This is a genomic window from Labrenzia sp. R5_0 (assembly GCF_017743835.1).
GTDB lineage: Bacteria > Pseudomonadota > Alphaproteobacteria > Rhizobiales > Stappiaceae > Roseibium > Roseibium algicola.
Window position 1 is genome coordinate 1,254,049 of the sequence record NZ_JAGHRK010000001.1, and the last position, 229,361, is coordinate 1,483,409.

Here is a 229,361-nt window from a genome sequence, read left to right on the forward strand (position 1 = left end):
TGGCAGTCAGTGCCAACTCACCGGCGAGGATCGGATCCGCGAACACATAGTCATAGTCGATCACGGGCAGAACGAGCGGCTGCTTGTCCTGCAGGGAGCTGCCGACCGGAGAGAAGCCATTGGCGTTGAACTGGCTGTCCGTATAGTCCTCCTGGGAGATCTGATACGCATAGGCTTTGACAGACAGCGCGTTACGGTCGGTCTTGCCTTCCAGATAGATCGTGGAGGTCTCGCCGTTGTCGCCAAAACTGGTGAACGAGTAGTCCTTGAAGAACTGACGGTCACTCTTGTAGGTCAGGTTCCAGCCGAGGGTCCAGTCGCGCGCAATGCTGAAAGAGGCGGTCGAATTGACCGCACCGCGCCAGCGATCGTCAGCGCGGTCCGTCGTGAAATTGCTCGGCTGTGCCTGAAACAGGCCAGCCGCAGAAACACTCACTTCGCCAGCGGCAAACCGATGACGATATTCGACATCGCCGAACACGCCCTGCTTGGTGAGCGGAGTCAGAATGGTCGTCACATCGTAATAGGGGCTGAGCGCCCAGTAATAGGGAACGCTTACGCCATACCCGAGTTTGTCGGACACAATGCCGCTGGGCATCAGGAAACCGGACTTTCGGGTGACGGACGGATCCGGCATCGACAGATAGGGCAGGTAGGCAATCGGCTGACCGTAGACCTCGAACGCTGCGTTCTCGAACCGGATGATCTTTTCCTGCTGATTGTGGATGATCTTCTCGGCCCGCACGCGCCAGAGCGGCGGCTTGTCCGGCGGGTTGGTCGGTTTGGTGTAGACCGTATAGACGCCGTTATCGATGGTCGTGATGTTGTTGCCTTCGCGCCGGGCTTGCTCGGCCAGGAAGCGTGTGCGCCGTGTCGTGTCGATCTGAAGGGCACGTGCGAAGCCTTCTGAAAAGTCCTCGGACAGGACCATTTCTTCCGTGCGCACGACATTGCCGTTGGATTCGATGAAGATCACATTGCCCGACGCCTTCAGCTGCTGGCTCTTGCGGTCGAAGACAACTTGATGCGCCTGCACGGTGCTGCCGTCGTAATAGACCTGAACATCTCCGGTCGCGACGATGAGATCGCGGTCGAAATCGTAGGTGATCTCACTTGATTCAAGCAGGAGTTCGGCATCGGGATCGACTTGACCGGCCAGACCTGCTGTCAGGTCCTGTGCCGCGGCTGGTGATCCGTACCCATGGCAAAGGGTTGCTGCAATGGCGCACAAGCTCGCCGCAGCCAACAGTCTGCCTTTTTTGGCCCAAGTCTCTGTTGTCAGAAAAACCGGAAAAGTCATCGCTTTACCCGTCTTCCTGATTCAAGAGAATTGTCAAACCCATGAGTACTCCAAATATTCCCGGCGCCCAGGCCGCCACCAAGGGAGGGACAATACCCGCACCCCCGAAGTCCTTGGCAAGTTCGGTTAGAACGTAAAGCACGAACCCGGAAAGGATTCCACCCAGAATCATACTTCCCAAACCGCCAAACCTCGAAACTTTAAGGGAAACCGCCGCTGCGATCAAAATCATAGCGACCAAAAGAAGCGGGCGGGCGAGGAGAGTCTGATACTGCAAATTGTAGCGATAGGCAGGTAACCCAGCGTTTCTGGCCAGTTCGATGAAACGAGGCAAATTCCAGAACGAAATCGATTCGGGGGATCCGATGCTTTCACGAACTTCAGTCGCAGTCAGGAATGTGCTGATCTGATATTGCCCGTAAGGCTGTGGATCCTGTTCGGTCGTGTAGACGATGGCATTGTCCAGGTACCAGATCTGGTCTCCGAGCCGTGCTTCGTCAGCTTCGATCCGCTCGCGGAAGGTACCGTCCTTGTCGAACGTGAAAATGGTGACGCCCTGCAGCAGCGTGCCGCCTTCCAGCAATTGCTTGGCAAGCAACACCGATTCTCCGTCCAGGCCGTCCTGCCGAACCCAGACGTCGTTCGAGGACTGCAGAAGGAAACTTTGTTCCGAGCCGAACAAACCGGCAGCTGCCTCGTCCGATTTCTGCTGAAACCAGACAGCCGCAGGATTGTAGACAGTGATGGACAGGATACCGAGAACGATCCCGACAAGGATGGCGGGAAGAGAAAACTGCCAGACCGAGATGCCGGAAGCCCGTGCCACGACCAGTTCCAGGCCTCGGCTCAGCGTCACGAAGGCAGCAATTGCACCGAACAGGACGGTGAAGGGAATAACCTGTTCCAGCAGCAGAGGCACCCGCAAGGCCGAGATCATGGCAACGCGCAGGACGGAAAATCCTTCGCGGTCACCACCGCGTCTAACCAGTTCCAGGACGTCGAACAGATAGATCAGGACGGCGGCAAACAGGAAGAGACCGAGGATAGCCTTCAGGAAACGCCCTGAAAAATACAGCGACAGGGTCCGTCCAAGGATCATGCGACGCCTCCCGGCTTGCGACCGTTCAAGCGATCACTCAGTGCATCAATCCTGTCCTGAACAGAATGTTGCAGATCGACCAGCCAGCGTGGCTGCGACCCGCCTTGTTCGCGGAAGATGGAGACGAGGGCGAACACCGCGCCCGCAACGGGAACAATGTAAAGCAGGCTGAGAAGCGCGGTGGAACCACCGGAAATGGCGGTTACGCCGAAGCCCGTGGTCCTCAACAGGACACAGGAACAGATTGCCCCGAGCACGGCGAACCCGCGCCCCTGGCGTGTCGTTCTGGCCTTGCCGAGAAACGCGAACACGATCAGGCCGAAGGAAAGGCAGTAAAGCGGCTGGCTGAAGCGTTCGTGGAGCTCCTGCGCCAACTTGTCCGGATTCTTCAGCGCATATTCGTCGTTCCTGCCTGGTGACATCAGGTTAAGGGTGGTCCGCTCGCTGGCTTTGAACACCGGCTCGCCAGCTTCAGGAATAAGGTTCGACAAATCGAATGCATAGGACTGGAAGCGAACGATTGAAATATCGCCCTGCTGTTTTGGACGTCTCTGAATTGTTCCGTTCTGCATGACAAGAAGCGTGCGATCGGCAGCTTCGACGATCAGCCCGGTGTCTGCTTGATAGGTAAAGGCCGTCTCCGGGTCGCGGGTGTCGTGCATTAAAAGACCGTCAAGAGTGCCCTTGCCTGAACGGTTGCGGATATGGAACGTCAATCCGTCCTCGACGGTGATGAAGCGGCCCGGCTTGACGATGTTGGCTACAAGGTCTGCGCGCACTCGGGTAATCTCTGTGCGCAGCTGAGCCAGTCCTGTCGGAGCCACATAAAGTGACATGCTCGCGGTCAGCAACATGACCACGAAGGCAAAGAGCATGACCGGTTTCAAGACAAGGAACCTGGAGCCGCCACTGGCATCGATCACGATCAGCTCACTGTCGCCCGACAAGGAGTTTAGAACCAGTATCAGCGCGATCATCAGGGCGAACGGAGCCACGATGACGATCAGGAAGGGCAGGGCAAGCATGGTTATGCCAATGAACTGGACAATGGTCTGACCCTTTGAGGTCACCAGGTCGAGTTGGCGCAAGGCCTGGGTTGCCCAAACCACACCCGTCATCGCTGCAATCGTGAGGGTGAAAGCGTAAACAGTCCGGCGGATGATGTAACGTTCAAGCGTTTTCATAACGGTGCCGGTACATGTCCCTGCAAAAATGACGATAATCAGCCTGAGACCGAATAACACGGAATGTGGTGAATGGCGCATGAATAAGAATGGTAAATATACATTAATTTTTGTCGCCCTTGCCGAAAAGCTGTTGAAACCCCATGATTTGACAGGAAAATCACAATCTACGGGATAAGGCACCTTCTCTTTCCACTGCCCAACCGCTCCAACCAGAAAAACCAACGGGACCGAAGCATGACCAAGCTTGCAAAACTGAACTTCTCCAAGGCCGAAACGCCGAAGGGTGGGGTGGCCGTAATCCTGGCCGGTAGCGACCTTAGCCTTGGGCCGGTTGCTGCAGAAGTTGTCTCGGGTCTCGAGGGAGGCTTGCAACGTTCGGCCGGTATCGCAGGTTTCACCGGGAAGAAGAAGGCAAGTCTTGATCTGGTCGCTCCTGCCGGATCGGGTCTCGACCGGCTGATCGTATTCGGCGTTGGCGATGCCGGCGAGCTGACTGGCGACGATTGGCGGGCTTTTGGCGGCGCGGTGTTTGCAGAATTGCAGAAGACCAAGGCAGACGCAGCAACGGTGCTCCTGGATGTCCCGGGCGATGCAGATCCGTCCGGTGTATTGGCAGCAGAGTTCGCAATGGGCGTGAAGCTGCGGGCCTATGCCTTCGACACCTACAAGACTGCCAAGAAAGACGATGACAAACCCAAGAACATGAAGGTGACCTTGGCCGTTGCCGATCCCAAGGCATCAAAGAAGGCCTGGTCTTCTGCTGAAGCTATTGCCGACGGCGTTATTCTGGCCCGTGACCTTGTGAACGAACCGGCGAATGTGCTGGGTCCGGTGGAGTTTGCCGAGAAGGCCAAGGAACTGACGGCCCTTGGTGTCGAAGTCGAGGTTCTCGGCGAAAAGGAAATGAAGAAGCTTAAGATGGCTGCTTTGCTTGGCGTGTCCCAAGGCTCGACCCGCCCACCGCAGCTGGCCGTGATGCGCTGGAACGGAGGCAAGAAGGGTGACGCCCCGGTTGCATTCGTCGGCAAGGGCGTGGTGTTCGACACTGGCGGCATCTCCATCAAGCCGGCCGCAGGCATGGAAGATATGAAAGGCGACATGGGCGGAGCTGCCGCAGTCATCGGCGCCATGCATGCGATCGCGGGGCGCAAGGCCAAGGCAAACGTGATCGGTGTCATCGGCCTCGTGGAAAACATGCCGGACGGTAACGCGCAACGACCAGGTGACATCGTCACGGCCATGTCCGGAACCACGATCGAGATCCTGAATACCGATGCGGAAGGCCGTTTGGTTCTTGCCGACGCACTTTGGTACACGCAGGAAAAGTACAAACCGGCGATCATGATCGATCTGGCAACGCTCACCGGTGCCGTGCTTGTTGCTCTCGGCAATCTGAATGCCGGTCTCTTTTCCAACAACGACGGTCTGGCCGACAAGCTGTTGTCATCTGCCAAGTCGAGCGGTGAGCCGCTTTGGCGCCTGCCGTTGTCGAAGGAATACGACAAGATCATCGACACGCCCAACGCAGACGTCAAGAACACCGGTGGCCGCTGGGCCGGGTCCATCACCGCTGCCCAGTTCCTGCAGCGTTTCACGAATGACGTGCCCTGGGCGCATCTGGACATCGCCGGAACCGCATTCGGCGCTCCGAAGGACGATATCTGCCAGAGCTGGGCTTCGGGCTATGGCGTGCGTCTGCTCAACCAGCTTGTCGCGGATCACTACGAAGGCTGAGGTCCATCTTGGCGCCCTTCGCATTTTCTACTGGTGGAGGGCGCCAGGACTGGAATGCCGCTGGGCAAAGAAAAACCCGCCGGGAAGGCGGGTTTTTCGTATCTGACTGTCGACCCTGGATCAGCAGGTCTTGTAGGTCTGGCAGGCCGTTGCCGGTTCAACCAGAAGACCCATGCCAAGTGTCGCGCCTGCAACGACAGCAACCAATGCGAAAAACACAACGACACGCGCAAGCATTCACCAAATCCCCTTTTGCGCCGGCTCGGGAAAACCGCTCACCAGCCAAACTTTTTGATCCATGGCCAAATCAAATGATCATTGGATCGTCCCCGGGGACGAACCCTAGCCAATCGACATTTTCGAAGGGTTAATGATACGAGTCTTATGGCCTGTCCATGTCATGTTTGCCGTCGGGGGAATTTGAACAGGCAAGTGTTGCAGGCCTGCACCACATTCCGGCATGGCGGTGGATAACGGAAAGCGAAGGTACAAGGATGTGTCTAGACAGGGTCCGGCATGAGCGTTGAAGTTGTATTCTATCACCTTTTGCACAAGCCGCTGGAGATGGCTTTGCCGCAGCTTTTGCAAAAGTGCCTGGAGCGGGATTGGAAAGTTGTCGTGCAAACGGGAACCGAGGAGCGATGCAGCGCCCTTGATGCCCATTTGTGGACCTTTACCGACGACGGTTTTCTGCCACATGGCACCAAGGCAGACGGTTACGCCGAACATCAGCCGATATATCTCACGTCCGAGCAGGATAATCCGAACGAAGCCGACGTGCGCTTCCTGGTGGACAGGGCAGCACCGCCACCGCTGAGCGCCTACAAGCGGGCGATCTACATGTTTGATGGCAACGATACCGAGGCTGTTCAGGAAGCGCGCAATCGCTGGAAGGAAGCCAAGGCGGAAGGGTTTGAAATCGCTTACTGGCAACAGACCGAAGCCGGCGGTTGGGAACGCAAGGCCTAGGCCGGCACAGACCCTGAGATGGGCAAGCAATCTTTTAAGAAGTGAGGCGCGCACCGGTGCGCGATGCCGATATTGGAGGAAAACCTCATGAAGAAGCTGAAGATATCATCGGCCGACATGGTCGCCAAAGCCAAGGCGCGGATTGAGGAAGTCGACACCGACGCTGCCATCGCCCTGGTAGGAGATCCGGATGTGGTGTTCGTAGACCTGCGAGACGTGCGTGAACGTCAGAAGCTTGGGTTCATTCCGGGCAGCGTTCATTGCCCACGCGGCATGATCGAGTTCTGGGTGGATCCGGAGAGCCCCTATCACAAGGAGGTCTTCTCGCAGGAAAAACGCTTCATCTTCCATTGCGCTGCAGGCTGGCGCTCTGCACTCACTGTCGCGACGCTTCAGGATATGGGCTTTGAAGCTGCCCATCTGACAGATGGGTTCGCAGACTGGGTCGAGAAGGGCGGTCCTGTCGAGCAAAAGGACTGAAACAGACCGCCCCGCCGGATTGGTGCTAGTTGGACGTCGAGATCAGGCGCAGTTCATCCGGATCGGCGTCCGAACCGTCCGTACCATCGTCGTTGACGGCGGTTTCATCGGGATCAATCGGGTCCGTGCCGTCGTCCGGGGTCTCGGTTGCATCGCGGATTTCATCGATCTTGCCGTCGTAATCGCCAACCCCGAGAACCTGCTTGGCCCAGTCGAGCATTTCCTCGTCGACGTAGTCGTCGCCATATTCCCGGACGCGGTTCTCGTTTGCCATCGCCAGAAGTGCTTCTTCCAGCGCTTCGTCAGAAACATCAGCGGCCAACCCATCCAGGCCGGTCTTTTCCGTTTCGTAGTTGGTTTCAGCCGTTTTGAAATCCGAATAGGCGTCGCTCTGAAGAGCAGTTTCAAGCGCCAGTCTTTCAGTTTCGAGAGCGGTCAGCTCGTCATCTGACAATTCAGCCGTATCCAGGCTTTCAAGTTCGGCAAGCCGGTCTTCAAGCTGTTGCGAGGTCAGGCCTTCGTAGGCGAAGCCGTCATAGCTGTCCACGTCCTGAAGCAACCCGTCGAACAGCGTACGTGCAGTCAGTAGGTCCTGTTCGAGGCCTTGCAGATCTGCGGAAAGTCGCTCGTAGGCAAGGCTGTCATTTATGTAGGCCTGGATGGCCGCCAGATGCGGGTCGTTGGAATTGATATAGGCGTGGTAATTGCGATTGAGGGAATTCAACCGGCCAAGTTTTGCATTGAAGTTTTTCGGTTTGCCTGCAGGGCTTGCCTGTGGGGTCACGGCAATGCTTGCCAGTGTCGCGCGTTCAGCCTTTGGAAGCCGATGGCTCGCGGTGCCACTGTTGCCTCTGGAGGCAGTCTGACGCTTGCCGGAGCTCTTTGAATTTTCGGTTCCGAATACGGAATTCAGAAAGCCGCCGAGGCCTTTTCCATTTCCGTTGCCGTTGTTCGACTTGGCCTGCTTGGAACCATTGCCGCGGTTGAAGATCCCAAGGCCCTTGTTGCCGTTGCCGTTGGAAGCGGAGTTCCCACCGCGGTTGGAGTTGCCGCTATTGCCCTTGTTGCCGGAATTTCCCTTGTTGCCGCCACCATTGCCGCCGGAATTTCCGCCGCCGCCACCACCATTGCCGTTTCCATTGCCATTCTTGGCGAACGCCTTGTCCACATGGAAGGAAAGCGAAGGCACATCCGGTGACAGGGAAGGGGCAACGACGAGCGCTGTTGCGCCAAGGAATAGGGTGACGGTTCTGGAGAGAGACATTACGTATCCTGGTCTGAAGCGTGCGAAAAATCGAGCTTTGCGAAAACGCCCGCGGTAACTCCGCAAACGTGCCCGCAGTGTCTGAATGTTCACTTACGACAACCCGTCAGACTTTAATTGGTTTCACTTCCGACAGGAATTTTTCGGTCGAAATACCGCAATTCAACTCAGACGAGCGAGCAGTTGCGGCACCTTGCCGATGTGGTCCAATCGGTAAAACCGGTCATGGCCACGTGGCTCGTCCGCCTCTTCCAGTGCCCAGGTCAGGTCATAGGGCACGTGAGCACCGTATGCTCCTGCGTCCAGCGCCGGCAGGATGTCCGATTTCAGCGAATTGCCGATCATAAGCGCTTCACCCGGGCCACTGCCGTGACGTGAAAACAGTGAGCGGTATGTCTCGTCGGTCTTTTCTGAAACAATCTCGATTGCGTCGAAATAGACATCGAGGCCGGAGGCTGTCACCTTGCGTTCCTGGTCGAACAGGTCCCCCTTGGTGATCAGGACCAGCTTGAAAGACGCCTTCACCTTATTCAGCGTTTCTTCAACGTAAGGGAGAGGCTCGACGGGATGGGACATCATTTCTCGCCCGGCTTCCAGGATTTCGGCGATGACATCGGCGGGCACCTGCCTGTCGGTGACCTCGATCGCTGTCTCGATCATGGAAAGGGTAAAGCCCTTAACGCCGTAGCCGTAATGCAGGACATTGCGTTTTTCCGCGGCCAGCAGCCGCTCGGCTAGGTGATCCTTGTCGGTGTAGTCGCCGAGCAATGAGGCGAACCGTTCTTCCGTCAGCCTGAACACCCGTTCGTTGTGCCAGAGCGTATCGTCTGCATCGAAGCCGAGTGTCGTGATCTTGGCCATCAGGAAGCCTCCTCGAATTCGGCGGAAAGCTCCAGCCATTCCTCTTCGGTTTTGATCAGCTTCTTCTCGCAGAAGGCTCGTTCCTTGGCGAATTTCGCAGCCCGTTCGGGTTCCCTCGTGAAGAATTCCGGATCGGAAAGGGCTTCGTCCAGCTTGATGATCTTTTCCTGCAGACGCTTCATTTCCTTTTCAGCGGCATCGATCTTCTGTTTCAACGGTTTCAGAAGTTCGCGTTTGACGGCAGCATCGCGGCGTTTTTCTTGCGCATTTGCCTTGTCGGCTTCCGCAGCGGCCTTGTCACGGGCTTTCTGAACCGCCTCGGGACCTTGCAGGATCAGTCGGCGATAGTCTTCCATGTCGCCGTCATAGGGTTCCACCTTGCCGTCTGCCACCAGCCATAGCCGGTCGGCGCAAGCCTCGACGAGATGCCTGTCGTGGCTGATCAACACCACGGCTCCCTGAAAGTCGTTCAGCGCCATCACAAGCGCTTCCCGGCTGTCGATGTCGAGGTGGTTGGTCGGTTCATCGAGGATCAGCAGATGCGGACCGTCAAATGTCGCCAGCCCCAGGAGGAGGCGGGCTTTTTCACCACCAGACAGGTCTTTCGCGGGCGTGTCCATCCGGTCGGTCGGAAGACCCATGCGTGCAACGCGAGCCCGAACCCTTGCCTCCGGCGCATCAAGCATGAGGGCACGCACATGCGCAACGGCGCTTTCAGCAGGCTTGAGCTCGTCAAGCTGGTGCTGCGCGAAGAAGGCGATTTTCAGCTTCGACGCCTTGGTGATCTCACCATCCATGGCACCAAGGCGTCCGGAGATCAGCTTGGCGAATGTCGACTTGCCGTTGCCGTTGGCGCCCAGCAACGCAATCCGGTCGTCAGTGTCGATATTCAGCGTCAGCCGCGACAGGATCCTGGTATCGCCATAGCCGGTTGCCACGCCTTCGAGTTTCAGGATGGGCGGTGCCAGCTGGCTGTCCGGATCGGGGAAATGGATCGGCTTGCTGCTCTCATCCGTGAGGGCGGCAATCGGCTGCATCTTTTCAAGCATTTTCAGGCGTGACTGCGCCTGCCGGGCCTTGCTGGCCTTGTAGCGGAACCGGTCGACAAACGCTTGCATATGCTTGCGCTGGGCGTCCTGCTTTTCCTTTGCCTTTTCGGCAAGGATCATCGCTTCGCGACGTTGCCTGTCGAAACTGTCATAGCCACCGGAGTAGTAGGTCATCTTGCCCCGGTCGAGATGGACGATGCTGTCGACAGCCTTGTTCAGAAGGTCTCTGTCGTGGGAGATCAGAAGCACCTGATGCGGGTAGCGGGCAACATAGTTTTCCAGCCACATCGTGCCTTCAAGATCGAGATAGTTCGTCGGCTCGTCGAGCAGAAGAAGGTCGGGTTCGGAAAAAAGAACCGCAGCCAGGGCAACGCGCATGCGCCATCCGCCTGAAAACGACGAACACGGCCTTTGCTGCGCGGCGGCATCAAAGCCAAGGCCGGACAGGATCGAGCCTGCCCTGGCTTCAGCCGTGTGGGCGCCGATGTCGGCGAGCCGTGTATGGATTTCGGCAATCCGGGCCGGGTCTGTCTGTGTTTCGGCTTCTGCCAGCAGCTGGCTGCGTTCCTTGTCCGCGGCCAGCACCACTTCCATCAGGGTTTCTTCCGTCCCCGGTGCTTCCTGTGCGACCTGACCGATGCGCGCGCGCTTCGGGATCTGCACTGAGCCTGTCTCGGTGGAAAGATCCCCGGTGATGATCTTGAACAGCGTTGATTTGCCCGCACCGTTTCGACCGACAAGACCTGTCTTGGCCTTGCCGGGAAGCGTAACGCTGGCTCTGTCGATCAGGAGGCGGTCTCCGATCCGATATGTAAGGTCCGTAATCTGCAACATGAGGCGGATGTTTGGCGGAGCGCCCATGCGGATGCAAGTGGAAAGCTGTTCTTCGGGCGATCCGGTGGCGGGCTGTGGCATCGCTGCACCGTTGGCCCGCCGGTTTGAAGGTCAAGGTTCCAGAAAATCGAGGATCTCGGCGACTATCCGCCTGTGTTGCTGCTCGCGCTCCCGGGAACCTTTGACACAAACAATTTCATCGCCGGGCTCTTCTTCCTTCAGGATTTCGAAGGCCTCCGGTTTGCACACGCCCATGAAGTCGAAATGCCCGGCATCTTCCAGTTCAAGATAGTGCACCATGTTTGCAGACAAGGCGGCCGCAAGAGCGCGGGATTCGACTTCCTGGTTCAGCATATCCGCACGTTCCGAACCCAGTACCAGGACCGGAATGTTTATTGCGTGAAGACTTTCTTCTGAAAACAGGGGCGTGCCACCGAGGTCCATGCTGATGACCTTCCGGACACGGCTATCCTTGCGCGAAACGGACATCTGTTTCCTGTCGGCGGCGGTTTTGGCAACGGACCATCCTGCGAAAACTCCGCACACCACTGGCTGGTTTTCGCCGGTGCAGATTGCCGTTTGCCGTTCAGTGTCAAACTTGGCACCTGCCAACAGCATCACGGTGTACCCGCCAAGAGAATGCCCTGCCGCGTAGATGCGGTCCGGGTCGATCCGCTTTGAAGTTGCCTCGTCTTCCAGCAGGAAAGTGATCACCCTCGATAGATCCACCGGTCGATCCCAGAGTTCACGTGCCTGATCGGGATCACGCAGGAATGTACTGGTTCCCGGATGATTGATCATGGCGACCAGGTAACCGCGCCGCGACAACTCCGAGCCCAGCCAGGCCTGATTGAAGGTGTTGCCATACATTCCGTGTGAAAGGACAAGCAGCGGGAAACGTCCGTCCGCTGGTTTGCCGTCTGGATCGGCAGCAGCCATCTGCCAGACCTGGCTCTTGTCTGCCTGGCTGAAGACCTCAGGTGTCTGTGTCGGATACCAGAGATCTCCGGCCAGAGGGCGATCCTGCCGATCGTCCTCGATCGTCAGACTGGTTACACCAGGACCATAGGGGAGGGCTGAGGTGTCCTGTGCCTGTGACAGGACCGGGTCGATGAGGCCTGCAACAAGGATTGCAGCACTCAGGAATGTGCGCGTGTAAGAGTGCCATCCGGCGAGGTGAGGAGACATGGGAAATCCATCTGAAAGTTGCGATGCCCTTCAAATGTCCGGTGGCGGATCTGTTGACAATTGCTGCAGGCTGCCGGTCCTGTCCTCAATCATGATAAAGGACAGCACGTTCAAACTGCCTCTTTGCGCATACCGGTCATGATCAGCATTCCCGTCTCCTTTCTGCTTGCAGCTGTCTTCCTGTCACTCGGCATCGCTGCACTGAACTGGCACTTGTTGCCGTCTGTCGCGAGAGGGATGTTCGTTTGGCTCTTCGGTCTGCTGACGCTGGAAGCCGCCCTCGTGGGCGCGCGCTTCGCCTTCGGGGTTGTCGAACTCCTGACCGTGCAAAGGGTGTTGCCGGTGTGGATAGCGCCGTCCGTTTATCTGGCTTTCGTCTCGCTGACCGTTTCGGGTGAAAGAACCCGGCAACTCGTGGCGTTGAATTTTGGTGCGGCTGCCATCGTGACAGTTGCAATGCATTTGCCTGTGCCGGTTGCCGGTTACGTTGATGGGCTTATCGGCGCAAGCTACGCGGTCTATGCGCTTGCGCTTGCAAGGCTCTGGAGCCAGGGGCCGGATGTGTTTTGCCAGGCTCCGACGAACAAGAATGGTCTGCTTCGCAATCTGCTCGGCTTTTCCATATTGATCATGCTGGCAACACTGCTGATTGACGCCTTGGTCGCTTACCTGTTCGCGCAGCAAAGCGAGGTTGCCGCCGCGCTTGCGATTTCGCTGGCAAGCCTGTTCTTTCTGGTCCTTGCAGTCGGAGCAGCCTTTGGTGTTCTGGGTGCCCGCTTCGGGCAGTCACGGGCAAAGGTTGAAGAGAGCGTTGGAAATGACGCGCAGCGGGCAGAGATTGTCGATTCTGCCCGAAAGGTTCTAATGGACCAGGAGTTCTTCCGGGATCCATCGCTCACACTTACGCGGCTGGCCCGGCGGGTCGGGGTTCCTGATCGGGATCTATCCAGAGCTGTCAACGCAGTTGAAGGCGTCAATGTCAGCCAGTTCGTCAATCTGGTCCGCCTCGCGGAAGCGGAACGACTGCTGGTTACGACGGACGAACCTGTCGGCCGGATACAGGAGCGGGCCGGGTTTTTGACCCGTTCGAACTTCTACAGGGAATTCCAGAAGGCATATGGCGAAGCGCCAGGCGCTTATCGCAAGAATGCTCAGTCCTCGCTCTGAGCTTTTTCATCTTCTTCCGGAACACTCAGATAGATCTCGGCCAGGCCGGCGAGAAGTTCATGGCAGAGGATCACTTCCCGCGTCTGCGGATCCCAGAAGGCGTTTTCCTCGCCGCAGGCGGTCGAGCGGAAGGTGACTGTCTTCGGCAGCTCGTAGAAAGTGTCGAATTCCTTGGCGACCATCTCCACCAGTCCGCTTTCCTTCAGGAAAACGGCCATGGCTTCCAGGTCTCTTGTTGCCGGATCATGGACGACCTTGATCTTGCCCCCTGGCGTATCGCTGTCTCTCAGATAAGGGTCGGTCACGATTTCCCACGAAGCCGAGGCCTGTTCATAGTCGAAGGCGCAACTTTCGATCCGCTCCTCCGGCAACTCCAGGTCTCTGGCAAGATCCAGAAAGGCGTCTTCGTCGGCCCCTACCATCAGGCACAGCATCTTGTAGCCGCGTTGCTGGTCCAGATCGTGCTCATCGTAGAAAACCAGGTCGTCGTAGTCTTCCTCGGCAATCAGGAACCAACCGATCATCGCCTGTGTGAGATAAAGATCCATGTCGTCGGTGTCCGCGCCGAGCATGGAAACGGTGGCCAGATTGTCGACGGCATCTTCTTCCTGGGCCAGAACGGGAAGTTCCAGTTCCGAGACAAGCATATGTCCGCTCTCGTGGTAGAGCGTGAACAGCGTGTTGCCCGCAACGAAAACGAAGAGCTCTTCCAGCTGTTCGGGCGAAAGGGCGGCAAGTTGCCCTGCCAAAGTGGGGAAAGTTTGCGGGCTTTCGATCTCATGTGTATTGGCCGCCACCGAGGGGGCGGCAAGGCTGAGCCAGAGCGATGCGACGGCCGCATAAAGCAGCGTTGGCAGGATGGCGAAGAGTTCGACCATGGTGTCATTCCCGAAGAGGAGCGCTGCAAACCGTCCGCTCGACCTTTGCATTTGCGCGCAGACTAGGCAGCCGTTCGTATGTTGGCCAGCACCATATTGAGCCACAAACCGGTTACCGACATCAAAATGTCATGACCCGGCCCCCTTGCGGGCGTGACGGCACACCGTTATTAAGGCCGCGAAATTTTTAAAAATCCGGAACCGGCACTCCGCCGGCCCGCTGCTGAAACGAGAAAGATGAAACCATGGCGATTGAACGCACGTTTTCCATGATCAAGCCGGACGCCACCAAGCGCAACCTGACCGGTGCCATCACCGCCAAGCTTGAAGAAGCCGGCCTGCGCGTCGTTGCTTCCAAGCGCGTTTGGATGTCCCTGCGCGAAGCTGAAGCTTTCTATGCGGTTCACAAGGAACGTCCGTTCTTCGGCGAACTGACTGAATTCATGTCTTCTGGCCCGACCGTCGTTCAGGTTCTGGAAGGCGAAAATGCCATTGCCAAGAACCGTGAAGTCATGGGTGCAACCAACCCGGCTGACGCTGCAGAAGGCACGATCCGCAAGTCCTATGCCCTGTCCATCGGCGAAAACTCCGTACATGGTTCCGATGCAGCTGAAACCGCTGCTGAAGAAATCGCGTTCTGGTTCTCCGGTGTTGAACTCGTCGGCTAACCTGCGGGCAATGAGTTGACTGAAAAGCCGGTCCCGTCGGGGCCGGCTTTTTCTGTTTGTGCCACCTCTCAGCCGTTACATCGCGTTACACTTTGATGCGATTGTCTGACAGCGTTCTGCTTCCAAAGGCCTCATACTCAATTTGTGGGCGAAGAGATCGGGAGAGAGCGATGCGCATATCGATAGCGCTGGCCGGAGTGCTGATTGCAGTACCGGCTGCCGCGCATGACAGCATGGCGCCACTGGAAGGTGAACAAGCCATCGAGCAGACGCATGTTATGGAGGAAATCTGGAACCTCTTGCTGCCGAAGGCCGAAGCGTCGGCAGACATTTCAGTCGACAGCAACTATCGTCATATTCATGCCGATGGCTATCCGGTGAAACCACCCGGAAAATTTCCCAACCGCGGGAACCCGCATTCCATTTCGAAAAAGAACTACAATCTGAAGGTCCCTCTGGTGCCGCACAAGAACTCCAGCGCAACCAGGGCGCAGGGGGCGGTTTTTGGCATTGCGGTAAACGGTGTGGTCATGGACCCTGGCACGGCGGAGTTCTGGCAAAACGACCGTCGCTCGGGATGGAACTACGAGGCGCTGGGCGGTGCTTGCACGCTGGGTCTTGATCGGTACAACGCCCATGTCCAACCGGATGGCACCTACCATTATCATGGCATTCCGACCGGCGTCATGGCCTCCAAGGATGGTAAGTCAGTGCCTGCCTTGTTGGGATTTGCCGCGGACGGCTTTCCCATCTACGGCCCTTACGGCTATTCCGACCCCAAGCGGAATTCGGGTCTCAAGAAGCTGAACAGCAGCTACAGGGTGAAGAAAGGCAATCGGCCGGGCGGGCCGAGCGGGCGCTACAACGGCAAGTTCACACAGGATTGGGCCTATGTTGCCGGCGCCGGCGATCTTGACCAGTGCAACGGGCGTTTTGCGGTTACGCCGGAGTATCCGAACGGCACGTATCACTATGTGCTGACGGATGCATTTCCTTTCATTCCGCGCTGTTGGATGGGCAATCCCGACAGCAGCTTCATGCGCTTGAAACGAGCTGGCATGAGAGGCGAGATCCAGAACGAGAGCGATCTTCCCACGGTCGATTTTGCGGCGTTGTCGGACAACAGCGAGGCTGCCGTCATGCTTGTTCAGGCGCAGGGGGGACACCCGCCACGTTTTCTGCATGGAGGTCGCCCACCGCCCCCGGGCCTTGGATCTGGCCATGGACCAGGCTTTGGCTCGCGCAACGGAGGTCCTCCACCCGGCGCAAGGCCAGAAGCCGGGCGTGGGGGGAGATCTCCCTGCAGCGGCAGCTGACCGGAAAAAGTGCGTGACATCCACGCACTTTTTTTGGAAATGAAACATTCAAAAATTCGAAACTTGGAAAGAAAGGAAATCACATGAAATCGATCACGCTCGGAGCCGCCCTCATTCTGGCAACCGTGGGCTCATGTTTTGCCGCAGAAGGGCCAGGGGCGCATTTCATCGAAAACTGGGATCTGAATGGTGACGGTGCAGTGACCGCGGAAGAAGCGCGGGAACGGCGCGGCAATGTCTTTGCCAGTTTCGACGCCAACGACGATGGTTTTCTGGATGCAGAGGAATATGTCCTCTTCGATGAGGCAAGAGCCCAGGATCAGGCAGAGAATGAGCCCAAGGGAATGGGGAAAGGTGCAAGAAACCCGGCAAACGGCATGCGCCTTGAAGTCAATGATATCGACGGCGACGGCAAGGTTTCTGAAGCCGAGTTTCTCGACAACGCAGCCTCCTGGATCGAAATGATCGACCGCGACGGCGACGGGGTCGTCACAGTCGCGGATTTCGGCCCACGCGGGTGAAACGAACCACCCGGATAATGGGTAAAAGCGGCCATCCGACTTGACAGGTGGCCGCGCTGGGGGAACCTTGCCGGGCTCATGTTCGAGGAATTCAGTAAGGCATCATGACCCAGCAGCCGCCCAAGAGCACTTTTTCCGCCTGTCCGCACGATTGTCCGTCGACCTGCGCGCTGGAGGTGCATTTTTATCCGCATGGCGACGTTCGCCGGCTGAATGGTGCCAGGGACAATGCCTATACCGCAGGCGTGATCTGCGCCAAGGTCGCGCGCTATCCCGAACGGCTTTATCACCCGGACCGGCTATTGAAGCCGCTGCGGCGCACCGGCAAGAAAGGTGAAGGCCGTTTTGAGGAAATCTCCTGGGATGCAGCGCTGGATCTGATCGCTGAAATGTTCCTGGCTGCGGAAGCCGAATTCGGAGCCGAAAGCGTCTGGCCCTATCACTATGCCGGTACGATGGGGATGGTGCAGCGGGACAGTATCCACCGCCTGCGTCATACCAAGGGCTATTCACGTCAGTTCGACAGCTTCTGCACCAACATGGCCTGGACAGGCTATGTCGCCGGCACCGGCAAGTTGGCCGGACCCGATCCGCGTGAAATGGCGGTTTCCGACCAGATCGTCATCTGGGGCACAAATCCGGTTGCGACCCAGGTCAATGTGATGACCCATGCCATTGCCGCCCGCAAGAAACGCGGCGCGCGCATTATTGTTGTTGACGTCTATGAGACCGAGACGATGAAGCAGGCGGACATCGGCATCATCCTGAAACCCGGCACGGATGCCGCGCTTGCCTGCGCTGTCATGCATGTGCTCTTCCGCGACGGCCATGCCGACCGGGATTACCTGGAAACCTACACGGATTGTCCAGCCGAGCTGGAAGCGCATCTGAAAACGAAGACACCGGAGTGGGCTGCTTCGATCACGGGGCTGGACGTCTCAAGGATCGAAGAGCTGGCGCAGCTGATCGGTTCCGTCAAGAAGACCTATTTCCGGCTCGGCTACGGCTTCACCCGGTCCCGCAATGGTGCAGTCGGCATGCATGCTGCCAGTTCCATTGCCGCTGTCAGCGGCTGCTGGAAGGAAGAGGGCGGCGGCGCCTTCCACAACAACGGTGCAATCTATCAGCTCAACAAGGAAATGATCGAAGCTGGCTCGCTGAAGGACCCGGCTGTGCGTGCCCTCGACCAGAGCCTGGTCGGCCGTATTCTCACCGGCGACGAAGCGGCGTTGCTTGGTGGTCCGCCGGTGAAGGCGATGCTGATTCAGAATACCAACCCGGTTTCCGTGGCACCGGAGCAGGACCTGATAAAGCAGGGGTTTGCGCGGGAGGACCTCTTCACCGTCGTCCATGAGCATTTCCTGACAGAGACAGCGCAGATGGCAGACATCGTGCTGCCGGCAACCCAGTTTCTGGAACATGACGACCTTTATAAAGGCGGCGGACACCAGTATCTGATGCTGGGTCCCAAAGCTGTTGAGCCGCCGGAAGGTCCGAGGGAAAATATATTTGTTATCAACGAGATCGCCAGGCGCGTTGACTCAAAACCTCATCCCGGATTCGATATGAGCGCGCGCGACCATATCGACTGGCTGTTGCGCAATTCCAACTATGGAACGCTCGCAGAGCTGGAAGCTGGAAAGTGGATCGATCTGCAACCTGATTTCGAAACGGCGCATTATCTCAACGGTTTCGGTCACGCAGACGGCAAGTTCCACTTCAAGGCTGACTGGGGTCGTTCCTCTGCTCCCAACAAGCCGGAAGATGGCACAATTTTCGGTCCCTGGCAGACGATGCCGGAGTTGCCGGACCAATGGGACAGCATCGAACTTGCAGACGAGCAGCATCCGTTCCGCTTGGTGACATCGCCAGCCCGCTCTTTCCTGAATTCCACGTTCAACGAGACCGACAGCTCGAAAAAGAAGGAAGGCAGACCGGAGGTCTGGTTGCGCCCGGAAGAGGCAGAGCGTTTCGGCATCGAAGACGGTGCCAAGGTGAAGATGGGCAACCGGCGCGGTGTCGTGACTTTGCATGCGCGATATGTTGCGACCGTCGCGCCCGGAACCGTGATTTCGGAAGGGATCTGGCCGAACGATGCTTTCGAGGACGGCCGCGGCATCAACACGCTTACCGGGGCCGACCCGGTTGCGCCCTATGGTGGCGCGGCGTTTCACGACACGGCCGTGTGGGTGAGGGCCGTCTGACGCTGACAGCCGGTTTGTTAGGTAATTGCGGCCCATTCTTCGAGATGCGAGCGAACTCGCTCCTCAGGATGAGGCGAACGTGCATTCAGACGCAAGCAGAGCAACACACTCATCCTCATTCTGAGGAGGTGCGAAGCACCGTCTCGAAGGATGGGCCACTTGCTCCATAGCCTCTCAATTTCAGAAAAGAAAAGGCGGTGCATCGCCCGTCCGATGTCACCGCCTGCCTCGGGAAAGTCTGGTCGTCGGTCCGGCTTGGGGCTTCCGAACGTCAGACCTGGCTTTCCGAGGATTGGGAAACGGGTGTGGCCAGCTTGCCTTCTTCCGCCTTGTAGAAATACTGGCTTGAGACCAGCCAGCCCTTGAGCGGTCGAAGCATAGGAATGCAGGTCACCAGGATCAGCGGCAGGGTCGTCACCAAATGCACCCAGTAAGGGGCTGTAAACGCGATTTCGAGCCAGATCGCAAAGGCGACTGCGGGAATGCAGCCAAAGCAGATCACGAAAAACGCGGGCCCGTCCGCAGGGTCGGCAAAGCTGTAATCAAGTCCGCAGTGGTCGCATTTCGGTTTCAGCTTCAGGAAGCCGTCGAAGATGGAGCCTTCGCCGCAACGCGGGCAGCGGCCCTTGATGCCGGTGCGGATCGGCGGAATTTGCGGCCAGCTTTGTGGAGTGGTCATGGAACACCTTTTCCTGCGAGAGGTCTTCCGGTTCGAGCCGGAGACGTTAATCCAGTCAATATTTGAATGAATGGATATGTTTGCAGTCAAAGATAAAGCAAATTGCTTGCATGGCAAGCCGATCGCCTGCGGCAGATTGGCAGAGGGTTGTGTGCAGTCCTTTTTTGTTCAGAAGTAGGTGGAGGTCTTGTCCGGCGTTGACGCCAATGCCTCGGAAATGACCCTGAACGCGCTATCGATCTGAGCGCGATCATGTGGTCCGCCCAGACAGAGCCGTACGGATTCATCCGCCTTTCCGGCAATCGTGAAGGCGTCGCTTTCCACAACGCCGACAGCCTGGTTCCTCATCTGGCTGACAAAGGCCGGACGAGACCAGCCTTTCGGCAAGGCAAGCCAGATATGAAATCCGTCAGGGTCGGCTTCAAATTTCTGGCTTTTCAGATAGCGGGCGGCCAGCTCTTGCCGGGCCGTGCTTTCGCTTCGGATGTGCCGAAGCAGGGCTCTGGCAGTGCCATCTTCGATCCAGCGCGTGGCCAGGGCTGTCGTGAGCGGGGAAATCATGACGCTGGACGTGCGCTGTGAACGAGCGAACTGCCATGCAGCGCTCCGGTCCGGGGCAAGGACGTGGGCGAGCCGGAGACCGGCTCCAACGCTTTTCGAAAGAGAGCCGATGTACCAGGTGATATCCGGAGCAAGAGCGGCTATCGACGGGACCTGCTTGCGGCTTAGCTGGCCGTAGGGATCATCCTCCAGGATCGGCACGCCGTGGCGCTGCGCGACGGTTGCAAGGTCGCTGCGCCGCTGCTCGGAGAGGGTGCGAGTGGTTGGGTTGTGCAGAGTAGGATTGAGATAGAGTGCCTTCAGGCGACCATCGAGACAGGCTTTGCGAAAGGCCTCCGGATCAATGCCTTCTTCGTCGCTCGGCAAGCCGAAAAGCTCCAGTCTGAGTTGTCCGCAGATGGATCGGATCCCGGGATAGGTGACGGCTTCGCATGCGATCCGGTCACCCGGCTCGCAAAGCGTTGCAAGAATGCCGGCAAGCGCTGCCTGAGCGCCGGGAGCAAACAGAATATCTTCCGGGTCGGGTTTGAGGCCAACTCCGGCAAGCCAGCGTGCTGCAGCCTGGCGGTCCGGGTCTTTTTCAGAAATTGTCTGGTATCGAAGCAGCGGAATGAGGTCGGCCGAAAGCGCCGCGAGCCCCTCTTTCATACGGGCAATCAGGCCAGCGTCACTGACTTCCGGCGGCAGGTTCATGGAAAAGTCCGGAGGTGACAGCCGCTTGGCATCACGCGTTACAACGCCGCCGCCCAGAACGCTGTCGGGGCCGGTGACGAATGTGCCGCTGCCAACCATGGAGGAGATAGCGCCACGCCTGCGGGCTTCGGTGTAACCGCGTGCAACGGTGGTGAAGTCAAGCCCGAGCCGGGCTGCCAACTGGCGCTGCGCAGGAAGCCGGTCTCCAGGCGAAAGGCGTCCGGTGCGGATATCTTCTTCAATGGCGTCCGCGATCGCGGCATAGCGCGGAGCACTGCTGGCGGAAAGGTCCGGACACCATTCGGTCATGAAGAATTGCTTTCAAATTGACTGGATATTGACTGTATACAGAGCTCGTGCCGGAATGTCACCAATCATTCGCTTCAGGGTGGGGCACCCAGTGGAGCTTGCGAACAATGGACGGCTGGCGAACAGCGCGCGTGCTGAACGGTCTTTGTTTCCAGGAAGATGTGGTCGAGGCAAACGCACGCGTGGCAGCGAGTTGGCAGCAGGGCCTTCCCGATGTCAGCGGTTTTATCCTCGGTCCAGAACCTCGACGGCCAGCACAGTCGGCAAATGGCGGGCAATTTCCTGCCAGGTCTCACCTTCATCCAGGCTGGCGAAAACCGAGCCTGAGTTTGTGCCGAAGTAGAGCCCGGCGGGGTCTCGTGTGTCACCGCCCATCGCCTGACGCAGAACCGTGAAGAAGCAGGCTTCCTGCGGAAGGCCCTCGCGCTTGTCCCGCCAGGTTCGGCCACCGTCTTCGGACTTCCACACGGCTGCTGCCGCACCGGGTGGAAACCGGCCTTCGGTGTCTCCGTTAAGCGGGAGCGTCCAGATGGTGTCAGGATCTCGCGGATGAACGCGGATCGGGAAGCCGAAGGTGGAGGGCAGGCCGTCGGTGATGTTGTCCCAGTTGAGCCCGCCGTCTGCGGATCGCCAGACGCCGTGGTGGTTCTGTTGATAAAGCAGGTCATTGTCGCCAGGTGCACGCATCATGTTGTGAACGCAATGGCCGGTCTCGCCGTCGCGCGGGGAGGCAGGGTGATCATGTCCCTCACAGGCGGCCGCGTTGGACAGCCGGTTGCGTCGCTCCCACGTCATGCCGCCATCTTCGCTGGCGAAAACGCCTGCGGCAGAAATGCCTATCCAGAGCTTTTTCGGATTGTCCGGGTCGGAAACGATCGTGTGCAGCACAAGGCCGGCCGCACCCGGGTTCCAGCTGTCTGCGGACGGATGATTGGCAAGCCCCTCCAGATGCGCGAAGCTCTTGCCGCCATCTCGGCTGGCGAGAAATCTTGCGGGCTTGGTGCCGGCGTAGAGCGTGCCGTGGGCGTACCCGAGCGACCAGATTTGCGAAAAGTCGTCCGCAAAAGGCAGATCCTGAGGTGTCCAATTCAAAAACTTGGCCGTCTCGGGATCATTGGCTGCCCAATCGTCGAGCGTCCCTTTGGTCAGTCGTGTAACTTCCCAAGTCTCGCCGCCGTCGACAGAACGCCAGACGCCCGCGCCGGACCATTCGCCGCCGCCGCCGGCCCAGATCGTACCGCTTTCCGGATCGCCGATCACGTGATTGATCGGCCAGCCATCGCAGAAAGGTCCCTTTACCTTCCAGCCTCCACGGTCGCTTCCACCGTTCAGCAGGAACGCTCCCTTGGTGGTTCCGACAAGCACCGTTACACCCGAAGTCATGGTTTGCCTCCTCCAGAAACCGGCCGAGCTTAACACGAGTTTTGTTGGTTGCAGATGGGCTTCAATGCTCCTTTACGGCGTGGTGCGGCCTAAAGGAAAAGAGCCTCCTAACTGGTTCTGTTGGTCTCGAGGAACTGGATCTTCTCGCGGTACCAGTGAAACGGTAGACAGTGGGAGCCTGCTGGTAGCAAACTGCCGGCACATGCAAGCCATGCCCTTTCCGGAGATGATCATGCCTGAAGACCTTAGCCATTGGACCGCGCGTCCCCGGCCGGAGCACAAGCCGATTGAGGGCCGTTACGTTGTTCTGGAGCCACTTGATCCGGGGCGCCACACGTCCGGGCTATTCGAAGCTTCCGATGTGCCGGACGGCGATCAGAAATTCCGCTGGCTGCCTGAGTATCCACCGAAGACGGAGACTGATTTCCACGGGTGGGTGGAAAAGGCTGCAGCCAGCAAGGATCCGCTCTTTTTTGCAATCGTGGACAAGGAAACCGGCAAAGTTGCCGGACGGCAGACGCTTATGCGGATCGACGAGGCCAACGGTGTCATCGAAATTGGAAATATCTATTGGGGACCGCTGATCTCACGCAAACGAGGGGCGACCGAAGCCCTCTATCTGTTCATGAAATATGTGTTCGATGATCTCGGTTATCGGCGCTTCGAATGGAAGTGCAACAACGACAACATTCCGTCCAGACAGGCCGCCTTGCGTTTCGGTTTCAACGAGGAAGGCGTCTTCCGGCAGCATCTTGTCGTCAAGGGTCTCAATCGGGATACAGCGTGGTTCTCCATGATCGACAAGGAATGGCCGGCGCTGAAAAAGGGCTACGAAGCCTGGTTGGTCGCGGAGAATTTCGAGCCATCCGGAGAGCAGAAGCGCAAACTTGGCGCGTGTCTTGCGGATGCTGCAAAGAGCGGTCAATCATGAGCGATCGGCGCCAGCCGGATTCGCCAGACGAGACCTATCGATGAACTCCAGACATATCGGCATCTTGCAGCCTGGGCATGCCCCCGACGAACTGGCACAGGAATTGGGCGACTACGATGCATGCTTCCGGCAGTTGCTGGCCGGTCGCGGGTTTTCCTTCACGACCTATGATGTCGAGGCGGGTGAGTTCCCCGATGGGCCGGAAGCAGCGGATTCCTGGTTGATAACCGGGTCCCGCCACGGAGCCTACGAAGACCACGACTGGATTCCGCAGCTTGAGGATCTTATCCGCGCAATTCACCAGAGCGAGCGACCTCTGATCGGTGTTTGCTTCGGTCACCAGATCATTGCTCAAGCCCTTGGTGGTAAGGTGGAGAGGTCGCCCAGGGGTTTTACCGCCGGCCCGGAAACCTATCGCGGTTTCGGTCACGAAAAACTGGTGCTCAATGCCTGGCATCAGGACCAGGTCACAATGGCACCCAAGGGGCTTGAAGTTGTTGCAAGCAGTTCAGGTTGCCCGATTGCCGGGCTTCATCTGCCTGGCCGGATCCTGACATGTCAGCCGCATCCGGAAATAGATCCGGACTATCTTGCGGGCATTGTGAAGCTGCGCGGATATGTTTTGAACGACACGCAGCGCGCTGATCTGCCGAAACGGATCGAGACCATGCCTCTTGATGCGAACAAGGCGGCAGATCTCTTTGCAATTTTTCTGTCGGGCGAAGAACTCGGGATGCTGTTGCCCGGTAACGCCGAAGCCTGATCTGCAGAACCAACCATGCCCGGTCAATCGCAATGCTCGAATTCGCATAGGTAGAAATTTATTTCGATCTAAACGCTAATTTGAACTTCTCGCGCTTGCAGGTGTTTAAGGGCGTAGCGGATCGTTGACCGCGACAAGGACCTGTCGGTGCCCTATGACCGCACCTTCATGGCCTTTGCCTATGTTATCATGAAGTCTGGCTTCGTCGGTACGGCACTTACCGTTGCGCCTTACATCACGTTTGCTCAACCAGAAGGCCCCTCAAGCTTCAATACGTTTTAGGAACTGATATTGAGCGACTGGGAGCAGGCTGTCGGGCTGACATGTCCCGGTCTCTTCGGCGTATAGAAAATCCTACGCTTTGCTCTCTCACGAAAAAGGCAATCGACTGTCTCCTGTCGATTGCCTTTGTTTTTTCCGGGCCGACCGCTGGAAGGTCAGTGGTTCTTCGCGGCTGACTTGCCTCTGACGAGCCGCCAGACCGGCAGGATCACCTTGCTGGTGACCGGGATCAGCAGCATGCCGAGTGCAAGGCCGAACAGACCGTCCAGGCTTGCCGTTACCACCCATGTGAGGAAGCCTTGAGCGACCTGTACCGAATGAGCGACGTTGTGGGCAATGTCGTGGATGATGCCGTAGATCTGCCCGAAGCCCAGAACGTCCATACCATGCAGCACGATGGAGCCACCGACCCAAAGCATGGCGGCGGTACCAACTGTCATCAGCAGTTTCATGAAGCCGGGCATGGCTTTCACAATGCCGTGGCCGAAGGCGCGGGTCAGCGACAGGCGGCCTCTGCGCGTCAGCATCAGGCCGAAGTCGTCCGCCTTTACCAGCAAGGCAACGGAGCCATAAACGAGAACGGTGATTCCGATTGCGACCACTGCAAGCGTGGCAGCTTCCATCCAGATGGTGCTTTCAGGAATCTCGGCGAGGGCGATCGTCATGATTTCCGCCGACAGGATGAAGTCGGTCTTGATGGCGCCGGAAACCTTCTGTTCTTCCAGATGCAACGGGTCGGCAACGAAGCCTTCCGGCTCGTCGGCGTCATGATGATGTGGCTTGAAGATGTGATAGATCTTTTCCGCCCCCTCAAAACACAGGTAGGCGCCACCCAGCATCAGCAACGGTGTGATGATACCTGGTAAAAACTCATTGAGTACGAGGCCGGCAGGAAGCAGGAAGATCAGCTTGTTCTTGATTGATCCCTTCGCGATCCGCCAGACGATCGGAATTTCGCGCGCAGGGGAAAATCCGGCGACATATTTCGGAGTGACGGCTGCGTCGTCGATTACGGCTCCGGCCGCTTTCGCACCCGCCTTGGCCGCCTGGCCGATCACGTCATCCGCGGAGGCCGCGGCAATCTTGGCGATTGCGGCAACGTCATCGAGTAGGGCAAGCAATCCGCTCATGGCAGCTCCAGGTCTGTGTCCGTCCGGGGCAAGGATATAGCGTGTTGCCGGGTGAGGGGCCAGTAAAGAGACCCCATATTCCTGAAACAGATTGCACCGGAACGAATTGGCCTGAAGTTGGTTAGGCCAGGGCCGCCAGTGTCGTTCTTTCCTGCGGAAATGCCGTGAAGGCCTCCGCAGACTTGCGGCGTTGCTTCGGCATCGGGATTGGAACGGCAGACAACAGGCGGCGTGTGTACGGGTGCTGCGGGTTTTTCAGAATCTGTTCGGTTTGACCGGTTTCGACAATCTCGCCCTTGTACATCACGGCAATGCGGTGACTGACCCGCTCCACCACGCCGATATCGTGTGAGATGAACAGGAACGACAGACCTTCCGTGCGTTGCAGTTCGAGCATCAGATCAGTGATCTGCCGGGCAATCGAAACATCCAGCGCGGAAACCGCTTCGTCCGCAATGATGAGTTTCGGTTCCACCGACAAGGCACGCGCAATGCACAGACGCTGACGTTGTCCGCCGGAGAATTGGTGCACGAAGCGATTGATGGCATCGCGCTCCAGTCCAACCCTTTCAACCAGATCCGCTGCGAGTTCCTTCTGGTCTTTGCGCGAGACAAGGCCGTGGATCCGTGCCGGCTCCGTGATCAGCTCATGTACCGGAAGCCGCGGATTGAGGCTCGCATAAGGGTCCTGAAACACCATCTGCATGTCCTTCCGCGTTTCGCGGAGCGCCTGCCGGGAGGAGCTGTTCAGAACATGACCGTCAAGCCGGACAGATCCGCTTTCAGGTTCGATCAGATGCAGAATGGACCGCGCCAGGGTCGACTTGCCGCAACCGGATTCGCCAACCAGACCAAGCGTCTCGCCACGCGCAACCTTCAGCGAAACGCGGTTCACGGCCAGAACGCCGCCGAATTTCCTGGAAAACAGGCCGGATTTGCCGGCAAATCGTGTCGACAGTTGCTCAACATCCAGCACTGTCTCGGTCCCGGCCTGCTGCGTGCTGGTGCCGGAACCCGGTTTCGGCGTTGCCGCCATCAGCGCCTTTGTGTAGGCAGCTTTCGGTCGTTCGAAGAGATCGTGAACGCTGGCTTCTTCCATCTTTTCGCCGTTGCGAAGCACGACGACCCGGTCGGCAATCTCGGCAACGACGCCCATGTCGTGGGTGATGAACAGAACGCCCATGCCGATCTCTGCCTGAAGGTTCCGGATCAGTGTCAGGATCTCCGCCTGGGTGGTGACATCCAGAGCCGTTGTCGGTTCATCGCAGATCAGCAGTTTGGGCCTGCAGGCGAGCGCCATTGCAATCATCACCCGTTGACGCAGGCCGCCGGATAGTTCGTGCGGATATTGCTGCAGCCGCCGCGCCGGATCCGGAATGCGTACCTGATCGAGGGCTTCTTCCGCGGCTTGCATGGCCTTGCGCCTGTCGAACTTCCGGTGGCGGATGAAGACCTCGCCGACCTGGTCGCCGATTTTCAGAACCGGGTTGAGTGAGGTCATCGGCTCCTGAAAAACCATGGAAATGGCATTGCCGCGCAGAGCTGTCAGCTGTGCATCCGTCAGGCTTCGCAAGTCATGGGAGCGATCACCATCGTTCAGGCGGATGCTGCCCCCGCCAATCGTTCCACCTTCTCGTTCGATCAGCCGCAGGATGGAAAGTGCCGTGGCCGATTTGCCGGAACCGGACTCTCCGACCAGCGCAAGTGTCTCGCGCGCATGAATTGCAAAGGAAATTCCTTTCACGGCTTCATGAGCACCGAAAGAAATCCTGAGGTCCTGAACGTCCAGTACCGGCTGGGTCATTTGAGGTCTCCGCGGCGTCTTGCGGCAAATTCCGGATGCTGGTTGAAGTCCGGTAGCGGCGGTGTCCAGCGGTCGGCATGAGGCTTGAACGAATGGGCAATCGGGTCGAGGCCCTGCACCTGCCAGGAGACGGTTTCGTCAAGCTCAAGCAAACCGAAGGCACAGGCAGGTTGGCCCCTGGTGGTGAAGCTTTCGGTGAGCGACTGCTGTGTCAGATGGGTAATGCCGTCCACCGTGGTGATTGTGTTCCAGTGAACGTGGCCGGACAGACAGACCACCGGCTGCCGGGACTGCGCCAGTGCCGCGCGGGCACGTTCTGCCATCGGGTAGGTCGAAGCTGACGGATTGCGTTCGAAGTAGTAGTTACCGATCTGGCCATGACCGGAAACGGGAACGTGGCTGAGCACCAGAAGAGGCTTGTCCGTGTTCTGTGCAACGCGTGACAGCCACAAGAGATCGGCCTCATGCAGAATGAACCCGGAATGCTCCGGCGTCCGATGGATCTTGCTGTCTGCGCGCCACAGAGCAATTCTCCAGTCACCTGCATCAAAGGTCGCGTTGGCGAGGGACTGACCGAGGATTTCCTCGTTGTCCGAAACATCCAGGTGATCGCGGTCGTGATTGCCATTGATGTGGTGGACCGGAGCATCGACGGCCTTGAAGGCGTCGGCGACTTCGCGTTCCAGCTGAAGGTCTGTGTCGCGGTCCATATCGGAAATCCGATCGCCCAGATCGACGACGAAATCGGGGGCGGCATCGTTGGCGAAACGGGCAAACTCGGCCATCAGCTCGAGGGCAGTGTCACCGCGCTTGGTCGCGGAAGGTTTGCCGTGGTGGATGTCGGCGACAACAGCAATGCGTACGGACACGTTGAATTTCCTGAATTGATCAAAGGGTAGGGAAAGCGCCGCCGGTGTACCGGCGGCGCCTTTTTTTGCTTAGTTGAACGAAATGGAGCCGGCGCGGAAGTCGAGCACGTAGGGAATGTGACCCGGCTTGGGAGCCCAGTTGACGTTGGTCTTCATCGCCCAGCTCTCATAGGGGCGATACAGCGGCAGCACCGGCGGATCCTGCTTGATGCGCTCCATCAGCTCCGCATAGGCCGCGCGACGCAACTCGACATCACCGTTAAAGCGGAACTGCTCCCAGCTCTTGGCGTAGTCTTCGTCCGTGTTGAAACGGCCTTCGGATTCAGACGGACCATTCGGAGCCCACATGACGCCGAAGCTGCCGAACGGGTCGGCGAAATACATCGGGTTGGACCAGTTGCGGGTCATCATGTCCGGTGAGTTGCCGCTCCATTTGTCCTGGACGTTGACCTTGCCCTTGATACCGACTTCCGCCCACATCTCCATGATGGCCTGGGCCGCCAGAAGGCCGTTGGTGTAGTAGCCCGGCGCGGTGTCGTAGGTGATTTCGAAGCCGTCATAGCCTGCTTCCTTGAGCAGTTCCCTGGCTTTCTCCGGATTGTATTCGAAGGTGGTCAGCTCCGGCTGGTACAATTCGCCGAATTCCGCAAGCGTGTGCGTGGACGGAACCACGGCCTTGCCACCCCACAGGGCTTCGTTCAGCGTGTCACGGTCGATGGCGAGCGACAGGGCCTGACGGATGCGGGCATCCTTCAGTTTTGGATGGTTCACATTCATGATCATGACGTGGAAGAGGGCAGTGGCGCTGCCGGCGGCCTTCATGTCCGGATCGTTCTCGATGAGCTGAAGCTGGTCAGGTGCGATGTTGGTGACGATGTCGGCTTCACCGGTTTTCAGGGCCGTGATGCGTGAAGCAGTCTCCGGCATATGCCGGACGGTGACCTTGTCGAGCGGTGCCTTTTCGCCCCAGAAGTCGTCAAAACGTTCCCAGACCACTGTTTCGCCTGGTACGAATTCGGCAACCTTGTATGGGCCTGTGCCGACCGGCTTCAGGGAAAAGGCTTCAAAGTCGTCATGCTCAAGCTTGTCCGGGTCGCCTGCAAGGCTCTTGGTGTAAGCTTCCGGAATGATCATGACCTGCTGCAGGTTCAGCAGTGTTTCCCAAAGAGGCTCCGGGCGCTTTGCATGGATGCGCACGGTGAGATCATCGACCTTCTCTGCCTTCTCGAAGTTTTCAAGACGGTCCCGGGCACGCACCTGATAGGGTGGGAAGTCGGCCTGATACATCCGGTTCAGCGAGAACACGACGTCGTCGGCGGTCATGTCGGCACCATTGTGGAACTTCACGCCTTCGCGCAGTTTCAGTTCCATGATCGTCGGTTCGACAAGTTTCCACTCTGTCGCAAGGCCCGGCTGCCATTCAGTGTCGGTGGTGTCGTGGTTCTTGGCGATCAGCGTATCGAAGGCGTTGTAGTAGAACTGTGAGCCGACATTAGAGTGATCGCGACCCGGATCGAGGTAGCTGGACACGTTGGCTGCACCAACGGTGAGTTCTGTTGCGAAGGCACTTGTCGCCATGAGCGAAGCAAGAGCGGTGGTTGCCAGTAGTTTGGTCATATCGAGCCTCCAAGGCTGCTAGGGTGGAGCGTTGGCCGTTCCGGCTTCTGTGGTTGGGTTCGGTCAGCGGGACCTGAGACGGACATCCGCCTTGTCGCGCAGCCAGTCGCCAAGGATCTGGACTGCGAATGTGAGGAGCAGGATCACCATCGCGGGGGCGAGAACGATCCAGGGGGCCGTCGGCAGATAGTCGCGGCCGATGCCGACCATCGATCCGAGCGTTGCGGTTGGCGGTTGAACGCCGAGACCGAGGAAAGACAGGGTCGATTCCAGGATGACGATGTTGGAAAAGTTCAGTGTGAACTGGACGACGATCGGCGAGACGACATTGGGCAGGATGTGCCTCACCGCAATCCGGAGCGGCGTAGCACCTGCTGCACGTGCCGCTTCGACAAAGGGCATCTGGATCAGCTTCTTCACTTCACCGCGCACAATCCGCGTGTATTGCTCCCAGCCGTAGACACCGAGCACGAGGATCATCACGTCCAGGGATGAGCCCATGACTGCCAGAATGAGAAGGGCGATCAGGGTGAAGGGTATGGCGATCTGCGCGTCGACCAGGCCCATGATGACCTCTTCGAAAACACCGCCGATGATGCCGGCCATCAGACCCAATGTACCGCCGATCAGAAGACCGATAACGGCTCCCGCAAGGGCGAGTGCGAAGGTCAGCCGCAGGCCGTAGATGCAGCGGGAGAAGATATCCCGGCCGAGTTCGTCGGTGCCGAAATAGAAGCCGTCCTTGTAGCGTTCGAACCCGATTGGCGGACGCAGCCGGGAAATGAGACTTTGGGCATTCGGGTCGAAGGGGGCAACCCAGGGGGCGGCAAGTGCCGTCACGATCAGGATCAGGCCGATGAGAAGCGCGATCCGGACAATCCAGTTCGCATCCGACCAGATCGGGAGACGGTATGTTCTTGTGCCGGTATTACGCGGCGAAGACAGGTTGTGCGTTGCGTCGGTCATGCGCTTATCCCTTGGCAAGGCGGATGCGCGGATCCGCGAAGGCGTAGGCGATGTCGACCACTGCGTTGATCACGATGACCGCGACAGCGACGGACAGGACACCGAACTGGAGGACGGGGTAGTCACGCAGGATGGCGGACCGGACGAGGAGATCGCCGATACCGGGCCATGCGAAGATCGATTCCACGACAACGCTACCCGCCGCCGCGAGGCTGGCGATCTGTAGTCCGACCACGGAAAGCAGCGTGATCGACGCGTTGCGCAGTCCGTGCTTCAGAATGACGATCCACTCCGGCAGACCCTTGGCACGGGCTGTGCGCATGTAGTCCTGGCTGAGCACGTCCAGCATGGCGTTGCGGGTGAAGCGGGTGATCGCCGCAACCAGCGTGCCGGAAATGGCAAGCGTCGGCATAATGAAATGCAGCGCCGTTCCATCGCCAATGACGGGAAGCCAGTTGAGCGTGTAGGCAAAGATCAGCACCAGCAGGATGCCGATGATGAAGGACGGCACGGCATATCCGAGAAAGGCGATCACCATCACCACGCTGCCGATGATGCTGGTGCGGTAGATGGCGGCCAGAATGCCAAGCGGAATGGAAACAATGAGCGTGAAGCAGACGGCGCTCAGCAGCAGTTTCAAGGATGGCCAGGCACGTTCGAGAACGATTTCCGAAACCGGCCGCCTTTCCAGGAAGGATAGTCCGAACTCGCCCGAAAACACCGAGCTGAGATAGCGCCAGTACTGAGTGCCGATGGAGGAATCCAGACCGTAGTAAGCGATCAGGAGGGCCCGGTCTTCCTTGGTGATGCCTTCGCCGAGAACGAAGTCGACCGGATTTCCGGAAAGCCTGGTGGCGAAGAAGACGAGCGTCACGATGAGGAACAGGGTGATCGCCATCCGCAAAAGGGTTCGCAGAACGTAGGTCAACATGCGCTCGCCTCCACTGACGACGGGTGAGTGAGCGGTAACGTGTCTTCCACCGGAGCGCCGTTCGCGAGCGGCGAGGGCGTTGCAACGAGGTGAATGAAATCGAGACCGGCAAGGGTTGCCGCCGCACCGTCGGTCGCGGCGTTGTCGCCCACAAAGACAGCCTCGCTCGCCGGAACGCCCGCAGCTTCAAGTGCCGCGTTGATGAGGAACGGCTGAGGTTTGCCGATAACCCTTGGCGCGATCTCCGGACAGCACGCCTTGAAAGCTGCAAGCAGGGAGCCGGTTTCCGGCACCGGGCGACCGTCCGCATTCGGGTGGGAAAGATCCGGATTGGTCACGACCAGCTCTGCGCCTTGCTCCAGCAGTCGCAAGGCCTTTTCCAGTCCGGTCAGGGTGAACTTTGTATCCCGGGCAAGCAGGACGACGTCGGTCCGGTCGTTCGCACGCTCAAGGCCGAGCTCTGTTGCAAGAGCGTGAAGCGGCTGTTCGGCAATTACATGGATGCGCGCGCCCGGACGTTCCGCTGCGATCGTGCGCACAGCCAGCTCACCTGCAAGAAAGATGCTTTCCTGCGGCAGCAGCAGTCCGATTGCGTTCAGTTTTGCCGATAGCGTGATGCTTGTGTCGGCCGAGTTGTTTGAAACGATCGATACCCTTCTGCCGGCAGCCCGGACAAAATCTTCCGCGCCCGGCAATGCTCGTCCGGCGGCTATCAGGCAACCGTCCAGATCGCACAGGATTGCGGCATAACCGTCAACCTCCGCGGCGCCAAGCCATTGAATTGTTGTTGTTTTGCGAGCCCGCATTGCGAAGTCCATATCTGTCCGGTTGCCTTTCGGTACCACCGATCGACATTGAGGATCCGCCGGTACGGCAGGCGGATTGTTCTGGTCAGGAAGGGCCGTGCTCCGTTGGCGTGGCCCGCTGAAATCGCAATCAAATTGTCGTCACTCTGTGACGCTGCCGTAACAGAGCGAACCTATGGTTTGAGGTGATCAAACCTTTGGCTTTGCTAATCGGAGAAAACCTGGAATGACACTTTCCCTGTCGCGCATTCGGGCCGTGAACGCGGTCGCGTCCGGAGGCTCATATGCTGCAGCGGCACGGGCGCTGAAGATTTCGCAGCCGGCCGTCGCGCGTCATGTGAAAGACCTTGAAGCGGAATTCGGCGTACGCCTGTTCGACCGGAAAAACGGTGTGTTGTCGCCAACACCGCTGTGCAACGAGCTATGCGATGTCGCCGAACGAATGGCAGAAGCCGAACGCGCAGCAACACGGCTTTTGACCCGCCACAACACCTTGCTGAATGGTCGTTTGAAAATCGGATTGGGAAATTCGATGCCGGGCATGGCGTTGATCGCGCAGTTTCTCAAGCGGCATCCGGGCATCGAAATCGCGGTGGAAACAGGTTCGCATGAGCGGATCACGCGGGCAGTGCTGACCCGCGAAGTCGACATTGGTGTGCTGCCGGATGTGCCTGCGGATGGCCGTTTCCGGCGCGCCTTGCTTGCAAGGCAGAATGTCGTTGCCATCGTCCATCCCGACAGCCCGCTTTCCCGGGAGGCGGCCGTGACCTGCGAACGGCTGATGGCCGAACCCCTGATTTTCCGGACAAGGGGATCCTCCACCCAACGGGTGGTCGACAGGGCCTTTCGTTCTGCCGGATTCGAGCCTTCGCCTCTTTTGACACTGGACACCCGTGACGCGGTTTATGAAGCAGTGGTCAATGGCCTCGGGGTCGGTTTCATGTGGCGGTTCGGAACCGGTCGAACCGATGTCGTTCACCGGGTTCCGGTCTCGGACATGCAACGCCAATACGAGGAAGTGGTTTTCTCGCTCGGTGACGAGCGCAGCATGCTGTTCGACGTTTTCTTTTCCGCCGTGGAAAGCTTCCGCACGGAGGCGGACGACATTCTGGACCACTAGCAGGCGAGAGGGCGCGCCTAGGCGGTGATCGCCTCTGCAAGGCGCACAGCGGACGCTACACCATCAATGACGGGTACCTTGAATTGCGCCGTCAGGTCGGCGGCCAGATCCGCCATGCCCGCGCAACCGAGTGCGATTGCGCCAATGCCGTCCAGTCTCAGAGCGGCCTGGATTTCCGCCTCGATCTTGTGCCGGGCATCGCTCTCGGGGTTTTCCAGTTCGAGAACCGGTACGTCCGATGCACGCACCCTGACACATCGGGCGGCAAGGCCGGTGCGCTGCAGGTTCTCTTCCAGCACCGGTACGGAGACGGACAAGGTGGTAACCACCGAAAACCGTTCGGCCGCCACGGAGGCAACATGGTAGGCCGCCTCGCCGATGCCAACCACCGGGACGCGGGATTTCGCCTTCAGTTCCCACAGGCCGGTATCGTCGAAACATGCGATGATGACCGCGCTTATGCTTGGGTCGGTCTTCAGCGAGCGCTCGAAGAGATCGAACAGGCCGGGCAGGGCAGCCTCGCCATCGGCTGGTCCCTGAATGGCTGCCGGTCCCTCCAGTGGATTGATGGCCGTAATCCGGCTGAAGGGACCGGCTGCGGCGCGAGCAGCCGCCGCGATCTTCTGCGTCATTGAAGCCGTGGAATTCGGATTGATGACGAGGATGTGTATGTCGCGCATGTAAGGCCCTAGACCATGCCCTTTCCGGCATCCGAGCCGTGCCGTGACCTGCGTTTGTTCAGGATGACGACAATGGCCAGGAACAGGCCGATGATGCCGAAGGAGAAGGCGGTTGTCAGAGTGCCGAGAGCAAAGATCACCGGCGTCGTGACGTTTGTTGTCATGCCGTAGATTTCCAGCGGCAGCGTGTTGTAGCTGCCAGCCGTCAGAAGCGTGCGGGCAAACTCGTCATAGGACAGGGTGAAACCGAACAGGGCGACCCCGATCAGCATCGGCGCGATTATCGGCAGCACGACATGACGGACAGTCTGCCAGGCGCTTGCGCCCTGGTCGCGTGCGGCTTCCTCGTAGGATTTGTCGAAACGGTTGAAAACCGCGAACATGATCAATAGGCCGAAGGGCAAGGTCCACGTCAGCTGCGCGCCGAAGCCCGAGGTCGACCAATGTACGGCAAGGCCGGACTGGGAGAAGATCAGGCCGACGCCGAGCGAAACCAGGATCGACGGGATCACCAGCGAGGTGATGATCAGATAGAAGATCGCACCGGACCCGGGAAACCGTTTGCGGAAGGCAAGGCCGCCCATGACGGAGACAACGACAGTTGTCACCATGACCATGAGGCCAAGCACGAGCGAGCGCGAGAAACTGCCCCAGATATCCCCGACGGCCTGTTGTTCGAACAGGTCGTGGAACCAGTGCAGCGAGACGCCGCGCATCGGGAAGGTCAGCCCGCCCTGCGGTCCCTGAAAACTCAGGATCGCGATGGTGACTGTCGGGCCATAGAGGAAAACCAGGAAAAGGCCAAAGAACGCGGCAAGCGCATAGAAGGAGCGGGAACGTTTTTCCATGATCAGAGCTCCTTCCGGATGTCGACGAAGCGCAGCAGGATCGAGATCACCAGAAGCACCGTGATCAGCAGGATGACCGCTGTTGCCGCGGCAGAGGGATATTGCAAAAGCGCGATGTCGTTGGAGATCAACCTGCCGACATTGGCCTTCTGGCTTCCCGACATGAAGCGCACGGTAATGAAGTCGCCCATCACCAGCGTGACGACAAAAATGGAACCGATCATGATGCCGGGTTTGGTCAGCGGAATGATGACGTTGGTGAGTGTCTGCAGACCGGTGGCGCCATTGTCATAGGCTGCCTCGATCAGCGAGCGATCGATACGCATCATGGTGTTGAAGATCGGAACCACCATGAACAGCGTGTAGAGGTGTACAAAGGCCAGGATCACCGAAAAGTCGGAAAAGAGCAGCCAATCCAGCGGCTCGTCTATGACGCCCATCGAGATCAATGTGGAATTGGCGATGCCGTTGCGGCCCAGGAACGGGATCCAGGAAATCATGCGGATGATGTTGGATGTCCAGAACGGGATCGTGCACAACAGAAACAGAACGATCTGCCAGGTCAGCGTGCGCACGTGAAAGGCGAGGAAATAGGCAACGGTAAACCCGATCACCAGTGTGATCGCCCAGGTGATCAACGCGTATTTCACCGTGTTGAAGAACACCTGGTAGGTCACTGGAGACGTCAGCAGGAATTCGTAGTTGTCGAACTGGAAGGCCGGGTAGATCGAGAATTCCGTCGCCCCCCAGAAACTCACCACGACGATCATGGCAATCGGCAGAACCAGGAAGAAGAACAGCACCAGCGCCAGAGGCAGCGACAGTAGCCAGCCGGTCATGGCATCGGGCAGGCGGCTGAGGCTGAAGGGAGCCTTAGCACGAGCTTTCGCAGCCGGGGCCACGCTGGAAATGGACTGTGTCTGATCCGTCATGAAGGTCGGGCCCGGTAAGTAGAGAAGGCGGGTGTCATGCTCGCCCCGGGTGTCTTGAAGTGCCCGGGAAAAGTTTCCCGGGCACCAGTGTGTCGGCTCAGCCTCAGGCGGCGATGAACTCGTTCCACTTGCGAACCATGTACTGGTTCTCGTCCATGACAGCGTTCCAGCAGGCAACGGCACCCATGCGCTCGTAGAACGAGCCGCCGTCGCGGGTTTCGCCGGCTTTCGCCAGAACGTCACCGAACGGGTTGGTGATGTCGCCGGTGGCTTCCTTGCCTTCGAACCAGTAACCCCACTCGTTCTCGTCCATGTGGTTCTTGGAGGTTTCCGGCACGGCCGAGTAATAGCCCTGGCGCATCAGGAAGCCGCCGACCCAGCCGTCGAGATACCAGTTGATGTATTCGTAGGCTGCTTCCAGTTCGAGGCCGGTCAGGCTCTTGGAAAGACCGATGCCACCACCCCACGACCGGTAACCTTCCTTGAGCGGCTGATAGACGCAATCGATGCCGCGGGACTTCACGGCGGTGATTGCCGGAGACCACATGGACTGGATCACGACTTCGCCGGACGCCATCAGGTTGACGCTTTCGTCGAAGGTCTTCCAGAAGGCGCGGAACTGGCCGTTTTTCTTGGCTTCGGTGAAGATCGCCATGGTCTTGTCGATCTCTTCGCGGGTCATGTTGCCCTTGTCGCCATACTGGATTTCGCCCATGGCTTCGCAAACCATGGCCGCATCCATGATGCCGATGGAAGAGATGTCGAGGATCGATGCCTTGCCCTTGAATTCCGGGTTCAGCAGTTCGGTCCAGCTTTCGATCGGGCGGCCGATCAGGTCCGGACGGATGCCGAGTGTGTCGGCGTTGTAGATGGTCGGGATGAGTGTCATCCAGCCAGTTTCTTCGGTGGCGAACGCCTTGCCGTCCGGACCGTCGACAAAGCCGACCGTATGCGGCGCGGTGCCCTGTGCGATCACGGATTCCGGCGTCAGCTTGCCGCTTTTGAAGATGCCGACGATCTTGTCGTAGTTCTTGATCTTGGAGGTGTCCATTGCCTGCAGGTTGCCGGTCGGCCAGACCTTCTTGCAGATCCAGTATTCGATGTCCGCAATGTCGAAGCTGTCCGGCTGGGTCGCCGCACGCTGGGTGACGGCGTCACTGTCCAGAGCGGTCATTTCCAGGGTGAAGCCGAGATCTTCTTTCACCTTCTGCGCTACTTCGTTGAGGTTGGACACGCCGGTGCCGAACTGGCGCAGGGTCACGTCCTTGATGTTCTGTGCCCAGATGGTCGGGAAGCCGGTGATGGCTCCCGAACCCAGGGCCGCACCGGCAGCAGCAGCGCCGCCTTTCAGGATGCTGCGGCGGCTGACGCCTTTCTTGGTCATCTGTTCAGTTTTTCCCACTGTATCTGTCATGTTCTTACTCCTGTTCCCCTCTGGAGTTTGTTCGGCCTCGGGAGAAGGCCTTCGATCGGCAGCCTTCAGGCGGCCAGTTGGTGTGCGTCTTCCGGCTTCCATGTCAGGAAGACGGTTGCGCCGATTTCGATCGGGTCCTGGAAAAAGGCTTCGTCGGTGAGTGCGGCCGTCAGATCGCCGGCGCCCCCCGCATCAAGCGCGAGATTGACGGTGGAGCCGAGGTATTCGACGTCCTTGACGAAGGCCGTCAGAACGGCGCCGTCCTCTCCGGCCGCCTTTTTCACCCTCAACCTGTCTGCCCGCAGCGCGACCGAAGCGCCTTTCTGCTGCAGCACGTTGTGGCCGCCGATGAAGCGGGCGACGAACTCGGTTGTTGGCGTGTTGAACACATCGCGCGGGCTGCCTGCCTGCTCGATCTTGCCGCCGTTCATGACGATGATGTCGTCCGCCAGCGCGAGGGCTTCGTCCTGGCTGTGCGTGACGTGGATGAAGGAAATGCCGAGCTCGCGCTGCAGCTTCTTCAACTCGAGCCGCATCTTGATACGCAGGAACGGATCGAGTGCCGACAGCGGTTCGTCAAGCAGAAGCACGGAAGGTTCGGTGATCAGGGCACGGGCCAGGGCAACACGTTGCTGCTGACCGCCGGAGAGCTGCGAAGGCAGCCGTTCCGCATACGCTGCCATATCCACCAGTTCCAGCAACTGACGGGCCTTCTTGAGCCGGACCGGTTTTTCGACACCCTTCATCTTCTGGGAAAAGGCGACGTTATCGACCACGGACAGATGCGGAAACAGCGCATAGTTCTGGAACATCATCGCCGTGCCGCGCCGGGCAGGTGGAAGATCGGTGATGTTGGTGCCACCCAGAACGATGTCGCCGGTGGAGACGCTCTCATGGCCGGCGATCATTCGCAGGGTTGAAGACTTGCCGCATCCCGATGGCCCCAGCAGGCAAGAATAGGTGCCGGCGGCGAATTTGTGATTGATCGCGTCGACCGCAATGGTCTCGCCATAGATCTTGGTGGTGGCTGCCAGTTCAAGGTCCAGGGACTTCGCCATGGCCGGACGTCTCCTTCAGAAAACCGTTTTCGGCTCCTGAGACAGCAAGTGCCGTGCCAACGCGAAAAACTGGCGGAATTCCGGAGATCCTGATGAGAAGTCGGAGCAATGAGCAAATTCTCACCGGTAAAAGTGCACAATATTTTGGCAAATTAAATACGATATGAACAAAAATTGTATACGATCCTAGATTGCCGCTTCGGATGGCGGGGAGTAGGATCAAGGCACCGCTCAACCCCCATTGGGCACTTCAAGAAAAATGACCAAACCTGTGACCACAGCCGATCTTGATCAACGCAGCAAGCTGCATGAAGTCTTCGCCCTACCTCAGGGCCGGGCCCTTGAAATCTGCCTGAAGCTTCAGACTGCCATTCTGGAACACAAACTGACACCGGGGCTGAAACTGTCTGAGGATGAGGTGGGCGAAATTTATGGCGTCAGCCGTACCGTCGTGCGCGCTGCGTTGCAGGCACTCGCCCATTCCGGGCTGGTCGCCATGGAAAAGAACCGTGGTGCCTTCGTCGCAAAGCCATCGATCCGCGAGGCTCACGAGGTGTTTCAGGCCCGTGCCTTGATCGAGCCTGCCGTGGCCAGGCTGGCAGCCGATGTCATCACCGACAGGCAGCTCGCGCAGTTGCACGCACATCTGGATGCGGAACATGCAGCTCTTCATGCCGGTGACATGGGCAAGGCGCTGTTCCTGTCCGGAAGCTTTCATACGGAGATTGCGGATATCGCCGACCATCGGGTGTTCGCCGGCATGATCCGATCACTGATCTCGCGCTCTTCGCTGATCATCGCTCTTTACTGGAAGCGCTCAGACACTGCCTGTGAAAGCCACTCTCATCATGCCCTGATGAATGCCTTTGAAAAACGCGACGGTGCTGCAGCCGAGAAGATCCAGAAGAGCCACATCGTCGATCTGCATTCCGGTCTGGATTTGCGAGAGAAGTCAGCTCTCGGCCGCTCTCTTGGGGAAGCGCTCGGCAACGGCTGAAGAGCGGAACCCGGAAGAAGCGAGAGAAGGTTAGCGTCCGGCAGAAGCTCCGGCGCCACCGGCATTTGCGTTTGCGCCACCGCTTCCGGCGGATGCGCCTGCGCTGGCCCCGCCGGCTGACGCGCCGGCGCTTGCCCCGCCGCTGTTTGAGGCGCCTGCGGAACCGGCGTTACCAGAACCGGAACCGGCGTTACCACCAGAGCTTCCGCTGGAATTTGCACCAGAGTTTCCGCCAGAATTTGCGCCTGAGTTTCCGCTTGAGTTCCCATTGGCGTTACCACTCGGCCCGCGATCACCCGAGTTGCCGGAGGAGGCATTTGCGTTGCCGTTACCGCTAGCGGCATTGTCACGCCCGCCGGTGGCGGTGTTCTGAGCTTTTGAGCCCGCAGGTGAGAGGCTTGCCGGGGTGTCGCCGAAGCTCGGCTTGCCAGGTGTACCATGCTGGATGGCGGCGCGGCTCTTGCCTACAGATTTGAGACCGTTGAACTTCCCCGGTGCGCTTTGGACGCTTTGGCCTGCACGCAGGTCGCTTTGCTGCCCGGATGCGAGATCCTGAACACCAACGACGCCGCGCTGAACCGAAACCTGACTTTCGTTGCCGGTTACGGTTACCGAAAAGCGGGTTCCCTTGACGACCGCTGCAAGATAAGGCGTTTCAACCCTGAAAAACGGTCTGCCGCGGGTCTCGACATCGACATCAATCGTTCCCTTGCGTTGAAGCAGCGTGGTCTGGCTGTCGTTGCTGCGATATTGCGACAGCGCAAATTCCGTATTCGGGCCGACCGTGATGCTGTCGTTGCCTCGCTGAAGCACGGCGCGTGCGCCTTTTCGCGTCGCAATGGTATGGCCCTTGTGAAGTGCCATCCCCTTGCGGGCCCGGTGCGCCTGAATGCCTGGTGCAACGAGATAAACCGTTCCGGAAATCCGTGTGATCACCCATTCGGCTGCATAAGCTTTTGTCAGTCCTGCAGACAGGGGAATAAGCAGCAGAGCCAGCAGAACAGCTGCGGCACGAGTTTTCAGCGTCCTGCGCAAAGCCGGAAGGCTGTTAAAAGGAAGGCAGTAAACAGCGTGGCCGGCGTGCATCGGCAATACTCGATAGTTGTGTTGTCATGCACTCTTATCGATACCGGCTTAACGTAGGGTGAAGAATAAAGGTTCAATTTATTCTTGCAATTGTAAGTTTAAATATTTTGACCTAGGTGTTTTGAGTTGACTATATTTATTCTGCTGTACTGAAGGTAATAATTCTTTCACCATGTCAAGAATAGTTGGTTTGGTATTCAAATAGGCAACCCAGGTCGAGTGGTTCATTTCCTGGCACAGATTGCGTAGCGGTGCTGCGTTGCCCTTTCCAGACCCTTGAAGAAAGGCAGGTGACGCCGTTGTGCCCGGTGAACGGCTTTCAGGTCCGTATCGACAACGATTTGAGTGAAGCCGGCCTGTCGCAATAGTTCCACGACTGCTTCTGCCCTTGCTCCCCTCGAGAAATGAACGCGGGACAGGATACTGCGATGTGTTTCCATCATGTCTGCCGGTTTTGCGTCCGGTTGCGCGAGCAATCCAAAGCGAGCACGAGTTTTTGAAAACGTTGCGAGCAACTTTGCGAACCAGCCAGGATTGACAAAGTCTCCGTCGACGACGAGCAGCTGTCCTCCCGGTTTCAGCACCCGGTGCCATTCCGCAAAGGCGGCCGCTGGGTCGACCAGCGTCCAGACAAGGTGCCGGCAGGTTATGGCATCGTAGCTTTCGCACGCTTCCATCGTGCGTTCGGCATCGCCAAGCAGAAAGCGGATCGTGCGCCCGCGTTTCCTCGCCTTTTCTCGGGCCTTGGCAAGCATGGGTTCCGCCCAGTCCATCCCGGTCACCTCAAAGCCTAGGTCGTCGAGCAGGTGCGAGATAACGCCGGTTCCGGAAGCAAGGTCAAGAACGCGCCTGGAGCCGCCCGGGCCCAGATGCTTTTCGAACAGCCTTATCCAGGCGGTGTGCTCTTCGTCGGAAAAAATCTCGTGGCCCGGCTGGGTGTCGAAGGTCTCGGCCCGCTTGCCCCAGTATTCCTTGATTTCTTCACGCAGATCGAAATTCGAGAGTGTGTCTGCGTCGCTCATCAGGCGTATTGCTCCGGTTGCTTGGAACCATTCCAAAAGATAATTCTTGACTCATATACTCAGGAAAAATACGAAAAACAAGAATTTAAAACTCAACTTATAACCTCAATAAAAAATCGAGGCGGATGTGAGCAAAATCAAAAGCTTGGCAGCATCTTTGCTGGTAACGGCTACTTTTCTTCCGGCAATGGCACTTGCCGGCGACGTGGTAACGGTCACGGATATTACCGGCCGTGAGGTCGAGGTCGAAGTGCCGGTGGAAAAGGTCATCCTGGGCGAGGGGCGCCAGATCTATTTCACCGCCGCGCTGGATGGTGAAGACCCCTTCAAACGTGTCGTCGGCTGGCGAGACGATTTCGAGAAGGCGGACAACGACGGGTACCATCAGTATCTCGAGAAGTACCCGGAAATGGCCGATCTTCCGACTTTCGGCGGCATGAAGAACGGCACTTTCGATGTCGAGCAGGCCGTTGCTCTCCAGCCGGACGTGATCATCCTGAATCTCGACGCCAAGGTTGCCACCGAAGAAGGCGGCTACATCGAGAAACTCGGCAAGGTCGGCATCCCGGTTGTCTATGTCGACTTCCGCGAAAAGCCGATGGAAAACACCGAGCCGTCCATGCGCCTGATCGGCAAGCTCTACGGCAAGGAAGACAAGGCCGAGGAATTCATCGAATTCCGGGCAGCCGAGATCGCCAAGGTGACAGACAAGCTGGCGGCACCGTCAGATCTCGCGAAACCCGTTGTGTTCGTGGAGCGTGCAGGCGGCTATTCCGATGATTGCTGCATGTCGTTCGGCAACGAGAATTTTGGCAAGATGGTTGAAATGGCCGGTGGCATCAACATGGCTGCCGAGATCATTCCCGGCACCTTCGGCACCGTCAACCCGGAGCAGATCATCGCGTCCGATCCGGACCAGATCATTGTGACCGGTGCAAACTGGGAGCTGTATGTTCCCGGCGGGAATTGGGTTGGTGTCGGCGCCGGCGCGGATCCGGAAGTATCGGCAGACAAGCTGGCGGGCCTGATGGAACGTCCGGGCTTTACTGGCGTAAAGGCTGTCCGGGACAACAATGTCCATGCCATCTGGCACCAGTTCTACAACAGCCCTTACCAGTTCGTCGCTGTTCAGCAGATCGCCAAATGGCTGCATCCGGAGCTCTTTGCTGACCTTGACGCGGAAGCGACTTTCCAGGAATTGCACGACCGCTTCCTGCCGATCGACTACCGGCCAGGCTACTTCGTTTCGCTGAACTCGAGTAAATAAGATGGCGGTTTCGGAAATCGTTCCGACTGAGGAGGGGCGCGGTCTTTACCGCGCCCTTGCGTTCAGGCGCATTCTGGTTATTTGCGGGCTGATCGTCGCTCTGGCGTTCAGCTTTTCTTTGGATCTGGCCCTCGGACCGGCCCGCTATCCGCTGTCGGAGGTGCTTTCCGCCCTGGTTAATCCGTCCGGCGCCGATCTGCAGACACGCGTCGTCCTATGGGACATTCGCATGCCGATCGCGCTGATGGCGATCACCGTTGGGGCCTGCCTGTCCCTTGCGGGTGCGCAGATGCAGACGATCCTTGCCAATCCGCTGGCCAGCCCCTTCACGCTAGGCATCTCCGCTGCTGCCAGCTTTGGCGCGGCCCTGGGGCTTGTCGCCGGCGTCGCGATCTTTCCGGCCGCAGTGCAATACATGGTCCCGATCAATGCTTTCCTGATGGCCATGGCGGCTTCGCTGTTCATCTATCTGCTGTCCACGGTACGGGGCGTGACTGTTCAGACCATCGTTCTTCTGGGGATCGCGTTGGTGTTCACGTTCAACGCTCTGTTGTCGCTGCTGGAATATCTTGCTTCCGAACAGGCGCTGGCTGCGGTCGTCTTCTGGACCATGGGATCGCTGACCAAGGCGACATGGGGCAAGGTTCTGGCGACCTTCATCATTCTTGTTGTCTGCGTGCCGTTCTTCGCGCGGCATTCCTGGGCTCTGACAGCCCTTCGGCTCGGCGACGTCAAGGCGGCGAGTTTCGGCGTCAACATCAGGTCGCTTCGGCTGAAAACGCTGCTCGGCGTCAGCCTGCTGGCGGCGATCCCCGTGTCCTTTGTCGGGACGATCGGGTTCGTCGGGCTTGTCGGACCGCACATTGCCCGGATGCTGGTCGGAGAAGACCAGCGTTTCTTCCTGCCTGCGGCCATCTTGTGCGGTTCCTTGATGCTGTCGGCAACATCGGTCGTTTCCAAGATCATTCTTCCGGGGGCGATCCTGCCCATCGGCGTCATCACCGCGCTTGTCGGGGTTCCGTTCTTCTTCGCGCTCATTTTTGCCGACCGGAGGCAGTCATGGTAACGTTGCAGCTGAAAGGGGTTGGCGCACGCTATGGCTCCACTCTTGCGGTCGAAGGGGTCACGACGCCGGTCTTCTCCGGCGGTGAACTGACGGCGGTGATCGGTCCCAACGCGGCTGGCAAATCGACCTTGTTCAAGCGCATCTCCGGTCTATTGAAAGGCCCTGGCGATGTCGTGCTGGCCGGCAACCGGGCAGCACCCCGGGATGCCATCCGCTATATGCCCCAGGATACCCACGCCAATGCCGTCCTGACGGTTTATGAATCCGTTCTGCTGGCTGCCAAACAGGGTGAGGGCTGGCGTGTAAAGGACTCTGAACTCGTCGAAATCGACCAGATCCTGAAGGCGCTTCAGATTGATAGCCTGGCGTTCCGGAACCTTGGCGAACTCTCCGGCGGTCAGCGTCAGCTGGTTTCGATTGCGCAGGCACTGGTACGCCGTCCGGAAGTTTTGATGATGGACGAACCGACCTCCGCGCTGGATCTCTACCGGCAGGTCGAGGTTCTGAACTTCATGCGCGACCTGGCACGCCGCCAGGGCACCCTGGTTCTGATTGCCTTGCACGATCTCAATCATGCCCTGCGGTTCTGTCGGAACACCATGGTGATTGCCGAAGGGCGTCTCGTTGCTGCCGGCCCGTCCGAAGATGTCATCACCTCAGCGATGCTGCGTGACATCTACCGTGTGGAGGCGCGCGTGGAGGCCTGTTCGCGCGGCGAAAATCACGTCATCATCGACCGGTCCGCTGCCTGACGGTGTGTGGATCGGCCGATGGCAACGCCGATTAATCCTGGTCGACGTCTATGCGGGCTTCTTCGACGGTCGAGGCCAGATCCCGGTTCGCATCCAGAAGCACATTCTGGTGCAACCGGATCCGCCACAGGTGATAGGAAACCCTGTGCAGCCAGCGCAAGGCATCCAGTTTCAGCCAGACTGTTTCCGCCGGGACTGCATCGGCAGCGGCCATTGCAATCAGCCGGTCACGATTGAGGCGGCGTTGTCGGCGCATCAGCAGCCGCAACCGGTCCAGCGTCTTCTCCTGTGTCTTGGCGTCCTTCTGTCTGGTGGAAATGTCCGTGACGCCGAGAAGCAGGCCCGCCAGGCGCTTGAGCCGGTGATCCAAGGACAGCTCGTCGATCCTCTGCCGCTGGTCGCAGCGGTAGAGAAGGCGGCTCAAATGGTCGAGAATGTGAAACAGGCCTTTCAGTTCCTCCTGAAAGGCCATGTCGTTCGGCGGAACGATGATCTTGTCCAGATATGTCCGTGTTTCTGCGATGGCCTTGGCCAGGTCCTCCCGATCCAGTTCTTCATAAGCAGATGACTTTGCGCCCAACCGATTGCGCAGGCGTTCGATGATCAAGGTTTCCAGATGTGCGACGGTCTGCCCTGCCAGGGACGCGGCTGCGTGCGGGTCCCGCAACACGAGCGGATCCAGACGGCTGGTCAGATCGGAGCCTTTTTCGGGAACGAGATGTTCGATCAGCCGGGCGAATGGCCGCGCAAGTGGAAGCACCAAGACGACGCCGAGCGCATTGAAGAAACTGTGAAATGCGACAAGCGCAATCTGGCTGTCGCCGTTTCCGGTCAACACCCCGGCCACAAGCTGAAACGGCCCTAGAAGGAAAAACGCCATGACACCGGTCATGACGTTGTAGATCACATGCGCATAGCCCGTACGTCGGGCCATGGTGCCACCGCCGATGGTCGCCAAAGCTGCCGTAAATGTGGTTCCGACGTCCATGCCGATTACCAGCGCCGCTGCTTGCGGAAAGTTGATCGCACCGGCGCCAAGCGCAGCCAGCGCCGTTGCAACGCCTGCGCTGGAGGACTGTGTCACGACGGTGATCAGCATGCCGATCAGCACCAGCTGCAGCCGGCCGAAGAGTGTGTCCGGCGGAAAGTCGGTCGGGTTTACCACGCCGCTGAAGGCGCCCAGACCGTCTTTCATGTGTTCGATGCCGATAAAGATCAGGCAAAAGCCCGCGAGCGCCTGGCCTGCGAGTGCGATCCGGCCACGGAATGCCAGCCTCGCAATCGCGCCAAAAAACACGAAGGGCAGGGCGATCTGGCCAAGATCCAGCTTGAAGCCGAGAACCGCAACCAGCCACCCTGTCAGGGTCGTGCCGACGTTGGCACCGAAGATGACGCCGAGCGCCTGGGGAAAGGTGAGGAGGCCGGAAGCGACAAAGCCGACAGCGGCAACTGTGGTTGCACTGGATGACTGGATGACTGCGGTGGTGAGAGCACCCGTCACGGCGCCCGACAAGGGCGTTGAGGTAAACCTGGACAACACGTCGCGCATGCGCTGTGCCGCCAGGGCTTTCAGCCCGTCGGTCAGTAGCAGCATACCGATCAGAAACAACCCGACGCCACCAAGCGCGGACATGAAACTCAAAAACATGCAGGCACGTTATCCGACAGGTTAAGCGCCCACAATCAGTCAAGATACTATCGGCTTCGCATTTGCGATCCTTGAGCTTTAGATTGAGGCGAAGGGTGCTTCATGGAGCATCTGCAACTTGAGGCAGAAAGTCCTTTGCTCGCCGGCACGACTGTGGGAGCTTGAACCTGTCAGGCTTATCAAGCTTCTGCCGGATGACGCGCTACGAGGAAGAGAGCAATGAAGAAGTATGAGGCCCCGGGTGTTTATGTCACCGAGCTGAACTCCTTCCCAAACACCGTCGTGCAGGTCCCGACGAGCGTTGCGGTCTTTGTCGGTTACACGGAAACAGCAATTGTGGATGGCAAGGATGTGACCGGCATTCCGGTGCGGATTTCCTCGATGTCGGAATTCGAGGCCCGTTTCGGCGTGGGGCCCATGTTTCGTTTCGACTTCAGCCTGCAGGATGGCAAGCCGGCTCTGGACCTGGAGGAAGCAAGCCGCTTCAATTTGCATGCGGCCATGGGGCTTTTCTTCGAAAATGGAGGACATGGTTGCTGGATCCTGTCGGTTGGATGTTACGGCGCGGGAGAGCCCGTTCTCGTCAAGTCCGTGGAGGATTTCGGTGAACCTGTCTGGCGAGAGCTCGCCAAGCTGCAGGAGCCGTCGGTCATCGTGATACCCGACGCGGTGTTGTTGTCGTCAGAAGATTACAAGACCGTCAGCAATAGATGCCTTGCCCATTGTACAGACTTGCAAAACCGTTTCGCCATTGTCGACGTGTTCGATGGGAACAGGGCGCGAACTTTGGACGAGAACGACGTGATCTCGGGAAAAAGCGGCCTGCGAACCTTGCTCGTAGCGGAAGATATGAGCTTTGCTGCTGCCTATTATCCCTGGTTGAATACGTCTCACTTTGGTGCGGGGTCGATAACCTTTGAAAATGTTTCGGCTGGTACGTGCAAAGCCTTCTTCGAACATGTTGGCCAGGAGACTGCCATTCAGGCCAATGAGGCCCGGAAAGCCGTTTTCGATAAGGCGGTGAAATCACTTGAGGGCGACGACATCTCCGAAGAGGGGAAATGCAGTACTCACAAGATCTTGCAGGGTCTTTCAAAGCGCTACAACGAGCTTCTCTCGCAAGCTGTAAAAGCAGTAAGTGTCATGCCTCCGTCAGGCGCGTTGGCAGGTGCATTTGCAGCGACAGACGCCCAGGATGGTGTCTGGAAAGCGCCGGCAAATCTCAGCCTCAATTCAGTCGTGTCGCCTTGCGTATCCATTTCCGATGCTGAGCAGGAAGACCTGAACACTCCGTTGGACGGAAAAGCCGTGAACGCGATCCGGTCGTTTCCCGAGCGAGGTAATTTGGTTTGGGGAGCACGCACGCTGGACGGTAACAGCTCGGAATGGCGCTATGTGAATATCCGCCGAACCGCGATCATGCTGGAACAATCGATCAAAGCAGCGCTGGATCCTTTTGTCTTTGCGCCAAACACCGCTCCGACCTGGCTTATGGTGAAATCGGTGATCGAAAATTTCCTGAACGGGCTATGGAAACAAGGGGCTCTCGCGGGCGCTTCGTCAGAAGATGCCTACGGTGTCGAAGTCGGCCTTGGGACGACGATGACGGGCGCCGATGTTCAGGCCGGTTGCATGAACGTCGTGGTGAAGGTTTCGCTCTTGCGGCCGGCGGAATTCATTGTTCTGTCGTTCCAGCAGAAGGTGCGGAAAGGCTAGCCAGAGGAAACCTATCCGTCAGGCGCGTCAGGATCGGTCTGAAAAATCTGCGATCGTTTTGCTGCAAGCGAGAAAAGCCGTCCGGCCTACGGCCAGATGAGCGTTTCCGTCTCGTTGCTGTTGCCGCTGCCGGTTACCCGTGCTCCCGACACCTTGGCCTTGCCACTGGCAACCATGGAAAGAGCCTTGGGGTAGATCTGGTGTTCAACGTCCAGCACACGGGCAGCCAACGTGTCAGGGGTGTCATTGTCAAGAACCGGTACGGCTCCCTGCATGATGATCGGACCATCGTCCATTTCAGCAGACACATAATGCACGGTGGCACCATGCAACTTGACACCTTCCTGCAAGGCCCGCTCATGTGTGGCAAGGCCTTTGAAAGAGGGCAGGAGAGCCGGATGGATGTTGATCATCCTGCCCGCCCAGGCATTGACCAGGTAGGGCGTCAGAATACGCATGAAACCGGCAAGGGCGACCAGGTCGATCTTGTGGTCCTTCAAAACGGCATCTACCGATTTTTCGAACGCTTCCCGATCACCCGCATGGTCCTTGTGGTCGACAACTGCCGTTGCAATACCCAGCTCAGCGGCCCGTTCCAGTCCCTTGGCGTCAGGCCGGTTGGACAGGACAAGCGTGATTTCGGCGGGATAGTCGGGAGACATTGCCGCGGAAATCAGCGCGCCCATGTTGGAGCCGCGTCCTGAGATCAGGATGGCAGTCTTCTTGCGGCTCATGCGCCAAGGTCCAGGCTGCCGTCAAACAGCACCGGTGCAGCGCCTTCAGCTTCGATGACGCCGATCTTGCTGACCGTTTCACCGGCATTGCGCAGGACGTCGGCAACCGCATCGGCCTGGTCCGCAGACACGACAATCACCATCCCGGTGCCGCAGTTGAACGTGCGCAGCATTTCCTTCTCGGCAACGCCGCCCGATTTCGCGAGCCAGCCGAACACCGGCGGGACGCTGATCTGGCCAAGATCGATGCGAGCGGAGCAATTCTTCGGCAGGACGCGCGGCAGGTTTTCCGGCAGGCCGCCACCGGTGATGTGGGCAAGGGCCTTGATGCCGGAGGTTTCCTTCAGTGCGGCCAGCAGCGGTTTGACGTAAATCCTGGTCGGTTCCATCAGGGCTTCGCCCAGTGTCTTGCCGGCTGCAAACGGTGCCGCATCCGACCAGTTCATGCCGGACAGTTCGATGATCTTGCGCACCATGGAATAGCCGTTGGAATGAACGCCGGAGGAGGCCAGAGCAAGCAGTACGTCGCCAGCGGCAACGTCCGGGCGCGGCAGGATCCCGCCGCGTTCCACGGCACCGACGGAGAAGCCTGCCAGATCGTAGTCGCCTTCCACATACATGCCCGGCATTTCAGCTGTCTCGCCGCCGATCAGCGCGGCGCCTGCCATCTTGCAGCCGTCTGCAATGCCGGCAACCACATCCGTTGCAGTGGTCACATCCAGAGCGCCGGTCGCGAAATAGTCGAGGAAGAACAGCGGTTCAGCGCCCTGGACCACCAGATCGTTGACACACATCGCAACAAGGTCGATGCCGACAGTGCGGTGCTGGCCGGTTTCAATCGCAATCTTCAACTTGGTACCGACGCCGTCATTGGCGGCAACAAGGATCGGATCCTGAAACCCAGCGCCCTTGAGGTCAAAAAGACCACCGAAACCGCCGATATCGCTGTCGGCCCCGGGGCGGGAAGTTGCCTTGACCAGCGGCTTGATGCGGTTCACCAGTTCGTTTCCGGCGTCGATATCGACACCAGCATCGGCATAGGTCAGGCCGTTGGGACCAGAGGATTCGCTCATGGGGCACTCCGAGACTGCGTGCGGTTGGCTGTGCCAGTGCGGATTACAGTCTGCCGCCAAGGAACACAAGAGGCGAGCGGTTCTGCGCAGGGCTTAAGAACAGATGGCAGGCCAACTTCCGCATTTTTCTTCAAAACCAGGCAGATTTGAATGGCTCAAAGTGCATTGCCGGCGAAAAAAGAGGTCATGGAGCATCTGGATCAACCTTCAGCGCAAGAGTGCTGCAGACAGCCTGTTGCCGGAAATGGGTGTTGCTGGCCTGTTTGAAAACGTGGTCATAGGTTTTGCTTCATGAGGCAGAAGTGGCTCCTTGATGGACCAATGCCGCGAAAAGCCGACTTCTTCTGGACTTGACCGGAGGCGGGGTTTAATTCCATGTCCGGAAGAAAGCCATTCCTACGCACCGGCACAACCGAGGAGCGCCATACATGACCCTTCGCCGTCAGGTCCAGTTCTGGCTGATTTCCCTCGTTGTTCTTTGCCTGTTTCTGTATGTCTTCTCCAGCGTGCTTCTCCCTTTCGTTGCCGGCATGGCGGTGGCCTATCTGCTGGATCCGGTTTGCGACAGGCTGGAAAAGCTGGGCATGGGGCGGATGTGGGCGACGCTGACAATCCTGTTCGCCTTCGTCCTCATCCTCGTGATGTTCTTCATCCTGCTTCTGCCACTGTTGGGCAATCAGCTTGCCCTTTTCCTGGAAAAGTTCCCGGAGCTGATCCGCAAGCTGCAGGCATTGCTGTCGGATAACTTTCCGGCCGATCTGGCGTCCGTTGCGGGCATCAATGCGGAAGACCTCCAGTCCTCCATGTCCAATCTCATCGGGCAGGGGGCTTCTTTCGTCGGCAAGCTGGCACAGTCGCTCTGGAGCGGCGGTCAGGCGTTGCTGTCGATCCTATCGCTCTTCGTCATTACGCCGGTCGTTGCATTCTATCTTTTGCTCGACTGGGACCGCATGGTCGCGCGTATCGACAGCTGGCTGCCGCGTGATCATCTGGCAGAAATCCGCGGCCTTGCAAAGGAAATGGATCAGGCTGTTGCCGGTTTCGTGCGCGGGCAGGTGTCGGTCTGTCTTATCCTGGGATCGTTTTATGCTGTTTCTCTGGCGCTGATCGGGCTGAACTTCGGTCTCCTTATCGGAATGGTGGCTGGTCTCGTCAGTTTCATTCCCTTCGTCGGGGCCGGGTTGGGGCTTGTCCTGTCCATCGGTGTGGCGCTTGTCCAATTCTGGCCGGAATGGCCCTGGATTATCGCAGTTGCCGCGATCTTTGGCGTCGGTCAGTTCCTGGAGGGCAATATCCTGCAGCCCAAACTTGTTGGCGAAAGCACGGGCCTGCATCCTGTTACGCTTATGTTTGCCTTGTTTGCCTTTGGATATCTCTTTGGATTTGTGGGGATGCTGATCGCGGTTCCCGCCGCCGCGATGATCGGCGTGCTTGCACGCTTTGCCCTGAAGCAGTATCTCGCAAGCCCGGTCTATCAGGGAACCGATCATCCCGTATCGGGGCAAGAAGAACAGGTATCAGAGTAGAAAATGGTGGAAACACCGCGCCAGTTGCCTTTGGAATTGCCGCATGAAGCGGCCTTGAGCCGTGACGACTATCTGGTTGGGGGCTCCAACCGGGCTGCGTTCGAATTGCTGGAACGCTGGCCGGATTGGCCTTCTCCGGTCGTTGTCCTTGCAGGCCCCGTCGGCGCGGGAAAAACCCATCTTGTCCAGGCCTTTCAGGATGAGACCGGCGCTGCTGTTCTGGCTGCTTCCAAGCTCGATCCGCAGTCCGTGGAAACCCTCGTTGCCGCACCCGCTGCCGTGATCGAGGATGCGCACCTGGGTATCGACAACACGGCCCTGTTCCACCTTCTCAACGCGGCGCGTCAGGCGGGCAAGACGGTGCTCATCACCAGCCGCACCTGGCCTGCCAGCTGGAAAATTTCCCTTCCGGATCTGCAGTCCCGCCTGCGCGCGGCCACTCCTGTCGAAATTCTGGAGCCGGACGATGATCTCCTTCGCCGTGTTCTGGTGAAGTTGTTTGCCGACCGGCAGATTGCGGTCGATCAAGGTGTCGTCGACTATCTTGTGGTGCGAATGGAACGTTCGCTCGAAGTCGCCATGCGCGCCGTCGAGGCGATCGATCAGGAGGCTCTTGCCGGGCGGGTCAAGATCACGAAACCACTTGCCGGGCGGGTCTTGGAAAATGTGCATAAAGGCCAATAATCGCCGATGCTGCCACAGGACTGTCATTTGCCCGCTCAGAAGTTCATGTTAGTCACGGCGGCGTTGAGGCAGAATGGGCGTGCCCGGTTTTGCCGGATTGAAGCGGAAGCTGCGCGGAACAAGGGATGATGCCATGAACGAAGCCCCTGATCTTTCGGACATTCTGCCTGCCTCCACCGTTGCTTCCGATGCAAAGGGAACCGTGCCGGAACTGACACCGGAAGGTGAGCTGGCTACATCTCCGGCCAGGTTCATGAACCGGGAGCTGTCCTGGCTCCAGTTCAATCTCCGGGTTCTGGAAGAAGCCATGAACCCGAACCATCCGCTGCTTGAGCGCGTTCGGTTCCTGTCGATCTCCGCCAACAATCTCGACGAATTTTTCATGGTGCGCGTGGCCGGCCTGCGTGGCCAGCAACGGGCCGACGTTACCAATCTGTCCGACGACGGCCTGACGCCGACCGAGCAGCTTCAGAAGATCAGCGAAGCAGTGCGTGATCTCCAGGCGTCTCAGCAGAAGATCTGGGTGGAGCTGCGCCGGGAGATTGCCGACAAGGGTATCGAGATCCCTCAGGGCGACACGCTTGACCAGGCGGACAAGGCCTGGCTGCAAGACTATTTCCTTGCTTATGTCTTCCCTGTGCTGACGCCGCTTGCCATCGATCCGGCGCATCCGTTCCCGTTCATTCCGAACCTTGGCTTTTCCATCGTCTTTGAACTGGCGCCAACTTCCGGTGGGCGCGGCATGATTGCTCTGCTCAGAATTCCGAGCCAGGTTGATCGCTTCGTTCAATTGCCAAACGGCGAAGATGGCGCTGCCCGGTTCATCGCAATCGAGAAAGTCGTCAGCCTCTTCATCGGGCGCTTGTTTCCAGGCTACGAGATCCGGGGCAAGGGGGCGTTCCGCGTCATTCGTGACAGCGATCTTGAAATCGAAGAAGAAGCGGAAGACCTCGTTCGTCTGTTCGAGAGCGCTTTGCGCCGCCGCCGCCGGGGCTCGGTGATCCGCCTGGAAATCCAGGAAACCACACCACCGGCGCTGCGTGAGTTCGTGGGCGAGGCGCTGCATGTCGGGCAAAGCGAGATCTTCCTTGCAAACGGCTTGCTTGCGCTCAACAACCTGTCCCAGATTGTTGACCTCGAGCGGCCTGACCTGAAGTTCCAGCCCTATACCGCCCGCTTTCCGGAGCGCATTCGCGAACATGGCGGTGACTGTCTGGCGGCGATCCACCAGAAGGACATCATCGTCCACCACCCGTATGAATCCTTCGACGTGGTGGTTCAGTATCTGCGGCAGGCCGCGCGTGATCCGGATGTCGTGGCGATCAAGCAGACGCTCTATCGTACCTCCAACGACAGCCCCATCGTGAAGGCTTTGGCTGAGGCGGCCGAAGCCGGCAAATCCGTTACCGCACTGGTGGAGCTCAAGGCCAGGTTCGACGAGGAAGCGAATATCAAGTGGGCGCGCGATCTGGAGCGGGCAGGGGTGCAGGTTGTCTTCGGCTTCATCGAGCTGAAAACGCACTCCAAGCTCTCCATGGTCATCAAGCGCGAGCACGGTCAGCTCAAGACCTATTGCCACATCGGGACAGGAAACTATCACCCGATCACGGCGCGGATATACGAGGATCTTTCGTTTTTCACCGATGATCCCGGCATTGCCGAGGATGCTGCCCGGGTGTTCAACTTCATCACCGGTTACGCTCAACCGGCGGAACTGAACAACCTCATGGTGTCTCCGGTCAACCTGCGTCAGCGCATGCTGGAAATGACCGAGAACGAGATCGAGCACGCCCGCGCAGGCCGCCCCGCGCAGATCTGGTGGAAGATGAATTCCCTCGTGGATCCGGCGATCATCGATGCCCTTTATCGCGCAAGCCAGGCAGGTGTGCAGATCGATCTGATCATTCGCGGCATTTGCTGCCTGCGTCCGGGCATTTCGGGTCTGTCCGACAACATTCGGGTGAAATCCATTGTCGGACGTTTCCTGGAGCATTCTCGCATTTACTGCTTTGGCAACGGCCAGGGACTACCGTCTCCCGAGGCTCACGTCTATATCGGTTCAGCTGATCTGATGCCGCGTAACATCGACCGGCGGGTCGAGGTTCTGGCACCGCTCAAGACACCGACCGTGCACGAACAGGTTCTGGACCAGATCATGGTGGCCAACCTGAAGGACAACCAGCAAAGCTGGCGCATTCTGTCGGACGGCAGCCATGAGCGCATCGTTCCGAACGCCAATGAGGAACCCTTCAATGCACATCAGTATTTCATGACGAACCCCTCGCTTTCCGGCAGAGGCAAATCATTGAAGAGCGATCGGCCGAGGCCGTTCCTGGAACGGCAAAAACGAGGTTAGCATGACTGCTGAGTTTCATCCGGCACGTGGCCGGCTCAACGGGTCCGGACCTGTCGCAGTCGTGGACATCGGCTCCAACTCCGTGCGCCTCGTGATTTACGAGCGCAAGGCCCGCACGCCGACCATGCTGTTCAACGAAAAGCTGCTGGCAGGGCTTGGCAAGGGCATTGCGGCGACCGGCCGTCTGGCCGACGATTCCGTCAGCCTGGCTCTTGGTGAACTGACCCGGTTCAAGACCCTCATCAAGCATACCGGCTGCCAGGACATCTACATCGTGGCCACGGCTGCGGCGCGCGATGCGGAAAACGGGCCTGATTTCGTGCGCGAGGTCGAACGGTTTCTGGAGGCACCGGTTCGCATCCTCGACGGCAATGAAGAGGCCTATTATTCCGCTCTTGGTGTGATTGCCGGGTTCTGGCAGCCGCGCGGCATTGTCGGCGACATGGGGGGCGGCAGTCTGGAACTGGTGGAAATTGCCGACAACAAGCCAGGCACGGGAGCGACGTTCCCCCTTGGCGGGCTGAGGCTTTCGGAAGAGGCCGAAGGCAAGATCGCCAAGGCGCAGAAGATCACCGAAGCGGCTCTCAAGGATTTTCAGTGGCCTGACCTGGCACCCGGTGAACGGACATTCTATGCCGTTGGCGGCACGTGGCGTTCGCTGGGCCGTCTGCATCTGATGCAGAACAATTACCCACTGCACGTGATGCACAATTATGAAATCAGTGCGGAAGAGGCGATTGCCTTCTGCAAGCGTATCGCCATTCCCAACCTTGAAGGGGTGGAACTGGCGGAGATCGTTTCCAAACAGCGCCGTCCTCTGGTGCCGATCGGTGCAGTCGTGCTGGAACAGGTGCTGACGTCGATGAAGGCGGAGCGCCTGGTCTTTTCCGCAACCGGTGTTCGTGAAGGCCTGCTCCATGAAAAGCTGCCTTCGGAAATGCAGGCTCATGACCCGGTGATTGAAGCTGCACGCGAGCTGTGCACGCTGCGCGCGCGCTCACCTGCGCACGCGGAAGAGCTGATTGTCTGGACGGACAAGCTGTTCAAGGAACTTGGCATCGAGGAAACCGCCAACGAGACACGGCTTCGCCACGCGGCGTGTCTTCTCTCTGACATCGGCTGGCGCGCCCATCCCGACTATCGCGGCGAGCAGAGCCTCAATATCATTTCGAACGCATCTTTCGTTGGGCTGGATCATGCCAGTCGCGCTTATCTTGCAGCAGCCGTTTTCTATCGCCACCAGGGTCTGCGGGAGGGCGATCTTTCGCCGGTCATCCGGGAGCTGTTTACGGACCGTCTGCGCATCCGCGCCAAGGTTCTTGGCGCTACCATGCGGGTGGCGTCTCTTTTGAGTGCTTCCATTGCCGGCATGTTGCCGAAGGTCGGCATCACCAAATCGGAAACAGGGTTGTCACTGGATCTCGGCAAGGATCTTGCCGATCTCGACGGTGAACGCCTGCGCAAGCGTGCGAACCAGCTCAGCAAGGTCATCGATGTCGAGGTTGCTGTAAACGCCGGCTGATTTCTGGGGTGCTTCGAAACTGAGACTGAGAAGGCAGGCGGCAGAGTTTACTCTGCCGCTTCCGATTCAACGTTCGCCTGCCGCGGTTGATCAATTGCGACGATCTGACGATCCTGGAAGGCGAGGGCGACTTCGCCGCGCTTCAGCTTGAGCGCGGTTTCGCCGAAAAGCTCGCGCCGCCAGCCCTTCATGGCTGCCACATCGGCAGCATCATCCGCGGCAATCTTTTCTAGATCATCCACCGTGGCTATGACCTTGGCAGCAACGCCATGTGCCTCGCTGACAAGTTTCAGAAGAACCTTCAAGAGATCGACAGCGGCGGCTGAACCATCCGGTGCCTGTCGACCTTTCGGCAGTTTCGGCATTTCGTTCTTGGGAAGCGAAATGGCCCGTCTGACAGCTTTCAGGATCTCGTCTGCCGACTTTGAACGCTCGAAGCCGCGCGGAATGGTCCTGAGGCGCGCGAGCGATTCTGCGTCCTGGGGCTGCTGAGCTGCGAGCTCGTAGATGGCATCGTCCTTGATGACGCGGCTGCGCGGAACGTCGCGTGATTGCGCTTCCCGTTCGCGCCAGGCTGCAACTTCCATCATCACGGCCAGTTCAACCGGCTTGCGCACTCGAAGCTTCAGCCGTTTCCAGGCCTGTTCGGGATCCGTACGGTAGGTGTTGATGGATGTCAGCACCTGCATTTCGTCCTGAACCCAGTGGCTGCGGTCCTGTTCGGCGAGATTCGCTTTCAGGAACTGATAGGCGTCGCGCAGATGCGTGACGTCCGCCAGCGCATAATCCAGTTGCTTTGCCGTCAGCGGCCTGCGGGCCCAGTCGGTGAAGCGGGACGACTTGTCGATCCGGGCACCGGTCACCTTGTAGACAAGCTGGTCGTAGGAAATGGAATCACCAAAGCCGCAAACCATGGCCGCGACTTGAGTGTCGAACAGCGGGGCCGGGATAAGTTCTCCCAGATGATAGATGATTTCGATGTCCTGGCGGGCAGCGTGAAAAACTTTTGTCACATTGCCGTCGCGCATAAGCTCGAAAAAGGGCTCAAGGTCCAGCCCTTCGGACAGGGCATCGACGATGAAGGCCATGTCAGGCCCTGCCATCTGGATGACGCAGAGCTTGGGCCAAAAGGTTGTCTCACGGAGAAACTCCGTGTCGACAGTCACGTAATCATGAGCGGCAAGACGCTGGCACGCAGCGGCGAGATCTTTTGTTTTTGTAATCACATGCATGGTGACGGACAGCTATACCCGAGTTCTGCCGCTTTGTCGCCACGAAATGGTAATTTTCGCGCTTGAAGCTCTTGAAAAGGCGCATTTTGTGCGCCTATGTTGAAGCTTAAGCGAGCGTCCGCAAAAGAACACACAGGGGAGTGGAAATGCGCAAGATACTGGTGGTGAATTCAAAGGGCGGTTGCGGCAAGACGACCCTCGCCACGAATCTTGCCGTTGCGCTCGCCGCCCGTGGCGAAGATGTTGCACTTGCCGATGCGGACCGGCAGAAGTCGAGCCTTTCCTGGGTCAAGCGCCGCCCAAAGGGCCTGGCGCAGATCGAAGGTCTCAACTGGAGCAAGGAGGAAGCTATCGGTGACAAGGACAAGCATCTGGACGCCATTGTCATCGACGGACCCGGCGGGCTTCGATCGGAGCTGGCCAAGAACCTGATTGCGGAGTCGTCCGATATCATCGTTCCGGTGCTTGCGTCCGCCTTCGACTGGGACGCCACCTTGAAGTTTCTCGACGGCATTTCCGATATCAAGCGCGTGCGCAAGGGCAAGGCCGATATTCACGTGGTTGCAAACCGGATCGATCGCCGGTCAAACCAGGTTGCCGATCTCGAGCAGCTACTCGCCAAAAAGGGCTATCCGCTGCTTGCCCGGATTTCTGATCGGGTGATATATGCCCGCCATGCCGCAGCCGGGTCTGGCGTATTCGACTATTCCGATGCCAGTTCCCACGAGATCCGCGGCCAGTGGCATCCACTGTTGCAAGCAGTCGACGCCTGAGAGAAATTTCCGAACCGTTTCGCGTTCAAAAGGGGAGAGGCAAGCCTACCGCAAGCCTTTCCCTTGACTTTCGTCCCGCAACATGGATTGTGCAGCCGGACTCGGCCTGCCTCCAGCGGGCCGTAACGATTTTCTATGCCAAGAAAAATGTCGAGGAATTAGAATGCACCCCTACCGTAGTCACACATGCGGTGACCTCCGTCTGTCCGACGAAGGCCAGACTATCCGTCTTTCCGGCTGGGTCCACAGGGTCCGCGATCATGGCGGGGTGCTGTTCATCGATCTGCGTGATCACTACGGTGTCACCCAGTGCGTGGTCGACCCCGACTCTGCGGCCTTCAAACTGGCCGAAACCGTGCGTTCCGAATGGTGTATCCGCATCGACGGCAACGTGAAGAAGCGTACTGACGAAACCATCAACGCCGAGCTTCCGACCGGTGACATTGAAGTCTTCATCCGCGAGATGGAAATCCTGGGTGCGGCGAAGGAACTGCCGCTGCCGGTCTTCGGTGACCTGGACTATCCGGAAGAAGTTCGTCTGAAGTACCGTTTCCTGGATCTGCGCCGCGAGAAGCTGCACCAGAACATGATCCTGCGCTCCAACGTGGTGCGCGATCTGCGTGACCGCATGTGGAACATCGGCTTCAACGAATTCCAGACGCCGATCATCACGGCATCTTCCCCTGAGGGCGCGCGTGACTTCCTGGTTCCGTCTCGTCTGCACCCCGGCAAGTTCTACGCCCTGCCGCAGGCCCCGCAGCAGTTCAAACAGCTGCTGATGGTCTCGGGCTTCGACAAGTACTTCCAGATCGCGCCGTGTTTCCGCGATGAAGACCCGCGTGCCGATCGTTCACCGACCGACTTCTACCAGCTCGACATGGAAATGTCCTTCGTCACCCAGCAGGACGTGTTCGATACCATCGAGCCGGTGATTGCAGGCTGCTTCGAGCGTTTCGGCAACGGCCGTCCGGTCAACCGCGACTGGCCGCAGATTTCCTACAAGGATTCAGCGCTCTGGTACGGCACCGACAAGCCGGACCTCAGAAACCCGATCAAGATGGAAATCGTCTCCGAGCATTTTGCAGGATCCGGTTTTGCAATCTTTGCCAAGCTGCTGGAGCAACCGGGCACCGAGATCCGCGCCATCCCGGCACCGAAGGGTGGAAGCCGCAAGTTCTGCGACCGCATGAACAAGTTCGCCCAGGAGCAGGGCCTGCCGGGTATGGGCTACATCTTCTGGCGCAAGGCTGAAGACGGTTCCATGGAAGCTGCCGGTCCGCTGGCCAAGAACATTGGTCCGGAACGCACCGAAGCGATCCGCACCCAGCTGGGTCTCGACGTCGGTGATGCGGCCTTCTTCCTCGGCGGCAAGCCGAAGCAGTTCGAGCCGGTCGCAGGCAAGGCCCGTGTCATCATCGGCGAAGAGCTCGGCCATACCGACAAGGACCGGTTCGAATTTGCCTGGATCGTGGATTTTCCGATCTACGAGCGCGACGAGGAAACCGGCGAGATCGATTTCGAACACAACCCGTTCTCCATGCCTCAGGGCGGAATGGAAGCTTTGGAAGGCGATCCTCTGGAAGTTCGCGGTTATCAGTACGATCTGGCCTGCAACGGTCACGAGCTGGTTTCCGGCGCGATCCGGAACCACAAACCGGAAATCATGTACAAGGCTTTCGAAATTGCCGGCTATCCGGCTGAGGAAGTCGACAAGCGCTTCGGCGGCATGGTCAATGCATTCCAGTATGGCGCGCCTCCGCATGGCGGCTGCGCGGCCGGCATCGACCGCATGGTCATGCTGATGGCTGATGAAGCCAACATCCGTGAAGTCATGCTCTTCCCGATGAACCAGAAGGCGGAAGACCTGATGATGGGCGCACCGAGCGAAGCGACATCGGCTCAGCTTCGCGATCTGCATTTGCGTCTGAACTTGCCGGACGCCTGATAACAACCTACTTGCGGGTAACCGTTAAATAGGGATAACCCTCTGCAACAGAGGCTTGAGGCCGGCCTAGCCGGCCTCAGTCATGCTAAGCTTAGCGAGTTTTTGGAAAGGCGGCTTACAGTGCTCAACCCTGCAAAATGGGAGATCTGGAACGATCCGGATGGCACGGTCCAAGTCATCAAGCGCCTGTTGAGCGAAAATCTCCGGGCCTACATACCACGCTACATGGTGGCCTTCGTTTTCATGGGCATGGTAGCGGCGACGACCGCCGCAAGTGCCTGGATCATGAAGGATGTCATCAACGAGGTGTTCATCAACCGCGACAAGGCGATGATCTATGTCATCGCCGGAGCGGTCATCTGCATATTCACCCTCAAGGGTGCTTCGACCTACGGTCAGATGGTCGTTCTCTCAAGGGTAGGCAATGCGATTGTTGCCGACCTTCAGAACCGCTTGTTCAAGCGGCTGACCATGCAGGACCAGGCCTATTACGACCGGATGTCCTTGCCGGAACTGGGCATTCGCGTGAACACGGGTGCCGGAAGTGCCCGTTCGGTCATCGACATGATCGTGCTCAGCCTTGGCCGGGATATTCTGACCCTGATCGGTCTCGTCGGCGTGATGATTGTCCAGGATCCCCTGATGAGCCTGCTCGCACTGGTGATCATGCCGCCGATCGTCGTCGGTGTCAGTTTTCTGGTCAAGCGGGTGAAGACCTACGCCAAGCGGCAGGTGGTTTCGAACGCCAAGATCGGCTCGACCCTGCAGGAAACCGTGCTGGGTATTCGCATCGTCAAGGCTTTCCGAATGGAGCAAACGATGCAGCAGCGGATGGCGACATCCGTCTCTGAAGTCGAGCGCCAGTCCAACAAGATTGCAGCGCTAACGGCGCGGACTTCGCCGCTGATGGAATCCCTCGGCGGGTTCGCGATCGCACTGGTTATCTTCTACGGAGGATATTCGGTGGTGGAACTGGGCAAGGACCCTGGTGCGTTCTTCGCATTCATCACCGCCCTGCTGCTTGCGTATGATCCGGCGCGCCGTCTGGCCCGCCTGAATGTCAATCTCAGCAAGGCGCTGGTCGGGGTTCGTCTGATGTACGAATTGATCGACGAGCAGCCGGATCTGGAGCAGGTCGAAAATGCACCGGACCTCAAGGTTGATAGCGGGCAGATCGAACTGAAGGACGTCAAGTTCTCCTATGGCGAAGGTGCTGCCCTGAACGGGCTGACCTTGACGGCTGAGGGCGGCAAGACAACGGCACTGGTTGGTGCATCCGGCGCCGGGAAATCAACGGTCTTTGCCTTGATCGAGCGTTTCTACGATCCGCAGCAAGGTACGATCTGCGTTGACGGCCAGCCGATCAAATCGGTGACGATGAGTTCCCTGCGCCGTAACATTGCCTACGTCAGTCAGGACTCCTACCTCTTCAACATCAGCATCCGCGACAACATCGCAATCGGCAGGCCCGATGCGACGCAGGAAGAGATCGAGGCGGCGGCAAAGGCGGCAAACGCCCATGACTTCATCCTCGAATTGCCCGAAGGCTACAACACATTGGCAGGCGACGGTGGCGGCCGGTTGTCCGGCGGTCAGCGTCAGCGGGTTGCCATCGCGCGCGCCATGCTGCTTGATGCGCCGATCCTGTTGCTGGACGAGGCGACCTCCGCTCTCGACGCGGAATCCGAGGCCAAGATCCAGTCCGCGCTCGAAACACTGATGGAAGGCCGCACAACGCTTGTGATCGCCCACCGGCTCAGCACGGTTCGCCACGCGCACAAGATACTCGTTCTGGACAGAGGCCGCGTCCTTGAAAGCGGCACGCATGACGAATTGTTCGAGCATGACGGCATATATCGGCGCCTGTGCGAACTGCAATTCCAGAGCCGGAACGAAGCAGCCGAGTAATCTTGCATTCTTGAACACATAAACAAGAAAAGCCCGGACAAGGTCCGGGCTTTTTGCTGTTTGAAGGCAGAGTTACTGGTTGGCGGTGATGCCAACCGAAAGGATCTGCGGGATCATCTGGGGCGCGAACATCGCCGTTCCCATGATCTGGGACAGGGGAACCGGTGCACCAGGTGCCGCCGTCAGTTCCAGCGAGCCTGGGGTGTTCAGGAACTGGGTCACAGCCTGAGCGACCTTGCCTTCCAGTTCCTTGTTCTGCAGCATTCCAAGCATCATCGGCAGCGTGCCGGTGAGGCCAGCTACATAGGTCGGCGTGTCAACACCGGCCTTTTTCGATTCCTGATCCAGAACGCGTCCGGTCAAAGAGGCGTCGTCCAGCCGGATCTTGGCATTTTCGATCGTCACGTTCTGCAGAAGCGCCATCGCTTCTTCCGGCTTCTCCGACTTTTCGTTGAGCTGGGTGACCACTTCCCGGGTAACCCCGCCCATGGAGAGGGAAAGCGACAGGCTGGCGGCTTCCTTGGCATCGATCTTGAGTTCCGGCACCACAAGCGTGGCTGCTTCCGGATCCCATTTGCCTGAACCGGCAACATCAACAGTCAGGGTTTCATAACCGAGATCCGTGAGGGACTTGGTTTCCTTCGATTCCAGTTCCTTCACATCAATCGTGGCGCCGGTAACGGCGAAACTGCCGGCCGTCGGAAGATCGCCGTCCATGGCATCGATCGAAAAGGAGATTTTTACGATGTCGGCAATCTGGTTGTCTTCATCGCGGATCTGGATGCTGTTGGCTTCAAACGTCTTGTAGCCGGTACCGACCGGCGGCGTATCGGACGCAGCTTCTTCCGGCGTGGGCAGGAGAAGTTCCGTAACCTTGAGGTCTGCCAGCGACATGCCGCCGTCCTCCGCCGTGAGCTGAAGGTTGCTCATGTCGAGACTTGCCAGTTTGAGCCGGCCGTCAGCCTGGATTTCACCGCCTGTCAGGACGGTGGAAGCGATGGTGACGCTGGCGCCTTCCTCGTCTTCCTTGCTGATGACGATATCGCTGAGCGTGACGGCGCCACTTGCTTCGTCAACCGAACCATAGCTCTCGACGGTGCCTTTTTCAGCGTCCAGCAGCGACAGGAACGCGTCGGCAATCTCGTTCCCGGACGGATCGAAGGCAAGAGCCGGAGAGGCTTGTAGAACGAGCAGACTGACAGCGGCTGTCAGACCGGCTGCGATCCGGGGCGAACGGGAAAACATCATTGAAAATCTCCACGAAATAGAGGTGATCCCACTCTGGGGTAAGTTCCACAGTGTGGCAAGGCGAAAGCCGGTTGAAGCAATAGCCGGGCTTATTCGAACAAAATATGTCCTGCGTCACACTTTCCCCGGTTGAAACGCGAAGGCCTTGTAGCCAGTGCTTTACCGGGGCTGATTGTGTCAGGCAGCTGCCTTTTCCAGGAAGGTGCTGTTGGCGCGTTCGATGTCTTCCAGTGTCGGCAGGCTGGCTTCGTTGCCCAGGTGCTGGATCGCATGGGTCGAGGCACCACGCGCAAAGCGGAAGTGCTGATCCCAGCTTCTTTCCGGCCATTGCAGGTAGGACGCAACATAGGCGCCGTGGAACACATCGCCAGCTCCATTGGAATCGACCACTTTCGACAAGGGGACATTCAAGGCCGGCATAACCTTGTCCGGACCGCCGGCTTCGTACCAGACCATGCCTTCGTCGCCGAGCGTGACAGCGCCGACAGGACAGTTCTTGGTACGCAAATACGCCAGGGTCTCGCCGGTCGACATGCCAAGCTGCTGGCAGAACCGTTCGGAAACGACCGCAATGTCGATCTGGTTCAAAAGCTCGTCCGTGTTTTCGCGCACCGCACCTCCGTCGAGAGACGTCAGAATGCCGAGGTTCTTGCAAGTGGTCGCATAGTGGAGGGCTGCATCCGGCATGTGGCCATCCAGATGCAATGCCTTCATGCCGGTAAGCGTGAGGGGAGGGAAAGGATGCAGGAATTCGTTGTCGCGGCAGCGCACGATGGCACGCTTGCCTCCCTTCGGCATGATGAAGGAGAGCGAACTCTCGCGCACCTTGCGCCCGTGAATGGAAATGCCGTAGGCCGCGGCCATGTCCAGGAACATCCGCGCCAGCCAGTCATCCGCCTGCGAACATAACAGTTCCGGCTTGCCACCCAGTTTGGCGCAGCAGAACGCCGCTGTAACGGCATTGCCGCCGAAACTGATCGCGTAATCCCGGGCAATTGTCTTTTCGTCGCCCGTCGGCAGCTGGTCGGTCAAAAACGTAACGTCGATATAGGCTTGTCCAATAAACAATGCCTGCATGTAACCCTCCCGAAGTCCGGCTTTTTCTCGTCTGTCCTGCAGCTAACACGGCAATGAGGCAGGTCGCTTTGATCTGAATGAAACTGCTGAATCTTCAGTCCTTGTTTACCCAGATCAGCCATGGTCAGAAAGAGTTTATTCACGAACAGGCCTGCGACTTGTCTTTCCGCTATGTTGGTTTTGTAAAAACGGTGCTGATCGCCCTTGCGCTGGCGACTGCTCCGCTTTTTGCGATCAATGTCATCCTCAACCAATATGCGGAACGCCGCGCTGTCGTCGAAATGGAAGCCATGGGAAATGTGGCTATCCATCGCGCCGAAGAGGCAATTTCCACGACCGTCTCCCTGCTGCAGCGCCTGGACCGTGACGACGTGCAAACCTGTAGCGCCGAAGACCGGGGCATTTACGAAAAACAGATCGTCGAGCACGGCATGATCGACGCCATCGGGCTGGCGGACGCGGCCGGTCAACGCATGTGCATCATTCCGGATCGAGATCTGGCCGGGAAGGTCGTTCTTCCTCCGATGCGCGAAGACGGCCCGCTGGTCGGTATCGGCATGCTGGACCGCAACTACCTCGGGGCTCGCGCAGCGGTAATCAGCTGGGATCTCAAGGACCAGACCCGTCTGTTCGCGGAAGTTACGCCCGCCGTCATTGCCATCGATCCCGGCCCGGAATATCTGCGCTCCTATCGCAGAGCCGAACTGCGCCTCGGCAACAATCTGCTTTGGTACAGTATCGGCGGTTATAACTCCGAGGCGACCGATCCTTCGCAAATCCTGTCTGTCGAGGTCTCCTCGCAGCTTTATCCGCTGGTCGCGACGATTACCGCGCCGATTTCGGCCGCCGGCAATGTCGTGCAGGATCTGAAGGTGGTTGCCGCTGCCGCCTGTGCCGGCATTGCGCTTCTGTTCGTTGCCATCGGCGTCTGGTTGTCCTGGCGTCCGGAGCGGGAGGCCGACGACGAATTCATCGCCGCGATCCGCAATGGCGAGTTCATTCCCTATTATCAACCTGTCATGGACATCGAGAGCGGCCGGTTGCGCGGCTGCGAGATCCTGATGCGCTGGCGCCGTCCAAACGGCATGATCGTTTCACCGGGCCAGTTCATGGCTTATGCCGAAAACAACGGCCATATCTTCGACATGACCCGCCACATGATGCGCGTATCGTCGGAGGAAATCGGCGATCTTTATGGCGACAACCCGGACCTGAAGCTGTCGATCAACCTTTTCGCGGGGCACTTCCTGGATCGCGAAATCATTTCCGATATCCGTTCGATCTTCGAAAAGTCCCGGATTTCCTTCCAGCAGATCGTCGTGGAAGTGACCGAACGCCATCCACTGGAAGATATGGAACTCGCCCGCAAGATCATCGCGGAACTGCAGGCCCTGGGTGTGCGTGTGGCGCTGGACGATGTTGGCACCGGCCACGGCGGCATGGCTTACCTGCAGAAGCTGGGCGTCGATATCATCAAGATCGACAAGATGTTCATCGATACCATCGGGTCGGACGACAACTCGACGACCATCGTCGATTCCATGGTCGAACTGGCCGACAATCTGGGCATGGGCATCATTGCCGAAGGTGTCGAGATGGAAGAGCAGATCGACCGGTTGCTTGAACTTGGCGTTACCGCTGCCCAGGGGTACTTCTTCGCAGCCCCTATGCCGGCCGATGAATTCATCGCCTTTGCAGAACGTACCGATGAAGAAGCCAATGAGCGTTCGCGGCTTGCGGCGGAAGCTGCCGCCGCAGAACAGGCGGCAAACGAAGCTGCTATGCGCAAGAACGCTGCGGCCTGATCCGGGCTCCCGGCTGGCTCCTGTTTTTTACCTGGATCGATCTCGAAAAAATCAGGTTCTGTCGGTTGGCACAGGCTCTTGCCCGTGCCAGTCTTTGCGGTGTCCGGCTACCCTGACACGCTTCGAGTGTGTGCTGGATGAAAAAGCTGGCGAACTTATGCCAGCGTGCCCTCTTGTCTGTACCGGCTGGACGGTATAAATAGCGCGAAACTGTACTGACTGGACGGTATAGAAATGGCCGCGCGTTCGACACGCAACTCGCATGAATCAAAATCGGAAATACTGAAGGCTGCACTCGAAGTCGTGAGACGCTCGGGAGCGCAAAGCCTCACCATGGATGCCGTGGCCGAGGAAAGCGGCTTTTCGAAAGGTGGGGTGCTCTATAACTTTCCCACCAAGGACGCGCTGATTACAGGCATGGTGGAATTCCTTGCGGGCCAGTTCGAAGCCGAAGTGTCCGCTGCGCGGGAGCGGAACCTTTCTTCCGAATGCCCGACCTTGAGCGCCATGATCGAAGTCACCGAAGGCTGGCTGAGCGAGCAGCGGGATCTTGCGCAGGCCATGCTGGCCACGAAAGCAGACCGTCCCGACCTGAGTGAACCCTTCATGGGCGTGAAATCCCGTATGAAGGCGGCCATCGAAGCCGAACTTTCCGACCGCGGCAAAGCCTGGGCAATCTGGGCGTGCCTGGAAGGTCTGCATTTCTCCGAGGCGCATTGCGTCACGATTTTCACAGATGAAGAACGCGCGCTGGTTTTTCAGGAACTGCGCAAGCGTCTGACCCAACTCCAAGACTAGAACGGAAGACCAAATGCTGGCACTTCACAAAGCCCCAATCCGCCGTTGGGTCGCCCTCCTGTTTGCTGCGGGGATGCTCGCAGCCTGCCAGGAAGACGCAGTTGATCCGGTTTCCGAGGCGGAAGCAAAGCTTCACGCCGCGCCGAGACCTGCGAAGATCTTTACGGTGACAGACCAGATAGGTCTGCTGGAGCGGCGGTTCGCGGGCCGGGTTGCGGCGGTAAAGACCGTCGACTTGTCCTTTCAGGTGCCGGGCAAGCTTGTTGCGCTTCCGGTTCTGGAAAGCCAGCGCGTGAAAGAGGGCGACCTGATCGCCACGCTGGACACGACTGACTACGACCGTGCCGTCCGCGAGGCGACGATCAATGCCGAGCAGGCAAAGAGGGAACTCGACCGGCTGGAAACCCTGCGCGAACGCTCCGTGATCTCACAGTCCGCCTACGACGAGCAGAAGAACAAGCACGACCTTGCGCTTGAGACGTTGAAGGAAGCCAAGCAGAACCTCGAATACACCACGTTGAAAGCACCTTTCGACGGGATCGTCTCTGTACGACTGGTCGACAATTTCACCACGGTCAGTGTCGGGACACCGGTTGTGCGGCTTCACGATGTGTCGGAAGTGCAGGTGGACATCAACGTTGCCGAGGCGCTGTTCGGACGGGTATCTGAGTCTGAAGTGGCCTCGATCGAGGCAAGGTTCCCGGCCTACGGCGACAAGCTGTTTCCGCTGACCTACCGCGAGCATTCCAGCCAGGTCGATGATGTGGCGCAAACCTATCGTATCACCCTTGCCATGCCTCGTGATGGCGCAGAGCAGCTGTCACCCGGCATGACGGCTTCTGTCACCGTGAAGTTTCTGCCGGAAGGTCTGGAACTGGGAGAACAGTTCCTGGTGCCCTCAAGTGCAATTGCCGTCGACGGTGATGGCAGCGCCTACGTCTGGAAATTCGGTGCCGACACGGGCGCCGTGTCCAAGAACCCGGTCGAAATCGGCACGGTCATGGGCGACTTCATTCCGGTCCGCTCCGGCCTGGAAAAAGGCGATGACATCGTTTCCGCCGGCGTCGCCTATCTCAGCGACGGCCAGGTCGTGCGGCGTTTGAACTGATCCGGTTCCGGACAGGCAAGAGGATCAGAAACCTTGGATATTGCACGCTACTCCATTCAAAAGCCGGTCAACACCTGGATGATCGTGATCATGTCGCTTCTGGGCGGGCTCTGGGGCCTGTCCACCGTGGGGCGGCTGGAAGATCCTGCGTTCACCATCAAGCAGGCTCAGGTGATCACCAGCTATCCAGGCGCAACTGCGGCTGAAGTCGAAAACGAAATTACCGAAAACCTTGAAACGGCTATCCAGCAGATGCCGCAACTGGATCTGATCACATCCGTGTCGGAGCCCGGCTTGTCGCGCATCAGCGTCGAAATCAAGCCAACCTACGACGGCGAGGAATTGCCACAGGTCTGGGACGAATTGCGGCGCAAGGTCAATGACGAGGTCCGGAACCTGCCGACAGGGGCGGGAACGCCGCTGGTCTATGACGATTTCGGCGATGTTTATGGCCTTTTCTACGCCTTCACTGCTGACGGTTATACCAACCGGGACATTCGCGACACGGTCAAGCGTATCCGACGCGAACTCTTGACGGTTCCCGGGGTCGGCAAGGTGGAAGTTGCCGGCGAACCGCAGGATGTCATCTACCTGAATGTCAATCAGGACAAGATGGCCGGGCTCGGCATTACTTTCACCGACGTGATCGGTGTGCTGGATGCGGAAAACCGTATTCAGACCAACGGGTCGGGTGTTTCAGGTGACAAACGCATTCGCCTCATGACGGCTTCCGCCTTTGACGACTTCCGCGGCATTCAGGATCTCGTCATCGGCAGGGCAGGGTCGACGGCAATGATCCGCCTGTCCGACATCGCGACGCTGGAGTTGGGCGAGCCGGAAAAGCCGGACAGGTTGATACGCCACGATGGCCATGCGGCAGTGACGATCGGCGTGTCCCAGGTCGATGGCACCAATATTGTCGAAGTCGGCGAACGGGTGATCGAGAAGCTTGCCGCCGTCGAAGCGCAATTGCCGGTCGGCATGCAGATCCATCCCATCTACGAGCAGAATATCGTGGTCGATGAATCCGTAAACGGCTTCATCATGAACCTTGCGGCCTCCGTCGTGATCGTGATCGGTGTTCTGGCGCTGTTCATGGGGTGGCGCGCGGCAATCGTGGTCGGCACTGTGCTTCTGTTGACCGTGATGGCCACCGTTCTGTTCATGCGCATCTTCGCTATCGAGATGGAGCGCATCTCGCTCGGTGCGCTTATCATTGCCATGGGCATGCTGGTGGACAACGCCATCGTGGTGGCGGAAGGCATGATGATCAACATGCAGCGTGGCCAGAAGGCGATCGAGGCGGCCAGCCGCGTCGTCGCTCAGACCATGTGGCCCCTGCTGGGGGCAACCGTCATCGGCATCATGGCATTCTCCGGCATCGGCCTGTCGCCGGATGCTACCGGTGAGTTTCTGTTCTCGTTGTTTGCCGTGATCGGAATATCGCTGCTGTTGTCGTGGGTCTTCGCGATCACTGTGACCCCGCTGTTCGGCAAGTACTTCTTCAGAACCGCCACCGGCAATCTGGACGATCATGACCCTTACAAGGGCGTTCTCTACAAGGCCTATCGCGGGATTCTGATCGGTTCCCTGCATGTGCGGCTGCTGACCGTTGCCGCACTTGTCGGGATCACGGTTATCTGTGTCATGGCCTTCGGCAACGTGAAGCAGGCCTTCTTTCCGGACAGCAACACACCGATCTTCTATGTCCATTACTGGTCACCCCAGGGAACCGATATCCGGTCGACCGAGGCGGACCTGAAGGAGATGGAGAAAATCGTCCTTTCGGATGAACGGGTGGCAACCGTCACAAGCTTTGCGGGCGGTGGTGCAACGCGTTTCATGCTGACCTACGCACCGGAAGACGCCAACCCGGCCTATGGCCACATGATCATCCGGACGCATGATCGTGAAGAGATCGACATGCTGGCGCTTGAGTTGAGGGAGCAGTTCGCCGAACGTTTCCCGTCTGCTCAGATCATCACCAAGCGCCTGGTGTTCGGTCCCGGTGGCGGTGCCAAGATCGAGGCACGGTTCTCCGGTCCGGATGCCGATGAGCTCAAGCGGCTCGGCAACGAGGCGCAGGCGATCTTCGCGATGCCTGACAACAAGCTTGCAGACGTCAACACAAACTGGCGCCAGCGCGAACTTGTCGTGCGGCCGATCTTCGATGAAGACCGCGCCCGAATTTCCGGCGTGACCCGCGAGGAGCTGTCGGTCGCCCTGCAATTTTCGACTGAAGGCATTCGTGTCGGCTCCTACCGAGATGTCGACGAGAGCATTCCGATTGTCGCCCGCAAGGCCGAGCAGAACGGCATCTCCGTCAACGAGAGCGTGTCGGACTCCCTGGTCCTGAGCAGCAATGAACGCCGCTATGTGCCGATCGAGCAGGTTGTGCGGGAATTCGTGATGGAGCCTCAGGATACGCTCATCCATCGCCGTGATCGCGTGCGCACGCTCACGGTGAAGGCTGAGACGACTGCGGGCGAAACCGCGACTGCTGCTCTTGCAAGGGTCCGTCCCCAAATCGAGGCCATCGAGCTGCCGCCGGGCTATGCGCTGGAGTGGGGCGGTGAATATGAAAGCACCAATGATGCGCAGGAATCTCTGGGTGCGCAGTTGCCGCTCGGTTTCCTGGTCATGCTGATCATCTCGATCCTGCTGTTCGGCTCCGTGCGGCAGCCGCTGATCATCTGGCTGATGGTGCCCATGTCGATCAATGGTGTTGCCATTGCCTTGCTGGCCACGGACACAGCCTTCGGCTTCATGTCGCTGCTCGGCTTCCTGTCGCTTTCCGGCATGCTCATCAAGAATGCCATCGTGCTTCTGGAAGAGATCGATCTTCTGATTGGTGAGGGCAGGGACAAGTACCAGGCAATCGTCGATGCAAGCGTCTCGCGTATGCGGCCAGTGATGCTGGCGGCGATCACCACCATCCTCGGCATGGCACCGCTCCTGTCGGATGCCTTCTTCCGGGGCATGGCAGTGACGATCATGGGCGGTCTGGCGTTTGCTACAGTGCTGACCCTGATTGCTGCACCCGTGCTCTATGCCCTGTTCTTCCGGGTTCGCCCGCCGAAGAAAAACAAGACGAAGGCGGAGCCGTCAGTTCCGGCGGATGCTGTTCCGGCGAAGTAACCCCGAACGCGGTCACTCACAAACTTGAAAGGCGGCCTTCGAGCCGCCTTTTGTCTTTCTCTCAAATGACATCCCAACGCCAACCAACACCGGCCCCCCCATGGCTTGATCACGGGACCCAACCCGTTACGCCAAGGAGTGCAGGAAACACGGAAATGCAGTTCCGGGTTTCACTAGGGCCTCTAGAGGCATCTAGTCTCGTGATATCAATATCTTGTCGACGTATCCGGACTCATTTTCTCAGTCTGCCTTTCAGCCACGACTGAGTTTCATGTGCCGGTTGACGTCCTTGTAGAGCAGATAGCGAAACTTGCCTGGCCCGCCGGCGTAACAGGCTTGCGGGCAGAAGGCGCGCAGCCACATGTAATCACCGGCTTCAACCTCGACCCAGTCCTGATTGAGCCTGTAGACGGCTTTGCCCTCCAGCACGTAAAGCCCGTGCTCCATCACATGGGTTTCGGCAAACGGGATAACGGCACCCGGTTCGAAGGTGACGATGGTCACATGCATGTCATGACGCAGGTCTTCCGGCGCGACGAAACGGGTGGTTGCCCACTTGCCGTCCGTCCCCGGCATTTCGGTCGGCTTGATCTGTTTTTCGTTCGTTACGAATGCCTCCGGGGCAGCCAGTCCCTCGACTGCTTCATAGGCTTTTCGGATCCAGTGAAACCGGACAGGAGCCTCGGCCGAATTTTCGACCGTCCAGGCACAACCGACCGGTAGATAGGCGTATCCACCGTCTTCCAGTACGTGGACAGTCCCCTCGATTGTCAGCGTCAGTTTTCCTTGCACCACGAAGAGAACGGCTTCTGCATCGGCGTCCTGCTCCGGGTTCTTGCTGCCGCCGCCCGGCTGCACTTCCATGATGTATTGGGAGAAGGTCTCTGCAAATCCGGAGAGTGGGCGTGACAGCACCCAAAGCCGGGTCTTTTCCCAGAACGGCAGATAACTCGTGACGATGTCACGCATCGTTCCCTTCGGGATGACGGCATAAGCCTCCGTGAAGACGGCCCGGTCGGTCAGCAGCTGGGTTTGTGGCGGGTGACCGCCGCTCGGAGAGTAGTAGGGCGATGAGGTCATGCGGGTTTCCCTGAACCGTTGCCGAAACAGTGTTTCGAGCTGAATTAGAAAGCGCGGCTTACGCCAAGGCAACGAAAAAGAAAACCCGCCCGCGAGGCCTGCGGGCGGGATGTCCAGCTGGATGATCAGCGTGGTCCGGATGGCGGAAATCCGGTTGGGGCCGAGAACCCGTCCTCTTTTCGGGACGTGGTTCTAACGTGCCGAGACCATCTCGCGCTGGACTGTGCTCCTCGCGGTCTTGACGTTGTCGAGCACCTTGGGGCAGGCGGCGCCCGACGTCTGTTTCTCGCGCAGGAACGAGGCCATGCGAGCATCGATATCCTTCAGGCGGGACTGTCTGGAAGGCGTGCGCTGCAGGGCTGCAAAGGGTGAAAAGAATGGCAGGAACGGATTCATTCAAAACCTCCCGATTGGCGTTGTGTTGCCGGTCAGTAGACCAGCTGAGAGGAGCTCAGGTTGGTCTCGATCCGGGTAATCTCATCCCGCAACCGAAGCTTGAATTTCTTCAACGACCGTATGTGCTGCGTATCCGGATAAGGGTGCATTTCCTCTCTGCGGATCAGGGAATCCAGGGTGTTGTGCTGGCTACGCAGCGACTTCAGTCTGTTGTACATCGCCTGCTCCTCTTTCGTGGGCTGTGTCTTCGACACCCTTGATATGGATACGAGGAGAGAATAGATGAAATACATTGTTTCGATTGATTTGATAGAAATTATCTATCGCTCAGGGAGGCGACATGCGGTTTCGGCCATCTTCACGGCAGCTGGACTATTTCGTTGCACTTGCAGAAACCTTGCACTTCGGCAGGGCTGCCTCTCGCTGCCACGTCTCGCAGCCGACGCTTTCGGCGCAATTCAAGCTGCTTGAAGAGCAACTTGGCTGCACCTTGCTGGAACGCGGCAGCGGGGGGATCAGCCTGACGGCGTCCGGTGAACGCCTGCTGCCGCTTGCACGGCGTACCCTCGAAAATCTCGACGAAATCGTGACTGTCGCCCAGGCAGGACAGTCCAATCTCGGCGGTCTGATCCGCCTTGGGGTCTCGCCCACATTCGGGCCGTATTTCATGCCCTACCTGTTGCCGATCCTGAAACGTGAATTTCCGCTTCTTGAGCTCTACATCCGCGAAGACAGGCCCAATCTCCTGGAAGAGGGACTGATGTCCGGTGCGCTCGACTGCATTCTGACACCGGATTTTGCGTCATCGGATCAGTGGACGGCACAGGTGCTGTGCCGGGAAAGCGTTTCACTTGCCGTGCCGAAGTCGCACCCCTTGGCTGGTGTCGAAGTGATCCCGGTGGATATGTTGCGCGGCGAGAAGCTGCTTGCACTCGGTCAGGGGTTTCGCCTCCACAACGATGTTCAGGCATTGGCACATGCCGCGGGGGCGGACTTCCGGCAGGACTATGAAGGCACAAGCCTTGATGCCTTGCGCCAGATGGCTTCGATCGGCATGGGACTGGCACTCTTTCCCGCTGCTTACATCGCGTCCGAGTTCGGAAAGGAGCCGGATCTTCTGTTGAAGAAAATCGAGGGCTTGCCGATGCGCCGGACGATGTACCTCGTCTGGCGATGCGGGTCTTCCCGAACCACCCATTTCGAAAACCTGCTGACCCTTGCGCTCCAGGCGGTGAACAGCATGAAAGTTGAGGGTGTCGAGCCGGCCTGAAAGAGGCTCACAAAGGTAATTGGAAGCGTAAAGCCGTAAAGCAGAATGGATGGTCCCCCGTGCCACGTAATCCTCCCCATATTGCCGGTCCGCTAAAAACGTGCCAGCCTCGGAGGTACCGGCGGAGGAGGAGAGCCCCATGCCTGAAATTTCAAGCGACCGCGATTGCCAGACCGTCATTACCACTTTCGAAATGACACCGGGCACATGCTACGACCTTCTGGACGAACTGAAGGACGCCTACGAGAATTTCATTAGCCATCAGCCGGGTTTCATTGGTGCCGGGCTGCATGTCAACGATGCTCAAACCCGTATCGCCAATTATTCGCAGTGGCGCCGACGGGAGGATTTCCTGGCCATGTTGCGTTCACCGGAAATGCGTGAGCGCAACCGGCGTATCAGTTCATTGTGCAAGAGTTTCGAACCGGTGATGTACGACGTCGTGGACGCCTACGACTGACCTGACCTTCATGACAGAAATCGTGATGGCGCCGGTCATGAACGACCGGCGTTGCACATTGCTCCGGGCTCCTGGAACAGGGACCGGAGGTTCCCTGCGGACCTCCCGCATTTTTCGGAAACTTCCATGTCCTACCAGATTGTCGATTGCCGCTCGTTTGGTGCTGACCAGCTGTGCGAGGCCTTGAACATTGCTTTCTCGGATTACGTCACGCCACTGCATTTGAGCGAGCAGGATTTCCGTGAGTTTCAGCGCCAGCGGGGGTTTTCTGCAGAGCATTCCTTCGTGGCGATGGCAGGGGAAGAGATTGCAGCCTTCTGGTTTTCGAGCTTGCCGAACTCCAGATATGGCGACAGGGCCTATACGTTGTCCGTCGGGACCAGTCCTGCGCATCGTCGCAAAGGCTTGTCGAGAAAGCTCCTTGCAGCGGTTATCGAAAAGCAGCTTGAGGTCGGCGCGAAAGGCCTGCAGCTTGAGGTCATCACGACAAACGAAAAGGCGGTTGCTGCGTATGAAGCCTTTGGCTTTCGCCGCGAAAGGACACTTGGTGTCTTTCGGCTCGTGAACAGCAAGGCGCTGAAGGCGCAGGTCGGAGAGTGGGTGCTGGAGCGGATCGGCTTGAACGATCTTCCTGATGATACCGGCCCCTATTTCGATACCTTGCCGACCCCCCAGAACAGTCTTGCCGGGCTTCGTGGTTTGAGCCCTGATGTCCATCTTCTGGCTGTTCGCCATGACGATGAAATTCTGGGGTGGGGGGCGAGTTTTGCCGATGGCGCGGTCGCGCAGATCGCCGTTCACAAGAACCACCGTCGCCAAGGCATTGGCCGAGCCTTGTTGCAGGGGCTGATGGAGGCCCTGGGCGGATCCGAACTGCGGTTTGTCAACGTCGACACCGCTGCGCAAAGCGCCAACGCATTCCTGCGCCTGTCAGGTGCGGAAGAGCTGCTGCAACAATACGAAATGCGGCTTGATTGCTAAGCGGACACCAAGGTTCAGCTCTCTTGGTCGATCTTGCGGAATGGCGCGTGTTCGGCCAGCGCCTCGTTCTCGCGTTCGACGGCAAGGCGTTCGTGTTCCAGAAAATCGGCGACAGCCTGATGTAGCCCTTCATGGGCGATCCAGTGGGCGGAATAGGTTGTGGTCGGCAGATAGCCGCGCGCCAGCTTGTGGGCACCTTGAGCGCCGGCTTCAACGCGCTTCAACTTGTTGGCGATGGCAAAGTCGATCGCCTGGTAGTAGCAGAGCTCGAAATGCAGGAACGGATGGTGCTCGGTGCAGCCCCAATGGCGCCCGAACAAGGTGTGCGAGCCGATGAAGTTGAGGGCACCGGCAATGTATTGGCCGTGCCGTTTGGCAAGAACCAGCAAGGTGCGGTCAGCCAGCCTCTCATTGATCAGCGAATAGAATTTTCTGTTCAGATAGGGGCGGCCCCACTTCCGTGAACCCGTGTCCATGTAGAATTTGTAGAAGGCGTCCCAATGGGCCTCGGTCAGATCGGACCCGGTAACCCATTCCACCTCAATGCCCTCTGCGCTCAGGGCTTCGCGCCGCTCTTTCTTGACGGCCTTGCGCTTTCGCGACGCCAGATCTGCCAGAAAGCCGTCGAAATTGTCGTAACCGTGGTTTTCCCAGTGAAACTGCTGATCGGTCCGTTGCAGATATCCTAGTTCACCCAGACTGTCCCATTCCGGTTTGGTCAGGAAAGTGGCATGCACGGATGAAGCCCCGGAACGCTGACATACCTGTACCAGACCGGCGGCAAGCGCTTGCAGGCCCGCTTCACGGTTGACACCGGCACCTGTCAGAAACCGGCGTCCGGTTGCCGGCGTGAAGGGCACGCTGATCTGAAGTTTCGGATAATAGTCTCCGCCTGCACGGTAGAAGGCGTCGGCCCAACCGTGGTCGAACACATATTCGCCTTGCGAATGGCTCTTGAGATAAGCCGGCACGGCACCGAGGACCTCGCCGCCGCTATCTTCCAGCACCATGTGTCTGGGCAGCCAGCCTGTCGCTTCCGTTGCACATCCGGAAGCCTCCAGAGCCTCCAGAAAAGCGTGGGACAGGAACGGGTTGAAATCGATGTCCTCACCGGCAAATTCGGAACTGCCGCCAAGTGCCCCGGAAAGCTCGGCCAGGGCCTCACATTTCGGGTCTTTCTTCAAGAGCCCCCGTCCGGAAAGCTGCCAGCCTGGATTGGCCACCTGATCCCAGTTGGAGGCAGTGACATCCTTCAAGGAAGACAGGATTCGCAAGGTCGCTGTCTGTCCGCCGTCATCTGTAGCCGGGGAGTTGCCGTCCGTGGACCGGGAGGAGGTCATGCGTCAGAAGAAACCAAAGTTTGAAACCATACTCTTGATGTAGCGCTGGCATTTTGCAGTGCAAGAGGTTGATGTCGTGTAATGGTTATTTCTACAGGGAACGGGCTGCGCTCCTGTCCGGATCAAAGCCCTCGAAAACGATCTGGTCTGCGTAGCGATCGGCCTTTTCCCGTTGTTCGGTGGTCCTCACCGTCCAGGACATCAGCGGCACCTTGAACACAGAGCGCAGCAGACTGGGGCCGGCTTTTGGCAGGTCCTTGACACCGTAGGAGATGAAATGCGGGCGCGTGCGCGGTGCATGCAGGATATGGCGCAGGATGAACCGGTCGACACGGCTGTAGCGGGCATAGTCAGGTCCGGGCTCGGCGCCGTCGGCGACGATACCGCGCAGCACCGAGGCGTTGCGTGCCTTTGCTATGGACAACATGTCCGGATCGAATGACTTGATGCATGCAGGGCCCTTGTAGCCCGCCACCTGGTCCGTCACGTGCCGGACAAAGTCCATTTGCGCATCACGGCGCATCAACGACTTGATCTCGACCACCAGCGGGACGCGGCCGTCGACAAGATCGAACAGATCCTTCAGGAGCCAGAGCTTGTCTGTGCCGGTCTTCATGTGAATGCTGGTGAGCTCGGATGCGACCAGATCGATAACCCTGCCGGTTCCCTCCGCAAGGCGCTCCAGCGTGTAGTCATGGAACACCAGAGCTTCACCGTCTGCCGTTTCCTGAACATCCACCTCGATCGCGAAATTCTTGTCGATCGCATGCTGAATTGCGGTAGGCGTATTCTCGATGACGCCGTTGTCGGCATCGTGATAACCCCGATGGGCGATCGGGCGGGCGAAGATGGCTTCGAGTTCCGGTGTCATGGCGGGGGCTCGTCAGGAAGGAAAATGCCTCACCGGCCGGTGTGGCTTCGGGAAGAGTGTGGGGGAGGCCAGGCTCCCCGCAAGCAGTCAGTCTTCGATTTCGAAAATCGCTTCGATCTCGACAGCAGCACCGAAAGGCAGGGACGCGGCGCTGACGGCGGAGCGCGCATGGCGGCCCTTTTCGCCCATCGCTTCTACCAGGAAGTCGGATGCGCCGTTGATGACCTGCGGCTGGTCGACGAATTCGGCCGTGGAGTTCACGAAGCCGACGATCTTCACCAGTCGGGCAACCTTGTCGAGATTTCCGGTGGCAGCCTTTGCCTGTGCAAGCAGGTTGATGGCGCACAGCTTGGCAGCGGCCTTGCCTTCGTCGATGCCCAGACCGTCACCCAGCTTGCCGGAGATCTGAAGCTTGCCGCCTGCCATCGGCAACTGGCCGGAAACGAACAGCTGGTTGCCGGTCTGCAGGAAAGGCACATAGTTGGCCGCGGGTGCCGCCGCTTCCGGAAGGGTGATGCCAAGTTCGTTCAGCCGGGCTTCGATCGCGCTGCTCATGGGGGTCTCCAAGTTTGAGAGCTTTCGGCGTGTCTTGGCGTAATTCGTCACAGGTGACAAGGTCAAAATGGGGTGTGTACGGTAAAAGGAAACTGTGGAGGAGCTTGGTTTCGATTGCCACGGTCACCACTTGAGAAGGACGATTTGTGAAATAACAGGCCAGCGGGGCTTGGGGCATGGCTGCACATTCGCGGTGGCGGAATGTGCAGTTTGCCGCATAATGTGTGGAACCGGTCCAGGTGGCGTTTCCACCAGGACGAGAATGAGGTTTTTTTGATGCAATGCGTTCCGAAGTCAGTGTCCTCGACCGTTGGTGCGATCGTTTTGGCCGCCGCAGCTTTTGCGGTGTCTGGCGTGACCGACGCCGATGCGAGCAGCACTGTCGGCTTTAAACTCGTGCCCCATCGCGCCGTTTACGACATGAACCTGGGAGACAGCGAGGAGCAAGCCGGGATCGCGGGCCTCAACGGACGCATGGTCTACGATTTCTCCGGAAGCGCCTGCGAGGGCTACAGTGTAAACTTCCGCTTTGTCACCGAGTTCCAGAATACCGACGGTGGTTCACAGATCACTGATCTGCAGACGACTTCCTTCGAAGAGCCACGCGCCGAGAGCTACCAGTTCCTCTCCAAGACCTTTGTCGATCAGAAACTGGTCGAAGCGACCCGTGGAACGGCACGGAGCGGAAAGAAAGCACGTACTGTCGAACTGAAGGAACCTTCGGAAAAATCGCTGGAGATTGGCCGGGAAGTGCTGTTTCCGACGGAGCATCTTCTGACGATCATGAAGTCGGCCGAGGCGGGCGTCCATTTTGTTGCAGCCGACATCTATGACGGCGCCGAAACCGGAGAAAAGGTTTATGCAACGACGACGGTGATCGGTGCCAAAGCCGTCAACGACGCAAAAACCGATGCTGACCACGTGGATGCACCGCTGTCCGGCAAGGGCTACTGGCCCGTTACCGTCGCCTACTTCGACCCGAGTGCCGAAGACGCAAGTGGAGAACTTCTGCCAGTCTATCAGCTGTCATTCTGGCTGTATGAAAACGGCATCAGCGGACACCTGAAGCTCGACTACGGCGATTTCACCATCCAGGGCAAGATGGCATCGCTGGAGCTTTACGATGAGACCGAGTGCCCGCAGCAGTAACAGGGCAAGACCGCTTCTTGAAATGATCGGGTGACAGGCGCACTACTTGTCACCCTGCTTCTTGGCTTCCTTCGCCGCGCGCGCTGCGTGCGTGAGGCCGAGTTCGACAGCTGACGTTCCGAACTTGTCCCGAAGCCGATCCACGGCCAGTTCCGCATTCTTCCGTCGTTCGGCCGACTGGTCGAGCAGGTCTCTCGGATCGGCGCGGTCCGCATTTTCCAGATCGCTGACCCCGATGCCGATAAGCCGGAAACGTCGGCCATCGGCTTCGATCTGAAGAAGATTTTCACCCGCCGCGTAGATCTTGTCGGCCAATTGGGTCGGATCGGAAAAATGCCTGGCGCGGGTGATCGTCTTGAAGTCGGCGGTTTTCAGTTTCAAGGTCACTCCGCGCCCTGAGAGTTCCGCCTTCTTGAGCCTCGCAGACACTTTCTCGGCCAGGTTTCTGAGAATGGGACGCAGTGTGTCGAAACTCGAAATGTCGGTGAAGAAGGTGGTTTCCGCAGAAACGCTTTTTGCACCCCGTTCAGGAGTGACTTCACGGCTGTCGTCTCCATGCGAAAGACGGGCCAGACGCAGGCCGATGGTGCCGTATCGGCGGGCGAGATCCGTCGCTTCCATTTCCTGCAGCTGTCCGATTGTCCGAATGCCGTCCCTCTCCAGTTTCTGCTGGAACACCTTGCCGACACCCCAGATGCGGCCCACAGGCATGGCCGCCAGCACGTCTTCAGCTTCCGCCGTGCCGATGACGGAGAAACCACGCGGCTTTTCGAGATCGGACGCAAGTTTTGCCAGAAACTTGTTGGGGGCAAGGCCGACAGACGCCGATATGCCGATATCGGCTTCCATGTCGCGTATGAAGCCGGCGAGTGTTTCCGCCGGAGACTTCTTGTGAAGGCGTTCGGTGCCCGTCAGATCAAGAAAGGCTTCGTCGATGGACAAAGGCTCCACCAGGGGCGTGAGCGCACGCATGCGTTCACGGATCTCCTTGCCGACGCTCGCGTATTTGGCCATGTCAGGCTTGATCACGATCGCTTGCGGGCAAGCCTCAAGCGCCTTGAACATGGGCATTGCGGACCGCACACCGTAAATGCGGGCGATGTAGCAGCATGTGGAAACCACACCGCGCTGACCTCCGCCAACGATTACCGGCTGGTCCTGCAGCTCCGGATTGTCGCGTTTTTCGATCGAGGCATAAAAGGCGTCGCAATCAATGTGGGCAATGGCCAGCGTGTCGAGTTCCGGATGCTTGACCAGCCTCGGGCTGCCGCAGCGGGTGCACCTGGCTGCGGACGGGGCGAGGCGGGCACCGCAGTCTCGGCAAAGGGCACGTAAGGGCGGAACGGGTTGGGACACGGCGTTGGCAATCGGCTGCGGTGCGGATGGGCAATCAGCCGCTCTGCTGGTTTCGGTTCGAGCCCTGCAGAATAGCTCCGATAAAGGCGGCCGTCTCCTGCCAATCGCTGCTCAACAGATCGATGTAACCTGCCTTTTCAGTGGTCTGCAGAAATCTGGCGTCAGCGATGAACTGTATCTGGACAGCAGACGGCAGGGTCGCGTTTACGGAGGTGTGGTTGGTCGGACTGTCGTCAATGAAGACAACCGGCTCCGGACGTCCACGAGACAGAGCAGCAACCGCACCACCTTTGGGACCGGAATTCGTCAGCAACGGAAAGGTGATACCGAGCCCGGTGAGCAGCTTTTCCCGCACTGGCTTGTTGTGACCTCCGGGCAGATTGGTCAGCAGGATAACGTCCCATTGCTGTGCAAGTGCATTGAGCGCATCGCCTGCGCCGGGGACCATGTCCTGACGATGGCTGACCTCGTCGAAGAACTCCAGAAGCAGTCTGCGAACGTCGTCGGACGACAGGGGCTCACCGTTGTCCCGTCGGCCAATATTGCCGGTCAGCCTGTACTCGTACTTCAGGAAAGCCAGGTCACGAGCGTGAAGATAGTCTTCCAGATGAGCGATCAGATGCAAAATCACTTCATCCACATCGCAGATGATCAAAGGGCGGTTCGAAAACGGCAGTGCCTGGATCTGCGCAAGAACTTCGGGCAGCACTTGCGTCGGTTCAGGCATGGTCTTCGTCTCCGCCGGCAATTGCGTAGCGTGCAGCGGCCATCATCGTTGGCCGTATCCCGGCATTTTCACAAAAGGCAAGCAGCAGCGCTTCATCCATCATGTAGAACTCGAGCACACCGGCAAGAAACCCCGGTTCTCCCGCCGCTTCTCGAATCATTTCCGGTCCAATTCCAGAAAAAGCAAGAAACCTGCCGATCTGTTCCGGGTCACGACTGAGCTGGAGAAGAGCTTCAGTAGCAATTCCTTGTGCTTCTTCAACGGACAATGACTTGCTCTGTATATTTTTCATTGTGTTTTTTTGCCTTTCTGAAACGATTCCGGGTTAGAAGAAATTTAATGCGGACCGGGGAAGGGTTCTACCGCGGACTAAAATGTGCTGCGAAGATAAAATGGGACCGGCAAGAGGCCGGGTAAAGGGCCGGACATATGGCAAAATCCGTGTTGATCGTCGAAGACAACGAGCTGAACATGAAGCTGTTTCATGATCTGCTCGAAGCGCACGGCTATAATACATTGCAGACCCGGACCGGCATCGAAGCCTTGCAGTTGGCCCGTGAGCATCATCCCGATCTGATCCTGATGGATATTCAGCTGCCGGAAGTGTCGGGGCTGGAAGTCACGAAATGGATCAAGGAAGACGAGGATATCGCTTCCATCCCGGTTATCGCCGTGACCGCTTTCGCCATGAAGGGCGATGAGGAGCGTATCCGGCAGGGCGGGTGCGAAGCTTACATATCCAAGCCGATCTCCGTAGCGAAATTCCTGGAAACAGTTCGGGCATATCTCGGCGAAGCGTAACGGGCCGCCGCCGGTAGAACTGCGGCGGATAAAGATTTCTGCAAGGTTTCACGGTTGTTTGGCATGGCTGCGTGCAACCAATTCCTGCGAATCGCAAAACCTCGCGTTCACGCGCTCTTCATATTAAGGTTACGGATTTACTAAAACGGCATTGTTTCTGTGCATATTTTGCGGAAAATATTGCAATCAGGCAACATTCAGGTAGTGTGACCGCAGATTAGTGTTTTTCCTGATCGCCTCAATGACGTGGTAAAGAATGCCGTAGCGTCAAAAAGGGCAATACAGTTTCCCCTCGGAGTGCTCAGGTCCGCCGCATCTCCTGGGTCCGTGGGGCAGGTCGGCAGGGAACCGGCCGATGAGTGGCCTCCTCGAATGCCGTGTTCCCGCCGACCACTAATCTTTCAACCGAAAATCAAGAAGCAGCACCAGCAGCAATGCTGAAGCTGCGTCGTCGTGCCTCTGCGTCCGCACAGTAATCATTTGTGGAAACAGGTTTCACGACGCTGGCCTGCGCCGACAAAATTTCGAAATCACATTCGGCCACGCATGAAAAAACCCGCCGTTTCCGGCGGGTTCTTTAAAAATCATCAGGAACCAGATCTTACTTGATCTTGGTTTCCTTGAACTCGACGTGCTTCTTGGCAACCGGGTCGTATTTCTTTTTGACCATCTTCTCGGTCATCGTACGGGAGTTCTTCTTGGTGACATAGAAGAAGCCGGTGTCAGCCGTGGAGAGGAGCTTGATCTTGATTGTTGTCGCCTTGGCCATGGCCTTGGATCCTGTTCTCTGTTGTCGGGCAAAGAGTTCTTGCGGCCAGATGGCTGGCGATGAATCTGCCCCAATGTCTGAAATCAGCGCGCAAACTACTCATCGCAGCGCGAAAGTCAAGCACTTGCTATGGTTCAGCTGCCTTTTCGAACCATGTCAGCCATTCTGCCGCAGTGCTGTCAAAGCCTTCGTTATCGTATCAACCGATTGGCCCACGCTCAGGCTGGAACTATCCAGCTGGAGACATGGTTCCGTCCACGGTTCGTATTCATGACTTCGTACCTCAGGCCACCGGGGCAGGGTCAGTCCGTCAATCTCGGTTTCCCTGCTTTCAACGCGCTTGCGGTGTTCGCGCTCATCCGAGCAGACAATCTCAACATTCAGCAGTGTCGCGCCGGTTGATTGAGCGGTTTCCCTCCACAATTGCCTGGATTCGGCAACCGGGTTGACCGTATCGGCAACGACGTTGTGACCAAGTTCCAGGTTTCCGGCAGCGATAGCAGCAAGGGCGAGGTAACCCGCGTCTTCAGCCGGATGAATGTTCAAGACACTGCGTTTGAGGGCAGCTTCAACCGCATCCACACGCAAAAGAAATGCGGGCAGCCGCCCGCTCAGATCCTTTGCTATCGTCGACTTGCCGACGCCGGGTAAACCGGAAAGGGCAATCAGGAAAGGCATAAGCCTGGACACACCTTTGTGTGTTGCAACGGCCGGCAATCCGCCAGGTACAGGTAACTTCAGAGCTCCTGCTTCACGAAACCGCCCTTGCGAAAGAAATAGTAGGGGACAGGCGTCGTCGGCGAAAGCTCAGGGTCTTTCGCCAGCCTGTCTTCCAGGTCGGTCAGGATCTTGTTGGTGATCATCGGCAGATCCTTCTGCCTCGCCTCTTCGAAAGTCAGCCAGGCACAGTCTTCCAGTTCGCCGGACGGGCCGGTTCCATCGGGCAACCTGTCGGCAATGGCGTCCGCCCAGACGGCCAGAAAACGGGTGTCGAAGCGTCGTGGGCGTTGCGGTGGGGTGATGGCCCTCGCAATCATCCGAAGGCCGCTCAGGTCGGGCTGTATGCCGCGCTCGGCAAATGCCTCGAAGCCGGTACCAAGGTGCAGGTGGTTGTTGTGCGCCTGACGGCCGATAAACAGCCCGGCCTCTTCATAGGTTTCCCGAATGGCGGCCAGGGCCAGTGCACGAACGCGCGCGGCAGACTTGGCGTTCTTCAGGTCCTGCGTAAGCTTTGCCTCGACGTCCGGATGATAGGGAAGCACGTCGGTCACACGGGAATCGGAGACATCCACTCGGCCACCAGGGAACACGAATTTTCCCGGCATGAAGGCATGGCGCATGTGACGACGGCCCATCAGCAGCTTCACGGAACCCCGATCGTCGCGGTCCAGAATGAGCAGCGTTGCGGCATCCTTGGGACGGATATACGGATAGTTTCCGGCTTTTTCGTCTTTTGCCAGCTGCTTTTCGAACGAACCGCTCATGTCACCCTTTCGGAAGGCACCGGAATGGGAGGCGTGTCGTCTTCCGCATCCGGGTCAAAACCATGCATGTAGAGCGCCCACTGCAGACCGATCAGCGCGCCTTTGATCGGTCGCAGAAGCGACAGCGACAGGATCAGCGTCAGCGGCACCCAGAGCGACATATGGATCCACAACGCGGGATGCCACAACACTTCCACGGCCAGAAGGCCGGGAACGATAATGTGGCCGACAATGGTGATTGTGAAATAGGGCGGGGCGTCGTCCGCGCGATGGTGATGGAACTCCTCACCGCAGACAGAGCAGGCATAGTGTGGCTGAAGGAAGCCATCGAACACCTTGCCTTTTCCGCAGTTCATGCACCGGTTGCCGGCACCGCGCAGCATGGCCTGAAGAACATTGCGCCGCGGTTTTTCGGATGCTGTTTCCGGCGATTCCAGTTTGTCGTGCAGTTCATACCGGACCGTCACGAAGATCTCCTTCGACCCTGTTTCTTCGGTGAGGCCTTGCTGCGTCCGCCCTTCGGCGGTCCACGCCGCACCTTCGGCGCGGCTTTCCGGATGCGTTTGCCGGCAATGCTGCCGTGGCTCAGCAGCTCGAATGTCAGTGCACCGGCAAAGGGGGCTGCTTCCACCAGCCGGACCTCCACTTGATCGCCAAGTTGGTAGGTCTCGCCGGTTTTGTCACCTATCAGGGCGTGCGACCCTTCGTCATAGCGATAATAATCGAGGCCGATTGTGGAGGCCGGTACGAAGCCGTCGGCACCTGTATCGGACAGGCGAACAAACATGCCGGACTTGACCACCCCTGCAATTCTGCCCTGAAAACTCGCGCCGATCTGGTCGCTCATCCAAAGGGCAATCAGACGGTCGATGGTGTCGCGTTCGGCAAGCATTGCCCGCCGTTCAGCGGCCGAGATTTCAGCGCCGATGGCCTCCAGTTTCGTCTCGATACCTTCCGGCAAGCCATCCTTGCCAAGCCCGAGCGCGGATATCAGCCCACGGTGCACGATCAGATCGGCATACCGGCGGATCGGTGACGTGAAATGGGCGTACCGCCGCAGGTTCAAGCCGAAATGGCCGATGTTCTGCGGGGCGTATTCTGCCTGGGCCTGGCTGCGCAAGACCACCTCGTTGACGAGATTGGCCTGCGGTGTGTCCTTCACCTTGGCAAGTATGCCGTTGAAGGCGGAGGGGCGGAGACCACCGGAGGACGGCAGCTTGATGTTGATCGTCGACAGAAAGTCTTTCAAGCTTTCCAGCTTTTCCGGGGTCGAGGCATCGTGGATCCGGTAGAGCAGGGGCGTTTTCTTCTGCTCCAGCGTTTCGGCGGCTGCCACGTTCGCCTGGATCATGAATTCTTCGATCAGCTTGTGGGCGTCCAGACGCTCCGGAACATAGACATGATCGACAGTTCCATCCGGTTTCAGCTTGATCTTGCGTTCCGGCAGATCGAGTTCCAGCGGTTCGCGCGCCTCGCGTCCCTTCTTCAGCACGGCGTAAGCGGCCCATAGCGGCTTCAGGACGCCGTCGAGCAGGGTTTCGGTCTTCTCGTCTGTCGTGCCGTCAATCGCCTTCTGGGCCTGCAGATAGGAGAGTTTTGCCGCCGAACGCATCAGCACCCTGTGAAAGGTGTGCCCGGTCTTGCGTCCGGTCTTGTCGAACACCATTCGCACGCCAAGCGCCGGCTTGTCTTCCTTTTCCCGGAGCGAGCAGAGCTGGTTGGAAATTCGCTCCGGCAGCATCGGGATCACCCGGTCGGGAAAATAGACCGAGTTGCCGCGCAGGTTCGCTTCCCGGTCCATCGGAGAGCCGGGGGTGACGTAGTATGCGACATCCGCAATCGCCACATAGCAAATATAGCCGCCTTCGTTGGAAGGGTCCTCGTCCGCTTCGGCGTAGACGGCGTCGTCGTGGTCTTTTGCGTCGGGCGGGTCGATGGTGATCAGCGGCACCTGCCGCCAGTCCTCGCGCTTGCCGAGTTTCTCCACCGGCTTTGCGCTCTCGGCCTGCGCTTCTACAGCTGCCGGAAAGACATGCGGAATGCCATGCGATTGCAGGGCGATCTCCGAAACCGCCTTTTCCGAATTCATCGAGCCGAAGCGCTCAACCACCGACGCGACGGGATGGCCGTAGCGGCCGGAGCGCGTCACCTGAACGCTGACAAGATCTCCGTCCTCTGAGTCCTTGAGGTCACGCGGATCAATGTCGAGTTCCCGCTGCTTGCGGTCAATCGGTTCGAGATAGGGCGGGCGGGTGCCGTCACGCTTCCGCAGAATTCCGAGGATTGCACCCTGACGCTTTTCCAAAACGCGGATGACGCGGGCAACATGTTCTGTTTCGGGGCCGCTCTCAGCTTCGGTCAGGCGCACGAGTGCGCGGTCACCCAGGCCAGGTTGCGTCGCCTTGGTCTTGCCGGTCAGTACCAGAATTTTCGGCGGAGTGCCAGCCTCGTCGTCCCAGTCGACAGGGGTCGCGATCAGCTCACCGTCCCGGTCGCGTGCAATGAGATTGGCCACGAAAACCGGCGGCAGATCGCCAGGACGGATCATGCGCTTGTTGCGCTTTTCCATCAGGCCGTCGTCCGTCAGGTCCTTCAACATCTTTTTCAGATGGATGCGGGCCCCGCCGATAATACCGAAATGACGGGCAATCTCGCGCTTGCCCGCACGCCCCGGGTTATCTGCAACAAACGCGAGAATATCCTCGCGGGATGGCATTTCACCCGGAACCTTGGCGTGTTTTCGGTTGGTGTGCTTGCGCGTGTTAATCCGTTTTGCGCTCAACTCGCATCATCCCAGGGCACCTCTTCGGACGACGCATCGACCTTTGCCTTTGCGGATGACTTTGCCGTCGTCTTCTTGGTGGTCGTCTTTTTGGTTGCTGTTTTCTTCGCAGCAGGTTTCTTGGCAGCCGCCTTCTTCTTGGTGCCGCCCTTGGAGGCCTTTGCCGCGATCAGCTCCAGCGCCTGTTCCATCGTCACGGCCTTGGGGTCGGTGTCCTTCGGTAGCGTGGCGTTGATCTTGCCGTGCTTGACGTAAGGCCCATAGCGCCCGTCATAGACATTGATCGGGCCGCCTTCAGACGGATGCTCGCCAAGCTCCTTCAGCGGCGTTGCCGCTGCACCGCCGCGGCCACCACCCTTGGCGCGTTTCTGCGCAAGAGCATCGACTGCACGGTTGATGCCGACGGAGAACACTTCGTCTGGCGTGGACAGATTGGCATAGGTGCCTTCATGCAGCACGAACGGCCCGTAGCGACCGATACCGGCCGAGATCATCTTGCCGTCTTCCGGGTGTGGCCCCACCTCGCGTGGCAGCGACAGAAGCTGCAGCGCCTTTTCCAGATCCATATCCGGTGCGGACCAGCCACGGGGCAGGGAGGCTCGTTTCGGCTTGGCTTCTTCGCCCAGCTGAACATAGGGGCCGAAGCGGCCGTTGCGCAGGGAAACGTCAAGGCCGGTTTCCGGATCGGTGCCGAGAACCTTCGGGCCGTCGTCACCTTCGCCGTCTTCACCGCCCGGCTTGCCGAGCTGCCGTGTAAAGCCGCACTCGGGATAGTTGGAGCAGCCGATGAAAGCGCCCCAGCGGCTGACCTTGAGCGATAGCTGACCTGTGTCGCAGGACGGGCACTTGCGCGGATCGGTGCCATCTTCCTTCGGCGGGAAGATATGCGGCCCGAGCAGTTCGTTCAGCGCGTCGATGACATGGGCAACGCGCAGGTCCTTGATTTCATCGACCGCGCCGGAAAACCCGGTCCAGAAATCACGCAGCACGTCGAGCCAGGAAAGCTCGCCTGCGGAAATCTTGTCGAGCTGTTCTTCCAGGCTCGCTGTGAAGTCGAATTCGACATAGCGCTGGAAGAAGCTTTCCAGGAACGCGGTAACAATGCGGCCCTTGTCCATCGGAACAAGCTGCTTCTTGTCGAGTTCGACATAGTCACGGTCGCGCAGGGTCTGAAGCGTCGAGGCATAGGTGGACGGCCGGCCGATGCCAAGCTCTTCCATCTTCTTGACCAGGCTTGCTTCGGTGTAGCGCGGCGGCGGTGTCGTGAAATGCTGCGAGGCTTCGATGGCTTGTGTGGTCCCGTCGACAGAGGCAGCCGTCAGCGCGGCACCTTCATCGACCGCCGGCAGACGCTTGGAGTTCTCGTCTTCCTCGTCGTCCCGGCCTTCCTGGTAAAGCGCAAGAAAACCGTCGAAGCGGACGACGGAGCCAGTGGCACGCAGATTGGCGCGTTTACCGGAACCGTCGGCGAGAATCTCGATAGTGGTCCGTTCCAGAACGGCCGACTCCATCTGAGAAGCCATGGTCCGTTTCCACACCAGCTCATAAAGCTTGGCCTGGTCCGGATCCAGGAACCTGGCGACATCCTTCGGGCGACGCGAAAGGTCCGTTGGCCGGATCGCTTCGTGTGCTTCCTGGGCGTTCTTTGCCTTGGAGGTATAGACGCGCGGGCTTTCCGGGACGTAATTGTCACCGAAATCCTTGGCGATTACGGAGCGGGCGGCAGCGATCGCTTCGCCGGCAATCTGAACGCCGTCGGTACGCATGTAGGTGATGAGACCGGAAGTCTCGCCACCGATTGAGATGCCCTCATAAAGCTTCTGCGCCACCTGCATGGTGCGCGATGCGGAAAACCCGAGTTTGCGTGAGGCTTCCTGCTGCAGGGTGGAGGTGGTGAACGGTGCCGCCGGATTGCGCTTCGCAGGTTTGGAAGCCACGCTGTCGACCTTGAAGCTGGCACTTTCCAGCATGGTCTTGATCGCGGTGGCTTCCGCTTCGTTGTTGATGTCGAGACGGCCGATTTTCTTGCCGTCGAAACCGGTCACGCCAGCCTGGAACATGTCCCCGGTCGGTGTCTTCATGTTGGCGAAGATCGACCAGTATTCCTGCGGCTTGAAGGTTTCGATTTCCATTTCCCGGTCGCAGATCAGCCGCAATGCGACAGACTGCACGCGCCCGGCGGAACGGGCACCGGGCAGCTTGCGCCACAGAACCGGAGACAGGGTGAAACCGACCAGGTAATCCAGTGCTCGGCGGGCGAGATAGGCATCGACCAGCGGGGTATCCAGCTGGCGCGGATTGTCCATCGCTTCCAGGATCGCCTTCTTGGTGATCGCGTTGAAAACCACGCGCTCGACCTGCTTGTCCTTCAGCACCTTCTTCTTTTGCAGCACTTCCAGAACGTGCCACGAAATTGCTTCCCCTTCGCGGTCGGGGTCAGTCGCGAGAATGAGGCGGTCGGCATCCTTGACCGCATTGGCGATTTCGCTCAGCCGTTTCTGCGCCTTCGCATCCACTTGCCAGCTCATGGCGAAATTGTCGTCCGGCAGCACCGAGCCGTCCTTGGCCGGCAGATCTCGCACATGGCCGTAGGAAGCCAGCACCGTATAGTCGGAACCGAGATATTTGTTGATCGTCTTGGCTTTCGCCGGCGATTCGACAATGACGACGTTCATTCTTACCCAAAATATTTTTGCCGGATACGGAGCCCCCGCCCGGTGGAGAAGGTGATCTGAGTGCTAATTCAGTGGCGCAGACGATCAAGGATCAAGCGCCGCCTGTCAAATGGACCTTTGATCCTTCCGGGTCAAGCGGTTCGGTCCAGATACGGGTTATCCACTGAGATTCAAGGAAAAACGGCCCCTTACATCAAAGCGGAGATTTTGTTGCCGCGGTGTCTTTCGAGGCGCCCGGCAAGTTCGAGTTCCAGCAGCACGACGTGAACCGACCTCGCATCACCATCCGCAAAGCGTATCAATTCATCCATGTCCACCGGGGTTGGACCAAGCGCCGCAAGGACGCGGTCACGCAGCTTTCCATCCGGTTCAGAGCGGGAAAGAGGGGCGGTTTCGCTCTCTTCGCGGAACTGCCTGCCAAAGGGAAGGGTTGGCGCCAGTCGACCACCAAGACCTTCCAGCACATCGTCGGCGGTCGAGACAAGTGCCGCACCCTGCCGGATCAAGCCGTTGGCACCTTCCGAACGCGGATCCAGGGGGGAACCCGGTACGGCGAAGATGTCCCTGTTCTGCTCAAGAGCATAACGAGCGGTGTGAAGAGAGCCGGAGGCCTTGGCGGCTTCGATAACGATGACCCCCAGAGACAGGCCTGAAATCAGCCGGTTGCGCCGGGGAAAATCCCGGCTGCGGGGTTTCCAGCCAAGAGGCATCTCGCTGATGACGGCGCCTCCTGTGTCGAGAACGGCAGCAAGCAACCTGTCGTGTTCCGGCGGGTAGAGCACATTGATGCCTCCCGCAAACACGGCAATGGTACCTGTTTGTAGTGAGGCTTCATGGGCGGCAGCATCGATCCCGCGGGCGAGGCCGGACACGATTGAAAAGCCTTCTGCCCCAAGCCCCTGCGCAAATCGTGTCGCAAGTTTTCTGCCGGAAAGCGAAGCGTTGCGGGCACCGACGATCGCAATCATCCGTTCCCGGGTCAGCGCGGAGGTGCCGCCCATGACGGACAGGAGCGGCGGCGGACCGTCGATATGTCGAAGATGTTGCGGATAGTCGGGTTCATGCAGGCCAATCAACCGGGCCCCGATCCGCCCATGAGCGTCCAGCTCGGCTTCAGCGTCTTCAATCGGACAAATCCGGCTTGCCTTGCCACCGCGCCTTGCAAGATCGGGAAGCACCTCCAGCGCTCGTTGAGCGGAGCCAGCGTGTTTCAGAAGTTCCGCGAATGTAACGGGACCGACGTTTTCCGATCGTATTAGGCGAAGCCACGCCAGACGTTCCGCCTCGGAGAGGTTGCCGGGAGTTATATTTTCAGAAATGCGGTTCACGCGCTTTCATCGCCGGGCGGAGACGAAGCATTGGCCGCCGGTTTGGATTTTGAGCCGATCTTGCTTTCTTCCCCACGCAGAAGCCGCCCAATGTTTTCGTGATGCTTGGCCCATAGCAGCACCGACAGCAAGACGAACATCTGAGCTATCTGGACCTGATGGAAAACGAGATAGAGCACGATCGGGGTCAGCAGGGTAGCCGTCAGTGCGGACAGAGACGAATAACGGAACAGAAAGGCCATGCCGATCCAGATGCCAGCCGCGAGCAGGAACATCGGCCAATAGAGGCCAAGCAGAATGCCGAGGTAGGTTGCAACACCCTTGCCGCCCTTGAACTTCAGCCACACCGGGAAGAGGTGCCCGAGAAACGCCCCAAGGCCGGCGATAAGAGCCATTTCCTGACCGTAGAAGTGATTGACGATCAGAACGGCAACGGTGCCCTTCAATCCATCCCCCAGCAACGTGGCAGCTGCCAGAGATTTGCGGCCGGTGCGCAGAACGTTGGTGGTGCCGATGTTGCCCGAGCCGATTTGGCGGATGTCTCCAAGCCCGGCCATGCGCGTGAACAGCAGGCCGAAGGGAATCGAACCGAGCAGATAGCCGAAGGCGAGGGCGGCGAGATAGTAGGGCCAGGCAAAGGCCCAGCTGATCGGTTCTGGCACGCGATACTCCAATGACGTGCATAATAAATAGCCATCGCAATGTAACTGCATGGCAGCCCGGATCAAGTCCGGCAACTGAGAAAAGAGTGTCTTTGCAGGGAAATAGCGCGGGGTCTATTCCGAGAGCTTGTATTTTTCCGCTTCCACCAGCAGCGACCCGAACGGAAGGGAAATACTGGCCCGGAGCGGGACGAGATACGGCTTGTCACCAACCGGTGCGAGCCAGACTTCCATGGACTTGTTTGCCGCGAGTTGCTGGATCGACGTGCGCTTCGGCCGGTGGCCGGAAATGGGTTCGTACCGGACACCGCAGACTATGACGTCGCCCTTGAACCGGCCATCAGACGTTCTGGTGGCTTTGCGGGATTTGTACTGCAGGTGAACGTCGTAACGTTCCTTGCCGTCGAAGATGCGCAATGTCCTGTTGCAGCTCTCCTTGGCAAGGCCCTGCGGGGCAGGAAGCACGGCGGCGGTCAGGGGATCGAGAACACTTTTAAGATGCTCTGCGGTTACCTTGACCCGTTCCTTCATCCGATCCTGCGGCGGCCGAACTTCGATAGCGTCGATACTGCCCTTACGCATCCGCATGGTGATGGTTCCGGTCTCGTCTTCACTCTTGAGGTCAAGAGCGTAGCGGGCTGGCTCCAGGTCGAGTTTTTCTGCGGTTCCAGCGACTTCAACTGTGCCTTTGCCGTCAGACACCAGCCGTCCGAAGGCGGCGGTCTGGCCGTTGGCGCTGACGGAATAGGACTTGCTGTCGACATCCAGTGACATGACGCCGGAGCCGATAGGCAGCCCAAGGGCGTAAAGCTTGTACTTAATGTAGAGGTCAGCCGCCGAAGCGCTGCCGGTAAACAGCGCGGGTATCAGAAAGGCAAGTGCGATCAGGCGCATCAGCATGTTCCGTTGGAAGTTCCGTTCGCGCCAGATTCAGGGAGAATTGTGGCGCGAACAGGATCAGCGTTGGAACGGAAACAAGGGCTTGTTCAGGTGTGGCTGAAAACCGTTTTCCCGCCGACAACCGTGCGCAGCACTCGCCCCGAGAACCGTGCATCCTCGAAGGGAGAATTCTTCGAACGTGACTTGATGGTACTTTTTTCCAGGACCCAGGGACGCTCGGGATCGAACACGGTCACATCCGCCGGAGCTCCCTTGGAAAGGCGTCCTGTTTCCAGTCCAAGCCGGTCCGCCGGGCGGCAGGTCATCGCGCCAAGCAGGGTGACAAGGTCGACCTGCTCGGAATGATAAAGCCGCAAGGCGGCCGCCAGAAGGGTTTCAAGGCCGATGGCGCCGTCTTCTGCTTCCGCCCACGGATGACGTTTGGTTTCCACGTCCTGCGGGTCATGATTGGAGCAGATGATGTCGATTGTGCCGTCGGCAACAGCCGCGATCATCGCTTGCCGGTCGTCTTCATCGCGCAGTGGTGGCGACATCTTGAAGAACGTTCGATAGGCGCCGATGTCGTTTTCATTGTGGGTCAGGTGATTGATCGACACACCGGCGGTGATGTCCAGCCCTTTCGCCTTGCCTGCTCGAACCACGTCTGCACTGTCGGAGGTGGAAATGAGGTTTGCGTGGTACTTGCCCTTGGACATGGCAACCAGGCGCAGGTCCCGCTCCAGCATGATGATTTCCGCTTCACGCGGCACACCGGAAAGACCTTTCCAACTGGCGTTCAGCCCTGCGTTCATGACCCCGCCGGCTAGGTCCGGGTCTTCCGTGTGGTGGATGACCAGCGCATCGAAATCGCGGGCATAGGTCATCATGCGGCGCATGACCTGGGCATTCTTGACCGACTTGTGGCCGTTGGTGAAGGCAACGGCTCCTGCTTCCTTCAGCAAGCCGATTTCGGCCATTTCCTCGCCCTTGAGGCCTTTGGTCAAGGCGGCCAGTGGCAACACGTTGACGATGGCCGTGTCACGCGCCCGGCGCAGGATGAAATCGACAAGCGCGGGATCGTCAATGACCGGATCCGTATCGGGCATGGTGCAAATTGTCGTCACGCCGCCGCTTGCGGCAGCCTGGGAGGCACTGGCGAGCGTTTCCCGGTGCTCTGCACCCGGTTCCCCGACGGAGACGCAGAAGTCGATCAGGCCCGGACAGGCGATCGCGCCCTTGCAGTCGATAATTTCCGCGCCGTAGGGAGAGCCCTGGTTGGCAGCTTCCGGCCCGGCGGCGAGAATGGTGCCGTCCGCGATGATGACGGAACCTGGAGCATCCAGGCCGCGTGCCGGGTCAATCACTCTGGCGTTTGAGAGAACCAGAGGTTTGGGTGTGTCGTAAGCCACGTGTCTTGTCCCCTGGATCAGTTGTTCGGCAGATTGGCGGCAAGGGCTTCAAGCACGGCCATGCGCACGGCAACGCCCATTTCCACCTGTTCGCGAATAAGGCTTTGGGCGCCATCGGCAATCGAGGCATCGATCTCGACACCGCGGTTCATCGGCCCGGGATGCATGACTAGGGCGTCTTCCTTGGCATAGGCGAGCTTTTCCGCGTCCAGTCCGTAGTAGCGGTAATATTCCCGTACAGAAGGAATGAAGGCACCGTTCATGCGCTCGCGCTGCAGGCGCAGCATCATGACGATGTCGGCGCCCGCGAGACCTTCCTTCATGCTGGTGAAGACCTCGACGCCCATCTTGGCGATGCCGGACGGCAAGAGGGTGGTGGGGGCAACAACACGGACGCGCGCTCCGAGCGCGTTCAAAAGAATGATATTGGACCGGGCAACGCGAGAATGGGCGATGTCACCGCAGATGGCCACGGTCAACCGCGCGATCTTTCCCTTGTGTCGCCGGATGGTAAGGGCGTCGAGCAGGGCCTGTGTCGGGTGTTCATGCGGACCGTCGCCGGCATTGACCACGGAACAGCCGACCTTGCGCGCCAGAAGATGCACCGCACCGGCCGCGTGGTGGCGAACCACCAGAAGGTCGGGGTGCATGGCGTTCAGCGTTGCTGCCGTATCGATCAGCGTCTCGCCCTTTTTCACAGACGACTGGGACACTGCCATGTTCATCACATCCGCCCCGAGCCGTTTTCCGGCCAGTTCAAAAGAACTTTGGGTGCGGGTTGAGTTCTCGAAAAAGAGGTTGATCTGGGTTCGTCCCTGCAAGACCAGCCGTCGTTTGCTGATCTGGCGGGAAACCTCTACGGCTTCTTCCGCCCGGTCCAGAAGGCCCAGAATTTCGTGGGGGTGAAGGCCCTCTATGCCCAGCAAATGACGATGGGGATAAGGGCTGTCTCGATGGGTGTTGCTCGCGGTCATCGAGACCATTCCTATAAGGAGGAACGCCCGGTTCGACAAGTCAGGAAATCACATCATGCCCGCTGTCCACATAGCTGCTAAATATTTGATCGGCTGGACAAAATATGGCTGCGTGCGCGGCGATAGACGGGAGAAGTTTCAACTGCGGCACGCGCAGGCACCGCCAAAAGATTGAATCTATTGTGTTCCACTCAAGATCACGACCGAATCTCAACGAGAATACTGCCGCAATAGTCGCAAAGAACCTGCAGCTTCCATCCGCTTGCAGCTTGCAGTCACCCTGGTTGGGAACAGCTGACAAGTTCTTGGAAATTATAGACAACTGTCAGTTTCTGCCAGGCGTTGCACATGGCTTGGCAACTGTGCCGGTCTAAAGCGAATTGATGACGGGCACGATTTTGCGCAACTGGGCGAGCTTCTACTGCCAAAGGGCCCGATCAAGTGACCAGCAGCAGGGCCAGCGGGATCGTCAGGGTCGCTGCCAGGGTCTGAAGCGTGATGATCTCGGCCATCAGCTTTGCGTCGCCGCCCATCTGGCGGGCGAGCAGGTAGGAGTTGCTGGCACAGGGCACGGAACTGGCAATGATGACCACGACCAATGCGGGGCCGGTAACGCCGAAAAGACTGGCAAAGCCAAAGGCAAGCAACGGCATGAATATCGGACGCAAAAAGGTGCCGAGGGCGAGTGCCGGTCCCGGTCTGCGGAGTGAGCCGAGGTCCAGCCCGGCTCCGACGCAGATGATGCCGATGGGGAGCGCGGCCCTGGAGAAAATCTCCAGGGTATCGTCGACCACGAAAGGCAGGGAGATGCCACCCGCGTTCATGATGCCGCCTGCGCCGATCGAGAGGATGAAGGGATTGGTGAACAGGTCTTTCAGGATCTTGGCGCCACTTGGTGACGTTCCGCTTGCGTAATGCGACAGCACCAGGATGCTGGCAACATTGAGCAAGGGGATCATGAACACCATGGCGACCGCAAGCATGGCCAGCCCTGTTTCACCGACCACATTGTCGGCAATCGCGAGCGCGATCATGGCGTTCCAGCGCAAGGTTCCCTGAAAGATGGAGGTAAAACGCGGCGCGGCGATGCCCCAGGCACGCTCGATGGTCGTGCGTGCCAGAAGCAGAAGCAGCGCCATGGACAAGATGGAGGCGAGCAGGGCACCACCCATGTTGAGCGTCGGAAAACTGGCGAAATCCGCTTGCGAGATCGTGCGGAACAACACCGCCGGAAACAGGACATAATAGGCAAGCCGTTCGACGCCACGCCATTGCTCGCCGGTAATCAGTCCGGTGCGGGCGATCAGGTAGCCGGAGGCAATCACGAGGATGACCGGCATCAGGGCGGCAAGTGTGGTCAGCATGTGTTCGGCTTTCGCGTTCGACAGGCCTTGAAACAAGGGCCTGTACCCGGCAGCGGTGGGATCAGCCGTTATCTAAGCCCATAAAGCCGAGTCGGTCCAGAAAGCCCTGCAGGATGTAGGCAGCGGCCATCTTGTCGACCACGTCGGCTCGTTTCGCACGGCTCGTATCGGCTTCCAGCAGCGTGCGCGTCACGGCCGCCGTCGACAGCCGCTCGTCCCAATAGGTGATCGGCAGGTCCGTTTTCTGCGAGAGGTTTCTCACGAAAGCGCGGGTCGCCTGGACGCGGGGGCCTTCGGAGCCATCCATGTTGAGCGGCAGACCGAGCACCATGCCGCCGACGCCCTGCTTGGCGCAGATGGCCAGGAGTTGTTCCGCATCCAGGGTGAACTTCTTGCGCCGGATCGTTTCCATGGGAGAGGCGATGCCACGGCCGAGATCTGAAAGCGCCAGACCAATGGTCTTGGTGCCAAGATCCAGGCCGATCAGCCGGGTGCGGTCGGGCACGGCGGCCATGAAGTCTTCCAGGGAAAGTGCGGGGTCATTTGCCATTCGGCGGCTTTACCAGCGAGCCATGGAAAACACCAGTTCGATTTTCAATCAGAACCCGATGGCAACACGAAGTTGCCCTTCCCAAACGTCCAGCCCGTTCTGGCCCAGGCTGAGATAGCCTCCCTTTGCATCAAGCGTCACGTTCTCCGCAATCAGGGCAGTCGCCCCGCCACGCAGTGTAAAGCTCCAGGCCGATGCGGTGACAAAGTTCAGTTCATCATCGAGGATCTTGCCGTCGTTCGGTCGCAAATATTCGTATACCGCGCCTGCTTCCACATAGGGCTGGATCAGAAGCCCGTCCTGCAAGGTGAATTGACGGCTGAATTCGGTCGTAAGTTCAATTGTACCCAGAGAGGCGGCATTGCCCGAGATGGGAACGCTTACAGCCCGGTTGAGGATCGTACCGTTCAGATCGTAACCGTCGGAAAACACGCGGTTGAAGGTCACGGTCGCCTTGGGGCGTACCTGGATCTCGCTCAACGCATACTGACCGTGAACACTGAAAGTTGCGCCGAGTTCATGGGTGTTGTATTCGCCGCTCAAAACCGAGATATCCGACTGACTGTTTGAAAAGCCATAGCTCAGCGAGCCATCAACGGCCCAGTGCTGTGAAATTCGTGCGGCAACATAGGGGCCGATCTCAAACCCTTGGGTGTCGATTGTCAGGTTGGAATTGAAACCGTCGGTGTCGGTGGTTTCAAAGGTCACGGAAAAACCGCCAACGATATCTTCGGTTAGCTTGCGGTCGGCACCAAATGCCGCGGTTCCGCTGAGTGTCTGAAAGTCCCTGCCGAAACGACGGTCGTCGCTGTAGACCCCGGTTACCGTGCTCCAGGCATTCCAGAGTGTCGGTTCGATCAGATCCCGGCCAGGTGTGATTGGAACTTCGTCCTGCTGCTGCAGACGGCCGGCGGCCAGCAGTTGTTCCCGGGTGCAGAACGCCTGTGCATTGGCGGTCTGTGTCTCCTCGGCTGATCTTGGATCGACGCAGTAACTGATGATCTGACCATCAGCGCGCCTGACCGGCACAAAGCCAGCCGGAAGGGCGGGTTGATTTGGATTGCGGCTGCCGGGCGGCAGGGTTCCGATTGGTGGCGTGACGGTGCCCGGTGCGCCCGGGCCTCCGGGCAAAACACCGGATGGCGGCAGCGTACCAATGGGCGGTGTCACGCTTCCGGGCCGTCCTGGGAATGTAAAAGATGGTGGTACGGTGCCGATTGGCGGAGCTGCTGTCCCAGGGCGTCCGGGCGAAAGTCCGGCAGGTGGCAGTGTCCCGATTGGAGGTGTAACACCAGCAGGTGGCAAGGTACCTATAGGCGGCGTAACCCCGCTTGCCGGAGGCGAAATCGGCCCCGGTAAGCCGGGCAGCACTCCGCTTGGGGGCAGGACCGCGATCGGAGGAACCGGCCGTCCGAAATCCGGAAACAGCCTGCTGATTGGAGGCTTTACCAGGCTAGGGGGCTTGATGTTGTCGGGAAGCTGAAAGTCGCGTTTCTGGTTCTGAGTGTCGATAAGACAATCGGACCCGCCGTCGACACCATAAAGCTTGTGCGTGCCGCCGTTTCCGCTCGAAACAACTGGAGAAGTGGATAGATGCAGACCGGTGCTGGAGCGGGACCATGTGTCGACCGTCTGATTACCCTGGGCGGCATCCAGTCGGTAGTCGCCGGCAACCGTGCCTGAAACCCAGATTGAGCGGCTGTCAGACTTGTTGGTTCCCAGAAAAAGCAGGCCGCCATCGTTCTTGCAATTGGCGGCAAGGGCGGATGTCGAAAGGCTGCTGAAGAGCAGAGCTGCCGGGCAGATGACGTCCAGCCAGACACGTTTCGAACGCAGTCGCATCGGCATTGCTCCAGAGTCTCGCGAATCCCCGACGTCATCTTGCGTTGAAGCAGAAAGGGAAGCTAGCTCTGGTTGTTGAAATAATCGAGGCGTTGCCATAATTGCACAAATGCACTGTTAAAAATATCGATAACAAGACCGTGCCCTGCAAGGCAGATTGAACGCATTCAGCTTGTTGCGGACCGGCTGCCGCTGATAGGGTCCCGAAAACCTGTCGTCGAATTAGGAGACCGCGATGAAACTGACCTGGTATGGCCACTCCGCTTTCAAGATCGAGATTGAAGGAGCATCCATCCTGTTCGATCCGTTCTTTACCGGAAATCCGTCTTTTCCCGAGAACCTGTCAGTCGATCAGGCGTCAGATGGCGTAACGCATGTCATCCTGACCCATGGTCACAACGATCACATCGGTGACGCCGTCGACATCCTGAAAAAAACCGGCGCGCAGCTGACCTCCAATTTCGAAGTCTGCATGTGGGCCAACCGGCAGGGGATCGAGAATATCAGTCCCATGAATTCCGGCGGCAAGGTGAACGTTGGACCGTTCAGCGTCGCGCTGACGCGCGCTGATCACTCGTCGTCCTTCCAGGCTGGCGGTGAGGCCATCTATCTGGGCAATCCACATGGTGTCATCATCGAAGCTCCTGGAGAAAAGACGCTCTATCACCTGGGAGATACCGACATCTTCTCCGACATGGCTCTGGTCGATGAGATCTACCAGCCGAAAATCGGGCTTGTTCCCATCGGTGACCGCTTCACGATGGGCGGCAAGTCGGCAGCGCTTGCCTGCACCCGGTTCTTCAACTTCGATACGATCATTCCCTGCCATTACGGCTCGTTCCCGATCATCGACCAGACGGCGGATACGTTCCTTGAGGCAATGGGCGGCGATCGCGACAAGGTGGCAAAGCCAAATCCCGGCGAACCGATTGACGTTTGACGGGTTCACTCAAGAGAAGCAATCTTTGCTTGTCTCACTTGGAGGTAGAGGTTTAGTCTTTTTCCGGGAAATTTAAGAAGTAAGGGTGGTTTTCCTGTTTTGTGACGCTGGGAGCTTGGGTTTCAGCGTCAGGCGGAGGATATTATGCCGACTGTAAAAGATGTTACCTTCGATCTGCTTCGCAAGCTCGGTTTGACAACTATCGTCGGCAATCCCGGCTCCACTGAAGAAACCTTTCTGAAGAATTTTCCGGACGACTTCCGCTACGTTCTTTCTCTGCAGGAAGCCAGCGTCGTCGGCATCGCTGACGGCCTGGCGCAGGGACTGCGCAAACCTGTCATTGTGAATGTCCATACAGGTGCAGGCCTCGGTAACGCGATGGGCTGCATCCTGACCGCCTACCAGAACAAGACACCACTCATTCTGACCGCCGGACAGCAGACCCGAGACATGCTGCTGCTCGAGCCGCTTCTTACCAACATCAATGCGACGCTTTTGCCCCAGCCATGGGTGAAGTGGAGTTATGAACCGGCAAGGGCCCAGGACGTGCCGGCCGCTTTCATGCGGGCCTACGCGGCAGCGGTACAACAGCCGAGCGGGCCGGTGTTCCTGTCTCTCCCGCTGGACGACTGGGACAAGGAAATGGAGGGACCTACAGAAGTCCGCTCCGTCTCTCTGCGCTCGGCCGCCGACCCTGCCAGAATCAAAGATTTCGCTGAGCGTATCAACGCAGCAAAAACTCCGGTTCTGGTATACGGCTCGGACATTGCCCGGTCAGAAGCCTGGGACGAAGGGATCGCGTTCGCAGAAGCGCTGTCTGCCCCGGTTCTGACGGCTCCTTTCGCGGAACGCACGCCATTTCCGGAAAGTCATCGGCTCCACGCCGGCACATTGCCTTCGGCCATCGGCCCCATCTGCAAGCGGCTCGAGGGGCACGACCTGGTTATCACCGTCGGAGCTCCGGTCTTCCGCTACTATCCATATGTCGCGGGAGACTACCTTCCGGCAGGAACAAAGCTGCTGCAAATCACCGACGATCCGGACATGGCGGCCAAGGCACCGGTTGGCGACAGTCTCGTCTCGGACAGCAGGCTTTTTCTTCAGGCAATCCTGCCTCAGCTGGATCGACGTGAGGAAAAGCCCAATCCCTACAAAAAGGATCCGGCGCCGGTACCCAACTACTCGGCCCTGCCACTGACGCCGGATGCAGTCTACAGCTTGATCCGGGAGGCTGCGCCGTCAGATTTCGTGCTGGTAGAGGAATCTCCATCCAACGTCATCGAGCTGGAGCGACAAATTCCGATCGATAAACCGGACACGTTCTACACTTTTGCATCCGGAGGTCTCGGCTGGGACATGCCGGCCGCTGTCGGTCTTGCGATTGCCGAGGAAACGAGCGGACGCAACAGGCCCGTAATCGCCGTGATCGGCGACGGCTCGTTCCAGTATTCGGTGCAGAGCATCTACACCGGCGTGCAGGAGGAAGCGCATGTGGTCTTCGTTGCCATGCGCAACAGTCAATATGCGATCCTGAAGGAGTTCGCGATCCTGGAGGAAACGCCGAACGTTCCGGGTTTGGATCTGCCCGGGCTTGATATCGAGGCACTTGGGCGTGGATACGGCGCAAAGACTGCGAAGGTGAAAACCGCTGACGAATTCAGGGCATCTCTTTCCGCAGCGCTTGCGCACAGGGGGACGACAGTGATCGAGGTGGAGATATCGCCCAAGCTTAGATCTTTGCTTGGATGAACGTTCAAAGCAGCACTCATCGTGCAATGCCATTTTTACCGGTGAGCGAGGGGAGATCGCCTCTCGTAAAGTTCAAGAGTACCAAGCCATACGCAAGGTCAGGCGATGCGCCGAAGCATTAGGAGAGGCGATTTGGTTGGCTGGCGGCTGACCTGCAACCAGCCAATACGTTGCTGAAACCATCAGGCTGCATCCAGGCGGGCGAGGAAGTCGTCCAGAGATTTCCTGAGATTGGTCGATTGATCCTGAACGGAGGAAGAAGACCCTCGGAGCTGGTCCGAGGATTGAACAAGCGCCTGAATGGCTTCCTGCATCTGCATCATGTTGCGGGAGACGACGCTGGTATCTGAAGACGTTTCCTGCGCGTTTGCGGCAATCTCGGTTGTTGCCGAGCCCTGCTGTGAAACAGCGGCGGAAATAGTTGTCGTATGGGTGTCGACTTCTGTCATGGTCGTTGAAATTTGTTCGATTGCGAGCACAGCCTCTCTGGTTTCCGATTGAATGGCTGCAATCTGCCCGCCGATTTCCTCGGTCGCCTTTGAGGTTTGGGTCGCCAGCTCTTTCACTTCCGCCGCGACCACCGCAAATCCCTTGCCTGCTTCACCGGCCCGCGCCGCTTCGATGGTTGCGTTCAGTGCAAGCAGGTTCGTCTGCTCGGCGATAGCCTGGATAAGAACGACAACTTCGCCAATCTTGTCGGCTGCGTCGGCCAGGTTTGAAATCTTCTCGTTGGTCAAGCTGGCCTGGCCGGTGGCCGAGGCAACCACGGACGCGGTCGCTTCCACCTGTCTGCTGATGTCCGCAATGGAGGCGGTAAGCTCTTCTGCGGCGGCGGCAACCGTATCGACCTTGCCGGATGCATTGTCCGCGGCGTGAGTGGTCGATTGCACGATTGAGCCGGAGTCTTCGGCGGCCTTGGTGGACATATCAACGGCAACCTGCAGACCCTCTGTGGCATTGTCGAGAGCCGCGAGGACCGCTTCGGTGCTGGTACGGAAATCTTCTGCAAGCCTGTGCATCAGCTTCTTGCGGTCTGCTGCCTGGACCTCGCGCTGCCGGTCGACTTCTTCTACCAACTGGCGTTGTTCAACCAGAGAGCCCTGGAAGACGTCCAGCGTGTCGCGGAGCTGGCCCAGCTCATCTGCTGCCCGCCAGGTCGGTCGTTCGATTTCAAGCTGGCCGGATGCCAGCAGGTTGGCATTTTCGGAAAGCTGCCGTGCGCGGTGACCGATAGTGCGGCTGAAATAGAACCAGGCTGTTGCCGCAAATAGCGCAAGCACCAGCGTGCCGCCGACCTGAAGTGCATTGGACGTTTCTGCGGCCGAGCGCAGGGATGACAACCCATTATCCATTTCCTGGTGAATGAGCGTTTCGGCGTCATCCGCCAGGGCGATGAAACGTTCGAAGGTTTCGTCAAAGGCAACATCGGCTCCCGAGCCGGCTTTCTCGGTTGAAAGCATGGCCTGGTGTCGAACGTTCGCGAGGTCGATCAGTTCGCCGATCTGGGCGAGAACGTCCTTGCTCTTTTGAAGGTCCGGATGAGCCTCGAGCGCTTTCCGGGCGTTTTCGAAACTGCCCAGAGCTTCTGCGAATTCCTCACCGGCATCACCACCCAGGATTTCCGCGACCAGCAAATGTCCATGCGCAAGACTGAACCTTGCTTCACCTGCCAGAGCTTGCGCCTTTGCATCATTCGTCAGCGGTGCGGAGATTGCAGCGATCTTCTGTTCCAGATCGTCGTAGATCGCGTCGAACTTCTCGTCAGCCGAACTGCCGACACCCTGATCGCCTGCAAGGGAAGCGTACCGGCCTTGGGCGGAGGCAACAAACCCGTCGACTGCAGCCAGAACTTCCTTGATCTTTTCGCGGACTTCCGGGGAGCGGGAAGGGTAGAAGGTTCCTTCTTCGTTGCTCGCGCCGTTTAATATGGCGTTCGCGTAAAACCGTGTTTCATCGAGGAGATTCCAGACTTCGTCGATGCTCTCGCCATCGTCACCGGACATGATTTCCTCAAAAAGCAAATGCGCATGCGTCGCGGTGAGCTTGATCTCCATCGCGGCATCCCCAAGCGGCGCCAATTCTGCTCCCAGGTGTTCCCCTTCGCTCGCGACACTTTTCATGAGGCTGTAGGAGAAGAACCCCATGGACAGGGAAACCAGAACCAGGGCACCAAATACCACCGCCAGCTTGCGGGAAATTCCGAATCTCATGAGAGCCTCGACATGTCTGAAGTGAGTTCTCTGATGGTATGGGGCTTGGATTAACTAAGTATTTCGCCAGATGGTAGGAGAAAAGAACATTGATAGTTCTAAGTCTGTGTTTCAGAGAGCAGTAAAAATATTTGGTGTGTTTATTGTTGGGGGTGACAATGCTTCTGTGCACGTCGAATGGCTGAATGCGCTTTGGTGTGTGATAAGTTGTTCAAGTCATTGTGAGAATATTGTTGTGCCTTCAATCGTCAGGCACAATGCACGCACATTTTGATGGTAGCCAAGCCGTCGTTTTGGCCCAGCCACCCAAGCAAGTGAATAACCGGGGATTCATCATGAAGCTGTCCAGCTTTGCTTTCATTGCGGTACTGAGCGGCGCCCTTTGTGCGACGCCAGTCTTGTCGGCGGACAAGTCGATCACGCCTGACGGCAAGCCCGCGCCTTCCAAGCCGCATGCCAAGCCGGGGTCCAAAGCCGCGCAGGATGAAGAAGCTGCTGCTCAAACGCCTTATGCGACGGTGCGGGACGTGTTTTCCGGAGATACGACAGTTGCCGGTGAAAAGGTCGCCTTTCCGCAATCGAACCCTTCGCTAAAGGCCATCGAGATCACCATGGAGCCGGGCGAGGAGACACAGTGGCACCAGCATCATGCGCCGCTCTTTGCCTACATTCTGGAAGGCGAGATTACCGTCACTTACGAGGAACTTGGCAAGAAGGTCTACCGTGCCGGCGACGGTCTTCTGGAAGCAATGGATGTCACCCACAAAGGTCAGAACACCGGTGAAGGGCCGGCCAAGATCCTGGCTGTTTTCCTGCTCGGGGATGACGGTGTGGCAACGGTCGCCGAGGACAAGCCAGGTGCAAACAAGAACAAGGTCGAATAGGGGAGAGAAATCTCGCCTAACCGTCCTATACACCCATTGATTGAATGGACGCTTTTCGATTTCCGATACACTGGGGAATGCGAACTTTCTGTAAAATATCGAAAATCGCTTGTCAGATCCAAAAGCTGACCTAAGGTAAGTGAAGACGGTCTGCCGGATGATGCAAAACGCGTCTGCAATCTGGGGGCGCAGTCTAAGCAACCATTCAGGTGGGAGTTTTCATGAGCTATTTTCGCACGTTGCCGCGTTTGAGCGCGGTGGTTCTCGGACTCGCGGCAGCTTTTGCCGTAACGTCCCAGACAAGTCTGGCGCAGGAGGTGCAGAAGCCGAATATTCTCGCTATTTGGGGGGACGATATCGGCACCTGGAACATCAGCCACAACAACCGTGGCATGATGGGCTACCGCACACCCAACATTGACCGGATCGCACAGGAAGGCGTTGCCTTTACCGACTATTATGCCCAGCAAAGCTGTACGGCTGGCCGCGCTGCCTTTATCGGGGGCAATGTACCTGTCCGTACAGGCATGACCAAGGTTGGCCTGCCGGGAGCAGAGCAAGGCTGGCAGGAAACCGATGTCACCATGGCAACTATCCTGAAGTCGCAAGGTTACAAGACCGGCCAGTTCGGCAAGAACCACCAGGGAGACCTGGACGAACACCTGCCGACAAACCACGGTTTCGATGAGTTCTTCGGCAATCTCTACCATCTGAACGCCGAAGAAGAGCCGGAAAACCGGGACTACCCGGGTGACATGGTTCTGGCGAACGGCAAGACTTTCCGCGAACAGTTCGGTCCGCGTGGTGTCCTCCATACATGGGCAAATGCAGACGGAACGCAGAAGATCGAGGACACCGGTCCTCTTACGAAGAAGCGCATGGAAACCGTCGATGAGGAATCGCTTGCCGAAGCCAAGCGTTTTATTCGTGAAGCGGTGGAAGAGGGTGTTCCCTTCTTTGTCTGGTGGAACGGAACACGCATGCATTTCCGCACACATGTGAAGGAAGAGCATACGGGGATTGCCGGTCCGAGCGGGGATACCTACCACGACGGCATGGTCGAGCATGACATGCATGTCGGCGAGCTGCTGGACCTGTTGGACGAGCTCGGCATCGCCGATAACACGGTGGTGATGTATTCGACCGACAACGGCCCGCATTTCAACACCTGGCCGGATGCTGGCACGACGCCGTTCCGCAGCGAAAAGAATTCCAACTGGGAGGGCGCTTACCGTGTGCCGACCTTTGTTCGCTGGCCCGGCGTCTTCCAGGAAAACGTGACGCTGAACGGTATCGTTGCCCACGAAGACTGGCTGCCGACCTTCGCTGCGATTGCAGGGGCTTCGGATATCAAGGAACAGCTTCTTGAAGGTGTTGAACTCGGTGGCCGGACTTACCGCAACTACATCGACGGTTACGACCTCAACGCCTATCTGAAAGGCGAGACGGATGCCTCGCCGCGTCATGAGTTCTGGTACGTGAATGACGATGGTCAGGTGGTTGCGGCCCGGTACGACGACTGGAAGGTCGTGTTCCTGGAAAACCGTGGTCAGGCCTTCGGCGTCTGGCAGGAGCCCTTCACGGAACTGCGTGTGCCTGCTGTCTTCAACCTGCGCCGGGATCCTTTCGAAAAGGCCCAGCACAATGCCAATATCTATTTTGACTGGTTGCTGGACCGTGCGTTCGTGATCGTTCCGATCCAGGCACTGGCCTCAAGGTTCCTGCAGACCATGCAGGACTATCCGCCAAGCCAGACACCTGGATCCTTCAATCTGTCATCGATCGAGGAGAAGTTGAAAGCCGGCATGAGCGGCAGCAACTGAGTTTAACTTGTCACAACAATAATAAAGCCCGGAGCTTCGCAAGGCTCCGGGCTTTTTGCGCATTTGCCAATGTGTCGTCCAGAACCGCAGAAATTAGCGGTCTTCTGACTTTAAACCTCAGAGACGGTTCAACAGTTCAGGTGTCGGCCAGGCATCGGCCGGCATGCCAAGCTTCTGCTGCACCTGTTGCACGGCATTTCGAGTGCCGGAGCCGAGGATGCCGTCGATCTTGCCGACGTCATAACCCATGCTGGATAGCTTCGACTGAAGTTGCTTCATCTGGGCGTCGTCCAGGCCAAGGTCCGGGTTGCCTTCCGTGTAGACCGGTGCGCCGGCGAGCCTTGTCGCGAAATAGGCGGCAGTGGTCGTGTAGACGAACGACTGGTTCCATTCCAGATAGATGTTGTAATTCGGATAGGCAAGGAATGCCGGCCCCTTGCGGCCCTGAGGCAGGAGTAGCGAAGCGGGCAGGTTGCCGGAAATCTGACCCCAGCGCGGCTGCACGCCTAGAGCAGCCCACTGGGCACCGGTCTTGGTCTTGTCGAGCCCGCTTTCAGCCCAGTTGAGGTTCTGCGGCACCTTGACTTCCTGCAGCCAGGGCTCTCCGCGGCGCCAGCCCAGATGCTGGATGAAGGCACCGGCGGTCAAAATGGCATCGGCGGCACTTTCTTTCAGCTTCACGTGCCCGTCACCATCGCCGTCGCGGCCGAACTTGATGATGTCTTCCGGCAGCATCTGAACCATGCCTATCTCACCTGCCCAGGCGCCGGTCGTGCTGCGCGGGTCAAGATCACCGTGCTGAACCATCTCGATGGCAGCAATCAGCTGCGGACGGAACAGTTCCGGGCGGCGGCAATCATGAGCGAGCGTGGCCAGCGCATTGACGGTGTTGAAATCGCCCTGAACCGCGCCGAAATCCGTTTCAAGCGCCCAGAAAGCGGTAATGACAGGTGCCGGAACGCCATATTCGGATTCTGTCCGCTGGAACACGCTCGCGTATTTCTTCATGTTCGCGGCGCCGTTTTTCATCCGGTAGCCGGAGATGACCCGCTTGGAAAAGTCCAGGAAGGTCATCTTGAAGACACCCTGCGCCCGATCGCGCGACAGCACCTTGCGGTCGACCTGTGCGCCCGCCAGGGTCTGGTCTGCCGCATTCGCGGAAAGGCCCTTGGCAATCGCTTCCTGTTTCACGCCTGCAAGGAACTGCCGGAAGTCGCCGCCACACTGCTGCGCCTGAGCAGGCGCGGTGGCGAGCCAGAAACCGGCGAGGGCGGTGGCAGCGATTTTCGGGGAGAAGCGGAGTGTCATGAAAAATCCTGTCGTTGGGCGCAAAGGCAGGCCGGAGCCTTTAAAAATCGGCCATAGTTGACTGTGCTTCGCTTGTGACGTCAACCCGTCGACAGGGCGAGCTGAAGGCTCTTCCACCAAGTCTTTGGCAGCAAGCTGCGGTGCTAACGGCAATTGCCGAAATCAGAACCGACCATGATGCCGCCGTTCGGGGATCTTTTCAGCGGCGCGTTGACGCTGGCTGAAGAACGACAGTCGGAGGAAGACGTTCCGACGCTGGGGGACTGGTAATAGGGGGCGTTTACCCCGGACGTCTGCTGCTGGCACATCTGGTAGGCCATGTCGTAAAGGGCCTGCCAACCGCCGGGCATTGAGCCCATGTTGTCCAGGACGCCAAGCGCTGCACCTGCACGGGCGCCACGATAAGCGCCCGATGCCCCGCGCCATTCGCCGCCAACAACCGCTCCGGCCATGCCGCCGGACACAGCATCTCCGACGACATCACCGCTGCCCATGCGGGCGTTGGCATAGTCGGTCGCATAGACTGTGCAATCGGTTCCATCCGCCTGAGCTTGCGTGATTGCGGCCGGGAAAGTGAAGAGAAGGGAAGCGCTGAGGCTGAGGGCTGCACGGTTCGCCATGGTCCGTCTCCTGTCTGCAGTGCCAGACTTGCACCGCGAAAGCGCAACAATCCAAATGCCGAGACCGGCCGGAAGAATGTTGCGACATATCGAGAGCAATCGACACAGGCGCTGCTGATTGCGCCCGTCGATGCAACTGTCCCCGCGGTCCGCAGGGCAAAACTAAATCGACGGGATATTACGCTTCGACACTTAACAAGGCTCTACCTGGCAATCGCAGGTTTTACTCATGGCTGCTGCTGGGGTTCCAGGAAACTTTCGCCTACGTAGCCGGTCTTGCCGTCATACTGAACGCCGCACCACCAGTTGCCACACGTGTTGAAGCGAACCTCGGCTCCAGCCGGGATGATGGCCAGAACCGTCGCATCCTTGTTCTGCGCTTCACGCAGGTTCACCGATGACTTGATTTTTGCCGAAAGCGGAAAGTCCGACGCAGCGGCGCTGGTTTCCGGAGTAGAGGCGGATGCAGTGTCGGTGTCAGGTGCCGTGACGGCCGGAATGTCAGCTCCCAGCGGCGATGCATCCGATACCGGATTTTCGTCGGTCTCCTGCACTGCTGCAGCAGCGCTGGCAACGAGGGGGTTGGTGGTACCGCGTGCCGATTGGCTATTGGTTCTGACGGGGGCGGGCTGAGCTGGAGCAAGTCGCGACTGGATCTTGTCGTCGGCAACCTTGTTGGTGTCATGACCCAGCGGGTTGGAATGGTCTTCAGGTGCAGTGGACGCTACCGACCTTGAGGCGAATACCTCGCGGATACGATCCTTGGCCGACTTTACCTGCTCTGCGCTCGCGGTCGGTGTTGCGGTCAGATCCGTCCTGCCCTGGTATTCGGGATCTGCGCCCGCAATCAGGCTCTCGATCGTCGGTTCGGTATTGATCTGCTGGGTCTGGACCGTGCGGCTGTCTGCGTCTTTGCCGGCCAGCAGGTCGCTCAGGCTCAAATAGATTGCTCCTGCGCCGACGCCGACAATAACAAGTGTACTGACCAGCAGTGTTCTGAAGCTCGGACCATGCCGGAAATTGGCTGCCGCTTTGGAAACGGCTGCAGGTGCGGGGACTTGTTCAGGCTGAAGACCGATATTCCGGGATCCTCGTACCGGAGTGCGCAACACGCCTGGCATATCGAAGCCGGCTTCGTCCGTTGCACCTGTCAGTGTCGGGCGGCGGGAGGCTGTCGGCTTCAGTTCGTCGGCGGTTGCATGCATCTGCAGGATCTTGGCGGCAAGTGTGCTGGCGTCAGAACCTGTGTCTGCCGCCACTTTGTGAACTTCGGTTTCGCTAAGAGGGACTTCATCGTCCTTGGACGGATCGTTGGGAACGACGAGCTTCAGCTCGTTCTTTTGAGGTGCATTGTCCGGATCGTGGCCTTCGGGGAAGTCGCAAGTGTTGGCTGGCGCGGTGACGGAATACATGTGGCCCTCCTGGTTTTGCGGTTCGGGCACGCTCGGAGCGATTGCCATATCTGGGTACCGAAGCATTAATCTTCGTTAATGCGTCGGCACGCAGGCCGGATTGCGGCGGCAGTAGGGAATTTTGCATGAAATGTGACGGGTCTGTGGTCTTGCGGGGCCAAATGGATGTGCGTTTGCAAAAGCCTAACCTGTCTCTGACAAACTGCGCGCAAACGGCCTGCCAATAGAATGAACGGCAGGCATTTCGCCCGGGCAGGGCGAAAGGCGAAGCCAGAAACGACAGGCAAAAAAGATCATGACGCGCTGGATCTCTCACCTCATCTCTCGAACGGTCGGATTGGCGGCGGGCGTTGCTGCTGGAATGGCGCTCACGTGCCACTCGGCGGCCGCGCAGGATGTCCAGGAATTGAAGATCGGTCTGTTGGCGACACTGTCCGGCCCGGCGGCCGTCTACGGTGAACACATGCGCGACGGTTTCATGCTGGCCGTCGAGCAATCCAATGGCGCGCTTGGTGGCTTGCCCACCAATGTAATCGTGGTTGATGACAAGCTGGATCCGGACAATGCGCTGGAACAGGCAACGAAACTGATCGAGGAAAATGGCGTCGATCTCATCGTCGGCGTCAATTTCTCCAAGGTGATGCTTGCCGTGCACGATCCTATCGTGCGGTCGAAGACCTTGTTTATCGGAACGCATTCCGGGCCTGCGCCGATCGCCGGGCGCAATTGCAGCCGTTATTTCTTCTCAACCGCGTCACAGGACGATCAGGTCCACGAGACGATGGGGCGTTACGCCAGTCTCAAAGGGTACCAGGACGTCGTCACGATCGCTCCTGACTATGAAGCTGCCCGGGATGCCGTTGCCGCGTTCCGCCGCCATTTCAAGGGACAGATCGCCCGCGAACTGTTCCCGAAACTGGGTCAGACCGATTTCTCGGATGAGTTCAAGCAGATCGAGGAAATAGAACCGGATGCGATTTTCACCTTCATGCCGGGCGGTATGGGGGTGGAACTGGTGAAACAGTTCCACACTTCCGGGCTGAAGGGTATTGTCCCGTTCCTCTCGTCCGACACGGTCAATGCCGTCACGCTACCCTATACGGCGGAGATGGCTGAGGGACTTTACAGCGCATCTCATTGGGCGCCAAACCTTGATAATCCGGCCAACAAGAGGTTCGTGCGGGAGTTCAGCAAGGCCTACAAATACGAGCCCTCGGTCTACGCTGCGCAAGGCTATGATGCTGCCAAGCTGATCCATTTTGCCCTGGAACTGACCGGGGGCATCAAGGACCAGGAAGCGTTGATCTCGGCTATCAGTGCAGCTCCCTTTGAAAGCGTTCGAGGCGACTTCCGCTTCAATTCCAACCAGTTCCCCATTCAGGATTTCTATATTGTGGAAGGGGTCCGGCGCACCAGCAAGCTCTATGAGATGGAAGCCGTTGCCCGGGTCTTCGACGATGTCGGCGATGCCTATGCCGGTTCGTGCCGAATGTAGTTTTATCCTGCACAGACCAGGTATGGGGATGATCTGAAACGATCGGTCCAGAAATCAGACTTGCTCCTCTTGCATTCTGGACTGCGTAGTCCATATCAGAGGCATGAGAAACGCAGAGGTCCATATTTCCGGCTCGGAAAAACGCACGGCAGGTCCGGGCAGGCCGCGCAGCTTCGATGAAGCGGCGGCGCTTGAGGCCGCCATGCATGTTTTCTGGCAGAAGGGCTTCGAAGCGACATCTCTGGACGATCTCACCAAGGCAATGGGGCTTAGCCGTTCCAGTTTCTACGCCACTTTCGGCTGCAAGCAGACGCTGTTTCTGCGAGCGCTGGAGCATTATTCGAAAAACGGAATCCGTGGCCTGAAGGAAGTTGCCGAAACCGCTGAAGATGACGCGGTGGACGCGATGATGCAGGCTTTGTCCGATCCGAAAGGGGGGGCAAGGGGCTGCCTTCTGGTCAATTGCATCACCGAACTTGCGCCCCATGACGACAAGGTTGCCGAGATTGGCCGTCGTCACCTGGAAAATATCGAAGACCTCTTTGCCAGGGCGATCGACCCGGACAACCCGGATGCTGTCCGGGATAGGGCGAGCGCCTATTCATCGCTTGCCATTGGAACCCTGGCGCTGCGCAAGGCTGGAGTTCCGGCAGAGCGGATTGCCAGAACCCTGAAGCAGGCAAGGACCGTCCTGATGCCATAATCGCCCGGGCGGTGTGGAATCGTTCATGAAGAACCACGGAGTTGTGCGCATAATATTGGACTGTTTGGTCCAGAAATAGTGAAGCAGACAAACTTCAAAAGGAAAGAAGAACATGTCAGAAGCAAAACTGTTTTCGCCCGCAAAGGCAGGGGCAATCGAACTGATGAACCGTATCGTGATGGCGCCGTTGACCCGCAACCGGGCCCGGCACGAAGACGATGCACCGCATGATCTGACAGTGAAATATTACGATCAGCGTGCCGGAGCAGGATTGATCATCACCGAGGCCTCGCAGATCTCGCCGCAGGGCAAGGGATATGCATGGACGCCGGGCATCTATTCAGATGCGCAAGTCGCGGGCTGGAAGAAGGTCACCGATGCGGTTCATGCAAAAGGTGGCAAGATTGTCATCCAGCTCTGGCATGTCGGCCGTATTTCGCATCCGGTTCTCCAGCCGGGTGGCGCAGATCCGGTGGCTCCTTCTGCAATTGCTGCCAAGTCCAAGACGTTTGACGGGACGCAATTCGTCGATACGCCGACGCCGCGTGCGCTGGACGCCAGCGAGATCCCGGGCATTGTCGAGGACTATAGAAAAGCCGCCGAAAACGCGAAGAAAGCTGGCTTCGACGGTGTCGAAGTGCACGCTGCCAACGGTTATCTGATCGACCAGTTCCTGCGCGACGGCTCCAACAAGCGTGACGATGCCTACGGCGGATCCATCGAGAACCGGACCCGCTTCCTGAAGGAAGTCATGGATGCCGTTGTTGGTGTGCTGGGTGGTGACCGGGTCGGCATCAGGCTGAGCCCGTTCTCCAGCGCCAACGACATTGCCGACAGCAATCCGCAAGCGACCTTCTCGCACGCGATCAAATTGCTCAACGGCTATGGTCTTGCCTACCTGCATCTGGTTGAAGGCCAGACCGGTGGTCCGCGCGATATCCCGAATGGTGGCGATCTGTCAGCTCTCTACGCACTCTTCGACGGCGCCCATATGGGCAACAACGGTTACGACCGTGCTTCCGCAATCGAGGCAGTGGAAACAGGCGCAGTCGATCTGGTCGCGTTCGGCCGTCCTTTCATCTCCAATCCGGATCTGGTCGAGAGGCTGGAGAAGAATGCTCCGCTGAACGCGCTGGATACCGATACGCTCTATGGTGGCAGCGAAAAAGGCTACACGGATTATCCCACCTTGGCAGAAGCGTCTGTCGCGGCGGAGTAATCCAGAAGGTTTCGGGCCGCCCGACATCCACCCCCTCCGGGGCGGTCTGAAGGATAGCCGGTGTAGGGTTTCGACCCGCACCGGCTTTCTTTTTATGCGTGCAAAGGGGTATTTTCCCTGCTGGCAAGCAGGTGAGCGGCACACCAGCAGCCAAGTCCCAACTCCACTGCGGCAGCGGCGACAAGTGGTGCAGGGGGCATGCCGTCGAGGGCCAGGCTGACAAGCCGGCCTGTGCCATAGCCAAGCAGCAAGGCGGCGGACACCAGCAATCCGATTGTCTCCCACGAACGATAGAAAAGACCCATCGAAGCGGCGAAACACGCCAGCAAGATGAGGACGCCGGGTGAGCGAACCTCGCTCATCATCGCCGCGGAAGGATTGAGGGTTATTCCGTTTGAAGAAAACAGAAGCTCCGGCGCAAAGACGATCAGGGAGCCGATCACCAGAAAGGTCAGGGCGGACAGGGCGAGGGCGGCTTTTTTGCTCAGGGTGTTCATTGGCTGTCTCCGGTTCGTTTGAACTGGAATCCAGGATCTGATACGTGCGCCAGATGATCTATGATATAAAGAATAAGAAAACTTGCAGATCGTCCAGATTTCTGGGCGGGTGACCAGCGTTCAAGAGGGAGTTCCTGATGTCCTTGCCGAGCCCGGTCTTGCAAGCCGACCAATCCTCGCCCTCGCTGGATTTTGCGCCGCTTGGCGACGTGTTGCATCTTCTAAGGCTCACGGGAACCTTCTACTGCAATCCCGAACTGTCAGCTCCCTGGGCGATTGATGTTCCGGACATGGGTGGACAGATGGTTCTTCTGGTGGTGACCGAGGGGAGTTGTTTGCTGCAGACCGAGCACTGCGAGACGATTTCCTTGACCGCCGGGCAGCTTGTGCTGTTGCCGCATGGCAAACCGGTTGTCATGAGTAGTGATGCCGAAGCTGTGGCGACGCCTCTGTTCGACATTCCTGCCATCCGCCACAGCCCGTCCTACGAAACCATGATTTTTGGTGGGGGTGGGACCGTCACCCGGATGACCTGTGGTGTGTTGAAGCTCGACCACGCGGCTGCCGAACGACTGCAGCAGCTGTTGCCCCCGCTCATACGATTGGACACCTTCGCTCAGCACGCCGGCCCATGGATCTACAGCACGCTGAAATACCTGGCAGAAGAGGCGCGCAATCCGCAGCCGGGCGGAGAAACGGTGCTGACACGCCTGACGGATATTCTCGTCGTACAGGCGATCCGGGCGTGGCTGCAGAGCAACGAGACACTTGAAACAGGTTGGCTTGCAGCCTTGCGCGATCCGAAGATCGGGCGGGCCCTGCAGGCCTTTCACCGGACTCCGCAGGAAGGCTGGACCATTGCCAGATTGGCGGAAAGGGCTGGTATGTCACGTTCCGCGTATGCCGCGCGCTTCAAGCAGCTGACCGGGGAAGGTGCCATGCAGTATGTCCTGCATTGGCGCATGCAATTGGCACGAATGGATCTGAGGGAAGGAAAGCGTACACTGGCGGAGATTGCCATTGGGCTCGGCTACGAGTCCGAAGCAGCATTTGCAAGGGCCTTCAAACGAATTGTTGGGACGTCGCCGGGAGCGTATCGGAGGCAATAAACCGGAGTGATTTCAGCATCGGCCACGGCTGTGACTGGTAACCGTACCGGAGCGTACTCTTTTTTCCCATTCCGGCCTTTCGTTCGGCAAAAAAACCTGTCAAACCCATATCAGAGCTAAATCGGGCGCGGAAACCTGATCCGCTCCGGCAGCACGTCGCGCCGGAGGGACAAAGGCCTGCACACGTAGGGAGAAACGAAAATGCCCCCGTATCGTTCCAGAACATCCACTCACGGCCGCAACATGGCTGGTGCGCGCGGCCTTTGGCGCGCGACCGGCATGAAGGACGACGACTTCGGCAAGCCGATCATCGCCATCGCCAACTCCTTCACACAGTTTGTGCCGGGCCACGTCCATCTGAAGGACCTCGGCCAGCTGGTTGCCAGAGAAGTGGAAAAGGCTGGCGGTGTCGCCAAGGAATTCAACACCATCGCGGTCGATGACGGTATCGCCATGGGACACGATGGCATGCTCTATTCGCTGCCCTCACGCGAAGTGATTTCCGATGCGGTTGAATACATGGTCAACGGCCATTGCGCAGATGCGCTGGTCTGTATTTCCAACTGCGACAAGATTACCCCGGGCATGCTGAACGCTGCCATGCGGCTCAACATTCCGGTTGTCTTCGTTTCCGGCGGGCCGATGGAAGCTGGCAAGGTGGTGCTGGAAAATGGCGTTGCCAAGTCTGTCGACCTGATCGACGCGATGATTGCCGCTGCCGACGACCGGATGTCCGATGCAGACGTTCTGACAATGGAACAGAATGCCTGCCCGACATGCGGCTCCTGCTCGGGCATGTTCACGGCGAACTCCATGAACTGCCTGACGGAAGCCCTTGGCCTGGCCTTGCCGGGCAACGGCTCGACGCTGGCAACCCACGCAGATCGCGAACGGCTTTTCGTGGAAGCAGGGCATCTGATCGTCGATCTTGCTAAACGCTACTACGAGCAGGACGACGAAAGCGTGCTGCCGCGGAACATTGCGAGCTTCAAGGCGTTCGAGAACGCAATGAGCCTCGATATCTCCATGGGTGGATCCACCAACACGATCCTGCACCTTCTGGCAGCGTCCCATGAAGGTGAAATCGGCTTCACGATCGATGACATCGACCGTCTGTCGAAACAGGTTCCGGTGCTCTGCAAGGTCGCGCCCGCGGTCGAAAACATCCACATGGAAGACGTCCACCGGGCGGGCGGTATCATGGGTATTCTCGGCGAACTGGACCGGGCAGGGTTGCTGCACACGGACCTTCCGACCGTCCATTCCGCAACGATGAAGGAAGCTCTTTCGCGTTGGGATATTCGCCAGACGAATTCCGAGAGCGTACACAATTTCTTCCGGGCAGCGCCGGGCGGGGTGCCGACACAGGTTGCCTTCAGCCAGGAGCGTCGCTGGGACGACCTCGACATCGACCGCAAGGCCGGTGTCATCCGCGAAGCAGAGCACGCCTACAGCAAGGACGGCGGCCTCGCCGTGCTTTACGGCAACATTGCCGAGGATGGCTGTGTGGTGAAGACTGCCGGTGTTGACGAAAGCATCCTGAAGTTTTCCGGTCCGGCTCGGATCTTCGAGAGCCAGGACAGTGCCGTCTCCGCGATCCTGACCAACAAGGTCAAGGAAGGCGACGTGGTGCTGATCCGCTACGAAGGTCCGCGCGGCGGTCCGGGCATGCAGGAAATGCTCTATCCGACCAGCTACCTGAAATCCAAGGGACTCGGCAAAGCCTGCGCGTTGATTACCGATGGCCGTTTCTCGGGTGGTTCTTCGGGCCTGTCCATTGGCCACATTTCGCCGGAAGCTGCCGAAGGCGGCGCTATCGGACTGGTTGAGGAAGGCGATCCGATCGTGATCGATATTCCGAACCGTGTTCTGAAGGTCGATCTGCCGGATTCAGTCTTTGCCGAACGCCGCGCTGCAATGGAAGCAAAGGGCGATCAGGCCTGGAAGCCGGTCGAGATCCGCAAGCGCAAGGTTTCAACGGCACTACGCGCCTACGCCAAACTGACCACCAGCGCTTCCAAGGGCGCCTTCCGGGTTGTCGACTGACAACGAGCTGAACTGAATTTTGGCAAACCGCAACTGCAACGCCCTGCGCCCGATAGGCCGCGGGGCGTTTGTCATTTCAAGGTTATGACAAGGCAAGACAATCGCTTCAGCCTGAAGGCTTGTTGGTGGTTCGGGAAATCAATTCGTCCAAAACCCTTGTCATTTACATGCTTCCGCCGCACATATCCGGCTTATCTTCCGGTTCAGATCCAAGGCAGTAGATGGATTCTCTTACCCAGTTTGTTCTCGGCGCAGCCGTCTCCACAGCACTCCTTGGCAAAAAACTTGGCCCCAGAAAGGCTGCTCTTATCGGCGGGGTCCTCGGGACGTTGCCGGACCTGGATGTCCTGATCCCCTATGACGATCCCATCGACAGTTTCGTCTACCATCGCGGCTGGACACATTCGGTCTTTGTACATGCATTGGCGGCGCCATTGTTGGGCGAGGGGCTGATAAGACTGTTCAAGGGCCTGAGGGACTGCCGCTGGCTGACCTGGCTCACTGTCTTCCTGTGTCTTGCCACCCATGCAGGCATTGATGCAATGACGGTCTACGGCACGCGGCTGTTCTGGCCTTTTTATCCGGATCCCGTCGGCGTCGGGTCGGTGTTTATTATTGATCCGCTCTATACCCTGCCTCTTCTGGCCGTCGTGATCTGGGCTCTGTTCAGGAAAAACTGGACACGACGCTTTCAGGCCTGGATGACGGCTGCGCTGGTGGTTTCGACCGGATATCTTGGCCTGAGCGTCGTCCTTCAACGTCATGTCGAGCAGAAGGCGCAGGATCTGTTCAGGCAGGAAGGCATTCTTCCGGACAAGGTTTTTGCAATTGCGGCTCCCTTCAACATTCTCGTCTGGAAGGTTATCGGCCTTCAGGAAGACCGCTACGACAATCTGTATTATTCGCTTCTGGACGAGGGCGGGACACCGGAGATCTATACCCATCCTCGACACCCGGAACTCGTTGCCTGCGTTGAAGATACGCAAGCCTTCCGGAAACTGGACTGGTTCAGCCGTGGCTACTACAGGGCCGAACTGGACGACGGAAAGCTCGTCATTTCCGATCTGCGCATGGGCATGACCCCGAACTATGTTTTCCGCTTTGCGATTGCCGAGGCCCAGGACGATGGCTTCCGGGAGATCCCTCCGCGTAGTGCAACGGGAGAGGTGAGGGTGGATCCTCAAGACTGGACGTGGCTGACTGCCCGGCTCAAGGGTGTGGTAGCGGTGCGCCAGGCGGAGGCAGCTGTTGCAGGAACTGGTGAGGCCATTGCAGGGCAGGCATGTGCGCTTGCTGGTGAGACTTCCGGTTAGATACTGCAGAGGCGTTGAAACAGATGCCCCTGCAATCCGCTTGTGTGAGTTGATGTCAAACCGCCTGTTGGCAAGTGGCAGCGGAAATTCTTCAGTTTTTACAGATTGTTAGCTGCTTTAATTTTGAGCATGTTTTTTGATGGAATATACCCGGCACGTCGTTGGAGCTGGTGTGGTTGAGAAGATTTTGGTCAATTATTTCAACTACTTAAATTGAATTTTTTGTTCATTGGAATTTTGGCGGGTTTGCTGAAGAATTGGGCATCCATTTTGCAGTAAAAGACCTGACAAAATTAGCAAGACAGAATTAACCTCTCGGCGAAATCATGCCTGTGTTTTCGAACAGTGGGGCAAATACATCATGAGCCGGGCGGCATACACTAGATCCGTTCTCTGCGGTGCCGGTATTCTGGTGGCGGGACCGGCAATGGCCGCGCAGACAATGGAGCTGGCGACTTTCCAGAAGAGCCTGGACATGGTCTGGGTGCTGTTTGCAGCCGGGCTGGTTTTGCTGATGCAAGTTGGCTTCATGTTGCTGGAAGCTGGCCTCGTCCGTTCCAAGAACTCGATCAACGTTGCCCAGAAGAACCTACTCGATCTCGCTGTCTCCGTTCTGATCTTTGCGGTCTTTGGCTTTTCGCTGGCATTCGGCGCCGGCGGAAGCTGGTTCGGGGGATTTGACACGCGGCTGTTCGGTCTGTCCGACCTTGATCCCTGGGGACTGACCATCTTCGCCTTCCAGGTCATGTTCTGCGGTACGGCGGCAACGATCATTTCCGGTGCGGTGGCTGAACGCATGCGCCTTTCGGCGTACATCTGGTGTTCCGTGCTGACCGCCGGGCTGATCTACCCCGTGTTTGCGCATTGGGCCTGGGGACAGGCGCTGTTTTCAGATGCCACGGCAATGCTTGCCAACATCGGCTTTGTCGATTTCGCGGGGTCAACGGTGGTCCATGGCACGGGCGCATGGATCGCGCTGGCTGCCTGTGTGATCCTGGGGCCGAGATCCGGCCGCTTCGGAGCCGACGGGCGTGCTTGTCGCATTCAGGGCCACAGTTCCGTTCTTGCAACGTCTGGTGCGTTGATCCTTTTTGTCGGCTGGCTTGGCTTCAACGGCGGCTCCACACTTGCCGCGTCCTGGCATGTGCCGATGATCCTCGCCAACACCGTTCTCGCCGCCGCGGCTGGCACCGGAGCGGGGTACCTTCTTGGCCGTCAGAAAGACAAGGTCATTCTGCCGGAAAACTCGATCTCGGGGCTATTGGGTGGCCTGGTTGCCGTGACTGCCGGTTGCCATCTTCTAACACCGGTCGGTGCATTGGTGATCGGCGCCGCCGGTGGTGCCGTTGCCATTTTCGGTGCGGTCCTTCTGGAACGTGTCCTGAAGATTGACGATCCCGTCGGTGCAATCAGCGTACACGGATTTTCAGGCGTTGCCGGTACGCTGGGCCTGGCGCTTCTGGCACCCACAGACCAGTTGCCGCTGGGAGCTCATCTACCGCAGTTTCTGGTCCAGTTCACCGGAGCGCTTGCCTGCTTTGTCTGGAGTTTCGGGTCCGGTTGGCTCGTGCTGTCCGTCCTGAACAAGATGCAGCCGATCCGGCTCGACCTTGCAAGCGAGGATCTTGGCCTCAACGAGGCGGAGCACGGCACGCGGCTCGGTATCGGACATGTGGAAGATGCTCTTGATCGCCTGATTGCCGGCAAGGCGGACCTCTCTATGAGGCTGGAAGTTGCCAAGGGCGATGATTCAGAGCGCCTGACGCGTCTGTTCAATGCGCTCATGGATACCGTTCAGAACGAGGAACAGGCTCACAATCGTGCCGCAGATGCCAAGCGCACGCGCGAAGAGGCCGAACGCCTGTCGGCCCTTGCCAATGCCACATTCGATGCAATCGTCATTTCGGTCGACGGACGGATCCTGGACGGTAATAAGACCTTCGAGGATCTCATCGGCTATCCGATTGACGAACTCGAGATGCGCGGACTGTACGAGTTTGTCGACAATGAACTCGCCGGTACGCTCGAGGAGCATCTGGTCAAGGCGGAAAAGGAACCGAGGGAAGTCACTCTGATCAACCGCTCCGGTGAGCGTGTGCCCGTCGAGATCCGCACCCGTGTCATTTCCTATCGCGGCATTCCGACCCGCGTCTCCGCTCTAGTTGACCTCAGGGAGCGCAAGAAGGCTGAGGCACAGATCCTGCACCTTGCCCAGCACGATCCGTTGACGGACCTGCCCAATCGCGCCGTCTTCAATGCCGAGCTCAAACAGACCATCGGCAAGTGTAAGCAGCATGGTATGTCGGCAGCCCTTCTGATCATCGATCTGGACCGCTTCAAGGATATCAACGATCTGCACGGTCACCCGGTCGGTGACATCGTTATCCGGGTCACCGCCGAGCGTTTGCGCCACTCGTGCCGCCTCGGCGATACCGTTTCACGCCTCGGCGGCGATGAGTTTGCGATCATCCAGAACGGCATCCAATTCGCCAATCAGGCAGAGGATATGGCCATGCGTTTGGTCAAGTCCCTGTCGGAGCCGATCGACTGTGGCCACGGGCTAATACTGAAGCCGGGAGCAAGCATCGGTGTTGCGCTGATGACCGGATACGACGCCGAAGACCAGGTCATCTCCAATGCCGACATCGCGCTTTACAATGCCAAGAACGGCGGACGGCATACCTATTGTGTCTTCCAGCCGGGCATGGGGGATGAAGTCCGCCAGCGCAGGGCCTTGGAAAAGGACATGAATACGGCACTCTCGGCGGGCGAATTCGAGTTGTTTTTCCAGCCGCGCATGTGCCTGGCATCCGCGCGTATCGTCAGCTATGAAGCGCTCATCCGCTGGAACCATCCAGAGCGTGGGCTTGTCAGTCCTGCCGAGTTCATTCCCGTCGCGGAGGCTTCCGGACAGATCGTTCCGATCGGCAAATATGTGTTGGCTGAAGCCTTGAGGATAGCCTCTTCGACAATCACGACTGCCAGCATCAGCATCAACGTCAGCCCGGTTCAGTTCCGTGATCGGGATTTTGTCGATGACGTTCGCAGAGCCATCGAAACGTCAGGTGTTCCGGCTGAGCGGATCGAACTGGAAATCACCGAAAACACCCTGATTGAAGACGACGCCAGAGCATTGGCGGTGCTGACACGCCTGAAGGAAATCGGGGTGAAAATAGCGCTGGACGATTTCGGCGTCGGTTATTCGTCCCTCAGCTACCTGAGCCGCTTTCCCTTCGATTGCATCAAGATCGACCGGTCCTTCGTTTCCGAAGCACAGCGCAATTACGGTTCATTGGCGATCATCGAAACGGTGGTCAGGCTCGGCAAGGCTCTCAAGATGCGCGTCGTCGCCGAAGGCGTGGAAGACACGGAAAAGCTCTGCCTGTTGGCACAGCGCGGATGCCACGAAGCTCAGGGTTATCTGATTGGAATGCCCGCGCCGACGTCCAAACTTGTCCGGAGTATCCCGGAAGAAGTGAGTGAGGCGCTCGATCGGCTGAAGTTCGGCGGGCTGCAGGTGTTTGAAGCGGCCAACCAGAAGAACCTGGCCAGCTAGACGCCTGCTTCAGTTCACGTTGGATTCCGACAGTGGCAGAAGCACGGTCCTGTTCAGCAGGGCATCGGGATCGTGTATTTCCGGCACCTGGGTGCAGTCGGGCTGCGGTTCGGTTGTCTCGCCGCGCTTTTCCTTGAGTTCCGCGCAGATGGGAATGGCCGCCTGCCGGGTGCCGTTGACAGCCGTCGTCACGATGTCTTGAAGCGTGCCTTCGCCAGCGTGCAACGCGACAGCCAGATGCTTTCCGAACAGAGATATCGTGCGGTCTGCGGAATAATTGGCTGACTGGCCTGGACCAGAGGAAATGACCAATGCTTCCGGCCTGTTCTTGTTATCGACCGAATGATGTTCAAGAAGGCCAAGGTCGAACGCCTGAGGATTGTTGGTGTCGAGTATCAAAATGACTTCACCAGCAGGAATAGCGTGGATCAGTGCCGCAAACGCGGAAGCAGACATCCAGGTTCCGTCGCTGATCGCCTGAAGCGTTGTCTCGGGCTTGGCGCTGGCCCAGAGCTCCAGCGCATAGTTGGTTTGGTCACCAGTGCCGGTTTGCTCGACAACACCAAGTGGCAAGTTGGCATAGATCACCAGCCGGTCTTCAGGTCCCAGCTTGTTCGCAAGTTCGGTTGCCTTGAGTTTGAGAGCCGCAGCACTGGCGCCCTCGTTGACAAGCAAGTGTTGCCGGTCGGGCCCGGCGTCGAGCCTTGGGGCCAGTGAGGACATCACCTTGTCCACGCTGTAACGGCAGATTTCGACCGATTGCGGGTTCCAGGGAGGGCAGGTTCCAAGACCGAGGATGTGGTTCTTCAACGACGCGCCGTCTTCGGCTGCGGAAGGTTGACCATAAAAGGGAAACATCACAATGGCTGCCGCCACGAGGCGGCGGCATGCGTCACCCCACGACCGAACCCGGCGTGTCCTTGCCTCTGGTACGCTTACGGCCATCATGTCTCCCTGAAACCTGTTTTGACAGGATTTGGTATTTATACTTTTCAACAGTGAAGGCTGAATAAACCAGACTGCGTATATCTATAGAACTCTGTTGTAATCTGTTAATCAACTTTCTTTTGGCAAAGCAGTCTTCAAATCATGCTGAAACATGCGAAACGAAGATGCAGAACTTATCTTTCGATACTAAAGTTACGTAACGTAAAATTAGATCTCAGGCATTCAGTTGTTTGAGGCGCTCGATCACTTGTTGGGTGTCGTCTGTAAGGGTTCCGGTGTCGGCCTTTCCCACCGCACTGACCATGCGGATCAAATCTGGCAGAGTGTCGCGACCGCCAAGATTTACCGTACGTTTGATGAGGCGCCGGATCATGTCGTCCGGATTGCTGCTCTGGTTGGCGAGCCATTTGGCAAACTGGAACAGTTCCTCCACTTCACCGGCAGGCATTGCAAACACCGACTGAAGCTGTTCCAGGATCATATCCTGTTCGGCTCTGGAAATGCCGCCATCGGTTTCGGCGACAAGGACCAGGAGAGCTGCAGCCGAAACACGAGGGTCATCGACACCTTCCGCCGGGTGTTGGTTTGCTCGTGTCCTGAAACCGAAACGCCGCGCGGCTGCCTTGATGTCTTGAGCAGCATCAAGCACCACCCTGGTGTTGTCGGCAACCCTGCGAACTCGATAGATCCAAAAAGCGCCAGCGGCTAAAATGCCAAGAGCTGCAAGCAGAATATGCAAGGAAAATCTCCTTCAAAAAAACTGCGTCAGCTTTACCTCAGGTTGCGGGAAAAATCGTGACAAAAATCACGAGGGTGCCGGGAGTTGAAAGAAAAAAAAGCCGCGCCGGTTCGGCGCGACTGTTTTTCGACGGCTCAATTAGGAATCGTTGCCGTCGGTCTTGTCCATGAGCGGCTGGTTGGTTGCCTGATTGCCGTCCAGGTCCATTTTGGTTGAAGCGTGGTTTTCAACACGGCCTTCAACCTGCTGTTCGGCGGTCAACGGTTCGTCGCCGTCAAGATCGCCCACCATTGCTTTGGGGGCATCAACCGGTGCGTCAGCCGCAGCTGCTGCGTTTGCTTCAGGACATGCAACGATTGGCTTGTCGCCGCTTCCGTCGCTGCCGCAAGGGTCTTCCGCCTGTGCGAAGCTGACCATTGCCGTGGAGGCGATGAATGCGCTCATGAGCGGAACGATTGTCTTCTTAAGGGTAAGCATTGGTTTTCTCCTTTGCTTCGTGAGACACCTGCAACTCGCTGAAACCTGACTTGAGGTCCGTGCCGTTGAGGCGGTCGGGGAGAAAATGCAATGACACCCGGTATCGTTCCTGATTTTTCAGTCACGAAATTTTCAGATGTGGAACACCAAGTTTCAGGAACGAAATGGGCCGGCACCATTCGCGCGCGTGGGTAAACGGTATTGAGAAACAAGACGTTGAATGGAAAAAGTGAAACGGCGCCATCAACGGCGCCGTTCGTGAGTTCAACGTATGGAGAGGGCTGACATTGTCCTGGCGCTCGCAAATCAGGAAGCTGCAGCCACCTGTTGGTCTTTTGACGCAACAAGGCGTGTAACCACGTTTTCTATTATCTTGTGGCCGGCATCCTGATCCAGAGACATGATCGACTCCGGATGGAATTGCACCGCCGCGATCGCTTCTTTCTCGTGTTCTATCGCCATCACGATCCCGTCGTCGGTTTCCGCAGTCACGCGGATATCTGCCGGCACCGTTTCCCGTTTGGCGTAAAGCGAGTGGTAGCGGCCGACGACCACCGGGGCGTTGAGACCTTCAAACAGCAACGAGTTTCCGGAAACGGAAATCGGCGAAGGCTTGCCGTGCATCGGTACGTCAAGCTGGCCCAGTTCCGCCCCGAAGTATTCGGAGAGCGCCTGCAGCCCGAGGCAGACACCGAAGATGGGCAAGGCGCGCGCGCGAGCCCGGCCGATGGTGGCGGCACAGTCGAAGTCCTTGGGATTGCCTGGGCCGGGAGACAGGACCACCAGATCCGGATTGACGTCGTGAAAGACGTGGTCTGCCACCGGGGTTCGATAGGTAACGACATCTGCGCCGGTCTGGCGGAAATAGTTGGCAAGCGTGTGCACGAAACTGTCTTCGTGATCGACCAGCAGGATCTTCATACCTTTGCCGGGTTTCCGGTCCTCACGCTTCTCCTGCGCGTTGACGGCAAGACCGGCCTCGCGAACGGCTGCCCGCATGGCTTCCGCCTTCAGTTCGGTTTCGGCTTCCTCGTCTTCCGGAACACTGTCGTACAGCAGGGTCGCGCCGGCACGGATCTGGGCTGTGCCATCCTTGATGCGCACGGTGCGCAACGTCAGGCCGGTGTTCATGTCTCCGTTGAAGAGCACGGCACCAATTGCGCCGCCATACCAGGCGCGTGGGGACTTTTCATGGTCTTCGATAAACTGCATGGCCCAGCGTTTGGGCGCGCCTGTCACGGTCACCGCCCAGGTGTGGGAGAGGAAAGCATCGAGCGCATCCATGTCTTCACGCAGGATGCCTTCTATGTGGTCCACAGTATGGATCAGCCGGGAGTACATCTCGATCTGCCGCCGCCCGATCACCCGAACGGAGCCGGGAACGCAGACGCGGCTCTTGTCGTTGCGGTCGACATCGGAACACATGGTCAGTTCCGCTTCGTCCTTGGCAGAGTTCAGCAGCTTGCGGATCTGGGCTTCGTCTTCAATGGCGTTCTTGCCGCGCCGGATCGTTCCGGAAATCGGGCAGGTTTCCACCCGGCGACCACCGGTGACCCGCACGTACATTTCCGGCGAAGCGCCGACGAGATATTCCTGATTGCCGAGATTGAAGAAGAATGAATAGGGGGAAGGGTTGATCTGGGCGAGGCGCCGCGAAACGGCGGACGGTGGATTGGCGCAGGGCTCGTAGAAGGTCTGGCCGGGCACGGTCTCGAACAGATCGCCCCGGCGGAAGTAGTCCTTGGCCTTTTCGACGAGCTTTGCATATTCGCCAGGTTCATGATCGCCGCGGCCCGGGTCGCGGTTCGCCGGCGTATATTGCTGCTTGGCTCCCGTCCGCTCCATTCCCTTGGTGGTACGACCACCGACAACAAAGTCATATTCCAGCACGTAGGCGCGCTTGCCGTGGTGATCGACGATCAGGATCTCATCCGGCAAAAACAGGACGACGTCGCGCTGGTCGTCCGGTCGGTCGAGCTTCTGTTCGATGGGCTCGAACTGAAAGGCAACGTCATAGCCGAAGGCGCCGTAGAGCCCTAGCTGGTCATCGCCACAGGCGAACATGTCCTTCAGGGCACGGATGATCGAAAAGGTAGACGGCTGGCGTGAGCGTTCTTCCTCGTTGAACAACCGGTCGGGCCGCTTGACCGTTAGCTGGATCTTGCCGGTGTCGGCATTGAACGTGTCCACATCGTCATGTTTTTTCAGCACTTCGGCAATTGCCGGCAGCAGCAGGCGGCCGCGGTCGTTCAACGCACGGATCTCGACGTTTCTGTCCGTTGCTTCCATCACCAGGGGCGGGTTCACTAGCGCCATGTCCCAGCGAGTATACCGTCCGGGATATTCATAGGAGGAGGAAAGGACCGCCCCCATTTCGGCATCCAGCCGGTCGATCCATTCCGACGTTCCGGTTTCGTAGTCGGAAGGGCGCGATGTGCGCAGGATGGTGATCCCGCAATCGGTTTCATAGGTCTGGTCTGCCAGCACCGGCATGTCTCTGGTCCCGTTCTGGTGGCTGCCTTTGTGACGGCCTTATAAAGAACCAAGGCCGCCAGCGGTGTCCCGCGGCGGCCTTTGGTTTGATACTCGATCCCTTCAGAGCATGACTGATCGCTGGCCGCCTATTTCGCGCGACGCCACCACCAAGCTGCTTTCAGGTTCATGTTCATGGCAAGAGGGATAGATTATACGCTTCTGGATGGCAATGAAAAAAGACTACCTGACGTTTTACCGGCTTTTCCAGTGCGGCGCGGGGCGCCCATCTTTCAGACCGTGCTTCAGCCATTCGTCCCAGGCTGCATCGATATCATCATAAGTCCCATTCTCCTGTATGGCGTGCAGTCCCTCATCGAGAAGGGCTGCTACCGCGCTTGAGCGCTCGGGTGTCAATTTGGAAAACGACACGAAAAGACCGAACCTTGCGAGTTCGTGGACAGCCTTGGGGGCTGGGGAAATGAGATCCTGACTGTTGCTGATGTGAAAGTCCGCAACCTTTTCGTAAGCGACGGCGTAGTCGGTTCGCCTCTTCGCTACGAGCGCAAGTGTCTGCAGATCGGAATCCACTTCAACCTTCGAGATCGTCTCATCGGCATCGAAGGCGTCGGTGTAGGTGTACCCTCTGACCACGGAGAAGGTCTTGTCTTTCAAGAAATCGGGATGAAATTTCGCCGTGTTGTCCGGATGGCTGTAAACCAGGATCTTTCCGAAAAAGAGCGGTGTCTGGTGAAAAATGAAATTGCGCTTGTTTTCATCCGAGCCGGTGGTGTCGAAGCAGCCAAGCTGTCTGCCCTGCGCGACCTCACGTATGCACCTGTTGTACGGCATGACGTGGAGCGTGACGTCGCAGTGCTTTGCGCTCAAGGCGGCGGTTACTAGATCCACTGCAAATCCGCGTAGCTCTCCCTCATGAAGGCCTGAATAGGGAAAAAAGGCATCTTCCGCTGCAAGAACGATCTCTTCATGCATCGGGCATTGGCCGGATTGTTCCGCCTTCGCGTTATCGATCGGCGACAGCAGCATCGCACTGAATAGAACCAACGCATGCGGCAGCCTGACTGTAATACGTTCAAGCAATGCCATTGCCCGGCACGCCGTCTGGGAAGGCGATGATCCCATTTCGGTGGTCGACCCTTTCAGTGTTGGGAAACCCGTTCACGCCTGGCTGTCGTGAAGGTCCTTCATATTTACGTTTCGCTCTCGAACTTCAGCTTCCTGAAAGGTCGCATGAAATGTGAGGGGAATGGCTCGGCAGAGACCGAGAATCTCATCGATGGCGAGTATATAGACGACCGACCGTGTTTGTCTTGCAACCTGGATACAAGTTCTGGTCAGGACCGGCTTCTCCACCAAAGCTCTCGGAAAACCTTCATTTTCCGCTTGCCTTCTTGACCCTTCCGCCAAGATGCTGTTTTTGCAGTGCAGCGATTTTCAACAAGGTGCCTCCGCACGAACGGAGGCCGAGTGGCTGACAGAAAACTGGCAGTGAGGGGCACATGGAACACTACGATCTGGTTGTGATCGGCAGCGGACCGGCCGGGCGCCGGGCGGCGATCCAGGCGGCAAAATTCGGATACAATGTTCTGGTGGTGGAACGCGGACGGCGGGTCGGCGGCGTTTCGGTGCACACCGGGACCATTCCTTCCAAGACTTTGCGTGAGACCGTGCTCAACCTGACCGGATGGCGCGAACGAGGCTTCTACGGTCGCTCCTACCGGGTGAAGGAAGACCTGACGGCGGCGGACCTTCGTGCGCGGTTGCACATCACCCTCAATCATGAGGTCGAGGTTCTGGAGCACCAGTTTGCCAGAAACAAGGTCGATACGATCCGGGGCGAGGCAAGGTTCATCGAGCCGCACAAGATCGAAGTGGAGGGCGATGCCGGGGAAGTTCATTTCATCACTTCGGACAAGTTCATCATCGCCGTCGGCACCAAGCCCTTCCGCCCCGACTATGTTCCCTTTGATGGAGAATATGTTCTCGACAGCGACGAGATCCTCGAGCTTGGCGAATTGCCCCGGTCGGTCGCTGTCATCGGCGCAGGTGTTATCGGTGTCGAATATGCCTCGATATTTTCCGCGCTCGATGTACACGTGACACTGATCGAGCCGCGCGAAACGATGCTCGACTTCCTGGACAAGGAGCTCGTTGCCGATTTCACGCATCAGCTCCGGGACCGCGGAATTGCGCTGCGCTTCGGGGCAAAGGTCCAGAAGATCGAAAAACACGGTCCCGCAGAATGTGAAATCACGCTGGAAGGCGGCCGTAGTGTCCGGTCCAACGTCATCCTGTTTGCGGCAGGGCGCATGGGCGCGACCCCGAACCTGAACCTGCAAAGCTGCGGCCTGGAAGTGGACCACCGTGGTCGTCTGAAGGTCGATCCGATGACTTTCCAGACCGACGTGCCGCATATCTATGCGGCTGGAGATGTCATCGGTTTTCCGAGCCTTGCCTCGACATCCATGGAGCAGGGGCGCATCGCAGCCTGCCAGGCCTTGGGAGAAAAGGCCTACGATCCGCCAGAGTATTTTCCCTATGGCATCTATGCGGTTCCGGAAATTTCGACCGTCGGCATGACCGAGGAGGAGATCAAGGAACGCGGCATTCCCTACGAGTGCGGCGTTGCCCGTTTCCGCGAAACGTCACGCGGCCACATCATGGGTCTTGATACCGGCATGCTGAAGATGATCTTCTCGCTCAAGACCCGCCGGCTTCTGGGATGTCATATTGTGGGCGAGGGCGCGACCGAACTGGTTCACATCGGTCAGGCCGTTCTCAATCTGCGTGGTACGCTGGAGTATTTCGTCGAAAATACCTTCAATTACCCGACACTGGCCGAGGCCTACAAGATCGCCGCGCTCGATGCCTGGAACCGTATGCCGCCACTGGATCACTGAACCAGCGGTGGCGGCCTTGTCTGACGAGCTCTTGCAGATCAACTGGAATAAGGCGGATGATCCGAACTCAGCAGAGCCAGCAATTCTCCGGCAAGGCTGCCTGAGTGACTTCGCCGCCATCTTCGATCCAGTGTGCAATTCCCTTTTCGACGTTGACCACGTTTGTGAAGCCGGCCTGTCCGGCGAGATATTCTGACAGAGCCTGGCTTCGTTGCCCTGTCTGGCAGATTAACACCACTTCGTCCGAGGGGCCGGAAACCAACTTCTGAAGTTCGCTGCCGAAGGCAGGGTTCACCTGGCCACTGTTATTGAAGAACGTAACCAGATGGCTGCCCGGAATGACGCCGGTTTGCTTCCACTCGTCAGGACGCCGGATATCAATGACCGTGGTGCCTGAGGCGAGCTTTGCCTTCAGGGTGCCGTTGTCGATATCAGAGAATTTCTTCGCCTTGACCTCAAGCAGTTCGATTTCGAATTTCAATGTTGCATCCGGCGGAATGATCCCGCCTGCGCCTTGTGACCCATAAGCCATGTCCGGCGGAATGATCAGCTCGCGCTTGCCGCCGACCTGCATGCCCTCGACGCCTTTTTCCCAACCGGGAATAACGCGCCGCTCTCCCAGCGTGAACGAAAATGGCGTGCCTCGGTCGACGCTGGAGTCGAACTTCGTGCCGTCCATCAGCCAGCCGGTGTAGTGCACCACCACCGTTTCACCGACGTTTGCTTCTTCGCCGGTACCTTTTTCAATATCCCGGATCTGCAGCTCTTCCTGTGCCTGTGCCGGCAGGACGAAAAGCATGATGGCGAGAATGCGCGTAACCCATTTGAGCATGATGTGTGGTCCCGGTGTGTTGTTACGGACAAGAATTGGTCATCTGGGACAGGAAAACAATCCGGGTTTCCATCACAGTGACGGTGAGTCACAAGGCCGGGGTGGCTTGTGGTTTCCAGACCAGAGGCGCCTGGCTAGCGTATGCGCCAGTCAGGTCTTGCCAAGAGGATCGTTGACGGAGCGAATGAGCTTTTCCAGTAGGTCTGACAATTGCTGTTGTTCTTTTTCGCTTAACCCGCTCACCGCCTGCTGCTGTTTTGCAATGTAGTCGGGCATTTGCCCCTTTATCAGGTCCAGTCCCTTTGGAGTCAGGCAAACGGTGAGTGCCCGCCTGTCATCTGGATGCGGGCAGCGTTCAACCAGACCTGCTTTCTCCAGTTTATCGACCCTGGCCGTCATGCCGCCCGAGCTCATCATCGTGGTCCGGTACAATTCCGTCGGTGTCAGCTTGTAGGGTGGTCCGGACCGCACGAGGGTCGCCAGAACATCGAATTCACCCGTCTTCAGTCCGATATCCGCGTAGGCAGGGGCAAGATAGTCGCGCCCCATCACCTGAGATGCTTCGTTCAATCGACCAAGCAGAACCATTGGCGACAACTGCTCCGCGATCTCGGGTATTTCCCTTTGCCATTGCCTGCGCGCGCGCTCCGCACGGTCGATTAGCAGGTCTTCCGGATCTCCGAACAGGTGATCCGATGGCTTCTTGGTGTCGCTTGACCGGGTGGTCATGGTCGGAAACTCCAGATCATTTCCAGTCAGATGACGCACTTTTTTACAAGGGAACAAGAGGTTGCGTAACTAGCTGACATATCGACTGTTTTTGTTGTTCCGATACTCGCTGTTTCGGGTGGTTCTGTCAACTGATGTCAAGAATCTTGAAATTAAGTATCTTGAAATCAAGATAAAATGCGTTATCTGTTCTGGCAACGGTGCAGCATCAAGCCAGCGCCTAATTGTGAGGAAGGACAGTCCCATGGTGGACACGACCAGATTAGGAACATCCGCAAGTGCGGCTTCCCTGCAGCAACAAGCTTCTCTTTCCGGCGAAAGGCGTGAAAGTCCTTTGGATCAGCCGTTGGTGCTGTTGTTGATTGTCGGTGGTTTTCTCGCCGTATCCACGGTGATTGCCAAGGCCGCCCCCATGACCGGGTGGCATCCTTTGGCCCTGTTGCAGTGGTCCATCCTTGGCGGTGCTGCGGGTTTGTTCGTTATTAGCAGGATTGCAGCCGGAGGAAGTATGGCCACCAAAGGGGACACAGGTGTCAGCCGGGGCCAGTTTGCCTTCTACCTGCTGGTCAGCGGTCTCCTGTTCATTGCGCCGAACATGATCGCAGTGGTTGCTGCGCCAAAGGTCGGGGCGGGGTTTGTCTCCCTGAGCTACGCTTTTCCGCTGGTTCTGACTTATGGATTTGCCGTTCTGTTGCGCCTGGAGAAGTTTCAGGTTCTGCGTGGGGTTGGCGTTCTGTTCGGTCTGGCTGGCGGCATCTTGCTGGCGGCGTCCGGACGTCAGCTTTCCGTGGATGCCTCCTGGTGGGCGATGTTTGCTCTGTCGATCCCTGTATTCCTGGCTTCCGGTAACATTTTTCGCACGGTGAAGTGGCCAGCAGGCGCGCGGCCGGTCAATCTTGCTCTCGGCATGATGTTGGTCGGGTTTGCGGCACTCGGACTATTTACTGCCATGGCCGGTATTCCCGTTGTGCCCGGCACCTGGTCACTGGAGGCCACTGGCCTGCTGGCAGCCCAAATAACGATATTCGCTTTTCAGTACGGGCTGTATTTTCGCCTGCAGCACACAGCCGGGCCTGTCTATCTCAGCCAGATAGGCTCCGTCGCCGCGGTGATTGGTCTTGGCCTTGGATATCTCGCCTTTGGTGAAGTGCCAAACATGGCGAAACTGGCGGCCGTCGCAGCTGTCGGGGCAGGGATTGTGCTCGTCAGCAAAGGGCGCGGCGCTGGAGCGAAAAAGTCAGGCTAGTCTTGCCATACCCTAAGAACCGATCCCGCAACTCGCGGGATCGGTTTGTCGTCTTTGGGTTCCAGGTGATTTCTCACCCCCAGAGCCAGGCAGCTCCCCGCACACCAGAGCTGTCGCCGTGCATAGCCTTGCGGATCGGTGTCTCGAAGGTATCGGAGAAGATGTAAGGCGTCATCGCGGGGGGAAGGTCGGCATAAAGCTCGTCGATATTCGACATGCCGCCACCCAGGACGAACACATCCGGATCGAGCAGATTAGCCGACATTGCAAGCGCACGGGCAAGACGGCTGACATAAGCCTCGTAGACAGCAGTTGCCACCACGTCGCCGGAGCGTTTCAGCGCCATGATCTCATGGCCTTTCAGCAGCGTTCCGGTCCTGTCCTTGTAGTCGAGCTGAAAACCCGTTCCCGAACACCAGCGATCGATGGCGCCCTTGTGGCCGATCCAGCTGTCGGGACCCGGATACTCCTCCGGCTTTAGCCAGGGCACGGTGATCGCTCCCCATTCGCCACCGATGCCGTTGGCACCAAGATGGGCTTTCGCGTCGATGGCAATGCCCGAGCCGCTGCCTGTGCCGATGATGATAGCGTGAACGATATGCGCTCCAGCACCTGCGCCATCGGTCGCTTCGGAAACAGCCAGACAGTTTGCGTCATTCTGGATACGAACCGGGCGGCCAAGAACCCTCTGCAGGTCCTGGTCCAGGGGCTTGCCGTTCATCCAGGTGGAATTGGCGTTCTTGACCAGACCTGTCTTGGGGGAAAGCGAACCGGGAATTCCAAGACCGAGCGTTCCCGTCAGTCCGGTTGCCTTTTCGGCCGCCTCGACCAGAAAACGGACTGCTTCCAGACAACCTTCATAGTCGTCCCTGGGTGTGTCGACCCGTTGCCGGAACAGTTCCTCGCCCTCGTTGGAAAGAGCGATGATTTCGATCTTGGTTCCACCCCAGTCAATTCCCAGCCGCATTTTCAGTCCATCCGTCTTGGCAGTTCGAAGGCAGCTGTCTGGCCGTCTTCAAGTTCGCTTGTTTGTTTTCCGTAGGTTTTGAATTTTTTCAAGATTACGGTCATTTCCTCCGCATCCAGTATCACAGGTTCACCCAGGATCAGGGCTGATAGATACTGGTCTGCCAGATCTTCCACGCCTTCCGCGGTCGAAAGCGCCTTCTGCAAGGTTGCTCCACCGGCGATCTGCCCATGATTTGCAAGCAGGCAGGCGTTTCTGTCGCCAAGTGCTGAAATCATTGCCTCGGACAATCCGCGGGTGCCGAAGGTGGCGTAATGGGCGCATTCGATACGGTCGCCACCGGCAAGCGCCACCATATAGTGAAATGCAGGAATACCGCGCCGGTGACAGGACAGGGCGGTCGCGCGAGGACTATGGCAATGCACCACCGCGCCGCAATCCGGCTTCGCCAGATAGAAGTCAAGATGCATCCGCCATTCGGAAGACGGTAGTGTCTCGCCGCGGTAGCAGCCCTCCCAGTCCAGCGCGACAATCTTGTCTTCAGTCAGATTTTCGTAAGGCGTTCCCGACGGCGTCACCAAAAAACCGGATTCGGTGCGTGCACTGACATTTCCTGAGGTGCCTTTGGTCAGTCCGAGACGAGGCAAGGCACGGGCTGTCTCGATGATCGCACGGCGCAGGTCAGGTGTGTCACCTGGAAAGGTGGGCATTCGGGGCCTCTTTGGTTCTGGTTCGGGTGCGAGCGTTACGTTTGGCTGCGCGACCGTGGAAGCGGCGCTTACATGACAGGTATCCGGTTGCCTTTTCAAGGTATTGGTTTGATAAATCCCGTGCCCTTGACCACTCGGTTGAGGATCGCGGTGTTAAGGGACTGAATGGCAGGTTTCGCAGACAAGCTCAGGCATTTGCTTGGATCGGCTGCAATGTCGGCAGACCGGACGGGTAGGGGAGCGCAATCCAGGTCGAGGCCGGGGCACCGTTCCAAGGGCCCGCGCTGGGCCGAGCCGGACATGGAAACTCTGTCTGAAGGAGGCGAGCCCAGGAGGCCCGGCCTGCCAACCCGCGCGTCCAGATCTCGTAAACGTGCTCAGGTGACGCCGTACTACATCTGGGGAACCCTGGCGTTGCTGGCTGCCGGTTTCGCCGTTGGCGGCCTGTTCCTGCACCTTGCCGGGCAAGGGAGTGAGGAAAGCGTTGCAACCGCCCCCTTGATGCCTGATCCGCTTTCTTCCCTGCAGTCTCCGGCCAAGCAGGTGCTGCTGGCTCCGGAACCGGAACTGTCCGCGGAGCTGAAACGCAGCTTCCTGGGTCAGCCGGATCAGCTATGCGACGAATTACGGTCTCTGGGGCTCGGAAATCCTGGCTGGAGCCGGGCACCTTTCAGTGAAGGCCGCTGGCAATGTGCATCCGACCTGGTGCCCTTGACCACACCCAGCGTCGACTACGGTTCGACAACTCTTTTCTTTCTGCTGCGCGGCCCATCGGAAAAAAGCATCGATTATCTGCGGCTGAAGCTGGTGGTGGAAGATCCGCGCCAGATGCAGATCGGCCTTGATGCGGTCTGGCTGGTGATCGACGCCCTGTCGCTTCGGTATGGCTGGACGGTTCCGGAAGTGTTTCGCGAGGCGGTTTCCGGGTTCAGGCAACTGGAGACGACACACCGGGGCGTGCGGCTGTCGGTTTCGCCGGAAGACCCAAATCTGACGGGGGACCCGCTGGCAAGCCAACGGCTCAACATCATTCTGGACTTTGGCGAGCCGGACCTTATCCGGCCCGCCGACAGGTTCGAAAAAGCACCGCCACTGGAAAGCGGCTGGAGTGTCAGGGCCCCGGACGGTCAGGCAAGGGAATGAACTCTTCCGCATCGCCGGGTACCGTATCGAAACGGCCAAGACGCCAATCTTCCTTGGCCTGCTCGATGCGCTCTTTCGATGAAGACACGAAGTTCCACCAGATATAACGCCGGCCGTCCATCGGTTCGCCGCCAAGCACTACGAAACGAGCCGGCACGGGAGACGTGTTTTCGATCACCAGATGATCACCCGGTTTGAACACCAGCAGCTGGGCCGGATCGAAATTCTGGCCGGCGATGGTGATCTGGCCCGAGACCGTATAAAGACCGCGCTCTTCCCACCCGGCATCCAGCGGGATCTTCGCTCCCGGTTCCAGCGTGATATCGGCATAGAACATGTCGGACGCTGTCTTCACCGGTGCCTTGTGGCCATAAAGCTCGCCCGCGATAAGTTTGACTGAAGCGCCCTTGTCGGCAAATTCCGGCTGTTCTTCTGTGCCGTGGTGCTGGAAGGTCGGGTCGGTCTCTTCCAGGTGTTTGGGCAGGGCCACCCAGCTCTGCAGGCCGAACAGGGGACGTTTTTCCTGCAGGCGTTCCGGCCTCTCACGTTCGGAATGCACGATGCCCTTGCCGGCGCTCATCCAGTTCAGAGCACCGGGGGCAATCGCAATCTCCGTTCCAAGGCTGTCACGATGATACATCTCTCCTTCGAAGAGATAGGTAACTGTCGCCAACCCGATGTGAGGATGCGGGCGCACGTCGATACCGCCGCCGACCAAAAGTTCTGCCGGGCCCATCTGGTCGAAGAAGATGAACGGGCCAACCATCCGCCGCCTGGCAGACGGCAAGGCACGTCTTACCGAAAATCCGCCGAGGTCGGATGTCCGCGGTACGATGATCGTTTCAATCGGGTCACAGGTTGCAGCATTTCCCGGTACGGGATCAGGGCAATTCAACCAGCTCATCTGCCTCTCCATCAAAGAACATTCTGTCTTGCAAACTAGATAGGGCCTGCGAAGCCGAAGTGTCCATTGAACAGTCTGTTTCGGGTTTTCATACCCTGCACAATCTGTATAACGACCGGCCCTTCCTTGCTTTTGTTTGGTGCGACATGAAACGCGTGATGATCGTTGGCGGCCCGGGCTCGGGTAAAAGCACGCTTGCCGTTGCCCTTGGGCGGAAAACCGGACTGCCGGTCTATCATATGGACAAGATCCACTACCGCTCCGGTTGGAACGAGCGGACGCGGGAAGAGAAAGACCGGCTGACGCATGAGGTCCATCTGAAGGATGTGTGGATCTTCGAGGGTGGTCATTCAAGCACCTATGCGGAACGTATCGAACGTGCCGACACTTTCATCTGGCTCGATGTCCCGGTAACGCGCCGCATATTTCGAGTGCTGAAACGGTCGGTGAAATACAATGGGCAAAGCCGTCCGGATCTGGCCGAGGGCTGCCCGGAGCAGTTCAACTGGCAAACTGTTGAATTCCTGAGGTTCATCTGGCGAACGAGACACTCCGCCAGAGCCAAACTGGAGCACATCTACCGCGAACCTCCGGACCATCTGAAAGTCTATCGGTTCAACACCCTTGCCGAAATCGACGACTTTCTGGCGCGCCCCTGGCAACAAGGATGAAGGCTCATCCTGTCTCTTGACAGGTGCGCCTGACGGGCGGCACAACAGGGGCTCACCCGGGGTGCCTCCAGAAGAGGCTGAGATACTGCTGGCGCACTTGCGCAGTGCAGGGACCCGACGAACCTGATCCAGGTCATGCTGGCGAAGGGAAGGTGTTCTCGGCCAACTGCGTTCGCCACGGCAATGCTCCAACCCGGCCACCTTTCCAAGCCGAATGTCCGAAATGCGGGACCTTTTCCGGTCCTTGCGGAGATCCGTTGAATGCAAGCGGAATACCAGACATTCCGTGATGTCGAACGACTGATGTCCACCCTGGCAGGAGAGGCGGAATGAAGGTCGGTATCAAAGGGGCGGGTGTCGCCGGTCTGACACTGGCACATGAGCTTGTCTCGCGCGGTGTGCGGGTGGAGCTGCTGGAAAAACACAAGGATCTCACTGCCAGTGCCTCCTGGCTCGCAGGCGGCATGTTGGCGCCATGGTGTGAGCGGGAAAGTGCCGAGGAAGATGTACTGCGGCTCGGGCAAGCCGCCATTGGCTGGTGGAGCAAAGTCCTGCCGGGACAGGTTTCGCACAATGGCACGCTGGTTGTTGCCGCGCCGCGCGATACCGGCGAGTTAAGTCGCTTTGCTTCTCGAACCAGCGGCTTTGCCTGGCTCGACGCTGACGCGCTGGGCGCACTCGAGCCGGACCTCGCAGGCCGATTTGCAAAGGGGCTCCATTTTGCCGGGGAAGCCTATCTCGATCCGCGGCGGGCCCTCACGGCATTGCGGGCAAAGGTGTCTGAAAGCGGTGCCGAGGTGAGGTTAGAGGCGCAGCACTTCACCGCGGCGACCGATCTTGTCGCCGATTGTACCGGCATGGCCTCGCCGGATCCGCACTTGCGTCCCGTACGCGGTGAAATGCTGATCCTCCACGCGCCGGAGGTCTCGCTTTCGCGGCCGGTGCGTTTTCTGCACCCGCGCATCCCGGTCTATGTCGTGCCTCGTGACAACGGCGTCTTCATGGTCGGGGCAACCATGATCGAAAGCGGTGACCAGGGAGCGGTCAGTGTTCGGTCCACCATGGAACTCCTAAATGCCGCCTACAGCCTGCATCCGGGATTTGCGGAGGCAAAGATCATCGAAACCGGGGTGGGCCTCCGCCCGGCATATCCCAACAATCTTCCTCGTCTCACGTTTACCGGCAACACGTTGTCAATGAACGGATTCTACCGGCACGGCTTCCTGCTTGCTCCGCATTTTGCCATGGAGGCGGCAGGCAGGATCGTGCAACACCTTCAGGAGAAGTCCCTTGAAGCTAACCATTAACGGCGAACCTCAGGAAGTTGTCAGCGCGACGCTGGCTGCGCTTCTGGACGAACTGGCCTATGACCACGAGTTTCTTGCAACGGCGCGCAACGGCGATCTGGTTTGTGCTGAAGAACGAAGCGCTTGCGTCCTTCAAGCTGGCGACCGTATCGAGATCCTGTCGCCGATGCAGGGAGGATGACGCCTATGTTTGAAGTTTATGGCGAAAGCGTTGCGTCGCGTTTCCTGCTTGGAACTGCCCAGTACCCATCACCCCAAATTCTGTCGGACGCGGTGAAGGTATCCGGGGCTGAAATTCTGACGGTGTCCCTTCGGCGCGAAACGGCAGGAAGTGGCGGAGGCGGCCGGTTCTGGGACCTGATCCGGGAACTGAACGTCAAGGTTCTGCCCAACACTGCCGGATGTCATTCGGTGAAGGAAGCCGTCACCACCGCAAAAATGGCACGCGATCTTTTTGGAACCGACTGGATCAAGCTGGAAGTGATCGGTCATCACGACAGCCTGCAGCCGGATGTCTTTGGCCTCGTGGAAGCCGCACGTATCCTGAGCGATGACGGCTTCAAGGTGTTTCCCTATACGACGGACGATATTGTCGTCGGCGAACGGTTGCTTGAGGCGGGGTGCCAGGTGTTGATGCCCTGGTGTGCGCCAATCGGTTCGGCGAAGGGGCCGGTCAATCCGGATGCCCTTCGTGCCTATCGCAGTCACTTCAGAGGCATCCCACTTGTTGTGGATGCCGGTCTTGGCAGACCGTCCCATGCGGCCGCTGTTCTGGAACTCGGTTTCGATGCGGTACTGCTGAATACGGCTGTGGCAAAGGCCGGAGACCCTGTCGCAATGGCCAAAGCCTTTGCAGTTGCAATTGAGGCCGGTCGCCTGGCCTATGAAGCCCAACCCCTGGAACCTCGCGACATGGCGGTTCCTTCTACCCCGGTTCTCGGAATGGCGGTGTTTGAATGAAGCTCGATCCCTTTTACCTCATCGTCGACAGTTCCGACTGGATCGAGCGGCTGGTTCCGCTTGGCGTCAAACTGGTTCAACTGCGCATCAAGGACGCGAGCGACGAAGTCCTGCGCAAGGAAATCGCAGCATCCAAGAGCGCTTGCGAAAAGCACGGCTGCCAACTTGTCGTGAACGACTATTGGCAGCTCGCGATTGAGCTGGACTGCGACTTTGTCCACCTTGGTCAGGAAGACCTTGCTGACGCCGATGTGGCGGCCATTCGCAAGGCCGGTCTGAAACTCGGCGTTTCGACCCATGACGGCGAGGAACTGGAAACCGCTCTTTCTGTCGAGCCCGATTATGTCGCGCTGGGGCCTGTCTATCCAACGATCCTGAAAGAAATGAAATGGGCGCCCCAAGGCGTTGAAAAGGTCGGACGGTGGAAGCGGCAGATCGGCGAATTGCCGCTTGTTGCTATTGGCGGCCTCAATCCGGAACGTCTGCCGGGTGTGTTCGAGAACGGCGCAGATATCGCAGCCGTTGTCACCGACATCACCCGGAATGCCGATCCGGAAGCGCGCACCAGGGAATGGATAATGGCGACAGATCCCTGGCGGTAGGTTGAGTGCGTTTCGCCTTCGGCCTGGCTAAACGAAAATCGCTTTATCGTGAGCGACTTGATCGCGCAGAAATTTCTGTGCCGCGGCGACATGGCGGAGAGGGCGCGAACTTTCATGTGTCACCATCCAGTAGGCCCGGTGAAGCTTTATCTCCGGGAGAACGGCGACCAGGTCCGCATTGTCGCGCGCGATAAAATCGTGAAGTATGCCGATACCGGCACCGGACCTGACTGCTTCGGTCTGGCCGAGTGCGGAGGCGATTTCAAATCGCGCGGTCCAGTCTTTCAGGATCTCGGTGCCGTAGTTCAGCGATGGCGAGTAGAGCAGGTCTTCCACGTAGCCAATAAGATCGTGGTCGATCAGATTGCTTGCGGAGGCAGGTGTTCCCCGGCTTTCCAGATAGGTTTTTGACGCATAAAGACCGAGCGAATAGTCGACGAGCTTGCCGGCAACCAGCCGGCCTGTTTCCGGCCTGTCTATTGTCACGGCGATATCAGCTTCACGGCGGGAGAGCGAGAAGGAGCGGGGCACGGGAACGAGCTGCACCGTCAGTCCTGGATGTTTTTCCGTGAGCTTGCCAAGCCGGGGCGCAAGATACGCGACACCGAAACCATCGGGTGCGCCAATGCGAACGGTTCCGGAAATTTCCGGCGTGTTGTTTGTCAGGTCGGCTTCCGCTGCCACCGCCTCGGCTTCGATCCGTTCTGCCCGGTCAAAGAACCGGCTGCCGGCTTCCGTCAGAAGGCAGCCGGATGTTGATCTGTCGAAGAGGCGTGTGCCGATGCTGTCTTCGAGGCTCGTCAGCCTGCGCGCCACCGTGGCGTGGTTGAGGCCGAGACGGCGCGCTGCCGCCAGGATTTGTCCTGTTCGAGCGATCGCGAGAAAGATGCGGATGTCGTCCCAGTTCATTTCGATTTGCTTTCCGCGATGACCAGCCACTCCGTTTTGTTTTTTTCAGCTGATGTCAGATACCAGGCACGATGCCGCCGCGTTCATGGTGGTGAGTTCACGCCTTGCTGCACACCGGCTTTTGGTAAAGTTTCAGCCGGGATGACAACCGAGGGGAATTGGACCTATCGTTTGTCTCAGACGCTTCGTGGCGTTTTATTGCATAACTTCAAAAAACGCACAACGGGTCCGGAAATCTGGTTCTTGTTTGTAGCAAAAATAAAAGTCAAAAAAGACATCATCTCGGACGCTCGCCCAAAATCCTTTTGGCTGGTGTCAGGACATATTGGGAGAAACGCGACATGCGGAAGATCGGTCATTTTATCGGCGGCAAGCACGTGGAGGGAACTTCCGGCCGCTTTGCAGACGTCTACAACCCGGCAACCGGTGAAGTCGAGGCGCAGGTCGCCCTGGCCAGCCAGGCCGAGATGGACGCGGCAATTGCCAATGCTGCTGCCGCACAGCCTGCCTGGGCTGCCACCAACCCGCAGCGTCGCGCTCGCGTGATGATGAAGTTCGTAGATCTTCTCAACCGCGACATGGACAAGCTGGCTGAAGCTCTTTCCCGCGAACACGGCAAAACGATTCCGGACGCCAAGGGCGACGTTATCCGCGGTCTGGAAGTCGCCGAGTTCTGCATTGGTGCGCCGCATCTCCTGAAGGGTGAATTCACCGAAGGCGCCGGTCCTGGCATCGACATGTACTCCATGCGCCAGCCGCTTGGCGTCGTTGCCGGCATCACGCCGTTCAACTTCCCGGCCATGATCCCGATGTGGAAATTCTGCCCGGCGATCGCTTGTGGCAACGCCTTCATTCTGAAGCCGTCCGAGCGCGATCCGTCCGTGCCGATCATGCTTGCTGAACTGATGATCGAAGCCGGTCTGCCGGAAGGTGTTCTGAACGTCGTCAACGGCGACAAGAGCGCGGTCGATGCAATCCTGGACGACGAAACCATCCAGGCTGTCGGCTTCGTCGGTTCCACGCCGATTGCCCAGTATGTTTATGCCCGTGCAACTGCATCCGGCAAACGCGCCCAGTGTTTCGGTGGCGCAAAGAACCACATGATCATCATGCCGGATGCCGACCTTGATCAGGCGGCCGATGCTCTGATCGGTGCAGGTTACGGCGCGGCCGGCGAACGTTGCATGGCTGTTTCTGTTGCCGTGCCGGTTGGCGAAAGCACCGCAAATGCACTGATCGAGAAGCTTGCGCCGAAGGTGGAGGCACTTAAGATCGGGCCGTACACGGCTGGCAATGACGTCGACTTCGGTCCGCTGGTGACCAAGGAAGCGCTTGCTCGCGTAAAAGGTCTCGTCGACCAAGGCATCAAGGAAGGTGCGAAGCTGGTTGTCGATGGCCGCGATTTCTCCATGCAGGGCTATGAGAACGGCTTCTTCATGGGCGGCTGCCTGTTCGACAACGTCACCAAGGACATGGACATCTACAAGACCGAAATCTTCGGTCCGGTCCTGTCCGTAGTTCGCGCAGAGACCTACGAAGAAGCTCTCGATCTGCCGCTCAGCCACGAATACGGCAACGGCACTGCGATCTTCACCCGTGACGGCGATACAGCCCGCGACTTCGCGTCCCGCATCAACATCGGCATGGTTGGCATCAACGTGCCGATCCCGGTGCCGCTCGCCTACCACACCTTCGGCGGCTGGAAGAAGTCCGGCTTCGGCGATCTCAACCAGCATGGTCCGGACGGGTTCAAGTTCTACACCCGCACCAAGACCGTGACCTCCCGCTGGCCGTCAGGTCTGAAGGACGGGGCCGAGTTCGCAATCCCGACGATGAAGTAATTCCTTCCGGACCAAGTCCGGTCTGGCGCTCCCGGCTTCGCCTGGAGCGCCTCTTTTTTGTCTTGTAAAATGATAAAAGATGAATTTTATTATTTATTATGAAATGAGTTTGGAAACCTCTCATGCCTCAGATAATTCCGCCTGTCCTTTTCGGCCTGTTCCTGTTGTCGATGGTCCCGGTCACGATCTTGTTTCCCGGTTCGCCCATGCTTCCTGCACCGTTCCAGTGGACCGGTTTGGCAGTCGTCGCTCTGGGGTTGTTTTTCCTCAAAAAGGGGCATGGCACGTTCCTTTCGCAAGAAACGGAAATCCATACGTTCCGGCAACCAACCCGCTTGGTGACCTCCGGAATCTACGCGCTTTCGCGCAATCCGATGTATCTTGGGTTTTTGTTGATGCTGCTCGGGGTCGCTGTCTGCACCAACGAAGCATTGAACGTCCTTTTCGCAATCGTCTTTTTTCTGGCCGCGCAGTTTTGGTACATCCCGATTGAGGAGCGGAACGCCGAGAAGACGTTTGGCCAGCCTTACCTGGACTACAGAAAAAATGTGAGGCGTTGGCTTTAAAAATGGCAAGACCGAAGGTTGAAAACGCCGAAATCCGGGAGAGCCTGCTGCAGGCTGCGGAACACCGCTTGCGGCGGCAAGGTTCGCCGCGCTTTTCCGTGACTGATCTGGCGGCCGATTGTCGGATGTCGCAATCGAATGTCTACCGGTTTTTTCCCAACAAGGCGGCTCTCATGGCCGGCTTGGCGGAACGCTGGTTCGCAGACGTGGAAGTTGCGCTTCAGGTGGAAATTTCAGCTGCGGAAAGCTGGCAATCGAAACTGGCAGCTTTTGTCAGGGTGCAGCTCGTAATCAAGTCAGAAAGGTTTGACGACGATCCGGACCTGTTCCGGGCCTATCTGACTCTGGCTGGAGAGCATCCCGAACCTGTCACCATCCATGTGAGCAGATTACGGAAAATGCTGGAAGGGATACTCGGCGCCGTATTTGAAGGATGCGAACTGAAAAGGGCGTGCGACTTGGTTGAAGACGCAACGCAACTGTTCAGGGACCCGTTTCTGATTGCCCGCCTTAGGCCAAGGTGCACGGAAGAACGCGCCGAAGCGGTTCTCGCCGCGGTGCTTTCCGAATTGGAGCATCGTCTCGTGCGATAGCTGTCACCGCTAACCTCCGCTAAAGGCACTGGCTGTTAGACGCAGCAGCTGCCTTTTTAGGGCGTTTGTTGGAAACTAGGCCTGCACAAAGCTGTCTTCTGGAGTTTCAGGAGATAATTTCATGAACGAAGATCTCACAAGCGTCCTGAAAACCACTTGTCAGGATTGTGCATCCGGTGAAAGAAAATAGGCATCTGCTGGCGCAGTACTGCGCCGATACCGGTCGCCCTTGCATGGCATTCCCATTGCCACCGTGGCAATCTGCCTCTTGAATTTGGGCGGACGGGGCGACACTAAACGGCTGATGACAATAAAAAGGGAAAAGATCGGGACGGTGGTTGAGGGTGAGGGGCAGGACAGCGGAGCAGCAGCTGCTTTCGGCTGGCCGGAAAAAGGAGAAAGCCGCAGCCTGAAACGGGCTGGTCGGCTGCTGGCCGTATCCGATCTGCTGTGGATCGCACAGGCCGGATTGATTTCCTGGGCGCTCGGATCGCTCCCCATGATGTTTTCCGCCGCAGATGACGGCCAGGTTATCGAAGGCGATCTGACAGGCTTGGCCTTCCAGGCTGCCGCCGGCATCGCGCTGGTTGCTGTGTTGAGAGTGTTTCTGCAAAACCGAGCCGAAACGGTTGCCCGGCAAACTGCCCGTGCAATCCAGAGCAGGGCACGCGCAGAGCTGCTTTCCGTTGCCGCCAGAACGTCGCCATCTGCAGAATTCCCATCTTCCGGTGCCTTTGCCGCCCATGTTACCGAACAGGTCGACCTGCTCGGACCGTACTATCGGAATTTCGAACCTCAGAAGGTTCGGCTCCGTCTTGTGCCCCTCGGGATCGTTGCCGCCACTGCCGTGTTCAGTTGGGTCGGCGCGTTGATCCTGGTTGTCTGCGGGCCGCTCATTCCTGTTTTCATGGCGCTGATTGGTATGCGTGCCAAGGCTGCGAGCGAGACGCAACAGGAGGAACTGGTGCGGCTGAGCGGCAGTCTGCTGGACAGGATCAGGGGCCTGGAAACACTGACCTTGTTCGGCGCAATCGAGCGTACACAGCGGCAAATCGCTGATGCGGGCGAACGGTTCAGAACCGGCACCATGCGCGTCCTGAAGATCGCATTTCTCTCCTCAACCGTCCTGGAACTCTTTTCCGCACTCGGAATAGCCTTCTGCGCGGTCTATGTGGGGTTCTCGCTATTGGGTGAAATCCAGGCTGGAACCTGGGGCGGGCCCCTGACCTTTGCGCAGGGCCTGTTCATTCTGTTGCTCGCACCGGAGTTCTTTGCCCCCTTGCGTGCCTATGCGGCAGCCTATCATGACCGGGCAGGCGGACTTGCCGCGCGGAAGAAGCTGGCGACACTTTTCCCGTCGCGGGACACCCCCGGAAACCCTAAGCGCGCTGAACGATCAGACGAGCCGGTCGGTTCCATTTCACTTTCAGGCCCGCCCGCCATTCAGTTCAGGTCTGTCGGCATTTCCCATGATGAGCGCTGTGTCTTCAAGGAGTTCAATCTGACGATTGAGCCGGATGAAACGCTTTTGGTCGAAGGGCCGAGCGGCAGCGGCAAGACCACACTGATTGACGGAATACTGGGCTTCCAGGAGCCTGATTCCGGCAAAATTCAGGTGAACGACCTTACTGCAACCGCGATTGCACCATTGCTGCGTCGAAAGGTTATATGGCTCGGCCAGTCGCCCAGGCTGTTCCACGGCAGTCTCAAGGCCAACCTCCTGAGAGCTGTTGATACATCTGCAGCGGTTACGGAGGACGATCTCTGGCAAGCCCTTCGCCTTGCCGGGGCCGAAGCGCTCGTCCAGCGTTTGCCTCGTGGTCTGGAAACACCTTTGGGAGAAGACGGTTTCGGCCTTTCTGTCGGGGAGATCCGGCGGGTGGCTCTCGCGAGGGCGTCAATGCGCAAGGATGCTGTCCTGCTGCTGGCGGACGAACCAACAGCCTCGCTGGATGAAGAAACGGCAGCAGATGTCATCGAGGGATTGCGGAAACTTTGCGATGGCCGGACCGCCGTGATCGCCACACACGACCCGGCCCTTCGGAAAATCGCCTCGCGGCGAATTGACCTGAAGGCGCTCGGCGTCCTCGCCGAAGGGGAGGTGTTCGCGTGAGGTCTGTCTGGCATATCATTCGCACCCAGCACCGGTACGACAGCTTTCATTTCTGGCTTGGCATTCTTGTGGCATTGCTGCCTGCGGCTGCCGGGCTTCTTCTGCTCGGCGTTTCCGGCTGGTTCATCACCGCCGCGGCTATTGCGGGTTTGAGTGGCGCGTTCTTGAACATCTTTGCGCCAAGCGCGCTCATTCGCGCCTTTGCGATTGTCCGTACCGCCGGCCGTTACGGTGAAAGGGTTCTGACACATGACGCCACATTCCGGTTTCTGACCGGGTTCAGAAACCGCCAGTTTGCGGCGATGGCACTTAAGACAAACGACGGTCAGCGATCCGGATTGCTGCTCAATCGTCTGACACTCGACGTTGCCGTCCTCGATACGGTTTATTTGCGTCTGGTGGTTCCTCTGGTGCTGTCGCTGGTTGTTGCTGTCTCGCTGCTTCTGGTCTGGAGCAGCGTATCGCCGCTTTTGTTGCTTACCGGAGCAGCCTTCGTTTTGGCCTGGCTCGGGCTCGCGGTCTGGACCTTTGCACGGTCCGACACCAAAACCGCTCGCCGCTCTGACGCGGCGCTGGATGCCATGCGGCTTCGAGCTGCGGATCTGGCAGCAGGCCGGCGGGATCTTGCGATTTACGGGGGTCTGGAAGCGGCGGCCGACTCGGTCCTTGTCGCCGACACGCGATTGGCGGAAGCCCAGGAGGTTGAGGATCACCGTACCAGCAAGCTGACAACGGCTTCCACACTCCTTGGACAGCTGTTTCTTGCCGTCATGCTTCTTGTCTGTCTGCACGAAGTCGGGAATGGCGCGCTGACGGCTGCTTTCAGCGTCGGCCTGATACTGGTGGTGATGGGGCTTCCGGAAATATTTTCGATGAGCTTGCCTGGCCTTTCCAGACTGCCTCGCGTCGCGTTGGCAGCTGGTCGGATCATGCACTTGATGCGTCGCCCCGATGAGGTCGAGCCTTCGCAGAGCCTTTCCGTACCAGAAACCGGACGCCAAGGCGCCGTGCCTGCGCTCGCTTTTGAGGACGTCAGTTTTGGCTATCCCGGTGCTGACAGAAGCGTTCTGGAGGGGCTCTCCTTTCACCTTGCGCAGGGCGAAATTCTCGCATTGGCAGGGCGCAGCGGTTGCGGCAAGTCGACGATTGGGGCATTGGCCGCTCGGTTACGCAAGCCAGGGCAGGGGAAGATACTTCTGGGTGGGGTGGAAATCGACCGTATCTCCGAGAAAGAGCTACGCTGCAAGGTTACCGTCATTGGTCAAAAGGCCTATCTCTTCAACGAGACCGTTGCCGAGAACCTGCGTGTTGCAAACCCGGATGCTGGCGACACGGAACTTTGGCGTGCGCTTGAACAGGCGGCGCTTGCTGAACGTATTTCTGAAAATCCGAAAGGCCTGCAGACCATTCTCGGTGAGGGGGGGCTCGGATTGTCCGGTGGAGAGCAGAGGCGTCTTGCCCTGGCGCGTGCCTTTCTGACGCGGCCGGCCCTGTTTGTTCTGGACGAGATGACCGAGGGACTGGACGCCGCAACCGCTGCGGATGTTCTGGACCGGTTTTTGTCCTATCGCGGCGATGCGGCCGTCCTGATGATTGCACACCGTCGACAGGAGTTGGAGCGGGCAGACCGCGTACTGGATCTGACGGCACCATGCGGCAGCGGCATTCGGTCGCCGGAAATAATTCTTTCCGAATTTCAATGAGTTCTCCTGCAGTTTTCCGCATCTTGAGGTTGTCGCGTCCTAACTGTCGCATTGACCTTGGGGGGGCGGTGGGCCACGATCAGCCCATAGGAAGACTCGTTTTCCAAGCCGGTTCATTGACGGGATTGGCGGCTGCAATCCGCATTCACTGTGAAGTTGATTGCCGTTGCCGGATCGGGACGAAAACCGGGTTTTCAATCAAGATCGACACAGGCCCGGTCTCCTCCGACAGGGCATTTTCCCGTCGATCGTCCTGATGTGCAGACGTGCCTGTTGCGGTTCGATAGAACGTTGGACACGACTGCCGAAATGCTCGGGCCTCTCCGGTCCGTAAAGGGGGAATACGATGGAACTGAACGTCGTTGACCTGTCCCGGCTGCAATTTGCCATGACAGCGCTCTACCACTTCCTGTTTGTGCCTTTGACTATCGGCCTGTCGATCCTGCTGGCCACCATGGAAACAGTCTATGTGATGACCGGCCGAGAGGTCTGGAAGCGCATGGTCAAGTTCTGGGGCACCTTGTTCGGGATCAATTTCGTCCTGGGGGTCGCTACCGGTCTGACGATGGAGTTCCAGTTCGGCATGAACTGGGCCTACTTCAGTCAGTATGTCGGCGATGTCTTTGGTGCGCCTCTGGCGATCGAGGGCCTGATGGCTTTCTTTCTGGAAGCCACATTCGTTGGGCTGTTCTTCTTTGGCTGGGACAGGCTCTCCAAGCGCCAGCATCTGGCTGCCACCTGGGCTGTCGCGATTGGAACAAACCTTTCGGCACTCTGGATCCTGATCGCCAACGGCTGGATGCAACACCCTGTCGGGTCCGCATTCAACCCCGACACCATGCGCATGGAAGTCACCAGTTTCTATGAAGTGCTGTTCAATCCGGTGGCCCAGGCCAAGTTCGTGCACACCGTGTCTGCAGGCTATGTCACCGCATCCATGTTCGTTCTGGGTATCTCTGCCTGGTACATGCTGAAAGGCCGCCATATTCCGATCGCCAAACGATCCATGGCCATCGCGTCCGCCTTCGGCTTTGCATCTGCACTTTCGGTTGTCGTTCTTGGGGATGAAAGCGGCTATGAGGCCAACCTGAACCAGAAGATGAAACTGGCGACGATCGAAGCCATGTGGGAGACCGAGCCGGCTCCGGCCTCGTTCAACGTGATTGCCTGGGCGGATATGGAGAAGCGGGAGAACGTCTTTGCCATTGAAGTGCCCTATGTCATGGGCCTGATCGCAACGCGTTCCCTCGACACGATCATTCCCGGCATCAAGGATCTGGTTGAGCGGACAAAGGACCGCATCCGGCAGGGTGCCATAGCCTGGGATGCGCTGCAGAAAATCCGGCAGGATCCGGCAAATGCAAGTGCGGATGTCCGCGAGACCTTCCTGCAGAACGAGAACTCGCTTGGGTACGCCTATCTGCTGCTGCCGTTCACGGACAATCCGATGGAAGCGACCACCGCTCAGGTAGACGCGGCCGCCTGGTCCACCGTGCCGGAAGTCATGCCGATGTTCTATTCCTTCCGGATCATGGTGGCGTGCGGCTTCTTCTTCATCCTGATGACCACGGTGTTCTTCTACTATTCGTCGTCCGGACGGCTGGACGTTCTGAGAGAAAAGCGCCGTTGGCTGCTGCATGTCGCAGTCTGGTCGATCCCGTTGCCGTGGATCGCCTGCGAAATGGGCTGGTTCGTCGCCGAATATGGCCGCCAGCCCTGGATCATCGAAAGTATGCTGCCGACCTCTGCCGGTGTCTCGAGCCTTAGCGTGACCGAGGTCCTGCTGACGCTTGCCGGCTTTGTTGCGCTCTACAGCACGCTTCTGGTGATCGAGATCACGCTGATGATCAAATACATCAAGATCGGTCCGGAAGACGGCGAGAACCCGGATGCAGTTCCAGCCGCGCCGAAGCAGCCGGTCCCGGCCGCAGCCTCTGTACCAGCGGAGTAATCGAAAATGATCCTATATGAAATGATCGACTACTCCATCCTGAAGATGATCTGGTGGCTGCTGCTCGGCGTCCTTCTGATCGGATTTGCCGTGATGGACGGTTTCGACATGGGCGTTGGCGCGATGCTGCCCTTCGTTGCCGAGACAGATATCGAACGGCGTGTCGTCATCAACACCATCGGCCCAACCTGGGAAGGAAACCAGGTTTGGTTCATCCTGGGGGGCGGGGCGATCTTTGCTGCCTGGCCGCCGCTCTATGCCATCAGCTTCTCGGGGTTCTATCTGGCGATGTTCGTGGTACTGGCCGCGATGATCCTGCGGCCGGTAGCCTTCAAGTATCGGTCCAAGCGGCCGGATCCCTCCTGGCGCAACGCCTGGGACTGGGCACTGTTCACGGGGTCTTTCGTGCCGGCGCTTGTCTTCGGTGTTGCCGTCGGCAATGTGTTGCTCGGGGTCCCGTTCTCGCTCGATAACGATCTGCGCATGACATACGAAGGGTCGTTCTTCGGTCTGTTCTCGCCGTTCTCGCTGCTGTGCGGGCTGTTGTCGGTGACAATGCTCGTCACGCACGGGTCTGTCTGGCTGGTGATGCGGGCGTCAGGTGATATTGCTGCGCGCGCGCGGCGGTTCGGCACGGTAACGGCAGGCCTCAGCATCGCTCTGTTCGCTCTCGGCGGGTATCTCGTTGCCAGCGGCTATGTGGAAGGTTTCCGCATTACATCCGAAGTCGATCCGAACATGGCGGCCAATCCACTGGCGAAGCAGGCGATCACCGAAGGTGGGGCGTGGATGTACAACTACACTGTCCACCCCATCCTCTGGCTGGCCCCCGGTCTCGGGTTCCTTGGCCTGTTCGGAACGCTCGTGCTTTTGCAGACACGTTTCGAAATGCCGATCTTCCTCTTCTCGAAGCTGGCGATTTTCGGGATCATCTCGACAGTCGGTGTCTCGATGTTCCCGTTCATCCTGCCATCATCGATACAGCCCGAAGCCAGCCTGACGGTTTGGGACGCATCTTCCAGCCACCGGACCTTGTTCAACATGCTGGTGGCGACGCTCATCTTCCTGCCGATCATCCTTGTCTACACCGCTTGGGTGTACAAGGTCCTGTGGGGCAAGGTGGATGAAGAAACCATCGAACGTGACAACCACAGCGCTTACTGAGGAGACTGCAACATGTGGTATTTTGCCTGGGTCCTCGGAATGCCTTTGGCCTGCGCCATGGCGATCCTGAACGCGATGTGGCTGGAGCTGAGGTCGGAGGACGAACGCCGCCGTCTGGAAGGCCGCAAGTAGTTCCGGCTTTTCTGGAAATCGTGTTGGAAAATGAAAAAGCCCCGGATTGCTCCGGGGCTTTTTGCTGGACCAGTTCCTGGTGGATCAGGCGGCCTGCACTTTTGCAGCGCGCAGCTTTTCCAGGATGTTCTGCGGCGAGGAAACGCCGTAAGGATCGCTTTCGCAGTTGTCGGAGAAGCCTTCTTCTTCGAACCACTGCTCGACGATGCCGTCATTGATGACCGCGCCATAGCGCCAGGAGCGCATGCCGAACCCGAGATTGTCCTTGGCGACCAGCATGCCCATCTTGCGGGTGAACTCGCCGGATCCATCCGGAATAACCTTGACGTTCTCGACGCCCTGGGCTTTTGCCCAGGCATTCATCACGAAAGCGTCGTTGACGGAGATGCAGTAGATTTCATCAACGCCTTCAGCCTTGAACTCTTCAAACAGCTTTTCGAAATCCGGAAGCTGATAGGTGGAGCAGGTCGGAGTGAATGCGCCTGGAAGCGAAAACAGAACGACCTTCTTGCCCTTGAAGTAGTCGTCGCTGGTCTTGTCTTCCCAGCGGAACGGGTTCGGACCTTCAATGGATTCATCACGGACGCGGGTGCGGAAGGTAACGAACGGAACTTTTTTGCTGAGCATCGCAAACTCCAGAAATTGAACGGTTGCAAACTGTCCAGAGTGCCGAAATCGTGCCTTGCCCGCGGGAGGAGAACCGGGCAGGGCACAAGCGCCCTGAAAGTGGAGGAGAAGTTCGGCCTAGCCCATTTGCTGCAATGCCGCAATCCATTTTGCTCCGCAATAGACAAGAAGCCTGTGCGAAGCACTCAATCGAGGCGATATGCCGCTGGTCGGCATTTCCAGGGGCACGGTTGGCGGACTTCTGTGGGTGGTCCGCCTTTTCCGGAAAAAGCACTCAAATCATTGTATACACGCTCAATTTCGGTCATTAAGCTGACCACGTCCCGTGTGGTTCGCCTGTGGCGCAATGCGGGGCTGAGGAGGGGGCTCCAGAAGGTCGGGTCTTGACGCCGTGACCAGAGCGAAATGCGACTTCCAGCAGCAAGAGTGATGAATGCGTAGGGTCTTTCGGGCGGTACACATGCTTTGCATGGGGTTTGCCGCGATCGTCTTTTTCGGCCAGCTGGCCATGGTGCTCATGCGCTATCTGCTTGGCTTCGGTCTTCTGGAAATCCAGGACGCGGTCAACTACGCTTTTGCAGCCCTCGTGGCCCTTTCTGTCGCCGTTTCCTTCGATGCAGACAAGCACGTGCGGGTCGATGTATTTCGCCAGAATTGGAGCGAGCGGACAAACCGGCGTATCGACTGGGTTGGAGACCTCCTGCTCGCGCTGCCGGTATTTGCGATCATGCTCTGGACGGCATTCCCGCTCGTCAAAAGCTCCTGGGCGATATTGGAAGGCTCTCCGGAAACCGGCGGTCTGCCCGGCCTGTTTCTGGTCAAGACCTGTCTGGTGATCCTGCCTGCGCTGGTGGTGATCTACATTCTTCAAAAGCTGTTCGGTGCGATGCGACGGAAATTTTCATGACTGCCGATATCATCTGGCTCATCATTCTGGCCCTTTCCGTATTTGCCTGTATTCTTTCGGGCGTGCCGGTCCTGCTTGCAATCGCCGGCGCACCGACGATTGTCGCGCTGGTCGCCGCCGCCACCGGGCATTTTGACCTCGTGTTTTTCCAGGCTGTTCCCCAGCGCGTTTATGGCGTGATGACAAATCCGCTCCTGTTGGCGGTGCCGCTTTTCGTGCTGATGGGGTTGCTTCTGGAAAAGTCGCGCCAGGCAGAGCGGATGCTCCAGAGCCTGACGGCCGCGATGGGCGGGCAGCAGTCAGCTCTGGCGCTTTCTGTGGTTCTGGTAAGCGCACTCATTGCCGCCTCGACCGGTATCATTGGAGCAACCATCGTCATGCTGGGCACGATCACACTCCCGGCTCTGTTGGCCGCGGGCGTGAACAAGCACATGAGCAGTGGCCTCATTTGCGCCAGCGGCACGCTCGGTCAGATCATTCCGCCGTCGATCGTTCTGATCCTCCTGGGAGATCAGGTATCCAATGCCTACTTCGAAGCGCAGCAGGAAGCCGGCAACTTCGCGCCGGACCCGGTTACGGTGGGGGATCTCTTTGCCGGTGCGCTGATCCCGGGGCTGCTCCTGGTCGCGCTTTATGCGGCGTACGTCCTGCTGCGACTGCGCCGGGCCTCTCCGAAGGGACAGGAAGCTAAGACCCCGACACCAAAGCCTCGCGTGTCAGGCCGGGAATTATTCCGGGATATCGCGCCCACGCTCGGGTTGATCATCGCCGTACTCGGCAGCATCCTGATTGGCATTGCAACGCCAACGGAAGCCGCAAGTGTCGGTGTCGCGGGGGCTGTACTGATCGCGGCTGCAGGAAGCGACGGCAAGGTGGCGCGTGTTGCCATGGCCTGCGCTGCCTTTGCTATTCTGCTGTTGATCCTGCGCAGGCTCGGTCTGTTCGGTCTGGAGTTTGAAGGCGGCCGGATCAGCTGGACGACACTGACGATCGTCTCCGTCGCTATGACGGCCGCTGCCCTTGTCATGCTGGCCATCGCAGCAGCTTCTCTGATCCGGGGAGGCGTACTCGTGCCCGCGCTGCGGGAAACCGTCACCATCACCGGAATGATCTTCGGCATCGTGATTGCTGCCAGCATCCTGTCGCTCGTGTTTCGGGGGTTCAACGGTGATGAACATGTGGCCGAGTTGCTGCACGCCTTGCCGGGCGGCGCTTATGGCATGTTGTTGCTGACAATGCTGGTGATCTTCCTGCTCGGATTCATTCTGGAATTCGTGGAGATCATTTTCATTGTTGTTCCGATTGTCGGGCCGATTATCCTGCAAAGCGACATAAGCCCGGTCTGGTTTGCGGTGCTGATTGCGCTCAACCTGCAAACTTCGTTCTTGACGCCGCCATTCGGGTTTGCGCTTTTCTATTTTCGATCGGTTGCACCGGCGGATATCCGCACTTCTGACATTTATGTTTCGGTGATCCCGTTTGTCGCCATCCAGCTTCTGGCGCTCGGTCTGGTCGCCGCCTTTCCGGCACTGGCAACCCTGTTGCCGGACGTCCTGTTTTGAAAATCGAGGGAGACACAAGCATGAAAAGACGTGATTTTCTGAAGGCTGGTGCCGTTGCCGCACCTGCCAGCCTGCTGGCAGCACCGGCAATTGCGCAAGGCAAGATCGAATGGAAGTTGCCGACTTCCTTTCCGGCGAAGGCGCCGGGTGTCGGCACCAACGTGACCGCCTTTGCCGACCGCGTGGCTGCAATGTCCGATGGACAGCTGACTTTCAAGGTCTATTCCAGTGGTGAGCTCGTACCGCCGTTCGGTGTTGAAGATGCCGTGGAGCAGGGCACTGCCGAGATCGGTCATTCGACGCCTTACTATGCCGCGTCCAAGAACACCGCCATGCACTTCTTCTCTGCCGTTCCTTTCGGCATGACCGCGGTCGAAACAACTGCCTGGCTTCGCTATGGCGGCGGACAGGACCTGTGGGACAGCCTTTATGAAGAACGCGGCCTCAAGCCGTTTTATTCCGGCAGTTCGGGCGTACAGGCGGCCGGCTGGTTCAAGAACCCGGTGGAAAGCCTCAACGATCTTGCCGGCCTCAACATGCGCATTGCCGGTCTGGGCGGCGAAGCCATGCGCAAGCTCGGCGTCAACGCTGTCCTGCTGCCGCCTCCGGAAATCTTCCCGGCCTTCCAGTCCGGCGCCATCGATGCGGCCGAGTGGGTTGGTCCCATGCTGGACCAGGCATTCGGCCTGCAGAAGGTCGCCAGCTACTGCTATGTTCCGGCCTTCCACGAGCCGTCAGCCGCGCTGGAAATCGTCGTCAACAAGGAAGCCTACGACAGCCTGCCGGCGAACCTTCAGGCAATCATCGCCTATGCTGCGGAAGCGGCTTCCGTCGAGACCACCGCACAGTTCGATTATTACAACGCGGTTGCCATGAAGAAACTGAAGGAAGACGGCGTTACCTTTGCCAACTTCCCTGATGATGTCCTGGCTGCGCTGAAGACGGCGGTTGCGGAAGTGATGGCGGAAAACGCTGCCGCCAATCCGAAGTTTGCCGAAGTGCAGAAAAGCTATGACGCGTTCCTCGAGCTTGCCAAGGACTACGCGGCACTGGTGAAGGCAACCACTTTCACCCAGCGCATGTAAGCAGAGTTGATCCTGCCGGTGGCATGGGCCACCGGCAGGGCTTCAGGTTTCCAGCTGCCGTTCGCGCAGGACGATGGCGATGCCGCTCGCGATGATAATCGCGGCACCGACATAGGTTGCTATGTCGGGAATTTCCCCCCACAAGAGCCAGCCGAGCAGGGTCGCCCACAAGAGCGCGGTATAATCGAATGGCGCGACAACGGCTGCCGGGGCAAAGCGGAAGGCCTGTGTCATCAGGGTGATGCCGGCCGTGCCGAATAGTGCGATGCCAAGAAACAGCCAGATGTCCTCCGCGCGTGGCTGCACCCAGACGAAGGGCATCGCAAAGGCACTCATGATTGCGCCGGCCCCCACCAGGTAAAGCATCAGGGTCCAGACACTCTCGCGCGGGTCGACAAGACGGGCGCTGAGCATGAGCGCGGCATAGAAGAAAGCCGTTGCGATTGGGAGGAGCGATGCTGCCTGGAAAGCGCCTGAACCCGGACGGACAACCACCAGAACGCCCAGAAATCCCACGAGCACTGCCGTCCATCGACGCCAGCCCACTTGCTCTCGCAAGACCAGGGCGGAAAGCGCTGTCACAAAAACAGGCATGACAAAAATCAGCGCTGTTGCTTCGGCGAGGCCAAGAAGGCTCAGCCCGGTGAAAAACAGCGTGGCGGCGCAGAGCCACAACACTCCGCGCAGAAGATGGGCTGCAGGGCGGTGCGAGATCAAGGCAGATCTTCCACCCATTTTCAGTGCGATCAGAACCGCAATCGGAAGCGCGATCAAATTGCGCAGAAACAGGATCTGGATGGGGCTGTAATCAGCCGTCAATGTTTTGGCAATGGCGTCGTTGAGGCATAGGCACACGACACCTGCACACATCATTCCGATTCCGGTGGTCACCTGATTGCGACCGCCGGTCATGGCCGTTTCCATTCCCGTGTCTCCCTGGTTTTGGCGCAGTGAAGCATCGGGGCAGGCAGGGCGGCAAGGCGCGATTTCACGAAATCAGGCCTGTCCGGACACCAGGAGAAACTGGAATACGGAAATTGCTGATGCCGCTACGTAATTCGTTTCGGGGTGATAGTGTTTTGCGGTAAGATGCAATCATCGATTGTTTTCGACGTTCCCAGGTCCACTGTCCGGAAGCCCCGTCCCATGGCATTGACGTCTCCCTATTTCCGCAACGTGCCGCAGCTCACCGCAGCGTCCACCAACAGCCCTTGGCTCGGCAGCGGGGCAAGCGGTCATGGAGTGCATCTGGTTCAGTTCGGGTTGATTGACCTGGGGTTTCCCATGCCAAAATCCGTTGGTGGAACGGGGCTTAGTCCGGATGGGGTCTACGGCAGTGAAACCGTGCAAAAGGTCAAGGAGTTCCAGCGTTCAACGCATGGCGGAGCCCCGATCAAGGACGACGGCGCCGTCGGACGAAATACCATGGCCAAGCTGGACCGGGCGCTCGCGTCCTTCACTCACAAGGTTCGTGTGCACATCTTTGTCGTGGTGACGCCGGATGCTCCGGTGGCAACTGCGGAAACGACAGCGAAGGAACTTTACGGACATTACGGTATCGACTTCGAGGTTGCTTCCATCCAGTCGCTGGCATTGACCGCTGCCGAGGAGACGGAGTTTTCGCAGCATGGCCTCTTGTTTGCCCGGATGAAGGAACTTGCCGAGGCGCATACGTCCGTCAGGATCCGTCCGAATGAAATCATGGTGTTCTATATCCGTCGCTTCAATCCCGACACGGATCTGGCCCTGTCCAAGGCCAACCACACGGGTGCTGTTACCCGAATCAAGAAGAACGCGGATGCCAGCACACTTGCCCATGAGGTCGCCCATAATCTGATCGACAGTCCACGGGGTGTGAGCGAACATGTGGCACACAAGCAGAACATCCTGGCGACGCTACCCCGGACCACGCCCTTTGTGCTGAGTTTCGAACAGATTCAGCAGATGCGGCGCAACATTCGGCTGTTGCGGGCGTGACGACGGATGATTGAAGGCCAAGGTCATCTGGTCAGCATCGTTAGCGGAGGCTAGCATCAGGCAGTTCAAACTGATCCATCTTTGACAGAGAGACCCGCATGCACGCCTTCCTGCCGTTCAATCTAGACGACATCGTTCCCGAACAAGATGCGCCAGCACCGGAAAAGGTTATTGCGGGCGATCCTAAGTTTACCACCTGGTTGGTTGAAACGACGGACAACGAGACCCTGTTCTCGGGCGTATGGGAAGCAACACCGGGAGCCTGGAAAATCTCTTATGACGAATGGGAGTTCTGTTCGATCCTTTCCGGCAGGTCGGTGCTGACCGACAAGGACGGCGTCACCCGGGAAATTGGCCCCGGAGACAGCTTTGTCCTGCAGCCCGGTTTCTCCGGAACCTGGGAAGTCCTTGAAACCACTCGCAAGCTTTTTGTGATCCGCCTGCCGTCTTGACGATGGGGCATTCCAGGAGCTGAGCAACGTGACTTTTCAGGATTAGCTGCGAACGCATATGAGCACTTACCCTGACCTTTTGGAGTTCGTTAAGGTCAGGGTAGATTGCAGCGCTATTTGTTTGGGGTACCTCAACAGCATCGTGCTGCTCGTAAGCTGATGAGGCTTTTGAGGCAGCTGAAGAGAAACCGGGAACGGTGTTACCCGGTTTGCTTTTTTCGGTCAGATTACTTCTGCGACTGAAAACCGGCAGGTTCTGTCAGCAAAAGGATGACGAACACCAGAACGGGTGTCAGCACCACGCTTGCCAGGAAGCAGCCGAAGGAACCAAGCCGTGTGTCCCGACCGCGGTAACCGACCAGGACACACAAGAGCAGATAGATGACCAGTGGTGCGACAAACATCAGGCGGCTTCCGACTTCTCTTCCGCGATGTCTTCGCCCTTCTTCACCATCTTCTTGAAATGCTCCTTGTAGGCAGCCGCGTCGAAACTCAGGAAATCTCCACCGGTTTCAAAATGCTGCTGGAACACCTTGCCGACGGCAAAGGTGAAGGCACCAAGCGTTGCGCCTGATCCGACGATACCGAGCGCAGTGCCGAGCACGGGAATGGTTTTCATGAAGCTGGTGGCGATAAAGGTTCCCGCACCGACACCGCCGAGACTTCCCAGAAGCGTGGTTACTGCAGTTCTTGCGCGATTTTCCGAGAATGGCACGTCATAGACGGCTGCCAGCTTGCGGATGAGGTTGAGCTGCGTTCCGATTGCGGCGACGAGATCGAAGATCGGAACTGGAATGAGGCCGGTACCTGTACCGACGATGACATGGTCCCGAATGATCTTTTCGGCTGCCAGCGTGCGTTCTTCCGGGGTCAGCGGAGCACTTTCGGTCTGAGCCTTGCCGTCTGCCAGCTTTTCAGCTGCATCAACAGTGTCCTCAGCTTCTGATGTTGCGGAACTTGTGCGAGTGGACTTCGTTGTCATTTCACAGTTTCCTTCCTTCAGCGTCGCAGCTCCCCGCTGCTTACTCTACGTGAGCGTAGCTTGAGTGCGGTCCGATTTCAATCTTACAATCAGCGCGGTATCAATTGTCAGTTTGCGGCTTTTCCGTGTTTTGATCATTCGAAGCAGGCGCGGTCTCACCTGACGTCGTGCTTTCGCTTGATGTACTGTCGCCGGTCGAATTTTCGTCAGGCCTCAGCTGTGTCTCCTGATCCTGAGATGTATCTGCCTCTGCTGTAGGAGCGTTCGGGAAAAGCTGTGGCAGGTTATCAAAATCAGGCAGTCGGTAGCGCTGCGGATTAACCGGAGCGGGCGCTGGTAAATTCGGCTGGTTTGCAATGTCGCTGCCCAGGATGAGCGGAAGCTGATCTTTCCCGCCACCGACGATCACGATCTTGCTGTTGTTGGACTTGGACAGTTCGACGGTCGCTTCAATTCCGCGCCAGGTCAGCAGTTGCGGCGTCAGGGCATCTGCAACAATCGAGTAGAATGTCTGGTAGCCGATGGCGTCGATCCGCTTGCGTTCCGCTTCCTTGCGGGCCTGCTCCAGCACGTATTCATAGGCGAGGGCGTTTTGTTCCTCGGTCAGCTTACGTGAAATCGCCTGATTGATTTCCTTCGGCAGTTCGATCCGGCGAATGATAACCTGGTCGAAGACGATGAGATCCTGATTGTTGGCTTCAATGGTCTCCATGACTTCCTTTTCGAGGCGCGTCATGTCGACCTGATAAAGCTCATGAGGGTCGTATTTGCCGATCACCGAGCGAACCGCTTCCACGGCGGTCGGGCGGACGAAACGGTCGGCGTATTCCGGCCCGATCGCCCGGTGCAGTTTGCCGGCATTATCCGCCTTCGGGTAATACAGAACCGAAATATCGGATGTGATGCGCAAGCCGTCCGCTGCCAGGCCGTGGACCGTTTCATCCTGTTTCTGGATGCGGACTTCGTACCGGTAGATGCGGTTCCACGGCCATTTGATGTTGATACCTTCGGGATAAACAAACCTGGTTTCGGTGCCGACGGTGAGGGTTCTGAACAGGACGCCGACTTCACCCGGCCCGATGACAAAGAACGTCAGCGGCCACAAGACAATCGAGACGAAGCCGAGCAGCAGCAGATAGGCGATGGCCTTGTCGGTCCGGCTCATCCTGTGGATCTTGCGCGGCTTCTTTTTCGGCTTACCAACTTCGACGTCGTCTTCCGCAACGCTCATTCAGCGCTCCCAGGAATTGAAACGGCTCCGCAGCTCGTTAAGGTGACCTAGCGGCCAAGAAACGCATAAAAACAAGAACTCTCAATGCTTTCCGAGCAGTCTTGTCTGCGTCAATTGCAGCACAGTTGCAAGAAAACAACTCTGTGGCAAGCGCGTTTCTTGAGCTAGGCAAGAGCCAAAGAATTTGCTTAAGTTGTGTTGTGTAGCGTTGCGTCACTACAACGTATGGTTAATTTCACGGTTTGTGAAACCAAGTTCGAAACAGACTATGGGAGTGGTGAGTGTCAGCCAGCACAGGGTCATTCAGTTTCGATCGCAAGGACCTTAGCCGGTTCCTTTTTGACCTTTACGATTATGAACCAAGGCTCTTGCGCAAGCTGATCTCCGCCAGGCCCTACGTCTGCCCATTCGAAGAGATGGAGCGGCATGTTCCAGCAAATGCAAAGGTTCTGGATGTAGGCTGCGGCAATGGCGCGTTGCTGGCGATTCTGCTGGCATCCGGAAGGATAAGCGAAGCAACCGGCTGCGATGTCCACGAAGGCGCTCTTGCCTCGGCCCGCAAGGCAGCGGGGCGAACGGGGCACTCTGCGGAAGTATCCTTCCTGCGAATTGGCAGCTTCGCGGAGCTGCCGGACGACTGCTTCGATGTGGTGACCATGGTCGACGTGCTGCACCATGTTGCCGAACCTGAACGGATGACGGCTGTTGAAGAGGCGATCAAACGGGTCGGTCCCGCAGGAGTGTTCCTTTTCAAGGATATGGTCGAAGCACCTTTCTGGCGCCGCCTGGCCCACAATATCGATGACCTGATTTTTTCCGGTGAATGGGTGAAGCAGGTGAAAACCGCAGAAGTTGAGAAGCAGGTAAGGGCTGCGGGCTTTGAACTGGTCGAGAGTCTCGAAATACCAAGGGTCTTTTACGGCAACACCCTGAGGGTTTTTCGAAAAATTTAGTAAACGTCGAAAAGAGATATGTTGAACGACGAATGTGAATAAAAATTAACTTATCTTCTGCGAAAAATTCGTGAATTGTTTTTTATTGCCGTTAGGTCATGAGAATGAAAAGTGAGTAGGTGGCGAATTTAAACGATCGATTACTTTGCTAAAAACCGGTCTTGGGGGGTGATTTGAGTTCTGGTGTTGCAAATCGTCATATGTTTCTAGCCGGGTATATTTTGGTGCCTGGAAGCCATTTCGCCGGCATGTGGCGCCACCCGTATAGCGAAACGGATTTCTGTGATCCCGATCTCTTCAAGGATACGGCGGTCACATTGGAACGGGGCGGGTTCGACCTCGCATTCATTCCAGAATCGCTCAGCGTGACAACCGGACTGAACGACAACTACGAAACCTTTTTGAAACACGGTGCGGTTGGTGCCATCCGCCATGACCCGAACCTGCTGGTTTCCCTCATGGCCTCGGTAACGAAGTCGCTCGGTTTTACGGTCACGCTATCGACCACCTACATGGAACCTTATCATCTGGCCCGTACGCTCAGTACGCTGGACCATTTCAGCAGGGGCCGGATCTCGTGGAACGTCGTAACCTCCGCTGGTCCGAGCAACGGGCACAATTTCGGTCATTTCCCAAAGCTCATTTCTCCCGAAGCCTATGACAGGGCGGAAGAGATCCTGGAGATCTGCCGCAAGCTCTGGAAGTCCTGGGAACCGGACGCGCTGGTAAGCGACAAGGCGTCCGGGCTTTACGCGGACACCGGCAAGATCCATCCCATTGATCACGAAGGCGAACGCTTCAAACTTCGAGGTCCCTTGTCACTTCCCGCCGGACCGGACGGTGAACCGATCCTGATGAGTGTCGGCGTTTCTCCGCGGGGTCGTGATTTTTCCGCCAAATGGGTTGATGTCGTTTTCGCCATTCAGGCAGATGCCGAGGGCATGTCGGAACTGCGTGCCGATGTTCGCCGCCGGGCTGCAGAGATGGGGCGCGACCCGGAGAAGATATTCCTGCTGACGGCGGTGCAGCCTGTGATCGGTGAAACCGAAGCCATTGCAAAAGCGCGGGCCGAATATCTGGACGAGCTGATCCATCCGGATGTCGCCATCGCCTTTCTGTCGGGCATGATCGGCGTCGACGCGACAGGGTTCGATCCTGATACGCCAATCGACAAGGTGTTGGAGAGTTCTGGCAAGTCGCCAAACAAGGCGGCTGTCGATGGCGGAGCCGCATTTCCCTGGTTGGAGAGGATCCGGGAAGAGGACAGGGGAAGGCTCTGGACGCTTCGCGACATTGCCATTCGGATGGCGCGGAGCACGTCGACGCCGCGTCTTGTCGGAACGCCGGAACAGGTGGCCGATCAGCTTGAGAGCTATTTTACAAGCGGCGCTTGCGACGGCTTCGTAATTACCCCGACCCACTTTCCCGGAAGCTTTGACGAGTTTTCCCGCTCCGTCGTGCCAATTCTCCGCCGGCGAGGGCACGTACGGCCGGCGGGGCACGAACCTTTGACACTCAGGCAGCGCCTCGGGCTGCAAGGCTGACGATATTTCAATTCGGTTTCGGCCGGACAGGCAAAACAGAAACGGCAATTCTTCGACGGAGTTGATCTCAATGACATCCCGCGAAAGTGGTTTCCAGACAGCAAGGGCAAAGGCTGCCTCAGGCAGCAATGCGCGTCCGGATGCCAGCCATTTGCCGTTGGAAGCAACATCGGACAATGAGACTGATTCTGTTCGCGCACTTTTTGCCAGGCAGGTGAAGTCGAGACCTGGTTACAGGGCACTGATACTGCCGGATAAGGTTCTGACCTTCGAGGAACTGGACCGGAAGGCGAACCGTGTCGCGTGGTACCTCATCGGCCGGGGTATCGGGCCTGGCAAGATCGTGGCACTCGGCTGTGCTGCCGGGCCGGACCTCGTCGTAAGCCTGCTGGGGGTGATCAAGACCGGAGCGTGCTACATGCCGCTCGATCCGACCTATCCTCGACAGCGTCTGATTGACATGCTTCAAGACGCAGAACCGGATCTGATCCTTGCGGAGCAACCGGTCGCCGGCGTCGTTGAGGCGGCTGGTCAGACAGCGCGGGCGGTCTTTCTTGGAAACGGTTCGCTGAGCCGGGACATCGCCGGACAGCCTGATACCGCTCCTGTGGGTGGTGATCTTGTTCGCCAGCTGACGGGCCATGATCCTGCCTATCTGGTCTATACGTCCGGTTCCACCGGGCGGCCCAAGGGCGTTCTCGGGCGGCAGGCCGCTCTTGCCAACAGGCTGGCCTGGATATCGGAAGCCTTGCCCTTCGCGCCGGGTGAGCGGACGTTGTTCAAGACCTCCTTGAACTTCATTGACGGGTCGACCGAGCTGTTGGGCGCCTTGTGCAATGGCTGTGCGGTCGTCCTCGAAGGTGGAAATGTTTCCGCTGACCCGAGGCGACTGGCAGAGACGGTGGCGGCGTTTGCCGTCACGCGGTTGACCGTTGTGCCGAGCCTGCTGGCAAGTCTTCTCGAGGACGACTGTTTGCCAGACTTGAAGGGCTGCCGGACCTGGGTCACGAGTGGCGAGCCTCTACCATCAAGTCTCCTGCAAAAATTCTGCGAGAAACTGCCAGACGCCCGCTTGTTCAACTTCTATGGTGCGTCAGAAGCTGCGGGGGACAGCCTCTGGGCGCGATGTGATGCAGACGGGAAAATTGCCATCGGCAACCCTATACGGGAAACAGTCCTCTACCTGCTCGACGATCTGCTTCAGCCTGTCTCCGACGGAGAGACCGGTGAACTCTACATAACCGGCACAGGTCTTGCGCTTGGATATCATCGCCAACCGGACAAGACCGCAGAACGGTTCGTCGCTTCGCCCTTTGGGCCCGCTGGTGCCTTGCTTTACAGAACAGGCGACGTTGCGCGGCGAATGCCTGACGGTGGTTACGAATATCTGGGGCGTTCCGACCATCAGGTGAAGATACGCGGCGTCCGCGTCGAGCCGGGAGAAGTCGCAGCAGCCTTGGACAGATTGCCGGAGGTTGCCCGTTCGGCTGTCGTTGCGAAGCGACGTGACAAAACGGACGTCTATCTTGCTGCCTATGTTGTCTGGGAAGTGGGAGCCGACAAGGATATCGCAAGGCTTATGGCCGCCTTGGCAGAAGCTCTCCCTCCAGCCTTTCTGCCGTCGGCGATTATGGCTCTCGATGCGCTTCCGCTCACACCCAATGGCAAGTTAGACAGGGCTGCGTTGCCGGATCCAGTGCGGACGGCTAGGCGGAGCGCAAGCGGAACGCAGAGCGACCTTGAAACCGCAATCTGTGAGGCATTTACAGAGCTGCTCGGCGTCCACTCGGTTTCAGTCCATGATAATTTCTTTCTCCTGGGTGGGCATTCACTGCTCGCCGCGCGTCTTGCTTATCGACTGAGAGACCGATTTGGCGTGCAGATCGCTCCAGGCGAGATTTTCGACGCGCCGACACCGGCTGCGCTTGCCCGTCTGATAGGGGCAGCGAAACCATGTTGCCTGAAACTGAAATCCGTTGCGCGACCCGACAAGGTTCCGCTGTCTTCTGCTCAAAAGCGTCTCTGGTTCCTGCAGCGGCTTCACCCGGAAGATACTTCCTACAATCTGGTCTACCGCTTCCGGCTTTCCGGTGCCGTCGACCCGTCCGTTCTCGGGCAAGCCTGGACAGACGTTATCGAGAGGCACGAGGTCTTGCGGACCGTTTATCCGCAAGACGGGGCCGGAGAGCCGTATCAGGACATCCGTACGGGTTTCGTTTCGGAAGATGTCATCCGGATTGTTTCAGTACCAGTAGCTGAAGGCCGGTCAGAACTCTCCCGTCAGTCTTCCAGGCCGTTCGATCTGTGCAAGGACCTGCCGGTGACAGTGTCGATCGTTACGGACGAAAATTTCGGTCCTGAACCGCAATGCATGATGCAGATTGTCATGCATCATATCGCGATTGACGGTGGCGCCCTGCGCCCATTGCTTGCCGACTTCGAGACGGCCTTTGCGGCGAGAATGAGCGGCAAGGAACCTGTCTGGAAAAAGCCTGCAATCCAATATGCCGACTTCGCAAGTTGGCAGCATACCCGGCTGTCCGGGGCAGCAGAACAGGAACTTGCCGCTCGTCTTGCCGAAGCACGCGAAGACCTCGCAGGCGCTCCGGATTGTGTTGATCTGCCCTGTGCCGAAGGGCAACGAAAGAATACCTATTGGCAAGGCGACGGAGTAGCCGTGGCAATCCCGCCAAAGCTTCATTGCAAGCTTGAGCGACTGGCATTGGAAACTCGGACCAGCCTGTTCATGGTACTGCAGGCTGCGATGGCTGCGACCTTGGCGCGGCTCGGCGCAGGGGAAGACATCGTCATCGGAACGCCTGTCGATGGCCGCCCGGACAGCTCTTTCGAAGAAACCATAGGCCTCTTCGTCAACATGCTGGCGCTCCGGAGCGATCTTTCCGGCAGGCCGACCTTTCGCGAGTTATTGGCCGATACGCGTCAGCGGAACCTTGCCGCCTATTCCCGCCGGGAGGTGCCATTCGAGCTCGTGGTCGACAAGGTTGCTCCACGCAGGGACCTGTCCTTTCATCCGGTGTTCCAGACCGTTCTGGCGCTCGATATGGCAGGAGCGACTGTTCTTACCTTGCCGGGGTTGACCTGCGAGGTTGAAGACGTGCCTGTCGAAGCCTCAAAGTTCGATCTTTCCTTCGACCTGACTGCTCATCGCGACGAGGTCGGAGGCGCAGGCGGTATCGATGGGCGGATCGAATTCCGGACAGATCTCCTGGATCGGGAGGTTGCGGGCAATATTTCCCGGCGTTTCATCGATCTACTTCGCGCAGCCGTGGAAAATCCGGACAAACGGATCGACCACCTCATGATTGTCGATCCCGACGAAGCGTCACGCCTTGTCACCTTGTGCGAAGGCGAGCGGGTCGAAAAAGCTGCGATCGAAATGTCTTTGCCCGAGCGGTTTCGTCTGCTGGCCAGGGAAAAGGGCGAGAAGGTCGCTCTCTCCAGCCAGACCCGCACGCTTTCCTACGCCGAACTCGATGCATTGTCGGACCGCGTTGCGCAAAACCTCCTCCGCCGGGGCGTTGCACCTGGGGCACGGGTCGCGGTCCTGATGGACCGTTCCATTGATCTTGTCGTCGCAACGCTCGCGATCGTGAAGGCAGGTGGGGCATATGTTCCCTTGAACAGGAACGATCCTGCCAACCGGCTTCAACAACTCGTTGCCGACACCCGGGCCCACCTCGTGCTGACTGACAGTGAAGACGCGATATCAGTCAGCTTCAATGATGCACCCTGCGTTCCTTTCAGCCACCTGCAAGTGGCGGCGGGAAAGGAGACCTTACCGAATATCACCAATGGACAGATCGCCTGCGTTCTCTTCACCTCCGGCTCCACAGGCAGGCCGAAGGGGATCGCGATCAGCCACCGCAATATTCAGGCCCTCGCGCTCGACGGATGCTGGCCGGAAGGCTCCCATGAGCGGGTCTTGCTGCATTCGCCCTATGCATTTGACGCTTCGACCTATGAAATCTGGACACCGCTCATGTTGGGGCAGGAGCTTTTCGTCGCGCCGCCTGGCATTCTCGATGCTGAAACGATTGCGCGGCTGGTCGAAGAGCACAAGGTGTCTGCAGCCTGCATCACGACACGTCTTTTCAACATCATTGCAGGTGAAAAACCCGAAGCATTCAAGCCTTTGAGGTCAGTGCTGATAGGTGGTGAGGCGGCTTCCGCAGAAGCCTTGCGCCGGGCAACGGCAGCTTCGCCTGGTACGCGGTTCGTCAATGGCTATGGCCCGGCAGAGGGCACGACCTTCGTGACCTGGCATGCAATGCACACGCTGGAGAAATCCGCGCACAAGGTACCCATCGGGTTGCCGCGTGACAATTGTAGCGTCCGAATTCTGGATGACCGCCTGCAACCTGTCGGTATCGGCATGGTGGGCGAGCTTTACCTGGCCGGTGCCTGCCTGACGCTTGGCTATCTCGACCGGACTGGTCTGACGGCCGAGCGCTTCGTTGCCGATCCCGCGGGGCCCGCAGGCAGCAGAATGTATCGGACCGGGGATCTGGTGCGCTGGCGCAGCGACGGCTTGCTGACCTTCGTCGGACGTGCCGATCACCAGGTCAAGATCAATGGCTTCCGTATCGAGCCGCAGGAAGTCGAAAACGCTATCGGGAGGCAGTCGGACATAGGCCAGTGCACGGTGATCGTGCGTGAAGACAGGCCCGGGGAAAAGAAACTCGTTGCCTATGTGGTTGGTACGGGGACAGGAGAACCAGATCTTGCAGGCTTACGAAAAAGGCTTGCCGAGACACTCCCTGCATTCATGGTGCCAGCCCATTTTGTTCTTCTGGAACAACTTCCTTTCACGACCAATGGCAAGTTGGACATCAAGCGCCTGCCTGCGCCTGAAATTCACGGCGATGGAGCGAAGGTACCTGCGGGGCAAACCGAGACCGATATCTGCGCATTGTTTGCTGATGTTCTGGGTCTGGGAACCGTAGGGCCTGCCGACAACTTCTTCGCACTTGGCGGCGACAGTATTCTCTCCATTCAACTGGTCAGCCGAGCACGGCGAGCAGGGCTGGTGTTTTCGGCAAGAGATGTCTTCAGCAACAAGACCCCTGCAGAGCTGGCAACGGTTGCGCAAAGGCAGCAATTGCCGGAGATCGGAACTGATCTCAAGTCAGGATGGATCAGCGACGAAGATCTGAGCATTGTCAGCAGCCGCTACGGCGGTTTGCTATCGACGGTGTGGCCGTTGACGGGTCTTCAGTCTGGTTTGCTGTTTCACGCCTTGATGGACGCTGAGACGGGCGAGGACGCCTACAAGGTGCAGACGGTGGTCAGCCTCGATGGCCTGGTGGATGCGCAGCGTCTTGAGGCGAGCCTTCAGGCTCTCGTTGCCCGGCACGCTCCCCTGCGGGCAGTCTTCTGCCACGAAGGCCTGAGCGATCCCGTTCAGGTGGTCCTGTCGAAGGTCGAGCTGCCACTTAAGCAGGTGGACTTGTCAGAGGACGCAGATCCGGAAGCGGAGCTGGAGCGGTTTCTCTTGGAAGACAGGGAGATCCGTTTCGACCTTGCTCAAGGTCCACTGCTGCGTGTCTGCCTCGTAAAACGTCCGGACGGCGGTGCCTGGCTGGTGTTGACCAATCACCACATTCTTCTCGACGGCTGGTCGTTGCCGGTGCTGATGCGGGAGCTGAAGGAGATTTACGAAGCCGGCGGGGCAGGGGTTCTGCCGCCAGTAACGCCGTTTGACCGGTATCTCGGCTGGCTGCAGCAGCAGGACAAGACAGCTGCGAAAGCGGCCTGGCAAGAATCTCTGTCCGGTCTGGAAGAGCCGACCCGGCTGGCGGCCTCTGTCTATGGCCAGTCTGCAAACACGTCCTCCGGCTCCTCGTCAGGTGAAAGCAGTGCGGTGCTGCGCTTTGACGATCTGCTGAGCGAGGACGCAACCCGGTCATTGGAAGGCCTGGCCCGCACGCTGGACATCACCTTGAACACGGTGCTCCAGGGCGCCTGGTCGGTCGTGCTTGGCCGCATCTGTGGGCGGGATGATCTGGTCTTCGGCACGACGGTCTCCGGCCGACCTGCCGAGATCACCGGCGTCGAAACCATGGCGGGTCTCTTCATCAACACCGTGCCGGTAAGGGCAAAGCCTGTTCCGGCAACATCCGTCAGCAGCTTCCTGAAGGAGCTGCAGTCCCGTCAGGCCGCACTTCTGCCTCACCAGCATCTGGGGCTGCCGGAGATTCAGGCAGAAGCGGGACTTGGAGACCTGTTCGACACGCTGGTGGTGTTCGAGAACTATCCCTTCAGCGACGAGACCCATGAGGCTTCGCCGGATGGCCTGCGGATCAGCGGTGTCGAGGTGCATGACCAGACCCACTATCCTTTGAGCCTGATGGTTGTTCCGGGCAAACGGCTGCTGCTGCGGCTGGATTGCCGGGAAGAACGGATCGGTGCAGACCTTGGCCGCAGTCTTCTTGGGCAGTTGTGCAATGTACTGGCGCAGATGGCCTCCCGTCCGGAAGCGCCGCTCGGATCTCTCGAGATGCTGCCGGCTTCTGAAAGAAAGGCTGTGCAGGACCGGTGGAACGCAACACGGCACGCCTTGCCGGAAGGCGATCTGACGGAGCTTGTCTCTGCAACGGCTTCCCGGTTTGGAACGCGGGAAGCGGTTATCGGCAGCACGGAGCGGCTGACCTATGCCGAGCTTGAGGTACGGGCAAACCGGCTGGCGCATCTTCTGATCCGGCGCGGCATTGGTGCTGAGGACCGGGTCGCGATAGCCTTGCCGAGAAACCCGGACATGATCGTGGCGCTGCTGGCGGTGCTGAAAACGGGCGCCGCCTATCTGCCGCTGGATCCGGACTATCCGGCAGCCCGCATTGCGATGATGCTGGACGATGCCGCGCCGCGTCTTGTGATCTCCGAGACGGTGACCGCCGCCGCCTTGACGGACGGTGCGCCGACATCGGCGCTTCTGCTGCTGGATGCCGAGGCGACCGGGTCCGAGCTGGCCAAGATGTCCGCTTCGACCCCGACCGATGCCGACCGGAAACAACCGATTGATCCCGCGCACCCGGCCTACGTCATCTACACGTCCGGCTCGACCGGTAAGCCGAAAGGTGTCGTCGTTACACGCGAGGGGCTTTCAAATCTCGCCTATGCCCAGATCGAACGGTTTGCGATTTCGGAACAGTCTCGGGTCGCGCAGTTCGCATCCTTCAGTTTCGACGCCGCCTTTTCGGAAATCGCTACGGCACTGGTCTCCGGTGCGGCTCTTGTGATCTGGCCAAGACAGGCATTCACAGATCCTGCAGCCTTGAAGACATTCATGTATGCGCAACGGGTAACGCATATCACGTTGTCGCCGAGCCTCTTGAGCGTGATGAAGACGACAGACCTTCCCGAAGGTTGTGTGCTGGTAACGGCCGGTGAAGCCATCAGCGTGCCGGAAGTTCGCAGATGGTCTGACCGTTGTTGCCTCGTCAATGCTTACGGCCCTACGGAAGTGACTGTGTGCGGTTCCATGAGCTTGCCGCTGACACCTGTTCAGGAAGTCGATATCGCGCCCATCGGGTTGCCGATCTGGAATTCCAGCCTCTACGTACTTGATCAAACGCTTCAGCCCGTCCCGAACGGTGTGGCTGGAGAATTGTACATCGGCGGTGCCGGTCTTGCGCGGGGCTATCAAAACCTTGCGGATCTGACCTCTTCCAGATTTGTCGCTGACCCGTTCGCCGGTGCCGGACGGCGAATGTACCGAACAGGGGATCTCGTCTATCGGGCGGGAGACGGCAACCTCTTTTTCCTGGGCCGCAGTGATGCGCAGGTCAAGGTCAGGGGACGACGTATCGAGCCGGGCGAGATCGAACGTGTACTTCTGGAACGCAGCGATGTCGCCCAATGTCTCGTGAGCGTCTACAGCGACCGGAAGGGCGCTTCGAGGCTTGTTGCCTATGTGATCGGGCAGGAACGATCGGATCCAAGTGCAGAAGAGCTGCAGCGCTACTGCGCCGACCGTCTGCCGGATTATATGGTTCCGGCACAGATAGACCTCTTGCCCTACTTGCCAAGGCTTCCGAACGGCAAGATCGACAGGAAGGCCCTGCCGGCACCCAGCCGCCCGCAAAGAGCTGAAGAAACAAGACGGCAGTCTCCGGCAGAACAGGCGGTAGCCGCCGCTTTTGCCGAAACGCTCGGCATATCTCCTCCCGCGCTCGACGACAGCTTCTTCGGTCTCGGCGGCGACAGCATATCGGCAATCCGGCTTGTTGGACTGTTGCGTCGAAAGGGTCTCAAGGCAACACCGAAAGACGTCTTCGATCACAAGACGGTTGCAAAGCTTGCGAGCGTGGCAAGGACGTTTGAAGGACCGGAAGTCACTGGACTGAAGGAGTTCGAGCCAGATACCGTTTTGCCCACGCCAATCCTGCGCTGGTTTGCAGAACTGGGTGGTCCCGCCGACGGCTTTTTCCAGTCGACCTGTCTGATGCTTCCGAAAGGGGCAAATGCCGAATTCCTGCAAACAGCTCTGGGGGCAATCGTCCAGCGGCACGGGATGCTGCGGGCTCGAGCGAACAAGACTACGCCGGCGATGAAGATTGCTCCGGTTGCCGAGCTCGCCGACGTTTTCCCTGTCAAGCACATCAGCCTGAGTGAGGTCGAAAACGAAAACGGGCTGAAAGATCTTCTGGAAGAACAGCATGCCGCCGCAGTTGAGGCCTTGTCTCTTTCCCGAGGCAAGGTGTTCAGTGCCATCTGGTTTGACCGTGGCCAGATGGAGCCGGGTCTGCTTCTGCTTGTGGCGCACCACCTGGTGATCGATGGTGTCTCCTGGCGCATCCTGAGCGACGATCTTCGGACAGCTTGGGACGATTGGTCGGCCGACCGCCCGATCAGCCTGGAACCTGAAAGCACTTCTTTCCCAGGGTGGAGCAGGCTGCTGCAAGCCGATGCGGCCTCCGATGCGCGCGCATCTGAAGAGGGGTACTGGAGCGCACTTCTATCATCCGGCACTGAGCGCTTTCTGGTAGGTGATCTGGACCGCAGGCAGGATACGGTTCAAACGTTGAAGTCCCTTGCCAGCCTTCTGAGCGCTGACGAAACCGAGCAGATCCTGACCCGTCTGCCTGCTCTTTACAGCTGCGGACCGCAGGATGTGCTTCTGGCGGCACTTGGCCTTGCCGTTGGGGCTTTCAAAACTTCCAGGTTTGGAAAACCGGGTGGTCCGATCCTGTGCGATGTCGAAGGGCATGGACGCGAAGCGATTGGAGACGCCGACCTCAGCCGAACTGTCGGCTGGTTCACTAGCGTCTTCCCGGCACGGCTGGAGGTCACGAAGGCAGGAAATGGCATTTCCGGTATCTCCGACGCGGACCTGCAGCAGCTCATTATCGAGATCAAGGAGCAAACCTCCGCACGTCCCGATCATGGCCTTGGTTATGGAATGCTGCGGTATCTCAACAAGGAGTCCTCCGCCAAACTTGCGAGCGAAAACAAGGCGCAGATCGCCTTCAACTATCTCGGTCGTTTTCCGGCGAGCGCTGTTGGTGCTTGGAGCGCGGCGCCGTTCTTTGGTGGAATACGCGGCGGTTTCGATCCGGCAACACCGGTTGCTCACATGCTTTCCATCGATTGTCAGGCGATCGAAGAGGAAAAGGGCTTTTCCCTCCACACCGAGTTCGGGTTTGCCAGCAGACATCTTTCGGAAAAAGAGACCGCTGAATTCAAGGCACTCTGGGAAGACGCTCTGATGCGGCTGGCAGCACACGGCAACTGGTCTAAAGCCGGTGGTCAGTCGCCTTCGGATTTCCCGCTGGCTGCTGTTTCCCAGGCCGATGTCGACTTGCTTGTTGAACGCTACGGCGGTTTGTTATCGACGGTGTGGCCGTTGACGGGCCTTCAGTCGGGTTTGCTGTTTCACGCCGTGATGGACGCTGAGACGGGTGAGGACGCCTACAAGGTGCAGACGGTTGTCAGCCTGGATGGCCCGGTGGATGCAGAGCATCTTGAGGCGAGCCTTCAGGCTCTCGTTGCCCGGCATGCACCTCTGCGGGCTGTCTTCTGCCACGAAGGCCTGAGCGATCCCGTTCAGGTGATCCTGTCGAAGGTCGAACTGCCACTTAAGCAGGTGGACTTGTCCGAGGATGCAGAGCTGGAGCGGTTTCTCCTGGAAGACAGGAAGACCCGTTTCGACCTTGCTCAAGGTCCATTGCTGCGTGTCTGCCTCGTAAAACGTCCGGACGGCGGTGCGTGGCTGGTGTTGACCAATCACCACATTCTTCTCGACGGCTGGTCGTTGCCGGTGCTGATGCGGGAGCTGAAGGAGATTTACGAAGCCGGCGGGGCAGGGGGTCTGCCGCCAGTAACACCGTTTGACCGGTATCTCGGCTGGCTGCAGCAGCAGGACAAGACGGCTGCGAAAGCGGCCTGGCAAGAATCTCTGTCCGGTCTGGAAGAGCCGACCCGGCTGGCGGCCTCTGTCTATGGCCAGTCTGCAAACACGTCCTCCGGCTCCTCGTCAGGTGAAAGCAGTGCGGTGCTGCGCTTTGACGATCTGCTGAGCGAGGACGCAACCCGGTCATTGGAAGGCCTGGCCCGCACGCTGGACATCACCTTGAACACGGTGCTCCAGGGCGCCTGGTCGGTCGTGCTTGGCCGCATCTGTGGGCGGGATGATCTGGTCTTCGGCACGACGGTCTCCGGCCGACCTGCCGAGATCACCGGCGTCGAAACCATGGCGGGTCTCTTCATCAACACCGTGCCGGTAAGGGCAAAGCCTGTTCCGGCAACATCCGTCAGCAGCTTCCTGAAGGAGCTGCAGTCCCGTCAGGCCGCACTTCTGCCTCACCAGCATCTGGGGCTGCCGGAGATTCAGGCAGAAGCGGGACTTGGAGACCTGTTCGACACGCTGGTGGTGTTCGAGAACTATCCCTTCAGCGACGAGACCCATGAGGCTTCGCCGGATGGCCTGCGGATCAGCGGTGTCGAGGTGCATGACCAGACCCACTATCCTTTGAGCCTGATGGTTGTTCCGGGCAAACGGCTGCTGCTGCGGCTGGATTGCCGGGAAGAACGGATCGGTGCAGACCTTGGCCGCAGTCTTCTTGGGCAGTTGTGCAATGTACTGGCGCAGATGGCCTCCCGTCCGGAAGCGCCGCTCGGATCTCTCGAGATGCTGCCGGCTTCTGAAAGAAAGGCTGTGCAGGACCGGTGGAACGCAACACGGCACGCCTTGCCGGAAGGCGATCTGACGGAGCTTGTCTCTGCAACGGCTTCCCGGTTTGGAACGCGGGAAGCGGTTATCGGCAGCACGGAGCGGCTGACCTATGCCGAGCTTGAGGTACGGGCAAACCGGCTGGCGCATCTTCTGATCCGGCGCGGCATTGGTGCTGAGGACCGGGTCGCGATAGCCTTGCCGAGAAACCCGGACATGATCGTGGCGCTGCTGGCGGTGCTGAAAACGGGCGCCGCCTATCTGCCGCTGGATCCGGACTATCCGGCAGCCCGCATTGCGATGATGCTGGACGATGCCGCGCCGCGTCTTGTGATCTCCGAGACGGTGACCGCCGCCGCCTTGACGGACGGTGCGCCGACATCGGCGCTTCTGCTGCTGGATGCCGAGGCGACCGGGTCCGAGCTGGCCAAGATGTCCGCTTCGACCCCGACCGATGCCGACCGGAAACAACCGATTGATCCCGCGCACCCGGCCTACGTCATCTACACGTCTGGTTCCACCGGTAAGCCGAAAGGTGTCGTCGTTACACGCGAGGGGCTCAAGAACCTTCTGTGTTGCCTGAGTACCGAGCTTCGCCTTCTGCCGCAGGACAAGGTGCTCAGCGCGACCACGATCGGGTTCGACATTGCCGGGCTTGAGCTCTACGGCCCGCTGCTGGTCGGTGCAGGCGTAGTGCTGTTTGAAGGCAATCAGCGCGAAGCGGATCGCCTCCATGACTGGATCGGCCAGGAAAAACCAACGGTCATGCAGGCAACGCCATCGCTCTGGCGGTCGCTTCTGGAGGTTGGGCCACTGCCGCGTTTGCAGGTTCTTGTGGGCGGTGAGGCTCTGGACGGCGGACTAGCGTCGCAGCTGCAAACCGCAGGGCCGGTGACGAATGTCTATGGCCCGACCGAGACAACGATCTGGTCTGTGAGCGCATCTGTTTCCCCCGAAAGTTCTGGCATTCCGTCTATCGGGCAACCTTTGTGGAACTCGCAGGTCTACGTACTTGATGAGACCCTTCAGCCTGTCGCCGAAGGTATTTCCGGCGAACTCTACATCGGCGGGCTTGGGCTCGCACGTGGCTATCACGGGCGTTCGGATCTGACGAGCGAACGCTTTGTTGCCGATCCGTTTGCAGGCCATGGAGCTCGCATGTACCGGACCGGGGACACGGTCTATCGCAGACGCAACGGTGAGCTTGTGTTCCTGGGACGCGGAGACAGCCAGGTCAAGATTCGAGGCCATCGTATCGAGCTTGGCGAGATCGAGGCGACCATCGCATCGATGACGAATATTGCGCAGGCGGTGGTCTTGGACCGGCCGGATGGAGCGCGAGGTTCTTCGCTCGTTGCCTATGTTGTTCCGGAAGAAGGGGCTGAACTCAAAACTGAAGAGCTTCGTTCCGTGCTCCAGCGAAACCTGCCTGACTACATGGTGCCTGGCGCTTTTATCGTACTCCCGGAATTGCCGCTGACACCAAATGGAAAGCTGAACCGTCTGGCGCTGCCGGATCCTGTCTGGAAACAGGGAGAAACAAGTCCGGCAACACTCCAGGAAACGTTGTTGTGCAATCTCTTCGCTGAACTGCTGCCCGGCGTAGTGCCGGGACCGGAAGACAGTTTCTTTGATATGGGGGGGCATTCGCTGCTCGCCGCACGCCTGAAGGCACTGATGAAGGAACGCATGGGCCTGGACGTCAGCCTTCGAGATATTTTCGAAACACCGACGGTGCGCGGTCTGCTGTCGCTCCGGCAAGGTCGCAAGACCGGTTTGCTGGAGCCGGTGCTGCAGATCCGGCGGGCAGGATGTCAGGCGCCACTATTCTGCGTTCATCCGGGCTTCGGTCTTGGTTGGACGTATGCCGGTCTTGCTTCCGTCCTGCCAGCCGATGTCCCGATCATCGCCCTTCAGGCGCGCGGCTATATCGGCGAGGCCGTTTTGCCTTCAACGCTGAACCAAATGGCGGCCGATTACGTCGCAAGCGTCAACAAGGTGGCAAGCACGGGCCCGGTTCGGTTGCTTGGTTGGTCGTTCGGAGGGCTGGCTGCCTTCGAAATGGCACGTCTTTTGGAAGAAAGCGGCAGAGACGTCGAGTTCCTGATGCTTCTGGACAGTTATCCGATGCACGAAGGAGACCCGTTGCCGGATCTTTCAGATAGTGGAGCGCGCGGTGCGTTCCTTGAAATGATCGGCTTCGATCCGCATGGACGCGTACCCGAAGACATTACCTTTGAGGATGTCCGGAGATTTCTGGAAGACAGTGCCCATCCTCTGGCAGACCTCAGCCCAGTCGACTTCAACAACATGCTGCGGATCGCCCGAAACAACGCGCTGCTCGCACATGGCTATCGGCCCAAGACGTTAAACTGTCCCCTGGTGCATTACGCTTCGAACGATACGAAGCGTATGCTGGGTGTTGAGGCCGATCCCTGGGAAAACCGGACAAGCGGACAATTCGAGGCGCACGCACTCGACTGTACACACCATGAAATGACATCGCAGCAGGCCCTTTGCGAAATCGGCGAGGGGCTGAATGCTTTGATGAACCTTGGCGATCAGCCGTTCAGGCAGGCCGTTGCGGAAGGGAGACTAAAGAATGTCGGTTGATATCCTCAATCCCGTGGAACCTGAACACGCTGTACAGCGCGCGATACCCATGACCGGCGCGGAGTTCATCGACAGTCTCCAGGACCAGCGCTGTGTCTATTTCAATGGAGAGCGGGTGACCGACCTGACGGGTCATCCTGCCTTTCGCAACTCGGTACGTTCCCTGGCACGGCTTTACGATGCCCTGCATCAGGATCACGATAGCGGCACCAATGTCCTGACCGCATCTGCAGATGCCGATCCAACCGGTTACACACACCGATATTTCAAGGTGGCCAGATCGGCAGAGGACCTGCTCGGTCAACAGAAGGCGATCGCGGAATGGGCAAAGATGAGCTACGGCTGGATGGGGCGCTCACCGGACTACAAGGCAGCGATCGTCAACACGCTGGACGCCAACGCGGCCTATTATGGGCCTTTCGCAGACAACGCGCGTTGCTGGTATCATCTGGCTCAGCAGCGCACCTATTTCATGAACCATGCTGTGGCCAATCCGCCGATTGACCGGGCGAAGCCTTTCAGCGATGCAAAAGACATCCTGGTTCATGTTGTCAAGGAAACAGACGCGGGGCTTTATCTTTCAGGTGCAAAGGTCGTCGCGACTTCGGCAGCACTGACCCACTACAACTTTCTCAGCCACCACGCGGTCTCGGAAACCAACGAACCGCCTACGGCTTTCATGTTCTTTCTCGACATGTCGACGCCGGGCATCAAGCTGATCTGCCGGAATTCCTACGAATATGCGGCGAGCCAGTCCTCGACGCCGTTCGACAGCCCGCTGTCTTCCCGCTTCGACGAAAACGACGCCATCCTCGTTCTCGACAACGTTTTCGTGCCCTGGGAGAACGTGCTGGTCTATGGGCCTGCACACAAGCCGATCGACTTCCTGATGGACACGGGCTACCTGCAAGGCACCTGTTTCCACGGATGCACCCGGTTTGCGGTGAAGCTGGACTTTCTCGCCGGTCTGCTGACCAGGGCTTTGCACATCACCAGCGGTGACGAGTTTCGCGGAAATCAGGTTCTGCAAGGGGAGGTGATAGCCCTGCGTCACCTGTTCTGGTCGTTGTCGGATGCAATGGCCCGGACACCAGAAGCCTTTGCAGACGGCGCTTTCCTGCCGGGACTATCGGCCGCGCAGGCCTATCGCGCGCTTGCGCCCGATGCCTACGGTCGTGTGAAGGAGATTGTCCAGAAGATCGTCGCGTCCGCGCTGATCTATCTGCCGTCTTCCGCAAAGGATTTCCAGAACCCAGAAATCGACGGTTATCTGGAACGGTACGTGCGCGGCTCCAACGGCGTTGGCTACAAGGACCGTATCAAGCTGATGAAGCTGCTGTGGGACGCCACGGGCTCGGAATTTGCAGGGCGTCACGAGCTATACGAGCGCAATTATGCCGGCAATCATGAAGAGGTGAAACTTCAGCTTCCTGCAATCGCACGGCGCGACGGTTCAATGGACCAAATGCTGTCGCTTGTTGACCAGTGCCTTGATGATTATGATGAATTCGGCTGGTGCAACACGGCGTGGAAAGACTGACGCGCAAGGTTGGGAGAGACGGCGATGACAAATCCATTCGACGATCCGGACGGCATTTTCCATGTGCTGGTGAATGACGAGGAACAGCATTCTCTCTGGCCCGAATTCGTACCGATTCCCGATGGCTGGCGGTCGGTCTTCGGCCCCGGCAAGCGGCAGGACTGCGTGGACTATGTCAACGCCAACTGGACCGACATCCGCCCGAAAAGCCTTCAGGATGCTGCCCTGAACTGACATATTTCTCAAACGGTGATGATCCACCTGGAGCGCCTAATCTTCAATGAATTTCTTTCGTCTCTTGTATCGTGAAGCGGGCGACAGCAAACGCACCTTCCTGCTGCTTTCCCTGGTGCCCGGGCTGGTCATGGGGTTGATCATTGCCGTCATCAACGCGGTGACGAACTATCAGCAGAACACCGGTCTGCAGTGGCAGTATCTCGGTCTCTTCGTGCTTGGCTGCGCGACCGTTCTCTTCACGATGAATCGCGCCCTCAACATGGCAACCGCAATCATCGCCGATTATCTGTGTCGCTTGCGGATCCGGGTGACTGCGCAAGTCCGCAGTCTGAACCTCGCAACCGTTGAAGAAATCGGCCTGACCCGTATCAGGGCAGCAGTTGGTCGTGACCATCAGACAATCGAGGAAACAGCGCCAGCGCTTGTCGGTCTGATCTATTTCGTCATGCAGTTGGTCATGTCGGCGCTCTATATCTGCTATCTCTCGCCGCTTGCCTTTATCGTCACCCTGGCGTTTCTGGCCGGCGCCATCTTCTTCTATCGCAAGAGCTACCGCGATGCGGAGGAACTGATGCGCCAGGCAAGCCTGAGCGAACAGGCCTTTCACAACAGCTTCGAGAACATTCTCAGCGGCTTCAAGGAAGTGAAGCTGAACGCGCAGCGCAGCGACGATCTCTTCCACAACTACATCATTCCGCGATCAGAGCAGGTCGAGGATCTACGGGTGGAATCCGGCCGCTCCTTCAACTATGGCCAGTCTGTCAGTGATGTCTTCTTCTACACGCTCATGGGAACGCTGGTCTTTGCGATTCCGTTTTATGTGTCGGACCTCTCGATCCCGGGCAAGATTGTCACGGTGATCGTCTTTGCCAGCGGCGCAATCACCTCGATCATCCGCATGTTGCCGGTCGTTTCGCGTGCCAATCTGGCGGTGTCCAATATCGAGGAATTGAGAGAGCTTCTGGAAAAACACAGCGAAGCCATGGATGAGCGCAGCGAAGTGCGGCAGGCAAGGCTTTCCAAAGGTATATCCCTGAAGAAGATTGCCTACACCTATCATAGCGAAGATGGCGACCGCCCGTTTTCGATCGGGCCTTGTGACCTGGAAATTGCATCGGGCGAAATGGTCTTCATCGTTGGTGGCAACGGCAGCGGCAAGTCGACTCTCGCGAAGATCCTGACCGGTCTCTATGAGCCGGATGGCGGTCATCTGTCATGGGACGACAAGGTCGTCAAACCTGAAAACATCGACCGGTATCGCAGCCTGTTTTCGGTCATCTTTTCCGATTTCCACCTCTTCGACCGGCTTTATGGTGTGGATCTGACGGACGAGCAGAAGCTTTATGACCTGCTGGAAGACATGAAACTGGACGAGAAGGTTCACTACCGGAACAACAGGTTCAGCACGACGAACCTGTCCACCGGCCAGAGAAAGCGGCTCGCCATGGTCGTTGCCCTGCTGGAAGACAGGGATGTCTACCTCTTTGACGAATGGGCCGCCGATCAGGATCCGGAGTATCGGCGCTGGTTCTATACCGATTTCCTGATGAAACTGAAGAAAGAAGGCCGCACAGTCATCGCGATCACGCATGACGACCGGTATTTCGATGTTGCAGACAAGATCGTCTGGATGGAAGAAGGCAGGATCAGCAAGGTGTCCAGTCCGGCTGATGCCACGGTCTGAAACCTTCGGCTGAGTTCTTGACGGTAGAGCCTCGCTAGTGTCCAGGTCACTTCTCAACAGGGTGAAACAGTCTTCCCTCCGATTACCATCTCCAGAGTTCCGGGAGTTAACTTGCCAGGCACCAAGGCGATCATTCTGGAGACGACCGGCTGCAGCTCCGAGGATCTCGAATCTGCGCTGGAAATTCTCTCGGAGGATGAACTACAGCGGTTTCATGCGTTTCATTTCGATCAGGACCGGAAGGACTACGCGCTTGCACATGCGTTGCTGCGGAAAACCCTGAGTGATCTGGAACCCGGTACGGCACCGCGCGATTGGCAGTTCGCGCCAATGGCTACGGGAAAGCCGGCAGTCGCCGGACGGTCAGACCTCGACTTCAGCCTGACGCATACACGTGGCCTGGTTGCCTGCGCCGTGACGAGGAAGGGCGTGATCGGCATTGATGCGGAAACGGATCAGCGCACGGTCGAAGTAGACATGTTGATGCGCGACGTTTGTTCACCCGGAGAAAGACAAGAGCTGGCGAAGGTTGAAGGTGCTCACAAGACCTCCAGATTTCTGGATTTCTGGACGCTGAAAGAGGCGTATCTGAAAGCTGTCGGCCTGGGCATTACAGCCGATCTGACCACCGTCAGCTTTACCTTGGCTGACGATCGGGACATCGCAATTTCCGCGCCGCCCGACCTCCGTCGTCCGGCCAGTTCCTTCCAGATCAGCCGGCGTCCAGGGCACTGGCGTGTCGCGCTGGCGGTCTTTGGCGGAATAGACGCTAGGGACGTTGAAATCATCCTTTGTGAAAAGCGGAGCTTTTGAAAAGCCCCGAAATTTGTTATTTCGCGTCTACTAAAGTCGGTCGACACGAGAACAAACTTGGATAACGCACCTCACTGCGTGTCCAGCCTGGACGGTGGACGTCCGGAGCCAGTTCCTTGCAGTTGAAGAAAAATGCAACAGTATCAAGAGCATAAGTTTTCCATCGCCCCCATGATGGAGTGGACGGATCGCCACTGCCGCGCGTTTCACCGGCAACTGACGCGGCATGCGCTGCTCTATACGGAGATGGTGACGACTGGAGCGGTGATCCATGGCGACCGGCAGCATCTGCTAGGCTTTTCCGATATTGAGCACCCGGTTGCCTGTCAGTTGGGCGGATCCGATCCGAAGGACATGGCAGAAGCCGCGCGGATCGTTGCCGATTTTGGCTATGACGAGGTCAATATCAACGTGGGTTGCCCGTCCGACCGGGTTCAGTCCGGCCGCTTCGGCGCGTGCCTGATGGAAGAGCCCACCTTGGTGGCGGCATGTGTCGAGGCCATGAAGGCCACCGTCGATATTCCCGTAACCGTGAAATGCCGGATCGGTGTCGACGAACAGGACCCTGAAGCGGCGCTTGACGCCATGGCGGATGCGGTTTTTGCTGCGGGCGCAGATGCCTTGTGGGTACACGCGCGCAAGGCCTGGCTCAAGGGACTCAGCCCAAAGGAAAACCGGGACATTCCGCCGCTCGACTATGAGCGGGTTCTGCGCCTGAAGCAGCGTCTGCCGGACAGGTTCATCGGCCTCAACGGTGGCTTGCAGACGCTGGACCAGGCGGAACCATTCCTGGAGACCCTGGATGGCCTGATGTTTGGCCGTGCTGCCTATCACACTCCGCAGATCATGGGAGAGGTCGACCGGCGGCTCTATGGCGCCAGCGGGCCGGACGTCTCACCCTGGGATGCGGTGAAGGCGCATATGGCTTATCTGGAAGAGCAATTGGGCAAGGGCGTAAAACTGGCACATATGACGCGGCACATGCTGGGCCTGTTCCACGGGCGTCCAGGGGCGAGGTCCTGGCGGCGCATTCTGACAGTGGAGGCGATCAAGCCCGGTGCTGGTCTGGAAGTGGTCGAAAAGGCGCTTGCAGCGGTAGTCCTGCAGGAGCCGAACTGGCGGCAGCCGAATAGGACTCTATCGCGCGGTTCCCGATCCGCTCAAGGCGTCATGATCAACTTGTCGCCTTCGATGCGCCAACTGCGCAGATGATCAAGTGCGGTCATGCCGAAAAGGCTGGAATCGAGCGTCCCCTGGCGCCCGACGAAACCGCGGATGTTGCGCAGCGTGTGATCGCCGATCGTGATCGTGTCGATCTTCACCGGCGCGACCAGTGCACGGCCGTTGGCGGTGGAAACCGGTACTGAAAATGTCAGGTCTTTTGGCCGGTAACCGGCACGCAGCGCGTCTTCATAGGTCAGGACAACGGCACTGGCACCTGTATCAAGCAGAAACTCTGCTCGAGCACCGTTGATGCGTCCATCCAGTACAAAATGCCCGCCAGCATCGCGGACAATCAGAATGGTGCCGTCGGGTTGGGTCACGGCAAGTCCGGGTGCCAGTGCCCCAAGAACGCGGTAACCCGCCTGGACCAGTTCCGCCTTGTAGACATAGCCGACAACGAGCAGGGCACAGAACCCTCCCCAGAAAACCGTGCCATGCAGAATTTCGCGGGCTTTCGGCTGGCCGAACAGGAAACTGGCCAGAAAAACGAAGGCGAGTGCGGAAAGGGCAACAACCCGGGGGCCAGTGTCATCGAAATTGACATTCGCCGGGTCGGTCGGGTCACCAAAAAACGCATAGAAAGCGGCAACTGCCATGACCAGCACCAGAATGACGACCATCAGGCCGCGGTAGTTTCTGGGATTGTTCATCCGCGCACTCCGGGCTCAGTGGTCGGCTGAGGCCGGTTCGCCAATTCTGCGAGGATCTGGTTGCGCTTGGCCTCACTGTAACTCGCCCAGGACGCGATTTCGTCAAGAGTGCGCAGGCAGCCTGTGCAAAGGCCTGATTTGGCGTCGATCTGGCAGATGTTGATACAAGGTGACTTCATGAAGCGCATATGGCCGCAGATTGTGGCGTTGCCAAGACTGTATTGGGCGGAAAACAGCGAATAATGACCGGATCAATAGCCGCCTGACGCATAGGTGAACGGCGCGGTGATGACCTTGATCGGCAAGGTAACTGCTGCCTGTGCCGTTGTGCCCACAAAGGACCCCAGGTCATCGCCAAGATTGGCGCCACGGTTGTGGTCGGCACCGGACCCGAGTGCGGAGCTGCCGAGTGCCTTGCGCAAGTCAGGCTGCAGCTGTGCAAGCTGTGCAAATTTCGAATGGTTCGTGCTGTCCAGCGATTCAAGCTCGGTCACATCGATAACGACAGCACCGAGTTCCGCCAGTTCCTGATCGTTGGAGAAAGCCCCGACACGTTCCTTGCCACCTGCGATGGTGCGCGAGATGCGCAGGGCCTTGTCGTCACGCGAAACGATAACGGTAAAGGGCCGGGGCATCGGGCCAATTCGCTTGAGCTGGGTCTTGAAGAGGTCGATATCGATGTCGGGCGCCGCCAGAACGATGTCGTTGACATGCTTTGCGACAAGCCGGCGGTTTTCCGGTCGTGCCTGTACCGCGGTTTCCATCAACAGCCAATTGCCCATGGAGTGGGCGAGAATGGTGATGTTGTCGGCATTGGTCTTGGCAAGTTCCACAAGCGTTTCTTCAAGGGCACCGCGAGCAATCGCGGCGCTGTTGAGGTCGTAGACGTAATCCTGAAGCTTGCCACGTGAGGCCCAGGTAAACAGAACCGGGACGCCCTGGAACTGACTGTCGTTTACAATCTGCGCGAACCGGTAAAGCCCTTCCGGAAAGCGCGTGTTGTAGCCGTGAATGAACAGCATGATATCGCGTTCGCCGCGCGGCAAACTGGCAAGCCTGGCGTTGACGGAACGCCGGAAGGCGGCCTTGTCGGCAATGTAGTCGGCCTTGCGCGCAACGAAGTCGGTCTTGGGGTTACCCGGCAGACTTTCGGGCCACTCGATCTGTCCCGGTTTGTGAGAAGGCGGTACCGAAATCGAGGCTTCCGCGTAATTGACCGCGGCTGAACGCTCACCGCTGAAATAGGTGTCGGGGCGGTCGTCCCGCTGGCGGGTGGTGACGATCAGGATATCATTTACCCTGGCACCAACGACCGGGTCCTCGTTGAGCGCGAGCGCTCCGACTTCCGGCCTTCCGGAACAGGCGGACAAGATGGCAAAAACGATCAACAGGGTTGCTGCGCGCAAACCTGTTGCTTCTCGTCTAACTGAATTGCCCGATACTGACATGTGAGCTATTCCCGCCACCAAGGCCTCTATCCGCTACTCACGGCACCATAAGCATCCCTGCAAGAAAGCCAAGACCAGTGAGTTGTTGAACTGCGCCTAAAACATCGCCAGTGGCTCCGCCAATCTTGGCCACGGCAAGCCGACCGGTCGCATGTGCCGCAGTGATGGCGATGACAAGGGCCAGCAGCAAGGTCGGCAGGGAGAGCAGGAAGAACACAGGCAGCATCACGGGCAAGGTCACAAGAAAAGCTTGTTGCACGGTTGACCGGGACGGCTTTCCAAAGCGAGCTCCGAGCCCTTCGGGTCTTGCAGATGGCAGACATTGCCACTGCCAGACAAGCAGCATCCGGCTGAGGGCTTCTCCCGCCAGAAAAAGCAGCGCCGCATCAGCCGGTCCGAATTTTTGCCAAAGCGCTGCAAGCAGGACGGCGCGCAGGAGTACCGAGATCATCAGGGCGAGAGCCCCAAAGGCTCCAATGCGGCTGTCCTTCATGATGTCGAGGCGTCTTTCGCGGGTTGCACCGCCGAAGAAGCCGTCGGCTACGTCGCTCAAGCCATCTTCGTGAAGAGCTCCGGTTGTTGCCGCAAGAACCGCGGTCAGGAGAACTGCAACGGCCAGAAGTGGCAGTTGAGTGAAACCGAGCGCAACACCGACGCCGGCCGCGGGCAGGGCAATGATTGCACCTGCCAGAGGCGCTGCACGGGCGATCCGAACAAAGTCCGGAGGGGACATCGGGTCGTCTTCGGTGTTGACTGCAGGCAGCGGCAGCCGGGAGAAGAATCGTACGCAAGCTGCCGTGTCCGCGGCGAGTGCCTTGCCCCCGTGCAGCCAGACCTGGTGCTGATCCCGGGTTTTCCTGGACCGCGTTTCAACCTGTGAATCAGGCTCTTGGTCGGTTTCAGAGCTCATCAGGCCGGTCCCGTGCTTGAGTTTTTACCGGGCGAAGTTATAGAACAGCGGCTAAGCGAGACCAAGTGGCCACTCGACGGCCGCGAACAACCGGAACCAAAAGAACATGTCCCTCTCCGAGACCGCGCTGCCCTTTGACGATATCCGCAATCTGGTGAAATCCATGCCGGGGCCGGACGAGGATGCGCTCGCGAGGGTGAAGGCCCGGGATGCGGAGTTGACCAAACCTGCCGGTTCGCTCGGAAGGCTTGAGGAAATTGCCGAATGGCTGGCTGCCTGGTCTGGCAAGGCACCGCCGAAGATTACGCGGCCGATGGTCGGCATCTTCGCGACCGCCCATGGGGTTGCGGATGAAGGCGTGTCCGCGTTTCCAAGTGCGGTCAACCGGCAGATGGTCGAGAACTTCGCGGCTGGCGGTGCTGCAATCAACCAGATCTGCCGGGCATACGACATCGGTCTGAAGGTATTCGACCTGGCGGTCGATATGCCGACCCCCAGCATCACGCGGGAAGACGCGATGGACGAAGCCAATTGCGCTGCGACCATGGCATACGGCATGGAAGCGCTCGCCGGCGGGATTGACCTGATCTGTCTTGGCGAAATGGGGATCGGCAACACCACAGTCGCTGCTGCGGTTATCAATGCGCTGTTCGGCGGCAAGGCTGAAGACTGGATCGGGCGCGGTACCGGCGTTGACGACGAGGGCCTTGCCCGCAAACGCGATGCTGTCGAAAAAGCAGTTGCTCGACTGAACGGCGAACGTGATCCGCTGGAGATCCTGCGTCGCATCGGTGGCCGTGAGATTGCTGCCATGACCGGCCTCATCATTGCCGCACGCCTGCAGCGCGTTCCGGTGATTGTCGATGGCTTTGTCACGACGGCTGCTGCTGCTGTTGTCTATGCGATGGACCCGGCCGGTCTCGACCACTGCCTCTTCGCCCATGTTTCGGCAGAGCAGGCCCATGCGAAGGTGCTCGAGCACATGGGCAAGGATGCGCTGCTCGATTTTGGCATGCGTCTGGGTGAAGGCTCCGGTGCTGCGCTCGCAGCAGGTATTGCCAAGGCAGCCGCCGAAATGCACTCCGGCATGGCCACCTTTGCGGACGCCGGTGTGTCCGAAAAAGACGACTGAAGCTCTTTCTGAAATTGAAGCGGCCTGAAACCGCTGATGCGGATCAGGCCGATCTTGCCTTGCCGGAGGGTACGCCGCTGTCCTTGTCGTTCGGGTCCACCCAGATGACATCCGGCGAATAGTTCATGATCCTGGCTCTCGGCAGGGTGACGATCACCTCAGTGCCTTCGCCGGGCCTGGACTTCAGCGAGAACTTGCCGTCATGCATGTTGATCAGCGCCTGGACGATGGACAGGCCAAGACCTGTCCCCGGTTCTGCCGTCTTGATGGCATGAGACCCTTGACCGAAAGCTTCCAGTACGGTCGGAATTTCGTCTTCCGGAATGCCGGGGCCCGTATCCTTTATGGAGACGTATTGTCCGCCATCTGACGTTGGTCCGACCTTGATCCAGACTTCACCGTTCACCGGTGTGAACTTCACGGCGTTGGACAGGAGGTTGAGCACCACCTGACGCAGGGCTCGCTCGTCCGCCCAAACGCGCGGCAGGTCAGGCTCGTGGGTGTGGTGAAGCGAAATCGTCTTGGCCTTCGCCCGAACCTTCATCATGGTCCCGCATTCCTCGACGATATCGTCCAGGAAGATCGGTTCCTCGTGCAATTCGTGCCGACCGGCCTCGATGCGGGACAGGTCCAGAATTTCGTTGATCAGGTTGAGCAGGTGTTGTCCCGAGCCGTGAATGTCTTCGGCATAGGACTGGTAGTTCTTGTTGTGCATCTTGCCGAGCACTTCATCCTTCATGATTTCGGAAAATCCGAGGATGGCGTTGAGCGGTGTCCGCAGTTCATGGCTCATTGTGGCCAGGAAGCGGGACTTGGCAAGGTTGGCAGCTTCTGCGCGGCGGCGCGCTTCGTCCGACATCGCGTTCGCAGTTTCCAGCTCGGCGATCAGGTGATCCTTGTCGGCCCGGTATTCCAGCATCGTGTTGGCGTTCTTCAGAAGCTGGTTGCCCAGGATCAGGAAGAAACCCTGCGCGCCGATCGCCATGGCGGCGAGCGTATAGTGGATCGGGTTCACCTGCTGCAGGAAGCTGACGGTGACGATCAGTGTCATGGGCAACGTGCTGGCAAGCAGGCATTTCGGCAGGGTGGCCGACTGCATCGTGTTCATGGCAACCACGATCAGCAGCGTCGCGAAATGAAAGATGACAAATCCGTCGCCGGATTCGCTGGTCTGGGGCAGCAGAAAGAAGCTGGCCCAGCTGCAGCCGTAGACGAAGTCACCAAAGGCGAACCTGCGCCGCCAGTAGATGCGGGCTTTCTGGTCGGACGGAGCCTTCTCGTAGGAATGGCTGGTGATCACCATCATGAAGTGGGTGCAAAGCGTCGCCGTAAACCAGGCGCCGATGAAGAGCGGGTTGATCCACAGAACGGAGATCGCGGCAACGATCAGGGCGAGAAGGGGGACCGCGTAGGCAGCGTTGATGCGGGTGTCGGCAAACAGATGCTGCCGTTCCAGATCGAAAGACGTGTACCAGTTTTCAGGCGTACCAAGGCGGCTGCGCACATCGTTGGCCGAGCGCGCCATCTCACGACGGCGCTTGGCGCGCTGTTCGTTGATGGTGACTTTGTCGTCGCCGGTTTCTGACGCAACCGATGCCATTTGCTGCCCAAAGTTTTGATTTTGTTATCGCGCTGCCGCGTGTTTATTCAACCTGACTCACCATTCCTTAAGATCGTCCTCAAGATCGTGGTAAGGGAAGTGTTAACAGGCTGTACCAAGGTGCAACTCATTGTCAGAAAAGACGAATTCGAAAACACTCGACAGACTCGCGGCTGACGTGCGGTCGTGCCGGATCTGCGTCGAGAAACCTGAAAAGTCGGCATTACCGCATGAGCCCAGACCAGTTCTGCAAGTGTCTGGAACAGCAAGGCTTTGTGTCTGCGGACAAGCGCCAGGCACACGCGTTCACCAGAGCGGCAGACCGTTCACCGATCCTTCAGGTGACCGGTTGAGAAACTGGATGGGCATCGACGAGGATATTTTCTACGACGCCGGTAAACTGGCCATCGTGCCGATGGGGTTTTGTTTTCCTGGACTGGACGCAAAAGGGGGCGATCTGCCACCGCGCACCGAATGCCGCAAGGTCTGGCATGACCGCTTGTTTGCTGCCATGCCGCAGATCGAACTGGTGCTGGTTATCGGCCAATACGCCCAAGCCTATCATCTCGGGTCAAACCGGCAGAAATCCCTTACCGAGACAGTATCAAACTGGCGTCAGCATTTCGCTCGGCAGATGGACGGCAAACCGGCGGTCCTGCCGTTGCCGCATCCTTCCTGGCGCAACAATGCGTGGCTGAGAAAGAACCCGTGGTTTGAAACCGAGCTGCTGCCGGTTCTGAGAGGCGAGGTTCAGCGCCTTACAATGGTGCCCTAATTGCTGGAATTCGAAAATAATTCTCATTTCGGTGAGAATTGACATTTTCATTGAAACTCAGTTACGAGTTTTTATCTTCAATGAAAATGATTTCCCAACATGTTGCGGTCTGCGCGGTCGGGAATCTCTGTTGCTCCTGGCCGGATCTTGAATTCATGATTGATCGTATCGACCGTCGCATCCTGTCCATTCTCCAGGAAGATTGTACCGTTCCGGTGGCTGAAATCGGCCGCAGGGTGGGGCTGTCGACCACGCCGTGCTGGCGGCGCATTCAGAAAATGGAAGAAGACGGGGTCATCACCGGCCGCGTCGCCTTGCTGGACCCGGCAAAGGTCAATGCGAAGGTAACGGCCTTCGTCGCCATTACCACGAGCCAGCACTCCGAAGACTGGCTGAAGAAATTCGCCGATGTCATCCGGGAGTTTCCCGAAGTGGTCGAATTCTACAGGATGGCAGGTCAGGTCGACTATCTGTTGCGTGTCGCCGTGCCGGACATCGAGGCCTATGACGCCTTTTACAAGAAGCTGATTTCCCGGATCGACATTTCGGATGTCTCGACCACCTTCGCCATGGAGCAGATCAAGAACACCACGGCCTTGCCGCTCAGCTATGTGGCACCGGAAAAGCCTAAACCCGACCGGGACAAGTGAACTGGCCGGCAACACGATCCGTTCCGGCCAGCGAACCCTAAGGTTCATTCGGTCTTCTGGTTGGTTCACGTGGACGTTTTGGGCCAATAGGTGCCGATGCTCCAGATGTTTCCTTCAGGATCCTGGCAAATGAATTCCCGGCTGCCGTAGTCCCGGTTCGTCAACCCCTCCAGGATTGTCGCCCCAGCCGCAGTGGCGCGGTCGAACAGTTTGTCGGCATTCTCCACTGCCAGGTAGATTGCCTTGCCGCAAGGGCCATCCGGATGCCCGATGATCTTTGCAAAAGCGTCGTCGCGGGCCTGACCGACCATGATCATGGCTGATCCGAAAGCCAGCTCTGCATGCACCACAGTGCCGTGGTCGTCCCGGTGCACTTCGTGTTCGACAAACCCGAATGAATCTGCGAGCCACTTGATCATCGCATTGGCATTGCCGAACCGGAAAACGGGATAAATTCTGCTTGCTTCATGAGACATGTCGTACCTCCTTTGATGAAGGAGGTGATAGCTCTTCGCGATTTTGCGGGATTGAAGTTTTGTTACCTACCAGGTGTTGGCAGTGCCATTCAGCAGCCGTGTGCGCCAGGCTTCCGGTGACTGACCGGAAAACTCGGAAAAGTCCCGAATGAGATGGGCCTGATCTGCGTAACCACAATCGACCGCCAACCCGGCCCAGTCGATGTCGCAGCAGTTCTGTGCATGTTTGAGCACCTTGCCGAAGCGGATCACCCGGGCAACCGTCTTGGGTCGAAGGCCGATATCCTTCCGAAATTTTTGTGCCAGGTGCTTTCGGCTCCAGCCAATCTCCTTAGCCAACGATGTGACTGAGACCTGGCCTCCGGTTTCAAGTAGCCGTCGCAACACATGGTCCGCCGGGGTCAGTTGGACGGTGTCTTGCCGTAGGCGTTTGATGACGTAGGCAAGGGCAAGATCAAGCCGCGCATTCCAGCTTGTCAGATCCTCGATCCGGCGGACAAATTCAGCCAGTTCCGGTTCCGCGACATCGGCAAACGGCAACATCTGGTCCGTCAGCAGGTCCATTGGGAACCGGAAAAAATGACGGGCACCGATGGGAGTAAAGTTGATCTGCAGGCATTTGGCACGGCCATTTGACTGAATGAAAACCGGAGAACTGCTGAGCCCAGCCAGAAAGGTGGGGCGCTCATTTTCAGCAGTTGGATGCTGACCGAGCGCGATTTCAAACGGATCGCCGAAACTCAGGATGAGCGGAATGGTCAGCGAGGCGGTTTCAACCTGCCTGTTCGTCTGAGGGTTTCGCTCTTCGTAGCCGATGATGTCGGTGAAAAGGCTGCGCAAGTCCGGCGGTGCTGTCCGGCGCCAGAAACCGGCATCAATGCCGGGGGGAGCCGAGGAGGAGGGCGGTGAGGCGTCTTGCGAGGTGGTCATGATCCTTCCTTGTCGGGGCAGGATAGGTTCAACTCGGGTCGTGGTCACCCATAATCATTCAGTCTTACCGGGACCCAGCGGATGGCGCGCGCGAAATCTGGCGAATTCGGCATCGGATACGGTTTTCCCGGTAAAGATTTCGATGTAGTGGGGCATGCGCTGAAGCCTGGGGCCAAGCGGCTCGCTCGGCCGATCCTTGACGATGGAAATATAGCCGATCTGCGTCAGATACATGGTGTTGGCTCTCACGTCGGCCGAGGCGTGTTCATAGCCAAAACGTTCGAACATCGCGGTAAAAGCCTCGATCCGCACCCGGTCGGCTTCTTCCAGCATGGGCGTCAGGTCCGGATCCGCGTGTGCCCAGTTGCGCATCGCAAATTCCAGCCGGGAATCGAACAGCTCCGGCAGTAGCCACAAATCGAAAAGGTTCAGGATCGCCTCGGTGATTGTCTCCGCGTAATCCTCGGTCCGTTTCACCAGATTGCCGGTGTTTTTCGTTTGCCACTGGGTGATCAAGGCGTCGAGCAGGTCGTTCCGGTCTGAGAAATGGCCATAGAAACTGGTCCGCGACAGACCGAGCCTGTCGGCCAGGGGCATCACCTTGACGGCATCAATGCCATGTTCAATCAGCGCCTGGTAGGCAGCTTCGATCCAGATTTCACGTGTGCCGCGCCAACCGGACGTTTTTTCGATCAATAGGTCGCTCATGTGCTTGCGATAACAAAGCACCGGCCTGCCGGCAATCAAAATTGACACTAATGTCGACAAAAGCGACACCTATGTCGCTTTTCAGACTTTTCAAAGATGATCGGTGGGAATTAATCTTTGCAAACCTGAGGAAATCCGTGACGCGGTGGAATGCCTGGAGAGGAAAGAGATGTCGAAAGATCCGTTGTTGCAGCCCTATCAGCTGAAACATTTGACGCTGAAAAACCGGATCATGATCACGTCGCACGAGCCTGCGTATCCTGAGGATGGCATGCCGAAGGACCGGTATCGCGCCTATCACGAGGTCCGGGCAAAGGCCGGTGTCGCACTGACCATGACCGCCGGCTCCGCGGCCGTCTCACGCAACTCGCCGCCCGTCTTCAACAATATCCTTGCCTACAAGGACGAAGTCGTGCCGTGGATCAAGCGGCTCACGGATGCCTGCCACGAACACGATTGTGCGGTGATGATCCAGCTGACCCATCTTGGTCGCCGAACACACTGGAACAAGGGGGACTGGTTACCTGCGGTTTCGTCCAGCCATGAACGTGAAGCAGCGCACCGGGCCTTTCCCAAGCGGGTCGAAGAGTGGGACATCGCCCGCATCATAGCCGACTATGCCGACGCAGCGGAACGCATGAAGGCCGGCGGAATGGATGGCATAGAGCTGCAGGCCTACGGTCACCTGATGGACCAGTTCTGGTCGCCGGTCACCAACACGCTGGATGGGCCGTACGGTGGTTCACTGGAAAACCGGATGCGCTTTTCACTCGAAGTCATCGAGGCGGTTCGGCAGAGGGTTGGTGACGACTTCATTCTGGGCATCCGTTTTACCGCGGATGAGGATCTGGACGGAGGCATCACGCAAGACGAAGGTCTTGAAATTGCCCGTCGCCTGAAGGCTACGGGACAGGTCGACTTCCTCAATGTCATTCGGGGCCACATCGACACTGATCCGGGGCTCACCGACGTGATTCCCGTTCAGGGCATGCGCAACGCCCCGCATCTGGATTTTGCCGGCCGCATCAAGAAGGAAGTCGGCATGCCGACCTTCCATGCAGCCAAGATCCCCGATGTCGCAACAGCGCGCCATGCGATCGCCGAAGGGCTTCTGGACATGGTCGGCATGACGCGGGCACATATGGCCGACCCTATGGTGGTCAGGAAAATTGCCGAAAAGCGGGAAGGGGATATCCGCCCCTGCGTGGGAGCAACCTATTGTCTCGATCGCATCTATCAGGCTGGCGATGCACTTTGCATCCACAACCCGGCAACCGGTCGGGAATTGACCATGCCCCACGAGATCCCGCTCGCGGACACGAAAAAGAAGGTGGTCGTCGTTGGCGCAGGGCCCGCCGGCATGGAAGCGGCGCGCGTTGCAGGCGAACGGGGGCACGATGTGATCGTGTTCGAGGCAGCGCCACATGCCGGTGGTCAGGTCCGGCTGACAGCGCAATCCGAGCGCAGGCGCGAAATGATCTCCATAATCGACTGGCGAATGGACCAGTGCCTGGCGAAAGACGTGAAGTTCCGTTTCAACACTTTTGCAGAAGCAGAAGATATCGCAGGAGAAAACCCGGATGTGGTGATCGTCGCAACAGGAGGCTTGCCGCATACGGAAGTCCTGAGCGAAGGCAATGATCTTGTTGTCTCTGCCTGGGATATCATTGCTGGCGACGTCAAGCCGGGCAAACGTGTACTCGTCTACGACGATGCCGGTGATCATCCCGCACTTCAGGCGGCCGAGATGATCGCAAAATCCGGCGCTCACGTGGAGATCATGACGCCGGACAGGTCCTTCGCCCCGGATGTCATGGCAATGAACCTGGTGCCTTACATGCGATCGCTGCAAGACAAGGACGTTCGTTTCACGGTCACCTACCGCCTGAAAGCTGCAAAGCGTTCCGGGAACTTGATCACCGCTGTCGTCGGAACAGACTATTCCAGCCACACGGAAGAGCGGGAATTCGACCAAATCGTCGTCAATCACGGTACAATGCCGATGGATGAACTCTATTTCGAGCTGAAGCCGATGTCGAAAAACCTTGGTGCGGTTCAGCAGGAAGCGTTGATTTTTGGCCGCCCGCAGCCTCTCGAGGCCAACCCGGATGGCACATTCGCGCTTTTCCGCATCGGCGATGCGGTTGCGGCTCGCAACACCCATGCGGCAATCTATGATGCGTTACGTTTGGTCAAGGACATTTGACGTGATGCTGCACCGCACGCGGAAAATTTGGGCAGCGTCTTACATGGATAACCAAATGACGCTTTTGCGCTACGGCGGTGGGGTCGGGTGGGCCTAACGTTCCCGGCAAGGACAGGCCGGGAGACTCGGCCAAAGAGGATGTGTCACCATGTTCAGCGATGCGGAAATTCTATCACTTCTGATGGGCCGACGAGCCGGGTATTCTTTGCCCCAGGCCTTCTACACCGATGCCGACGTCTACCAGGCGGACCTGAAGAACATCTGGCAGAAGGAATGGATTTTCGCCATTCCGTCAGCCGAGCTGCCGAAGTCGGGAAATTACGTCACGCTTCAGATCGGCGATTACAACATCATCATCGTGCGTGGAGCCGACGGTGTCATTCGCTCATTCCACAATTCCTGCCGTCACCGCGGCAGCCGCATTTGTGCAGCATCCAAAGGTTCGGCGCCCAAGCTGGTCTGTCCGTACCACCAGTGGACCTACGAACTCGACGGCAAGCTTCTGTGGGCGCGCGAAATGGGGCCGGAGTTCAAGCCGGAAAACCATGGACTGAAGACCGTACACTGCGTGACCGTTTCAGGCATGGTGTTCATCTGCCTTGCTGCCGTTGCTCCCGACACCACGGAACTGGAAAAGCAGGCTGAACGCTATCTCGGCCCGCACGACCTTTCCAACCTCAAGGTTGCCCACCAGTCGACCATCGTCGAGCAGGGCAACTGGAAGCTTGTTCTGGAAAACAACCGCGAGTGCTATCACTGCTCCGGGTCGCATCCGTCGCTATGCCGGACGTTCCCGGACGATCCCAACCTCGTGGGTGGTGACGATTCAACCTCTTCCAACGTCGGCAAGGCTCATGTGGAGCGCTGCGAAGGCGCAGGGCTTCCGTCCAGGTTCCTGATTTCGCCGTCCGAGCAATGGCGTTTCGTGCGTATTCCGTTCCTGGGAGATGCGGTCAGCTACACCATGGATGGCAAGGCAGCCGTTTCCAAGCGTATCGGGTCCGTGCCCTTCGACAACGCGGGGTCTTGCCTGTTCTTCCATTATCCGAACACCTGGAACCACTTCCTGTCCGACCAGGTGCTGACTTTCCGCGTTCTGCCGATCAGTCCCATGGAAACCGAGGTGACAACCACCTGGCTGGTGCACAAGGACGCTCAGGAAGGGGTCGACTACGACCTCAAGCGGCTGACGGAAGTCTGGGTCCACACCAACGATGAGGACCGTCAGATCGTTGAGGAAAACCAGATCGGCATCAAGTCGCCGGCCTATGAACCGGGGCCGTATTCTCCGGCTCAGGAAAGTGGCGTTATCCAGTTCGTCGACTGGTACGCCCGAACCCTGGAAAACGGTCTGATGGGCCGTTTCCGTGTCGCGGCGGAGTAGTACGATGATCCCGATGCCCGGACGCGATACGCCGGTCTGGTCCGACAGTGAAGTTCTGGAATGCGTGAGTGTTCTGCCCGAGGCGCCGGGGGTGAAAACCTTCACCTTCCGTCCGCCATCAGGCGCGACTTTCGTCTATCGGGCCGGCCAGTTCATCACGCTCGATCTCCCGGTGCCTGGCGGAAACGTTCAACGCACCTATACGATTTCCTCTTCGCCGGTGACCAACGCCTATATCTCCGTAACGGTAAAGGTCCAGCAGGACAGCGTCGGTACGAAATGGATGCTGGAGAACCTTGTTCCCGGCATGCAGATCAAGGCTTATGGACCGGCTGGGCTGTTCCATCTGCCGCGCAATCCGGACAACAAGTACCTGTTCATTTCAGCCGGCTCCGGCGTTACGCCCATGATGTCGATGGCGACGACGCTCTTCGAGCGCGGTGAGGATCCGGACATTTGTTTCATCCAGTGCGCAACGCGGCCTGTTGATCTGATCTTCCGCAAGCGGCTTGAGTACATGGCGAGCCGCGTCAACGGTTTGCAACTGCACTTCGTCGTCACGAAGAGCGATCCTTACGAGGTCTGGACCGGTTATCGCGGGCACTTCAACCAGCTGATGCTGGGCCTGATGTGCAACGACTATCTGGAGCGCGAAGTCTATTGCTGCGGCCCCGAAGGCTTCATGGAATCCGTGCGCGAGATTCTGAACTCGCTGGGTTTCAACATGGAAAACTATTTCCAGGAAAGCTTCCAGGCGCCGGCTGAAACCAAGGCTGAACTGACAGAGTTCGATGACGTCGTACCTCAGGACGACGTGCAGGCCCAGATCGTCTTTGCCAACTCCAAGGTGTCTTCCTGGTGTTCGGAAACCGACACGGTTCTGGCCGTTGCAAAGGATGCAGGGCTCAATATCCCGTCGGGCTGTACGTTCGGTGTGTGTGGCACCTGCAAGGTGAAGAAACTTTCCGGTGAAGTTCACATGGTCCACTCCGGTGGCATCAGCGATGAAGATATCGAGGCCGGTTTCATTCTGGCGTGCTGCTCCAATCCGATCGGTACAGTCGAGGTCGATATCTGAGCCGGAGATAGTCGAGGAAATATTCAAAATTTGCGATGTATCAATGGCGCGGGCATGAAGAGCGGAGTATTCTGGTCTTCATGCTCGGGAGGACGTCGCATGTTTGAAAGTTTCAGGAAGCCGTTTCGGATCGCAATTGCTTTTGTGGGCCTCGCAGCTTGCGGCACCGGAGCCGTCAGCGCCCAGACAATTCCGGAAGGCGTTACCGCCTACCAGGTTTCAGCGGCCTTTGATGATGTGCGTTTCGATGTTGAAAATGCCATCGTCAATCATGGCCTGGTCATCGATTACGTCTCACACATAGGCGACATGCTGGACCGCACATCACAAGATGTCGGTGGTCAGAAGCAGATCTTCGTCAAGGCGCAGGCCATGTTGTTCTGCTCTGCCAATCTCTCGCGCAAGGTGATGGAGGCTGACGCTGCGAACATCGCCTATTGCCCCTATTCGGTATTCGTCTACGAAACTCCGGACCAGCCTGGCACCGTAACAGTCGGATATCGTCATCTCGGCGAAACAGGCTCTGAGGAATCCAAGGCGGCTATCGGTGAAGTGAATGCCTTGCTGGATGCCATCGCCAAGGAAGCGGCAGGTCAGTAAGCGGCAGTCGATAATAGATCGACAGCAACATTTGACTAGATGTCCGCAGCCTTGTTGAGGCGGTTCAGAACCTTCTCGGACGAAAGCTCCCGGGCAGCCGCATTGCCGACCTTGCGGGCTGTCCGATTTTCGGATGCTGCCAGGTCTTCGGCAAGCGCGAGTGCGGCGCCATGCAGAGGCAAGGAGCGTTTGCCAATCTGGCGGAGGGCCCAGTGCACCGCTTTCCAGACAAAGTTTCGCTCGTCCGTGGCAGCAGCGCGGATCAAGGGAAAGTCGTCCAGAAACTCGGATTCGGGCGCTGTCTTGGCGTGGACGGCGCGCCAGGCGATCAGTGCAAAGGCGGCCCGCCGGACGAATTCGCGTTCGTCTGCGGCAAGTGCTGGAACCAGTTCATTTGAACCGGCACGACGGGCCAGAACATTCATGAGCTGATCGCACAGATCCCAGGAATTGATGTCGTTCAGCCATTTAAGGGCGAGCTCGGGTGCCAGGTGCCTGGGTGGGGTCAGAAGGATTGCCAAGAGCCGCGCTTCGTGAAAGCCGCTGGCCCAGAGTTCCCGGGCAAGGTCCGGTGAGGGGCCTATGGATCTGGCCAACGGACGCAGCACAGAGAGTGGAACGCCGAAGGCCCGATCTGTTTCGATGCCGAACCGCGCCATTCCAGCACGGTTCGGCTCCGTTCCCGCTTCACGCAGATCGTTCAATACGTTTTCAAGCGTGAAGGTCGTGTCCGGGACTTGGGGCATATGGGTGCCCGTTTATGACTTGTCAGCATTTTCCAGGCGGGCAATCAGGCTGGACGTATCCCAACGTTTGCCGCCCATGGCCTGAACTTCGGCATAGAACTGATCGACTAGCGCCGTAACAGGCAGGCGGGCACCGGTATCATTTGCGGTCTTCAGGCAGATGCCGAGATCCTTGCGCATCCAGTCGACCGCAAAGCCATAGTCGAACTTGCCGGCATTCATGGTCTCCCACCGGTTTTCCATCTGCCAGGATTGGGCAGCCCCGCCTTTAATTGCGGAGATGACCTTTGCGACGTCGAGATCCGCTTTCTTGGCAAAGTGGATGGCTTCGGAAAGGCCCTGCACCAGGCCGGCAATGCAGATCTGGTTGACCATCTTGGTCAATTGCCCTGCGCCGCTTTCTCCCATCAGACCGACGAATTTTGCGAAGCATTCGATGACCGGCTTGGCCTTGTCGAAAGCATCCTGATCTCCGCCGCACATTACTGTCAGGACGCCGTTTTCGGCACCTGCCTGGCCACCGGAAACCGGAGCATCGATGAAGCCGCAGCCCTTGTCCTTGGCCGCTGCATAAAGCTCACGGGCAACTTCGGCAGACGCGGTGGTGTTGTCGACAAAAATCGCGCCTTCTTTCAATCCATGAAAGGCACCATCTTCGCCGGTCGTCACGGAGCGCAGATCGTCGTCGTTTCCGACGCAGGAAAAGACGAAGTCGCAACCTTCAGCTGCTTCCTTCGGGGTCTTGGCGAAGTTGCCGCCATATTCGGCAGCCCATTTCTCGGCCTTCGCAGTCGTGCGGTTATAGACCGTGACGTCGTGCCCACCTTTGGTTTTCAGGTATCCGGCCATCGGATATCCCATGACGCCCAGACCGATAAATGCAACCTTTGCCATGACGACGCTCCCTTCGCATGCGAAGGCCCGGTACGAGCCGGGCCTTTAATTGAACTGGTTCATCATGGTTTTAGGCCATTTGCCTCGTGCTGTCAGCTTAGATCCAATAGGGCCCGCGCTGCCAGAGCCGCAAATGACGTTCCCGCTTCGCCGACTGGGCGTCCAGGTGCCGCTGGGTGCGCGGATCCGGACGGGTGTTGCTGGAGAACCGGGTTGCTTCCAGGAAGCTACGTGCGTAAATATCAAACATATGCTTACATCCTCTCGCTGCGTTGTGTAAGAGTAATGTGGCTGTTTACGGCTGCTGGTGCTAGTCAGGAAGATTTTCAAAATGTAAGGTGAAATTACATATGGATTGGCGATCTCTCCCATCCCTCAACAGTCTGAGAACCTTCACTGCCGTTGCCGAGACCTGCAGTCTCTCGGCCGCGGGAAGAGAATTGAACGTCACTCACGCGGCCGTCAGTCAACAGGTCAAGGCTCTGGAGCAGTTTCTGGGGTTGAAACTGATTGTCCGTGAGGGCAGGGGCATTGCATTAACCCCTGAAGGCAAGCAGCTCTTCGAAGGTCTGAGCGAAGGCTTTGAAATCATCAGGGAGACAGTCGATGAATTGACGCGGGAAGATCTGGTCCGTCCGCTCAACATCACCATGACGCCGTCCTTTGCAATAAGTTGGCTGATGCCGCGGATCAGCGATTTCCGGCACAAGCATCCCGACATCGAACTGATGCTCAATCCGACGGCCGAAGTGGTTGAACTCAGACCTGGCGGCGTCGACCTGGCGATCCGCTTCGGCAAGGGCAACTGGACTGGGCTTGAATCGGAACTGTTCATCCCGACGAATTTTGCGGTGATCGGTGCCAATTGCTTGATCGGAGACAAGAAGATCGAAAGCCCTGAAGATCTTCTGGAGTTTCCCTGGTTGCAGGAATACGGCACCAACGAATTGACCATCTGGCTGGAGCGCCAGGGCGTCGTGCCCAAGGGCAAGCTCAACATCACCCATTTGCCCGGCTATATGGTGCTGGAAGGGTTGCGGCGGGGCGATGGTATTTCGGCCACCGCCAAGACCTTTGTCGAACCTGAAATCGAGGCGGGTAACCTGAGGGTCCTATTTGAAGACGGCGTTTATCCGGGGACGGGATACCATCTGGTGACCCGCCCCGGTGTCAACCGTCCACCCCTCAAGGCCTTCATGAGCTGGCTCAGGGCCATGCGCGCCGAACAACTCTCCGATTAGCCTGGGCAGACGTCAGATCGCAGTGAGGGCCTGCTCCATGTCCGCAATCAGGTCGTCGCAATGCTCGATGCCGATGGACAGCCTCAACAGGTTCTCCGGAATGCCGGAGCCTTCGCCCTCGATGGTGAAACGATGCTCGACAAGACTCTCGGTGCCGCCGAGGGAGGTTGCTCGCTGGAACAGGTCAAGCGCACCGGTGACATTCAAGGCGGCCGTTTTGTCGCCCTTGACCTGAATGGACATGAGCGAGCCAAAACCGCCGGTCATCTGGCTTTTTGCAAGTTCGTGATGAGGGTGGCTCTTGACGCCGGGATAAAGCACCGCTTCCACTTTCGGGTGTTTTTCGAAGTGTTCCGCGAAAACCTGTGCCGATCTGTTCATGCGCTCCACACGCAAGGCAAGTGTCCTGAGGCCCCGGAGCAAAAGCCAGGTTTCGAACGAACCGAGCACGGCGCCGGCCAACTTGCGTTCCTCGGTCAGAAACGCCCAGGCTTCGCTGCCGGCATTGTCGGTTGTGACGACGCCACCCAGAAGGTCTGAATGACCGTTGAGGGCCTTGGTCGCCGAATGCATCACCAGGTCTGCTCCGAGCGACAGAGGCTTGAGGATCAGCGGTGTTGCGGCGGTCGCATCGACGGCAAGCAGGGCGTCCGCCTGTTTGCACTGGTTGGCGATGTTCTTGATGTCGGCGACCTTCAAGAACGGATTGCTGGGCACTTCAAGCCAGACAAGATCCGGGCGAGTGACGGCTATCTCGTCCAGGAAGGACTGAAGGTCGCTTGCATCAGCTTCTACGAGGGCAATGTTGTTGCGTGCACACATCTTGCGCAGGAACAACGTGGTCCCCCAGTAAATGCCGGACTGGGCAAGCAGTGTGCCGCCTGGCTTGACGATGCGGGCGACGGCGGCGACAGCAGCCATGCCGGATGCAAACAGCCGGCTGTCTTCTCCCCCTTCAAGAGCGGCGATCAGTTTTTCGGTCTTCTTGAAAAGCGCATTGTCGTCACGGCTGTAGATATGACCCGGGTTGACCAGCTCATAGGTTTCGTCACGCACGAATGTGGTAGCAGTCTGTATCGGCGGCACGACGGCGCCTGTTGCCGCATCAAAACCGCCACCACCATGGGCCAGCAGGCTGTCGAGGTGTAGGCCATGGGCAATGGAGGGCGTTTTCGGCATGGGAGAGCTCCGTGAATGGGGGTCCCTTCGGGTTATCGCCGTCCGCTTCGATAATCAAATGAAATCAATCCATTTGGGAGAGCGGTGCCGACTTGCCTCCAAAGGCATATCGAGAAGGCGAACGCGGGACAGGTAACAGAAAAACGGGCCGGAACTTGGAAAGTCCGGCCCAATTAATTCGAACTCTGAAAGTCTGCTCAGCGTATCAGGTGCCGCGTCAGGCGTGCTTCGATTTTGTCCCACACGCGGCGCAGCATCTCTACCAGGAACAGATAGATCACCGCTGCCCAGATGTAGGCCTGGAAATCATACGATCTCGAGTAGGCCCGTCTGGTTTCTCCAAACAGATCGAACACCGTCACGATTGCCGCAATGGCGGAACCCTTGAGCATGAGAATGATCTCGTTGCCATAGGGCCGCAGGGCAACGATCAGTGCCTGCGGCAGGATGATCTTGAAGAAGGTAATCTGCTTGTTGAGGCCGAGAGCAGCAGCCCCTTCCCACTGACCTCTGGGCACGTTTTGAATGGCACCGCGCAGGATCTCGGCCTGATACGCGGAGGTGTTCAGTGAAAACGCGAAGATCACGCAGAACCAGGCTTCCCGGAAAAGACCCCACAGGCCGACTGCCTCCAGCTGTGCCTGAAAGGTGCCTGCGCCATAGTAGACGAGGAAGGTCTGTGCCAGCAGCGGTGTGCCGCGGAAGAAATAGACGAAGCAATAGGCAGGCTTCGATAAAAGCCACCATTTCGACGCCCGTGCAGCTGCGATGGGCACGCTCAGCACCGCACCTATCAGCAACGACAGGCCGACGATCTGAAGGGTAACCAGAAAACCGCTGAGGTACTCGGGCCAATACTTCAGCACGAAAGGACTGGCGACGTTTATCGCCAGATAGTAGAGCAGCCAGGCACCGGAGACGATCCAGAGCGCCATGAGGACATGGCCTAGAATTCGCGTCTTGGTCCAGCCCCGGGGCGGTGCGGGCGGCCGTTTCAGGCCAGTGGCGGGGTTAGCGGAGATCATCGTGCCGTATCTCCGCGTTTGCTCCAGCGCTCGATACGCACGAGACCGGTGGACGATATCATTGCCAGGACCAGGTAGATCAGGCAGGCAATACCAAAGAACATGAAGGGTTCCTTGGTCACCCTTGCGGCGATCCCGGACTGGCGCATGACGTCAGACAAGCCAACCACCGAAACGAGCGAGGTGTCCTTGAGAAGGACGAGCCAGCTGTTTCCAAGTGCGGGCAGTGCGAGCCGGATCAATTGCGGCAGTACCACCAGTCGAAGGGTTTTGCCTTTCGACAGTCCAAGCGCATATCCGCCTTCGTATTGTCCCTGCGGGATCCCGCGAAAGGCGGAAAGAAACGCTTCGGAAGCGTAGGAAGAAAAGACGAAGGACAGTGCGATGACACCGGCGACAAACGAATTGACTTCAAAATAGAAGTCGAAACCGGCCATCTTCAGCAAGACCTGTATCGCGATCTGTAGGCCGAAGTAGACCAGGAACAAGGTCAGCAGTTCCGGCAAGCCCCGGAAAAGAGTGGTGTAGATATTGGCCGCCAGGCGCAAGCTGGGTTCCGATGACTTTTTCGCAAGCGCAATCAGAAATCCCAGAAACAATCCGAACGGCAAAGTCACTATTGCCAGGCAGACGGTTACAACCACGCCCCAGGCAATTTCGTCTCCCCAACCCTCTGGTCCGAAGGAGAGTAGCGTCAAAGCTTCATTCATAAGCCGGCGCTTCTTTCTGTTTGTCGTTGTTATTCCGGCCGCCCCTCCGGCCGTACTGCGGGATTTTTCCCTGCAGGTGGTGCAGCGCACTGGGCGCGCTGCACCGGAATGCGATCAACTGGGGGCTAATCAGCCGCCGTAAACGTCGAACGTGAAGTACTTGTCGTTGATTTCCTTGTACTTGCCGTTCGCCAGGATGCCTTCGATGGCCTTGTTGAACATTTCCTTCAACTCGCCGTCGTCCTTGCGGATGGCAATGCCGGCGCCTTCACCGTTGATCACCGGATCCGGCGTCAGGGTGCCCAGCAGCTTGCAGCAGGCACCGTCATCGGTCGCCAGCCAATCGGACAGAACCACAACGTCGTCAATGACGGCATCGACACGGCCGCTGGCAACGTCGAGCTTGTATTCATCCGGCGTCGGATAAAGCTTCAGGTCTGCGGACGGCAGCTTTTCTTCAGCATAGTTGGAGTGGGTGGTGGAGGACTGTGCACCAAGTGCGACACTCTTGAGGTCTTCATCCGACGTACCGGTCAGAGCGGAATCCTTCGGCACGGCAATTGCCGGTGGGGTATTGTAGTACTTGTTGGTGAAGTCGACCTTTTCCTTGCGCTCTTCGGTGATCGACATGGAAGCGATCACGGCGTCGAACTTGCCGGCCTGCAGGGCGGGGATCATGCCGTCCCAGTCCTGGGTAACGAACTCGCACTCGACTTTCATTTCTTCGCAGAGTGCCTTGGCAATATCGATGTCGAAACCTATCAGCTGGCCGTCTGCGGTCAGGGAGTTGAACGGAGGATAAGCGCCTTCGGTGCCGATACGCACCTTTGACCAGTCTTTCGCCTCAGCGCCACTCACGGCAGCCAGTACTGCTACTGCGGCCGCAGCCATACGCAATACACGCATATTTTGTTCCCCTAATATCTTCTTCGCGGCGCAAGCGGGTTCGTCCCGCCTTCTTGCCCGAGCGCTCTATTCCATACACTTCGGTTCAAATTTCAAGCATGCCTACGAAAAAAACACAGCGTGATTTCGCCGAATTTTCAATTTTTCCGGCATGTCGTTGGGGAAGCGTCAAGTCATTGTGGAAACCTGACTGTTCCCTGAGGCCTTTTCTTCGTGCTGTAGAAGCATGCCGCCCTGAACCAAATGTCGGCCGAAGGGCAGAAATCAGGCCTTTGAGTCGGCTGTTGCCTCTGCTGCTTCAGCTTCCTGGGAAGCGTCGTGAACGTCGAGAACGGATTGCAGGGTAATCACCGGGCGGGAAAGCGCATCGCCTGCATCTGCTCCACGATAGGGTGTCGGCGAGACAACCGGCTGCTTGGTCAATTCGGCGATCTTTTCTTCGTGAACAGCCCTGTTTCTGGGGGAAAGGTTGTCCAGACCGAGTTCGGTCAGCCCATGATCTTCAAGATACTTGTGCCGAATTCGCTCTTCTTCAGGCAGTTCACGCCACTCTGCATATTGTTCCGCAAGGATGCTGCGGAATTGCAGAAACCGGCTTTCGGTTTCGCTTGGCTGCTTTTGGGGCGCCTTGGCGGAGTGCGGTGACACGGAAGGCGTGGGCGGCAGAGCAGATGTCATCGGATCCTCTTTCTGGCTGCAAGCATTGTCAAATATGCAAGCAAAAATTGTGCCGAGAGGGGATATTAAAAACCCTGATGAATCTCATGAACTTATTGAATTTGAAGCTGGAAGCCGAACTTCCTAGGAAAAGACTACCCGGTGACACATGGTTATTTCTGCCGGGTTTCGGAAAAGGGCCCAGCAATGTCGGACTACGAACTTTTCATCGGAAACAAGAACTACTCCTCCTGGTCTTTCAGGCCGTGGATCGCTCTCAGGCACAAGGATATTCCCTTCCGGGAGACCCTGGTTCCTTTCGATTTCGAAAATGGAAATCCGGAATTCGCGGCATTTTCACCAAGCAGAAAAGTACCGGTTCTCAAGGATGGCACCCTGACGGTGTGGGACAGCCTGGCGATCCTGGAATATGTCGCCGACTGTTTTCCGGATAAAGGCCTGTGGCCAAAGGACAAGGCCAAACGCGCCTGGGCACGGTCAATCTCGGCGGAGATGCATTCCGGTTTTACCGCTCTTCGCAGCGAATGTTCCATGAACATGCAGCGCCCTGTGGCGGCAAAAGCCGTCAGCGACGCGGTTAAGGGTGAGGTCAACCGCATCGTGACCGTCTGGAAAGAATGCCTGGCATCATCAGGCGGTCCTTTCCTGTTTGGCGATTTCACGATTGCCGACGCCATGTATGCACCCGTCGTCAGCCGTTTCGAGACCTACCAGCTATCCAACGACCCTGTGGTGAGCAAATACAGCGAAGCCATGAAGGCAACCGAGGCCTGGAAAGTCTGGGAAGAGGCCGCACTCAAGGAAACCTGGGTCGTCGATTCCGAGTGAGGTTCCTGTCAGCCCGGCGCCAGCCGCCGGGCGGCCATCAGGCCGTAACCGCGTCGCTGGCCAACGCAGTGTCCTCACGTTGCTGAAAATCACGGCTGCCTGAATCAGGCTTGCCGGCGTACTGGAACGCGCCTTCGTCTTCGAAAAAGCTATAAAGGCTGTCGACGAACCGGCGCACTTTCAGCGGAATGAAGCGATTGGAAGGATAGACCGCATGGACCGGGTGCGGCGGGTATTGCCATTGTGGCAGCACCACTTCCAGGTCTCCCGTTCGCAGGTACGGCTCGATAAGCCAGCGATTGGAGAGCGCAATTCCGAGACCGGCGAGTGCCGCACGGCGCAGGGTCGAAGAGTTGTTGACCAGCATTGTCGGCGTGATCTTGATAGACAGCTTTTCACCGATCGGACTGATGAACGGAACCCGGTTCCCGGTCGCGATGTTCTTGTAAAGCAAGTAATCGTGATCGGGCAGCTCGTCGGGATGGACAGGGCGTCCACGTTTATCCAGATAGTCTGGTGATGCCACCAGGCAGCGCTGAGCAAGCCCGAGCCTTCGAACAATCAGCCGGTCATCCTCGATCTCACCCATGCGGATTGCCACATCGAGCCGTTGCTGGATGACATCGACAAACTGGTCGGACAACGACACATCCAGCAAGATGCCGGGGTGATCCTTCTTGAAGCGGATCAGGAAGTCCGAAAGGATGGTTTCCGCGAAACCAAGAGGCAGCCCCACCGATAGTGGGCCGGACATCTGGGCCTCCTCGCTCTGAACCGAGCGGTCGGCCTCATCGAGGCGCTCCAGAATATCCCTTGCATAGGCATAATAGCGTTCCCCGGCTTCCGTCAGGCTGAGTTGACGTGTGGTCCGGTTCAGCAGTCTGATGCCCAGATCGTCTTCAAGCGCTCGAACCTGCTGGCTGACCGCAGGTTGCGAGATGCCGAGGAGCTTTGCTGCTGCAGAGAAGCTGCCGAGATTGACAGCCTGCACAAAGCCGGAAAGGGAGGAAAGCTTGTCCATGGCGGCCCCAGTTGGAGAGCGAGTGAGGAGCGATCTCATACATAAGCACGGGTTATGAGTAATATAAGATATTGGCCGCTTTAAAAACAAAGCCAATGAAACACTTTTAGGACTGCCGGACCGATCCAACGGTTCGAGCGTCAAAGTTTTCCATCAGGTCGAGCCGGGAGGCCAATTATGACCACTTCACAGATTTCCGTTTCCAGACGTTCGCTGCTCGGTGCGGCAGCCGGGGCAGGGGCGCTCGCCGCTGCCGGTGGTGTCACCTTTCTGTCCGCACCCGCAGAGGCCGCTGTCGATCAGGCTGGAAAGCCGATGGCAGGTGCACTCCGCTACAAGGTCGGCGATCTTGAAATCACCGCCTTGCTCGACGGCTATCTCGATGTCACGCCGGAACTGGTGATCGGCTACGACGCATCAGAAGGGCAGCGCCTGAGAGATGCAGCCATGGTTGAAGGTGAGGCATTGCGTATTCCCGTCAATGCCTACCTCGTCAACACCGGTGACCGGCTGATCCTTGTCGATGCCGGCACTGCGGATGCTCTGGGCCCGACCATGGGGCGTCTGCCGGATGCCTTGGCAGCCGCAGGTGTAGCGCCCGATCAGGTGGACGCGCTGTTGATCACCCACATGCATCCGGACCACCTCTTCGGCGTGATCGATGGTGACGGCAACAAGGTGTTCAAGAATGCGGAACTGATCCTCCCGGAGGTGGACAAGGCTTTCTGGTTCGATGATGCGGCAATGAACGGCGCTCCCGAGCAGTTCAAACCGTTCTTCCTCGGTGCACGCAAGGCTGCCGATGCCTACAAGGACAGCCAGACCCTGATTTCCGGCGACAAGGAAATCCTGTCCGGCATCCGGCCGATGGCTCTTCCGGGCCACACGCCTGGGCATACCGGCTATCTGTTCGACAGCAACGGCGAAACCCTCGTGATTGCGGGCGATATCGTCCATATGGCCGTCTATCAGTTCAACCGGCCGGACTGGGGTATCGGGTTCGACATTGATCCCGGGCAGGCAGTGTCGACACGCAAGACATTCCTGGACCAGGCCGCCGCCGACAAGTTGTTCTTTGCAGGCGCGCATATTCCGTTTCCCGGTATGGGCCGTGTTGCAAAGGACGGCGAGGGTTACCGCTTCGTCCCGGCCAACTGGCCCTACGCCTACTAACGAAGAAACTCTTTCTGGCCCGGCAACGCAGCCGGGTCAGCGCAGTCCGAACCCGGAGAAGGGCAGGAAGGACACCAGCTCACCCTTGCGGATCGAGGTCACGTCTTCAGGTATTTCGATAAGACCGTCGGCCTCGCGCAGGCCAGTGATCAGGCCGGAGCCGTCGCGCTGGAATTTATGCGCTGCAAGTGATCCGTCTGGACGAGGCTTCAGATAGGCACGGTAGAACTCTCGGCGGTCCGGCTTTTTCTTGGGAACTTCGAAGGCTGCCGGAACCTGAAAGGCCTGCGGCTCCAGAAAGGCACCTCCGCCAAGAACGCTGAAGACCGGCCGTGCGTAAAGCAGAAAACAGACCATCGCGGCAACAGGGTTTCCCGGCAGTCCGAGGACAACGCAGGATCCGATATTTCCGAACATCATCGGGCGGCCAGGCTTGATAGCAAGCTGCCACATGTGGCGTGTTCCGATCTTGTCCAGAACCTTGAGCATGTGATCTTCCTCGCCGCGGCTTGCTCCGCCGGTGGTCAGGATCACGTCATGGCTGGCTGCTGCCGTCGAAAGCACCTCTTCAAGGGCGTCGGCGTCATCTTTCAGAATGCCCAGATCGTCGATCTCGACAGGCAGCGTTGCGCACAGGCTGCGCAGCAGAAAGTGGTTGGAATCGTAAACGTCTCCGAGCGTGATGAGATCGCCAGGCCGGCGCAGCTCGTCGCCTGTCGACACTAGGGCCACCTTCAGTTTCCGGTAAACGGAAACGTCTGCCTGTCCGGTGGACGCGATTGCCGCGATATCTTGCGGGCGCAAGCGCTGACCGGGGCTCAGCAGCGTCGTTCCCTCCGCCACGTCTTCTCCCGCCTTACGGCGGTTGGCACCCGTTTTCAGGCCTTGCGGCACGATCACGAAGTCCTGCCCATCCTGCTGGTGCGTTTCACAATCTTCCTGCATGGCGACCGTATCCGCACCGGGTGGCATCACCGCTCCAGTAAAGATCCGGGCTGCTGCCCATGGGCCAAGATCGGCGTTGCTCGCGTGCCCTGCAGCTATCCTCTGTTCCAGACGGAAGAAACCTCCGGCTTCCTCGAAATCGGCGTTGCGGAAGGCGTAACCGTCAACGGCCGAATTGTCGGCCAGTGGCACGTTGCGGGGAGCGGTCACCGTATCTGCAAGGAAGCGTTCGGCGGCATCCTGCAGGGGTACGGTTTCGGTCTCGGCAATGCAATGCAGCCGCTGTTTCAGGATCTCCAGCGCCTCGTGGTGGCGCAGGCGGTCCTTGTCGTGCAGGAAGCAGTCATCCAGAAGCTGTTTGCCGGTCATGTTGTCGACCTTTTCAGCCCGAGATGGGTCTCGATGAAATTCGCCATGGCGGCAATGTCGTCCAGATGAAACACCGGCAACACCTCGTCCGGCAAATCGTGATCGGTTGCGATGGCCAGAATATTCGGATCGGAAACGGCAAGGGGCCCGCGTTCGCTTGCCTCGGTTCTGCGTGCCTCGATCTTCGGATGAGGTTCGCTCTTGTAGCCTTCGATCAGGATCAGGTCGCAGGGGGCAAGCCGCTCCAGAACGTCTTCCAGCGGCGGCTCGTCTTCCTCTTTCAGTTCATGCATCAAGGCCCAGCGGCGTCCGGACACCAGTGCTACTTCCACTGCACCTGCTTCGCGGTGCCGGAAACTGTCCGTGCCCGGCTTGTCGATATCGAAGCCGTGATGTGCATGCTTTACGGTCGAAACCTTCAGGCCCCGCGCGGTGAACTCGGCCACGAGGCTCGCCACGAGTTGTGTCTTGCCGGAATTCTTCCAGCCGGTGATGCCGAATACAGGGGTGGTGGTCATCTGGAATGTAAGCTCAGCGCGTCTCTGACAGTCGAAAGGTCATCAGGTTTGTTGGCATTGAAAAAGGGGTCCAACCCACTGTCGGGATCCGCATCGAAGGCGACTTCGACACTGTCGTAACAGTCGACAAAGGCAAGCACCTTGCCTGTCTTGCCGGATTGCAGCCAGTCCTCGAGATCCGCTTTCAGGCTGACAGGCCAAAGACCGAAGACAGGGTGGAGCTTGTCCGCAGAGGAGGCGAGGGCAATGACCGGTCTGTCACCGGGGACTGCAGCACAGAACCGGCTGACAAGGCTGGTAGGGAAAAACGGCGTGTCACCGGCTACCGAAATCACATGGCTGATATCCGGTCGTTCGTTGTGAGCATAAGTCATGCCGGCCAGGACACCTGCCAGCGGTCCTGCGAAATCGCCTACCGGATCAGCGGCAACAGGCAGCTGAAAGCGCGCAAACCGGTCAGGGTCACCATTGGCGTTCAGGATTATATCGTGCAGCTGCGGTTTCAGACGGGCGAGGATCATATCAAGCATCGTCTTGCCGCCAAGATCCATCAGGCTCTTGTCGCCGCCGCCCATTCTGCGGGATTGGCCGCCGGCAAGTACGCAACCAAGCACCTTGCTGCTCTCAAGGGTCTTCTTGTGTCTGGTCATTCTGCCGGGACGCTCCCTTTTCGGCGGGCCGTATCCGGCTCGTCTTCCACGTCGCTTGCGGACATGTCGAACACGATCCTGTCGTGACCGGACAAGGCAACGAACCGCTTGCCGCGTGCGCGGCCGATCAGCGTAAGGCCGGCCTTGCGTGCGAGTTCGACGCCCCAGGCGGTAAACCCCGAGCGTGACACGAGGATCGGAATGCCCATCATCACGGTCTTGATGACCATTTCAGAGGTCAGTCTGCCAGTGGTATAGAAGATCTTGTCGTGCGCGGGGATGTCGTTCAGGACCATCCAACCTGCGATCTTGTCGACCGCATTGTGGCGGCCGACATCTTCCATGTAGACCAGCGCACGGTCTTTCTGGCACAGAACACAGCCATGGATCGCCCCCGCCTCGAGATAGAGGGAAGGTGTTGTGTTGATGGTTTTGGTCAGCGCATAGAGCCATGAAGTGTTGAGACGGGCGTCCTCAGCGAGTTGAACGGTATCGAAGCCGTCCATGACATCGCCGAACACCGTGCCCTGGGCGCAGCCGGAGGTGCGCACCTTCTTCTTCAGCTTTTCCTCGAAATTGGTTTCGCGCTCGGTGCGAACCACCACAACATCCAGATCGTCGTCATGGTCGATGCCGGTGATGACATCGTCCTCGGCCAGCATGTTCTGGTTTTTCAGATAACCGACGGCGAGAAGGTCCGGATGATCGCCAATGGTCATCATGGTGACCACTTCCTGAGAATTCAGGTAGAGGGTCAGGGGTTTTTCCGTCACGACACGCGTTTCGACCGGCTGTCCGTCCTGATCGATACCGGTTACGGACGTCGAAAGACGCGAATCTTCCGGGTCGGGTTGCAGCACATATGAGCCTGACACAGGCAAACGACTCCATTTGCTTCGATTGTCTCAACACTATGGGACGCGATTGCCGCGGGGCAAGGTGTTACTTTGCCGTTTTGGTTCGCGAAAGTGCCATGAAGGCACCGCCGGCCAGCAGTCCCCAGAATGCACCCGAAACACCCAGGAAACTAACCCCGGAAGCCGTCACCATGAAGGTAATGATGGCACTGTCCCTGTCCGCGGGAGCCTTTGTGGCTTCGCTGATGGAAAAGGCAAAAGCACCCAGCAGGGCCAATCCAGCAACGGCTTCGATCAGGATAGTCGGCGTGGCCGCAACAAAGGCCATCACAAACCCTGCGAATAGGCCGAAAAGGATGTAGACCGCACCTGCGGTCACGGCTGCCCAGTAACGCTTTGCCGGATCCTTGTGCGCATCTTCACCCGCGCACATTGCTGCCGTGATGGCGGCAAGGTTGACCGCATGTCCGCCGAATGGGGCGGACAACACACTGAAGACGCCGGAGAGAGTGAAAAGCGGACCGCTTTTGGGGCGGTAGCCATAGGCGGACAGCACGGCGACGCCAGGGATGTTCTGGGACGCCATCGTCACGATGAAGAGCGGCAGCGCGATACTGATCAATGCTTCCAGGGAAAACGAGGGTGCGATCCAGACTGGTTCGGTGATCGGCTGGACGTTGCTCAGGTCGATCGGGCCGCTGCTCGAAAGGCCGATCGCGAATGTCATGACCATGGCAAGGGGAACCGCGAAGAGCCTGAAAAAGCGCAGGGCAATCGCCCAGACGGCAATGATGGCTAGTGCGCTGTAAGGCAGTTCTGCGACGGCTCTTACCGGCGCAAGGCACAGTCCGAACAGGACACCTGCCAGCATCGCGTTGGCAAGTGGTGCCGGAATGGCTGCGACCGCCCGTCCGAAAGGCTTGATCAGGCCCGCGAGTACGATAAGCGCGCCACAAACCAGAAAAGCACCAACGGCTGCCGAAAAGCCTCCTTCGAGCGGGCCGGCTGTCGCAAGGAGCGCGGCACCGGGTGTCGACCACGCGATGCTGACGGGGATCTTCGTGGCGAGGGAGGCAACGATCGCGCAAAGGCCCATGGAAATGGACAGTGCCATCAGGCCGCTGGTTGCTTCGGCTGGGGAAGCGCCGGCTGCTGTCAGCCCTTGAATGACGATAGCGAATGAACTTGCAAAGCCGACAATGGCGGCAAGAAAGCCGGCTGATACCGGCTGAAGGCCGGCGAACCTGCCTGACATGATGCAATCCCCCAGTTAACAAGGGCGCACAATATCGGCATGCCTGGCAATCGGACTAGGACCTTGCGGCCACGGACCGGATAATTTTGCGAAACATGTGATGAGCTGGGGCTCCGCGGCAGAAAACCCGGAGCGGCTCAGATCATCAACATGTCGTTGGTCAGGCGGCCTTCCTGAAGTTCCTGCGCGAAATGTCCGAACGCCCGGTAGGCTTCTTCCCGCGTTACGTCGGCAGGATGGTCAAGCAGAGGGCGCAGCACGTCGTGCTTGGAAGCGGCCAGTCCATCGGTCAGATCCCGGAAGAACATCAGCGAATTCGGGAACAGCCGGAAATCCGCCGGTTCGTGAATGATGCCCTCGATAGCTTCAAGACGCGGATCGTTCATCACGCAATAGACGGTATCAAGCACCGGGCCGGTCAGGCCTTCCAGAACCTGGATGATGTGCTGATCGACCAGCAGAAGCGCACCGGTTACGCCGGCCTTTCTGTTGATCCGCCGAATACGCAGCAACGTCTTGTCGATTTCGTCGGGCAGGGGCAGACGCATCTTGCCCCAGTTGATCTTGCTTCGGTAGCAGGCGCGGTAAAGTTCCATGGCGTGTCCATCCTTTTGCCGATGAAACCAGCCTGCGCTTCAATTCCTCACATTTGCTTAAAATTTGAATCAAATACGAAGAAGAGTTTTTCGTGTTACCGAAGCGTCGCCAAGTCCTCCGCAAAAGTGTGCTTTGCGGTCCGGTGAACAGAACAAGAAAACTGTGCAAAACAACGTGCGCACATCTTTGTGTGGATAAGGAGGTCAGGCACCGGCTTCGAGCTTGAAATCCAGACTGGCTCTTACGGCAGGCCACTCGTGAGGAAGAATCGAATAAACCGCCGTATCCCTGAGCGCTCCGTTGGGCGAGCGCTGGTGGGATCGCAGAACACCATCCAGTTTGGCACCTAGCCTTTCGATGGCGGCACGGCTTTGGTGATTCATGAAGTGCGTCCGGAATTCGACCGCGATGCAGTCCAGTTCCCCAAACGCATGTGCCAGCAGCATGCGTTTGCATTCCGTGTTGAGGCGAGTGCGCTGCACGGCCTTGCGATACCAGGTCGAACCGATTTCGACGCGCTTGTTGGCCGCATCGATGTTCATATAGGTGGTCATGCCGACGGCTTTGCCGGTTGGTGTCAACACGGCGAACGGAAGCATTGAGCCGGCTTCCTGAAGCGACAGCCGTCTTTCAATTTCCGCCCGAACGGCATCCGGCTTCGGGACGCTGGTATACCAAAGCTTCCACAGTTCGCCGTCGGCGGCAGCTTCAGACAGATCGGCGGCGTGGGATAGGCTCAAGGGCGCAAGTGTGCCGGTACTGCCCTTCAGGGTTACGGGGAGAGGCCAGGCCATCATGTGTCTCCAGTCGAATTGGCAGGTCAGAACGGGCGCTCTTCACCGCTCCATTTGAAGAACTTTCCGGTATCGGTAACAGACAGGGAACCGGCAATCTTCAGAACGCCCCGCGCCACATCCACCGGGTCATTGTCTGCCAACTGGCCGCCCATGTCTGTACGCACCCAGCCCGGGTCTATCAGCGCGACCGGAATGCCTTCGGATTCCAGATCGGTCGCCAGCCCCTGCATGACCTTGTTCACTGCCGCCTTGGAGGCTCGGTAGGCGAGGGTGTCCGACTTCCGGTATCCCATCCAGGCCATCTGGCTGGAGATGGTCAGGATTCGACCGGATCCCGACCGGCGCAAATGAGGCAGGAAAGCTTGTGAGACCGCCAAAGGTGCAAGTGTGTTGACGGCCAGGGTTTCGGCAAAACCCTCGAAATCCATATCGAGTGCGCTTTGACGTTCCGGACTGATGATGCCCGCGTTGTTGATCAAAAGGTTCAGCGGGGTGTCGAGGTCGCCGGCGACCGCGCGAACGGCGGCATGGTCTCTCACATCGAAAACCAGCGGATGAAAATCTTTGCCGAGCCGTTCCGCTGTCTCGTCAGCGGACTGCTGCGTGCGGACGGAGCCGTAAACGGTCCAGCCACTGTCCAGTGCTGCGCGGGCAAGTTCATAACCGATCCCGCGATTGGCTGCGGTGATGAGGCAGGTTGGCATGTCAAATTCCTGAAGCTGGAATGTCTTGGGAAGGACGCTGTGTAGGCCGCAACAAATTAACCGGGCCATCTGGCTGTTCAACGAAAACATTGTCTCCCTATTAGGAGGGGTAACAATCGGGAGATCCAGCAGCAACCATGGCCAATTCCTTGGTTATGAAAGCTTCTGAAGCTTGCTGCTTTCAGCTGCACAGGGCTTGTGTCGGATTTTCACCCCTTCTATGACTCGCGGTCTGAAACCGGAACGCGCCGTGCTTCATTTTGGCAGGTTGCCTGAATGGAGCGGCGAACTAGAGTTCGCACCGGAAATAGCCGGTTGAACACAGTGGCCGGTGTACGAAACAGGACCGAAAGATGACCGACACCATAAAAAGCGCAGTCATGGAACGACTGAGGCAGATCAAGGGACCAGACCTTGAGGGCGATATCGTCTCGTTGGGCCTTGTCTCGGACGTGTTTGTGTCCGATGGCCGTGTTGTTTTTTCCATCACCGTTCCTGCAGAACGCGCACAGGAGCTTGAGCCTCTGCGCCAGGCCGCTGAAAAGGTGGTCAAGGAAGTGGATGGCGTCGAAACCGTGATGGTCGCGCTGACTGCCGAACGAGCGGCGGGCGGCGCTCGCAATGCGGCACCACAATCAGCTCCCAAACCAGCCCCCCAACAGCCTCGGCGACCTGCGGAAGAGCAGGCGCCTGCAAAACCGGGCGTGCCGGGCATCAAGCACATTGTCGCGGTTGCGTCCGGCAAGGGCGGTGTTGGCAAATCCACCACCACGGCGAACCTTGCCTTGGCGATGGCCTCCCTCGGAAAGAAGGTCGGCGTCCTGGATGCTGATATCTACGGGCCCTCGGTGCCGCGGCTGTTCAATGTTTCCGGCAGGCCGGAAGCTTTGTCGGGCAGGATGCTCAAGCCAATGGAAGGCTATGGCATCAAGGTGATGTCCATGGGCTTCATGGTGGAAGAGGAAACGCCAATGATCTGGCGTGGGCCGATGGTGATTTCCGCGCTTACCCAGATGCTGCGCGAAGTGGCCTGGGGCGAACTTGACGTCCTTGTGGTCGACATGCCTCCGGGAACCGGCGACGCCCAGCTCACCATGGCTCAGCAAGTGCCGCTGGCCGGAGCCGTGATCGTGTCGACACCGCAGGACCTTGCCCTGATCGATGCCCGCAAGGGCCTCAACATGTTCAAGCGTGTCGATGTTCCCGTGCTGGGGATTGTCGAGAACATGAGCTACTTCCTGTGCCCCGATTGCGGTGGTCGCCATGATATCTTCGGCCATGGCGGAGCGCGCGCGGAAGCGGACCGGCTGAAGGTTCCGTTCCTGGGCGAAGTTCCCTTGACGATGAAGATCCGTGAAACCTCTGATGCCGGAACACCGGTGGTGGTGTCCGATCCTGAAGGCTCGGTCGCAGGCATCTACAAGGACATTGCCGCCAAGGTACTCGACAGCATTGATCGGGAGAGCGCGGAACCCACACGAGCGGCCCCCAACATCGTCTTCGATTGATACAGGGCAGTGTCGATCCCTGGGTAATTCCTGATTAGGCGACGAGACAAGTTTTGGCCACGGCGAGAGCTGTGGCCTTTTTTCGTCCGGGTTTAGCTGGCTGCAGGACTGGTGGTGGTGATCGCAGATTTATCCGTGAAATGCAGCAGTTTCCACCCGTTGCGAAGGCTCGGGTCAAGCTTGCAAAGTTGAAACAATTTCAAAGCCAATGGGGAGAAAAATTAGCGTTTTCTGCCGTCTTTCGATGTTGGGCCTGTAACAATTCAGGTTTTCACGCCCGGATCACGCGGCCAATATATATTCGAACATGAATATATCGCCCGCGAGGGTGAAAACCAAAAGGTTCCTTCCCGGGCATGCTCACCAGCCGAACTCAGACTTCCAGCACCGATGCCAAACCATCCCTGGCGGTGCTTGTAGCGATTTCATCGGTCAGCCCGCTTGCCATGCAGATATACCTGCCGTCTCTGGCAGGAATGATGGTGGTCTTTTCCGCAACCGCGGGCGAGATTCAGCTGTCGATGTCCGCTTATTTCATCGCGGTTGCGGTTTCCCAGTTGTTCTGGGGACCCTTGTCGGATCAGTTCGGCCGCCGGCCGGTAATCATTCTCGGCATGGCTTTGTTCGTAATCGGCAGCGTGTTCTGTCTGTTTGCACAAACAATCGAAGCCTTGATCGCCGCCCGGGTTCTTCAGGCAGCCGGTGGCTGTACGGGAATGGTCCTTGGCCGTGCGATCCTGCGTGATCTCTACAGCCCCAAGCAGGCGGCCAGCATGATCGGCTATGTCACCATGGGCATGGCGGTGATGCCGACAGTGGCACCAGCAATCGGCGGAATTCTGGATCAATACTATGGCTGGCAGGGCGGGTTTGTGCTGCTGCTGATGTTCGGAGTGGCGGTTCTGTGGGCAAGCATTGCGCTTCTGCCTGAAACGCACCTGAACCGAAAAGCGGCCGGTGGGCGGCAGATCCTGAAATCCTACGCGACCCTCTGCCGTGAGCCGCTCTACTGGAGCTACAGTCTGACAGCGGCGTCCAACGCGCTTGCCTACTTCGCCTATCTGGGAGGGGCTCCCTTTATCGCCGCCGATCTCCTGTCCCTGAGTGCGCAGGAAATGGGGTTCTACTTCATGTTCGTGGCGCTCGGTTATATCGCTGGAAACTTCATCTCCGGCCGGTTTGCCGAGCGAGTTGGCCTGTTTCGGATGATACTGTCCGGCACTCTCATCGGCGTTGTCTGCGTGGCGATAATCTCCGGGTTTGCCTATTTCGGAGCGTTGAGCGCACCCAGCCTCTTCCTGCCGATGTTCCTTCTTGGTCTCGGCAATGGTGTCTGCCTGCCAAGTGCATTGTCCGGTGCTGTCAGTGTACGGCCTGAGTTGACGGGAGCTGCTTCCGGCCTGACGGCGTCACTTCAGGTCGCCATGGGCGCGCTGGCCGGATCCATTGTCGCCTCGCTGTATGCCGATGGCCTGCTGGCCTCCTCGCCCTGGGGCATGATCCTGATGATGGGACTGGGCATCGGGTGCAGCCTGATCGCGACCGTCTGCATCAGGTTCTACACCACGCGCGCCGACCTCGTTCCGGCAGAATAGTTTTTCCGGCTTTCAAGGTCGCTGAACTTGCTGTTGCATGGGTAACTGAAGGTTTGGCTGTTTAACCGCCGGTGACGCTCATGTGCCGGGAAACTGCAGGCTGGTTGCGGTTCCGGTCAATCACGAAATCATGCCCTTTTGGCTTCCGTCCGATGGCCTCATCAATCGCATCGTTCAGAAGGTCGTTGCCTTCCGAAGCGCGCAGAGGCGCGCGAAGATCCGACATGTCTTCCTGACCAAGGCACATGTATAGCTGGCCGGTGCAGGTGACGCGCACCCGGTTGCAGCTTTCACAGAAGTTATGCGTCATCGGCGTGATAAAGCCGAGACGACCACCGGTTTCCTCGATAGTCACATACCGGGCGGGTCCGCCGGTCTTGTAGGGGATGTCCGTCAATGTGAATTGCTCGCCCAGGCGCGCACGCACGGTCGAAAGTGGCAGATACTGGTCCGTGCGGTCGCCGTCGATCTCGCCAAGTGGCATGGTCTCGATCAGGGTCAGGTCGTGACCATGCTCATGACACCACTCAAGCATCGTCACGATCTCATGCTCGTTGACGTCCTTGAGAGCAACCATATTGATCTTGATCTGGAGGCCTGCGGCAGTCGCTGCGCGGATCCCGTCCATGACCTTGCCAAGGTCGCCCCAGCGGGTGACTGCCTTGAATTTCTGCGGATCGAGCGTATCGATCGACACATTGATCCGGCGCACGCCGCAATCGTAGAGTTCCTGCGCGTAGCGGGCGAGCTGCGAGCCGTTGGTGGTCAGGGTCAACTCTTCCAGAGCGCCACTGTCCAGATGCCGGCCAAGGCTGCGGATAAGGCTCATGATATTCTTGCGGACCAGCGGCTCACCGCCGGTCAGGCGCAGTTTACGGACGCCTTTTTCGATGAAGGCAGTGCACAGGCGGTCGAGCTCTTCAAGGCTGAGCACTTCGCGTTTGGGCAGGAAGGTCATGTCTTCCGCCATGCAATACACGCAACGGAAATCGCAACGATCGGTCACGGACACGCGAAGGTAGGTGACGGCGCGGCCGAACGGGTCGATCATCGGACCATGTGATTCCGCTGTTCCGATTGCCGCTTGTGCCGGGACCACAATCTTGCCGTCTGTCACGTTTCGCTCTCCCTCGATTTTTATCTTATCCAGATCATATGGCGTCGATGCGGGCAAGATCAATTGAAACCGGACTGCAAATGTCCGGTTTACGGCATCAGGTAAACTCGTGAGTGTACTCTTGTCAAATCAATTGGAAAGATGCCGGAATTCGCTCGCCTGCGCGACCAGGAACCCGCATCGAAGCGCCCACTGACGAGTGCTTGGTCCGGTCACAATCCTAGGAGCTCCACTTTACTTGCCGCTCTCCCGGAATTGGAGCCAAAAAATCCGGCACACCATTGATCCGATTGTGTTTTGCGGCGTATCTGAGCTGTAGCAAGCGGCAGGAGCAGCATGACAACACTTGTTTGGTTTCGACAGGATTTGCGCATTAAAGACAATCCGGCCCTGTTCGAGGCGGCCCGCAAGGGACGTGTCCTTCCGGTCTTCATCCTTGAACCATCAGAGCAGGCCGGTGAAACGCACCCGCTTGGCGGGGCAAGCCTCTGGTGGCTGCATCACAGCCTGGCGTCCTTGAAGGCGGATCTGCCGGGTCTGATCTTCCTGCGGGGGAGCGCGAGACACCTGATCCCACAGCTTGCAAAGGAAGTCGAGGCCGAGGCCGTCTTCTGGAATCGATGCTACGAACCACATGCAATCGAGCGGGACACCGATCTCAAGAAGGTGCTGAAAGAAGACGGGTTTGAGGTCAAAAGCTTCAAGGCGTCCCTCTTGTTCGAACCCTGGGAACTGGAGACAAAATCCGGCGGCCCCTTCAAGGTGTATTCGCCGTTCTGGAAGGCAGCTCAGCAAAAGACCATCGATGACGCCTTGCCAGCACCGGAGAAGCTGGAATTTGCGGACTACGATGGCGGTGAAACGCTTGAGAGCTTTGACCTCTTGCCCACGAAACCGAACTGGGCAAAGGGATGGGAGGATTGCTGGCAGCCCGGTGAAGCCGGTGCTGCGGAGCGGCTGGACGGCTTCTTCGAGGAAGGCTTGAAGGGCTATGGCACATTGCGCAATCGCCCGGATCTTCCGAATGTGTCGCGCTTGTCGCCGCATCTCCACTTCGGCGAAATCTCACCCCGACAGATCTGGCATGCAACGCAGAAGGTAATGGACCGGAAATCGTCGGTTGCCGGTGACGGTATGAAATTCCTGTCCGAGATTGCCTGGCGGGAATTTGCGTACCACTTGCTCTACCATTTTCCGAAATTGCCGTCGGACAACTGGCGTTCAACCTTTGATTCCTATCCCTGGCAGGAGCCGGGCGACGCGTTGGAGAAGTGGCAGAAAGGACAAACGGGATATCCGATAGTCGACGCCGGCATGCGCGAACTCTGGCAAACCGGATACATGCACAACCGGGTGCGCATGATCGTGGCGAGTTTCCTGATCAAGCATCTGCGTATTCATTGGCACCATGGCGAGGCCTGGTTTCGGGACACGCTGGTGGATGCGGACCTTGCCAACAATTCCGCAAGCTGGCAGTGGGTCGCAGGATCAGGCGCTGATGCTGCTCCCTATTTTCGGGTCTTCAACCCGATTACCCAGGGAGAAAAATTCGATCCGGAAGGTGTGTATATCCGCAAATGGGTTCCAGAGCTGCGCGATCTGGACACGCACTATCTCTTTGCGCCGTTTGATGCTCCGGCCGAAACCCTGAAAAAGGCCGGTATCACGCTTGGCGAGACCTATCCGAAACCGCTGGTCGACCATGCCAAGGCACGCAAGGCAGCGCTTGACGGCTATGAAGCGGTGAAGCAGGCGGGACAAGACGCCGCTTGACGGTGCCGGTGCTACCGGTATCGTCCGCGCGCAAGTCCCGGCGACATGTGCCGGGTGGAATCAAAGGACCCGGAGATGACCGACCCGACTGCTCCCTGGCCGACGGAACTACGCGTATCGAAAGACAAGAAGAGCCTGACTGTTGCTTTCAACACGGGTGAGCGGCACGAATTGTCTGCCGAATATCTCCGGGTGTGTTCACCTTCGGCGGAAGTGAAGGGCCACAATCCTTCCCAGAAGCAGACCGTGCCCGGCAAACGCAACGTCGAGATCATGAAGATCGAACCTGTCGGCAACTATGCTGTCCGTATCCATTTTGACGACATGCATAACTCCGGGATTTTTACCTGGACGTATTTCCTCGAGCTAGGCAGAGATCCGGAAGCACACTGGGGTGTCTACCTGCAGGAACTGGCGGACAAGGGCCTGACACGGGATCGTTGATTGAGAGCAGGCCGGGCTGGCTGAAGCCAGCTGGAATCAGCTATAAAGGGCGTGGCTCGACCCAAGCCATCCCCCTCCATCAGGAGCAGCAGCCGAACTGCAGGGTCGTTTCATACTGGCAACCAGACGATCGTGCGTTCGCATAAGGAGGGACTGCGGCTGATGCACGCGATCTGGAGGTCGCACCATGAAACTCACTGCACCCGTTTTCCGCCTGAAGCGTGAAGCCCGAACACTCGCCCGCAACAAATCCATCGCGTTGAGCCGCGCATTGGACGCAATTGCTGTTCGCGAAGGTTTCAGAAGCTGGAGCCATCTCGCGTCTGCTGTGCGCGACCAAGGCCCATCGGTCAGGCTTTTGTCAGCGCTTGAACCCGGCGATATGGTCATCCTTGGGGCGCGGCCCGGACACGGCAAAACAGTGCTGGGGCTCGAGTTGCTTGCAGAAGCGGCCCAGGCCGGTCGAACGTCCGTGTTCTTTTCGTCAGAATGTTCTTATCGCGATGTTCGTATGAAGCTATCCGCCAGCGGATACCGCGATCCGGAAAAATCGGGAGCGTTCCGGATTAGGCTTTCCGAAAACGTCTGCGCCGAGAAGATTGAAGAGACGCTGGCTGATGCTGTGCCGGGCTCCATTGCCGTCATCGATTATCTTCAGGTCATGGACCAGCATCGCTCGCAACCTCCGCTCGGTGCGCAGATCGAGCAGCTGAGACAATTTGCGAACAAGAGGCGTATCACGCTCGTCTTCCTGTCGCAGGTCCACAGAAGCTTTGATCCCGAGATCCGGTCACTGCCAGGGTTCTCCGATATCCGCACAACCAATCCTGTCGATCTATCGCACTTCAACAAGGGCTGTTTCCTGCACGACGGCGAGATGATGCTGTCCGGACATTGAGTTGCCCTTCCGGTCTTTTGGATCACCGGTCGGTGTCCTGCTGAACGCAGGGCACCGGTTGCTTGAACGTCTTGAAACGTTCCGGGCTTTCGCGGGCTAATTAGAGTTGTGGCTGGCTAAAGTCCGAGTTCACTCAGGCCAGGATGGTCTGCCGGGCGCGGGCCCTGAGGCCAGTGCATCTTGCGATCATTCGCGGAAATGGCGAGATCATTGATGCTGGCAAATCGGCGATGCATCAGGCCATTGGGTGCGAACTCCCAATTCTCGTTGCCGTAGGAGCGGTACCATTGTCCGGCCGCATCGTGCCATTCGTAGGCAAAGCGAACCGCAATCCGGTTGCCGGCAAAGGTCCACAGTTCCTTGATCAGGCGGTACTCCTGTTCCCTCTGCCATTTGCTGGTGAGGAATTCCACCACTTGCTCCCGCCCAACCGGAAAGTCCGACCGGTTCCGCCAAATGGTGTCCGGTGTATAGGCTAGCGAGACCTTCTCCGGGTTCCGGCTGTTCCAGCCGTCTTCCGCAGCACGCACCTTCTGGCGGGCGGTCTCAAGGGTAAAAGGCGGCAGCGGGGGGCGCTGTTCTGTCATCGCGCTAGCTCCAGAGTCTGAATTTGAGGAGACGAGGCCAACCCCGCATGAAGGCGGGCGTCCAGCGGCTGGGGGGCCGGGGTCAAGGCTGATGTGATCACAAGTACCCCGGCAACAAGTGCGCCGAAGAGATAGAAGCCGCGCGGATATGCAGGTCTTGGTGAGAACATGGGTTTGCCTCGCAGTGTTAAACAGATAAATGTGTACCGATCTGTTCAGTTACGAGTTACATATGTACCGATCTGTACATGATGGCAAGGCGCTAACTTCGTGCCTGAGATCATTAAAACGTGAGGAGGTCGTGTTTCGGCTGTTTGGGTAGCACCTATTTTGGGTATCTTGAACGATCGCTGATGTTTGACTATTTACAAGTCAGTACAGAAAGGAAGCTCATGCGACCAAGCAAACGCGATGAACTGGTACGCAAGTCTCTGGCTGTCTTTTACAGAGACGGTTTCCATGCGACCGGCATGGATACGCTTGTTGCTGAAACAGGCATCTCCAAGACGACGATGTTCAAGCATTTCAGAACCAAGGATGATCTGATCCTGGCGGTGTTGAGATACCGGGACGAGACTTTCCGGAACTGGTTCCTGCGCAGGCTGGATGAACGCGATCTTTCGCCAAGGAAAAAGCTGCTCGCAGTTTTTGATATTTTGAAGGAGTGGTTCGAAGAGCCCGGTTTCAAGGGATGTATGTTCATCAAGGCATCGGCTGAGTTTCAGGACCCTGTACACCCTGCATATGTCCAGTCCACCGAACACAAGCGCCTGCTTCTGTCGGCACTCAGGAGCCTTGCGGAAAAGGCGGGGTCTCGCGAGGCGGATCTGCTGGCGCGACAGATCCTCCTTCTCAAGGAGGGGGCAATCGTTGCCGCTCAGATGGGGTTCGACCCGGATCCGTCAGATGCGGCAAAGAACGCGGCAGCGGTACTGATCGATGCCCACATCCCGGAAAATTGATCAAGCTGGGATTTAGAAGTGAGCATCAAATAAAAAAGCCGGGCAGGGCCCGGCTTTATTTCTTGATAATTGGTGCCGCAGTTTAGCGCTTCACGATGACCTTCGAACCAACAGTCACGCTGTTGTAGAGGTGGATCACGTCTTCATTTGCCAGACGGATACAGCCGGAAGAGACAGCCGAACCGATGGTCCACGGCTCAGTCGTGCCGTGAATGCGGTAGAGGGTCGAGCCGATGTACATCGCGCGAGCACCCATCGGGTTGTTCGGTCCACCCGGCATGTAAGCCGGAAGGATACGGCCTTTCGCACGTTCACGAGCACGCATCTGTGCAGGCGGGGTCCAGCTCGGCCATTCAGCCTTGCGGGTGATGCGGTGCGTACCGGCCCACTGGAAGCCATCCTTGCCAACGCCGACGCCATACTTCATGGCCTTGCCACCAGGCAGGACATGATAAAGACGGCGCTCGGAGGTATCGATGACGATCGTGCCTGCCGGGTAGGGGCCATCATATTTCACGCGCTTGCGTTTGACCGGGGACGGGCCGCCCGGGTGATATTTCGGAGTGACCCAGGTGTTCGTGCTGTGGTCAAAGTAGCCATATCGCGGAGCTGCCTGAGCGGTCAGCGCAAAAGCGCCCGCCAGAACCGCAACCATTACAAATAAAAGTTTCTTCATTCCGATCCCCCATCAGCATCGGGCTCGTGCCTCAACGATGCGATTCTCAATCAAAGTGACGTTACGAAAATGTCCTTGCCGCACTCTTAATTATTATGTCGCAAAACGGCGTTCGGGAAAATCTCACGTTGATGTGACCACCGACCATGTCCTGCGTCTGTGCTGAAATTGCAACGGATTTTTCGTGAAAAACGCGATGAAGTCGCGTTCGCTCGCTGAGATTGTGGAATTTGCCCGCCTTGTCATAAATCGTCAGCTATCTTTGATCCGGATTGGGCGATTCCGCGCCTGATGCCGAATCGTATGACCGCGATCCAAATCGCGCCAAAACGGCGCGTGGTTACTGATGTTGGTGTGTCGACAGACAAAAAAGAACCCGCGGCAAAAGCCGCGGGTCTGGTGTTTTCAGCTGAAGCCGCGTTCAGCCGAGGTTCAATTCCTTGAAGAAGTCGTTGCCCTTGTCATCAATGACGATAAAGGCCGGGAAATCCTCGACTTCGATTCTCCAGACGGCTTCCATGCCCAGTTCCTCGAACTCGACCACTTCCACCTTCTTGATACAATCCTGCGCAAGGCGAGCGGCCGGACCGCCGATGGAGCCGAGATAAAACCCGCCATGAGCCTGGCAGGCGCGGCGCACCTGAGCGGAACGGTTGCCTTTGGCCAGCATGACCATGGAACCGCCGGCTGCCTGGAACTGATCGACGTAAGCGTCCATACGTCCTGCGGTTGTCGGACCGAACGAACCTGAAGGCATTCCCTCCGGTGTCTTGGCCGGGCCAGCGTAATAGATCGGATGGTTCTTGAAATAGTCGGGCAGGGGCTCGCCGCTTTCCAGCCGGTCGCGCAGCTTGGAATGGGCAAGGTCGCGGGCAACGATCAGCGGTCCGGAAAGCGACAACCGGGTCTTGATCGGGTGTTTGGAAAGTTCGCCCAGGATTTCGGACATCGGCCGGGTCAGGTCGACTTTCACCACATTGTCGGACAGGTGGTCGTCGGTGACCTCCGGCAGGTATTTTTCCGGGTGCATCTCGAGCTGCTCCAGGTAAATCCCGTCTTTCGTGATCTTGCCGACGGCCTGCCGGTCCGCAGAGCAGGACACGGCGAGGCCGATTGGCAAGGACGCGCCGTGACGCGGCAGGCGAATGACACGCACATCGTGGCAGAAATACTTGCCGCCGAACTGGGCACCGACGCCGGTTGCCTGGGTCAGTTTGTGGATCTCGGCTTCCAGCTCAAGGTCACGGAAGGCATGTCCCAGTTCCGACCCTTGCGTCGGCAGGCCGTCAAGATAGCGGGCCGAAGCCAGTTTTGCTGTCTTGAGGTTCATTTCCGCAGACGTGCCGCCGATGACGATCGCAAGGTGATAGGGCGGGCAGGCAGCAGTTCCGAGAGTGAGGATCTTTTCCTTGAGAAATTCCACCAGCCGGTCATGGGTCAGCAGGGATGGCGTGCCCTGGAACAGGAAGGTCTTGTTGGCCGAACCGCCACCCTTGGCCATGAACAGGAACTTGTAGGCATCTTCACCTTCGGCATAGAGCTCGATCTGTGCCGGCATGTTGTTGCTCGTGTTCTTTTCCTCGAACATCGAAATCGGCGCAAGCTGGGAATACCGCAGGTTCTTTTTGAAATAGGCGTCCCGGGAACCTTCGCCGAGTGCGGCTTCGTCCGACCCGTCGGTCCAGACCCGGCGGCCCTTCTTGCCCATGATGATTGCGGTGCCCGTGTCCTGGCACATTGGCAGAACACCGTGGGAGGCGATGTTCGCGTTTTTCAGGAGGTCAAACGCAACGAATTTGTCGTTCTCGGTCGCTTCCGGATCTTCCAGGATCTTCTTCAGCTGTTCCAGGTGGCCTGGACGCAGGAAATGGTTGATGTCCTTGAAGGCCTCTTCGGCAAGAAGGCGTAGACCTTCAGCTTCGACAACCAGTACCTCTTCGCCGTTGAACTCGGCTGTCTTGACGTGGTCCGACGTCAATTTCCGATACGGGGTCTTGTCTTCTCCCTGAGGGAAAAGGGCGCTGTGCTGATAAGCTGGAGGTGTGAGCGGAGCGTTCATAGGAGGCTTTCCTGATCTGGCTGCTTCCCGTCACATCGGGAAGCGCTGGAACGTTGAGTGCTGTTCTCATACGGCAAAAAGGCTGCGGACGCCAAGTGCCGCAGCCTGATCAAATGGTCGGAGCCGGAAGTCTTGTTTGCCGAACGCGATGTCAGCGGATCGCCGTAAGATCCAGAGTAACGGTGACGATATCTCCGACCGTGTCGGTGCCGACGCCGCTGCCAAGCTGATAGTCGAGCCTGTTGACGATGGCCGTCCCCTTTGCTGTGGCGGTGTCGCCCGCGATGTCCAGGGTGAAATCCATCTCGACCGGCTGGGAAATTCCCTTGATGGAGAGCGTGCCCTGTGCCCGGTAGCTGTTGCCTTCGACAAGCTCGACAGTGTCGGACGTGAATTCGGCCGTCGGGAAGTCCCCGGCGTTGAACCAGTCCTTGCCAGGCAGGGTGCCGTCGAACTGGGCGTTGCCGGTGGTGGCGCTCATGGGTTTGATTTCAGCGCTGATCTTGGCGGTTTCAGGGGCCGCAGGATCAAAATCGATGTCTGCTTCCCAGGACGCGAAGACGCCAGTCAGCGTGCCGCCGCCCTGTTTGACTTCAAAGCCGAGCTTGCTCTTGTCCGGATCGACTTTCCAGGTGTCGGCAAACGCCGGTGCGGTGAAGGTCGTCGCCGACAGGACTGCAACGGCATATGTAAAATGCTTCAATGTCATCTGCGGATTTCCAGTTCGTGTTGTCAGCTATCGACCTTGGCGGGTGCGGTTGAAATCATGCGTTTCAACGTGGCGTCGCGGGCGATGAAGTGGTGTTTCAGCGCAGCTGCGACATGGACGACAATCAGCGCGATCAGCAGATAGGCGCCGTATTCATGCAGCAGCTTGAAGAAGGTTTCCGCCTGTTCCTGCGAACCAAGCACACCTGGAACCGGCAGATGTGGCACTGGCCAGGTGTTGAACAGGATGGTCGGAATGCCCCACGGCGAGGCCGACACCATGAACCAACCGGTCAGTGGCAGTGCAAACAGAAGCGCGTATAGACCGACATGCCCCAGATGCGCCCCGGCCTTTTCCAGCGGGTGCATGTTGTCAGGCAGTTTCGGCGAAGGATTGAGAAGGCGCCAGACAAGACGGAGCACGGCAAGCGTCAGCACCACAAAGCCGATCGATTTGTGCAACTGATAGAGCTCGAAGGTTGCCTGTTCGGTCGGGGGAAGCTGGTGCATGTAGAGGCCGAGGCCAAGCATGCCGATGATCAAGACTGCCATCGTCCAATGGAACGCAATGGCGATTCTTCCATACCCGGTTGAAGTGTTGCGCAGCATGGCGGCTCCTGGAAAACGGAGGCCGGTCTGTCCGGCCTCCGAGGGTGTTCACTTAGTTGGTCGCGTCGGACTTCAGAGCTTCGGAATGGAAGGTCACGGTAATGTCGTCACCTACATAGGGAACATACATGTCCATTCCATAGTCGGAACGCTTCAGAACTGTGGAAACGGCAAAACCGGCAGCTTCCTTCTTCGCCATCGGGTGCTCACCAAGTGCTGTGACATCAACGGTCAGGGTCACCGGCTTGGTGATGTCCTTGATGGTCAGGTCGCCGGTCACTTCCAGCTGGTTGTCACCGGTCTTTTCGACCTTGGTGCTCTTGAAGGTCGCCTTCGGGAATTTTTCAGCGTCAAAGAAGTCCGCGCTCAGGAAGTGCGCGTTGCGCTCTGCCCAGAACGTGTCGAGGCTGCCGACGTCGATCGTGAATTCGATGGAGGAATTGGCAGGCGTGTCCTTGTCGATCAGCAGCGTGCCTTCCCATTCGCCGAAACGGCCTTCGGTCGTGGAGTAGCCAAGGTGGTTATAGGAGAAAGCCAGGTTGGCGTGGGACTTGTCGAAGTCGTAGGCCACCGGTTCGGCAAGGGCGGTGCCTGCGACGAGGGAAAGGGCAAGCGCAGAAGCTGCGAGACGGATCATGATCAAACCTCATAGATGTTACCAGAAGCGTTCGCTCATGAACGCTGCAGACTGGAACATAGGAAGAAAATTGTGCGGTGCAATTTGACTGACTGTTCGTAAATGCTGAACAATAATTCAGTTGATTTCTTCACCGTTAACTGTGCGGCTTTGGAAAGATTTTCAAGCGTCAGGGGGATAGAAAGTCGACCCTGCGGTATTGGGTGAGAATCGCGATAGAATTCCGAGGCTGAAGTGAATTGTTCAGTCATTCAATTAAGGGTTGTTGCGACCGGTAAGCACCTGAAATTGCGAGGGAAGTTGCAGTGTCATCATTTCATCAAGAATTTCAGGCACCTGTTTCATCGACTTCCCTCTAGAGTGGCCGTTTGCCAGCCCTATCCAAGCTCCGGATATCACTCTGGAGACACAGGAGACCTAACCGTGAAACAAGCCGTCGTTGTGTGCCACCGTGGAGCCAGCCTTCAGGCTCCGGAAAACACGATTGCCTCGCTCGAGGGAGCAATTGCGCTTGGCGCCGAGGTTGTCGAGTTGGATGTTCGGCCGTCCAGGGATGGCATCCTTTACGTGATGCACGATGCAACCGTTGACCGAACGACGGATGGAAGTGGCCGAATTTCGGATATGACTTCCGACGAAATTGACCATCTTGATGCAGGGAACTGGTTCAAGGAGACCTTCAAGGGCGAGCGAGTTCCAAGGCTCGACGCGTTTCTGGATACCTGCAAGGGCCGTATTGGCACCTATGTTGAGATCAAGGAAGGCGATCCCGCGGAAATTCGCGACATGCTGGCAGTCCGCGGCATGCTGAGCGACGCCTGGACGTTTTCGTTCGATCAGGCAATCCGCGCTGAAGCTCGTGCGAAGGTACCGGACCTGCGACGCATGGTTCTTTACGCTCACGTTGGTTCGGTCGAGCGCGCCGTTGCCCAGGGTGCGCATATCCTGGAATTCCATGAAGATGACCTGGAAGAGAACCTCATAAACGAGGCAAAGCAGGCCGGATTGATTACGCAGATGTTCTACGCCGGGTCTGAACGAGCCGTTTTCGAGAAAGCCGTGCGCTGCGGCGTCGAGCAAATGAACATCGACCAGGTCGAAATTTTCAAGTCCGTGGAAAAAGAGCTTTTGGCAACAGTCTGACGCTCCAGCGTGATGCAAATTGCACTCCGACGGAAATCATTGACTGGCGTGGCCGGGAACCTACGGGTTCCTGGCCGATTTGTTTTGGATTGATTGAAAAAATATTTTGAGCGTCATACGCCATTGCGATCAGGGGTCGCAGGTATCTATGATTGTGATTTTTCTTTAGTAATCCAAAAATACAATCTTAAATAGTTTTAATATTAAAATTTTATCTAATATGGGAAAAAGTTGGAAACGTTAGATGATAGAACAATTTTTACTAAAAGAATGAAATAAAAAGGTTTCCCATTATAATTCAAGTCTTGTTAACGGGGGCGGAATAGCTTGCCGAGCTTCTGAAGCCGGGCCAAGAGAGGGCTCCCATGTCCAACAAAATAAACGTCAATCGCTCAGGTCAGGCCAGTTGCATGGCAGCAAAAGCTGATGACGTTGGACAGTTCTGGGATCGCCGGATGCGGTTGGCAGCGTCGCTTCTGCTGGCTGCCCTTATGGCCTTCTGGTTTTCTCAACAGGCATTGTCGCAAGACGTGGAAACGGGTGGCACGCCGTGGCACTGGTCGGTCGAACGCGTCAGCGGCCGGGTCATGGTGCAAACGCGAACTGGCGAGACCTTTGCTGTCAAGCGTGGCATGACGGTGCGCAAGGGATGGAAGATCAAGACCGGCGGTGGGCGTGTAGTCATCAATCGGGGTGAAGAAACATTCGTTGTTTCTCCAAATTCTGTTGTGACGCTTGAGCCGAAGGGCGTCCTGATCAAGCGAATGGTCGTCTACCAGGACCGTGGTCAGGTAGATGTGGACGTAAAGCGCCGGTGGTATCGGCATTTCAAGGTGGAAACCCCTTTCCTTGCCGCTGTTGTCAAAGGAACTCAGTTCAGGGTTAAGGTTGGCAACAGGACTGCGTCGGTCAATGTGGGGCGGGGCGTTGTCGGTGTTCATGATTTTGCATCCGGAGATCGTGCCGACGTGGGCGCCGGTCAGGCGGCCGCAACTAACCCTTCGCGCCGCGTCGGTCTATCCGTCAGTGGGAAGAACAAGCCTGAAGTGCGTTCTGGCCCCAAACGGGCCCCTTCATTCGAAACGCGCGTAGTGAAAAACGTGCCAGCTACCAAAGCTGAAGCAAGAGCTGCCAATGGCGGCAACCGGGGCAATGCTGGAAATTCCCGCTCGGGGAACAACGGCAATGGCAACTCCGGTGGCAATGGCAACGGAAATTCCGGTGGCAACGGCAATGGCAACTCCGGCGGCAACGGGAATGGCAATTCCGGCGGCAACGGCAATGGCAACTCCGGCAGCAACGGGAATGGCAATTCCGGCGGCAACGGGAATGGCAATTCCGGCGGCAACGGGAATGGCAATTCCGGCGGCAACGGCAATGGCAACTCCGGCAGCAACGGGAATGGCAAGGGTCGGTAACGCCACTCCGTCTGCGAAAAGGCATCGCCCGGGATATTAAGTCTCGCTGCTGCTGAAGGCGTTCCAGGAATATGACGACAAGCAATCCGTATTGCCGGACGCAAGTCGTGGAGGTCGGGCTGGGTAACTCCGTATGTTACGGAAGATTACCTAGCTCCTTTCTGTTTTGAAGTAGTCGTTTATCGCAACTAGTGACGAGCATAGGCAATATTTTCCGCCTGTCTTCACGTTGGGTTAAACGCTGAAATGCTACACAGGATGTGTAGAGCTCAATAAACCTGTCCGTGGGTTCTGCGCACGGCATTGACATTCAGTCGTAACGTGTTGAAGAGCAAGATGAAAAAAGACGCTATGTATTCAGTTGAGCGGAAAGCAGGATCACTTCTGCGGGTCCTCTTGCTTGCAGCTCTGGTCCTGTTTCCTGCTGCTGCGAATGCTTCGGACTGGGTCGTCAAACGTGTGTCCGGCATCGTTTATTTCGTTGCGCCTGGCGTGGAAGCATTCCGTGTCAAAAAGGGCATGGTGTTTGAAAAAGGCTACACCATCGGAACCAGGGCAGGTGCCCGCGCTCTCATAGGCAGAGGCGGCGAAACCATCGCCGTTGGGCCAAACACCACCTTTGCCATGTCATCATTCCGCAGCAATGGAACAAAGACCACGCTGCTGCAGAGAAAGGGGACGATCGAGGTCGATGTTGAAAAACGGCAGCAGCCGCATTTCACCGTCGAAACCCCGTTCTTTGCCGCTGTGGTCAAAGGTACGCGATTTGAGGTCAATGTGCAGGGCAAGCAGGCACGCGTTTCC

200 protein-coding genes, 1 pseudogene and 1 riboswitch (2 of these 202 only partly in view) are annotated in these 229,361 nt (G+C 58.2%); of the genes and pseudogenes, 93 read left to right on the forward strand and 108 right to left on the reverse strand.

Annotated features, from left to right (window positions below; all coding sequences use genetic code 11):
• The 3 genes in view from J7447_RS05810 to lptF are tightly spaced (at most 58 nt apart) and all read right to left on the reverse strand, a layout consistent with a single transcriptional unit that may run on beyond the window.
• Nucleotides 1-1,246, reverse strand: the 5' portion of a protein-coding gene (locus J7447_RS05810; RefSeq protein WP_035907990.1) for an LPS-assembly protein LptD. The gene continues 1,076 nt to the left of window position 1, outside the view; only the first 1,246 of its 2,322 coding nucleotides appear in the window; its start codon is at nt 1,244-1,246; its stop codon lies beyond the left edge, outside the window.
• Nucleotides 1,247-1,304: 58 nt separating this feature from the next.
• Nucleotides 1,305-2,399: an LPS export ABC transporter permease LptG gene (lptG, locus tag J7447_RS05815; RefSeq protein WP_023003977.1), complete on the reverse strand. Its 1,095-nt coding sequence runs from the start codon at nt 2,397-2,399 to the stop codon at nt 1,305-1,307.
• On the reverse strand, nt 2,396-3,808 hold the full coding sequence (gene lptF, locus J7447_RS05820; protein ID WP_209169046.1) for an LPS export ABC transporter permease LptF: 1,413 nt from the start codon (nt 3,806-3,808) through the stop codon (nt 2,396-2,398). Before lptF ends, lptG begins: the two co-directional genes overlap by 4 nt.
• A 12-nt stretch (nt 3,809-3,820) precedes the next feature.
• Between lptF and J7447_RS05825 the strand changes: the two genes are divergently transcribed.
• The 3 genes from J7447_RS05825 (at nt 3,821) to J7447_RS05835 (ending at nt 6,769) form a co-directional block, all read left to right on the forward strand.
• Nucleotides 3,821-5,320 (forward strand): leucyl aminopeptidase, encoded by a 1,500-nt coding sequence (locus J7447_RS05825; protein ID WP_209169047.1) that lies wholly within the window; start codon nt 3,821-3,823, stop codon nt 5,318-5,320.
• Nucleotides 5,321-5,836: 516 nt separating this feature from the next.
• A complete protein-coding gene (locus J7447_RS05830; protein ID WP_023003980.1) occupies nt 5,837-6,289 on the forward strand; it encodes a DNA polymerase III subunit chi in 453 nt (150 codons plus the stop codon).
• Between the two features lie 87 nt (nt 6,290-6,376).
• Complete coding sequence (locus tag J7447_RS05835) at nt 6,377-6,769, forward strand: rhodanese-like domain-containing protein (RefSeq protein ID WP_209169048.1); 393 nt, start codon at nt 6,377-6,379, stop codon at nt 6,767-6,769.
• Nucleotides 6,770-6,794: 25 nt separating this feature from the next.
• Here the strand turns inward: J7447_RS05835 and J7447_RS05840 are convergent, their stop codons facing one another.
• From J7447_RS05840 to J7447_RS05855, 4 genes are all read right to left on the reverse strand, one after another.
• Nucleotides 6,795-8,033 carry a hypothetical protein gene (locus tag J7447_RS05840; protein ID WP_209169049.1) on the reverse strand — a complete coding sequence of 413 codons (1,239 nt, stop codon included), beginning with the start codon at nt 8,031-8,033 and terminating at the stop codon, nt 6,795-6,797.
• Nucleotides 8,034-8,195: 162 nt separating this feature from the next.
• Nucleotides 8,196-8,894, reverse strand: a complete 699-nt coding sequence (locus J7447_RS05845; protein WP_209169050.1) for an HAD family hydrolase — start codon at nt 8,892-8,894, stop codon at nt 8,196-8,198.
• Nucleotides 8,894-10,777, reverse strand: coding sequence for an ABC-F family ATP-binding cassette domain-containing protein (locus J7447_RS05850; protein ID WP_209169382.1), 1,884 nt, complete (start codon nt 10,775-10,777; stop codon nt 8,894-8,896). Before J7447_RS05850 ends, J7447_RS05845 begins: the two co-directional genes overlap by 1 nt.
• 111 nt (nt 10,778-10,888) lie before the next feature.
• Nucleotides 10,889-11,965 carry an alpha/beta fold hydrolase gene (locus J7447_RS05855; RefSeq protein ID WP_209169051.1) on the reverse strand — a complete coding sequence of 359 codons (1,077 nt, stop codon included), beginning with the start codon at nt 11,963-11,965 and terminating at the stop codon, nt 10,889-10,891.
• Between the two features lie 138 nt (nt 11,966-12,103).
• Here J7447_RS05855 and J7447_RS05860 point away from each other — a divergent pair, with 138 nt between their 5' ends.
• Nucleotides 12,104-13,132 (forward strand): AraC family transcriptional regulator, encoded by a 1,029-nt coding sequence (locus J7447_RS05860; RefSeq protein ID WP_209169052.1) that lies wholly within the window; start codon nt 12,104-12,106, stop codon nt 13,130-13,132.
• Here J7447_RS05860 and J7447_RS05865 read toward each other — a convergent pair.
• Nucleotides 13,117-14,010: a DUF4344 domain-containing metallopeptidase gene (locus J7447_RS05865; RefSeq protein ID WP_209169053.1), complete on the reverse strand. Its 894-nt coding sequence runs from the start codon at nt 14,008-14,010 to the stop codon at nt 13,117-13,119. The two genes, J7447_RS05860 and J7447_RS05865, sit on opposite strands and share 16 nt — an antisense overlap.
• A 245-nt stretch (nt 14,011-14,255) precedes the next feature.
• Between J7447_RS05865 and ndk the strand changes: the two genes are divergently transcribed.
• The 4 genes from ndk to J7447_RS05885 all read left to right on the forward strand — a co-directional run bounded on the left by ndk (nt 14,256) and on the right by J7447_RS05885 (nt 18,719).
• A complete protein-coding gene (gene ndk, locus J7447_RS05870; RefSeq protein WP_031270733.1) occupies nt 14,256-14,678 on the forward strand; it encodes a nucleoside-diphosphate kinase in 423 nt (140 codons plus the stop codon).
• Nucleotides 14,679-14,848: 170 nt separating this feature from the next.
• Entirely contained in the window at nt 14,849-15,994 is a 1,146-nt protein-coding gene (locus J7447_RS05875) for a YHYH protein (RefSeq protein WP_209169054.1), read from the forward strand.
• 83 nt (nt 15,995-16,077) lie between these two features.
• Nucleotides 16,078-16,515: an EF-hand domain-containing protein gene (locus J7447_RS05880; protein WP_209169055.1), complete on the forward strand. Its 438-nt coding sequence runs from the start codon at nt 16,078-16,080 to the stop codon at nt 16,513-16,515.
• Nucleotides 16,516-16,619: 104 nt separating this feature from the next.
• Nucleotides 16,620-18,719, forward strand: a complete 2,100-nt coding sequence (locus J7447_RS05885) for a molybdopterin oxidoreductase family protein (protein WP_209169056.1) — start codon at nt 16,620-16,622, stop codon at nt 18,717-18,719.
• A gap of 271 nt (nt 18,720-18,990) precedes the next feature.
• Here the strand turns inward: J7447_RS05885 and J7447_RS05890 are convergent, their stop codons facing one another.
• The 3 genes from J7447_RS05890 to J7447_RS05900 all read right to left on the reverse strand — a co-directional run bounded on the left by J7447_RS05890 (nt 18,991) and on the right by J7447_RS05900 (nt 22,344).
• A complete protein-coding gene (locus J7447_RS05890; RefSeq protein ID WP_023003992.1) occupies nt 18,991-19,398 on the reverse strand; it encodes a DUF983 domain-containing protein in 408 nt (135 codons plus the stop codon).
• A gap of 168 nt (nt 19,399-19,566) precedes the next feature.
• A complete protein-coding gene (locus J7447_RS05895; protein ID WP_209169057.1) occupies nt 19,567-20,961 on the reverse strand; it encodes a PLP-dependent aminotransferase family protein in 1,395 nt (464 codons plus the stop codon).
• 225 nt (nt 20,962-21,186) lie between these two features.
• Nucleotides 21,187-22,344 (reverse strand): exo-alpha-sialidase, encoded by a 1,158-nt coding sequence (locus J7447_RS05900; RefSeq protein ID WP_209169058.1) that lies wholly within the window; start codon nt 22,342-22,344, stop codon nt 21,187-21,189.
• Between the two features lie 232 nt (nt 22,345-22,576).
• On the opposite strand from J7447_RS05900, the gene J7447_RS05905 reads away from it, so the two are divergent.
• The 3 genes from J7447_RS05905 (at nt 22,577) to J7447_RS05915 (ending at nt 24,320) form a co-directional block, all read left to right on the forward strand.
• Nucleotides 22,577-23,275, forward strand: a complete 699-nt coding sequence (locus J7447_RS05905) for a GNAT family protein (RefSeq protein WP_209169059.1) — start codon at nt 22,577-22,579, stop codon at nt 23,273-23,275.
• A gap of 40 nt (nt 23,276-23,315) precedes the next feature.
• Entirely contained in the window at nt 23,316-24,038 is a 723-nt protein-coding gene (locus J7447_RS05910) for a type 1 glutamine amidotransferase (protein WP_209169060.1), read from the forward strand.
• A 120-nt stretch (nt 24,039-24,158) separates the two neighbouring features.
• A complete protein-coding gene (locus tag J7447_RS05915; RefSeq protein WP_353653759.1) occupies nt 24,159-24,320 on the forward strand; it encodes a histidine decarboxylase, pyruvoyl type in 162 nt (53 codons plus the stop codon).
• Between the two features lie 155 nt (nt 24,321-24,475).
• Here J7447_RS05915 and J7447_RS05920 read toward each other — a convergent pair whose 3' ends face one another.
• From J7447_RS05920 to J7447_RS05950, 7 genes are all read right to left on the reverse strand, one after another.
• On the reverse strand, nt 24,476-25,450 hold the full coding sequence (locus J7447_RS05920; RefSeq protein ID WP_209169062.1) for a DUF808 domain-containing protein: 975 nt from the start codon (nt 25,448-25,450) through the stop codon (nt 24,476-24,478).
• Between the two features lie 121 nt (nt 25,451-25,571).
• Nucleotides 25,572-27,254 (reverse strand): ABC transporter ATP-binding protein, encoded by a 1,683-nt coding sequence (locus J7447_RS05925; RefSeq protein ID WP_209169063.1) that lies wholly within the window; start codon nt 27,252-27,254, stop codon nt 25,572-25,574.
• Nucleotides 27,251-28,123, reverse strand: coding sequence for a metallophosphoesterase (locus tag J7447_RS05930; protein ID WP_209169064.1), 873 nt, complete (start codon nt 28,121-28,123; stop codon nt 27,251-27,253). Before J7447_RS05930 ends, J7447_RS05925 begins: the two co-directional genes overlap by 4 nt.
• 69 nt (nt 28,124-28,192) lie before the next feature.
• Nucleotides 28,193-29,740: an ABC transporter substrate-binding protein gene (locus J7447_RS05935; RefSeq protein ID WP_055653678.1), complete on the reverse strand. Its 1,548-nt coding sequence runs from the start codon at nt 29,738-29,740 to the stop codon at nt 28,193-28,195.
• Nucleotides 29,741-29,803: 63 nt separating this feature from the next.
• Nucleotides 29,804-30,706, reverse strand: a complete 903-nt coding sequence (locus J7447_RS05940; RefSeq protein WP_055653679.1) for an ABC transporter permease — start codon at nt 30,704-30,706, stop codon at nt 29,804-29,806.
• Nucleotides 30,707-30,710: 4 nt separating this feature from the next.
• Nucleotides 30,711-31,637, reverse strand: coding sequence for an ABC transporter permease (locus J7447_RS05945; RefSeq protein ID WP_023004002.1), 927 nt, complete (start codon nt 31,635-31,637; stop codon nt 30,711-30,713).
• Nucleotides 31,631-32,443 carry an HAD family hydrolase gene (locus J7447_RS05950; protein ID WP_209169065.1) on the reverse strand — a complete coding sequence of 271 codons (813 nt, stop codon included), beginning with the start codon at nt 32,441-32,443 and terminating at the stop codon, nt 31,631-31,633. The genes J7447_RS05945 and J7447_RS05950 overlap by 7 nt, the downstream gene beginning before the upstream one ends.
• 226 nt (nt 32,444-32,669) lie before the next feature.
• On the opposite strand from J7447_RS05950, the gene J7447_RS05955 reads away from it, so the two are divergent.
• On the forward strand, nt 32,670-33,563 hold the full coding sequence (locus J7447_RS05955; protein ID WP_023004004.1) for a LysR family transcriptional regulator: 894 nt from the start codon (nt 32,670-32,672) through the stop codon (nt 33,561-33,563).
• 17 nt (nt 33,564-33,580) lie between these two features.
• Here J7447_RS05955 and J7447_RS05960 read toward each other — a convergent pair whose 3' ends face one another.
• From J7447_RS05960 to J7447_RS05980, 5 genes are all read right to left on the reverse strand, one after another.
• Nucleotides 33,581-34,243: an aspartate/glutamate racemase family protein gene (locus J7447_RS05960; protein ID WP_023004005.1), complete on the reverse strand. Its 663-nt coding sequence runs from the start codon at nt 34,241-34,243 to the stop codon at nt 33,581-33,583.
• 8 nt (nt 34,244-34,251) lie between these two features.
• Nucleotides 34,252-35,091 (reverse strand): ABC transporter permease, encoded by an 840-nt coding sequence (locus J7447_RS05965; protein ID WP_055653687.1) that lies wholly within the window; start codon nt 35,089-35,091, stop codon nt 34,252-34,254.
• A gap of 2 nt (nt 35,092-35,093) precedes the next feature.
• Complete coding sequence (locus J7447_RS05970; protein ID WP_031270739.1) at nt 35,094-35,930, reverse strand: ABC transporter permease; 837 nt, start codon at nt 35,928-35,930, stop codon at nt 35,094-35,096.
• Between the two features lie 196 nt (nt 35,931-36,126).
• Nucleotides 36,127-37,437, reverse strand: coding sequence for an extracellular solute-binding protein (locus J7447_RS05975; RefSeq protein ID WP_023014488.1), 1,311 nt, complete (start codon nt 37,435-37,437; stop codon nt 36,127-36,129).
• Between the two features lie 65 nt (nt 37,438-37,502).
• Nucleotides 37,503-38,495, reverse strand: coding sequence for an ABC transporter ATP-binding protein (locus tag J7447_RS05980; RefSeq protein WP_023004009.1), 993 nt, complete (start codon nt 38,493-38,495; stop codon nt 37,503-37,505).
• Nucleotides 38,496-38,754: 259 nt separating this feature from the next.
• On the opposite strand from J7447_RS05980, the gene J7447_RS05985 reads away from it, so the two are divergent.
• Nucleotides 38,755-39,492 (forward strand): GntR family transcriptional regulator, encoded by a 738-nt coding sequence (locus tag J7447_RS05985; RefSeq protein ID WP_152506918.1) that lies wholly within the window; start codon nt 38,755-38,757, stop codon nt 39,490-39,492.
• 30 nt (nt 39,493-39,522) lie between these two features.
• Here the strand turns inward: J7447_RS05985 and J7447_RS05990 are convergent, their stop codons facing one another.
• Together J7447_RS05990 and J7447_RS05995 are read right to left on the reverse strand one after the other, a co-directional pair.
• The gene (locus J7447_RS05990) at nt 39,523-40,578 is read right to left on the reverse strand and encodes a FecR family protein (RefSeq protein ID WP_209169066.1); all 1,056 of its coding nucleotides are present in this window, start codon (nt 40,576-40,578) and stop codon (nt 39,523-39,525) included.
• Nucleotides 40,579-40,802: 224 nt separating this feature from the next.
• Entirely contained in the window at nt 40,803-41,600 is a 798-nt protein-coding gene (locus tag J7447_RS05995; RefSeq protein ID WP_209169067.1) for a class I SAM-dependent methyltransferase, read from the reverse strand.
• 187 nt (nt 41,601-41,787) lie between these two features.
• Between J7447_RS05995 and J7447_RS06000 the strand changes: the two genes are divergently transcribed.
• From J7447_RS06000 to J7447_RS06010, 3 genes are read left to right on the forward strand one after another with little or no spacing between them, the layout of a single operon-like run.
• Nucleotides 41,788-42,867, forward strand: coding sequence for an ABC transporter substrate-binding protein (locus J7447_RS06000; RefSeq protein ID WP_209169383.1), 1,080 nt, complete (start codon nt 41,788-41,790; stop codon nt 42,865-42,867).
• A gap of 1 nt (nt 42,868) precedes the next feature.
• Entirely contained in the window at nt 42,869-43,933 is a 1,065-nt protein-coding gene (locus tag J7447_RS06005; RefSeq protein ID WP_075281580.1) for an iron ABC transporter permease, read from the forward strand.
• A complete protein-coding gene (locus J7447_RS06010) occupies nt 43,927-44,685 on the forward strand; it encodes an ABC transporter ATP-binding protein (protein WP_055653694.1) in 759 nt (252 codons plus the stop codon). The genes J7447_RS06005 and J7447_RS06010 overlap by 7 nt, the downstream gene beginning before the upstream one ends.
• Before the next feature lie 31 nt (nt 44,686-44,716).
• On the opposite strand, the gene J7447_RS06015 is transcribed toward J7447_RS06010, so the two are convergent.
• Nucleotides 44,717-46,333 carry a Na/Pi symporter gene (locus J7447_RS06015; protein WP_209169068.1) on the reverse strand — a complete coding sequence of 539 codons (1,617 nt, stop codon included), beginning with the start codon at nt 46,331-46,333 and terminating at the stop codon, nt 44,717-44,719.
• A 219-nt stretch (nt 46,334-46,552) separates the two neighbouring features.
• On the opposite strand from J7447_RS06015, the gene J7447_RS06020 reads away from it, so the two are divergent.
• Nucleotides 46,553-48,049 carry a phage tail sheath C-terminal domain-containing protein gene (locus tag J7447_RS06020; protein ID WP_209169069.1) on the forward strand — a complete coding sequence of 499 codons (1,497 nt, stop codon included), beginning with the start codon at nt 46,553-46,555 and terminating at the stop codon, nt 48,047-48,049.
• Nucleotides 48,050-48,135: 86 nt separating this feature from the next.
• Here the strand turns inward: J7447_RS06020 and purN are convergent, their stop codons facing one another.
• On the reverse strand, nt 48,136-48,783 hold the full coding sequence (purN, locus tag J7447_RS06025; RefSeq protein WP_023004018.1) for a phosphoribosylglycinamide formyltransferase: 648 nt from the start codon (nt 48,781-48,783) through the stop codon (nt 48,136-48,138).
• Nucleotides 48,780-49,856, reverse strand: coding sequence for a phosphoribosylformylglycinamidine cyclo-ligase (gene purM, locus J7447_RS06030; RefSeq protein ID WP_055653699.1), 1,077 nt, complete (start codon nt 49,854-49,856; stop codon nt 48,780-48,782). The genes purN and purM overlap by 4 nt, the downstream gene beginning before the upstream one ends.
• 103 nt (nt 49,857-49,959) lie before the next feature.
• Between purM and J7447_RS06035 the strand changes: the two genes are divergently transcribed.
• The 5 genes from J7447_RS06035 to J7447_RS06055 all read left to right on the forward strand — a co-directional run bounded on the left by J7447_RS06035 (nt 49,960) and on the right by J7447_RS06055 (nt 55,944).
• On the forward strand, nt 49,960-50,151 hold the full coding sequence (locus J7447_RS06035) for a hypothetical protein (RefSeq protein WP_209169070.1): 192 nt from the start codon (nt 49,960-49,962) through the stop codon (nt 50,149-50,151).
• Between the two features lie 133 nt (nt 50,152-50,284).
• Complete coding sequence (locus J7447_RS06040) at nt 50,285-51,382, forward strand: AI-2E family transporter (RefSeq protein WP_077290082.1); 1,098 nt, start codon at nt 50,285-50,287, stop codon at nt 51,380-51,382.
• A 3-nt stretch (nt 51,383-51,385) separates the two neighbouring features.
• On the forward strand, nt 51,386-52,066 hold the full coding sequence (locus J7447_RS06045) for a DnaA/Hda family protein (protein ID WP_055653703.1): 681 nt from the start codon (nt 51,386-51,388) through the stop codon (nt 52,064-52,066).
• A gap of 133 nt (nt 52,067-52,199) precedes the next feature.
• Entirely contained in the window at nt 52,200-54,422 is a 2,223-nt protein-coding gene (locus J7447_RS06050) for an RNA degradosome polyphosphate kinase (RefSeq protein ID WP_209169071.1), read from the forward strand.
• A gap of 1 nt (nt 54,423) precedes the next feature.
• Entirely contained in the window at nt 54,424-55,944 is a 1,521-nt protein-coding gene (locus J7447_RS06055) for a Ppx/GppA phosphatase family protein (RefSeq protein WP_062489022.1), read from the forward strand.
• 47 nt (nt 55,945-55,991) lie between these two features.
• Here the strand turns inward: J7447_RS06055 and rnd are convergent, their stop codons facing one another.
• The gene (gene rnd, locus J7447_RS06060) at nt 55,992-57,176 is read right to left on the reverse strand and encodes a ribonuclease D (RefSeq protein ID WP_286188941.1); all 1,185 of its coding nucleotides are present in this window, start codon (nt 57,174-57,176) and stop codon (nt 55,992-55,994) included.
• A 146-nt stretch (nt 57,177-57,322) separates the two neighbouring features.
• On the opposite strand from rnd, the gene J7447_RS06065 reads away from it, so the two are divergent.
• From J7447_RS06065 to J7447_RS06075, 3 genes are all read left to right on the forward strand, one after another.
• Entirely contained in the window at nt 57,323-57,949 is a 627-nt protein-coding gene (locus J7447_RS06065; RefSeq protein WP_031270746.1) for a ParA family protein, read from the forward strand.
• 163 nt (nt 57,950-58,112) lie between these two features.
• Complete coding sequence (aspS, locus tag J7447_RS06070) at nt 58,113-59,894, forward strand: aspartate--tRNA ligase (RefSeq protein WP_023004026.1); 1,782 nt, start codon at nt 58,113-58,115, stop codon at nt 59,892-59,894.
• 120 nt (nt 59,895-60,014) lie between these two features.
• Nucleotides 60,015-61,802, forward strand: a complete 1,788-nt coding sequence (locus tag J7447_RS06075) for an ABC transporter ATP-binding protein (protein ID WP_168687050.1) — start codon at nt 60,015-60,017, stop codon at nt 61,800-61,802.
• A gap of 72 nt (nt 61,803-61,874) precedes the next feature.
• Here the strand turns inward: J7447_RS06075 and J7447_RS06080 are convergent, their stop codons facing one another.
• Nucleotides 61,875-63,050: a hypothetical protein gene (locus J7447_RS06080; RefSeq protein WP_209169072.1), complete on the reverse strand. Its 1,176-nt coding sequence runs from the start codon at nt 63,048-63,050 to the stop codon at nt 61,875-61,877.
• A gap of 177 nt (nt 63,051-63,227) precedes the next feature.
• Entirely contained in the window at nt 63,228-64,127 is a 900-nt protein-coding gene (locus J7447_RS06085) for a sugar kinase (protein WP_023004029.1), read from the reverse strand.
• Nucleotides 64,128-64,204: 77 nt separating this feature from the next.
• Between J7447_RS06085 and J7447_RS06090 the strand changes: the two genes are divergently transcribed.
• From J7447_RS06090 to J7447_RS06105, 4 genes are all read left to right on the forward strand, one after another.
• Nucleotides 64,205-65,932: an EAL domain-containing protein gene (locus J7447_RS06090; RefSeq protein ID WP_023004030.1), complete on the forward strand. Its 1,728-nt coding sequence runs from the start codon at nt 64,205-64,207 to the stop codon at nt 65,930-65,932.
• A gap of 234 nt (nt 65,933-66,166) precedes the next feature.
• Nucleotides 66,167-66,730, forward strand: a complete 564-nt coding sequence (locus J7447_RS06095; RefSeq protein WP_023004031.1) for a TetR/AcrR family transcriptional regulator — start codon at nt 66,167-66,169, stop codon at nt 66,728-66,730.
• 13 nt (nt 66,731-66,743) lie between these two features.
• Nucleotides 66,744-67,838 carry an efflux RND transporter periplasmic adaptor subunit gene (locus J7447_RS06100; protein ID WP_209169073.1) on the forward strand — a complete coding sequence of 365 codons (1,095 nt, stop codon included), beginning with the start codon at nt 66,744-66,746 and terminating at the stop codon, nt 67,836-67,838.
• A 33-nt stretch (nt 67,839-67,871) separates the two neighbouring features.
• Nucleotides 67,872-70,976: an efflux RND transporter permease subunit gene (locus J7447_RS06105; RefSeq protein ID WP_209169074.1), complete on the forward strand. Its 3,105-nt coding sequence runs from the start codon at nt 67,872-67,874 to the stop codon at nt 70,974-70,976.
• A 252-nt stretch (nt 70,977-71,228) separates the two neighbouring features.
• Here the strand turns inward: J7447_RS06105 and J7447_RS06110 are convergent, their stop codons facing one another.
• The 3 genes from J7447_RS06110 to J7447_RS06120 all read right to left on the reverse strand — a co-directional run bounded on the left by J7447_RS06110 (nt 71,229) and on the right by J7447_RS06120 (nt 72,670).
• Nucleotides 71,229-72,056, reverse strand: a complete 828-nt coding sequence (locus J7447_RS06110; protein WP_209169075.1) for a bifunctional allantoicase/(S)-ureidoglycine aminohydrolase — start codon at nt 72,054-72,056, stop codon at nt 71,229-71,231.
• A gap of 192 nt (nt 72,057-72,248) precedes the next feature.
• On the reverse strand, nt 72,249-72,452 hold the full coding sequence (locus J7447_RS06115; protein WP_055653717.1) for a hypothetical protein: 204 nt from the start codon (nt 72,450-72,452) through the stop codon (nt 72,249-72,251).
• A gap of 32 nt (nt 72,453-72,484) precedes the next feature.
• Nucleotides 72,485-72,670, reverse strand: coding sequence for a YdcH family protein (locus tag J7447_RS06120; protein ID WP_031270751.1), 186 nt, complete (start codon nt 72,668-72,670; stop codon nt 72,485-72,487).
• A gap of 122 nt (nt 72,671-72,792) precedes the next feature.
• Between J7447_RS06120 and J7447_RS06125 the strand changes: the two genes are divergently transcribed.
• The 3 genes from J7447_RS06125 to J7447_RS06135 all read left to right on the forward strand — a co-directional run bounded on the left by J7447_RS06125 (nt 72,793) and on the right by J7447_RS06135 (nt 75,163).
• Complete coding sequence (locus J7447_RS06125) at nt 72,793-73,722, forward strand: LysR substrate-binding domain-containing protein (RefSeq protein WP_209169076.1); 930 nt, start codon at nt 72,793-72,795, stop codon at nt 73,720-73,722.
• A gap of 139 nt (nt 73,723-73,861) precedes the next feature.
• Nucleotides 73,862-74,182: an antibiotic biosynthesis monooxygenase family protein gene (locus J7447_RS06130; protein WP_055653719.1), complete on the forward strand. Its 321-nt coding sequence runs from the start codon at nt 73,862-73,864 to the stop codon at nt 74,180-74,182.
• Nucleotides 74,183-74,308: 126 nt separating this feature from the next.
• A complete protein-coding gene (locus J7447_RS06135) occupies nt 74,309-75,163 on the forward strand; it encodes a GNAT family N-acetyltransferase (RefSeq protein WP_209169077.1) in 855 nt (284 codons plus the stop codon).
• Between the two features lie 14 nt (nt 75,164-75,177).
• On the opposite strand, the gene J7447_RS06140 is transcribed toward J7447_RS06135, so the two are convergent.
• The 3 genes from J7447_RS06140 to J7447_RS06150 form a co-directional block, all read right to left on the reverse strand.
• Complete coding sequence (locus tag J7447_RS06140; protein WP_209169078.1) at nt 75,178-76,503, reverse strand: GNAT family N-acetyltransferase; 1,326 nt, start codon at nt 76,501-76,503, stop codon at nt 75,178-75,180.
• A gap of 91 nt (nt 76,504-76,594) precedes the next feature.
• Complete coding sequence (locus J7447_RS06145; protein WP_209169079.1) at nt 76,595-77,374, reverse strand: glycerophosphodiester phosphodiesterase family protein; 780 nt, start codon at nt 77,372-77,374, stop codon at nt 76,595-76,597.
• A gap of 87 nt (nt 77,375-77,461) precedes the next feature.
• A complete protein-coding gene (locus tag J7447_RS06150) occupies nt 77,462-77,929 on the reverse strand; it encodes a RidA family protein (RefSeq protein ID WP_023004042.1) in 468 nt (155 codons plus the stop codon).
• Between the two features lie 276 nt (nt 77,930-78,205).
• Between J7447_RS06150 and J7447_RS06155 the strand changes: the two genes are divergently transcribed.
• Nucleotides 78,206-79,078, forward strand: a complete 873-nt coding sequence (locus J7447_RS06155; protein ID WP_209169080.1) for a cell envelope integrity EipB family protein — start codon at nt 78,206-78,208, stop codon at nt 79,076-79,078.
• A gap of 42 nt (nt 79,079-79,120) precedes the next feature.
• Here J7447_RS06155 and J7447_RS06160 read toward each other — a convergent pair whose 3' ends face one another.
• The 3 genes from J7447_RS06160 to J7447_RS06170 are packed head-to-tail and all read right to left on the reverse strand — an operon-like array spanning nt 79,121 to nt 81,453.
• Nucleotides 79,121-80,434 (reverse strand): DNA polymerase IV, encoded by a 1,314-nt coding sequence (locus J7447_RS06160; protein WP_023004044.1) that lies wholly within the window; start codon nt 80,432-80,434, stop codon nt 79,121-79,123.
• A gap of 34 nt (nt 80,435-80,468) precedes the next feature.
• Nucleotides 80,469-81,161: an HAD family hydrolase gene (locus tag J7447_RS06165; protein ID WP_023004045.1), complete on the reverse strand. Its 693-nt coding sequence runs from the start codon at nt 81,159-81,161 to the stop codon at nt 80,469-80,471.
• On the reverse strand, nt 81,154-81,453 hold the full coding sequence (locus J7447_RS06170; RefSeq protein WP_023004046.1) for a DUF3572 domain-containing protein: 300 nt from the start codon (nt 81,451-81,453) through the stop codon (nt 81,154-81,156). Before J7447_RS06170 ends, J7447_RS06165 begins: the two co-directional genes overlap by 8 nt.
• 137 nt (nt 81,454-81,590) lie before the next feature.
• Between J7447_RS06170 and J7447_RS06175 the strand changes: the two genes are divergently transcribed.
• Complete coding sequence (locus tag J7447_RS06175; RefSeq protein WP_006934912.1) at nt 81,591-81,962, forward strand: response regulator; 372 nt, start codon at nt 81,591-81,593, stop codon at nt 81,960-81,962.
• 601 nt (nt 81,963-82,563) lie between these two features.
• On the opposite strand, the gene rpmG is transcribed toward J7447_RS06175, so the two are convergent.
• The 14 genes from rpmG to J7447_RS06245 form a co-directional block, all read right to left on the reverse strand.
• The gene (gene rpmG / locus J7447_RS06180) at nt 82,564-82,731 is read right to left on the reverse strand and encodes a 50S ribosomal protein L33 (protein WP_023004047.1); all 168 of its coding nucleotides are present in this window, start codon (nt 82,729-82,731) and stop codon (nt 82,564-82,566) included.
• A gap of 156 nt (nt 82,732-82,887) precedes the next feature.
• Nucleotides 82,888-83,409, reverse strand: a complete 522-nt coding sequence (locus J7447_RS06185; RefSeq protein WP_023004048.1) for an AAA family ATPase — start codon at nt 83,407-83,409, stop codon at nt 82,888-82,890.
• A 59-nt stretch (nt 83,410-83,468) separates the two neighbouring features.
• Nucleotides 83,469-84,215, reverse strand: coding sequence for an NUDIX hydrolase (locus J7447_RS06190; RefSeq protein ID WP_023004049.1), 747 nt, complete (start codon nt 84,213-84,215; stop codon nt 83,469-83,471).
• A complete protein-coding gene (locus tag J7447_RS06195) occupies nt 84,212-84,682 on the reverse strand; it encodes a DUF983 domain-containing protein (RefSeq protein WP_173017394.1) in 471 nt (156 codons plus the stop codon). The genes J7447_RS06190 and J7447_RS06195 overlap by 4 nt, the downstream gene beginning before the upstream one ends.
• Nucleotides 84,679-86,931: a ribonuclease R gene (gene rnr / locus J7447_RS06200; RefSeq protein WP_062489011.1), complete on the reverse strand. Its 2,253-nt coding sequence runs from the start codon at nt 86,929-86,931 to the stop codon at nt 84,679-84,681. The genes J7447_RS06195 and rnr overlap by 4 nt, the downstream gene beginning before the upstream one ends.
• A gap of 62 nt (nt 86,932-86,993) precedes the next feature.
• Entirely contained in the window at nt 86,994-89,672 is a 2,679-nt protein-coding gene (gene topA, locus J7447_RS06205) for a type I DNA topoisomerase (protein WP_209169081.1), read from the reverse strand.
• Between the two features lie 188 nt (nt 89,673-89,860).
• Nucleotides 89,861-91,000 carry a DNA-processing protein DprA gene (gene dprA, locus J7447_RS06210; RefSeq protein ID WP_353653745.1) on the reverse strand — a complete coding sequence of 380 codons (1,140 nt, stop codon included), beginning with the start codon at nt 90,998-91,000 and terminating at the stop codon, nt 89,861-89,863.
• Nucleotides 90,997-91,662, reverse strand: a complete 666-nt coding sequence (plsY, locus tag J7447_RS06215; protein ID WP_031270763.1) for a glycerol-3-phosphate 1-O-acyltransferase PlsY — start codon at nt 91,660-91,662, stop codon at nt 90,997-90,999. The genes dprA and plsY overlap by 4 nt, the downstream gene beginning before the upstream one ends.
• 114 nt (nt 91,663-91,776) lie before the next feature.
• Nucleotides 91,777-92,556 (reverse strand): DUF3108 domain-containing protein, encoded by a 780-nt coding sequence (locus tag J7447_RS06220; protein ID WP_209169082.1) that lies wholly within the window; start codon nt 92,554-92,556, stop codon nt 91,777-91,779.
• A gap of 92 nt (nt 92,557-92,648) precedes the next feature.
• Complete coding sequence (locus tag J7447_RS06225; protein ID WP_031270764.1) at nt 92,649-93,950, reverse strand: dihydroorotase; 1,302 nt, start codon at nt 93,948-93,950, stop codon at nt 92,649-92,651.
• Nucleotides 93,951-93,967: 17 nt separating this feature from the next.
• Nucleotides 93,968-94,933, reverse strand: a complete 966-nt coding sequence (locus J7447_RS06230) for an aspartate carbamoyltransferase catalytic subunit (protein WP_023014489.1) — start codon at nt 94,931-94,933, stop codon at nt 93,968-93,970.
• 428 nt (nt 94,934-95,361) lie between these two features.
• Nucleotides 95,362-96,288, reverse strand: coding sequence for an AEC family transporter (locus J7447_RS06235; protein ID WP_023004058.1), 927 nt, complete (start codon nt 96,286-96,288; stop codon nt 95,362-95,364).
• 61 nt (nt 96,289-96,349) lie between these two features.
• Nucleotides 96,350-96,838, reverse strand: a complete 489-nt coding sequence (ruvX, locus tag J7447_RS06240) for a Holliday junction resolvase RuvX (protein ID WP_023004059.1) — start codon at nt 96,836-96,838, stop codon at nt 96,350-96,352.
• A 48-nt stretch (nt 96,839-96,886) separates the two neighbouring features.
• A complete protein-coding gene (locus J7447_RS06245) occupies nt 96,887-98,680 on the reverse strand; it encodes an autotransporter domain-containing protein (RefSeq protein ID WP_209169083.1) in 1,794 nt (597 codons plus the stop codon).
• Nucleotides 98,681-98,915: 235 nt separating this feature from the next.
• Between J7447_RS06245 and J7447_RS06250 the strand changes: the two genes are divergently transcribed.
• Together J7447_RS06250 and mdlC are read left to right on the forward strand one after the other, a co-directional pair.
• Entirely contained in the window at nt 98,916-99,620 is a 705-nt protein-coding gene (locus J7447_RS06250; RefSeq protein ID WP_209169084.1) for a metal-dependent hydrolase, read from the forward strand.
• A 144-nt stretch (nt 99,621-99,764) separates the two neighbouring features.
• Nucleotides 99,765-101,369 (forward strand): benzoylformate decarboxylase, encoded by a 1,605-nt coding sequence (mdlC, locus tag J7447_RS06255; RefSeq protein ID WP_209169085.1) that lies wholly within the window; start codon nt 99,765-99,767, stop codon nt 101,367-101,369.
• Nucleotides 101,370-101,551: 182 nt separating this feature from the next.
• On the opposite strand, the gene J7447_RS06260 is transcribed toward mdlC, so the two are convergent.
• Complete coding sequence (locus tag J7447_RS06260) at nt 101,552-103,579, reverse strand: methyl-accepting chemotaxis protein (protein WP_209169086.1); 2,028 nt, start codon at nt 103,577-103,579, stop codon at nt 101,552-101,554.
• Between the two features lie 335 nt (nt 103,580-103,914).
• Between J7447_RS06260 and J7447_RS06265 the strand changes: the two genes are divergently transcribed.
• Together J7447_RS06265 and J7447_RS06270 are read left to right on the forward strand one after the other, a co-directional pair.
• Nucleotides 103,915-104,463 (forward strand): cupin domain-containing protein, encoded by a 549-nt coding sequence (locus J7447_RS06265; RefSeq protein WP_023004064.1) that lies wholly within the window; start codon nt 103,915-103,917, stop codon nt 104,461-104,463.
• 221 nt (nt 104,464-104,684) lie between these two features.
• Nucleotides 104,685-106,286, forward strand: a complete 1,602-nt coding sequence (locus tag J7447_RS06270) for an arylsulfatase (protein WP_209169087.1) — start codon at nt 104,685-104,687, stop codon at nt 106,284-106,286.
• Between the two features lie 117 nt (nt 106,287-106,403).
• On the opposite strand, the gene J7447_RS06275 is transcribed toward J7447_RS06270, so the two are convergent.
• The 3 genes from J7447_RS06275 to J7447_RS06285 form a co-directional block, all read right to left on the reverse strand.
• Entirely contained in the window at nt 106,404-107,594 is a 1,191-nt protein-coding gene (locus J7447_RS06275) for a lytic murein transglycosylase (protein WP_077290062.1), read from the reverse strand.
• Nucleotides 107,595-107,737: 143 nt separating this feature from the next.
• On the reverse strand, nt 107,738-108,214 hold the full coding sequence (locus tag J7447_RS06280; RefSeq protein ID WP_075281657.1) for a hypothetical protein: 477 nt from the start codon (nt 108,212-108,214) through the stop codon (nt 107,738-107,740).
• A gap of 227 nt (nt 108,215-108,441) precedes the next feature.
• Nucleotides 108,442-109,626 (reverse strand): SH3 domain-containing protein, encoded by a 1,185-nt coding sequence (locus J7447_RS06285; protein WP_209169088.1) that lies wholly within the window; start codon nt 109,624-109,626, stop codon nt 108,442-108,444.
• A gap of 295 nt (nt 109,627-109,921) precedes the next feature.
• Here J7447_RS06285 and J7447_RS06290 point away from each other — a divergent pair, with 295 nt between their 5' ends.
• The 3 genes from J7447_RS06290 to J7447_RS06300 all read left to right on the forward strand — a co-directional run bounded on the left by J7447_RS06290 (nt 109,922) and on the right by J7447_RS06300 (nt 113,043).
• Complete coding sequence (locus J7447_RS06290) at nt 109,922-111,121, forward strand: ABC transporter substrate-binding protein (RefSeq protein ID WP_055653752.1); 1,200 nt, start codon at nt 109,922-109,924, stop codon at nt 111,119-111,121.
• A 103-nt stretch (nt 111,122-111,224) separates the two neighbouring features.
• Nucleotides 111,225-111,824 (forward strand): TetR/AcrR family transcriptional regulator, encoded by a 600-nt coding sequence (locus tag J7447_RS06295; RefSeq protein WP_077290059.1) that lies wholly within the window; start codon nt 111,225-111,227, stop codon nt 111,822-111,824.
• Nucleotides 111,825-111,936: 112 nt separating this feature from the next.
• Nucleotides 111,937-113,043, forward strand: a complete 1,107-nt coding sequence (locus J7447_RS06300) for an alkene reductase (protein ID WP_209169089.1) — start codon at nt 111,937-111,939, stop codon at nt 113,041-113,043.
• A 92-nt stretch (nt 113,044-113,135) separates the two neighbouring features.
• On the opposite strand, the gene J7447_RS06305 is transcribed toward J7447_RS06300, so the two are convergent.
• Nucleotides 113,136-113,540, reverse strand: a complete 405-nt coding sequence (locus J7447_RS06305; RefSeq protein ID WP_023004072.1) for a DUF4345 domain-containing protein — start codon at nt 113,538-113,540, stop codon at nt 113,136-113,138.
• A gap of 137 nt (nt 113,541-113,677) precedes the next feature.
• Here J7447_RS06305 and J7447_RS06310 point away from each other — a divergent pair, with 137 nt between their 5' ends.
• From J7447_RS06310 to amt, 4 genes are all read left to right on the forward strand, one after another.
• Nucleotides 113,678-114,649, forward strand: coding sequence for an AraC family transcriptional regulator (locus tag J7447_RS06310; protein WP_209169090.1), 972 nt, complete (start codon nt 113,678-113,680; stop codon nt 114,647-114,649).
• Nucleotides 114,650-114,850: 201 nt separating this feature from the next.
• Nucleotides 114,851-116,695 (forward strand): dihydroxy-acid dehydratase, encoded by a 1,845-nt coding sequence (gene ilvD, locus J7447_RS06315; RefSeq protein ID WP_209169091.1) that lies wholly within the window; start codon nt 114,851-114,853, stop codon nt 116,693-116,695.
• 221 nt (nt 116,696-116,916) lie between these two features.
• A complete protein-coding gene (locus J7447_RS06320; protein ID WP_152506891.1) occupies nt 116,917-118,008 on the forward strand; it encodes a metal-dependent hydrolase in 1,092 nt (363 codons plus the stop codon).
• Between the two features lie 361 nt (nt 118,009-118,369).
• Nucleotides 118,370-121,564, forward strand: coding sequence for an ammonium transporter (gene amt, locus J7447_RS06325; RefSeq protein ID WP_209169092.1), 3,195 nt, complete (start codon nt 118,370-118,372; stop codon nt 121,562-121,564).
• 9 nt (nt 121,565-121,573) lie between these two features.
• Here the strand turns inward: amt and J7447_RS06330 are convergent, their stop codons facing one another.
• The 5 genes from J7447_RS06330 to J7447_RS06350 all read right to left on the reverse strand — a co-directional run bounded on the left by J7447_RS06330 (nt 121,574) and on the right by J7447_RS06350 (nt 127,307).
• Nucleotides 121,574-122,509 carry a hypothetical protein gene (locus J7447_RS06330; protein WP_209169093.1) on the reverse strand — a complete coding sequence of 312 codons (936 nt, stop codon included), beginning with the start codon at nt 122,507-122,509 and terminating at the stop codon, nt 121,574-121,576.
• 217 nt (nt 122,510-122,726) lie between these two features.
• Entirely contained in the window at nt 122,727-123,251 is a 525-nt protein-coding gene (locus J7447_RS06335) for a TerB family tellurite resistance protein (RefSeq protein WP_023004079.1), read from the reverse strand.
• Between the two features lie 138 nt (nt 123,252-123,389).
• Entirely contained in the window at nt 123,390-123,728 is a 339-nt protein-coding gene (locus J7447_RS06340; protein ID WP_023004080.1) for a hypothetical protein, read from the reverse strand.
• Between the two features lie 306 nt (nt 123,729-124,034).
• Nucleotides 124,035-126,221: an anthranilate synthase component I gene (locus J7447_RS06345; RefSeq protein ID WP_209169094.1), complete on the reverse strand. Its 2,187-nt coding sequence runs from the start codon at nt 126,219-126,221 to the stop codon at nt 124,035-124,037.
• A 234-nt stretch (nt 126,222-126,455) separates the two neighbouring features.
• On the reverse strand, nt 126,456-127,307 hold the full coding sequence (locus J7447_RS06350) for a transporter substrate-binding domain-containing protein (protein WP_209169095.1): 852 nt from the start codon (nt 127,305-127,307) through the stop codon (nt 126,456-126,458).
• A gap of 413 nt (nt 127,308-127,720) precedes the next feature.
• Between J7447_RS06350 and sthA the strand changes: the two genes are divergently transcribed.
• Nucleotides 127,721-129,121 carry a Si-specific NAD(P)(+) transhydrogenase gene (gene sthA / locus J7447_RS06355; RefSeq protein ID WP_023004084.1) on the forward strand — a complete coding sequence of 467 codons (1,401 nt, stop codon included), beginning with the start codon at nt 127,721-127,723 and terminating at the stop codon, nt 129,119-129,121.
• Between the two features lie 67 nt (nt 129,122-129,188).
• On the opposite strand, the gene J7447_RS06360 is transcribed toward sthA, so the two are convergent.
• Nucleotides 129,189-129,953: an FKBP-type peptidyl-prolyl cis-trans isomerase gene (locus tag J7447_RS06360; protein WP_209169096.1), complete on the reverse strand. Its 765-nt coding sequence runs from the start codon at nt 129,951-129,953 to the stop codon at nt 129,189-129,191.
• A 150-nt stretch (nt 129,954-130,103) separates the two neighbouring features.
• Nucleotides 130,104-130,682 (reverse strand): MarR family winged helix-turn-helix transcriptional regulator, encoded by a 579-nt coding sequence (locus J7447_RS06365; RefSeq protein WP_023014493.1) that lies wholly within the window; start codon nt 130,680-130,682, stop codon nt 130,104-130,106.
• Between the two features lie 244 nt (nt 130,683-130,926).
• Here J7447_RS06365 and J7447_RS06370 point away from each other — a divergent pair, with 244 nt between their 5' ends.
• Nucleotides 130,927-131,928: a DMT family transporter gene (locus J7447_RS06370; RefSeq protein WP_209169097.1), complete on the forward strand. Its 1,002-nt coding sequence runs from the start codon at nt 130,927-130,929 to the stop codon at nt 131,926-131,928.
• A gap of 73 nt (nt 131,929-132,001) precedes the next feature.
• On the opposite strand, the gene J7447_RS06375 is transcribed toward J7447_RS06370, so the two are convergent.
• Both J7447_RS06375 and J7447_RS06380 read right to left on the reverse strand, forming a co-directional pair.
• Complete coding sequence (locus J7447_RS06375; protein WP_209169098.1) at nt 132,002-132,895, reverse strand: ROK family protein; 894 nt, start codon at nt 132,893-132,895, stop codon at nt 132,002-132,004.
• 2 nt (nt 132,896-132,897) lie between these two features.
• Nucleotides 132,898-133,605 (reverse strand): class II aldolase/adducin family protein, encoded by a 708-nt coding sequence (locus J7447_RS06380; protein WP_023004089.1) that lies wholly within the window; start codon nt 133,603-133,605, stop codon nt 132,898-132,900.
• Nucleotides 133,606-133,905: 300 nt separating this feature from the next.
• Here J7447_RS06380 and J7447_RS06385 point away from each other — a divergent pair, with 300 nt between their 5' ends.
• Nucleotides 133,906-134,748 (forward strand): DUF6030 family protein, encoded by an 843-nt coding sequence (locus tag J7447_RS06385; protein WP_152506886.1) that lies wholly within the window; start codon nt 133,906-133,908, stop codon nt 134,746-134,748.
• Here J7447_RS06385 and J7447_RS06390 read toward each other — a convergent pair.
• The gene (locus tag J7447_RS06390; protein ID WP_209169099.1) at nt 134,717-135,652 is read right to left on the reverse strand and encodes a pirin family protein; all 936 of its coding nucleotides are present in this window, start codon (nt 135,650-135,652) and stop codon (nt 134,717-134,719) included. The two genes, J7447_RS06385 and J7447_RS06390, sit on opposite strands and share 32 nt — an antisense overlap.
• 146 nt (nt 135,653-135,798) lie before the next feature.
• Between J7447_RS06390 and J7447_RS06395 the strand changes: the two genes are divergently transcribed.
• From J7447_RS06395 to J7447_RS06415, 5 genes are all read left to right on the forward strand, one after another.
• Entirely contained in the window at nt 135,799-136,323 is a 525-nt protein-coding gene (locus J7447_RS06395; RefSeq protein ID WP_209169100.1) for a DNA topology modulation protein FlaR, read from the forward strand.
• A 47-nt stretch (nt 136,324-136,370) separates the two neighbouring features.
• A riboswitch (TPP riboswitch) is annotated at nt 136,371-136,491 on the forward strand.
• Nucleotides 136,492-136,652: 161 nt separating this feature from the next.
• Nucleotides 136,653-137,630, forward strand: a complete 978-nt coding sequence (thiO, locus tag J7447_RS06400; RefSeq protein WP_209169101.1) for a glycine oxidase ThiO — start codon at nt 136,653-136,655, stop codon at nt 137,628-137,630.
• Nucleotides 137,614-137,811, forward strand: a complete 198-nt coding sequence (gene thiS / locus J7447_RS06405; RefSeq protein ID WP_209169102.1) for a sulfur carrier protein ThiS — start codon at nt 137,614-137,616, stop codon at nt 137,809-137,811. Before thiO ends, thiS begins: the two co-directional genes overlap by 17 nt.
• Nucleotides 137,812-137,816: 5 nt before the next feature.
• Complete coding sequence (locus J7447_RS06410; RefSeq protein ID WP_209169103.1) at nt 137,817-138,590, forward strand: thiazole synthase; 774 nt, start codon at nt 137,817-137,819, stop codon at nt 138,588-138,590.
• Nucleotides 138,587-139,192 carry a thiamine phosphate synthase gene (locus J7447_RS06415; protein ID WP_075281625.1) on the forward strand — a complete coding sequence of 202 codons (606 nt, stop codon included), beginning with the start codon at nt 138,587-138,589 and terminating at the stop codon, nt 139,190-139,192. The genes J7447_RS06410 and J7447_RS06415 overlap by 4 nt, the downstream gene beginning before the upstream one ends.
• Nucleotides 139,193-139,219: 27 nt before the next feature.
• On the opposite strand, the gene J7447_RS06420 is transcribed toward J7447_RS06415, so the two are convergent.
• Nucleotides 139,220-140,101 (reverse strand): LysR family transcriptional regulator, encoded by an 882-nt coding sequence (locus tag J7447_RS06420; RefSeq protein ID WP_209169104.1) that lies wholly within the window; start codon nt 140,099-140,101, stop codon nt 139,220-139,222.
• A gap of 341 nt (nt 140,102-140,442) precedes the next feature.
• Between J7447_RS06420 and J7447_RS06425 the strand changes: the two genes are divergently transcribed.
• The 8 genes from J7447_RS06425 (at nt 140,443) to cydX (ending at nt 150,164) form a co-directional block, all read left to right on the forward strand.
• Complete coding sequence (locus tag J7447_RS06425; protein WP_209169105.1) at nt 140,443-141,942, forward strand: CoA-acylating methylmalonate-semialdehyde dehydrogenase; 1,500 nt, start codon at nt 140,443-140,445, stop codon at nt 141,940-141,942.
• Nucleotides 141,943-142,148: 206 nt separating this feature from the next.
• Entirely contained in the window at nt 142,149-142,508 is a 360-nt protein-coding gene (locus J7447_RS06430) for an isoprenylcysteine carboxylmethyltransferase family protein (RefSeq protein ID WP_168687014.1), read from the forward strand.
• 2 nt (nt 142,509-142,510) lie between these two features.
• Complete coding sequence (locus J7447_RS06435) at nt 142,511-143,101, forward strand: TetR family transcriptional regulator (protein ID WP_209169106.1); 591 nt, start codon at nt 142,511-142,513, stop codon at nt 143,099-143,101.
• Nucleotides 143,102-143,405: 304 nt separating this feature from the next.
• Entirely contained in the window at nt 143,406-145,214 is a 1,809-nt protein-coding gene (gene cydD / locus J7447_RS06440; protein ID WP_209169107.1) for a thiol reductant ABC exporter subunit CydD, read from the forward strand.
• A complete protein-coding gene (gene cydC, locus J7447_RS06445; protein ID WP_209169108.1) occupies nt 145,211-146,917 on the forward strand; it encodes a thiol reductant ABC exporter subunit CydC in 1,707 nt (568 codons plus the stop codon). The genes cydD and cydC overlap by 4 nt, the downstream gene beginning before the upstream one ends.
• Nucleotides 146,918-147,263: 346 nt before the next feature.
• Nucleotides 147,264-148,868, forward strand: coding sequence for a cytochrome ubiquinol oxidase subunit I (locus J7447_RS06450; RefSeq protein ID WP_055653799.1), 1,605 nt, complete (start codon nt 147,264-147,266; stop codon nt 148,866-148,868).
• 6 nt (nt 148,869-148,874) lie between these two features.
• A complete protein-coding gene (gene cydB / locus J7447_RS06455) occupies nt 148,875-150,032 on the forward strand; it encodes a cytochrome d ubiquinol oxidase subunit II (RefSeq protein WP_023004104.1) in 1,158 nt (385 codons plus the stop codon).
• Between the two features lie 12 nt (nt 150,033-150,044).
• Nucleotides 150,045-150,164: a cytochrome bd-I oxidase subunit CydX gene (cydX, locus tag J7447_RS06460; RefSeq protein WP_031270783.1), complete on the forward strand. Its 120-nt coding sequence runs from the start codon at nt 150,045-150,047 to the stop codon at nt 150,162-150,164.
• Between the two features lie 84 nt (nt 150,165-150,248).
• Here the strand turns inward: cydX and J7447_RS06465 are convergent, their stop codons facing one another.
• On the reverse strand, nt 150,249-150,791 hold the full coding sequence (locus J7447_RS06465) for a peroxiredoxin (protein ID WP_055653804.1): 543 nt from the start codon (nt 150,789-150,791) through the stop codon (nt 150,249-150,251).
• 433 nt (nt 150,792-151,224) lie between these two features.
• Here J7447_RS06465 and J7447_RS06470 point away from each other — a divergent pair, with 433 nt between their 5' ends.
• The 3 genes from J7447_RS06470 to J7447_RS06480 are packed head-to-tail and all read left to right on the forward strand — an operon-like array spanning nt 151,225 to nt 154,345.
• Nucleotides 151,225-151,698: a TRAP transporter small permease subunit gene (locus tag J7447_RS06470; protein WP_031270785.1), complete on the forward strand. Its 474-nt coding sequence runs from the start codon at nt 151,225-151,227 to the stop codon at nt 151,696-151,698.
• Complete coding sequence (locus J7447_RS06475) at nt 151,695-153,260, forward strand: TRAP transporter large permease subunit (RefSeq protein WP_075281631.1); 1,566 nt, start codon at nt 151,695-151,697, stop codon at nt 153,258-153,260. The genes J7447_RS06470 and J7447_RS06475 overlap by 4 nt, the downstream gene beginning before the upstream one ends.
• A 20-nt stretch (nt 153,261-153,280) precedes the next feature.
• Complete coding sequence (locus J7447_RS06480) at nt 153,281-154,345, forward strand: TRAP transporter substrate-binding protein (RefSeq protein ID WP_023004109.1); 1,065 nt, start codon at nt 153,281-153,283, stop codon at nt 154,343-154,345.
• A 42-nt stretch (nt 154,346-154,387) separates the two neighbouring features.
• Here the strand turns inward: J7447_RS06480 and J7447_RS06485 are convergent, their stop codons facing one another.
• Nucleotides 154,388-155,269 carry a DMT family transporter gene (locus J7447_RS06485; RefSeq protein WP_055653811.1) on the reverse strand — a complete coding sequence of 294 codons (882 nt, stop codon included), beginning with the start codon at nt 155,267-155,269 and terminating at the stop codon, nt 154,388-154,390.
• Nucleotides 155,270-155,491: 222 nt separating this feature from the next.
• Here J7447_RS06485 and J7447_RS06490 point away from each other — a divergent pair, with 222 nt between their 5' ends.
• Both J7447_RS06490 and J7447_RS06495 read left to right on the forward strand, forming a co-directional pair.
• Nucleotides 155,492-156,322, forward strand: coding sequence for a peptidoglycan-binding protein (locus J7447_RS06490; protein ID WP_209169109.1), 831 nt, complete (start codon nt 155,492-155,494; stop codon nt 156,320-156,322).
• 98 nt (nt 156,323-156,420) lie between these two features.
• Entirely contained in the window at nt 156,421-156,774 is a 354-nt protein-coding gene (locus J7447_RS06495; protein ID WP_055653813.1) for a cupin domain-containing protein, read from the forward strand.
• Between the two features lie 227 nt (nt 156,775-157,001).
• Here J7447_RS06495 and J7447_RS06500 read toward each other — a convergent pair whose 3' ends face one another.
• From J7447_RS06500 to J7447_RS06510, 3 genes are all read right to left on the reverse strand, one after another.
• Nucleotides 157,002-157,178 carry a hypothetical protein gene (locus J7447_RS06500; RefSeq protein WP_023004113.1) on the reverse strand — a complete coding sequence of 59 codons (177 nt, stop codon included), beginning with the start codon at nt 157,176-157,178 and terminating at the stop codon, nt 157,002-157,004.
• Nucleotides 157,178-157,756 (reverse strand): DUF697 domain-containing protein, encoded by a 579-nt coding sequence (locus J7447_RS06505; protein ID WP_209169110.1) that lies wholly within the window; start codon nt 157,754-157,756, stop codon nt 157,178-157,180. The genes J7447_RS06500 and J7447_RS06505 overlap by 1 nt, the downstream gene beginning before the upstream one ends.
• Nucleotides 157,757-157,856: 100 nt before the next feature.
• Nucleotides 157,857-158,987 (reverse strand): prohibitin family protein, encoded by a 1,131-nt coding sequence (locus tag J7447_RS06510; RefSeq protein ID WP_023004115.1) that lies wholly within the window; start codon nt 158,985-158,987, stop codon nt 157,857-157,859.
• A gap of 281 nt (nt 158,988-159,268) precedes the next feature.
• On the opposite strand from J7447_RS06510, the gene J7447_RS06515 reads away from it, so the two are divergent.
• The 8 genes from J7447_RS06515 (at nt 159,269) to dusA (ending at nt 180,771) form a co-directional block, all read left to right on the forward strand.
• Nucleotides 159,269-159,940 carry a class I SAM-dependent methyltransferase gene (locus tag J7447_RS06515; protein WP_139314040.1) on the forward strand — a complete coding sequence of 224 codons (672 nt, stop codon included), beginning with the start codon at nt 159,269-159,271 and terminating at the stop codon, nt 159,938-159,940.
• A 224-nt stretch (nt 159,941-160,164) separates the two neighbouring features.
• Nucleotides 160,165-161,484 (forward strand): NtaA/DmoA family FMN-dependent monooxygenase, encoded by a 1,320-nt coding sequence (locus tag J7447_RS06520; RefSeq protein WP_353653746.1) that lies wholly within the window; start codon nt 160,165-160,167, stop codon nt 161,482-161,484.
• Between the two features lie 70 nt (nt 161,485-161,554).
• Nucleotides 161,555-175,285 carry a non-ribosomal peptide synthetase gene (locus tag J7447_RS06525; RefSeq protein WP_209169111.1) on the forward strand — a complete coding sequence of 4,577 codons (13,731 nt, stop codon included), beginning with the start codon at nt 161,555-161,557 and terminating at the stop codon, nt 175,283-175,285.
• Complete coding sequence (locus J7447_RS06530) at nt 175,275-176,825, forward strand: 4-hydroxyphenylacetate 3-hydroxylase N-terminal domain-containing protein (RefSeq protein WP_209169112.1); 1,551 nt, start codon at nt 175,275-175,277, stop codon at nt 176,823-176,825. The genes J7447_RS06525 and J7447_RS06530 overlap by 11 nt, the downstream gene beginning before the upstream one ends.
• Nucleotides 176,826-176,849: 24 nt before the next feature.
• Entirely contained in the window at nt 176,850-177,059 is a 210-nt protein-coding gene (locus J7447_RS06535; protein ID WP_209169113.1) for an MbtH family protein, read from the forward strand.
• A gap of 46 nt (nt 177,060-177,105) precedes the next feature.
• Entirely contained in the window at nt 177,106-178,746 is a 1,641-nt protein-coding gene (locus J7447_RS06540; protein WP_055653825.1) for a cyclic peptide export ABC transporter, read from the forward strand.
• A gap of 111 nt (nt 178,747-178,857) precedes the next feature.
• Entirely contained in the window at nt 178,858-179,559 is a 702-nt protein-coding gene (locus tag J7447_RS06545; RefSeq protein WP_209169114.1) for a 4'-phosphopantetheinyl transferase superfamily protein, read from the forward strand.
• Between the two features lie 132 nt (nt 179,560-179,691).
• Nucleotides 179,692-180,771: a tRNA dihydrouridine(20/20a) synthase DusA gene (dusA, locus tag J7447_RS06550; protein ID WP_209169115.1), complete on the forward strand. Its 1,080-nt coding sequence runs from the start codon at nt 179,692-179,694 to the stop codon at nt 180,769-180,771.
• Here dusA and J7447_RS06555 read toward each other — a convergent pair.
• From J7447_RS06555 to cobS, 4 genes are all read right to left on the reverse strand, one after another.
• On the reverse strand, nt 180,720-181,433 hold the full coding sequence (locus J7447_RS06555) for a TIGR02281 family clan AA aspartic protease (RefSeq protein ID WP_209169116.1): 714 nt from the start codon (nt 181,431-181,433) through the stop codon (nt 180,720-180,722). The two genes, dusA and J7447_RS06555, sit on opposite strands and share 52 nt — an antisense overlap.
• Nucleotides 181,430-181,621: a DUF1289 domain-containing protein gene (locus tag J7447_RS06560; protein WP_081713301.1), complete on the reverse strand. Its 192-nt coding sequence runs from the start codon at nt 181,619-181,621 to the stop codon at nt 181,430-181,432. Before J7447_RS06560 ends, J7447_RS06555 begins: the two co-directional genes overlap by 4 nt.
• A gap of 63 nt (nt 181,622-181,684) precedes the next feature.
• A complete protein-coding gene (locus tag J7447_RS06565; RefSeq protein WP_209169117.1) occupies nt 181,685-182,839 on the reverse strand; it encodes an alpha/beta hydrolase in 1,155 nt (384 codons plus the stop codon).
• Between the two features lie 79 nt (nt 182,840-182,918).
• Nucleotides 182,919-183,791, reverse strand: coding sequence for an adenosylcobinamide-GDP ribazoletransferase (gene cobS, locus J7447_RS06570; protein ID WP_209169118.1), 873 nt, complete (start codon nt 183,789-183,791; stop codon nt 182,919-182,921).
• Nucleotides 183,792-183,897: 106 nt separating this feature from the next.
• Here cobS and cobT point away from each other — a divergent pair, with 106 nt between their 5' ends.
• Nucleotides 183,898-184,923, forward strand: coding sequence for a nicotinate-nucleotide--dimethylbenzimidazole phosphoribosyltransferase (gene cobT / locus J7447_RS06575; RefSeq protein WP_055653840.1), 1,026 nt, complete (start codon nt 183,898-183,900; stop codon nt 184,921-184,923).
• 43 nt (nt 184,924-184,966) lie between these two features.
• Here cobT and J7447_RS06580 read toward each other — a convergent pair whose 3' ends face one another.
• Entirely contained in the window at nt 184,967-186,523 is a 1,557-nt protein-coding gene (locus J7447_RS06580) for a HAMP domain-containing sensor histidine kinase (protein ID WP_022999494.1), read from the reverse strand.
• A 130-nt stretch (nt 186,524-186,653) separates the two neighbouring features.
• Here J7447_RS06580 and J7447_RS06585 point away from each other — a divergent pair, with 130 nt between their 5' ends.
• Nucleotides 186,654-187,298: a uracil-DNA glycosylase family protein gene (locus J7447_RS06585; RefSeq protein WP_209169119.1), complete on the forward strand. Its 645-nt coding sequence runs from the start codon at nt 186,654-186,656 to the stop codon at nt 187,296-187,298.
• 158 nt (nt 187,299-187,456) lie between these two features.
• Complete coding sequence (locus J7447_RS06590; protein ID WP_031268819.1) at nt 187,457-187,948, forward strand: Lrp/AsnC family transcriptional regulator; 492 nt, start codon at nt 187,457-187,459, stop codon at nt 187,946-187,948.
• A 65-nt stretch (nt 187,949-188,013) separates the two neighbouring features.
• Here J7447_RS06590 and J7447_RS06595 read toward each other — a convergent pair whose 3' ends face one another.
• The 3 genes from J7447_RS06595 to J7447_RS06605 all read right to left on the reverse strand — a co-directional run bounded on the left by J7447_RS06595 (nt 188,014) and on the right by J7447_RS06605 (nt 190,062).
• Nucleotides 188,014-188,424 (reverse strand): VOC family protein, encoded by a 411-nt coding sequence (locus tag J7447_RS06595; protein WP_022999491.1) that lies wholly within the window; start codon nt 188,422-188,424, stop codon nt 188,014-188,016.
• 66 nt (nt 188,425-188,490) lie between these two features.
• Nucleotides 188,491-189,354, reverse strand: a complete 864-nt coding sequence (locus J7447_RS06600) for a helix-turn-helix domain-containing protein (protein ID WP_209169120.1) — start codon at nt 189,352-189,354, stop codon at nt 188,491-188,493.
• A 54-nt stretch (nt 189,355-189,408) separates the two neighbouring features.
• On the reverse strand, nt 189,409-190,062 hold the full coding sequence (locus J7447_RS06605; protein WP_022999489.1) for a TetR/AcrR family transcriptional regulator: 654 nt from the start codon (nt 190,060-190,062) through the stop codon (nt 189,409-189,411).
• A 169-nt stretch (nt 190,063-190,231) separates the two neighbouring features.
• Between J7447_RS06605 and J7447_RS06610 the strand changes: the two genes are divergently transcribed.
• From J7447_RS06610 to J7447_RS06625, 4 genes are all read left to right on the forward strand, one after another.
• Nucleotides 190,232-192,268 carry an NADH:flavin oxidoreductase gene (locus J7447_RS06610; protein WP_209169121.1) on the forward strand — a complete coding sequence of 679 codons (2,037 nt, stop codon included), beginning with the start codon at nt 190,232-190,234 and terminating at the stop codon, nt 192,266-192,268.
• 148 nt (nt 192,269-192,416) lie between these two features.
• A complete protein-coding gene (locus J7447_RS06615; RefSeq protein ID WP_031268817.1) occupies nt 192,417-193,652 on the forward strand; it encodes an aromatic ring-hydroxylating dioxygenase subunit alpha in 1,236 nt (411 codons plus the stop codon).
• 4 nt (nt 193,653-193,656) lie between these two features.
• Nucleotides 193,657-194,730 carry a hybrid-cluster NAD(P)-dependent oxidoreductase gene (locus J7447_RS06620; RefSeq protein WP_022999486.1) on the forward strand — a complete coding sequence of 358 codons (1,074 nt, stop codon included), beginning with the start codon at nt 193,657-193,659 and terminating at the stop codon, nt 194,728-194,730.
• Nucleotides 194,731-194,829: 99 nt separating this feature from the next.
• The gene (locus J7447_RS06625) at nt 194,830-195,330 is read left to right on the forward strand and encodes a DUF302 domain-containing protein (protein ID WP_022999485.1); all 501 of its coding nucleotides are present in this window, start codon (nt 194,830-194,832) and stop codon (nt 195,328-195,330) included.
• A gap of 35 nt (nt 195,331-195,365) precedes the next feature.
• On the opposite strand, the gene J7447_RS06630 is transcribed toward J7447_RS06625, so the two are convergent.
• The 3 genes from J7447_RS06630 to J7447_RS06640 all read right to left on the reverse strand — a co-directional run bounded on the left by J7447_RS06630 (nt 195,366) and on the right by J7447_RS06640 (nt 197,220).
• Complete coding sequence (locus tag J7447_RS06630) at nt 195,366-196,076, reverse strand: DNA alkylation repair protein (RefSeq protein ID WP_209169122.1); 711 nt, start codon at nt 196,074-196,076, stop codon at nt 195,366-195,368.
• A 12-nt stretch (nt 196,077-196,088) separates the two neighbouring features.
• A complete protein-coding gene (locus J7447_RS06635) occupies nt 196,089-196,970 on the reverse strand; it encodes an NAD(P)-dependent oxidoreductase (protein WP_022999483.1) in 882 nt (293 codons plus the stop codon).
• Between the two features lie 97 nt (nt 196,971-197,067).
• On the reverse strand, nt 197,068-197,220 hold the full coding sequence (locus tag J7447_RS06640) for a hypothetical protein (RefSeq protein WP_022999482.1): 153 nt from the start codon (nt 197,218-197,220) through the stop codon (nt 197,068-197,070).
• Nucleotides 197,221-197,320: 100 nt separating this feature from the next.
• On the opposite strand from J7447_RS06640, the gene J7447_RS06645 reads away from it, so the two are divergent.
• Nucleotides 197,321-198,211 (forward strand): LysR substrate-binding domain-containing protein, encoded by an 891-nt coding sequence (locus J7447_RS06645; RefSeq protein ID WP_062488953.1) that lies wholly within the window; start codon nt 197,321-197,323, stop codon nt 198,209-198,211.
• Between the two features lie 12 nt (nt 198,212-198,223).
• Here J7447_RS06645 and J7447_RS06650 read toward each other — a convergent pair whose 3' ends face one another.
• The 5 genes from J7447_RS06650 to J7447_RS06670 form a co-directional block, all read right to left on the reverse strand.
• The gene (locus tag J7447_RS06650; protein ID WP_209169123.1) at nt 198,224-199,390 is read right to left on the reverse strand and encodes a PLP-dependent aspartate aminotransferase family protein; all 1,167 of its coding nucleotides are present in this window, start codon (nt 199,388-199,390) and stop codon (nt 198,224-198,226) included.
• A gap of 197 nt (nt 199,391-199,587) precedes the next feature.
• On the reverse strand, nt 199,588-200,415 hold the full coding sequence (locus J7447_RS06655) for an ABC transporter permease (RefSeq protein WP_209169124.1): 828 nt from the start codon (nt 200,413-200,415) through the stop codon (nt 199,588-199,590).
• On the reverse strand, nt 200,412-201,125 hold the full coding sequence (locus tag J7447_RS06660) for an ABC transporter permease (protein WP_031268816.1): 714 nt from the start codon (nt 201,123-201,125) through the stop codon (nt 200,412-200,414). The genes J7447_RS06655 and J7447_RS06660 overlap by 4 nt, the downstream gene beginning before the upstream one ends.
• Before the next feature lie 129 nt (nt 201,126-201,254).
• The gene (locus J7447_RS06665; protein ID WP_209169125.1) at nt 201,255-202,031 is read right to left on the reverse strand and encodes an ABC transporter substrate-binding protein; all 777 of its coding nucleotides are present in this window, start codon (nt 202,029-202,031) and stop codon (nt 201,255-201,257) included.
• A gap of 264 nt (nt 202,032-202,295) precedes the next feature.
• The gene (locus J7447_RS06670; RefSeq protein ID WP_209169126.1) at nt 202,296-202,709 is read right to left on the reverse strand and encodes a hypothetical protein; all 414 of its coding nucleotides are present in this window, start codon (nt 202,707-202,709) and stop codon (nt 202,296-202,298) included.
• A gap of 186 nt (nt 202,710-202,895) precedes the next feature.
• Here J7447_RS06670 and J7447_RS06675 point away from each other — a divergent pair, with 186 nt between their 5' ends.
• Entirely contained in the window at nt 202,896-203,537 is a 642-nt protein-coding gene (locus J7447_RS06675) for a glutathione S-transferase family protein (RefSeq protein WP_209169127.1), read from the forward strand.
• A 37-nt stretch (nt 203,538-203,574) separates the two neighbouring features.
• Here J7447_RS06675 and J7447_RS06680 read toward each other — a convergent pair whose 3' ends face one another.
• Nucleotides 203,575-204,558, reverse strand: a complete 984-nt coding sequence (locus J7447_RS06680) for a LysR family transcriptional regulator (protein WP_208984145.1) — start codon at nt 204,556-204,558, stop codon at nt 203,575-203,577.
• Between the two features lie 177 nt (nt 204,559-204,735).
• Here J7447_RS06680 and J7447_RS06685 point away from each other — a divergent pair, with 177 nt between their 5' ends.
• On the forward strand, nt 204,736-205,731 hold the full coding sequence (locus J7447_RS06685; RefSeq protein ID WP_228868521.1) for an MBL fold metallo-hydrolase: 996 nt from the start codon (nt 204,736-204,738) through the stop codon (nt 205,729-205,731).
• Between the two features lie 36 nt (nt 205,732-205,767).
• Here J7447_RS06685 and glp read toward each other — a convergent pair whose 3' ends face one another.
• The 8 genes from glp to J7447_RS06725 all read right to left on the reverse strand — a co-directional run bounded on the left by glp (nt 205,768) and on the right by J7447_RS06725 (nt 212,423).
• On the reverse strand, nt 205,768-207,045 hold the full coding sequence (gene glp / locus J7447_RS06690) for a gephyrin-like molybdotransferase Glp (RefSeq protein WP_209169128.1): 1,278 nt from the start codon (nt 207,043-207,045) through the stop codon (nt 205,768-205,770).
• Nucleotides 207,042-207,563, reverse strand: coding sequence for a molybdopterin-guanine dinucleotide biosynthesis protein B (gene mobB / locus J7447_RS06695; protein ID WP_022999471.1), 522 nt, complete (start codon nt 207,561-207,563; stop codon nt 207,042-207,044). The genes glp and mobB overlap by 4 nt, the downstream gene beginning before the upstream one ends.
• Entirely contained in the window at nt 207,560-208,213 is a 654-nt protein-coding gene (gene mobA / locus J7447_RS06700; RefSeq protein ID WP_055653869.1) for a molybdenum cofactor guanylyltransferase MobA, read from the reverse strand. The genes mobB and mobA overlap by 4 nt, the downstream gene beginning before the upstream one ends.
• The gene (gene fdhD / locus J7447_RS06705) at nt 208,210-209,088 is read right to left on the reverse strand and encodes a formate dehydrogenase accessory sulfurtransferase FdhD (protein WP_353653747.1); all 879 of its coding nucleotides are present in this window, start codon (nt 209,086-209,088) and stop codon (nt 208,210-208,212) included. The genes mobA and fdhD overlap by 4 nt, the downstream gene beginning before the upstream one ends.
• Before the next feature lie 67 nt (nt 209,089-209,155).
• The gene (locus tag J7447_RS06710) at nt 209,156-210,325 is read right to left on the reverse strand and encodes a benzoate/H(+) symporter BenE family transporter (RefSeq protein WP_209169130.1); all 1,170 of its coding nucleotides are present in this window, start codon (nt 210,323-210,325) and stop codon (nt 209,156-209,158) included.
• A 137-nt stretch (nt 210,326-210,462) separates the two neighbouring features.
• A complete protein-coding gene (locus tag J7447_RS06715) occupies nt 210,463-210,921 on the reverse strand; it encodes a BLUF domain-containing protein (RefSeq protein WP_152506763.1) in 459 nt (152 codons plus the stop codon).
• Nucleotides 210,922-211,125: 204 nt separating this feature from the next.
• A complete protein-coding gene (locus J7447_RS06720; protein ID WP_209169131.1) occupies nt 211,126-211,716 on the reverse strand; it encodes a GNAT family protein in 591 nt (196 codons plus the stop codon).
• Nucleotides 211,717-211,742: 26 nt separating this feature from the next.
• The gene (locus J7447_RS06725) at nt 211,743-212,423 is read right to left on the reverse strand and encodes an SDR family oxidoreductase (protein ID WP_209169132.1); all 681 of its coding nucleotides are present in this window, start codon (nt 212,421-212,423) and stop codon (nt 211,743-211,745) included.
• Nucleotides 212,424-212,776: 353 nt separating this feature from the next.
• Here J7447_RS06725 and J7447_RS06730 point away from each other — a divergent pair, with 353 nt between their 5' ends.
• Both J7447_RS06730 and J7447_RS06735 read left to right on the forward strand, forming a co-directional pair.
• Nucleotides 212,777-213,931, forward strand: a complete 1,155-nt coding sequence (locus tag J7447_RS06730; RefSeq protein ID WP_075283809.1) for an Mrp/NBP35 family ATP-binding protein — start codon at nt 212,777-212,779, stop codon at nt 213,929-213,931.
• 356 nt (nt 213,932-214,287) lie between these two features.
• Nucleotides 214,288-215,526, forward strand: a complete 1,239-nt coding sequence (locus J7447_RS06735) for a multidrug effflux MFS transporter (protein ID WP_022999463.1) — start codon at nt 214,288-214,290, stop codon at nt 215,524-215,526.
• Between the two features lie 61 nt (nt 215,527-215,587).
• Here J7447_RS06735 and moaA read toward each other — a convergent pair whose 3' ends face one another.
• On the reverse strand, nt 215,588-216,577 hold the full coding sequence (moaA, locus tag J7447_RS06740) for a GTP 3',8-cyclase MoaA (protein WP_031268810.1): 990 nt from the start codon (nt 216,575-216,577) through the stop codon (nt 215,588-215,590).
• A gap of 402 nt (nt 216,578-216,979) precedes the next feature.
• Between moaA and J7447_RS06745 the strand changes: the two genes are divergently transcribed.
• The 3 genes from J7447_RS06745 (at nt 216,980) to J7447_RS06755 (ending at nt 219,758) form a co-directional block, all read left to right on the forward strand.
• Nucleotides 216,980-218,416: a deoxyribodipyrimidine photo-lyase gene (locus tag J7447_RS06745; RefSeq protein ID WP_209169133.1), complete on the forward strand. Its 1,437-nt coding sequence runs from the start codon at nt 216,980-216,982 to the stop codon at nt 218,414-218,416.
• A 75-nt stretch (nt 218,417-218,491) separates the two neighbouring features.
• Complete coding sequence (locus tag J7447_RS06750) at nt 218,492-218,860, forward strand: DUF971 domain-containing protein (protein ID WP_055656473.1); 369 nt, start codon at nt 218,492-218,494, stop codon at nt 218,858-218,860.
• A gap of 187 nt (nt 218,861-219,047) precedes the next feature.
• Nucleotides 219,048-219,758: a DNA helicase gene (locus tag J7447_RS06755; protein WP_209169134.1), complete on the forward strand. Its 711-nt coding sequence runs from the start codon at nt 219,048-219,050 to the stop codon at nt 219,756-219,758.
• Nucleotides 219,759-219,874: 116 nt separating this feature from the next.
• On the opposite strand, the gene J7447_RS06760 is transcribed toward J7447_RS06755, so the two are convergent.
• Nucleotides 219,875-220,345, reverse strand: a complete 471-nt coding sequence (locus J7447_RS06760; protein ID WP_022999458.1) for a nuclear transport factor 2 family protein — start codon at nt 220,343-220,345, stop codon at nt 219,875-219,877.
• 392 nt (nt 220,346-220,737) lie between these two features.
• Between J7447_RS06760 and J7447_RS06765 the strand changes: the two genes are divergently transcribed.
• On the forward strand, nt 220,738-221,307 hold the full coding sequence (locus J7447_RS06765; protein WP_209169135.1) for a TetR/AcrR family transcriptional regulator: 570 nt from the start codon (nt 220,738-220,740) through the stop codon (nt 221,305-221,307).
• Between the two features lie 82 nt (nt 221,308-221,389).
• On the opposite strand, the gene J7447_RS06770 is transcribed toward J7447_RS06765, so the two are convergent.
• The 5 genes from J7447_RS06770 to J7447_RS06790 form a co-directional block, all read right to left on the reverse strand.
• Entirely contained in the window at nt 221,390-221,983 is a 594-nt protein-coding gene (locus tag J7447_RS06770; protein ID WP_031268808.1) for a L,D-transpeptidase, read from the reverse strand.
• Nucleotides 221,984-222,404: 421 nt separating this feature from the next.
• Nucleotides 222,405-224,042: a fumarate hydratase gene (locus J7447_RS06775; RefSeq protein WP_055653891.1), complete on the reverse strand. Its 1,638-nt coding sequence runs from the start codon at nt 224,040-224,042 to the stop codon at nt 222,405-222,407.
• Nucleotides 224,043-224,193: 151 nt separating this feature from the next.
• Nucleotides 224,194-224,751 (reverse strand): YceI family protein, encoded by a 558-nt coding sequence (locus J7447_RS06780; protein ID WP_022999453.1) that lies wholly within the window; start codon nt 224,749-224,751, stop codon nt 224,194-224,196.
• 23 nt (nt 224,752-224,774) lie between these two features.
• On the reverse strand, nt 224,775-225,359 hold the full coding sequence (locus J7447_RS06785; protein ID WP_209169136.1) for a cytochrome b: 585 nt from the start codon (nt 225,357-225,359) through the stop codon (nt 224,775-224,777).
• A gap of 52 nt (nt 225,360-225,411) precedes the next feature.
• A complete protein-coding gene (locus J7447_RS06790) occupies nt 225,412-225,996 on the reverse strand; it encodes a YceI family protein (RefSeq protein ID WP_022999451.1) in 585 nt (194 codons plus the stop codon).
• Between the two features lie 423 nt (nt 225,997-226,419).
• On the opposite strand from J7447_RS06790, the gene J7447_RS06795 reads away from it, so the two are divergent.
• Both J7447_RS06795 and J7447_RS31505 read left to right on the forward strand, forming a co-directional pair.
• Nucleotides 226,420-227,139: a glycerophosphodiester phosphodiesterase family protein gene (locus J7447_RS06795; RefSeq protein ID WP_209169137.1), complete on the forward strand. Its 720-nt coding sequence runs from the start codon at nt 226,420-226,422 to the stop codon at nt 227,137-227,139.
• A gap of 632 nt (nt 227,140-227,771) precedes the next feature.
• Nucleotides 227,772-228,011: pseudogene (locus J7447_RS31505) on the forward strand (hypothetical protein); the annotation flags it as partial.
• A gap of 201 nt (nt 228,012-228,212) precedes the next feature.
• Here J7447_RS31505 and J7447_RS31510 read toward each other — a convergent pair.
• A complete protein-coding gene (locus tag J7447_RS31510) occupies nt 228,213-228,563 on the reverse strand; it encodes a hypothetical protein (protein ID WP_353653761.1) in 351 nt (116 codons plus the stop codon).
• A gap of 330 nt (nt 228,564-228,893) precedes the next feature.
• Between J7447_RS31510 and J7447_RS06805 the strand changes: the two genes are divergently transcribed.
• Nucleotides 228,894-229,361, forward strand: partial view of a FecR family protein gene (locus tag J7447_RS06805; RefSeq protein WP_209169139.1) — the start only. 546 nt of this gene lie beyond the right edge of the window; 468 of the gene's 1,014 nt are visible here — the first part of the coding sequence; it begins with the start codon at nt 228,894-228,896; the stop codon falls past the right edge of the window.

Excerpts from the sequence above, each read along its gene's own strand:
- lptG (WP_023003977.1), bottom strand. The coding sequence starts at position 2,399 with ATGATCCTTGGACGGACCCTGTCGCTGTATTTTTCAGGGCGTTTCCTG.
- J7447_RS05825 (WP_209169047.1), top strand. The coding sequence starts at position 3,821 with ATGACCAAGCTTGCAAAACTGAACTTCTCCAAGGCCGAAACGCCGAAG.
- J7447_RS05830 (WP_023003980.1), top strand. The coding sequence starts at position 5,837 with ATGAGCGTTGAAGTTGTATTCTATCACCTTTTGCACAAGCCGCTGGAG.
- J7447_RS05835 (WP_209169048.1), top strand. The coding sequence starts at position 6,377 with ATGAAGAAGCTGAAGATATCATCGGCCGACATGGTCGCCAAAGCCAAG.
- J7447_RS05840 (WP_209169049.1), bottom strand. The coding sequence starts at position 8,033 with ATGTCTCTCTCCAGAACCGTCACCCTATTCCTTGGCGCAACAGCGCTC.
- J7447_RS05845 (WP_209169050.1), bottom strand. The coding sequence starts at position 8,894 with ATGGCCAAGATCACGACACTCGGCTTCGATGCAGACGATACGCTCTGG.
- J7447_RS05850 (WP_209169382.1), bottom strand. The coding sequence starts at position 10,777 with ATGTTGCAGATTACGGACCTTACATATCGGATCGGAGACCGCCTCCTG.
- J7447_RS05855 (WP_209169051.1), bottom strand. The coding sequence starts at position 11,965 with ATGTCTCCTCACCTCGCCGGATGGCACTCTTACACGCGCACATTCCTG.
- J7447_RS05860 (WP_209169052.1), top strand. The coding sequence starts at position 12,104 with ATGATCAGCATTCCCGTCTCCTTTCTGCTTGCAGCTGTCTTCCTGTCA.
- J7447_RS05865 (WP_209169053.1), bottom strand. The coding sequence starts at position 14,010 with ATGGTCGAACTCTTCGCCATCCTGCCAACGCTGCTTTATGCGGCCGTC.
- ndk (WP_031270733.1), top strand. The coding sequence starts at position 14,256 with ATGGCGATTGAACGCACGTTTTCCATGATCAAGCCGGACGCCACCAAG.
- J7447_RS05875 (WP_209169054.1), top strand. The coding sequence starts at position 14,849 with ATGCGCATATCGATAGCGCTGGCCGGAGTGCTGATTGCAGTACCGGCT.
- J7447_RS05880 (WP_209169055.1), top strand. The coding sequence starts at position 16,078 with ATGAAATCGATCACGCTCGGAGCCGCCCTCATTCTGGCAACCGTGGGC.
- J7447_RS05885 (WP_209169056.1), top strand. The coding sequence starts at position 16,620 with ATGACCCAGCAGCCGCCCAAGAGCACTTTTTCCGCCTGTCCGCACGAT.
- J7447_RS05890 (WP_023003992.1), bottom strand. The coding sequence starts at position 19,398 with ATGACCACTCCACAAAGCTGGCCGCAAATTCCGCCGATCCGCACCGGC.
- J7447_RS05895 (WP_209169057.1), bottom strand. The coding sequence starts at position 20,961 with ATGACCGAATGGTGTCCGGACCTTTCCGCCAGCAGTGCTCCGCGCTAT.
- J7447_RS05900 (WP_209169058.1), bottom strand. The coding sequence starts at position 22,344 with ATGACTTCGGGTGTAACGGTGCTTGTCGGAACCACCAAGGGAGCGTTC.
- J7447_RS05905 (WP_209169059.1), top strand. The coding sequence starts at position 22,577 with ATGCCTGAAGACCTTAGCCATTGGACCGCGCGTCCCCGGCCGGAGCAC.
- J7447_RS05910 (WP_209169060.1), top strand. The coding sequence starts at position 23,316 with ATGAACTCCAGACATATCGGCATCTTGCAGCCTGGGCATGCCCCCGAC.
- J7447_RS05920 (WP_209169062.1), bottom strand. The coding sequence starts at position 25,450 with ATGAGCGGATTGCTTGCCCTACTCGATGACGTTGCCGCAATCGCCAAG.
- J7447_RS05925 (WP_209169063.1), bottom strand. The coding sequence starts at position 27,254 with ATGACCCAGCCGGTACTGGACGTTCAGGACCTCAGGATTTCTTTCGGT.
- J7447_RS05935 (WP_055653678.1), bottom strand. The coding sequence starts at position 29,740 with ATGACCAAACTACTGGCAACCACCGCTCTTGCTTCGCTCATGGCGACA.
- J7447_RS05940 (WP_055653679.1), bottom strand. The coding sequence starts at position 30,706 with ATGACCGACGCAACGCACAACCTGTCTTCGCCGCGTAATACCGGCACA.
- J7447_RS05945 (WP_023004002.1), bottom strand. The coding sequence starts at position 31,637 with ATGTTGACCTACGTTCTGCGAACCCTTTTGCGGATGGCGATCACCCTG.
- J7447_RS05950 (WP_209169065.1), bottom strand. The coding sequence starts at position 32,443 with ATGCGGGCTCGCAAAACAACAACAATTCAATGGCTTGGCGCCGCGGAG.
- J7447_RS05955 (WP_023004004.1), top strand. The coding sequence starts at position 32,670 with ATGACACTTTCCCTGTCGCGCATTCGGGCCGTGAACGCGGTCGCGTCC.
- J7447_RS05960 (WP_023004005.1), bottom strand. The coding sequence starts at position 34,243 with ATGCGCGACATACACATCCTCGTCATCAATCCGAATTCCACGGCTTCA.
- J7447_RS05965 (WP_055653687.1), bottom strand. The coding sequence starts at position 35,091 with ATGGAAAAACGTTCCCGCTCCTTCTATGCGCTTGCCGCGTTCTTTGGC.
- J7447_RS05970 (WP_031270739.1), bottom strand. The coding sequence starts at position 35,930 with ATGACCGGCTGGCTACTGTCGCTGCCTCTGGCGCTGGTGCTGTTCTTC.
- J7447_RS05975 (WP_023014488.1), bottom strand. The coding sequence starts at position 37,437 with ATGACAGATACAGTGGGAAAAACTGAACAGATGACCAAGAAAGGCGTC.
- J7447_RS05980 (WP_023004009.1), bottom strand. The coding sequence starts at position 38,495 with ATGGCGAAGTCCCTGGACCTTGAACTGGCAGCCACCACCAAGATCTAT.
- J7447_RS05985 (WP_152506918.1), top strand. The coding sequence starts at position 38,755 with ATGACCAAACCTGTGACCACAGCCGATCTTGATCAACGCAGCAAGCTG.
- J7447_RS05990 (WP_209169066.1), bottom strand. The coding sequence starts at position 40,578 with ATGCACGCCGGCCACGCTGTTTACTGCCTTCCTTTTAACAGCCTTCCG.
- J7447_RS05995 (WP_209169067.1), bottom strand. The coding sequence starts at position 41,600 with ATGAGCGACGCAGACACACTCTCGAATTTCGATCTGCGTGAAGAAATC.
- J7447_RS06000 (WP_209169383.1), top strand. The coding sequence starts at position 41,788 with ATGGCACTTGCCGGCGACGTGGTAACGGTCACGGATATTACCGGCCGT.
- J7447_RS06005 (WP_075281580.1), top strand. The coding sequence starts at position 42,869 with ATGGCGGTTTCGGAAATCGTTCCGACTGAGGAGGGGCGCGGTCTTTAC.
- J7447_RS06010 (WP_055653694.1), top strand. The coding sequence starts at position 43,927 with ATGGTAACGTTGCAGCTGAAAGGGGTTGGCGCACGCTATGGCTCCACT.
- J7447_RS06015 (WP_209169068.1), bottom strand. The coding sequence starts at position 46,333 with ATGTTTTTGAGTTTCATGTCCGCGCTTGGTGGCGTCGGGTTGTTTCTG.
- J7447_RS06020 (WP_209169069.1), top strand. The coding sequence starts at position 46,553 with ATGAAGAAGTATGAGGCCCCGGGTGTTTATGTCACCGAGCTGAACTCC.
- purN (WP_023004018.1), bottom strand. The coding sequence starts at position 48,783 with ATGAGCCGCAAGAAGACTGCCATCCTGATCTCAGGACGCGGCTCCAAC.
- purM (WP_055653699.1), bottom strand. The coding sequence starts at position 49,856 with ATGAGCGAATCCTCTGGTCCCAACGGCCTGACCTATGCCGATGCTGGT.
- J7447_RS06035 (WP_209169070.1), top strand. The coding sequence starts at position 49,960 with ATGGCAGGCCAACTTCCGCATTTTTCTTCAAAACCAGGCAGATTTGAA.
- J7447_RS06040 (WP_077290082.1), top strand. The coding sequence starts at position 50,285 with ATGACCCTTCGCCGTCAGGTCCAGTTCTGGCTGATTTCCCTCGTTGTT.
- J7447_RS06045 (WP_055653703.1), top strand. The coding sequence starts at position 51,386 with ATGGTGGAAACACCGCGCCAGTTGCCTTTGGAATTGCCGCATGAAGCG.
- J7447_RS06050 (WP_209169071.1), top strand. The coding sequence starts at position 52,200 with ATGAACGAAGCCCCTGATCTTTCGGACATTCTGCCTGCCTCCACCGTT.
- J7447_RS06055 (WP_062489022.1), top strand. The coding sequence starts at position 54,424 with ATGACTGCTGAGTTTCATCCGGCACGTGGCCGGCTCAACGGGTCCGGA.
- rnd (WP_286188941.1), bottom strand. The coding sequence starts at position 57,176 with ATGCATGTGATTACAAAAACAAAAGATCTCGCCGCTGCGTGCCAGCGT.
- J7447_RS06065 (WP_031270746.1), top strand. The coding sequence starts at position 57,323 with ATGCGCAAGATACTGGTGGTGAATTCAAAGGGCGGTTGCGGCAAGACG.
- aspS (WP_023004026.1), top strand. The coding sequence starts at position 58,113 with ATGCACCCCTACCGTAGTCACACATGCGGTGACCTCCGTCTGTCCGAC.
- J7447_RS06080 (WP_209169072.1), bottom strand. The coding sequence starts at position 63,050 with ATGATGTTTTCCCGTTCGCCCCGGATCGCAGCCGGTCTGACAGCCGCT.
- J7447_RS06085 (WP_023004029.1), bottom strand. The coding sequence starts at position 64,127 with ATGCAGGCATTGTTTATTGGACAAGCCTATATCGACGTTACGTTTTTG.
- J7447_RS06090 (WP_023004030.1), top strand. The coding sequence starts at position 64,205 with ATGAAACTGCTGAATCTTCAGTCCTTGTTTACCCAGATCAGCCATGGT.
- J7447_RS06095 (WP_023004031.1), top strand. The coding sequence starts at position 66,167 with ATGGCCGCGCGTTCGACACGCAACTCGCATGAATCAAAATCGGAAATA.
- J7447_RS06100 (WP_209169073.1), top strand. The coding sequence starts at position 66,744 with ATGCTGGCACTTCACAAAGCCCCAATCCGCCGTTGGGTCGCCCTCCTG.
- J7447_RS06110 (WP_209169075.1), bottom strand. The coding sequence starts at position 72,056 with ATGACCTCATCGCCCTACTACTCTCCGAGCGGCGGTCACCCGCCACAA.
- J7447_RS06115 (WP_055653717.1), bottom strand. The coding sequence starts at position 72,452 with ATGAATCCGTTCCTGCCATTCTTTTCACCCTTTGCAGCCCTGCAGCGC.
- J7447_RS06120 (WP_031270751.1), bottom strand. The coding sequence starts at position 72,670 with ATGTACAACAGACTGAAGTCGCTGCGTAGCCAGCACAACACCCTGGAT.
- J7447_RS06125 (WP_209169076.1), top strand. The coding sequence starts at position 72,793 with ATGCGGTTTCGGCCATCTTCACGGCAGCTGGACTATTTCGTTGCACTT.
- J7447_RS06130 (WP_055653719.1), top strand. The coding sequence starts at position 73,862 with ATGCCTGAAATTTCAAGCGACCGCGATTGCCAGACCGTCATTACCACT.
- J7447_RS06135 (WP_209169077.1), top strand. The coding sequence starts at position 74,309 with ATGTCCTACCAGATTGTCGATTGCCGCTCGTTTGGTGCTGACCAGCTG.
- J7447_RS06140 (WP_209169078.1), bottom strand. The coding sequence starts at position 76,503 with ATGACCTCCTCCCGGTCCACGGACGGCAACTCCCCGGCTACAGATGAC.
- J7447_RS06145 (WP_209169079.1), bottom strand. The coding sequence starts at position 77,374 with ATGACACCGGAACTCGAAGCCATCTTCGCCCGCCCGATCGCCCATCGG.
- J7447_RS06150 (WP_023004042.1), bottom strand. The coding sequence starts at position 77,929 with ATGAGCAGCGCGATCGAAGCCCGGCTGAACGAACTTGGCATCACCCTT.
- J7447_RS06155 (WP_209169080.1), top strand. The coding sequence starts at position 78,206 with ATGCAATGCGTTCCGAAGTCAGTGTCCTCGACCGTTGGTGCGATCGTT.
- J7447_RS06165 (WP_023004045.1), bottom strand. The coding sequence starts at position 81,161 with ATGCCTGAACCGACGCAAGTGCTGCCCGAAGTTCTTGCGCAGATCCAG.
- J7447_RS06170 (WP_023004046.1), bottom strand. The coding sequence starts at position 81,453 with ATGAAAAATATACAGAGCAAGTCATTGTCCGTTGAAGAAGCACAAGGA.
- J7447_RS06175 (WP_006934912.1), top strand. The coding sequence starts at position 81,591 with ATGGCAAAATCCGTGTTGATCGTCGAAGACAACGAGCTGAACATGAAG.
- rpmG (WP_023004047.1), bottom strand. The coding sequence starts at position 82,731 with ATGGCCAAGGCGACAACAATCAAGATCAAGCTCCTCTCCACGGCTGAC.
- J7447_RS06185 (WP_023004048.1), bottom strand. The coding sequence starts at position 83,409 with ATGCCTTTCCTGATTGCCCTTTCCGGTTTACCCGGCGTCGGCAAGTCG.
- J7447_RS06190 (WP_023004049.1), bottom strand. The coding sequence starts at position 84,215 with ATGAGCGGTTCGTTCGAAAAGCAGCTGGCAAAAGACGAAAAAGCCGGA.
- rnr (WP_062489011.1), bottom strand. The coding sequence starts at position 86,931 with ATGCCATCCCGCGAGGATATTCTCGCGTTTGTTGCAGATAACCCGGGG.
- topA (WP_209169081.1), bottom strand. The coding sequence starts at position 89,672 with ATGAACGTCGTCATTGTCGAATCGCCGGCGAAAGCCAAGACGATCAAC.
- J7447_RS06220 (WP_209169082.1), bottom strand. The coding sequence starts at position 92,556 with ATGCGCCTGATCGCACTTGCCTTTCTGATACCCGCGCTGTTTACCGGC.
- J7447_RS06230 (WP_023014489.1), bottom strand. The coding sequence starts at position 94,933 with ATGGTCTCGATGACCGCGAGCAACACCCATCGAGACAGCCCTTATCCC.
- J7447_RS06235 (WP_023004058.1), bottom strand. The coding sequence starts at position 96,288 with ATGCTGACCACACTTGCCGCCCTGATGCCGGTCATCCTCGTGATTGCC.
- ruvX (WP_023004059.1), bottom strand. The coding sequence starts at position 96,838 with ATGGCAAATGACCCCGCACTTTCCCTGGAAGACTTCATGGCCGCCGTG.
- J7447_RS06245 (WP_209169083.1), bottom strand. The coding sequence starts at position 98,680 with ATGCGACTGCGTTCGAAACGTGTCTGGCTGGACGTCATCTGCCCGGCA.
- J7447_RS06250 (WP_209169084.1), top strand. The coding sequence starts at position 98,916 with ATGAAACTGACCTGGTATGGCCACTCCGCTTTCAAGATCGAGATTGAA.
- mdlC (WP_209169085.1), top strand. The coding sequence starts at position 99,765 with ATGCCGACTGTAAAAGATGTTACCTTCGATCTGCTTCGCAAGCTCGGT.
- J7447_RS06260 (WP_209169086.1), bottom strand. The coding sequence starts at position 103,579 with ATGAGATTCGGAATTTCCCGCAAGCTGGCGGTGGTATTTGGTGCCCTG.
- J7447_RS06265 (WP_023004064.1), top strand. The coding sequence starts at position 103,915 with ATGAAGCTGTCCAGCTTTGCTTTCATTGCGGTACTGAGCGGCGCCCTT.
- J7447_RS06270 (WP_209169087.1), top strand. The coding sequence starts at position 104,685 with ATGAGCTATTTTCGCACGTTGCCGCGTTTGAGCGCGGTGGTTCTCGGA.
- J7447_RS06275 (WP_077290062.1), bottom strand. The coding sequence starts at position 107,594 with ATGACACTCCGCTTCTCCCCGAAAATCGCTGCCACCGCCCTCGCCGGT.
- J7447_RS06280 (WP_075281657.1), bottom strand. The coding sequence starts at position 108,214 with ATGGCGAACCGTGCAGCCCTCAGCCTCAGCGCTTCCCTTCTCTTCACT.
- J7447_RS06285 (WP_209169088.1), bottom strand. The coding sequence starts at position 109,626 with ATGTATTCCGTCACCGCGCCAGCCAACACTTGCGACTTCCCCGAAGGC.
- J7447_RS06290 (WP_055653752.1), top strand. The coding sequence starts at position 109,922 with ATGACGCGCTGGATCTCTCACCTCATCTCTCGAACGGTCGGATTGGCG.
- J7447_RS06295 (WP_077290059.1), top strand. The coding sequence starts at position 111,225 with ATGAGAAACGCAGAGGTCCATATTTCCGGCTCGGAAAAACGCACGGCA.
- J7447_RS06300 (WP_209169089.1), top strand. The coding sequence starts at position 111,937 with ATGTCAGAAGCAAAACTGTTTTCGCCCGCAAAGGCAGGGGCAATCGAA.
- J7447_RS06305 (WP_023004072.1), bottom strand. The coding sequence starts at position 113,540 with ATGAACACCCTGAGCAAAAAAGCCGCCCTCGCCCTGTCCGCCCTGACC.
- J7447_RS06310 (WP_209169090.1), top strand. The coding sequence starts at position 113,678 with ATGTCCTTGCCGAGCCCGGTCTTGCAAGCCGACCAATCCTCGCCCTCG.
- ilvD (WP_209169091.1), top strand. The coding sequence starts at position 114,851 with ATGCCCCCGTATCGTTCCAGAACATCCACTCACGGCCGCAACATGGCT.
- J7447_RS06320 (WP_152506891.1), top strand. The coding sequence starts at position 116,917 with ATGGATTCTCTTACCCAGTTTGTTCTCGGCGCAGCCGTCTCCACAGCA.
- amt (WP_209169092.1), top strand. The coding sequence starts at position 118,370 with ATGAGCCGGGCGGCATACACTAGATCCGTTCTCTGCGGTGCCGGTATT.
- J7447_RS06330 (WP_209169093.1), bottom strand. The coding sequence starts at position 122,509 with ATGGCCGTAAGCGTACCAGAGGCAAGGACACGCCGGGTTCGGTCGTGG.
- J7447_RS06340 (WP_023004080.1), bottom strand. The coding sequence starts at position 123,728 with ATGCTTACCCTTAAGAAGACAATCGTTCCGCTCATGAGCGCATTCATC.
- J7447_RS06345 (WP_209169094.1), bottom strand. The coding sequence starts at position 126,221 with ATGCCGGTGCTGGCAGACCAGACCTATGAAACCGATTGCGGGATCACC.
- J7447_RS06350 (WP_209169095.1), bottom strand. The coding sequence starts at position 127,307 with ATGGCATTGCTTGAACGTATTACAGTCAGGCTGCCGCATGCGTTGGTT.
- sthA (WP_023004084.1), top strand. The coding sequence starts at position 127,721 with ATGGAACACTACGATCTGGTTGTGATCGGCAGCGGACCGGCCGGGCGC.
- J7447_RS06360 (WP_209169096.1), bottom strand. The coding sequence starts at position 129,953 with ATGCTCAAATGGGTTACGCGCATTCTCGCCATCATGCTTTTCGTCCTG.
- J7447_RS06365 (WP_023014493.1), bottom strand. The coding sequence starts at position 130,682 with ATGACCACCCGGTCAAGCGACACCAAGAAGCCATCGGATCACCTGTTC.
- J7447_RS06370 (WP_209169097.1), top strand. The coding sequence starts at position 130,927 with ATGGTGGACACGACCAGATTAGGAACATCCGCAAGTGCGGCTTCCCTG.
- J7447_RS06375 (WP_209169098.1), bottom strand. The coding sequence starts at position 132,895 with ATGCGGCTGGGAATTGACTGGGGTGGAACCAAGATCGAAATCATCGCT.
- J7447_RS06380 (WP_023004089.1), bottom strand. The coding sequence starts at position 133,605 with ATGCCCACCTTTCCAGGTGACACACCTGACCTGCGCCGTGCGATCATC.
- J7447_RS06385 (WP_152506886.1), top strand. The coding sequence starts at position 133,906 with ATGGAAACTCTGTCTGAAGGAGGCGAGCCCAGGAGGCCCGGCCTGCCA.
- J7447_RS06390 (WP_209169099.1), bottom strand. The coding sequence starts at position 135,652 with ATGAGCTGGTTGAATTGCCCTGATCCCGTACCGGGAAATGCTGCAACC.
- J7447_RS06395 (WP_209169100.1), top strand. The coding sequence starts at position 135,799 with ATGAAACGCGTGATGATCGTTGGCGGCCCGGGCTCGGGTAAAAGCACG.
- thiO (WP_209169101.1), top strand. The coding sequence starts at position 136,653 with ATGAAGGTCGGTATCAAAGGGGCGGGTGTCGCCGGTCTGACACTGGCA.
- J7447_RS06410 (WP_209169103.1), top strand. The coding sequence starts at position 137,817 with ATGTTTGAAGTTTATGGCGAAAGCGTTGCGTCGCGTTTCCTGCTTGGA.
- J7447_RS06415 (WP_075281625.1), top strand. The coding sequence starts at position 138,587 with ATGAAGCTCGATCCCTTTTACCTCATCGTCGACAGTTCCGACTGGATC.
- J7447_RS06420 (WP_209169104.1), bottom strand. The coding sequence starts at position 140,101 with ATGAACTGGGACGACATCCGCATCTTTCTCGCGATCGCTCGAACAGGA.
- J7447_RS06425 (WP_209169105.1), top strand. The coding sequence starts at position 140,443 with ATGCGGAAGATCGGTCATTTTATCGGCGGCAAGCACGTGGAGGGAACT.
- J7447_RS06430 (WP_168687014.1), top strand. The coding sequence starts at position 142,149 with ATGCTTCCTGCACCGTTCCAGTGGACCGGTTTGGCAGTCGTCGCTCTG.
- J7447_RS06435 (WP_209169106.1), top strand. The coding sequence starts at position 142,511 with ATGGCAAGACCGAAGGTTGAAAACGCCGAAATCCGGGAGAGCCTGCTG.
- cydD (WP_209169107.1), top strand. The coding sequence starts at position 143,406 with ATGACAATAAAAAGGGAAAAGATCGGGACGGTGGTTGAGGGTGAGGGG.
- J7447_RS06450 (WP_055653799.1), top strand. The coding sequence starts at position 147,264 with ATGGAACTGAACGTCGTTGACCTGTCCCGGCTGCAATTTGCCATGACA.
- cydB (WP_023004104.1), top strand. The coding sequence starts at position 148,875 with ATGATCCTATATGAAATGATCGACTACTCCATCCTGAAGATGATCTGG.
- cydX (WP_031270783.1), top strand. The coding sequence starts at position 150,045 with ATGTGGTATTTTGCCTGGGTCCTCGGAATGCCTTTGGCCTGCGCCATG.
- J7447_RS06465 (WP_055653804.1), bottom strand. The coding sequence starts at position 150,791 with ATGCTCAGCAAAAAAGTTCCGTTCGTTACCTTCCGCACCCGCGTCCGT.
- J7447_RS06470 (WP_031270785.1), top strand. The coding sequence starts at position 151,225 with ATGCGTAGGGTCTTTCGGGCGGTACACATGCTTTGCATGGGGTTTGCC.
- J7447_RS06475 (WP_075281631.1), top strand. The coding sequence starts at position 151,695 with ATGACTGCCGATATCATCTGGCTCATCATTCTGGCCCTTTCCGTATTT.
- J7447_RS06480 (WP_023004109.1), top strand. The coding sequence starts at position 153,281 with ATGAAAAGACGTGATTTTCTGAAGGCTGGTGCCGTTGCCGCACCTGCC.
- J7447_RS06485 (WP_055653811.1), bottom strand. The coding sequence starts at position 155,269 with ATGGAAACGGCCATGACCGGCGGTCGCAATCAGGTGACCACCGGAATC.
- J7447_RS06490 (WP_209169109.1), top strand. The coding sequence starts at position 155,492 with ATGGCATTGACGTCTCCCTATTTCCGCAACGTGCCGCAGCTCACCGCA.
- J7447_RS06495 (WP_055653813.1), top strand. The coding sequence starts at position 156,421 with ATGCACGCCTTCCTGCCGTTCAATCTAGACGACATCGTTCCCGAACAA.
- J7447_RS06500 (WP_023004113.1), bottom strand. The coding sequence starts at position 157,178 with ATGTTTGTCGCACCACTGGTCATCTATCTGCTCTTGTGTGTCCTGGTC.
- J7447_RS06505 (WP_209169110.1), bottom strand. The coding sequence starts at position 157,756 with ATGACAACGAAGTCCACTCGCACAAGTTCCGCAACATCAGAAGCTGAG.
- J7447_RS06510 (WP_023004115.1), bottom strand. The coding sequence starts at position 158,987 with ATGAGCGTTGCGGAAGACGACGTCGAAGTTGGTAAGCCGAAAAAGAAG.
- J7447_RS06525 (WP_209169111.1), top strand. The coding sequence starts at position 161,555 with ATGACATCCCGCGAAAGTGGTTTCCAGACAGCAAGGGCAAAGGCTGCC.
- J7447_RS06530 (WP_209169112.1), top strand. The coding sequence starts at position 175,275 with ATGTCGGTTGATATCCTCAATCCCGTGGAACCTGAACACGCTGTACAG.
- J7447_RS06535 (WP_209169113.1), top strand. The coding sequence starts at position 176,850 with ATGACAAATCCATTCGACGATCCGGACGGCATTTTCCATGTGCTGGTG.
- J7447_RS06540 (WP_055653825.1), top strand. The coding sequence starts at position 177,106 with ATGAATTTCTTTCGTCTCTTGTATCGTGAAGCGGGCGACAGCAAACGC.
- dusA (WP_209169115.1), top strand. The coding sequence starts at position 179,692 with ATGCAACAGTATCAAGAGCATAAGTTTTCCATCGCCCCCATGATGGAG.
- J7447_RS06555 (WP_209169116.1), bottom strand. The coding sequence starts at position 181,433 with ATGAACAATCCCAGAAACTACCGCGGCCTGATGGTCGTCATTCTGGTG.
- J7447_RS06560 (WP_081713301.1), bottom strand. The coding sequence starts at position 181,621 with ATGCGCTTCATGAAGTCACCTTGTATCAACATCTGCCAGATCGACGCC.
- cobS (WP_209169118.1), bottom strand. The coding sequence starts at position 183,791 with ATGAGCTCTGAAACCGACCAAGAGCCTGATTCACAGGTTGAAACGCGG.
- cobT (WP_055653840.1), top strand. The coding sequence starts at position 183,898 with ATGTCCCTCTCCGAGACCGCGCTGCCCTTTGACGATATCCGCAATCTG.
- J7447_RS06580 (WP_022999494.1), bottom strand. The coding sequence starts at position 186,523 with ATGGCATCGGTTGCGTCAGAAACCGGCGACGACAAAGTCACCATCAAC.
- J7447_RS06595 (WP_022999491.1), bottom strand. The coding sequence starts at position 188,424 with ATGTCTCATGAAGCAAGCAGAATTTATCCCGTTTTCCGGTTCGGCAAT.
- J7447_RS06600 (WP_209169120.1), bottom strand. The coding sequence starts at position 189,354 with ATGACCACCTCGCAAGACGCCTCACCGCCCTCCTCCTCGGCTCCCCCC.
- J7447_RS06605 (WP_022999489.1), bottom strand. The coding sequence starts at position 190,062 with ATGAGCGACCTATTGATCGAAAAAACGTCCGGTTGGCGCGGCACACGT.
- J7447_RS06610 (WP_209169121.1), top strand. The coding sequence starts at position 190,232 with ATGTCGAAAGATCCGTTGTTGCAGCCCTATCAGCTGAAACATTTGACG.
- J7447_RS06615 (WP_031268817.1), top strand. The coding sequence starts at position 192,417 with ATGTTCAGCGATGCGGAAATTCTATCACTTCTGATGGGCCGACGAGCC.
- J7447_RS06620 (WP_022999486.1), top strand. The coding sequence starts at position 193,657 with ATGATCCCGATGCCCGGACGCGATACGCCGGTCTGGTCCGACAGTGAA.
- J7447_RS06625 (WP_022999485.1), top strand. The coding sequence starts at position 194,830 with ATGTTTGAAAGTTTCAGGAAGCCGTTTCGGATCGCAATTGCTTTTGTG.
- J7447_RS06630 (WP_209169122.1), bottom strand. The coding sequence starts at position 196,076 with ATGCCCCAAGTCCCGGACACGACCTTCACGCTTGAAAACGTATTGAAC.
- J7447_RS06635 (WP_022999483.1), bottom strand. The coding sequence starts at position 196,970 with ATGGCAAAGGTTGCATTTATCGGTCTGGGCGTCATGGGATATCCGATG.
- J7447_RS06640 (WP_022999482.1), bottom strand. The coding sequence starts at position 197,220 with ATGTTTGATATTTACGCACGTAGCTTCCTGGAAGCAACCCGGTTCTCC.
- J7447_RS06645 (WP_062488953.1), top strand. The coding sequence starts at position 197,321 with ATGGATTGGCGATCTCTCCCATCCCTCAACAGTCTGAGAACCTTCACT.
- J7447_RS06650 (WP_209169123.1), bottom strand. The coding sequence starts at position 199,390 with ATGCCGAAAACGCCCTCCATTGCCCATGGCCTACACCTCGACAGCCTG.
- J7447_RS06655 (WP_209169124.1), bottom strand. The coding sequence starts at position 200,415 with ATGATCTCCGCTAACCCCGCCACTGGCCTGAAACGGCCGCCCGCACCG.
- J7447_RS06660 (WP_031268816.1), bottom strand. The coding sequence starts at position 201,125 with ATGAATGAAGCTTTGACGCTACTCTCCTTCGGACCAGAGGGTTGGGGA.
- J7447_RS06665 (WP_209169125.1), bottom strand. The coding sequence starts at position 202,031 with ATGCGTGTATTGCGTATGGCTGCGGCCGCAGTAGCAGTACTGGCTGCC.
- J7447_RS06670 (WP_209169126.1), bottom strand. The coding sequence starts at position 202,709 with ATGACATCTGCTCTGCCGCCCACGCCTTCCGTGTCACCGCACTCCGCC.
- J7447_RS06675 (WP_209169127.1), top strand. The coding sequence starts at position 202,896 with ATGTCGGACTACGAACTTTTCATCGGAAACAAGAACTACTCCTCCTGG.
- J7447_RS06680 (WP_208984145.1), bottom strand. The coding sequence starts at position 204,558 with ATGGACAAGCTTTCCTCCCTTTCCGGCTTTGTGCAGGCTGTCAATCTC.
- J7447_RS06685 (WP_228868521.1), top strand. The coding sequence starts at position 204,736 with ATGACCACTTCACAGATTTCCGTTTCCAGACGTTCGCTGCTCGGTGCG.
- glp (WP_209169128.1), bottom strand. The coding sequence starts at position 207,045 with ATGACCGGCAAACAGCTTCTGGATGACTGCTTCCTGCACGACAAGGAC.
- mobB (WP_022999471.1), bottom strand. The coding sequence starts at position 207,563 with ATGACCACCACCCCTGTATTCGGCATCACCGGCTGGAAGAATTCCGGC.
- mobA (WP_055653869.1), bottom strand. The coding sequence starts at position 208,213 with ATGACCAGACACAAGAAGACCCTTGAGAGCAGCAAGGTGCTTGGTTGC.
- J7447_RS06710 (WP_209169130.1), bottom strand. The coding sequence starts at position 210,325 with ATGTCAGGCAGGTTCGCCGGCCTTCAGCCGGTATCAGCCGGCTTTCTT.
- J7447_RS06715 (WP_152506763.1), bottom strand. The coding sequence starts at position 210,921 with ATGGAACTTTACCGCGCCTGCTACCGAAGCAAGATCAACTGGGGCAAG.
- J7447_RS06720 (WP_209169131.1), bottom strand. The coding sequence starts at position 211,716 with ATGGCCTGGCCTCTCCCCGTAACCCTGAAGGGCAGTACCGGCACACTT.
- J7447_RS06725 (WP_209169132.1), bottom strand. The coding sequence starts at position 212,423 with ATGCCAACCTGCCTCATCACCGCAGCCAATCGCGGGATCGGTTATGAA.
- J7447_RS06730 (WP_075283809.1), top strand. The coding sequence starts at position 212,777 with ATGACCGACACCATAAAAAGCGCAGTCATGGAACGACTGAGGCAGATC.
- J7447_RS06735 (WP_022999463.1), top strand. The coding sequence starts at position 214,288 with ATGCTCACCAGCCGAACTCAGACTTCCAGCACCGATGCCAAACCATCC.
- moaA (WP_031268810.1), bottom strand. The coding sequence starts at position 216,577 with ATGATCGACCCGTTCGGCCGCGCCGTCACCTACCTTCGCGTGTCCGTG.
- J7447_RS06745 (WP_209169133.1), top strand. The coding sequence starts at position 216,980 with ATGACAACACTTGTTTGGTTTCGACAGGATTTGCGCATTAAAGACAAT.
- J7447_RS06750 (WP_055656473.1), top strand. The coding sequence starts at position 218,492 with ATGACCGACCCGACTGCTCCCTGGCCGACGGAACTACGCGTATCGAAA.
- J7447_RS06755 (WP_209169134.1), top strand. The coding sequence starts at position 219,048 with ATGAAACTCACTGCACCCGTTTTCCGCCTGAAGCGTGAAGCCCGAACA.
- J7447_RS06760 (WP_022999458.1), bottom strand. The coding sequence starts at position 220,345 with ATGACAGAACAGCGCCCCCCGCTGCCGCCTTTTACCCTTGAGACCGCC.
- J7447_RS06765 (WP_209169135.1), top strand. The coding sequence starts at position 220,738 with ATGCGACCAAGCAAACGCGATGAACTGGTACGCAAGTCTCTGGCTGTC.
- J7447_RS06770 (WP_031268808.1), bottom strand. The coding sequence starts at position 221,983 with ATGAAGAAACTTTTATTTGTAATGGTTGCGGTTCTGGCGGGCGCTTTT.
- J7447_RS06775 (WP_055653891.1), bottom strand. The coding sequence starts at position 224,042 with ATGAACGCTCCGCTCACACCTCCAGCTTATCAGCACAGCGCCCTTTTC.
- J7447_RS06780 (WP_022999453.1), bottom strand. The coding sequence starts at position 224,751 with ATGACATTGAAGCATTTTACATATGCCGTTGCAGTCCTGTCGGCGACG.
- J7447_RS06785 (WP_209169136.1), bottom strand. The coding sequence starts at position 225,359 with ATGCTGCGCAACACTTCAACCGGGTATGGAAGAATCGCCATTGCGTTC.
- J7447_RS06790 (WP_022999451.1), bottom strand. The coding sequence starts at position 225,996 with ATGATCCGTCTCGCAGCTTCTGCGCTTGCCCTTTCCCTCGTCGCAGGC.